This is a genomic window from Arthrobacter sp. 10N44_2, from assembly GCF_056394385.1.
Map to the genome: position 1 here is coordinate 114,102 of NZ_JBFTHT010000002.1, position 227,178 is coordinate 341,279.

Below are 227,178 nucleotides of genomic sequence, written 5' to 3' on the forward strand. Positions count from 1 at the left end.
CAGGCGGGAAAGAAGTGCGGTGCCGGCAAAGACGAGCGGCCAGAGCACGAACACCTGGCCCTGGATCGAGAGTGACCAGAAGTGCTGGAGCGGGCTCGCACCCGAATGGTCCTGGGCGTAGTAGTCCACGGCGCTGTCCGCCAGGAGCCAGTTCTGCCGGTACAGCAGGGAGGCCCAGGCCTGTTCAAGGACGTCGGGCCAGCGGCTTTGCGGCAGGATGGCCCAGGTGCCGGCGAGGACGCCGAGAACCACCACGACGACGGCGGGCAGGAGGCGCTTGAGCAGATGCAGCCAGTGGCTGAGCAGCCGCAGCGGCGCGCCGCTTTCGACTTTCCGCGTGAAGCTGAGTGTCATCAGGAAGGCTGAAATGAGGAGGAAGATGTCCACGCCGCCGGAGACCCGGCCCAGCCACACGTGGTACGTGACCACCATGAGGACCGCGAGGGCGCGAAGGCCCTGGACTTCGGGGCGGTAGCTTGTTTTTCGGGTCGCCGGAGAACCTGCATCCGCCCGTGGCGGGGTGACGGTGGTTCGCTCGTTCGACACAAAGATCCCTTCAGGCCGGTTTCCAAAACATCAATGTTACCGAAACGTAATTTTCTTTGCCAATCACACGGGCCCGGCGGTGTCCTTCACACGCCTGGCCGGCGGCGCACCCAGGGGGGCGGCGGCGCCGTCGGCCGCGGGGCGGAAGCTAGGCTGGTAGGAGTCTGAGGAGGCCGCCACGTGATCGTGCAGGTGCGCATTTGTGTTCCGGGTGAATTGTCCGGAGTTGTTCTCGAAAGTTGTACAAACCACGTCGGCGTCTCGGAAGTGGCGCTCGCGAAGGCCTCTTCCGTCACGCCGCCCGGGGACGTCATCGAGGTTCTGCTGGCCCGGGAATCCGTGGAGGGGCTCGTGGAGAAGCTGCACGCCCTCGACGTCCAGCAACGGGGATCGATTACGGTCATCGCACCGGACCTTGTGCTCTCGGACCGCGCCGACAGGGCGGAGGCGGAGGCTCCAGGTGAGGGCGCGGACGCCGTGATCTGGGACGAGGTGTCGCGGCAGACCGGCGAGGATTCGCGCCTGACGTGGAGTTTCCTGGCGTTCCTGGTCCTGGCGACCCAGCTGGCGGCCATCGGCATCGTGACGGACTCCACCATTGCGATCGTCGGCGCCATGGCCGTGGGCCCGGAGTTCGGCCCGCTGGCTGCCCTGGCCGTAGCCCTGGTCCGGCGCCAGCGGCGGCTCGGACGTGACGCGGCGCTGGCCCTCGGCGTCGGTTTTCCCGTCGCGATGCTGGCCGCCGCGCTGACCGCGTGGCTCTCCGTGCCACTCGGGCTGTTCCCCGCGGACGCGCTGGACCACGGTTCAGCAGTCGAATTCATCTACCACCCCGGCCCTTATTCCCTGATCGTCGCCGTCCTCGCCGGGACAGCCGGGATGCTGTCGGTCATCAGCCGGCGCTCGGCGGCGCTGATCGGGGTGTTCATCTCCGTCACGACGGTGCCGGCAGCCGGGTTCGTGGCCGTGGCACTGGTCCTGGGCGAGTACCAGAAGGCAGCCGGCTCCGCCCTGCAGCTGTTCCTGAACCTGCTCGGAATCGTGGTGGCCGCCGTCGGCGTCCTGCTGTTCTACCGGCTGGTGACCAGGCGGCTGGCACCGGACACTGCCCGCCAGCTGCGGCGCAGGGCGGACCGCTCCCAGCACTGACGCACGGGCGCCGCAGGTGCCCGCAACGGCCGGCAGTCCTGGGGACTACGGCCGGCAGGCCCGGGGACCGTGGAGCTTAGGGGCCCCATCCGGTCGCGGCGAGGAGCCTTTGGCTGAACATGGGGGCCATGCTGGCCGCATAGCTCCGGCTGAGGTGGTTGTCGTCCAGGTAGACGTAGGTGTTGCCGACCGCGCCCGGGCATTCCGTGCCATTGCAGATCAGGTCAGTCATGTCAACGAACGCGACGCCCGGCACCTTGCCATCCAGCGCGGCCAAGGGATTCGTTGCCGCAAGCATGCCCTGCTCGCGCGGCCTGCAGTCCGGCGCGTCGGCACCCTTGGTCGCTACGCACTCCGCCATGTTGAAGGTAAAACGCGGATTGTCCCGGAGGGCCACGACCTTGATGCCCTCGTCCGTCCAAGCCTTCGCGGTGGCTTCGAAGCCCGGGATCACGGTCTCCTGTGGCGACGACGGCGCCGCCTCAGTGCCCACGATGATGATGGCGTCCGGCGGGTTGTTCTTCACTTCGGATGCGACGGCCGCATTGAAATTGTCGCAATCCGCCGAGACGTGCTGCGGCGCGATGTTGGGCTTGCAGGCACCCTTGAGCATGGCGTAGAGCCGCCAGCCCTTCTCATCGCTGAGGGGAGCAATCGAGCCCAGCCATTGCTGTGCGTGTGAATCCCCGATCACGAGGACCTTTTTCGCTCCGGTGTCGGATTGATTGTTCTGGAAACAGTCCTTCTGAAGGACCGGGTCCTGCGGCTGCAGGTCACCGGAGCACGAGTTAGGGAGGCTGGCCCAGTCCTGCGGCAGCGTCTGCGGGGTGGGGAGCAGGACGGCGTTGGCGTCGGCCTGGTCCACAAAGCCCGGCGTCAGCGCCAGGGCGCCCGGGTTGTTCTTCGGGGCTTGGGCCAGGACTGCTTCGCTTTCGAGGTGCTGCTGGATCTGAATCCCCGCCAGCGGCACGGCGGCGGTGACCACGGCCACGGCGATGGCAACGAGGGCGCGGCGCCGCCGCACCTCCGGCCACTGCCACTCACGCCAGGGCTTCTCAATGAAGCGGGTGGTGAGGTAGGCGAGCACCAGGGAAACAGTGACGATGACGGCGCCTGTGATCAGACCCGCTTTTTCCCTGTGCATCACGGCAAGGGAGATGACCAGAACCGGCCAGTGCCACAGGTACAGGGCATACGAAATGTCGCCCAGCCGGACCAAGGGGTTCGAACTCAGGATCCGGTCGACGCCCAGCTTGCTGCCCGACTGCCCGGCTGCGATGACACAGGCGGCCGCCAGGGTGGGCCAGAGCGCCACAAACCCGGGAAAGGAAGCCTGGACGTTGAGCAGGAGGCCGCAGCTGAGCATGGCCACAATGCCCAGCCAGCCAAGCCCGATCCGCCAGCCCCGCGGAAGCCGCAGGGCAGGAAGGGCCAAAGCCACGAGCGTGCCCAGGGCAAACTCCCACAGCCGGGCCCAGGTGTCGAAGTACGCCTCCGTTTGGCTCGCCTGGGTGAAGACGATCGAGTAGAGCAGCGAAACAACGAAGATCACGGCGAAGACGTAGGACAGCAGCACACGGTAGCGGAGCCTGAAGCGCTTGGCGACGAACGCGGCCCCCACAAAAATGAGCGGCCACAGGATAAAGACCTGGCCCTGGATCGAAAGGGACCAGAAATGCTGGAAGGGACTGGCCTGGCTGTGATCCGCGGCGTAGTAGTTTGTCGCCTGGGTCTGCAGGAGCCAGTTCTCGGCATAGCCCAGGGAGGCCCAGCCCTGGTTGATGATTTCCATCCACCGGGTCCGGGGCAGGAAGAGGACAGTTGCGGCAAGGATGGCCACCAGGACGGTGACGGCGGCAGGGACGAGGCGCCGGAAAAGGTGCAGCCAGTGTTTGATGAGGGCCATGGACCGGCCCTGCTCGTACCGGCCCACGAACTGCAGCGTCATAAGGAAGGCCGAGATCAGCAGGAAGACGTCCACGCCGCCGGAAACCCGGCCCAGCCAGATGTGATAGGTCATGACCATCAGCACAGCGAGGGACCGGAGTCCCTGGATTTCGGGCCTGAAGGTGGATTTTCGGCCAGACTTGGCTGCGGGATCGTGCCCCGTCGCGGCAATGTGCCGGGCAGGCCGGGGCAAGGTTCCTTGCTGTGTCATAGAACTACCCCTCAACCAGATAACCAAAGCCTCCATGTTACCAAACCGTAATTTTGATGGCCAATCGTCACGGCGGCCACTGAACCCCATTGAGGCATGCCAACGTGGGAGTTTCCAGTGAACCCGGGACGCTGGAGCGGCACCTGACGGGTTAACTCTGCCAGAATCACGGCAACTTGCGGCCACGAACACGGCAGGACGGCAGCAGAGACTCGACAGAAAAAGGGACGGCCCGGCAGATGCCGGACCGTCCCCCCTGCGGGCAGAGCCTAGTGCTTGTGCCCTGCGTGCTCGTCTTCGTCAGCCGGCTTCTCCACCACGAGGGTTTCCGTGGTGAGGACCAGTGCCGCGATGGAGGCCGCGTTGCGCAGAGCCGCACGCGTCACCTTCACGGGGTCGATCACGCCAGCGGCGATCAGGTCTTCGTATTCGCCGGACTTGGCGTTGAAGCCCTGGTTCACGGCGGATTCGGCGACCTTGGCAGCCACGACATAGCCGTCGAAGCCGGCGTTCTGGGCGATCCAGCGCAGCGGCTGGACCAGGGCGCGGCGGACGATGCCGATGGCCGCAGCCGCGTCACCTTCGAGGGCCTGGACGGCCGCGTCCTCGTCGAGCGCCTTCAGCGCGTGGATGAGGGCGGAGCCGCCGCCGGCCACGATGCCTTCTTCGAGGGCAGCGCGGGTGGAGGACACGGCGTCCTCGATGCGGTGCTTCTTTTCCTTCAGCTCAACCTCGGTGGCGGCGCCGACCTTGATCACGCCGATGCCGCCGGCCAGCTTGGCCAGGCGTTCCTGCAGCTTTTCCTTGTCCCAGTCCGAATCGGTGCGGGTCAGCTCGGCGCGCAGCTGGGCAACACGGGCGGCGACGTCCTCGGCCGAACCGGCGCCGTCGACGATCGTGGTGTTGTCCTTGGTGATCGTGATGCGGCGTGCGGTGCCGAGCACCTCGAGGCCAACGGTGTCCAGGCTCAGGCCCAGCTCCGCGGAGACAACCTGCGCACCGGTGAGGGTCGCGATGTCCTGCAGCATGGCCTTGCGGCGGTCACCGAAGCCCGGCGCCTTGACGGCGACGACGTTCAGCGTGCCGCGGATGCGGTTGACGATCAGCGTGGACAGGGCCTCGCCCTCGACGTCTTCGGCGATGATGAAGAGCGGCTTGGAGCTCTGCAGCGCCTTTTCCAGCAGCGGCAGGAAATCCTGCACTGAGGAGATCTTGCCCTGGTTGATCAGGATCAGGGCGTCCTCGAGGACGGCCTCCTGGCGTTCCGCGTCGGTGACGAAGTACGGGGACAGGTAGCCCTTGTCGAACTGCATGCCCTCGGTCAGTACCAGCTCGGTCTGCGTGGTGGAGGACTCCTCGATGGTGATCACACCATCCTTGCCGACCTTGCCGAACGCCTCGGCCAGCAGCTCGCCGACCTCGTCGCTCTGGGCGGAGATTGCGGCAACGTTGGCAACCTGCGTGCCTTCAACCGGGCGGGCGTTCTCCAGCAGACGGGCGGCGACGGCCTCGACCGAAACCTCGATGCCGCGCTTGATTTCGCCAGGCGCGGCGCCTGCCGCTACGTTGCGCAGGCCTTCCTTGACCAGGGCCTGGGCCAGGACGGTGGCGGTGGTGGTGCCGTCGCCGGCAACATCGTTGGTCTTGGTGGCGACCTCCTTGGCAAGCTGCGCGCCAAGGTTCTCGTAGGGGTCATCCAGCTCGATTTCACGGGCGATGGTCACACCATCGTTGGTGATCGTGGGGGCGCCCCACTTCTTGTCCAGTACGACGTTGCGGCCGCGCGGACCCAGCGTGACCTTGACGGTGTTGGCGAGCTTATCGATGCCGGCTTCAAGCGACCGGCGGGCAGCGTCGTTAAACGCAAGCTGCTTTGCCATGGTTTTGTCCTTTCAAGACAGAACCCCGCGCAACTGATCCATTCAATGCGAAAGGATCGGCTGCGCGGGGGTCCAAGAGAGTTACTTTACGACGATCGCCAGAACGTCGCGGGCGGAGAGCACGAGGTACTCGGTGCCGCCGGTCTTGACTTCGGTTCCACCGTACTTGGAGTAGATGACGACGTCGCCAACGGCAACGTCAACGGGAACGCGGTTGCCGTTGTCATCGAAGCGGCCGGGGCCTACTGCAACAACTTCGCCTTCCTGCGGCTTCTCCTGCGCGGAGTCCGGGATAACCAGGCCGGAAGCCGTGGTCTGCTCGGCTTCGAGCGGGCGGACAACAATACGATCCTCAAGAGGCTTAATAGAGACCGACACTCGGACCTCTCCTTTTCGTCAGCAAATTCGTGGACTATGAAGCGGTGATGCCAAGGCGCACAGACCGTCGTCGCGGTGCCGGCAGCGTGCCTGGCGGAACGCGCTTCATGTGTTAGCACCCTCCTAGGGAGAGTGCTAATGACGACTCTATGTAAATGGTTAGCACTCGGTCAAGGCGAGTGCCAGAAATTCGTTCCGGGTGAACATTTCCCCCTAGGGGACATGCCCATTTTTCGCTGCGGCCGGAGGACACTTGGGCGTCATGCTCTGTACCCGTGCTGAGCGATGGACATACCCAACGGGTGCGGGCTGCCCGGGAGGACATGCCCATTCTTCGTTGCGGCCAGAGGACACTTGGGCGTCATGCTCTGTGCCCGCGCTGAGCGATGGACATACCCAACGGGTGCGGGCTGCCGGGGAGGACATGTCCATCCGTGGCGCAGGAGGCTGGGCATGTCCCCTGGCCCGTGGCCGTTGGCCGTTTGGCGGTGCGGTGCGCCCCCACCAGCGGCGTCTATTCGCGCGCCTACTCGCTGGCTACTGGTCTGCGAGGTCGTCGAAGTCCACGTCCTCGCCGTCGTCTTCGTCCGTGTTCTGGCCTTCGTCATTCCGGTGCCGGAACGACAGCACGGCGCCGGCGGCGGCCAGCAGAATGCCGGCGATGAGGAAGATGATGCCGCCGAGCCGGGCCGCGGCATAGGTCTCGCGGATGGCCCGGGCCTCGTCCGTGGCGTCCTGGACGTTCTTGCCGCCGACGGAATACACGGTGGCGTTGAAGGAATCGAGGAAGAAGATGATCACCAAAAGTGCGACGGACACGACGGCGATCACCGCGCCGGCGATCAGCGCCGGTTTTGCGTAGCGGGCCAGTCCCTGCGGCCACCGGCGCTCCTGCCTGGCGTCGTCGTCGCCGGCCGTGTCCTGCCCGGCCGTGTCCGCTGAGATGCTGTCGCCTGTGCCGCTGTCTTCCATGCCATCAAGCCTAGCCCCCGCCGTCCGGTCACAGCGCGCCCGCTGACCTCAACTACGCTGGATGCCATGACTGACGCACCGCAGGAACATATTGCCCCGATCCTCACCCCCGAGGGCTGGGAGCTGCTGGCGTCGTTGGGCCCGTACCGCGAGGACGAGGCCTTCCGCCTCACGGCGTCGCTGCGCAAGGCCGGCCACTCCCCCGAGCTGGTCTCGGCCGTGCTCACCCAGTCCCGGCTGCGGACCAAGGCCGAGGCGAAGTTCGGCGAATTCGCCCGGCAGATGATTTTCACGAAGGCCGGTCTGGAGCAGGCCACCCGGCTCACGGTGGCGGCACGGCACGCGCAGCGGTTCGCGGAGGCCGGGATCGGCCACGTCGCGGATCTCGGCTGCGGGCTCGGGGCGGACTCCATGGCCCTGGCCTCTCTGGACCTGGTGGTCACCGCCGTGGAAATGGACGAGGCCACGGCCGCCTGCGCCACGATGAACCTGATCCCGTTCCGCAACGCCACGGTGGTCCATTCCGATGCAACGTCGGTATCCCTCGAGGGGATCGACGGCGTCTGGCTCGACCCAGCCCGGCGCACGACGTCCACTTCGGGAACCAAGCGGATCTGGGATCCGGAGGATTTCTCCCCGCCGCTGTCCTTCGTGGAGTCACTCGCCGGCACCGGCCGCGCCGTCGGCGTGAAGATGGGCCCCGGCATGCCGCACGATTCCGTGCCGGCCGGCTGCGAGGCGCAGTGGGTCTCCGTGGGCGGGGACGTGACCGAAGTGGCCCTGTGGTTCAACGCGGTGCGGCGTCCCGGGGTGCGGCGCGCGGCCCTCGTGCTCGGCCCCCTTGGTTCCGCTGAGCTCACCAGCGGCGAGGACTTCGGTACCGGCCCGGTGGCGCCCGTGGGACCCGTGGAGGGGTACCTGTATGAGCCCGACGGCGCGGTGATCCGCGCCGGCCTGGTGGCCGACGTCGCGCTCCAGCTGGGCGGGCACCTCGTGGACGAGCACATCGCCTACATCTGCGCCCCGGAGCTGCATGACACCCCGTTCGCCAAGGCGTACAGGGTCCTGGAGGTGATGCCGTTCAACGTCAAGGCACTCAAGACGTGGGTCAAGGATCAAGGCATCGGGGTCCTGGACATCAAGAAGCGCGGTATGGCTGTCACGCCCGAAGAGCTGCGCAAGCAACTCCTGCCCGGCGGCAGCGCAAAGCACAAGGACAAGAAATCCGCCACCCTGGTCCTCACCAGGATCGGCGAGGACCGGGTGGCCGTCTCGGTGGAGCCGGCCTAGCCCCGCCAGCGGGATCCCACCGGCCGAGTGCCCCGCGGCGCCGTGCCCCGCCGCCGCAGGATGTCAGCGAAGCGGCCGGTCAACTGGGCTGTCGCGCTATTGGGCCCGCGTGAACTCCTCGGCTGCCCGGATTTGCTCGTCGGTCGGCCGGACGCCGGTGTACAGCACGAACTGCTCGAGCGCCTGGATCGTGGCGACCTCGGCTCCGGTGATCACGGTCTTGCCGGCCGCGCGGCCGGCCTTGATCAGCGGTGTCTCGGCCGGGAGCGCGACGACGTCGAACACCACTTTGGCGGCATCGATGGCCTCCTGCGGGAAGGGCAGCGAGGCGGTGTCCGGGCCGCCGGCCATCCCGATGGGGGTGACGTTGATGAGCATGTCCGCCGTGCCGGTACCGGAAGCCGCAGAGCCCAGGTCCGCGCGCCAGGCGAAGCCGTACTGTTCGGCCAGGGCTCGGCCGGAGCCCTCGTTGCGGGCCACGACGGTCACGTCCTTGAACCCGGCATCCCGGAGCGCGGCCACGGTGGCCTTGGCCATGCCGCCGGAGCCCAGGACCAGCACCGAGTAGTCCGTGGGGACTGCATTGCTCTGCAGGAGCTGCTCGATTGCGGTGTAGTCGGTGTTGTACGCCGTGAGCCGGCCGCCGTCGTTGACGATGGTGTTGACCGAGTCGATGGCCTTCGCCGACGGGTCCATGACGTCAACGAGGGCGATCACGTCCTCCTTGTAAGGCATGGACACCGCGCAGCCGCGGATGCCGAGGCCGCGCACCCCGGCGATCGCCTGGGCGAGATCGGTGGGGGCAAAGGCCTTGTAGATCCAGTTCAGGCCCAGCTGTTCGTAAAGGTGGTTGTGGAAGCGCGTCCCGTTGTTGCTGGGCCGGGCCGAGAGCGAGATACACAGGGTCATGTCTTTGTTCAGTATGGGCACAGCTCCATTAAACGCCAGGATGGGTCCGGCCACCCGCGGCTCACCGCGCGACTGCCCGCGCCGTCGCTGACCAGCCACGTTGTGAATACACTCACGCACCAGCGGCAACTTTGACACCGTCCCGGGGCCGGCCCTGCACTAGACTTGGACCACCCGTAGCCCTGCCAGCCGCCCGGCCGGCGCCCTGGTATGTGGGAAATTGCACGTGACACCGCCGGTGCCACGTCCAGGGGCATGTCCGAGGGTGTTTGCCAGCGCATCTCCACACCAGGACCACGGCCAGGGACAGCAAAACAGTGAAGGGACCACATGAAGATCGAGTTCGCTTCATCCAGGCAGTCGACCCTAGGCGTGGAATGGGAGCTGGCGCTCGTCGACGCCGAGACCGGCGAGCTGGCCTCCGTGGCGAACCAGGTGCTGCGCGGCGTCGCTGCCCGGCATCCCGAACTCAATGAGGACGACGAGCACCCGCACATCAAGCAGGAGCTGCTGCTGAACACCGTGGAGCTCGTCACGGGCATCTGCACCACTGTTGCGGAGGCCAAGGCGGACCTGAGCAGCTCGCTCGCGGCGGTCCGGGACGTGACCGATCCGATGGGTGTGGAGATCTTTTGCGCCGGGAGCCACCCCTTCAGCCCGCCCCAGCTGCAGCCCGTCACGGACAAGGAACGCTACGCCAAGCTCATTGACCGGACCCAGTGGTGGGGCCGGCAGATGGTCATTTACGGCGTCCACGTGCACGTCGGACTCGACAGCCGGGACAAGGTCCTTCCGGTGCTGGACGGCCTGGTCAATTACTTTCCGCACTTCCAGGCGCTCTCCGCGTCCAGCCCTTTCTGGGGCGGCGAGGACACCGGATACGCCTCCCAGCGGGCGCTGATGTTCCAGCAGCTGCCCACCGCCGGGCTGCCCTTCCAGTTCTCCAGCTGGGAGGACTTCGAGGCGTACGCCCAGGACATGTTCACCACCGGCGTGATCGATTCGCTCTCGGAGATCCGCTGGGACATCCGGCCCGTCCCGCACTTCGGCACCATCGAGATGCGCATCTGCGACGGCCTGGCCACGCTCGAGGAAGTCGGGGCCATCGCCGCCCTGACGCAGTGCCTCGTCGACGAGTTTTCCACGACGCTGGACAACGGCGGCACCATTCCTACGATGCCCCCGTGGCATGTGCAGGAAAACAAGTGGCGCGCGGCCCGGTATGGCCTGGACGCGATCATCATCCTCGACGCCGACGGCAACGAGCAGCTCGTAACAGAGCACCTGCGCGAGACGCTCAAGCGGCTTGAGCCGGTGGCGGCGAAGCTGGGCTGCAGCGCCGAACTGGCCGACGTCGAGAAGATCATCGAGCGCGGCGCCGGCTACCAGCGGCAGCGCCGGGTCGCCGCCGAGCACGGCGGGGACCTGCGCGCCGTCGTCCTGGACCTGGTCAAGCAGATGCGCCAGGGCCCGGACGCCTAGCTCCGGCGCCCAACAGCCGCCACGCAGGCGGCCGAAGCCCCAGGCCGTCTAGCTCCACACGGACGAAGCCTCAGGCTGTGGCCTCAGGCGGAGACGGTCGTGACCGGCATTGAGGAATCCGGCGCAAAGCCGATCCCGCTCGGTTTCACGCCGGCCATCACCAGTTGCGCCCCGAGCGAGGCCACCATGGCGCCGTTGTCCGTGCACAGTGGCAGCGGCGGCACCGTCAGCCGGATGCCGGCCGCACTGCAGCGTTGTTCGGTGAGCTGGCGCAGCCGCGAGTTGGCGGCGACCCCGCCACCCAGGAGGACCTCCGTGATGCCGTTTTCGCGGCAGGCGAGCACTGCCTTGGCGGTAATGACATCCACCACGGCTTCCTGGAAGGCCGCGGCGATGTCCGCCACGGGCACCTCCTCGCCGCGGGCCTCGAACTGCTCCACGCAGCGGGCGACGGCGGTCTTGAGCCCGCTGAAGGACCAGTCGTAGCGGTGCGGCCCGGGCTCCTCGGCGGTCCCCATGTACTTGGGCTGGGTGAGCCCGCGCGGGAACCGGATGGCTTTGGCGTTGCCCGTGCGCGCGAGCTTGTCGATGGCCGGACCGCCCGGATAGCCCAGGCCCAGAAGCCGCGCCACCTTGTCATACGCTTCGCCGGCGGCGTCATCGATCGTGGAGCCCAGCAGCTCGACGTCGTCCGTGATGCTCCGGATCCGCAGGATCTCGGTGTGGCCGCCGGAGACCAGGAGCGCGCCCATATTCTCCGGCAGGGCGTGCGGCGTTGTTTGCGGCGACGGCGCGCCGGCGCCCTGCTGCAGGAGCCCGACGCCGACATGCGCCACCAGGTGGTTGATGGCGTAGAGCGGTTTGCCGGTGGCGACGGCGAGCGCCTTGGCCGCGCACACTCCCACCATGAGGGCACCTGCCAGGCCCGGCCCGGAGGTGACGGCGATCGCGTCGATGTCCGTGAGCGTCACTCCCGCCTCCGCGAGGGCCTCCTCGAGGGTGGGGACGAACGCGTCGAGGTGGGCGCGGGAGGCGATCTCGGGGATCACGCCGCCGAAGCGGACGTGTTCGTCCATGGAGGACGAGACGGTGTTCGTCAGCAGGGTGGTCCCCCGGACGATGCCGACGCCGGTTTCGTCGCAGGAGGACTCGATGCCGAGCACGAGCGGCTGGGTGCGGTTCATGGTCGGCCTGCTTCGGTTGGCTGGGGGCTGAGCGGTTCGCGGGGCAGCTGGAGCCGCATGATCAGGGCGTCGACGCCGTCCCGGTAGTAGCGGGGCCGGATGTGGATCTGTTCGAAGCCGAAGCGCAGGTAAAGCTGCTGGGCCCGGGGGTTGTCCGCCCTGACCTCGAGCAGCACATCCTGGGCGTGCCGGCGCCGGCTTTCCGCGATCAGCTCGGTGAGCAGGGCAGAGCCGATGCCCTTGCCTTCCTGCTCGGGCACCACGGCGATCGTCTGGACGTCCGAGATCGGTTCGATGCACATGAGCCCGGCATAGCCCACGATCCCGCCGTGGGTCTCCGCCACGAGGTAGCGGCGGGTATCCACCTGCGCCAGCTCGTCGTGGAACATCTGCAGCGGCCAGGCATCCACGGGAAAGAGCCGGAGTTCCAGGGCGTGGATGGCGGGGATGTCCGCGGCGTCCATGTCCCGCAGGGTGACTCCGCCGGGCAGCCGGACGGCTCGCTCCGCGCTCACAGGGCACGCTTCCGGGGTCCGGGCACCTGGGCGTCGGATTCGCGCAGATACAGGGGGGTGGAGTCCAGGAGCTGTTCCCCCGCGGAGAGCCGGGCGAGTGCGAACTGGCCGAGCGAGAGGGCCTCCGGCTGGCGGGTGCTGAATTCCGCGACCGCCTTGACGGCCTCGGAGTAGATTCCTGCCCCTGCACCGTACACGGGCAGATCCGGCAGGTCCGCGGCGAATCCCACGTGCGGGCCGTCCTCCAGATGCGGCAGCTGGGCATCGGAGAGGGTGTACCGGGCCCAGTACACTTCCTTGCGTCGCGCATCGGTGGCGACAATGAACTCCGCGGCCGAGTCGGTGGATTCGGCTACTTCCAGGGCGATCGCGTCCAGGCTCATGACGCCGTACAGCGGCTTGCCCCAGACAAAGGCGAGGGTGCGGGCCGTGACGATCCCGGAGCGCAGTCCTGTGAACGGGCCGGGGCCGACGCCGGTGACGATAGCGTCGACGTCGTGGCCGCTGACGCCGGCCTCAGCCAGGAGCCCGTCGATCCCCGGGGCCAGGACCTCCGCGTGGGTGCGCGTGTCCTCGGTGGCGAAGCTGGCGAGCACGGATTCCGGCGCATCATCGGAGACCAGGGCGGCGCTGGCGACAGCTGAGGTGTCGATGGCGAGGATCAGCATCAGGGATTCCGTTCCGGGGTCTGGGGCGTGGTCCCGGGGAGGGGCCTGGCGCCGGGCATGGTCTCGGACAGGGGCCCGGCGCCGGGCGTGGTCCCGGGCAGGGGCTCGACGACGTGCCCGGGCTCGGCACCGGGCAGCGTCGGCGCTTCAGCCCAGCGCGGACCGAAGCCGCGGATCACGACGGTCCGCGGTTCGTCGTCGTCGTCCGTGTCGAAATCCAGAACGGGACTGGCGCCGGTTTCGGCGGGGGCTTCGGGGGCTTCGGGAGATTCGGCGGAAGCGGCGGCGCCTCCGCGGGTGCGGTGGAGTTCGACCTCCAGCCTGCTGTCGCTGAGGTGCTCAACCCGGCCGCGGCCCCACTCGACCACGGTCACGGCGCTGTCCATGGTGTTTTCAAGATCGATGTCGTCGATTTCAGCGGCCGACTCCAGCCGGTAGGCGTCCACATGCACCAGGTCCGGTCCGCCCGGCCGGGGTCCTCCGGGCAGGTTGGGGTGGATGCGCACCAGGACAAAGGTCGGCGAGATGATGCCGGCCCGCACTCCCAGGCCCTCCCCCAGCCCCTGCGTGAACGTGGTCTTGCCGGCACCCAGTTCGCCGGTCAGGACCAGCAGATCGCCGGTTTCCAGCACGGCGCCGAGGGCCGCGGCGAGCGCATGCGTCTGCGCCGCCGTGTGGACCTCAAGGCTCCGTTCCCACGCGGGCGCGCTCACGGCCGCTCTTCGCCGGTGGAGGGCTCTTCGTTCAGGTAGCGGCGCGGCACGCGGGGGCTGATCCTGGTGACGATCTCGTAGTTGTTTGTACCGGCGGCCTTGGCCCAGTCATCGGCTGTGGGTCCGCCGTCGGCGCCGTCGCCAAACAGCACTGCCTCGGCGCCGAGGATGCTCGGGCCTCCGGCCGCCACGTGGCGGGGTCCGAGGTCGATCACCATCTGGTCCATTGCAATGCGACCCACTACCGGATAGTTCACGCCCTCGACCCGGACGGGGCCGCCGGTGGCGATGCGCGGCACGCCGTCGGCGTAGCCCAGCGGGATGAGCCCGAGGGTGCTGACGCCGTCCGTGCGGTAGTTCAGCCCGTAGGAAACGCCCTGCCCGGCGGGCACGTCCTTGCAGTGCGAGACCACCGTGCGGACCGTCATGGCCGGGCGCAGCCCGAGTTCGGCCGGGCTTTGCCCTTCGAAGGGTGACAGCCCGTACAGGCCCAGCCCCACGCGGACCAGGTCAAAGTGGGTGTCCGGCCGGGAGAGGGTGGCCGGGGTGTTGGCGATGTGTCGGACCTCGGGGTCCACGCCGGCGTCCTGGGCGACGGCGAGGACCTGGCGGAACGCGGCGAGCTGCTCGTCGGTTTCGGGCCGTTCGGGTTCGTCCGCGACGGCCAGGTGGGAGAAGATCCCCACGACCCGGAGCAGGCCCTGGTCCTGGTGTTCCATGGCTTCGCCGACCAGGCTGTCCCAGGCGTCGAGGGTGGCGCCGTTGCGGCCGAGCCCGGTGTCGACCTTCAAGTGGACGCGGGCGGGCCGTTCCTGCTCGCGGGCCGCGGCCACGATCCGGTCCAGTTCCCAGCCCGAGCAGCCGATGTCGATTCCTGCGGCCACTGCGGCGGCGAAGTTGCTGTCCGGGGTGTGCAGCCAGGCCAGCAGCGGCGCCTCGATCCCGGCGGCGCGCAGGGCGAGGGCCTCGGAGATGTGGGCGACGCCAAGCCAGCTGGCCCCCGCGCCGAGGGCCGCGCGGGCCACCTGGACGGCGCCGTGCCCGTAGGCATCGGCCTTGACCACGGCCATGACCTGCGCGGGTGAGGCCACCGCTGCGATGCGGCGGACGTTGTGCCGGATGGCGTCGAGATCGATTACGGCTGAGCGCTCCTCAGCGTGGGCCGGCACTGCCGCCGAACCGGGCAGGAGATCGCCTGTTGCTGCTTGGTAAGTCACCTAACGATTCTAGGCGCGGCGCTGCGGGCCGAATAATCGGCCGGGCCCGGCCACCGCTGGACATGCCCATTCCTCCCCGCGGGACATGCCCAATCTTCACGCCCAGGGCCGCGCAGAACGGGTCCATGCCCAAGCCCCGGCCCCAGCGGAGGACATGCCCACTGGTGCCACGAATCCGGCCGCACACCCACCCCGGGACATGCTCATTTTTCACGCCCAAGCCCGCGCACAAAGGGTCCATGCCCACGCCCCGCCCCCAGCGGTGGACATGCCCACTGGTGGCACGAATCCGGCCGGACCCCACCCCGGGACATGCCCAATCTTCACACCCAAGGCCGCACACAACGGGTCCATGCCCACGCCCCGGCCCTAGCGGAGGACATGCCCACTGGTGCCACGAATCCGGCCGCACCCCCACCCCGAGACATGCCCAATCTTCACACCCGCGGCCGCGCAGAACGGGTCCATGCCCACGAATCCGGCCCCAGCGGAGGACATGTCCACTGGTGCCAGCCACGAAAGCCCAGCCGCGCCGGCCCGTCTACGCGTCGGACTGGTGGGCGATGGTCGCCGTCGCGCGCCGCTGCGCCTCGGGAGGGACGTCGTGCACGATCTCTTCCAGGAAGCGGTAGCGGCGAAGCCATTGGCTGCTTTGCCGTTCCTTCCGTGCGTTGGCCCGCTGCCACCAGTCGGCAATGTCGCCCCAGCCGGGCGCGGCCAGCGAGCCGCCCACCTCCTGGACGGCCAGGGCGGCGCACAGATTGGCGAAGCGGAGACGGTCTCCCAGCGGCCAGCCGGCCAGGGAGCCGACAATGAAGGCCGCACCGAAGCAGTCACCGGCGCCGGTTGGATCGTAGGCCCGGACCGGCAGGGACGGGACCCACTCCTCCTCCCCCGTTTCCGAATCCACGGCCATGGATCCCTGGGCGCCGAGGGTGACCACCGCCACCGGAACCCGGTCCGCAAGCGAGTACAGGGCGGACCAGGGGTCGTCGCAGCCCGTGAAGTTCATGGCCTCGTGCTGGTTCGGCATGAAGGCGTGGAAATACTTCAGGTGGTCCAGCCGGGTCGAGGACCACGCGCCGGTGGGGTCCCAGCCGACATCGCCGAACAGCTGGACGCCGTTCTTGTGCGCGTCGACAGCCCACGGTTCGAGTTCCTCCCCCAGCTCCGCAACGGCTGCGAGCGCCGGCGGCGGGCATCCAACCAGCTCGGTGGAAGTCACCGGCGCCGGGTGCCCGTGCGTCACCATGGACCGGTCCTTCTCCACGCTCAGGGACACCGTGACGGGCGAATGCCAGCCCGGAACACGCCGGGACAGGGACAGGTCCACGTGTTCCTGGGCGGCCAGAATCTTCCAGTTGTAGTCACCGTAGCCGTCATCGCCGAACACGGCGGCAAGACCGGTCCGCAGTCCCAGCCGGGAGGCGGCGATGGCCTGATTGGCGACGCCCCCGGGGCAGCTGCCCATCCCGTCGCTCCAGATTTCCGTGCCGGGCTGCGGCGCGTGGGGCAGCCCGGTGAAGATGATGTCCTGGAACACGGTCCCGGTCAGGAGCAAGTCGAATCCGTCCGCGGCCGGGCTGCGGACGGCAGAGAGCGGATCAAATCGCCGCGCCGGGGTCGCGTCCATACACGGCACATTACGCCGTACCGCCGTCGAGGGATACCAGGGGAAAGCGGGGCCCAAACCGGCGGCGAACAAGGCGGGGAATAGACTGTCCGCATGCGGCTCACGATCGCCGGCGGGGGCGGCTTCCGCGTCCCCCTGGTCTACCGGGCGCTCTCTGCCGGGCCTTTCGCGGGGCTGGTGCGGGAGCTGGTGCTCTACGACGTCGACCCCGCCAGGCTGGCGGCCATCGAGGCGGTCCTGGCCTCCCTGGCCCGGCAGGGCCCGCCGGGTTCCGGCCCGCAGATCCGTGCCGTGTCCTCGCTCCCCGAGGCCTTGGACGGCGCCGACATGGTCTTCGCCGCCATCCGGCCCGGCGGCACCGCCGGCCGGACCGCCGACGAGCGGATCGCCCTGGACCTCGGACTCCTGGGCCAGGAAACCACCGGCGCCGGCGGGATCTCCTACGCGCTGCGCTCCATTCCGCCGATGCTGCGGCTCGCGGAGGAAATGCGGAGCCGCTGCCCCGGGGCGTGGCTGCTCAACTTCACCAACCCCGCCGGCATGGTCACGGAGGCCCTGGTCCCCGTGCTCGGTCCCAGGGTGATCGGGATTTGCGACTCCGCCAGCGGCCTGGTGCACCGTGCGGCGCGTGCCGCCGGCGTCGCGCTGCCCGAGGGCACGCTCGACGGCGTGGGCTACTACGGACTGAACCACCTCGGCTGGCTGTACCGGCTGGAGGCCGGGGGCCGGGACGCCCTCCCGGCACTGCTCGCGAACCCTGCGGCGCTGTCGGAATTCGAGGAAGGCCGGCTGTTCCCGCCCGGGTTGCTGGCCAGCCTTGGCTGCCTGCCGAATGAATATCTATTTTACTACTACGACACCGTTCGGGCGGTGGCCGGCATGCGCGCCGCAGGTCAGACCCGGGGGGAATCGATCGCCCGGCAGCAGACCGAACTCTATCCCCGCCTGGCTGCCGCCGGAGCCGAGGCTTTTGCGCTGTGGGAGGATGCCCGCAGATCCCGCGAGGAGGGCTACCTCGCGGAGGCCCGCACCTCGGGCGAACGCCGCGACGAGACCGACCTCGCCGGCGGCGGCTACGAGCGGGTGGCGCTGGCGGCCATGCGCGCCCTCTCCGGCGGCGGCCCGGCGGACCTGATCCTCAACACGCGCAACGCCGTCACCACGCCCGGGTCCGCCGGCCCGGAAGCGGCGCCCGCCGGCCCGGAAGCGGGCGGCGCCGGGTCCGGAGCGCAGGTGGTGCCGGCTGTCCCGGGGCTGCCGGCCGACGCCGTCGTCGAAGTTCCGTGCCGGGTGACGCCCGACGGCGCCGAGCCAGTCCCGCAGGACGGCCCGGGACCGGCGCAACTGGAGCTGCTGCGGCGCGTCAAGGACGTCGAACGGCTCGTGGTGGAGGCGGCGACGACCGGCCGGCGGGAGGCGGCCCTCGCCGCGTTCGCCAGGCATCCGCTCGTGGACTCGGATGACCTCGCCGGAAAACTGCTGGCCGGCTATGAAGCAGCCTTCCCGGAACTAGGCCGTCTCTGGCACGGCGGGCCGTAGCTGCCCGCGGGCCTTAACGGCCCGCCAACATCAGCGTCCCGGCGTCCCGCGGCACCGGGCCGGCAACCCTACAGCTTTCGGTACATCACGTGCAGGCCCACGTAGCCCAGTTCAGGGTGGTTGAATGCCTCGGGAATGGTCGCGAGCACCTCGAAGCCCATGGATTTCCACGCTGCCACGGCCCGGACATTGCTTTCCACCACGGCGTTGAACTGCATGGCCCGGAAACCGGCGTCGCGCGCGGCGTCGAGCGAATAGGCGCAGAGGGCCCGGGCCAGTCCGCGGCCGGCCTGGCCCGGGTGGACCATGTAACCCGCGTTGGCCACATGGCTGCCGCCGCCGCCCTGGTTGGGGTGCAGCTCGCCGGTGCCAAGAACCGCGCCGATGTCGGAGGCAACCGCGACGAACGTCCGGCCCGGCGCCTGCTTGAACCAGCGTGCGCGGGCCTCGTCCTCGGCGGTGTCCCGGTCCCAGGTGAAGGTCTCCCCGGCCCGGACGACGGGTTCCAGGATCGCCCAGATGCCCGGCCAGTCCTCCGGGCGGGCCTCCCGGATGGTCCAGCCGGCTGCAGGTTCTTGTCCTGTCGTTGTGTTCACAGCGGCCACGTTAGCAGCACGCCCCGGTCTGCGAACCGAACGGGCCCGTGAACCGGGCGGCACTTCAGGAGTAATGTTTTATCGACATGCATTGGGCAGAAAGAAATGGGCAGAGGAAAGGGGAACCGTGTCGCTGATCCGCCGCGTCGCTTTCCTTTCCCTGCACACCTCGCCCATGGAACAGCCCGGCTCCGGTGACGCCGGCGGCATGAACGTGTACGTCCGGGCGCTGGCCGCCGCCCTCGCCGAAACCGGCGTGGAAGTGGAGATCTTCACCCGGTCCACCTCGGCCACGCAGCCCGCCGTCGAACACCCGTCCCCGGGCGTGTGCGTGCACAACGTCCTCGCCGGCCCGCCCCGTAAGCTGCCCAAGGAGGAGCTCCCGGGGCTGCTGCACAGCATGGTCGCCGAGATCAACCGGATCCGGCAGCTCCAGCCGCACGGCCGGTATGACGTCATCCATTCCCACTACTGGGTCTCAGGGGTGGCCGGGCTGGAGCTCGCGGAGCTGTGGCGGCTGCCCCTCGTCCACACCATGCACACGATGGCGAAGGTCAAGAACCAGCTCCTCGAGTCCGGCGAACAGCCCGAGCCGCGGCGGCGTGAGGACGGCGAGCACCGGATTGTCGACGGCGCCACCCGGCTGATCGCCAATACCGGCACCGAAGCGGCCGAGCTGGTCTCGCACTACAACGCCGACATCGACCACATCGACGTCGCGCCGCCCGGCGTGGACCTGGCCGTCTTCACGCCGGCCTTCAGGAACCGGGCCAGGGCCCAGCACGGCATCGCCCCTGGCAAGTTCCATCTGCTGTTCGCGGGCCGGATCCAGCGGCTCAAGGGCCCGCAGATCCTGATCAAGGCGGCGGCGCTCCTGCGCTCCCGGCGCCCGGACATCGACCTGCAGCTGACCATCCTGGGGGCCGTCAGCGGCGCCAAGGACTTCAACCTCAAGACGCTGATCAGCGCCGCCGGAATGGACGACGTCGCCACCCACCACCCGCCGGTGAACGCCCCGGAGCTGGCCGGCTGGTACCGGTCCGCCGACGTGGTGGTGATGCCCTCCTACAGCGAGTCCTTCGGCCTGGTGGCGCTGGAGGCGCAGGCCTGCGGGACGCCGGTCCTCGCCACGAAAGTCGGCGGCCTCTCCCGCGCCGTCCAGGACGGACGGACCGGGATGCTGATCGAGGGCCACAAGGCCAGCGACTGGGCGGACGCCCTCGAGTCGCTCTTCGACGACACCCAAACCCGCACCGACATGGGGCGCGCCGCCGCGATCCATGCCCAGGAGTTCGGCTGGCAACGCACCGCCGCGATTACGCTGGAGAGCTACCACACCGCCGTAAGCCAGTATTTTGGAAGCCTGACCATCCCGGTGGGCCACACACCCTGAACCGGTTCCACCACCTCCGCCCGCTCCAACCCCGCCCGGCAACACCGGACCGGGACAAACCCGCCGACGCCACGAGCCGAAGGACAACGATGTCTGAGACCACCACTGCCGGGAACAACGTCCCCAGCGACCTGGAAATTGCCCAGCGGGCAGTCATGAAGCCGATCGGGGAGATTGCGGCGGCCGCCGGCATCGCCCCGGACGCGCTGGAACTCTACGGACCCTACAAGGCCAAGATCGACCCTGCGAAGCTGACCGTTCCGGCGGGCACCCCCGTGCGCGCGCCCGGCAAGGTGGTGCTGGTCTCCGCGATGTCGCCCACCCCCGCCGGCGAAGGCAAGTCCACCACGACGGTGGGGCTCGCGGATTCCCTGGCCCGGGCCGGGCACAAAGTGATGATCGCGCTGCGCGAACCCTCGCTCGGCCCCATCCTGGGCATGAAGGGCGGCGCGACCGGCGGCGGCTACTCCCAGGTGCTGCCGATGGATCAGATCAACCTGCACTTCACGGGCGATTTCCACGCCATCACTTCGGCGAACAACGCCCTCATGGCCCTCGTGGACAACCACATCTTCCAGGGCAACGAACTCAACATCGATCCGCGCCGGATGACGTTCAAGCGCGTCCTGGACATGAACGACCGATCCCTCCGGGAGGTCGTGATCGGCCTCGGCGGGCCCGCCCAGGGCACGCCGCGGCAGGACGGCTTCGACATCACCGTGGCCTCGGAGATCATGGCCGTGTTCTGCCTCGCCACGGACCTGAACGATCTGCGCGACCGGCTCGGCCGGATCACGTTCGGCTACACCTACGACCGCCGGCCCGTCACCGTGGCCGACCTCGGCGTCCAGGGCGCCCTGACCATGCTGCTCAAGGACGCGATCAAACCCAACCTCGTGCAGACCATCGCCGGCACCCCGGCGCTGGTGCACGGCGGGCCCTTCGCCAACATCGCCCACGGCTGCAACTCCCTCATCGCCACGCAGACGGCCCGCCGCCTTGCGGACATCGTCATCACCGAGGCGGGGTTCGGCGCGGACCTCGGCGCCGAAAAGTACATGGACATCAAGGCGCGGATGGCCGACGTCGCCCCGTCCGCCGTCGTCCTCGTGGCCACCGTCCGGGCGCTCAAGATGCACGGCGGCGTGCCGAAAGACCTGCTCAAGGAGCCCAACGTGGAGGCGCTGGCCGCCGGCGTCGCCAATCTGCGGCGCCACATCCGCAACGTCGAGAAGTTCGGCATCACCCCGGTCGTGGCGGTCAACAAATTCGCCACGGACACCGCCGAGGAGCTGGACTGGCTGCTTCAGTGGTGCGCCGCGGAGGGTGTCCAGGCCGCGGTGGCCGATGTCTGGGGCCGCGGTGGTGGCGGCGACGGCGGCGACGAGCTCGCGGCGAAGGTAGCGGCCGCGATCGACGCCCCGCACGGCTTCCGGCACCTGTATCCGCTGGAGATGTCCGTGGAGGACAAGATCCGGACCATCGTGCAGGAGATTTACGGCGCCGACGGCGTGGATTTCTCCGTGCCCGCGCTGAAACGGCTGGCCGAGATCGAGAAGAACGGCTGGTCCGGGATGCCGGTGTGCATGGCGAAGACCCAGTACTCCTTCACCGACGACGCCACTCGCCTCGGCGCGCCCAAGGGCTTCACCATCCACGTCCGGGATCTCATCCCCAAGACCGGCGCGGGCTTCATCGTGGCCCTCACCGGCGCCGTGATGACCATGCCGGGCCTGCCCAAGGTGCCGGCAGCGATGCGTATGGACGTCGACGACGCCGGCAACCCGGTCGGCCTCTTCTAAACCACCTGACGCTCCCTCACCTCCTGCATCCCCCCAACCAACGATCCCTCAGGTCCGGCAACTCCCCAACCGACGCTCCCTCAGGTCCGGCGCGGCGCTTGCGCCTGCCGCCGCGGGCCGATCCGGGACATCTGTGGATAACTCCTGCGCGGCTCTCCAAATAGGTTCAAAATGCCAGCATGGAAAAGCCTACGAAGCTTCCCGGTCCACTCAGCGCAGCACCCTTTACCATCGCGGATGCAAGGTCCTTGGGAGTGCCGAGAACCAGGCTCAGGCACTCCGACGTAATTCACATCAGCCGGGGTCTCTACCGGCCCACGGATTGGAACTTCGAGCTGGAGGCGGCGGCTCGTGCGTTGGCCGCAGCGTCGCCCGGCGCCTGGATCTCCCACGTCACCGCTGCCAGGCTCCGATGCCAGATATTGCCTCCTTGGCTCTCGGACTCGGAGGAGCTACACCTGAGCAAGCCGCGGGCGCTCCCGGAGGTCCGGCGCAAAGGCATTCTCGGACACACGGTTCTTGCGTTGGAGGGCGAGGTCGAGACAGTGGACGGGATCCGGATCAGCACGCGCTCCCGGACGTGGCTCGACCTCGCCCTGCGGTTGAGCCTGCCAGAGTTGGTCTGCCTGGGTGATGAGCTGGTGCGGATTCCCCGACTGGGGTTGGAAGGGCGCAGTGATCCCTTTGCGACCATCGATGAGCTGCGTTGGATGGTGGGCCGTCACCCGAACCTGCAGGGAATCGTCCGCGCCCGTGCCGCACTGGACTTGATGCGCGTGGGCTCGGATTCAGCGCCGGAGACGTTGCTGCGGCTGGCGATGTGCGACGCCGGGCTCCCGGAACCGGAACTGCAGCTCCCGCTGCGACCGGACAGTCCTGCCGCGCCGACGGCGGACCTTGGGTATCGCCGTCGGCGGCTGGCGGTTCAGTACGACGGCGGGCACCACCTGCTCCCCGCACAGATCTTCAGCGACCGCCGCCGTGACAAGGCCTTCGAGGCAGCCGGATGGACAGTGCTCGTCCTGACAAAAGATGACCTCGCGGATGGCTTCTCCGGCGCCGTCACCAAGATGAAGCGAATCCTCCGCACCTCATACCTCAGCCCGCCGGCCGCAGCTGGCTTTTCCAGCGCAATCTGAGGCAGCGAGCCGCCGATGTCTGCAAGACGTGAGGGAGGATCGGGTCGGTATCGGCCAAAGGTGAGGGAGCATCCCGGACCTAATCCGAAAACGACGACGCTCCCCCACCATTGGTGAGGGAGCGTCGGGTTGGAACACGCCAAACGTGAGGGAGCGTCCAGAGGCAGGGCGGCAGCGGGGGCGGTTAGCGCTCCAGGTCGCCGCGGATGAAGGCCTCGACCTTTTCACGGGCGAGGTCGTCGTTGAACTGCTCCGGCGGGGACTTCATGAAGTAGCTCGACGCCGAGACCAGCGGGCCGCCGATGCCGCGGTCCAGGCCGATCTTGGCGGCACGGATAGCGTCGATGATCACGCCGGCGGAGTTGGGCGAGTCCCAGACTTCGAGCTTGTATTCCAGCGACACCGGGGCGTCGCCGAAGTTGCGGCCCTCAAGACGGACGAAGGCCCACTTGCGGTCATCGAGCCACTGGACGTAGTCGGACGGGCCGATGTGGACGTCCTTGGCGGCGAGCTCGGCCTCGACGTTGGAGGTAACGGCCTGGGTCTTGGAGATCTTCTTGGACTCCAGGCGGTCGCGCTCGAGCATGTTCTTGAAGTCCATGTTGCCGCCGACGTTCAGCTGGTACGTGCGGTCCAGGGTGACGCCGCGGTCCTCGAACAGCTTGGCCATGACGCGGTGCGTGATGGTGGCACCGATCTGGCTCTTGATGTCATCGCCCACGATCGGCACGCCCGCGGCGGTGAACTTGTCCGCCCACTCCTTGGTGCCGGCCAGGAAGACCGGCAGGGCGTTGACGAACGCCACGCCGGCATCGATCGCGCACTGGGCGTAGAACTCGGCGGCCTGCTGGGAGCCGACCGGCAGGTAGCAGACCATGACGTCAACCTGGGCGTCCTTGAGGGCCTGGACGACGTCGACCGGCTCCTCCGGGGACTGCTCGATGGTCTCGAGGTAGTACTTGCCCAGGCCGTCCAGGGTGTGGCCGCGCTGGACCGTGACGCCGGTCGGCGGGACATCGGCGATCTTGATGGTGTTGTTTTCGCTGGCCAGGATGGCGTCGGACAGGTCCTGCCCCACCTTCTTGCCGTCGACGTCGAACGCGGCAACGAACTGGACGTCGCCGACGTGGTACTGGCCGAACTCCACGTGCATCAGGCCCGGGATCGTGGCCTTGGGGTCGGCATCTTTGTAGTACTGGACGCCCTGGACCAGCGAAGCGGCGCAGTTACCTACGCCGACGATTGCAACACGAATCGGATGTGAAGACACGGAACTCCTTTTGAGAAACAAGGGTGACCGGCGCGGCCGCACTCTGAGGTACTGCATCAGTTGTGCGGGCGGCAGGCGGACACGACGCCGTAAGGCGCCCTTAGTAGTCTAGTCAACGCCGCCGGGGCCGCGGTTGTTCCCCGGCGGCCCCGGCACTTGTGTTAACTGCGGATGCCTACGACTTCTGGGCCCACAGGTTGATGTCTGATTCGACGGCGAACTCGTCGATCGCGTCGATCTCATCGGCCGTGAAATCCAGGTTGTTGATCGCAGACAAGGTGTCCTCAAGCTGCCGGACGCTGGACGCGCCCACCAGTGCGGACGTGACCGACGAGCCCTTGCCCTGATCGCGCAGGATCCAGGCGATGGCCAGCTGCGCGAGCGTCTGCCCGCGGCCCTCGGCGATCCGGTTGAGCCCGCGCACGCGGTCCAGTTTCTCCTCGGTGATCATGGATTCGCCCAGGGATTTGTGCTGGGCGGCCCGGGAGTCGGCCGGAATGCCCTTCAGGTAGCGGTCGGTGAGCATGCCCTGGGCCAGCGGCGAGAACGCGATGGATCCGGCGCCCACCTGCTCCAGCGCCTCGAAGAGGTTGGGGCTGCCGTTCTCGGTCCAGCGGTTGAGCATGGAGTAGCTGGGCTGGTGGATCAGCAGCGGGGTGCCGAGTTCCTTGAGGATCCCCGCGGCCTCGATGGTCTGTTCCGGGGTGTAGGACGAAATGCCTGCGTAGAGCGCCTTGCCGGAGCGCACGGCCTGGTCCAGGGCGCCCATGGTTTCTTCCATCGGCGTTTCGGGGTCCGGGCGGTGGCTGTAGAAGATGTCCACATAGTCCAGGCCCATCCGGCCCAGCGACTGGTCCAGGCTGGCCAGCAGGTACTTGCGGGAGCCAAAGTTGCCGTACGGGCCCGGCCACATGTCGTAGCCGGCCTTGCTGGAGATGATCAGCTCGTCGCGGTACGGCTTGAAGTCGTCCTTGAAGTGGCGGCCGAAGTTGGTCTCGGCACTGCCATAGGGCGGGCCGTAGTTGTTGGCGAGGTCAAAGTGGGTGACGCCCAGGTCGAAGGCCCGGCGCAGGATGGCGCGCTGGATCTCGAACGGCTTGTCGTCGCCGAAGTTGTGCCACAGGCCCAGTGAGATGGCCGGGAGTTTCAGGCCGCTGCGCCCCACGCGGCGGTAGGGCATGGAGTCGTAGCGGGTATCAGCTGCCAAATATGTCATACGTCATATCCTGCCTTAGTGGGTGAGTACCGCGGCGCTGTGGCCGGGTAGATGCAGTGGTGTGGCCGGCGCCGCGCCGCCAGGAGCGGGTTCAGCATCGGAAGCCGGGTCCAGCCGGACGCCGTCGTCGGTTGCCAGGGCCAGGGCCGCCCCGCGGACCGGGACCCGCCGCGCCTCGGCGGAAAAGTTCATCGCCACCTCGGTGCGGCCGCGGCGCAGCAGCAGCCAGCCCTCGTTCTCGCTGACGTCGACGGCGGTGTCCTCGAAACCGGGTTCCGTCAGGTCCGGCGTGGTGCGGCGCAGCGCGATGAGCGCCCGGTACAGCTCCAGGAGGCGGGCGTGGTCCCCTCCCGAGGCCTCGGCCCAGTCCAGCTTGGACCGGGTGAAGGTCTCCGGATCCTGCGGGTCGGGGACGACGGCGGGGTCCCAGCCCATGCGCTCGAACTCCCTGATCCGGCCCTCGGCCGTCGCCTTGCCCAGCTCCGGTTCCGGGTGGGAGGTGAAGAACTGCCACGGGGTGGTGGCCCCGTATTCCTCGCCCATGAACAGCATGGGCGTGAACGGCGAAGTCAGGGTGGCGACGGCGGCGAGCGCGAGCGGCCCGTAGCCCAAGGTCTGGGACAGCCTGTCCCCGGTGGCACGGTTGCCGATCTGGTCGTGGTTCTGGCTGCACACCACCAGCGCGGCCGGGTGGACCTGGGCCGGGTCGATGGGCCGGCCGTGGTGGCGGGCGCGGAAGCTGGAGTAGCTGCCGTCGTGGAAGAACCCGCGCTCCAGGACCTTGGCCAGCGCCCCGATCGAGTCGAAGTCGGCGTAGTAGCCGGTGGTTTCGCCGCTGACGTTGACGTGGACGGCGTGGTGGAAGTCATCGCTCCACTGCCCGGCCAGCCCGTACCCGTTGGTGTCCCGCGGGTAGAGCAGGCGCGGGTTGTTCAGGTCCGATTCCGCGATCATCGTGGCCGGGCGTCCGGTCTCGGCGGCTATTTCGTCGGCGAGGGCGCCGAAGTCCTCCAGCAGGTGCACGGCGCGCTCGTCCTTGAAGGCGTGCACGGCGTCCAGGCGCAGGCCGTCCACGTGGTAATCGCGCAGCCACATAGCGGCGTTGTCCAGGATGTAGCGGCGCACCTCGTCCGACTCCGGGCCGTCCAGGTTAACCGAGTCGCCCCAGGTGTTGCCCTCCCCCGATTTCAGGTAGGGCCCGAACCGGGGAAGATAGTTGCCGCTGGGGCCGAGGTGGTTGTAGACGACGTCCTGGATGACGCCCAGGCCGGCGGCGTGGGCGGCGTCCACGAAGCGCTGGTACGCGGCGGGTCCGCCGTAGCCTTCGTGCACGGCGTACCAGAGGACACCGTCGTAGCCCCAGTTGTGGGTGCCGTTGAACCCGTTGACCGGCAGCAGCTCGACGAAGTCGATGCCCAGCTCCGCCAGGTACGCCAGCTTCCCTGCCGCGGCGTCCAGTGTTCCCTCCGGCGTGAAGGTGCCCACATGGAGTTCGTAGATGACGGCGCCCTTGAGCTCCCGCCCCGCCCACTGGCCGTCAGCCCACTGGTATTCTCCGGCGTCGAACGTGCGGGAGAGCGCGTGCACGCCCGCGGGCTGGCGGCGGGACCGCGGGTCCGGCAGCGGGGTGGGCTCCCCGTCCACCAGGTAGCCGTAGTCCACGTCCCCGGCGGCGGGCGCCCCGGCGGCGGTCCACCAGCCGGGTGCCTCCGCGCCGCGGCGGGTCATGTCGTACTTCCGGCCGTCAGCGAGGAGCGTGACGTCCTGCGCTTCCGGTGCCCAGAGATCGAAGCGGTCGCTTCCGTGTGCAGGCGAGGTCATGGCATTCTTCCGTTCCCCATGTCGGTACTTTTCCCCATATCGAAGGACTGCTTAGGCGGTGGGCACCAGGAGGGCCACGGGGTAGTCCCCCAGGATCTCCCCCACCGCCACGGTGCCCGGACCGTGTGTGGCACCGGTCAGTTCATCGGCCATGGCCGCGGCGAGCTCGACGGTCGTGTCCTGCCAGCCGCCGCGCTGCTCCAGGCCGCGGGGCAGCCGGGTGGCGAGCGTCAGCGCGCCCGGGGCTGCGGGAGTCCCGCGGTCAAAGGCGAGCAGGTGCGCAGCGGCGGAGCCTGTGGCGGTGACCGGGGCGTACCCGGTGAACAGCTCCGGCCGGTCCCGGCGCAGCCGCAGGGCCCGCGAGGTGACGAGGAGTTTCGCTGCATCGTCCAGGAACGACGCCGGACGCTCACCGGCGTCTAGCGCGGCGAGGGCGCGCCGGCGGGCACCGAAGTCGAACGGCCGCCGGTTGTCCGGATCAGTCAGCGAGCGGTCCCAGAATTCGGTGCCCTGGTACACGTCCGGCACCCCGGGCATGGTGAGCTGCACGAGCTTGGCGCCCAGGGAATTGGCGGCCCCGTAGGGCTCCAGCAGGGCCACGAGGGACTCCAGTTCGGCGGTCACCTCCGGGGTGTCGAAGGCGGCGTCGACGGCGGCTGCAAGTTTCGCCTCGAAGGCCTCGTCCGGATCGATCCAGTTGGTCGAGTTCCCGGCCTCCCGGGCGGCTTTTTGCGCGTAGGACTGCAGCCGGTCCCGGTCTGCGGGCCAGACGCCTGCGACGGCCTGCCACAGCAGGTTGGCCAGCGGGCCGTCCGGCAGCGGCGCCAGCTTCTGCAGCCGCTGCAGGGATGCCTGCCATTCCGGTGCGAGCTCGGCCAGCACCGAGATCCGGGCCCGGGTGTCCTCGCTGCGCTTGGTGTCGTGGGTGCTGAGGGTGGTCATGGACAACGGCTGCTCGGCCTGGCGCCGGGCCATCCGGGTGTGGAATTCTTCCGGTGCCACGGCGAACTCGGTGGGGTCGGCGCCGACTTCGGTCAGGGTGCCCAGCCGGGTGTAGCGGAAGAACGCGGTGTCTTCCACGCCCTTGGCCATGACCATCCCGGAGGTCTGCTGGAAGCGCATGCCCAGTTCTGCGGAGGGGGCTGCCTGCGCGTCGAGCAGCAGCGGCAGCAGCACGCCGACGGCGCCTTCCAGTTCGGGGCGGCGGCGGACCGCGAGTTCGCATGCCTCCTTCAGGACGTCAGCACCCTCTGGAAGATAGCTGCGGTAGACCGGGAACGCGGCGATGATCTCGGACAGTGCGTCCGCCGCGGCTTCCTGGCCCAGTCCTGCCGCGGCAGGGACCAGCCGTGCCAGCCGGAGCATCTCCGAGTGCAGGATTCCGTCCGTGATCCGGCGTTTGGTGCCGCGGATCATGTCCTCGTAGTCGGCAGCGCCGCCGCGCAGTTCGGCGTCGAGCGCGTCAAGCGGCGCCTGGCCCGCGGCGTCGACGAACACCCGGTCCACGTCAGCGAGGGCGTCGTAGCCGGTGGTGCCCTCGCACTCGAAGCCGGCCGGCAGGGCCTCGCCCGGTTCCAGGATCTTCTCGATCAGCAGGTAGCTGCCGCCCGTGGCCTCCCGCAGCCGGTGCAGGTATCCCTCCGGATCGGCGAGGCCGTCCGGGTGGTCGATCCGCAGCCCGTCGACGAGCCCCTCCCGGAACCAGCGCACAACCTCCGCGTGGGCTTCATCGAAGACCTTGGGGATCTCCACCCGGATCCCGGCCAGGCTGTTGACGGCAAAGAACCGGCGGTAGTTCAGGTCCGCGTCGGCCCGGCGCCAGCCGATCAGCTCGTAGTGCTGACGGTCGTGGACCTCGCGGGGATCGTCTGCAGTGGAGTCACCTGCGGTATACGTGCCCTCTGCAAGCGGAAAGCGGTGGTCGTAGTAGCGCAGTTCCCCGTCCTTGATTTCCAGCGCGTCGACGTCGGAGTCGTCCCCCAGCACCGGGATCCGCACCCGGCCGCCGCCGAAGTCCCAGTCGACGTCGAACGCCTGCGCGTAGCGGGACTGCTGCCCCTCCTTCAGGAGCGACCACCACCACGGGTTCTGGGCCGGGGTCGCGACGCCGACGTGGTTGGGCACGATATCGACCAGCACCCCCATGCCGGCCTCCCGCGCGGCGGCCGACGCTGCCAGCAGGCCGTCCGCGCCGCCCCGGTCCGGATCAATGGCGGAGGGATCGGTGACGTCGTAGCCGTGGTCCGAGCCGCGCTCCGCCGTGAGGATCGGCGAGAGGTAGATCCAGTCCACGCCCAGCGACTTCAGGTACGGCACGGTCTGCGCGGCGTCCTGCAGCGTAAACCCGGGCCGGATCTGCAGCCGGTACGTCGAGACGGGGGTTCTCATTTAGCCCGGCCCTTCGGGGTCTTCGGCTTGTCGGCCCCCGCCTTTTTCGAGCCGGAGGCTTTAGCCGGGCCCTTGGAGGCGCCGGTTGCCGGGGCCTCCGGAGCCGGGTCCGCCGGAGCCGGCGCCTCCGGTGCCGGGTCCGCCGGAGCTTCCGGTGCCTGGACCGCAGAACCTGCATCCGCCGAATCCTCGTGCTCGGCCATCGCGGCGAGGGAGGCTGCCGCGGAGTAGTCCACCTCCACCTCGGGGCCGGAGTGGGCCCGGAGCACCACCATCGACTTTGCCGCCAGCTTCAGCACGGACCCGGCTTTCAGGGGGGCCTCAGTGTCCGCCTGGTCTGCGGTGTCCACCAGCACGTCCCAGAACCGTGAGTACTCCTCGGCCGGCAGGGCGAAGTCCACGTCGCCGTCGTGGGCGTTGAAGCCGAGCAGGAAACTGTCGTCGGTGATCCGGCGTCCGCGGGAGTCCTGTTCCTGGATGCCGTGGCCGTTGTAGAACACGCCGATGGTCCGGCCGAAGCCGCTGCCCCAGTCCTCCGGGAGCATTCCGGTGCCGTCGGTCTTCAGCCAGACGATGTCCGGCAGTTTCTCGCCCTCACCGCGGACCACCGGGCGGCCGTCGAAGAAGCGGCTGCGGCGGAACGTCGGGTGGTCGTGCCGGATCTTGTTGACGACGGCGGTGAACTCCACCAGCGGCTGGTCCATCGCGTCCCAGTGGATCCAGCTCAGCTCGGAGTCCTGGCAGTAGGTGTTGTTGTTGCCCTGCTGGGTGCGGCCGAGCTCGTCGCCGTGCAGGAGCATCGGGACGCCCTGCGAGAGCAGCAAGGTGGCGATGAAGTTGCGCTGCTGGCGGGCACGGAGGGTCAGGACCTGGTCGTTGTCCGTGTCCCCTTCCTCGCCGCAGTTCCAGGAGCGGTTGTGGGATTCGCCGTCGTTGTTGCCTTCGCCGTTGGCGTCGTTGTGCTTCTCGTTGTAGGACACGAGGTCGCGCATGGTAAAGCCGTCGTGCGCCGTGACGAAGTTGATCGAGGCCACCGGGCGCCGGGCGGAGCTTTCGTAGAGGTCCGCGGAACCGGTCAGGCGGGAGGCGAATTCGCCCAGGGTCGAGGGCTCGCCGCGCCAGAAGTCGCGGACCGTGTCGCGGTATTTGCCGTTCCACTCGGTCCACTGGGGCGGGAAGTTGCCCACCTGGTAGCCGCCCGGGCCGATGTCCCACGGCTCGGCGATCAGCTTGACCTGGGAGACGATCGGGTCCTGCTGGATGAGTTCGAAGAAGGTGGACAGCTTGTCCACGTCGTAGAACTCGCGGGCCAGGGTGGAGGCGAGGTCGAAGCGGAAGCCGTCGACGTGCATTTCCGTCACCCAGTAGCGCAGGGAGTCCATCAGCAGCTGAAGGGAGTGCGGGTGCCGGACATTGAGGGAGTTACCGGTGCCGGTGTAGTCCATGTAGTGCTTCAGGTCATCGTCCACCAGCCGGTAGTAGGCCTGGTTGTCGATGCCCTTGAAGGACAGCGTGGGGCCGAGGTGGTTGCCTTCAGCGGTGTGGTTGTACACCACGTCCAGGATCACTTCGATGCCGGCCTTGTGCAGCTCGCGGACCATGGCCTTGAATTCCTGCACCTGGTGCCCGACGTCGCCGGAGGAGCTGTAGGTGTTTTGCGGGGCGAAGAAGCCGATGGTGTTGTAGCCCCAGTAGTTGTTGAGGCCCTTCTCCTCGAGCGTGCCGTCGTTGACGAACTGGTGGACGGGCATGAGCTCGATCGCGGTGACGCCGAGCTTCTTCAGGTGCTCAATCACGGCCGGGTGGGACACGCCGGCATAGGTGCCGCGCTGCTCTTCGGGAATTTCCGGGTGGAGCTCGGTCAGGCCCTTGACGTGCGCCTCGTAGATGACCGACTGGTGGTAGGGGATCCGCAGCTGGCGGTCGCCGTCCCACTCGAAGAACGGGTTGATGACGACGCCGTGCATGGTGTGCGGGGCCGAGTCGCTGTCATTGCGCGAGTCGGGGTCGCCGAATTCGTAGGTGAAGAGCGCCGGGTCCCAGTCGATCTGGCCCTGGACGGCCTTGGCGTAGGGGTCCATCAGCAGCTTGTTCGGGTTGAAGCGGTTGCCGTGTTCGGGTTCGTACGGGCCGTGGACCCGGTAGCCGTACTTCTGTCCGGGCTGGACCTGCGGCAGGTAGCAGTGCCACACGTAGCCGTCCACTTCGGTCAGTTCGATCCGGGTTTCGGTGAGGTCGTCAGCGAGGAGGCACAGTTCCACCCGCTCGGCACGCTCGCTGAACAGGGCAAAGTTGGTGCCAGTGCCGTCAAAAGTGGCTCCCAGCGGGTAAGCCGATCCGGGCCAGACTTCCATGTGTACTCCTCGTGCGGAACGAATATTCTCTAGACAGACTACTTGTAAGTAGGGTTAGTATTTGCCCGGGCGCTCGGAGCGCCCCCGTTTGTTACAGCTCCCGCATCACCTCCGGAATGGCACGGGCGATGGCCGTTGCGGTCACTGGCCCCCCGCGGGAAGCCCGGACTCCGGCAAGACCGTGGATGCTGGCTGCCATCGCCGCGATCGCCGCCCATCTGGCGTCGGGGTCGATGTCATATGCACCGAAGCGCCCGACGTCGGCGCCCAACTGGGCCAGCAGCGCGCCGATGACTCCGGCCAGGACGTCGCCGCTGCCTGCCGTGGCGAGCCAGGGCGTGCCTTCGGACTGGCTGAAGAAGTCCTGGAAGGGGGAGGCCACAAGGGTCGTGGCGCCCTTGAGCAGCACGGTGGCTTCAGTCAGGCCCGCAGCCCGCCGCACAGCGCTGAGGGTGGATGCTTCGACGGCGGAGCGGTCCAACCCAGCCCCGAGGCGCTGAAGCAATGCCGACAGTTCGCCGGCGTGGGGTGTCAGGATCACTTGCGGGGCGAGCACATCAGGCAGGGCCGGCAACGCGCCGGCGTCGGCGATCGTCGGCAGGCCCGAGTCTGCGGCGTCACGGGCGCGCTGCAACTGCTCCTCATCGGAGTCATCGAGTCCGGAGCCAACGAGCCACGCCTGAACGTGCGTGTCGGCCACGGCGCCGGCGCTGCACACCACCTCGGGACAGGAACGGCGAACCAGGTCGGCGACGTCCGGCGGCCCCAGGTACCGCACCATTCCGGCGCCGGCTGCCAGGGCGCCCTGGCAGGCCAGCACCGCGGCGCCGGGATAAGCGCCGGAGCCCGCGACCACCCCCAGCACCCCCCGGGAGTACTTGTGCGCCCGCCGCTGCGGGCGTGGCAGGAGGGCGGACAGGTCTGCGGCCTCAAGCCGTCGCAGGGACGGCCATGGCAGCGCCTGCTCGATTCCGATCGGGACCACCCGGATGGCGCCCGCGAAGTCCGCGCCCGGGTCCGCCAGCAGGCCGGCCTTGGCGGCCCCAAAGGTCACCGTCATGTCGGCCGCCAGCACCGGTGCGTGCGCCTCCCCCGTGTCCGCGTCCACCCCGCTGGGGATATCGCAGGCCACCACCAAGGGGGAACGGGAGCCTGGCCGGGAACGCTCCAGGGCCGCGACCAGTTCGGCGGCCGGTCCACGCAGCCCGCCCTGGGCTCCGGTCCCGAGGACTGCGTCGATCACGACGTCGGCGCCGCCGGCCAGCGCGGCGAGTTCGGCCGCGTTGTCACCGGTGAGGGCCACGGCATGCCCGCCGGCCTTCCGGAACGCCGCCAGCCCGGTGTCGTGGGCCGCGCCCGCGGTGAGCACCGCCGTCGTGCGCATGCCGCGGCGGGCCAGCAGCGCGGCGGCGAAGAGCCCGTCTCCGCCGTTGTTGCCCTTGCCCGCCAGCACGGCCACGCTGGAGCCGTACAGCCGCTGCCCGCGGCTCCGCAGTTCGCGGATCACGGCGTTGGCGAGGCCGTACGCGGCCCGCTGCATAAGAACAGCGCCCGCACCGGAGCCCAGGGTTTCGTCGAGAAATGGCTTTTCGGCCTCTCGCACTTGGGTTCCGGTGTAGGCGCTGATCATGGTTTCAGTCCATTCGCGGTCGCTGGGGAATGCTCGGCGCTGGGGCCGGTTCTGCCTGGACGGCCGTCTCAGCCTTCGGCGACAACCGTCGCCGTGGCGATCCCGCCGTCGTGGCTCATGGACAAGTGCCAGCGCTTGACGCCCTTGGACTCCGCCACGGCCAGCACGGTGCCTTTGACCTGGACGGTGGGGCCGTTCTGGTCCAGCCCAATCCAGCAGTCCTGCCAGTTCATGCCGGCCGGCGCCCCCAGCACCTTGGCCACGGCCTCCTTCGCGGCAAACCGCGCGGCGAGGGACCGCGTGTTCAGTTCCCGCTCGGCGGGGACGAACAGCCTGTCGCGCAGCCCGGGGGTGCGCTCAAGCTGGCGCCCGAACCGCTCAATGTCTACGACGTCTACGCCTATGCCAACAATCATGGCGTTATTCTACGGTCACGCTCTTGGCCAGGTTGCGTGGCTGGTCCACGTCGTAACCCTTGGCCGAGGCGAGTGCGAGGGCGAAGATCTGCAACGGAACCGTTGCGAGCAGCGGCGCCAGGAGCGTGGGGGTCTCGGGGATGTAGAAGACGTGTTCGGCGTACGCCTTGACGGCCTCGTCGCCTTCTTCGGCGATCACGATCGTCTTGGCGCCGCGGGCACGGACTTCCTGGATGTTGGAGACCACCTTGGAGTGCAGCGAGTCGCGGCCGCGCGGGGACGGGACCACCACGAAGACGGGCTGGCCTTCCTCGATCAGTGCGATCGGGCCGTGCTTGAGTTCTCCTGCGGCGAAGCCCTCGGCGTGGATGTACGCGAGCTCCTTGAGCTTCAGCGCGCCCTCCATCGCCACCGGGAAACCGACGTGGCGGCCCAGGAACAGCACGGACTTGGCGTCAGCCATGGACTGGCCGAGTTCCTTGATCTGGGCCTCGTTGTCGAGGATGCGCTGGATCTTGGCCGGGATTTTGCCCAGGTCGGCCAGGATGTCCTTGATCTCGCCCTGGAACTTGTTGCCGCGCAGCTGTGCCAAATAAAGGCCCAGCAGGTAGGCGGCCGTGATCTGGGCCAGGAACGCCTTGGTCGAGGCCACGGCGATTTCGGGTCCGGCGTGCGTGTAGAGCACGGCATCCGATTCGCGCGGGATGGTGGAGCCGTTGGTGTTGCAGATGGAGACGGTCTTGGCGCCCTGTTCCTTGGCGTAGCGGACCGCCATGAGGGTGTCCATGGTCTCGCCGGACTGGGAGATGGAGACAATCAGCGTGTTCTCGTCCACGATCGGATCCCGGTAGCGGAATTCGTGCGAGAGCTCGACCTCGGTGGGGATCCGGCACCAGTGCTCAATGGCGTATTTCGCCACCTGCCCGGCGTAGGCGGAGGTGCCGCACGCGAGGACGATGATCTTGTTGACGTTCTTGAGCAGCTGCGGATCGACGCGGAGCTCATCAAGCGTCAGCTTGCCGTGGATGTCGGAGCGGCCCAGCAAGGTCTGCAGCACGGCATCCGGCTGGTCGTGGATTTCCTTTTCCATGAAGGACGGGAAGCCGCCCTTTTCCGCCGAGGCCGGGTCCCAGTTGACGTGGTATTCCTTGCCCTCGGCCGGGGCCCCGTAGAAGTCCGTGATTTCCACGGAGTCGGCGGTGATCGTGACGATCTGGTCCTGGCCGAGTTCCACAGCGCGCCGCGTGTAGTCGATGAAGCCGGAGACGTCGGAACCGAGGAAGTTCTCGCCTTCGCCGAGACCGACGACGAGCGGGGAGTTCCGGCGGGCAGCGACCACAACGTCGGGCTGGTCGGCGTGGACGGCGAGGAGCGTGAAAGCGCCTTCGAGCCGCTGGCAGGCAAGCTGCATGGCCCGGGTGAGGCCGCCGTTGCTGGCGTCACCGCCGAGCTGGTTCCGGTACACATCCCCGAGCAGGGCAGCCGCCACTTCCGTATCGGTCTCGGATTCGAAGGTGACGCCCTTGCGCTGGAGCTCGAGCTTGAGCTCGGCAAAGTTCTCGATGATGCCATTGTGGATCAGGGCCAGCTTGCCGCCGTCGGACAGGTGCGGGTGCGCGTTCTGGTCCGTCGGGCCGCCGTGCGTCGCCCAGCGCGTGTGGCCGATTCCCGTGAGGGATTCCGGCAGCGGGCGGGCGTCCAGCTCCGCAATGAGGTTGCTCAGTTTGCCGGACTTCTTCCGGGAAGAAATCGTGCCATCGGCCACTACAGCGATACCCGCGGAGTCGTAGCCGCGGTACTCCAGGCGCCGCAATCCTTCAAGGACAACGTCCAAGGCATTGTGTCCAGCATTTACCCGGCCATCTGAGTGGCCCACATATCCAACGATTCCACACATGGTCATAAGCCTAGCGGGTTTCCGGGAGGGAGGACGTGGGACGGCGGGGCGTGACGGCCCCTGCACGGGGCTCAGGACGGCCTGCCCCGGCTTCCACCGGCCAGTCCATTTCGCTCTCGGCGTTGTGAAGGGCAGAATCTCTAGGGTGACTTTGCAACGCAATGAAGCGAACGGGGAAGGTGTCTCCCCGTTCGTGGAGCTGGACCGGCAGACCTGGTCCCGGCTCGCTGCCCAGATGGAGCAGCCCCTTAATGAAGAGGATGTGTTCCGCCTTCGCGGCCTCGGGGACCCCCTCGACATCAAGGAAGTGCGCGAGGTCTATCTGCCGCTGTCCCGGCTCCTGCACCTTTATGTGGAAGCCGCGGGCCAGCTTCACGCGGCCACCACCACCTTCCTCGGCGAAAGCACCCAGCGCACGCCGTTCGTGATCGGCGTGGCCGGTTCGGTGGCCGTGGGCAAGTCCACAATCGCCCGCGTCCTGCGCGAAATGCTCAGGCGCTGGCCCGGCACCCCCAACGTGGAGCTCATCACCACGGACGGATTCCTCTACCCGCTCGCCGAGCTCAAGCGCCGGCAACTACTCGAGCGCAAGGGTTTTCCGGAGTCCTACGACCGCCGTGCCCTGCTGCGCTTCGTGAGCGAGATCAAGGGCGGCGCCGAGGAAGTCCGGGCCCCCTGGTATTCCCACGTCACCTATGACATCGTCCCCGGCAAGGAAGTGGTGGTGCGCCGCCCGGACGTGCTGATTGTCGAGGGGCTGAACGTCCTGGCCCCGGCCCGGCCGCGGCAGGACGGCAGGCAGGGCCTGGCCCTGAGCGACTTCTTCGATTTCTCCATCTACGTCGACGCGAAAACTTCGTATATCGAGGAGTGGTACGTGGACCGGTTCCGCAAACTGCGGAGCACAGCCTTCGCCCAACCGGAATCGTACTTCCACCGTTACGCAACACTCTCCGATGCCGAGGCCGAAGAGACCGCCCGTGAGATCTGGAAGCGCATCAACGAGCCCAACCTCGAGGAAAACGTCCTCCCGACCCGGGGCCGCGCGCAACTGGTCCTCACCAAGGACGCCGACCACTCCATCCGCCGGATGCTGCTGAGGAAGGTCTAGCACAGATGTGCTACGACGACGCGGACGGGACGGCGGGACGGCAGGAAGCCGGCCAGGAATCGCCGAGCCGCCGGGCCTTCAGCCGCCTGCTGCTGGCGGGCACGGGCCTCGCGGCGCTGTCCGCCTGCACCCCGGCCCAGTCCTTCACCCCGTCCGGCACGCCGGGGCCGACGCCGGGCACGGGCAGTTCGACGCCGACCGCCGCCGCCGCGGCGTCGACCCCGCCGGCAAGCTCATCGTCGGCTTCCGTTCCGGAAAGCACCACTGCGGCGGCACAGACGCCGACGACGGCGCCGTCTGTCACTCCATCGGCCGCGGCGCACCCTCCTTCGGCCGCGGCGCCGGGGCCGCAACATTCCCTCTCGGACCCCACCAGCCCGTGGGTGGTCGTCAACAAACACCGCCCGCTCTCCCCCGCCACCTTTGTGCCGCCGGACCTGGCCCGGCCGGCCGTCCGCCTGGCAACGTCGGGCGAGGCGGCGCTGGTGAACGGCACGACGGCGGCAGCGGCTGAGAGGATGTTCGCGGCCGCGGCTGCCGACGGCGTCATCATCACCCTGGCCAGCGGGTACCGTTCGTTCGCGACGCAGCGGGCCACCTACGGCAGCTACGTGAATTCCCGCGGACAGGCGGAGGCAGACACCGCCTCGGCCCGGCCCGGCTACTCAGAGCACCAGACGGGCTGGGCGTTCGACATCGGCGACGGCAGCGGGGCGGACTCTTTCACGCCCCAGTTCAAGGACCGTCCGGCGGCGATCTGGGCAAAGGCGAATGCCCACCGCTTCGGCTTCGTGGTCCGCTACCCGTGGATGCTGCACGAAATCACCGGGTATTTCTACGAGCCATGGCATCTGCGCTTCATCGGCAAGGAGGCGGCCGCGGACATGCGCGCCCGCGGCATCGGCACGCTCGAGGAATACTTCGGCCTGGAAGCCGCCCCGGCGTACTTGTAGGGCGGCGCCCGCCTACCCGTGGGGCAGCGTCGGTCCGCGCGGAATTTCCCCATCTTTGCCACCACGACGCCGGCACACGCCGGCGCAACCGGCCCACACGCCGTCGGACGCGGGCATAGGTGGGGAAACCCGGCGTCGCCGGGCACAGCGATTCGCGGACGAAACGGTTGCCGGACGGCTACTCGGGGACGAGCTCCAAAGCCAGTTCGGTCCGGACCACCTGGGCCAGTCGCTCCGCGACGCCCTGGGCGGTTTTGTGGTCTGCGGCCTCCACCATCACGCGCACCACCGGCTCGGTGCCCGAGGGGCGCAGCAGGACGCGTCCGGTGTCGCCGAGTTCGGATTCTGCCGCGGATACTGCCTGCGCCACCACCGCATCGCCCTTGACCCGGGTACGGTCCACGCCCTTGACGTTGATGAGGACCTGGGGCAGCTTGGTCATCACCGTGGACAGCTCCTTGAGCGGGCGGCCGGTGAGTGCCACCTGGGCAGCAATCTGCAGTCCCGTCAGTACGCCGTCGCCGGTGGTGGCGTGGTCGGCAAAAATTACGTGCCCGGACTGCTCGCCGCCAAGGCTGTAGCCGCCGTTGCGCATTTCCTCGAGGACGTAGCGGTCCCCCACGCCGGTTTCGCGCAGGCTGATCCCGGCATCGCGCAGGGCGATCTTCAGGCCGAGGTTGCTCATGACGGTGGCCACGAGGACATCATCCCTAAGCTTTCCGGCGTTCTTGAGTGCCACGGCCAGGATGGCCATGATCTGGTCGCCGTCCACCTCGTTGCCTTCGTGGTCCACGGCGAGGCAGCGGTCGGCATCGCCGTCGTGCGCGATGCCGAGGTCCGCCCCGTGGTCCAGGACGGCCCGCTTGAGCGGGCCGAGGTGCGTGGAGCCGACCCCTTCGTTGATGTTGAGCCCGTCAGGTTCGGCGCCAATGACGATCACGTTGGCCCCGGCGTCCTTGAACACCTGCGGGGAACAGCCGCTGGCCGCGCCGTGGGCGCAGTCGAGGACGACCTTCAGGCCGTCCAGGCGGTGCGGAAGCGTGCCGAGCAGGTGCACGATGTAGCGGTCCTCGGCGTCGGAGAAGCGCTGGATGCGTCCCACCTCACCGCCGACGGGCCGGAAGGGCTCCTTGCCGAGCTGCACTTCGATGGCGTCCTCGACGTCGTCGGGCAGCTTCTGGCCGCCGCGGGCGAAGAACTTAATGCCGTTGTCCGGCGCGGGGTTGTGGGAGGCGGAGATCATGACGCCGAAGTCGGCGTTGAGGTCCGCCACGAGGTAGGCGGCGGCCGGGGTGGGCAGCACGCCGGCGTCGTAGACGTCGATTCCCGAGCTGGAGAGCCCCGCCTCGACGGCAGCCGCGAGGAACTCGCCGCTGGCTCTCGGGTCGCGTGCCACCACTGCGATCGGCCGCTTTCCGGTCGTGTTGCGGTCATGGCCAAGTACGACGGCGGCGGCCTGAGCCAGCTGCAAGGCGAGCTCGGCGGTCAGCAACCCGTTCGCCAGGCCCCGGACTCCATCGGTTCCAAATAATCTAGACATCGGACCAAGCTTAGTCGATGGCCGGCCACACGAGGGGGTGCACGCCATCAATCCGCCGTAGAGGCGACGATCCCGGCACATGGAAATGGCCACCCGAGCCAAGCGGGTTGGCCGACTACTTGGTTTTGAAGTTTCTTGTACTCTACTTTCCCCAAAAACCTACTGCCTTTTCCAGGATGCGTTTAGGCTTCGTGGCATGAAACCTAGCTCTGGGGGCTTGGCGCTCGAAATCGTAGTACCGGTCTTTAATGAACAGGCCGTACTCGAAAACAGCATCACTAAGCTCGCGAATTACTTATCGCAAGAAATGCCTTCGACGTGGCAAATTACGATTGCGGACAATGCAAGCACGGACAATACTTCTACTATTGCCCAACGCTTAGCGGCGCAGTTGCCAAATGTTGTTCACCGAAGGCTTGAGGTCAAGGGACGCGGGTTCGCGCTGAGGGATGCGTGGAGCGCATCCTCGGCCAACGTCGTCGCATACCTCGATGTCGATTTGTCAACGGACCTCGCCGCCCTGCCCCCACTCGTAGCTCCGCTGCTGTCTGGCCACTCGGACATTTCCATCGGAACCAGACTGGGGCAGAGTTCCCGGGTGAGCCGCGGGCCAAAGCGCGAGTTCATTTCACGGTCCTACAACTATCTGCTCCGACGGACCCTTCAGGTGAAGTTCTCCGACGCCCAATGTGGATTCAAAGCCCTCCGCGCAGACGTAGCTAGGAGGATTCTCCCCCACATCGAGGACAACGGCTGGTTTTTCGACACGGAAATGCTGATCATCGCCGAGCGCTCCGGCCTGCGGATCCACGAGATTCCCGTGGACTGGATTGACGACCCCGACAGCCGAGTCGACATCAAACAGACCGCGTTGGATGATCTGCGTGGTCTGGTACGCGTTGCCGGAGCTCTTTTCAAGGGGACCATCCCGGTTCAAGCCATCTATGCAGAACTGGGTCGCAGGCCGATCGCCCCTCCGGGACGGCCCAGCTTCTTTGGCCAAGTACTCCGGTTCGGAATCGTCGGGGCGCTGTCCACCATCGCCTTTGCGCTGCTGTACCTTGTCCTTCAGGCTCCATTCGGTGCGCAGCAGGCAAATTTCATGGCCCTGTTGCTGACCGCCATCGGCAACACAGCGGCCAACCGCCGTTTTACGTTTGGCATTAGCGGGCCGGTCAAGCTATTCACACAGCAAATCCAAGGCCTGGTCGTGTTCCTGCTCGCGTGGACCATGACGTCGTCGTCGCTGGCCATCCTCCACACGGTCAACGCCGACGCCCCTCCGAACCTTGAACTGATAATCCTTACCGGGGCAAATATTCTCGCAACCCTGATGAGATTCGTGCTGCTGCGAGTCTGGGTATTCCGCGACAGCCGCAGCGGCGGCCGGACCGCCGCACTCGCCCTGGCGCCCGCCCAAGGAGCAGCCCAGTGAGCCGCATCGCGGCTGACACCGCGGGTGCAACCGGTACACGCGGCGTCGGGTCCCAGCATCGGACGCCGGAACTTGTGGCCAGAGTTATTCGCGGCCGGTTGCCGGATCCAGTCTGGGAGCGGCCGGCACTGCTGATTCTCCTTACTTGCACAACGCTGCTCTACACCTGGGGGCTTGACCGTAACGGGTGGGCGAATTCGTTCTATTCAGCGGCTGCGATGTCCGGCTCGCTCGACTGGACCTCGTTCCTCTTCGGTTCGTCCGATCCGAACAACGCCATAAGCGTGGACAAGCCCCCGCTCAGCCTCTGGGTCATGTCACTTTCGGTCCGGATGTTCGGGCTCAACTCCTGGAGTTTGCTCCTCCCGCAGGCCGTCATGGGCGTCGTCAGCGTCTATCTCCTCTACCGCATGGTCCGCAAGCGCTTCGATGCCGCGACATCACTTTTGTCCGGCACGTTCCTGGCAGTCATTCCAGTTGCCACGGTGATGTTCCGCTACAACAACCCAGACGCGCTGTTGACGCTGCTCATGATTGGCATTGTCTATTTGACACTCGAAGCTGTGGACAGCTCCCGGATTCGGTGGCTCCTGCTGGCTGGAGTCCTTACGGGCGCGGCGTTCCTGACCAAACAACTCCAAGTTCTCCTGGTGTTGCCGGCCGTGGGGATGACCTACCTGGCCTTTGCGCGCGTTCCTGCGGTTAAGCGTTGCTGGCAACTTTTGGGCGCACTCGGGGCTGCCGCCGTGACCGGGGGATGGTGGCTGCTTGTGGTCCAGCTGACGAGCCCCTCCCAGCGACCGTTCATCGGGGGATCAAGGAACAATAGCGTCATCGAACTGACCCTTGGTTACAACGGGCTGGACCGCCTCACTGGCGCGGATGCCAGCAGGACAATGGCTCCTGGTGCGGGGACCGCCGACAAACTGGACGCTGGCTTCCAACGGTTTCTCCAGCCGCAGTTCTCCGGTCAAAGTGGCTGGTTCCTTCCGTTGGCCATTGCGGGGCTCTGCCTGGCCGTCTGGTATCTGAGGCGGCGCCAAGGGCGGCCCGGGGCACGCGCGCTTCTCCTGGCCTGCGGCATCTGGTTTGTCTGCGCAGCAACTGTGCTGGCCTTCATGTCGGGAATCGTGCATCCCTACTACGTACTCACGGCAGTGCCGCCCCTGTGCATCCTGGCCGCGGTTGCCTTGATGCACTTCCTTCGTGGCCTGCAGCGGACCAGAATTCGGATTCTGACCGGCCTCACCTTGATCGTGAGCATGGCCTTTGCCTGCATCACCGCCGCCTATTCGGTGCAGGAGATTCCGTGGATGCCGGTCGTCATGCTCTGTCTATGGGGCCTAGCCATCGCTGCAGTCTTCGTTCGGGCCCCGGGGCCCCGAGTGGCAAAAGCGTCCTCACTTCTTCTCGTGGCCACGCTGTTCACCGGGCCCGTCATCTGGTCGATGAATACAGTTCTGAACTCTCACACAGGAGCAGGAGTTAACGCCGGACCCAGCATCTTCGGGTTTCGGACAGATGACCGGTCCCGCTCGTCCCCCGATACGCCCTCAAGCCTCCTGACGGTTGTGTTCGGTGACGTGCCGTCACCGGCACTGTTGGAACGCCTCCGCCAGTCGCCCTCGTCCGCCGCGTGGGCGGCAGCCGTGGTGGGTTCAGAGTCGGCGGCCAACTATCAACTGGAGCTGGGCCGGGCAGTCCTGCCACTCGGCGGCTTCGATGGCACAGACCCTTTCCCGACCCTCGAGCAGTTCAAAGTCCTGGTAGAGGAGGGGCGTGTGGGATCTGTCGTGATCCAGGGTCTGCCGCCGCTCACTGTTGAAGGGCGCGGCGAGTCAGCTCGAATCGTCGAATGGGTCAGGCAGCGGTTCGTTGCCGAGGACATCGACGGAGCACAGTACTTCCAACTCACCAAATAAGGGGCCCTTGAAACGGCGAAAGCCCGTCCCGCCGAGTGGCGGAACGGGCTTTCGGAGGGGCGCTTTGCGCCCCAAGCGGGATTAGCGCTTGGAGTACTGCTGAGCCTTGCGAGCCTTCTTGAGACCAGCCTTCTTACGCTCGATGACGCGGGCGTCACGACGCAGGTAACCGGCCTTCTTCAGGGTGGCGCGGTTGTTCTCGGTGTCGATCTCGTTCAGCGAACGGGCGATGCCGAGGCGCAGGGCACCGGCCTGGCCGGAGATGCCGCCACCGTGGATACGGGCGATGACGTCGTAGGCGCCGTCAAGATCGAGGATCTTGAAGGGCTCGTTGACATCCTGCTGGTGCAGCTTGTTCGGGAAGTAGTTCGCCAGCTCGCGGCCATTGATGGTCCACTTGCCAGAGCCCGGCACAACGCGAACGCGTGCGACGGCTTCCTTGCGACGGCCAACTGCAGCGCCGGCAACGGTCAGTGCCGGGCGTTCCTTCTTCGGCGCAGCTGCTTCCGCAGCACCGCTCTCCGAGGTGTAGCTGGTCAGGTTTTCCTCAGCCTCAACGGCTTCGGTGGTCAGTTCTTCGTTCTGAGCCACGATTCTCCTTGATAAAAAGTTGGTTGGTGGCCAGGACTACTGGGCGACCTGGGTGATTTCGAAAGTCTTGGGCTGCTGGGCGGCGTGGGGGTGCTCTGCACCGCGGTACACCTTCAGCTTGCCCAGCTGCTGTGCAGCGAGGGAGTTCTTCGGGAGCATGCCCTTGATGGCCTTCTCCACGGCGCGAACCGGGTTGGACTCAAGCAGCTCCGCGTAGTTGACGGAGGTCAGGCCGCCCGGGTAGCCGGAGTGGCGGTATGCGCGCTTCTGCTCCAGCTTGGCGCCGGTGAGGGCAACCTTTTCAGCGTTGATGATGATGACGAAGTCGCCCATGTCCATGTGGGACGCAAAGGTGGCCTTGTGCTTGCCGCGCAGCAGGATTGCGGTCTGGCTGGCAAGACGACCAAGGACAACGTCGGTGGCGTCAATGACGTGCCACTGGCGGTTGATATCGCCGGGCTTCGGGGTGTACGTACGCACGGTGTTTGCCTCGTTCTTGTTCTGGCGTTCTTGTTTTAGGCGTCACTCTTACGGTGCACCTACTATCTATGCGCTACCGGAACAGAGGTGAGGGCTCTATGTAACCAGTCATCCTGAGGTCTCGAATGTGCACGTTGAGTAGCTATCCTGCAACCGGATTCTCAAGCGGGCACGCACCATCGAGATAGGACACGCACAACGACTACCAAGAATAGCCGACTGCGGCCTCTTGGGTCAAAATGGGGTGTCCGGATGCATCCTGTCTGCCCCTCTCGTTGCGCAGACTGTCCCATGCCGGCCCGCCGCATCCCTGGAGGAACCGTGTCCCACCCCGTCACCGCCGGCTCCATCTCCCTGCTCTCCGTGCAGCCGACCGGACCGTCAACCGGGATCCTCTTTATAGCCGGCGTTGGCCTCCTGGGAGCGTGCCTGGGCCAGTTGGCAGAGCTCCTCATCGGGCGCGTACTCCCCCATGTCAGCGGACCGCTGACGGTACGACTGAGAATTACGACGGCGGCGGCCACTTTTGCACTCTCGGCCCTGCTGGCCTGGCGCTTCGGGCCCTCCCCCGAGCTCCCCGCCTATGTCTTACTGGCGGTTGCCGGCGTCCAGCTGGCGCGAATCGACCTTTTGCACCATTTACTGCCCAACCGGATGGTTTTACCCCTATTGGGAGCCGGAATTGTGCTTCTTGGGATCGCCGCAGGGATGTCCGGCGAGGCAGGTAGCCTGCTACGCGGAGCTGCCGGCGCCTTAATTTTGTTCGTTTTGTACCTCTTTCTTGCCCTGACCAGCCGAAACAGCCTCGGAATGGGTGATGTGAAGCTCGCCGCGCCGCTTGGCCTGTACTTGGGCTACCTAGGCTGGCCCCACTTGTTCTACGGCGGAGCACTGGGATTCGTCGCCGGAGGTCTCGCCTCGGCTGTCATTATGCTGAAAAACCGCGGAAACAAGCCAAAGGAAGTGGCCTACGGGCCCTCCATGCTGGCAGCCGGCCTGGCCGTTATCCTGCTGCTGCCCTAGGTAGCCTCCGCACGCGCAAAGGTGCCGATTAAGTAAGACGCCTTATTAAACCAAGTAATCGGGCCCCGCCCCTACTTGGAAACTGAGTACACCTCTCAAATGCGGGCAGGTGGTGTCCACATTTTCCTTCCAAAAGTCGAGTATCGAACTTCATTGCCGTGCCGTTTGCGGCCGTGCAAATGTTGTTCCAACGAAGCTCCAGCAAATACGCAAAGGGGATTTGCCGGAAATTCGTTCACTATTCAAATCTCTGGAAAAGGAAAAGAAAATGACTGGTCTCATGGTCTCAATGCTCGCTTTTGTCTCTGGAATCAAGAACCGCCTCTCGGACGAGGAAAAGGGCGCCACCGCCGTTGAATACGGAATTATGGTGGCCCTCATCGCGGTGGTCATCATCGTCGCGGTGACCACCCTGGGCACCAACCTCAACTCGGCCTTCCAGAACATCGTCAACAAGACGACTCCTGTCGGTTAGCCCGAAGCCACCACTCTGCCGGCTGTTCCCTGCATCGGGGCAGCCGGCAGAGGCGTTAGTGGGCGGGCAGCCGCACACAACCCTGACGCCAGCGCGTGCGTCCACGCATTGTTGAGGTGTATCAAGAGGTGAGGAAGTAACCATGAAATCCCGACTACTCGCAGGGCTAGCTGCGCTGGTCTTGGCGATCGCCGGCACACTGATGCTGGTCAACTACGTATCGAATGCCGACCGCCGGGCACAGGAATCACTCGAACCTGTTGACATCGTCGTCGTCGACACTCCGGTTCCAGCCGGAACAAAAGTGGAAGACCTGGCCTCGCATGTCCAGGTCCGGTCCATCCCCAGTGCGGCTAAGGCCGAAGGTGCGCTGACTTCGCTTGACGGTTCCAGCGGGCAAGTCACGTCCGTCGCATTGGAACCCGGGGAGCAGGTCCTTGCGAGCCGTCTCGTCGATCCGTCGCAACAGACCACGCCTGGAGCTGTTAAAGTCCCTGACGGCATGCAGGAAGTCACTATCCTCCTCCCGCCGGAAAGCGTGGTGGGCGGCACTCTCCGGGCAGGTGACCTTGTGGGCCTCTACGTCACCCAAACTGACCCGGCGTCGTCACAGATGGCCAGCACGCAACTGGTTTTCGACAAAGTACTCGTCACCGCTGTCCAGCAGGCCCCGCCTAGCGATGGAGCTGCAGAGAAGGGGATGTCTGCCGTTCCCAACGGCTCATCGTTCGTCACCCTGGCCCGCAATTCCACTGACTCGGCCAAAATCATTCTGAGTGCCCGCGTCGGCAATATTTGGTTGACCAAGCAGTCAGTGAAGACCCCGGCCAGCGACCGCACGCCAGTCAGCACGATCGGCATCTTCAAATGAGCCGCTTTCTAGCCCTTACCGCAGCAGCCGAGTTCGAGCACCGGCTCGCCACGTCGCTGGGAACAGCCCATGAGCTCCAGGTTGCCGAACCCGCAATGCACGGCGAAACCCCCGCTGGAGTGCTTGCCCGTAACAAAGGCGGCGCCGTCGATGTCATCATCTTCGGTCCCGACGCGAACGCCGAGCATGCGTTGTCCCTGGCTGCCAGCCTGGATCAGCTGTACCCCGACATAGTGATCGTCCTAGCGGGGGGCTCGACGCCCGAACGGACACTGGCCGCCATGCGGTCCGGCATTCGGGACGTGATTAGTCCTGATGCGGAACCGGACCAAATGCGCCTGGCACTAGAACGCGCAGCCCTTGCCTCCAGCACCCGCAAACTCGCGGCTGCCGAGGAAGCTAGTCAGCCACGCGCCCGCGGACGGGTGATCCCCGTGATGTCGCCTAAGGGCGGCGTGGGGAAAACCACCGTCTCGACCAACGTTGCCGTGGGCCTGGCCAAACTGGCCCCGATGGGCGCCGTAATTGTTGACCTCGACCTCCAATTCGGAGATGTCGCCTCCGGCATGGGGCTGGAACCGGAGTACACCATCAGCGACGCGGTGACGGGAGAGGCCTCGAATGATTCCATGGTGCTGAAGGCCTTTCTCAGCAGGCATCCGTCGGGTGCCTACGCCATGTGCGCCCCAAAAAGGCCTGCGGAAGCGGACCTGGTCAAGCCGGTGCACGTGACTACCCTGATAAACCAACTCTCGCTGGAGTTCCCCTACGTAATTTTGGACACCGCACCAGGCCTCGGCGATGTGGTCCTGGCCGTCCTGGAGCTGGCGACCGACGGCATTTGGGTATGCGGCATGGACATCCCCAGCATCCGAGGACTGAACCACGGGCTGGAAGTCCTGCGTCAACTGGACCTCATGCCACCGTCGAACACCATCGTTCTGAATTTCGAAGACAAGCGAAGCGGCCTGACTGTGCAGGATGTCGAGGCCACGGTCGGCCTTCCCGTTGACATCCTGCTGCCTCGCTCCAAGACGCTGCCGTTCTCAACGAATGTCGGGGTCCCACTGCTTCATAACAATCGGAGGGATCCTGCCCTGAAGGGCCTCAGAAACCTGGTGGACCGGTTGCAAGCGGGTGCTGGGTCGTCACTTTCCGGTAAGAACGTCCCCCGAAGGGCGGATATCTCATGAGTCTCATCAACCGGCTGGAAGCCGCAGGCATGACTGCCGAGGGCCGCATGCCAACAGGCCATCCACAAGGCAAGCCGGCACCGCTAGCTGCACCCGTGCCTTCGAAAAGTGGTGGTGGGCGCTTCGAGGACTCCTCAAAGGCGCCGCTGACCGCGACCCCGGACGCACTCGCCGGCATCAAGAAACGCGCCGCGGACGAGCTCACCACCCGCCTGGGCGGCCGGATTACGGATAACAGCCTCGACGAAGGCGACGTCCGGCGGATGGTCCGGGAGGCCCTCGGGGCATTCATCGACGACGAGCAGGTCCCCCTGACGCCCGAGGAACGACGCCGCCTGATCCGCGAGATCGTCGACGAAATCCTGGGTTTTGGCCCCCTGCAACGGCTTCTGGATGACCCCCTGGTATCGGAAATCATGGTCAACGGAGCCAACAGAATCTATGTGGAGCGCGGCGGCCGGCTGCACTTGACCGGCACCACCTTCAGCTCGGATGCCCATCTGCGGCGGGTTATTGAACGCATCGTTTCGAGGATCGGGCGCCGCATCGACGAGTCGTCGCCGCTGGTTGATGCCCGTCTTCAGGACGGTTCCCGCGTCAACGCTGTCATTCCGCCGCTGGCGGTGGACGGCCCGTCCTTGACCATCCGCAAGTTCTCGGCTGCCCCGCTGACCGTGAACGACCTGATCACGTTTGATTCCATCTCTCCGGCCATGGCCCAGGTGCTGGATGCGTGTGTCAAGGCCCGTCTGAACATCATCGTGTCCGGTGGCACCGGCACCGGAAAAACCACTCTGCTCAACGTCCTGTCCTCCTTCATTCCCGACGACGAGCGAATTGTCACTATCGAAGACGCCGTGGAATTGCAACTGCAGCAGGATCACGTGGTCCGCTTGGAAAGCAGGCCGGCAAATATTGAAGGCCGAGGAGCCGTCGATATTCGGGATCTCGTGCGGAACTCCCTGCGTATGAGGCCGGACAGGATCGTGGTGGGCGAAGTCCGCGGCGGTGAAGCGCTGGACATGCTCCAGGCCATGAACACCGGCCACGACGGATCTATCTCCACCGTGCACTCGAATTCGCCGCGGGACGCCATCGCCCGGTTGGAAACCCTGGTGCTCATGGCAGGGATGGATCTTCCGTTGAGGGCTATCCGCGAGCAAATCGCGAGCGCTGTCCACGTGATCGTGCAATTGAGCCGGCTCAAGGACGGAACACGCCGAGTGACCCACATCACGGAAGTCCTGGGCATGGAAGGTGACGTCGTGACGCTTCAGGACGCTTTCGTCTTCGACTACGCTGCCGGAGTCGACGCCGACGGACGGTTCATCGGAAAGACCGTGGCCACCGGTGTTCGACCGCGTTTCGTTGAAAAATTCGCCGAAATGGGGATCGCCCTGCCGGCAGAGATGTTTGCCCCCATATCCCGGGTTCAGGGGCGGTGAGGACAGTGATGACGGATACTGCGCTGCTTTCGGGAACGGCCCTCATCCTCCTGGCGGCCGTCCTCGCCCTCTTTGTCGCGTTCAAGCCACGCTACGCGGACATCCAGCTCAGCCGGAGGAGGCCGTACGCGCCTCAAGGAAGCACTTCGGTCATTTCCAGGCTGAGCGGGGTTACAGTCGCCGCCGTTGAGCGCAGTGTTCGTTCGGGGCACAGTGGGCCGTTCGGCCGTGAAGCGCTCAGCGGAGCCGGCTTGAAGTCAACCCCGGCGGAGTTCATCGTCCTGGTGCTTGCTGGCAGCCTCGCCCTAGGGACCACCGGGCTCATGGCCCAGAACTTCTTGATGGCCGTTCTGCTGGCCGCCACGGCTCCGGTGGGTGCGCGGATGTTCGTGGCCATCAGGACCGGACGTCGCCGTGCCGCATTTGAAGGCCAGCTAAGCGACATGCTGATGTCGCTTTCGGGCAGCCTGCGCGCCGGCCACGGCATCGCGCAGAGCCTCCACAGCGCCAGCGTGGAGATGCCCGCCCCGATGTCAGAAGAGCTCGCCAGAATCGTCAACGAGCAAAGGGTCGGCCGAAGCGTCTCGGAATCAATGGCCGAGGTAGCCAAGGGAATGCGCTGCGAGGACTTCGAGTGGCTCAGCCAGGCGATCGAGATCAACCGTGAGGTTGGGGGCGACTTGGCAGGTGTCATCGACCATGTAGCCGACACGGTGCGGGAGCGGGCCCAGATCAAGGGACAGGTCCGTGCGCTGGCAGCAGAAGGAAAGTTTTCCGCCTACATCCTGATCGCACTGCCATTTTTCGTCGCAGCTTTCCTGCATCTGACCAATCCGGCATATGTGGGCACCCTGACGGAGTCCGTCCTTGGGTGGATCTTCATCTCCGTCGGCGTGATCATGATGGCGATCGGTTCCTTCTGGATCAGCCGCATGGTCAAGATCGTTTTCTAGGGAGTAGAAACCATGACCGCAACAGTATGGCTACTGATCGCCACCGTCATTCTTCCGCTGTCCTATTTCACCTGGTCGATTATCTCTATCGACCGCGTCTCCGGCCGGATGATCCAGTCGAGGCTCACCGCCGTCTCGAGCCACCAGGCCGGCGTCACCCAGAAGGCGCCGCGCCTGATGACCATGCTCGGCCGGACACTGACACCGGCCGCCTATGTCGCCCGTTTGGACCGGCTCTTGGCTAATGCGGGACGACCCGCATCCATGCCGTTGGACCGCCTGCTGACATTGAAACCGCTCGCAGCCCTGGGCGCCGCGCTCTTTGCCATCGCTCTGGGAGCTGCCAGGAGCCCGCAAGGCGGTTTGCTTGGCTTCGGCCTCGCAGCTGCCTGCTACTTCCTACCCGACCTGCTGACGTACAACAACGGCACCAAGCGCCAGGCGAGAATCGGGCTCGATCTGCCCAATGTGCTGGACCAGTTGCTGATATCGGTCGAAGCGGGCCTGGGCTTCGAGGCCGCAGTTGCCCGCGTCGGGGCGAGCGGCAAGGGTCCGTTAGCCGAGGAAATGGTCCGCACGCTGCAGGACATCCAGGCCGGCCGAACCCGGCGTGAGGCTTACAAGGCCTTGTCCGAGCGGTCCACGGTGCCAGAGTTGAAAAGTTTTGTGTCGGCCATTATCCAGGCCGACGTGCAGGGCCTGTCGATAGCCCGCGTGCTGAAGCCCCAGGCGGACCAGATGCGCATAAAACGCCGTCTTCGTGCCGAGGAGAAAGCCATGAAGCTTCCCGTAGCTGTGGTATTTCCCTTGCTCCTCTTCATTTTTCCGACTCTATTTATCGTCATTCTTGGTCCCGCGGTCATCAACGCCATCAGCACGTTTTCCGGTCGTTGAGCACTATTTCAGAACCGTAAGGCAATGGACCCGACGCCCGGGAGGGCCGGGATTCACCGGCCACATTGAAGGAGGAGCACATGTTTAGGTTTCCGGCACCCATCCCAAAGAATCGGGATGGTCGGCAGCGGGGGGCGGCAGCTGTTGAGTTTGCCCTCGTTGTTCCCGTCCTACTGTCCATGCTTCTCGGGGTGATCGACTTTGGGATGGCGTACGGCCAAACCATCAATCTTCAGGGAGCTGCGCGTGAGGCCGCGCGGCAGGGAGTCACAGAAGGCGACGTCCTCGCATCCGCCAACAATGCCCGGGGAGGCGAACTGGACAACAGCAAACTCCAGGTGAAGTTTGCCGTGGACACTTCCGGGGGAGCTCCCGGCGTCATGGTTGTCTGCCTGCGCTACCCACAGTCTTCATTGTCGGGTTTCTACTCCTGGGCCCTGGCCGGGGTCTTCGAAGCGAAGGCCGTTATGAAAATGGAAAGTACCGTAGCCGTGACTTCGGGGGCACAGAACTGGGGCGGCGGGTCATGCACTCCGTAACGCCAGCATCGAACCAGGCTCCAGAGTGTCACGTCGAGCGAAATGAGAAGCACATGGGCACTGTAAAGCCTCGTAAGCAGGCAACCGGTGAACGCGGAGCGACGGCGGTCCTGTTCGCCCTCCTCGTGCCCGTGCTCTTCGGGGTGCTGGCCATGGCCCTCGATATCGGCAAGCTGGTCTCCGAGCACCAGCACCTTAGCAATGCGCTGGATGCTGGCGCACTCGCTGGCGCATCCTCGCTCCCGGACGACCCTGCCGCCGCCCGGAATGCCGCGATAGCATACGCCAAAGCCAATGACGCCCAGGCGGACCCCGCGGTCACATTCTGGTGTGTGGTCGCTTCTACCGGGGCTGCCAAGACCGTGGCCAGCGGCCAAGTCCCCAGTGTTTGCAACCCAGGAACCACGGCCGGGGCAAGATGCAGCGAAACGATCTGTGCCATTCCGTGCATTACGGGGGGCGGCCGAACGTGCAACACGATCACCGTGACCGACGACAAGGATGTCCCCTTCTCGTTCGGCCCCGCGATCGGCATCAGCACCGGAAACACAGGCTCGCTGGCGGCCAACGCCTGCAAAGGCTCCTGCGGGGCGCAGTCCCCGAACCCCATGGACGTCGCACTGGTGGCGGACCGTACGGGCAGTATGAGCGACACTGACCTTGCCAGTATGAGAACCGCCATTCAGACCACGCTCAAGACGATGACCAAGGACCAACAGTACGTAGCATTGGGCACGATCGGTCGCAGCAACCCCACCACCGGCTGCATCACCACCCCGTCGGGCTCGACCACGAGTGGCCCCTGGATTCCCGTCCCGTTCTCCAACGACTACACGACATCAAGCGCACCGCCGGCGCTCAACAACAGCAGCGCACTCGTCAAGGGTGTGCAATGCCTGGCCCACTCGGGCAGCGGCACTTACCTGGCCTCACCCGTGAAGGCTGCGGCTCGATATCTTCTCGGCCTGGATGCCAACAACCTCGGGAGCCTGCCGGAACGTGCAGGAACGCCCCGTAAGGCCATTGTCCTGGAGACGGATGGACAACCGAACGAGACTGGCGTAGGGGGCTCCACCTTGGTGAGCGACCCTGCCGACGTCAAGAACTCAGACGGAGCGCTTGCCTGTAACAATTTGAAGGCCGTTGCAGCCGACGCAAAGTTGAGGAATATCCTCATTGTCACTGTCGCGTACAACGCAGCAACGTCCGCCCGCTGCGGTAGCAGTCCAACGTTTGTGCGCGACGTTCTCGCTGCCGCGGCCTCCGAGAAGTCCACAGGAGTAGCAAGCACTGCCAGTAACGATTGTTCGACGCCGGCGCTGGCGGCAGCGGAGAACTCCGACGGAGATTACTTCTTCTGCGCCTCAAACGGAGCGGACCTTGGTCCGATCTTTGTCTCAGCTATCAATTCGATCAGCTCGACCTCACACCTGATCCGAATCCCAGGCTAGCTGTTCCGAGAGGCCACTCAAGACGCCGGTCCCCGGCTGACCAGTCGATTGGCCGTGCAGGAAGCCGCCAGCCAAGGCTCATGCCCCAGATACCGGTCCCCCTTGGACGAGAGCCAAGGGGGTCCTTCTGTGGGCCCGGCTACAGCAATGTTGCATTCCGGGCGCAAGATGCGCGCAGGGAATGTACAGGAAACGTGCAGTTTGGGAAGCCTTGGCACAGGATGCGTCAAAGGCGAATCGTCGGCGTGTCGGCGGTTGCTAAGTTCCTCTCAGTGCTGGTGCAGGGCCAGCCGCCCAACTCGCTCAGGAGTCCCCAATGCGTTCCTTTCTCTCCGCTTTCGCAAACCGTCTTCGCCGCGATCAGCGCGGCGCCACCGCCGTCGAATACGGCATCATGGTCTCCCTCATCGCCGTCGTCATCATCGTCGCAGTGGGTCTGCTCGGCGGACAGCTGAACTCCACCTTTGAGTCGGTGAACTGTTCGATGAAGGGCGGCACCATGGGGGCGGCCACCACCGTTGGCACAGTGACGACTCCGGGTACCTGCTCGAAGTAGGAAACCCAGTGCGACTGGGCAGGGTTGGGCAGGACTCAGGTCTTCCCCAACCCTGTCTGGTTCAGGCGTTCACGCACGCGACCCTGGGAAGGCGGTCCCCCATTTCCAAGAAATCAGAACGGGGTGCCGTCGCCGTGGAATTCGCTCTTCTCGCGCCCGTCCTGGTGATGCTTCTGCTCGGCATCACTGAATTCGGAAGGGCCTATAACGCCCAGATCACCCTCTCGGCCGCGGCCCGTGAAGGTGTGCGGGTGATGGCGATCGGGAACAACCCAACCGCCGCCCGGACTGCGGCCAAGAATGCTGCCGTTTCAGTGCAGCCCGGGCTCAGCGACGCCAATATCACCATCACCCCCGCCACCTGCGCCACAGAAATCCAAGTGACCCTCAAGATCACTTATTCGCTCTCGACGATGACCGGCATCGCGGGTCCGTTCACCATGGAAGGCAAAGGAGTCATGCTGTGCGGCGGCTAGCAGCGTCACCAGCCAACGGCGAGCGCGGCGCCATCAGCATCCTGGTCGCGATCCTCATGGTGACCCTGCTGGGGTTCGCCGCGCTGGCGGTCGACGTCGGTATGCTTTACGCCGAGCGGACCCAACTCCGCAACGGAGCTGATGCCGCAGCCCTGGCCGTCGCGCAGAAGTGCGCGAAAAACATCAACGACGCCGATTGTTCCACCGCCTCCGCCCTTGCCCGCAGCCTCGCCGATAGCAATGCTGGCGACGGGAAAAGCAACGTTGCGGACCTCGTGCTGGACAAGGCCGCCCGCACCGTGAAAGTGACAGCCGGGGCACAGGAAACCGGGAAAGCGCCTAACCGCGTTTCCCTGTTCTTCGCCCGGGCCTTGGGCCTTTCAACCGCCGAAGTAACCGCTACCTCTCGCGTGCAGTGGGGGACACCGTCCACGGGCACGATCCTTCTGCCCCTGGCCATTGCCCAATGCAAGCTCAACCTGCCGCCAGGTTCGCTGGCTGGCGCCGAACAGGTCCTGGACATGGATTCTGGCGGCTGTGGCGAGATCCCGGGTGGCTTCGGCTGGATTTCGGACAGCGATGCAAAATGCGGAGTCACCCTGTCAGCCGGACAAGCAAACAACTCTGGCGTTTGGTTCTCCAGCAACACGGGCGCGAGCGCACCAAGCGAATGCACCGCTGCGGACTTGAGCAAGATGAACGACCAAACAGTCCTTTTCCCGCTGTACGACGTGGCCACCGGCAACGGCTCCAGCGGCAAGTACTACGTGAAGGGATTTGCCGCCTTCCATGTCACTGGTTACCACTTTGCCTCTAACAGCTGGTCATTAGGCGCGACGCTCAAGAACAAGACCATCAGGGGCTATTTCGTGCGATATGTCTCCCTGTCCGACGCCTTCGAACTCGGCGCAGCACCGGACTACGGGACCTCAATAGTCCGCCTTACCATTGGAGTGCCCTAACAGTGAAGTCACGCTTATTGGCAGGAATCGCGGCCCTGGTGCTGGCCGTCGTCGGAGCCATCCTGGTAGTCAGCTACGCGCAGGGCGCCGACAGCAGGGCGGTGCAGGGCCTGCAGCCCGTCACCGTTCTCGTGGTGTCGAAAGCTGTGCCGGCCGGCACGTCGGTCGCGGCCTTGAAAGCATTCGTGACCAGCCAGGATCTTCCCGGAAAAGCCGTCTCGAAGTCGGCTCTCACGAACCTGGACGGGCTGGCCGGCAAAGTCACCGCCGTCGACCTCCTCCCTGGCGAACAGCTCGTCGCCGAGCGGCTGATTGAGCCGGAGGCACTAAAGGCGAGCGGAGCGATTGAAGTGCCTAAGGGCCTGCAAGAGGTTTCCTTCCAGCTCGAGCCCCAGCGGCTCGTCGGCGGCCGTCTCGCGGCGGGCGACCATGTGGGTGTCTTCATCAACCTCAAGGACGGCGGCCTCGAGGCGAAGGCAGACAAAGAGACTACCCAGCTGACGGTACACAAGGCTCTGGTGACGGCTGTCCAGCGCGCCCCGGTGGTGGCTCCGTCCCCGCAGCCCTCTGCCGCCGGCTCCCCCGCGGAAGCCGAGGACACGTCGCTCCCCACCGGCTCCATGATCGTTACGGTCGCCGTGAATGATATGGACGCCACAAAGATTGTCTATGCCGCAAACTTCACGGAATCGGCCAGCATCTGGCTGAGCAAGGAACCGCTCAACGCCACGGACAGCGGCCGCCCCGGCATCGTAACGCGACCAGAGGTGTACAAATGAGCCGCTTTGTCCTGATTTCGCCGAACACTGATTTCGATGCCCGCGTCCGCCAGGCCCTGGCCGGCGGCCTTCCGGGCGGCCTGCAGACCTTCGCGTTCGTCAATCCCGCGAACCCGGCGGAGCTCTTCGCCAGCCTCAACCAGGAACGGCCCGAGGTCTTGATCCTGGGACCGGACCTGCCGGTGGAGGACGCCCTGCGCCTGGCGACGGTATTCGACGTCCAGCTTCCCGAGCTCAGCGTCATCCTGGTCGGCGAGGCCGATCCGAACTTCGTCCTGCTGGCCATGCGGGCCGGCATCCGCGACATCCTCAGCCCGGCGGCGGACCCGGCCCAGATCCGGGTGCTGCTGGAGCGGGCCTGCCAGTCTTTCGCCACCCGCAACCGAACCACGGCGGCCAGCCAGCCTGACAGCGCCAGGGGGTTGGTGATCGGCGTCTTCTCCCCCAAAGGCGGGGTCGGCAAAACCACGATCGCCACCAACATCGCCATCGGACTCGGCAAAGTGGCGCCCATGGGCGTGGTCATTGTGGACCTGGACCTGCAGTTCGGGGACGTGGCCTCAGGCCTGTACCTGCACCCGGAGCACACCGTGACCGACGCCGTCTCGTCCGCGGCCAGCCAGGATTCCCTCGTCCTCAAAGCCTTCCTCACCGTCCATCCCGGGAGCATCTACGCCCTCTGCGCCCCCCGGACGCCCGAGGAGGCCGACGACATCACACCCCAGCAGGTCACGCGCCTGCTCGAACAACTGGCCGAACAGTTCCAATACGTCGTGGTCGACACCGCACCCGGGCTCCCGGAGGTCGGGTTGGCCGCCCTCGAGCAGTGCACCGACGCCGTCTGGGTGACTGCCATGGACGTGCCGAGTATCCGCGGGCTGCGCTCCGGCCTGGATATCCTCCGGCGCCTGGACCTGCTGCCCGAGACCCGCCACGTGGTGCTGAACATGGCGGACTCGAAGTCCGGGTTGAGCGTCCAGGACGTCGAGGCGACCATCGGCGCGCCCGTGGACGTCAGCATCCCGCGGTCCAAGGCAGTGGCGTTCTCCACCAACCGCGGCATCCCGGTCCTCCAGGACGGACGCAAAGATCCTGCCATCAAGGGACTGAAACAGCTCGTCAACCGGTTCGATCCCGCCTGGCGCGCCACCGCCCAGAAGAAACTGCACCGCCGGGTGGTGGTCTGATGAAACTGTCCGAACGGCTCCGCTCCGCCGAGGGAACGATTGCGTCCGCCCCACGGGCCGAATCCCCGCAGGCTGCATCTCCGTTGGCCATGTCCCCCACCGGAGGAAGCGCGACGACGGCGGCAGCGCCGGCCGCCGTCGTGCTCCAGAAGACTGACCGCCCACCGCTGCCGGCTTTCCCGGAGCACCAGGACTCCCGCGCCCGGGGCCAGCAGCCCGTCGACGCTTTCGCCGCCCTCAAACAGCGGGCCGCCACTGCGTTGTTCGAGCGTATGGGAACCCGCTTCAACGATTCGGCAACCACGGAAGAGGACCTCCGCACCTCCGCGCGGGAGGAGCTGACGCGCATCATCGACGCCGAACAGGTCCCCCTGTCCGCCGAAGAGCGCTCCCGGCTGGTCCGCGACGTGGCCGACGACGTCCTGGGCTACGGCCCGTTGCAGCGCCTCCTGGACGATCCCGCCGTCACGGAAATCATGGTCAACCGGATGGACCAGATCTACGTGGAACGCAACGGCAAACTGACCTTGACGGAGTCGCGGTTCAGCTCCGAGGACCACCTCCGCAAGGTGATAGAGCGCATCGTTTCCAAAGTGGGCCGGCGCATCGACGAGTCGTCGCCCCTCGTGGATGCGCGGCTCGAGGACGGGTCCCGCGTCAACGCCGTTATCCCGCCGCTCGCCGTCGGCGGTTCCTCGCTGACCATCCGAAAATTCAGCAAGGTGCCGCTGACTGTCCGGAACCTCATCGAGTTCGGCACGTTGACGCCGGAAATGGCGGAACTGCTGAACGCCTGCGTGAAGGCCAAGCTCAACATCATCGTCTCGGGCGGCACCGGCACCGGCAAAACGACACTGCTGAATGTCCTTTCCTCGTTCCTGCCCCACGACGAGCGGATCGTGACGATCGAGGACGCCGTCGAACTCCAGATCCAGCAGGAACACGTGGTGCGGCTGGAAAGCCGGCCGTCGAACACTGAGGGCAAGGGCGAGGTGACCATCCGCGAACTGCTGCGGAACTCCCTGCGCATGCGACCGGACCGGATCGTGGTGGGCGAGGTCCGCGGCGGCGAATCGCTGGACATGCTCCAGGCCATGAACACAGGCCACGACGGGTCGCTCTCGACCGTGCACTCCAACTCGCCCCGGGATGCCGTGGCCCGTCTGGAGACGCTGGTGCTCATGGCCGGCATGGACCTGCCGCTGCGCGCCATCCGGGAACAGATCGCCTCGGCCGTCAACCTGATTATCCAGATCTCCCGGCTGCGGGACGGCACCCGGCGGATCACCCACGTCACTGAGGTCCAGGGCATGGAGGGCGACATCGTCACGCTCCAGGATGCCTTCGTGTTCGACTACGCCGCCGGCGTCGACGCCCACGGCCGGTTCCTCGGCAGGCCGGTCCCCACCGGCATCCGTCCGCGTTTCATCGACCGTTTCGAGGACCTGGGCATCCACGTCTCCCCCGCTGTGTTTGCTGCTCCGCTGACCCCGGCCGGAAGGGCGTGATCTGTCCATGACTCTCCTGCCCATCGGCGTCGGCCTGCTTTTCAGCGCAGTGGTGGTCCTGGGATTCGCGCTGCTCTCCCCCGGCGGGGCCAGTGTCCCCCTGGACCGGCGCAGGCCCGTCCAGGGTCAGGCCGACTCGCAGCTGACGCGGTTCGCCGGCTCGGCCGTCCACCTGGTCGACGGATTCTTTTCCGGCCGCAAAGTCCGGCTCTTCAACCGCGAGTCGCTGGAACAGGCCGGCCTGCGCCTGAGCCAGGCCGACTTCTACGTCCTGCTCCTGGCCGGAGCGGTTGCGGGGGGCCTCGCCGGGTTCGTCGTCGCGGGGCCGTTGCTGGCGGTCCTCCTGGTGCTCCTGGCGCCGGTCGTGGGCCACCTCGTGCTCCGCATCCTGGCCGGCAAGCGCCGCACCAAGTTCGACCAGCAGCTCGGCGATACCCTGCAGCTGCTTTCCGGCGGCCTCCGGGCCGGGCACAGCATCATGCGCGCCATTGACGCCGCCGCGTCCGAATCCCAAAGCCCGACGTCGGAAGAGATGCGCCGCGTGGTTACAGAGACCAGCCTGGGCCGGGACCTCCTGGACTCCCTGAGCGACACCGCGGACCGGATGCGGAACGAGGACTTCGTCTGGATCGCCCAAGCCATCCAGATCAACCGTGAAGTGGGCGGGAACCTGGCCGAAGTCCTGGACCAGGTCAACGAGACCATCCGCGAGCGCAGCGAGATCAAAGGACACATCAAATCCCTCGCCGCCGAGGGAAAGTTTTCCGCGTACATCCTCATGGCCATGCCGATCGGGATCGTGGTGATGCTGATGCTGGTCAATCCCGGCTACATGAACCCGATGTTCACGCACCCGCTGGGCTGGGGCATGATGGCCGCCTCCGTCGTCCTCATGACCATTGGCGGGCTGTGGATGCGCAAAATCATCGACCTGAAGTTCTGAGGCGGCTATGGCACCTGCTGTACTTCTTGCCACGCTGCTGGTGGCGTTGCCGCTCGGCTATCTGGCGTGGTCGCTGCTCTCCGTCGACCGGAGGTCACAGCGCGCCATGCGGGAGATGCTCGCGCTGGGTACCGACCCGGCCGAGCTCACCCATCGGGAGCGCAGCAGCCTGCTGGAACGGGCCGGCTACCGGCTGACTCCCGCGGCGTACGTCCGCAAACTGGACCGGCTGTTGTCCCTCGCCGGGCGCCCCGCGTCGCTGCCGCTGGGCCGCGTGCTCGCGGCCAAGCCGCTCCTTGGGCTGCTGGGCGCCCTGCTGGGCTTCTGGATCAGCGCCAACAGCCCGACGCCGGTCCTCAAGCTCGTCGGAATCTTTGTGTTCCTGCTCGGCTACTTCATCCCCGACCTCCTGCTCTACAGCAGAGGGCAGGAACGCCAGAAGACCATGCAGCTGGAACTGGCCAACACGCTGGACCAGATGCTGATCTCCGTGGAAGCGGGCCTGGGCTTCGAAGGCGCCATGGCCCGGGCCGGCGAGAACGGCAAGGGCCCCCTGGCGGAGGAACTTATCCGGACCCTGCAGGACATGCAGGTAGGGCGCAGCCGGCGCGAGTCCTACGTGGCACTGGCGGAACGGACCAACGTGCCCGAGCTGCGCAGCTTCGTCCAGGCCGTGGTCCAGGCCGACACCTACGGCATTGCCATCAGCCGGGTGTTGCGGGTGCAGGCGAAGGTCATGCGGGTCAAGCGCCGGCAACGGGCCGAGGAGAAGGCCATGAAGCTGCCCGTCACCATCCTGTTTCCCCTGCTGTTCTTCATCTTCCCTGTCCTTTTCATCGCCATCCTGGGCCCGGCCGTCATCAACGCCATCGACACGTTCAGCGGCCAGTAAACGGCCGCCGACACGGCCGGGGACGCAGCAGCTGCGGCCGTGCGTGGTTCCCCTCGGGAAAGCCTCAGGGTTTCCGCAGGATAGACCGGGCTGCAAGGCATCGGCCGCATCAGCAAGTAGCGTGGTCACATGTCCCTTCCAAGCGCTTGCCCCGACGACGGAGATGCGGGCATTGCCCTCGCTCCCACCACCTCTCCGGGACTGCCGGCGCCTGCCCTCACGGCATCCAGCGCGGCAGCGGCCTTCCCAGAGGTCTTCCCGGAGGTCCTCCCCGAGGACCTGCCGGCGGCCCCGCTCGTGGACCCTGCCGCGCTTCAGGACCTGGGTGCACAGCTGGAAAATCCGGCCGTGGCGAAGGGATTTGCCAGGGACTACACCCGGATGTGGGACCAGCGCTACCGCTCGCTGGCCTCGGCCCTCGAACGCGGGGATCTCGCGGGCTCGATGGACGCTGTGCTGAGCCTGAAGACGTCCTCGGCCATGGTCGGAGGCCTGCGCCTGGCCCAGCTCGCCGGTGAACTGGAGAACGCCCTCAGGGCCGGAGACATTGGCCGCGCACTGTCGCTCCTGCGCGACGTTGCCGCGCGCGGCGGGGAAACCGTCGACGAGCTCCAGTTCAGCTACGTCCTGTGGGACAGCTAGGACCGGCGGGACCGCTGCCGCCTACAGGTTTCCCGGGTGCCGGGCACCGGAAGCCCCTCCGGGGGCTACCGCGCCGGCGACAGCCGGTAGCCCACGCCGCGGACGGTCTGCAGCCAGCGCGGCTGTACGGGGTCCTCGCCGAGTTTCCTCCGCAGGTTGCCGATATGCACCTCGACGGCGCGTTCGTCGGATTCGCTGATGTAGGCGTCCGCCCGGTAGTAATCGCCCCGGACCACGCGCACCAGCTCGGTCTTGGACCGCACGGCGCCGGCGCCCTTCAGGAGCGCCTGCAGGAGGTCGAACTCGCTGCGGGTCAGGCTGACCGCCACGCCGTCGACGCTCACGGACCGGGTCTCGGGGTTCAGGTCCAGGCCGTTGTGGTGCAGCACTGGACTCTGGGACGCTGCAGGGGCGGCGGCCGCCCCAGAATCCAGCGCGGATCCGTCCGCGGCGCCGAGGTCCTGCCGGGGCCGGCGCATCATGGCACCCACGCGCGCGCGCAGCTCCCGGGGCCGGAATGGCTTCGCCAGGAAATCATCAGCCCCGGTATGAAACGCCGTCAGGGTGTCCAGTTCGTCGGTTCGCGCTGTCAGCATGACCACGTACGCGTCACTGAACTGCCGGATCCGGCGCAGCACCTCGAAACCGTCGATGTCGGGAAGCCCGACATCGAGGGTGACCACGCTTGCCTCCCGCGCCCTGACGACGTCGACCCCTTCACGTCCGCCGGCCGCCGAGTGGACTTCGAACCCTGCCTGGCTCAATACGGCTTCGACAAGGTTCCGAACATCTTCGTCGTCTTCTACAACGACGGCGACTCCCATGTCGGTCATGGCCCCCCTCATGTGTCACGCTACGCTGCCGTTCGCGGATGCGGCGGCAGCAATTATCTCGCCGGCCCCCACCAGCAATGTCAGAATACCCACCCTAAGGGGCAAATTCGCGGCTGCCCGGTAACAGAAATGGCAAAACTTCGATTTATGTCAAATTTGCGTGACACAGGGTGTAAAACTGGAGCAACGGGAAGGGGGCACGGCGTCTTTGCTTAGACAGCGGCTGATCCGCAGTGTGGATCGACACGGGAAGGCTTTGGGGCCGCGCGGGCGGGTCCTCGTATGCCAGTTGCCGCTGGCCGTGATGCTGGCCGGAATCGTCATGGCTGCCCCGGCCGCCTGGCCCGGCCTTCCGGACAGCATCCTGTGCCGCTACGCCTTTGCCCTGCAGGCCGCCCTCCTGGTGGCCTGCGTACTGGTCCCCTGGCAGCGTTTTGGGCCGTTGGCCCCGCTCGTCATCCCTGTCCTGGACCTGGTTGCGATTGGGCTGCTCCGGGACGGCACCACCGCCGGGCTGCCGGATCCCGGTGTGCTCTCCGTCTTGCCCGTGGTGTGGATTTCGGCGTCCAGGCTCTCCGCCCCCGCGAGCCTTTCACTGAGTTTCTCGGTGCCCCTCCTGGCCGCCCTGCCCTGGCTCCTGGCGGACCGGCCGGCACCGCTTGCGGCCCGCACGGCCGAAGCCCTGCTGGTGCCCCTGATGATGCTCGCGGTCTCCCTGGCCATGCGTTTCGCGCGGGCGCGCCTGCGGCGCGAGCAGCGGCGGATCAAGTCCAAGGAAGCCGAGCTGGAGGTCCTGCTCGCGGACAGCCGGGAGCGCGAACGGCTCCTGAACACCATTCTTGACACCGTCGACGTCGGGATCGTGGCAGTGGATGCCAGCGGCCGCCGGCTGCTCACGAACACGTGGCAGGCCGAACTCGAGGAATCCGCGGCCGCGGCGCCCCGTCCTACGGCCGAACCGGCGGGGGAAGTACTGCCGGAGGAAGAGGGCCGGCTCGTGCTGACCGGGCAGGACCGAAGCACCCCCCTGCCGCTGGAGCGCCGTCCCATCCGGCGGGCGCTGGCCGGCGAGTCGTTTGCCGACTACCTTGTCTGCTTCGGTGAGGCGGCGGCCAGCCGCGTGGTCTCTACCGGGGCCCGGCCCCTGAAGAACGACGCCGGCGACTTCCGCGGCGCCGTGGTGGTCTTCAACGAGGTCACCGGCCTGGTGGACGCCCTGGCAGCGAAGGACGAGGTCGTCTCCACTGTCTCCCACGAATTCCGCACGCCGTTGACGTCCATCATCGGCAACCTGGACCTGGTGCTCGCCGACACCGAGGGCCTGGACAGTCCGGTGGTCCGCCGCGTCGAAGTGGCGCAGCGCAACGCGGAGCGGCTGCTGGCCCTGGTCTCGGACCTTCTCATGTCCGCCAGCGCCGCCGTCCATGTCCATCCGCGCCGCACCGACCTCGCCGGCATCGTGGAGGCGAGCCTCGGCTCGGCCCAGGCCCACGCCCAGGCGTCCCGCGTCTGCCTCGCCACGGACGTCCAGGGTCCGCTCTGGGCCCACGTGGACCCGCTCCGGATCAGCCAGGCCCTGGACAACCTCGTTTCCAACGCGATCAAGTACTCGCCCGACGGCGGATCGGTGCGGGTCTCCGCCAGCTCCGGCGACGGCCTGGTGCGCCTTCACGTCGAGGACACCGGGATGGGCATGACCGCCGCCGACGCCGGGCGGGTCTTCACCCGTTTCTTCCGCAGCCCGGCCGTCCGGGACGGATCCATTCCGGGCGCCGGCTTAGGGCTGTCCATCACCAAGGCCATCGTGGAAGGGCACGGCGGATCCATCTCGTGCCGCACCAGTCCGGGCCACGGCAGCACCTTCACCCTCGAGCTTCCCGCCTAATTTAGGCCCGCAGGCCCACCGCCTTTTCGTGCCCACATGGCTGTGGTGGCGTCAAAGTATCCCGACCTTTGGTGGCCGACGCCGGCGTGTTGCGCCGACCCGCCGGCGTAGAGCGGCCTCGCTCCGGCAAAGGTGGGGAAAATCGGTGGCGCAGCTTAGGCCCGCAGTGCCCGCGTCAGTTCGGCCCGGGCCAGCATGCCGCTCTCTGTCGGGTAGGCCACTTCCTCGAGCACCAGCGGGTGCGGGGCTGCGAGCACGGAGCGGGCGTCGCGCTGCCGGGCGAGGAGCCGCTCGTAGAGCCATTCCGGGGCCTCTTCGCCCTCCCCCACGTACAACGCCGAGCCCACCAGGGAGCGGACCATGTTGTGGCAGAACGCGTCAGCCTGAACGGTGACGACAATGACCCCATCCGTGCCGCGCTCGAATTCGAAGCGCTGCAGTTCACGGATGGTCGTGGCCCCCTCGCGGGGCTTGCAGTACGAGCGGAAGTCCTGCAGGCCCAGCAGCGGCGCGGCGCCCTCGTTGAGGAGCCCGACGTCCAGCGGAACCTTGTGCCACAGGGTCGAGGCGCGTCCCAGCGGGTCCCACAGCGCGGGGCCGTCTGCGATCCGGTACGAATAGCGGCGCCAGAGGGCGGAGAACCGGGCATCGAAGCCAACGGGTGCCACGCCCACCCGGTGCACCTCGATGGCGCCGCTGAGGTCGCCCAGGCCACGGCTCAAGGCACCGCGGATACGGCGGAGCAGGGCGACGGCGGGATCCAGTTCGGCGCCCCGGTTCAGGCCCAGCCACTCCGCCTCGCTGAGGTCCAAGTGGACCACCTGGCCGCGGGCGTGCACCCCGGCGTCGGTGCGCCCGGCAACCGTGACCCGGACGGGGCGGCGGATCAGCAGCGCGAGGGCCTCCTCCAGGACGCCCTGGACGGTGCGCAGTCCCGGCTGCACGGCCCACCCGCTGAACGGGCCGCCGTCGTACGCCACATCCAGCCGGATACGCAAAAACCCGCCGCCCCCCAAGACGGGGGCAGCGGGTTTGAGCTCGTTCATAGACTTAAGTCTATAAGAAAGATTTAGCGAATTACTTCGCGTCCTTCTCGGACTCAGCGGCTGCTTCCTCAGCGGCCGGAGCCTCTTCGGTAGCGGCTTCGGTCTCAGCGACTGGAGCCTCTTCGGTCTCAGCAGCCTCTTCGGTCTCGGCAACCGGAGCTGCTTCGGCCTTTTCGGCGTCCTTCTTGTCAGCGTCGCGCTTGGCAGCAGAGGTAGCCTCGGCTACCACGGCCTGCTTTGCGGAAACCGGCTCGAGAACCAGTTCGATGACAGCCATGGGAGCGTTGTCGCCCTTGCGGTTGCCGATCTTGGTGATGCGGGTGTAGCCGCCATCGCGGTTTTCCACTGCCTGTGCAATGTCGGTGAACAGCTCGTGGACGACGCCCTTGTTGCTGATCAGGCCGAGTACACGACGGCGGGACGCGAGGTCGCCACGCTTGGCGAAAGTCACCAGGCGCTCGGCGTACGGCTTCAGGCGCTTGGCCTTGGTCACCGTGGTGGTGATCCGCTTGTGCTCGAAAAGTGCGGCGGACAGGTTCGCGAGCATAAGACGCTCGTGAGCCGCTCCGCCTCCGAGGCGCGGACCCTTAGCGGGGGTAGGCATTATAGTTTCTCCTCATTGGAAGCCGTTGGGCTGCGCACACCAGGGTGCATCCAGCCAGCCGGCCAAGATCTGTTGGTTAGAGCTCGTCGTCGCTGAACGCGGCGTCGTCCTCTTCGATGGCTGCGGCACGTGCTGCGAGATCGAAACCGGGAGGGGAGTCCTTGAGGGACAGGCCCAGTTCGACCAGCTTGGCCTTGACCTCATCAATGGACTTCGCGCCGAAGTTGCGGATGTCCATGAGGTCAGCCTCGGAGCGGGCAACGAGTTCACCCACGGTGTGGATGCCCTCACGCTTGAGGCAGTTGTAGGAACGGACCGTCAGGTCCAGATCCTCGATCGGCAGTGCCATGTCGGCTGCCAGGGCAGCGTCCGTCGGCGACGGACCGATCTCGATACCTTCAGCTGCGGTGTTCAGCTCGCGGGCCAGACCGAACAGTTCCACCAGGGTGGTACCTGCCGAAGCAACGGCGTCGCGCGGGGCGATTGCCTGCTTGGTCTCGACGTCGACAATGAGCTTGTCGAAGTCAGTGCGCTGCTCAACACGGGTAGCTTCCACGCGGAAAGTAACCTTCAGAACCGGCGAGTAGATCGAGTCGACCGGGATGCGGCCGATCTCGGAGTCGCCGGACTTGTTCTGAGCTGCCGAAACGTAGCCGCGACCGCGCTCGATGGTCAGTTCGAGTTCGAACTTGCCCTTCGAGTTCAGCGTGGCAATGTGCAGATCCGGGTTGTGGAATTCGACGCCGGCCGGCGGAGCGATGTCCGCGGCGGTGACGACTCCCGGTCCCTGCTTGCGCAGGTAAGCAACAACCGGCTCGTCGTGCTCGGAGGAAACCGACAGGTTCTTGATGTTCAGGATGATCTCAGTGACATCTTCCTTGACACCCGGAACCGTGGTGAACTCGTGCAGCACGCCATCGATCCGGATGCTCGTTACAGAGGCACCGGGGATGGAGGAGAGCAGGGTACGGCGGAGGGAGTTTCCGAGGGTGTAACCAAAGCCCGGCTCCAGCGGTTCGATGATGAACCGTGAGCGGTTTTCGGAGACGACCTCTTCGGAGAGGGTGGGGCGCTGTGCAATGAGCACTTAGGTTTCCTTTCGGCGAGCATCCGCTATATGACGCAACACAGGTGGTGGAAAGATCGGTCTGAAGACTTAACGCGGCCGGGCCTGCCCGGACCGGTGAGGGTCCGGGCAAGCTCCTGGGCGCTGGAAAGCCTTAGACGCGGCGGCGCTTCGGCGGACGGCAGCCGTTGTGGGCGCTGGGGGTGACGTCCTGGATGGAGCCAACCTCGAGGCCAGCGGCCTGCAGCGAGCGGATGGCGGTTTCGCGTCCGGAACCCGGTCCCTTGACGAACACGTCAACCTTGCGCATGCCGTGCTCCTGTGCACGCTTTGCGGCGGCTTCGGCGGCCATCTGGGCAGCGAACGGGGTGGACTTACGCGAGCCCTTGAAGCCAACCTCACCGGACGAAGCCCAGGAGATGACAGCACCGTTCGGGTCCGTGATGGACACGATGGTGTTGTTAAAGGTGCTCTTGATGTGCGCCTGGCCCAGCGCGATATTCTTCTTGTCCTTCTTACGCGGCTTGCGAACCGCGCCACGAGTCTTCGGGGGCATTTTTTCTCCTACAGAAAGTTATCGGGGGAAAACCGAGTTAATCCCTCAGGGATTAACGGGCCTTCTTCTTGCCTGCGACGGTGCGCTTCGGACCCTTGCGGGTACGCGCGTTCGTCTTCGTACGCTGACCGCGCACTGGCAGGCCCTTGCGGTGGCGAATACCTTCGTAGCTGCCGATTTCAACCTTGCGGCGGATATCAGCGGCTACTTCGCGGCGAAGGTCACCCTCAACCTTGTAGTTGCCTTCAATGTAGTCACGCAGCTCAACCAGCTGCGCGTCGGTCAGGTCCTTGACCCGAACGTCAGCGCTGATGCCGGTAGCAGCCAGGGTTTCGTGTGCACGGGTCTTGCCCACGCCGTAGATGTAAGTAAGCGCAATTTCCAGCCGCTTTTCGCGGGGAATGTCTACGCCAGCGAGACGAGCCATATTGGCAGTACTCCTTGTATAAACCGGAGGTCGTAGGCAGTACACCCGCATGTTCAGTGCGGCCCCAGCCTCCGACCGGGGGTTAGCTGTCCGGGCTCATACGTCCCAGTTCAGCTTGTGCTGCCTTTATTTACTTGCGTGGGTTAGCAACCCAGGATTTCCCGTGAAGGAAATTAGCCCTGGCGCTGCTTGTGGCGCGGGTTCTCGCAGATCACCATGACCCGGCCATTACGGCGGATCACTTTGCACTTTTCGCAGATCTGCTTGACGCTCGGCTTGACCTTCATGGCGTTCCTTTGCGTGTTGCAGTTGGTCAGCTGGACCGGCCCTCGGCTGTTGCCCTGGCCGCCCAGTGTTTACTTGTAGCGGTAGACGATACGACCACGTGTCAGGTCGTAAGGGCTCAGCTCCACCACTACGCGGTCCTCGGGGAGGATCCTGATGTAGTGCTGGCGCATCTTTCCAGAGATGTGTGCCAGAACGATGTGCTTGTTGGTGAGCTCAACGCGAAACATCGCATTGGGCAGCGCCTCGGTCACAACGCCCTCGATCTCAATGACCCCGTCCTTCTTGGCCATACCCTCCGCTAACTGTTGTTGCCGCAGCCTCCCGGTTTGCACCGGTCATGACCGCGGACGTTTTTGATTGATTGGCTGGTGCCACCCGACCCCAAAAGGGCACAACGGGGCAGACAACCAACAGACAACACTACGCCATCGCGGCCCGATTGTTAAATCCGAAGTTAAATCCGCCCATCGTAGCGCACTCAGCGTCCGTACGCACCTAGCGTCCCGGCCGCCGTCGTCACTGCCTCCGCCTGCGAGATCCCGTCGAGGATGGCCAGCCGGACGACGTCGGCGGCCGCGCTCTGCAGGGTAATGAGGCTGATCTGCCGGGCCGCCGGCGTGCTGCGGTCAAGCGCGACGGCGCCCGTCGCCAGCGCGAACACGGTATCGCCGTCGGCGAGGGTGTGGCTTGGATTCAAAGCCCGGGCCAGTCCGGCATGGGCCGCCGAGGCGGTGCGTTTGCAGTCCGCCTTGTCCAGGACGGCGTCCGTGGCGACGACGACGAGCGTGGTGTTGAGCGGCGGGGGCGTACCGCCAACGCCGTAGTCTGCGGCTTCGGCCTCACCTCCCGCCCCAACAGCCGAAACCCTCTGCGTGCTCGCTCCTTCGTCGCTTAGACGCACGCTGCCGGGTTCCGCCTGCTGCGGCGATGTGCCCCACGGCAGTCCGAGCGCGTTGACGACCGCAATGGCGCCGACGGTCACCCCGTTTTCTAAGGTGAGGGAGGCTGTGCCCACTCCCCCTTTGTACGTGCCCCTGCCGATTGCCGCTCCTGTGCCGGCGCCGACGTTGCCGCGTTCGACGTCGTGCCCTTCCGGCTGCCCGGCGGCGGCGGCCGTCGCCGCGTAGCCCATCGCCTCTCCGGGGCGGGCGGAGAAATCGCCGCCGCGGCCCAGGTCGAAAATCGCGGCCGCCGGCACGATCGGAACAAGCCCGCCGGGGACCGTGAAGCCTCGGCCGTTCTCCTCGCACCAGCGCATGGCGCCGCCCGCGGCTGCGAGGCCAAAGGCGCTGCCCCCGGTCAGGACCACGGCGTCCACGGTCTGGGACAGCGTGGTGGGATCCAGTGAGTCCGTCTCATGCGTCGCAGGCCCGCCGCCCCGGACGTCGACCGAGCCGACGGTGCCCGGCGGCGGGAGAACCACAGTCACTCCGCTCAGCCAGCCGTCGCCGGACTTCTGGACCTGGCCTATCCGGATGCCGGCCACGTCTGTGATGGCTCCTGTTGCTCCCATGGCTCCATTGTGCGCCCCGGCTGACCTGCGACACGCAAAATCCCTGGCGCTACCGTATTCCGGTGTCGCCAGGGATTTTGCGCGTCGCCAGAAAAACTCGCGAGTCGCCGTGTAAGTCGGGCCTAGGGAATCGGGACGGGCACGACGCCGAGCGGCGCCAGTTTCGCCGCTCCTCCGTCAGGTGCCGAGAGGACCCAGATCCCCTTCTCGTGCACGGCCACCGAGTGCTCCCACTGGCAGGAGCGCTTGCCATCCGTGGTGACGACGGTCCAGTCGTCGTCCAGGATTGCGGTCTCGATGCTGCCCCGAACCAGCATGGGCTCGATTGCGAGGCACAGCCCCGGGCGGATCTTCGGCCCGCGGTGGCCGGTGCGGTAGTTCAGCACGTCCGGCGCCATGTGCATCTCGGAGCCGATTCCGTGCCCTACATAGTCCTCCAGGATGCCCAGCGGTTTGCCCGGCACGGAGGAGACGTAGTCGTCCACGGCGTTGCCGATATCACCCACGAATTTCCCGGTGGCCAGGGCTGCGATGCCACGCCACATGGCTTCCTCGGTAACCTCGGAGAGGCGAACGTCTTCGGGATCGGCGGTGCCGACAATCACGGTCCGCGCCGAATCGGAGTGCCAGCCGTCCACGATCGCGCCGCCGTCGATCGAGATGATGTCGCCGTCCGCCAGGACCCGGCCGCCGGGGATGCCGTGCACCACCTCTTCGTTCACCGAGGTGCAGATCGTGGCCGGGAACCCGTGGTAGCCGAGGAAGTTGGACTTGGCGCCGGCGTCCTGAAGCACGGCGGCGAAGACCTCATCCAGCCGGGCAGTGGTGACGCCGGGGGCCGCGGCGGCCACCGCCGCATCCAGTGCCCGGCTCAGGACCAGTCCGGCCTCGTGCATCGTGCACATCTGGGCGTTGGTCTTGTATTCAATGCGTGCCTGGCCGAATGCCATCGCTACCTCAAAATTTTCTCTCGCGGTCCGGGCGGGCTGGATCCCGGACCTCCACCATGGGTCATCAACCCAAGTCTTCAAGCTCTATTCTCCCGTACCGGTTCAACGGTTCGGAACGGGCTCGCTGCGGGGCCGCCCAACGCCGAAGGGCGCGTTCCGTACCCGATGGTACGGAACGCGCCCTTCTGCACTGCGTCTCTGTTCTGCGTCAGCCGCAATGAGCATGCGTGGATCAGGGGGTGAGGATCAGGCGGCCTGGGCCGACTTGATCGCTTCCATGACGCGCTCGGTGACTTCGTCGATGGCACCGATGCCGTCCACCTGGGTCAGGATGCCGCGTTCGGCATACTTGGCCACCACAGGTTCGGTCTGCTCGTGGTACAGGTCCAGCCGGTGACGGATAACGCCTTCGTTATCGTCGCTGCGGCCGGTTTCCTTGGCACGGCCCAGGAGGCGGGTAACCAGTTCCTCGTCGTCAGCGGTGAGCTGGAGCACGACGTCGAGCTTCTGGTCAGCGCCAGCGAGGATGTCTTCGAGGTAGTCCACCTGCGCGGTGGTGCGCGGGTACCCGTCGAGCAGGAAGCCTGCCTCGACGTCGTCCTCATTGAGGCGGTCGCGCACCATCTTGTTGGTGACGCTGTCCGGGACGAAGTCGCCGGCGTCCATGTACTTCTTGGCTTCGACGCCGAGCGGAGTCTCACCCTTGACGTTGGCGCGGAAGATGTCTCCGGTGGAGATCGCAACGACGCCGAGGCGTTCTGAAATGCGTTCCGCCTGCGTTCCCTTGCCGGACCCGGGAGGTCCGATAATCAACATTCTCGTCATCGCAAAAGCCCTTCGTAGTGACGTTGCTGTAGTTGCGCATCAATCTGCTTCACGGTCTCCAGACCGACGCCCACCATGATCAGGATCGAGGTGCCGCCGAACGGGAAGTTCTGGTTCGCGTTAATCAGGACCAGTGCAACCAGCGGGATCAATGCCACGAAGCCGAGGTAGAAGGCGCCGGGCAGGGTGATCCGGGATAGGACGTACTGAAGATAGTCCGCGGTCGGCTTGCCGGCGCGGATGCCCGGAATGAAGCCGCCGTACTTCTTCATGTTGTCCGAGACCTCTTCGGGGTTGAAAGTAATCGCAACATAGAAGTAGGTGAAAAACACAATCATGGCGAAATACAGTGCCATATAGATCGGGTGGTCGCCCTTGGTGAGGTTGTTGTTGATCCACTCAACCCAGGGCTGTACCGGCTCGCCGGCCTTGGGCTGGTTGAACTGTGAGATCAGCCCCGGCAGGTAGAGCATGGACGAGGCAAAGATGACGGGCACGACGCCGGCCATGTTCACCTTGATGGGGATGTAGGTGCTGGTTCCGCCGACCGTGCGGCGGCCGATCATCCGCTTGGCGTACTGCACCGGGATCCGGCGCTGGGACTGCTCCACGAAGACCACGAGCGCCACGGTGAGCAGGCCGATGATCAGGACCAGGAAGAACGTGCCGGGGCCCTGGGCCTTCCAGATCGCACCGAGCGAGCCGGGGAAGCCTGCGGCGATGGACGTGAAGATCAGCAGGGACATGCCGTTGCCGACGCCCTTTTCCGTCACGAGCTCGCCCATCCACATGATCAGGCCGGTGCCGGCCGTGAGCGTGATGATGATCAGGACCGTGGTGACGATCGAGCTGTCCGGGATGATGGGCAGCTGGCAGTTAGGCAGCAGCTGGCCGGAGCGTGCCAGCGACACCAGTGTCGTGGCATTGAGCAGGCCAAGTGCGATCGTGAGGTAGCGGGTGTACTGGGTCAGTTTCGACTGCCCTGACGCGCCCTCCTCGTACAGCTGCTGGAAGCGGGGAATGACCACCCGGAGCAGCTGGACGATGATGCTGGCGGTGATGTACGGCATGATGCCGAGGGCAAAGATGGACACCTGCAGCAATGCACCGCCGCTGAACAGGTTGACGAGCTGGTAGATCCCGCCCGAGGTCTGACCGTTCTGCAAGCATTGCTGGACATTCTGGTAGCTCACACCAGGCGAGGGGATGAAGGCACCCAAGCGGAAGATTGTGATGATTCCCAGCGTGAACAACAACTTGCGTCGCAGATCAGGCGTGCGAAAGGCCCGGCCAAATGCGCTAAGCAAGCGTCCTCCTGAGTAATAAGTAAAGTCGTGTGAGACAGGTCAAATAAACCCAACAACCGAGTCTAACGGGTGGATGCGCCCCGCGAACAATCGGCGGGGCCCGGAAAATGAAAAAAACTCCCGGCACCGGGGGCCTGAGCCCCTGGTACCGGGAGTTTCAACAACGGGCAACTGCCCCGCCGCCTCGTTAGAGGGCGGTGGTGCTTCCGCCTGCTGCAGCAATCTTGTCAGCAGCGCTGGCCGAGAATGCGTGGACGGTGACGTCAACCTTGACGGTGATGTCGCCGGTGCCCAGCACCTTGACGGGCTGGTTCTTACGAACGGCACCCTTTTCGACCAGGTTCTCCACGGTGACAGCGCCACCTTCCGGGAACAGCTCGTTGAGCTTGTCCAGGTTTACAACCTGGTACTCAACCCGGAACGGGTTCTTGAAGCCGCGCAGCTTCGGCAGGCGCATGTGCAGCGGCAGCTGGCCGCCGGCAAAGCCAGCCTTGATCTGGTAGCGGGCCTTCGTACCCTTGGTACCGCGACCAGCGGTCTTACCCTTGGAACCTTCACCACGACCAACACGGGTCTTGGCGGTCTTGGCACCCGGGGCGGGACGCAGGTGGTGAACCTTCAGTGCGTTCTGCTTCTCAGCGGCGCCCTGTGCCTTTTCGGCGGTGTTCTTCTCTGCCATTTACTTCGCCTCCTCTACCTTTACCAGGTGCGGAACCGTGTTGAGCATCCCGACGGTCACGGCGTCGGCGGTGCGGACAACGGTGTGTCCGATCCGCTTCAGGCCGAGGGACCGCAGGGTGTCGCGCTGGTTCTGCTTGCCGCCAATGGCGGACTTGATCTGAGTGATCTCCAACTTTGCGTCGGAGACAAGCACGTTCTTAGCCATGACTCAGACACCTGCCTTCTGGTTCAGGAGCGCCTTGACCATTGCCGGCGGGGCGATCTCGTCGAGCGGAAGGCCGCGGCGTGCTGCCACTGCTGCCGGCTCTTCGAGGCGCTTCAGCGCGTCAACGGTCGCGTGAACGATGTTGATGGCGTTGGAAGAACCGAGCGACTTGGAGAGGATGTCGTGGATGCCCACGCACTCCAGTACTGCACGGACCGGGCCACCGGCGATAACACCGGTACCGGCGGAAGCCGGGCGCAGCATGACGACGCCTGCGGCGGCCTCACCCTGAACGCGGTGCGGGATGGTGCTGCCGATGCGGGGAACGCGGAAGAAGGACTTCTTGGCCTCTTCAACGCCCTTCGCGATAGCGGCAGGAACTTCCTTTGCCTTGCCGTAGCCGACGCCGACCATGCCGTTGCCGTCACCGACGACGACGAGGGCGGTGAAGCTGAAGCGACGACCACCCTTGACGACCTTGGAAACGCGGTTGATGGTTACGACGCGCTCTACGAACTGGCTCTTCTCGGCCTCGCGGCCGCCGTCACGGCCACCACGGCCGCCACGGTCGCCACGGCCCTGGCCGCGGTCGCCACGCTCGCCACGACGAGCGCCACCACGGCGGTCGTCAGTGGTAGCAGGCGCAGCGGTCTCAGTTGCCGGAGCAGCTACAGCTTCAGTCACCTGAATGTCCTTTTCGTTATTTTCGGTCACAGTGCCAGCCCACCTTCACGTGCGCCGTCAGCGACGGCGGCGATCCGGCCGTGGTACTTGTTACCACCGCGGTCGAAGACAACTGCTTCGATACCGGCAGCCTTGGCACGCTCGGCGACCAGTTCGCCAACGCGCTTGGCCTTGGCGGTCTTGTCACCGTCGAATGCACGAAGGTCGGCTTCCAGTGTGGAGGCGCTTGCCACGGTCAGGCCCTTGGTGTCATCGACAACCTGGACGAATACGTGACGTGCGGAGCGGTTGACGACCAGACGCGGGCGTACAGCCGTTCCGGAGATGCGCTTGCGGATACGAAGCTGGCGGCGGCTGCGCTGGGCAGACTTGCTCTTGTTCGTACGCTTCTTGTTAATTGCGATCGCCATGGTTACTTACCAGCCTTTCCGACCTTGCGGCGGATGACTTCGCCTGCGTAACGGATGCCCTTGCCCTTGTAGGGGTCCGGCTTCCGCAGCTTGCGAATGTTGGCAGCAACCTCGCCGACCTGCTGCTTGGAGATACCTGAAACAGAGAGCTTGGTCGGGGTCTCAACTGCAAAGGTGATGCCGTTCGGTGCCGAGACGTTGACCGGGTGGCTGTAGCCCAGAGCGAACTCCAGGTCAGAACCCTTGGCCTGGACGCGGTAACCGGTACCGACAATCTCAAGCTTCTTCTCGTAGCCTGCGGTGACACCCTGGATCATGTTGGCGATCAGGGTGCGGGTCAGGCCGTGCAGCGAACGTGAGGCGCGCTCGTCGTTCGGGCGGGCGACAGTCAGGGTGCCATCTTCCAGGGAAACCTCGATCGGGCTGGCCACAGTGTGGCTCAGCTCGCCTTTGGAACCCTTGACGCTGACGACAGAGCCGTCAACCTTGACCTCAACGCCGGCAGGAACGGTGATGGGGAGACGTCCAATACGTGACATTATTCTCTTCCTTTCCCGTTACCAGACGTAAGCGAGGACTTCGCCGCCCACGCCCTTCTTGCCGGCCTGCTTGTCAGTCAAGAGGCCGGAAGAGGTGGACAGGATTGCGACACCCAGGCCACCGAGCACGTGCGGCAGGTTGGTGGACTTTGCGTAAACGCGCAGTCCCGGCTTGGAAATACGACGAACGCCAGCGATTGAACGCTCGCGGTTCGGACCGAACTTGAGCTCGAGGGTCAGCTTCTTGCCAACCTCAGCGTCTTCTTCTTTCCAGGAGGCGATGTAACCTTCAGCCTTCAGGATGTCGGCAACGCGTGCCTTGAGCTTGCTGTACGGCATGGTCACGGAATCGTGGTATGCCGAGTTAGCGTTGCGCAGACGCGTAAGCATGTCTGCGACGGGATCTGTCATTGTCATGTGGGCTCTTGCCCTTCCTCATAACGGTTTCCGCCGTGCTGGTTGTCCCGAACAGAATTCGGAAAGGAGCGCGGGCGGACCTTTTACGTAGCTAGATTAGTCTTCGGTCTTGAACGGGAAGCCAAGCGCCTTCAGCAGCGCGCGGCCTTCGTCGTCGGTCTTGGCAGTGGTCACGACGGTGATGTCCATACCGCGAACGCGGTCAATGGAATCCTGGTCGATCTCGTGGAACATAACCTGCTCGGTCAGACCGAAGGTGTAGTTGCCGTTGCCATCGAACTGCTTGCCGCTGAGGCCACGGAAGTCGCGGATACGCGGCAGGGCCAGCGTGACCAGACGGTCCAGGAATTCCCACATGCGGTCCCCACGCAGAGTTGCGTGTGCACCGATCGGCATGCCTTCGCGCAGCTTGAACTGTGCGATCGACTTGCGGGCCTTGGTTACCTGCGGCTTCTGGCCGGTGATCAGGGTCAGATCGCGGACAGCGCCGTCGATCAGCTTGGAGTCCTTGGCGGCATCTCCAACACCCATGTTCACAACGACCTTCACCAGGCGGGGAACCTGGTTGACGTTCTGGTACTTGAATTCCTCAGTCAGCGTGTTCTTGATGGAATCGGCGTACTTGGTCTTCAGACGAGGAACGATCTTGCTTGCCGGAGTCTCGAGAGTCTCAGTCATTAGATGTCCTTCCCTGAGCTCTTGGCCACGCGGACGCGCACGTCACGCTTCACGCCATCGCGCTCAACGGTCTCGGTGCGGAAACCGACGCGGGTGGGCTTCTTGGTGGACGGGTCAACCAGAGCCACGTTGGAGATGTGGATCGAAGCCTCGACGACCTCGATGCCACCGGTCTTGGTGCCGCGCTGCGACTGACCGACCTTGGTGTGCTTGGTTACGCGGTTAATGCCTTCAACCAACACGCGGTTGGTCTCCGGGTACACGCGCAGAACCTTGCCCTGCTTACCCTTGTCGCCGCCGCGCTCAGCCTTGGCGCCAGTGATGACCTGAACGAGGTCACCCTTTTTGATCTTAGCCATGGACTAGAGCACCTCCGGAGCCAGAGAAACGATCTTCATGAACTTCTTGTCGCGAAGTTCACGACCAACCGGTCCGAAGATACGGGTACCGCGGGGGTCACCGTCGTTCTTCAGGATGACGGCTGCGTTCTCGTCAAACTTGATGTAGGAACCATCCGCACGGCGGCGTTCCTTCTTGGTACGGACGATGACAGCCTTGACGACGTCGCCCTTCTTTACGTTGCCGCCCGGAATTGCGTCCTTGACGGTAGCGACGATTACGTCGCCAATGCCTGCGTAGCGACGGCCAGATCCACCGAGAACGCGAATGGTAAGGATTTCCTTAGCACCCGTGTTGTCGGCGACCTTGAGTCGCGACTCCTGCTGAATCACTATTTACTCCTTGCGTCGCGCTGGTTCTCAGACCGAAAATCTTCCTACGGAATGAGCCTTGCGGAACGGTTGATCGGGGTGTCTCTTGACCTGCCTGGATTTTGCCAGACCAGGCCTAAACGCCCGTGCCAAAAACATTTGCTTCCCAGGCGGTTCCCGACGAGTCGGGGCGCAAGGGGGCACTATGCCGTGGCACGATTGTTTACGAGGTTGATGACGGCGCGCAAAAGGCGCCATACAAACTCAAAATCTTAGCACGTTTTGGGCGTATCCCCATATCACAGCCATGGAGCCCGCACACCCCTCCCGCGCAGCCGCCACGCCGCCTCGCCGGACAGGCTTTGGGTCCGCCCGCCGCCGCGCACCCCGGGAACCCGGCCCGCCGGCGTCGTAAGCCCCCCGTCGTAAGCCCCCCGAAGGCTGCTTCGCGTGACGAACACGGTAAACTGCTGCCGCCAGTCGCAGGCTGCCGGCTGCGGCGGCTGCCGGCAACGCAGAAGCCCCCGCTCCCCCAAAGGGGAACGAGGGCTTCTGCTGTATCACCAGACAAACAGGTGCAGGTGTTACTTGGCCTTCTCGAGGATCTCGACCAGACGCCACCGCTTGGTAGCGGACAGCGGGCGGGTCTCGGCGAGGAGCACGAGGTCGCCGATGCCGGCGCTGTTCTCTTCGTCGTGAGCCTTGATCTTGGCGTTGCGGCGGATGACCTTGCCGTAGAGGGCGTGCTTCACGCGGTCTTCGACCTGGACAGTGATGGTCTTTTCCATCTTGTCCGAGACGACGTAGCCGCGCTTCGTCTTACGGTAACCGCGCTCGTCAGCCTTGGCTGCGTCGGAAACAGTTTCCGTCACGTTCTCGTCCTTTTCACTCACTTGGCATCCTCCTCGGATTCAACCGTTTCAGCCTTCTCAGCCTTCTTGGTTGCAGCCTTCTTGGACTTCTTCTCTTCCTTGGCTTCCACAACCGGTGCGGCAACCTCGGCACGAATGCCGAGCTCGCGCTCACGGAGAACGGTGTAGATGCGGGCGATGTCCTTCTTTACCGCGCGCAGACGACCGTGGTTCTCCAGCTGACCGGTGGCGGACTGGAAACGCAGGTTGAACAGCTCTTCCTTGGCCTTGCGGAGTTCTTCAACGAGACGCTCGTTGTCGAAACCGTCCAGCTGTGCGGATGCAAGTTCCTTGGATCCTACTGCCATTTCTACTCACCACCTTCGCGACGCACAATGCGTGCCTTCAACGGCAGCTTGTGGATTGCCAGGCGCAGGGCCTCGCGAGCTACCTCTTCACTGACACCGGAGAGTTCGAAGAGAACCCGGCCCGGCTTGACGTTTGAGACCCACCATTCCGGAGAACCCTTACCGGAACCCATGCGGGTTTCGGCCGGCTTCTTCGTCAGCGGACGGTCCGGGTAAATGTTGATCCAGACCTTTCCGCCACGCTTGATGTGGCGGGTCATCGCGATACGGGCAGACTCGATCTGACGGTTCGTGACGTAGGCCGGGCTCAGCGCCTGGATGCCCCACTCACCGAAGGAGACCTGGGTGCCGCCCGTAGCAGCGCCGGAACGACCCGGGTGGTGCTGCTTACGGTGCTTGACTCGACGTGGGATAAGCATTTAAGCCTGTCCTCCTTCTACTGACTGTGCCGTGCCTGCGGCACCGGCTTCGACAGCCGGAGCTTCGGCGGCAGGTGCTGCCTCGGCTGCGGGGCGGTCGGGACGACGGCGGCGGTCACCACGGTCGGCGCCACCCGGGCGGCCCGGGCGGTCGCCGGCACGGCCACGGGACGGAGCAGCAGCTGCCTGCTGAGCCAGTTCCTTGGCAGTGACGTCGCCCTTGTAGATCCAGACCTTCACGCCGATGCGGCCGAAGGTGGTCTTGGCCTCGTAGAAGCCGTAGTCGATGTTCGCACGCAGGGTGTGCAGGGGCACACGGCCTTCGCGGTAGAACTCCGAGCGGGACATTTCTGCGCCGCCCAGTCGACCCGAGCAAGCGATCCGGATGCCCTTGGCACCGGCGCGCTGTGCGGACTGCATGGCCTTCTTCATCGCACGGCGGAAAGCCACGCGGGAAGTCAGCTGCTCTGCAACGCCCTGGGCAACAAGCTGGGCTTCCATCTCGGGGTTCTTGACCTCGAGGATGTTCAGCTGAACCTGCTTGCCCGTGAGCTTCTCAAGCTCGCCGCGGATGCGGTCTGCTTCAGCGCCGCGGCGGCCGATGACGATGCCCGGACGTGCCGTGTGGATATCCACGCGGACACGGTCGCGGGTGCGCTCGATTTCGACCTTGGCGATACCGGCGCGCTCCATGCCCGTGGACATGAGCTGGCGGATACGGATGTCTTCGCGAACGAAGTCCTTGTACCGCTGGCCGGCCTTGGTGCTGTCGGCGAACCAGTGCGATACGTGATCGGTGGTGATGCCGAGTCGGAACCCGTGCGGGTTAACTTTCTGTCCCACTTAGCGAGCCTCCTCTTTCTCCGGGGTAGCGACTACCACGGTGATGTGGCTCGTGCGCTTCTTGATCTGAAATGCACGACCCTGGGCTCGCGGCTGGAACCGCTTCATGGTCGGGCCTTCATCAACAAACGCTTCGCTGATGATGAGGTCACCTTCGTCAAACGCCACGCCGTCGCGGTCCGCGAGGACCCGGGCGTTGGAGATTGCCGACTGAACTACCTTGAATACCGGCTCCGAAGCTGCCTGGGGGGCAAACTTCAGAATTGCCAGAGCCTCATTCGCTTGCTTACCACGAACAAGGTTGACGACGCGCCGGGCCTTCATAGGCGTTACGCGGATGTGACGCGCAATTGCCTTGGCTTCCATTGCTTTCCTTCTCTCGTCTTTGACGTAAGTGCAGGCGCCTAGCGGCGCTTGCCCTTACGGTCGTCCTTGACATGGCCGCGGAATGTCCGCGTGGGAGCGAATTCGCCGAGCTTGTGCCCGACCATCGACTCAGTGACAAACACGGGGATGTGCTTGCGTCCGTCGTGTACGGCGATCGTGTGGCCGAGCATGTCGGGGACGATCATCGAACGGCGGGACCAGGTCTTGATGACGTTCTTGGTGCCCTTTTCGTTTTCCCTGGCTACCTTTACAAAGAGGTGCTGGTCAACGAAAGGACCTTTTTTCAGGCTGCGTGGCATGTGTCCAGGCTCCTATCGCTTGTTCTTGCCAGTACGACGGCGACGAACAATAAGCTTGTCGCTCTCTTTGTTGGGACGGCGGGTGCGGCCTTCGCGCTTACCGTTCGGGTTGACGGGGTGACGTCCACCGGACGTCTTACCCTCGCCACCACCGTGGGGGTGGTCAACCGGGTTCATGGCGACACCACGGACGGTCGGGCGAACGCCCTTCCACCGCATACGGCCGGCCTTGCCCCAGTTGATGTTCGACTGCTCGGCGTTGCCGACCTCGCCGACGGTTGCGCGGCAGCGCACGTCAACGTTGCGGATTTCGCCGGAAGGCAGACGCAGCTGGGCGAAACGGCCTTCCTTTGCAACGAGCTGGATCGATGCGCCGGCGGAGCGGCCCATCTTGGCGCCGCCACCCGGACGCAGTTCGACTGCGTGGATTACGGTACCGACCGGGATGTTGCGCAGCGGAAGGTTGTTGCCGGGCTTGATGTCAGCGTCGGCGCCGGCCTCTACGAAGTCGCCCTGGGACAGCTTGTTCGGGGCGATGATGTAACGCTTGGTGCCATCAACGTAGTGCAGGAGGGCGATCCGAGCCGTGCGGTTCGGGTCGTACTCGATTTCGGCAACGCGGGCGTTGACGCCGTCCTTGTCGTGGCGACGGAAGTCGATCAGACGGTACTGGCGCTTGTGTCCACCACCCTTGTGACGGGTCGTGATCTTACCGGAGTTGTTACGGCCACCCTTTTTCGGGAGGGGACGTACCAACGACTTTTCCGGCGTCGACCGCGTGATTTCAGTGAAGTCCGCTACGCTCGAGCCGCGACGGCCCGGGGTAGTCGGCTTGTATTTACGGATTCCCATAATTTATTTCCTCGTTAAAGTGGTCTCCGCTACGAAAGCGGACCGCCGAAGATGTCGATAGTGCCTTCTTTGAGGCTCACAATTGCACGCTTGGTGTTCTTGCGGGTACCCCAGCCGAATTTGGTGCGCTTGCGCTTACCGGCACGGTTGATGGTGTTGATCGATTCGACCTTGACGGAGAAAATCTTCTCCACGGCCAGCTTGATCTCGGTCTTGTTCGAGCGGGGGTCCACCAGGAAGGTGTACTTGCCCTCGTCGATCAGGCCGTAGCTCTTTTCCGAGACAACGGGTGCAAGCACGACGTCGCGCGGGTCTTTGATGGTGGCTGCACTCACTTGGCATCCTCCTCGTTCTTTGCAACCTTGTCAGCAACGAATGCTTCGTAGGCAGCCTTGGTGAAGACTACGTCGTCGGAAACGAGAACGTCGTAGGTGTTCAGCTGGTCTGCGTACAGAACGTGAACTTCCTCGAGGTTGCGCACGGACAGTGCAGCAACATCGTTGGCGCGCTCAATGACAACGAGCAGGTTCTTGCGCTCGGAAACTCCGCGCAGGGTTGCCAGTGCTTCCTTGGAGGACGGCGTGGAGCCGGCAACCAGGTCAGCAACGACGTGGACGCGGCCGTTGCGGGCGCGGTCCGAGAGTGCGCCGCGCAGTGCAGCAGCAATCATCTTCTTGGGGGTGCGCTGGCTGTAGTCACGCGGCGTGGGGCCGTGGACAACGCCACCACCGGTCATGTGAGGAGCACGGATGGAACCCTGACGGGCGCGGCCGGTGCCCTTCTGCTTGAACGGCTTGCGACCTGCACCGGAAACCTCGGCGCGGGTCTTGGTCTTGTGGGTACCCTGGCGAGCAGCAGCGAGCTGGGCAACGACGACCTGGTGCAGCAGCGGCACGTTGGTCTGTACGTCGAAGATCTCTGCAGGCAGGTCAACCTTGACAGTGCTAGTCATTGAACTAGGCTCCCTTCACGGCGGTGCGTACGAGTACGACCTGGCCGCGGGCGCCGGGAACGGCGCCCTTGATCAGGAGCAGCGACTTCTCGACGTCAACCGCGTGGACCGTGAGGTTCAGCGTGGTGTGACGAACGGCGCCCATGCGGCCGGCCATTTTCATGCCCTTGAAGACGCGGCTCGGGGTGGATGCGCCACCGATTGAACCGGGCTTACGGTGGTTCTTGTGGGCACCGTGGGAAGCTCCAACGCCGTGGAAGCCGTGACGCTTCATAACACCGGCGAAGCCCTTACCCTTAGTGGTGCCAACGACGTCGATCTTCTGGCCGGCTTCGAAGAGCTCTACGGAGAGCTCCTGGCCCAGCTCGTAAGAGTCAGCATCTGCAGTGCGCAGTTCTACGACGTGGCGGCGAGGCGTGACGCCTGCCTTTTCAAAGTGACCAGCCAGCGGCTTGGTGACCTTGCGGGGATCGATCTGGCCGTAGCCGATCTGAACGGCGACATAGCCATCAGTTTCTGCGTTGCGCAGCTGCGTGATGACGTTCGAGTCAGCCTGGACCACAGTGACGGGGATGAGCTTGTTGTTCTCGTCCCAGACCTGGGTCATGCCGAGCTTCGTGCCCAGCAGGCCCTTTACGTTACGGGTTGCGGTCATAGTCTCTCAGCACCTCCCTACAGCTTGATTTCGATGTTCACGTCGGCCGGCAGGTCGAGACGCATGAGCGAATCAACAGCCTTGGGCGTGGGGTCGATGATGTCGATAAGACGCTTGTGCGTGCGCATTTCGAAGTGCTCGCGGCTGTCCTTGTACTTGTGCGGAGAGCGAATAACGCAGTAAACGTTCTTCTCCGTCGGCAGCGGCACGGGGCCAACTACAGTTGCGCCTGCGCGCGTGACCGTCTCAACGATCTTCCGTGCTGAAACGTCAATGACCTCGTGGTCATATGACTTCAGCCGGATGCGGATTTTTTGTCCCGCCATGTCGCCTGACTCTCTTTCAGTCTGTGCTTCCCCTGATTAGGGCTGCCCTGTTCACTTACTAGTTGTATGGCTGCCGAAGCATTTGAAGTCGTGACTACCACCCGCCGCACAAGCTGAATCCGGAAAGATCCGGGTTCCTCAACCTGCCGACGCAACCGACCCCCGCGGTCGGGCGTGTCGCATGTTTTCACACGTACGCGTCCGCAATTCCATGGGGAGTGGGTTATGTTTGGTCTCTCACTTGGACCCTGGCATCCGGCATTATCCGGATCGGGACGCGAAAGAGCGCTTGAACAACTCATCTAGTATGCCGGAATTTGCGGGCAGAAGCGAATCAGCCCTCTGCACGGCGGTGCAATCACTGCCGGAGGGCCATTGTCCTGAATCGCCGTCGAATGGATGATAGGGGCATGACTGTGCAGGACTCTGTAGCAGTTCAGGCCCTCGCCGCACGCCTGAGCCCGGGATTCACCCTTGGTGTTTCCTCCGCGGCCTTCCAGATCGAGGGCAGCCTTGCCGCCGGCGGCCGCGGACCCTCCGGCTGGGACGCCTTTGCCGAAAAGCCCGGCAACATCCTGCACGGGCACTCCCCCGCCGTGGCCTGCGACCACTACAACCGCGCCGAGGAAGACATCGAACTGATGCGCGATCTCGGGATCGATTCCTACCGCTTTTCGATCTCGTGGCCGCGGGTCCAGCCCGAGGGCAGCGGCCGCTTCAATGCGGCCGGGCTGGACTTCTACGACCGCCTGATCGACCGGCTCCTCACCGCCGGCATCTCCCCCATGGCCACTCTCTACCACTGGGATACGCCGCTGCCCCTCGAGCACCGGGGCGGCTGGATGAACCGTTCGACGGCGGAACGGTTCGCCGAGTACAGCGCGGCCGCCGGCAAGCGGTTCGGCGACCGCGTGGCGCAGTGGGTGACGCTGAACGAGCCCGCCTCGGTTACCCTGAACGGCTACGCCCTGGGCGTCCACGCGCCCGGCCGAGGCCTGCTCTTCGATGCCCTGCCGTCGGTGCGGCATCAGCTCCTGGGGCACGGGCTGGCGGTTCAGGCGCTGCGCGCGGAGGGCGTCGCCGGCGCCATCGGGGTCACGAACCTGCATTCCCCCGTCCGGCCTGCTTCCGGTTCGCCAACAGACAGGATGCTGGCCAGGGTGTTCGACTTCGTGCTGAACCGGCTCTACGCTGACCCGATCCTCCTGGGCCGCTTTCCCCGGCTGCCGCTGATCGCCCGGCCGTGGTTCCGTTCAATGCGGAGCATCAGCGACGCGGACCTGGCCACGATCCACCAGCCGCTGGATTTCTACGGCCTGAACTATTACTACCCCGTGAAGGTGGCCACGGGACGCGGCGTCGACAGCCCCTCGGCAACCGCGGAGGCGATGCTGAAAGTCCCGTTCCACATGGCCGCGTTCCCGGAGTATGAACGCACAGGATTCGGCTGGCCGGTCGCTCCGGACCATCTGGGGATCCTGCTCCGGGAGCTGAAGGACCGGTACGGGTCCTCGCTGCCGCCGCTCTACATCACCGAGAGCGGGGCGAGCTTCCCCGAACCGGACCACGTCACCGGCCCCATTCCCGATGCCGGCCGGATCAGCTACCTCGCCGCACACCTCAGCCAGGCGGTGGAGGCGACCTCCCCCGGGGGCGTGGCCCACGACGTCGAACTGCTCGGCTATTACGTCTGGACGCTGATGGACAACTTCGAATGGGCGGCCGGCTACTCGCAGCGCTTCGGCCTGGTGCACGTCGATTTCACGAGCCTCAAGCGCACGCCGAAAGACTCGTACTACTGGTACCAGGCCCTCGCGCGGGCACGCCGGGCCTGAGCCCCGCCCGGCCGCTGCTACTGGTTGCGGTTGGACCTATTGATGCGCTTGGCGCGCTCGATCTCCTGGCGGAAGTGCCTCTTCGCCCAAAAGAACGCGACGACGACCGCGGCGGCGATCAACAGAAAAATGAACCAGCCCATGGTGAGCTCCCTTCCCTTCCTGCAAAGGTATCAGGAACTTAAAAGGAACAGCCCCGCTGCAAGTGCAGCGGGGCTGTTCCCGATCCTCTTCTCAGCTGCCAGACGGCTGGCTGATCAGGGGCAAAGCATCAGATCGGCAAGTAATTACTTGATGATCTTGGTGACGCGTCCTGAACCAACGGTGCGGCCGCCTTCGCGGATAGCGAAGCCGAGGCCCTCTTCCATTGCGATCGGCTGGATGAGCGCAACGGTCATCTCAGTGTTGTCGCCGGGCATAACCATTTCCGTGCCTTCCGGCAGGGTGATAACGCCGGTTACGTCCGTGGTGCGGAAGTAGAACTGCGGGCGGTAGTTGGAGTAGAACGGGTTGTGACGTCCGCCTTCGTCCTTGGAGAGGATGTAGACGTTAGCCTCGAAGTCGGTGTGCGGGGTGATGGAACCCGGCTTGACGACAACCTGGCCACGCTCGACATCGTCGCGCTTCAGACCGCGGAGCAGGAGGCCACAGTTCTCGCCGGCCCATGCTTCGTCGAGCTGCTTGTGGAACATCTCGATACCGGTAACCGTGGTCTTCTGGACCGGGCGGATGCCGACGATCTCGACCTCGGAGTTGATGGCGAGGGTTCCACGCTCGGCGCGGCCCGTAACAACGGTGCCACGGCCGGTGATCGTGAAGACATCTTCGATCGGCATCAGGAAGGGCTTGTCACGGTCACGTACGGGGTCCGGAACGGACTCGTCGACAGCAGCCATGAGGTCCTCAACGGACTTGACCCAGACGGGGTCGCCTTCGAGGGCCTTCAGGCCGGAAACACGAACAACCGGAGCCTCGTCGCCATCGAAGCCCTGCGAGCTGAGCAGCTCGCGAACTTCCATTTCAACGAGGTCGAGGAGCTCTTCGTCGTCAACCATGTCAGCCTTGTTCAGCGCGACCAGCAGGTAGGGAACGCCAACCTGGCGGGCGAGCAGAACGTGCTCGCGGGTCTGAGCCATCGGGCCGTCAGTGGCGGCAACCACGAGGATTGCACCGTCCATCTGAGCAGCGCCGGTGATCATGTTCTTGATGTAGTCAGCGTGACCCGGAGCGTCTACGTGTGCGTAGTGGCGCTTCTCGGTCTGGTACTCAACGTGGGAGATGTTGATGGTAATGCCGCGCTGACGCTCTTCGGGAGCAGAGTCAATCGACGCGAAGTCACGCTTCTCGTTGAGAGTCGGGTACTTGTCGTACAGCACCTTGGAAATGGCGGCCGTCAGCGTCGTCTTACCGTGGTCAACGTGACCAATGGTACCGATGTTAACGTGCGGCTTAGTCCGCTCGAACTTTGCCTTTGCCACAGGTTCCTCCTAGAACGTTTTCAAATTGACTTACCCTTCGGCCGCGCTTGTCGCGGCAGAAACTCCAGTAAGTCTACTTGGGGGGCTTTGGATTGATGAAATTGCAGATTCAGGTACTAATGCTAGTGCCTAGAGCCTGTTCGTGCAGGCGGCCGAACTCCGGCCTGGCCGGACTACAGCTGACCGGAGTCCGGCCACTTGCACCAGATGTGTCTCCGCTGGCGGAGACGCACCCGAGTTTCTTGTTGCTGCGAGGCGTCTAGAAGACTACTCGCCGCGGTTCTTCTGGATGATCTCGTCGGCGACTGCCTTCGGGACCTCGGCGTAGCTGTTGAACGTCATGGAGTACACAGCGCGGCCCTGGGTCTTCGAGCGCAGGTCACCGATGTAGCCGAACATGCCGGACAGCGGGACGTGTGCGCGAATAACCTTGACGCCCTGGGCATCTTCCATGGACTGCATCTGGCCACGGCGGGAGTTGAGGTCACCGATAACTTCACCCATGTATTCCTCAGGGGTGCGGACCTCGACATCCATCAGCGGTTCGAGCAGGACAGGGTTCGCCTTGCGTGCGGCTTCCTTGAAAGCCATACGGCCGGCGATCTTGAACGCCATTTCCGAGGAGTCAACATCGTGGTACGCGCCGTCAATCAGCGTCGCCTTGATGCCGACAACCGGGTAACCGGCCAGGACGCCGTCGTTAAGCGCATCCTGGATGCCGGCGTCGACCGACGGGATGTACTCGCGCGGAACGCGGCCACCGGTGACCTTGTTCTCGAACTCGTACAGCTCGCCACCTGAGGTGTCCAGCGGCTCGATCGCGATCTGGATCTTTGCGAACTGGCCGGAACCACCGGTCTGCTTCTTGTGCGTGTAGTCGTGACGCTCTACAGCACGCTTGATGGTTTCGCGGTAAGCAACCTGCGGCTTGCCAACGTTTGCCTCGACCTTGAATTCGCGGCGCATGCGGTCCACCAGGATGTCCAGGTGGAGCTCGCCCATGCCGGCGATGATGGTCTGGCCGGTGTCCTCGTTGAGGGAGACCTGGAAGGTCGGGTCCTCAGCGGAGAGCTTCTGGATGGCCGTGGAGAGCTTCTCCTGGTCACCCTTCGTGTTCGGCTCGATCGCAACCGAGATCACGGGCTCCGGGAAGCTCATGGACTCGAGGACAATCTGGTTGGCCGGATCGCACAGGGTGTCGCCCGTGGTGGTGTCCTTGAGGCCGATCGCTGCGTAGATGTGGCCGGCGGTAGCGCCCTCGACGGGCATTTCCTTGTTGGCGTGCATCTGGAACAGCTTGCCGATGCGCTCCTTCTTGCCCTTGGTGGAGTTGACCACCTGCGAGCCTGCTTCCACGTGACCGGAGTACACGCGGACGAAGGTCAGCTGGCCGAAGAAGGGGTGCGCGGCGATCTTGAACGCCAGTGCGGAGAAGGGCTCTTCAGAGGAGGGCTTACGGGTAAGCTCCTTCTCTTCGTCGCGGGGATCGTGACCGATCATCGGCGGGACGTCGAGCGGGTTCGGCAGGTAGTCCACCACAGCGTCGAGCATGGGCTGAACGCCGCGGTTCTTGAATGCAGAACCACAGAAGACCGGGTAGATCTCAGAGTTGATCGTCATCTTGCGGATGCCGGCCTTGAGCTCATCGATGCTGATCTCTTCGCCCTCAAGGTACTTCTCCATGAGTTCCTCGGAGGACTCGGCAACGGTCTCAATGAGCGTTGCGCGGTACTCTTCGGCCTTCGCCTGGAGGTCAGCCGGGATCTCGCGGATCTCGTACTTGGCACCCATGGTGACGTCACCCTTGGCGTCGCCGGGCCAGACCAGCGAACGCATGTAAAGGAGGTCGACGACGCCGATGAAGTCGTTCTCGGCGCCGATCGGCAGCTGCATGACGAGCGGCTTGGCACCGAGGCGGCTGATGATGGTGTCGACGGTGAAGTAGAAGTCAGCGCCGAGCTTGTCCATCTTGTTGACGAAGCAGATGCGCGGAACGTTGTACTTGTCAGCCTGGCGCCAAACAGTCTCGGACTGCGGCTCCACGCCTTCCTTGCCGTCGAACACGGCGACTGCGCCGTCGAGGACGCGCAGGGAGCGCTCAACCTCGACCGTGAAGTCCACGTGGCCGGGGGTGTCGATGATGTTGATCTGGTTGTTTTCCCAGAAGCAGGTCACGGCGGCAGACGTGATGGTGATGCCGCGTTCCTTTTCCTGTTCCATCCAGTCAGTCGTCGAAGCGCCGTCGTGCGTTTCGCCGATCTTGTGGTTCACACCCGTGTAGAAGAGGATGCGCTCGGTAGTAGTGGTCTTGCCGGCATCGATGTGGGCCATGATGCCGATATTGCGGACCTTGCTAAGGTCGGTAAGCACGTCCTGTGCCACGGTGTCTCCCTTTCGGATGGACTGCACGTTCGCCGCCGGCTCAGTCGAGCCGGCGGCGTCCGGGAAGTATTACCAGCGGTAGTGTGCGAAGGCCTTGTTGGACTCGGCCATCTTGTGGGTGTCTTCGCGACGCTTCACAGCGGCACCGAGACCGTTCGAGGCATCCAGGATTTCGTTCTGGAGGCGCTCGGTCATGGTCTTTTCGCGGCGGGCCTTGGAGTAGCCAACCAGCCAGCGGAGGGCGAGGGCCGTGGAACGGCCCGGCTTGACCTCAACGGGAACCTGGTAGGTGGCGCCACCAACACGGCGGGAGCGGACCTCAAGCGAAGGCTTGACGTTCTCCATGGCCTTCTTGAGGGCAGCAACGGGGTCGCCGCCGGACTTGGCGCGAGCACCCTCGAGTGCACCGTAAACGATGCGCTCTGCGGTGGACTTCTTGCCGTCAACCAGCACCTTGTTGATGAGCTGGGTGACCAGCGGGGAGCCGTAAACGGGATCTAGAACTAGCGGCCGCTTGGGGGCCGGACCCTTGCGAGGCATATTACTTCTTCTCCATCTTTGCGCCGTAGCGGCTGCGAGCCTGCTTACGGTTCTTGACACCCTGGGTATCGAGGGCGCCACGGACGATCTTGTAGCGGACACCCGGAAGGTCCTTCACGCGGCCGCCGCGGACGAGCACAATGGAGTGCTCCTGCAGGTTGTGGCCCACACCGGGGATGTATGCGGTGACTTCAATGCCGCCGTTGAGGCGTACGCGAGCAACCTTACGCAGAGCCGAGTTCGGCTTCTTCGGGGTCGTCGTGTAAACGCGGGTGCAAACACCGCGGCGCATCGGGCTGCCGTTAAGCGCGGGAGCCTTGGTCTTTTTGACCTTAGGCGTGCGGCCCTTGCGGACCAGCTGGTTAATCGTAGGCACTCTCGTGTTCTCCGTTTTATCCGGAGCGGCCGTTGGCGGCCGCTCTCTTGTCGCTGCGCCTCGCCGCCCGAGCTTTGAAGTTCTCTCCAGAGCAGCTGAGGCGAAGCCTTAATAGTCGGACCGCACGCCGGGGTCCAAGGACTTTCGACCCGAACTGCCCCTAGGCATGCGAAAATGTGGCATACGTTGCACAAGAACCCTGCAAACCGGAAACGTCGTCCTGGTTGAACCTTTCAGCTGCAAGCTGTCTGGCTCAAACCGGCGCACTCATCCACTGCCACAATAACAATTAGTCTCAAGTCTAACACGGACGGGTCCCAGCCCTTAATCGGCGGGGTTTTACCACTGGAAAGGCCCCGCCCCCACCGAGGTGGGAACGGGGCCTGTCAGTCACTCAGCTCAGCGGAAGTCGCTGCCGAGATCGTAGTCATCCAGCGGGATGGCGTGGAACTCGGGAGCTCCGTCGCCGCCCAGCGAGTCGTAGGAGAAGTCACTGAATGCGCTGGGGCCGGTGAACAGGTTGGCCTTTGCTTCTTCAGTGGGTTCCACGGTGACCTCGGTGTAGCGCGGGAGACCCGTGCCGGCCGGGATGAGCTTACCGATGATGACGTTTTCCTTGAGGCCGAGCAGCGGATCGCTCTTGCCTTCCATGGCCGCCTGCGTCAGGACGCGGGTGGTCTCCTGGAAGGAAGCTGCGGACAGCCAGGACTCGGTCGCCAGGGACGCCTTGGTGATGCCCATGAGCTCGGGACGCCCGGATGCCGGCGTCTTGCCCTCGGACACAACGCGGCGGTTGGCCTCTTCGAAACGGCTGCGTTCGGCGAGCTCGCCGGGCAGCAGATCCGATTCGCCGGACTCGATGACCGTGACGCGGCGCAGCATCTGGCGGACGATAACCTCGACGTGCTTGTCGTGGATACCGATGCCCTGGCTGCGGTACACGCCCTGGACTTCGTCCACCAGGAACTTCTGCGCGGCACGGGGACCCATGATGCGCAGCACCTGCTTGGGGTCGACCGGGCCGTTGATGAGCTTCTGGCCAACGCTGACGTGATCGCCGTCTTCGATGAGAAGACGTGAACGGCGCAGCACCGGGTAGGCGATCTCTTCAGATCCGTCATCCGGGGTGATGACCAGGCGCATCTGGCGCTCGGACTCTTCGATGGTGATGCGGCCGGCTGCTTCAGCAATCGGTGCGACACCCTTCGGAGTACGGGCTTCGAAGAGCTCCTGGATACGGGGCAGACCCTGGGTGATGTCGTCGCCACCGCTGGCGGAAACAGCACCACCGGTGTGGAACGTACGCATGGTCAGCTGGGTACCCGGCTCACCGATGGACTGCGCGGCAATGATGCCCACGGCCTCACCGATGTCGACGGTCTTGCCAGTGGCCAGCGAACGGCCGTAGCACAGGGCGCAGGTGCCGACGCTGGACTCACAGGTGAGTACGGAGCGGACCTTGACCTCGGTGATGCCGGCTGCGAACAGTTCGGCAATGACGACGTCGCCGCAGTCGGTGCCGGCAGCTGCCAGGACCTTGCCCTTGGAGTCGACGACGTCGACGGCCAGGGTGCGGGCGTAGGCGCTGTTCTCGACGTTCTCGTCCAGGACGAGGACGCCGTTGGCGTCGGCCACCGCGATGGCGGTCATCAGGCCGCGCTCGGTACCGCAGTCCTCTTCGCGGACAATGACGTCCTGCGACACGTCCACCAGACGACGGGTCAGGTAACCCGAGTTGGCGGTACGCAGGGCGGTGTCAGCCAGACCCTTACGGGCACCGTGCGTGGCGATGAAGTATTCCAGCACCGAGAGGCCCTCGCGGTAGGAGGACTTGATCGGACGCGGGATGATTTCACCCTTAGGGTTGGCCACCAGGCCACGGATACCCGCGATCTGACGGACCTGCATCCAGTTACCACGTGCGCCCGAGGACACCATGCGGTTGATCGTGTTCATCGGAGACAGGCTGTCACGCATCGCCTGGGCGATCTCGTTCGTTGCCTTGTTCCAGATCTCGATCAGTTCCTGGCGACGCTCGTCGTCGTCGATCAGTCCCTTGTCGTACTGGCCCTGGATCTTGGCGGCCATGGTCTCGTAACCGGCGAGGATCCGCGGCTTGTCCGTGGGCACCTCGATGTCGGAGATGGCAACGGTCACGCCGGAGCGGGTGGCCCAGTAGAAACCGGCATCCTTCAGGTTGTCCAGCGTTGCCGCCGTGATCACCTTCGGGTAGCGCTCGGCGAGGTCGTTGACGATCCGGGACAGCTCGCCCTTGTCGGCAACATCCTCAACCCACGGGTAATCCGCGGGCAGCGTCTGGTTGAAGATGACCTGGCCGAGGGAGGTCTCGACCAGTGCCATCTGACCGGGCTCCCAGCCCTCCGGGACTTCCCAGCCGGCGTAAGGCACGAAGCCCTCGAGCCGGATCTTGACCTTGGAGTTCAGGTGCAGCTCGTGAAGGTCGTAGGCCATGATGGCTTCCGCGACCGAGGAGAAGATCCGGCCTTCGCCAGCTGAACCGACACGCTTGGTGGTCAGGTGGTAGAGACCGATGATCATATCCTGCGACGGCAGGGTCACCGGGCGGCCGTCAGACGGCTTCAGGATGTTGTTCGAGGAGAGCATCAGGATGCGGGCCTCGGCCTGGGCCTCGGGGCTCAGCGGCAGGTGGACTGCCATCTGGTCGCCGTCGAAGTCGGCGTTGAAAGCGCCACAAACCAGCGGGTGCAGCTGGATTGCCTTGCCTTCAACAAGCTGCGGCTCGAACGCCTGGATGCCGAGACGGTGCAGGGTAGGTGCACGGTTCAGCAGCACGGGGTGCTCGGTGATGATCTCTTCGAGGACGTCCCAGACCTGCGGACGGTAACGCTCCACCATGCGCTTGGCCGACTTGATGTTCTGGGCGTGGTTGAGGTCCACCAGGCGCTTCATCACGAACGGCTTGAAGAGCTCCAGGGCCATCTGCTTGGGCAGACCACACTGGTGCAGCTTCAGCTGCGGGCCGACGACGATGACCGAACGGCCGGAGTAGTCGACGCGCTTGCCGAGGAGGTTCTGGCGGAAACGGCCCTGCTTGCCCTTGAGCATGTCGCTCAGGGACTTCAGCGGACGGTTGCCCGGTCCGGTGACCGGACGGCCGCGGCGGCCGTTGTCGAAGAGGCTGTCAACAGCTTCCTGAAGCATGCGCTTCTCGTTGTTGACGATGATCTCCGGAGCACCGAGGTCAAGCAGGCGCTTGAGGCGGTTGTTGCGGTTGATCACGCGGCGGTAGAGGTCGTTGAGGTCGGAGGTCGCGAAGCGGCCACCGTCCAGCTGGACCATCGGGCGCAGTTCCGGCGGGATCACCGGGACGGCGTCCAGCACCATGCCGAGCGGGCTGTTGTTGGTCGTCAGGAACGCGTTGACCACCTTGAGCCGCTTCAGGGCACGGGTCTTGCGCTGGCCCTTGCCGTTGGCGATGATGTCGCGCAGCATGTCCGACTCGGCCTGCATGTCGAAGTTCTCAAGACGCTTCTTGATGGCCTCGGCACCCATGGAGCCTTCGAAGTACATGCCGTAGCGGTCGCGCAGTTCGCGGTACAGGCCTTCGTCACCTTCGAGGTCGGCGACCTTGAGGTTCTTGAAGCGGTCCCAGACCTGCTCGAGGCGCTCGATTTCGGCGTCGGCACGCTTGCGTACGTTCGCCATCTGGCGGTCAGCGGAGTCGCGGGCCTTCTTCTTGTCGGCAGCCTTCGCGCCTTCGCCTTCGAGACGGGCAAGCTCGTTCTCAAGGTCGCGGGCGATCGTGGCGATGTCCGAGTCGCGGTTGTCGATCAGCTGCTTCTTCTCGATGTCGTGCTCAACCTGGAGGTTGGGCAGTTCTTCGTGGCGGCTGTCGGCGTCGACGCTCGTGATCATGTAGGCGGCGAAGTAGATGACCTTTTCGAGGTCCTTCGGTGCCAGGTCAAGGAGGTAGCCCAGGCGGGAGGGAACACCCTTGAAGTACCAGATGTGCGTGACCGGGGCGGCGAGTTCGATGTGGCCCATGCGCTCACGGCGGACCTTCGCACGGGTGACCTCAACGCCACACCGCTCGCAGATGATGCCCTTGAAGCGCACGCGCTTGTACTTACCGCAGTAGCATTCCCAGTCGCGGGACGGGCCGAAGATCTTCTCGCAGAAGAGGCCGTCCTTCTCGGGCTTGAGCGTGCGGTAGTTGATGGTTTCCGGCTTCTTAACCTCGCCGTACGACCAGCCACGGATGTCTTCCGCGGTGGCGAGGCCGATCTGCATGAGGCCGAAGGAGGATTCGCTGGACATATGGTCCCTGTTCTCTCTTGTTCTCTAAATTCTGAAGTCTTGGGTTACGGGAAGAGGGAGGTGGCTTACGACGGCGAGTGCGAACCCGCCGTCGTAAACCCCCTGCTAAACCTCTTCTACGGAACTGGGCTCTGCACGAGACAGATCGATGCCCAGTTCTTCCGCAGCCGTGAAGACTGCGTCATCAGAGTCACGCATTTCAATTGTGGTTCCGTCCGTGGAAAGCACTTCCACGTTCAGGCACAGCGACTGCATTTCCTTGATCAAGACCTTGAAGGACTCAGGAACGCCCGGCTCGGGGATGTTCTCGCCCTTGACGATGGCTTCGTAGACCTTCACACGACCGTGGATATCATCCGACTTGATCGTCAGCAGTTCCTGGAGCGTGTACGCGGCGCCGTAAGCTTCGAGCGCCCACACTTCCATTTCACCGAAGCGCTGGCCACCGAACTGTGCCTTACCACCCAGCGGCTGCTGCGTGATCATGGAGTACGGGCCGGTGGAGCGGGCGTGGATCTTGTCGTCCACCAGGTGGTGGAGCTTCAAGATGTACATGTAGCCGACCGAGATCGGATCCGGGAACGGCTCGCCGGAGCGGCCGTCGAACAGACGGGTCTTGCCGGAAGAGTTGATCAGGCGGTCGCCGTCGCGGGTGACGTTGGTGGAATCGAGCAGGCCCGTGATTTCCTCTTCACGCGCACCGTCGAAGACCGGCGTCGCCACAGTGGTCTGGCCACTCTCGCGCGGCAGGTTCGGCAGCTGCTTGACCCACTCGGGCTCGCCCTCGATCTTCCAGCCGGTCTTGGCAACCCAGCCGAGGTGCGTTTCCAGCACCTGGCCGACGTTCATGCGGCCCGGAACACCCAGCGGGTTCAGGACGATATCAACGGGGGTGCCGTCGGCAAGGAAGGGCATGTCCTCGATCGGAAGGATCTTGGAGATAACACCCTTGTTGCCGTGGCGGCCGGCGAGCTTGTCGCCGTCGGTGATCTTGCGCTTGGCAGCGACGTAGACGCGCACCAGCTGGTTGACGCCCGGGGGCAGCTCGTCGTCGTTGTCGCGGTCGAAGACGCGGACACCGATCACGGTGCCGGACTCGCCGTGCGGCACCTTCAGGGAGGTGTCGCGCACTTCGCGGGACTTCTCACCGAAGATGGCGCGCAGCAGGCGCTCTTCCGGGGTCAGCTCGGTCTCGCCCTTGGGGGTGACCTTACCGACCAGGATGTCGCCGGCCTCAACCTCGGCACCGATGTGGATGATGCCGCGCTCGTCCAGGCCTGCCAGGACTTCCTCAGACACGTTCGGGATGTCACGGGTGATTTCCTCGGCACCAAGCTTGGTGTCGCGGGCATCGATCTCGTGCTCCTCGATGTGGATCGAGGACAGGACGTCCTCGGCCACGATGCGTTGGGAGAGGATGATGGCATCCTCGAAGTTGTGGCCTTCCCAGGACATGAATGCCACGAGCAGGTTCTTACCGAGGGCGAGCTCGCCCTGGTCCGTTGCCGGGCCGTCAGCGATGATGCCGCCGACCTCCAGGCGCTGGCCTTCGCTTACCAGGACACGGTGGTTGTAGCAGTTGCCCTGGTTGGAACGGGCGAACTTGTTGATGCGGTAGTTGGTTTCCGTACCGTCGTCGTTGAGCATGATGACCAGCTCAGCGGAGACCTCGGTAACCACACCGGCCTTCTTGGCGATGACAACGTCACCGGCGTCGACGGCTGCGGCGCGCTCCATGCCGGTACCGACGAACGGTGCCTCGGAACGGACCAGCGGCACGGCCTGGCGCTGCATGTTGGCACCCATGAGTGCACGGTTGGCATCGTCATGCTCGAGGAACGGGATCAGGGCGGTAGCCACGGACACCATCTGGCGCGGGGAAACGTCCATGAACTCGACGTCGGCGGCGGGAACCAGCACAGGCTCGCCTCCACCACCGCGGGCACGGACCAGGACGGTCTCTTCCGCGAAACGCTTGTTCTCGTCGAGCGGTGCGTTGGCCTGTGCGATCAGGACCTCGGCTTCGTCGTCGGCCGTGAGGTACTTGACCTCATCGGAGACGACACCCTCGGCGACAAGGCGGTACGGGGTTTCGATGAAACCGAACGGGTTGATGCGTCCGTAGGAAGCCAGCGAACCGATCAGACCAATGTTCGGGCCTTCAGGAGTTTCGATGGGGCACATACGTCCGTAGTGGGACGGGTGCACGTCACGAACTTCCATGCCGGCACGGTCACGGGACAGACCACCCGGGCCAAGCGCGGACAGGCGGCGCTTGTGGGTCAGACCCGAGAGCGGGTTGTTCTGGTCCATGAACTGGGACAGCTGGGAAGTTCCGAAGAACTCCTTGATGGCTGCCACGACGGGACGGATGTTGATCAGGGTCTGCGGCGTGATGGCCTCGACGTCCTGGGTCGTCATGCGTTCGCGGACAACGCGCTCCATGCGGGACAGGCCGGTGCGGACCTGGTTCTCGATGAGCTCGCCGACGGCGCGGATGCGGCGGTTGCCGAAGTGGTCGATGTCATCGATCTCGACGCGGAGCTCGTGGTCCTGGCCGTCGCGCTTGCCCATGAGGGTCTTCTCGCCGGCGTGCAGCGCAACCAGGAACTTGATCATGGCCACGATGTCTTCAACGTGCAGGACCGAAGCTTCCTTGTCGCCAAGGGAGCGGTCGATGCCAAGCTTGCGGTTGATCTTGTAACGGCCGACCTTGGCCAGATCGTAGCGCTTGGAGTTGAAGTACAGGTTGTCCAGCAGGGACTGGGCAGCCTCAACCGTGGGCGGCTCGCCCGGTCGCAGCTTCCGGTAGATGTCCAGCAACGCGTCTTCGCGGGTCTCGGTGGCGTCCTTCTCCAGCGTGGCGCGCATGGAGTCGTACTGGCCGAATTCCTCGAGGATCTGGCCTTCGGTCCAGCCGAGGGCCTTCAGCAGCACGGTGACGGACTGCTTGCGCTTGCGGTCAAGACGGACGCCGACCTGGTCGCGCTTGTCGATTTCGAGCTCGAACCAGGCGCCGCGGGAGGGGATGATCTTCGCGGTGAAGATGTCCTTGTCGCTGGTCTTGTCGGCGGTGCGCTCAAAGTAGGCGCCCGGCGAGCGGACCAGCTGGGAGACGACGACACGCTCGGTGCCGTTGACGACGAAGGTGCCCTTCTCGGTCATCAGCGGGAAGTCACCCATGAACACGGTCTGCTGCTTGATTTCGCCCGTGTTGTTGTTCATGAACTCGGCCTTGACGTACAACGGAGCCGAGTACGTTGCGTCCCGGTCCTTGCACTCAGCCATGGTGTATTTGGGGTCAGCGAACTCCGGCTCGGAGAAGCTCAGGGACATGGTGCCCTGGAAGTCTTCGATCGGGGAGATCTCTTCGAAGATGTCGGACAGACCCGAGGAGGTGGCGACGCTGAGGTCGCCTTCTTCGACGGCCTTCGCAACGCGCGCCTGCCAGCGTTCGTTCCCGACCAGCCAGTCAAAGCTGTCGGTTTGCAGGGCGAGCAGATTCGGAACATCAAGGGGTTCGTGAATCTTTGCGAATGAGAGCCGGCGGGTTGCACCGTCGGTGCTGTCGGCATTGATAGCGGTAGCGTTGTTTACATTAGAGGTGCTCGAGGCGACCAAGAGGGATCCTTCCACAGACCTTCAGGCGTTGTCAGATCTCCCCCGTTATGCACTCTGCAGAATGACTCCGCAGCGCTACCAGTCCGGTTCCGCTATATGACCCGGGACCCGCGCTGTCCATAGCTGGTGCACGTGGTAGACGGCACATTGATGGAACAGCTGTCAGGCTAAGCCCACCGCTATATGAAGGCTGAAGGTAAACAGGGAAGACGCAAATATCTACGATACGGCAAAGCAACCTACTTGTCTACCCCACTTCCGGCGGGATTGCAAGCACGAAGTTTGGCGGAATTTCCACTGACTCCTGGCGGCGACCGTGTCCGCCCTGCCGAATGGATAGGTGACGGGGCTCACGATAACGTAGACATAAGTCGAAAGAAGATCGGAAGAAAACACCATGAGCAATCCTGCAGACAACAACGATGTTGTCATTCTCGCCGCAGCCCGCACCCCCCAGGGGCGCCTGAACGGGCAGCTGGCCAGCTTCACCGCCGTCGAGCTCGGCACCCACGCCATCCGCGCGGCCCTGGCCGCCAGCGGCGTCAAGGCCGACCAGGTGGACAGCGTGATCATCGGCCAGGTCCTGCAGGCCGGCGCGGGCCAGAACCCTGCCCGCCAGAGCGCCATCGGCGCCGGCATCGGCTGGAACGTGCCGACGGTGACCATCAACAAGGTCTGCCTCTCGGGCCTCACCGCCGTGATCGACGCCGCCCGGATGATCCGCAGCGGGGACGCCACGGTGGTGGTCGCCGGCGGCCAGGAGTCCATGACCCGCGCACCTCACGTGCTGCCCGGTTCCCGGCAGGGCTGGGCGTACGGCACGGTCCAGGCCCTGGACGTGGCCGCGCACGACGGCCTGACCGACGCCTTCGACGGGCAGTCCATGGGACTGTCGACCGAGAGCAAGAACCTGACCCTCGGCATTGACCGGGCCTCCCAGGACGAGGTGGCGGCCCAGTCGCACCAGCGTGCCGCCCGGGCCGCGAAGGACGGCGTCTTCGACGGCGAGATCGCCCCGATGAGCGTCAAGCAGCGCAAGGGCGATCCGATCGCCGTCACCTCCGACGAGGGCATCCGGCCCGACACGACCGTCGAGTCGCTGTCCGGCCTGCGCGCGGCGTTCGTCACTGACGGAACCATCACCGCCGGCAACTCCTCTCCCCTGTCCGACGGCGCTGCCGCCCTGGTGCTGAGCAGCCGGAAGTTCGCCGAGGACAACGGCCTCGAGTATCTCGCGGTGGTCGGCAAGCCGGGCCAGGTCGCCGGTCCGGACAACTCGCTGCATTCCCAGCCGTCGAACGCCATCAAGAACGCCCTGGACAAAGCCGGCTGGTCCGCCGCGGACCTCGACTTCATCGAAATCAACGAGGCTTTCGGTTCCGTCGCGGTGCAGTCCCTGAAGGACCTCAACTATCCGCTGGAGCAGTGCAACATCCATGGCGGTGCCATCGCCCTGGGCCACCCGATCGGGGCCTCCGGGGCCCGGCTGGCCCTGCACGCGGCCCACGAACTCAAGCGCCGGGGTACCGGCAAGGCGGCCGTGTCCCTGTGCGGCGGCGGCGGCCAGGGCGAAGCGCTGCTGCTGTACCGCGACTAAGACCGGTAACCGGCGGGCCGGGCGGGCCCGGACCACAGGGCGGCCGGGCGGACCGGAAACAGCCGCCAGGAGTCAGGAAGGTTTGACGCGATGCCAGAGCAGAAAACAACCAGCGGCCGCGAACGGTTCCTCGCCGACGCCGCGGCGCGGGGGCTGGACGTGGAGATCGTCGAACGCCTCGCCGCCCGCAGCCTTGAGGAGGCGGCCGGTATCCTCGGGATCCGGCCCGCGGATATCGTGAAGTCGCTCGTGGTCAAGCACAAGGACGGCAGTTTCCTGTTCGCGCTGGTCCCCGGAGACCGGCAGATTTCCTGGCCCAAGCTGCGGGCGCTGCTGGGCGTCAACAAGCTCTCGCTGCCGGCGGCGGATACGGCTTTCGAGGCCACCGGGTACGAGCGCGGGACCATCACGCCGCTCGGCAGCATCCGCCCCTGGCCCGTCTACGCCGACCAGACCATCACGGGCCGGCGGATCTCCATGGGCGCCGGGGAACATGGCTACAGCGCGTTCGTGGACGCGGATGCCCTGACGGCGGCGCTGGGCGCCGTCGTCGCCGACATCACTGAACCCAACTAGCGCGCCCGGGTTAACAACAACGCGGGGTCACTTGGAGCCCATCCCGACCGCCGGGATGGGCCGGAAGTGACCCCGCGTTGCTGTTTGACCGGGCGTCAGGCCGTAACCGTGAGGGGTGCCCCGTTGACGGTGAGGCGCCAGTTGGCCTGGCTGAACACGGCGACGTCCAAGGTCCCGCGGTCCACGACGTAGTCGATGATGCGCTGCCGGATCTCCTGCTGGCTGTTGGACAGCACGGGCGCGCTCTTCACGGCCGGGAAGTTGCCGCCCCCGCTCTGCCGGTAGTTGTTGATGGCCAGCGCGAATTCCTGCTCGAGCCGCAGCGGCTCGCCACCGTAGGTCAGCTTGACGATCCGGTCCCCTGCCGGCCGGGCGAGGTCGATCTCGTAGTTCAGCGGCGCGTCCAGGCCGTAGACAACGTCGTAGTTGTAGTCCGGCGTGCCGTTCGGTGCCGTGGCGGTCACGGCATTGGTGACGTCCTGGGCCCAGGCTGTGGTAGCGGTCACCGGTTTGAAGTACTGGGCGGACCACTCCAGGTATGCCTTGACCTGCGCGCCAGTGACCTTGACGGAGAGCAGCGTGTTGTCGAAGATGTACAGCCCTGCGACGTCGCGGATGGTGAGCGCCCCGGCCTTGACATCAACGGCGCGGGAGAAGGCCGCGGCAATGGACAGCACGGGCAGCCCGGCCGCGGGACCGTTGGCCAGCTCAGCCTTGACGGTGCTTGCCTGGACGTAGTTGATGGCGTCGATCGCTGCGGAGTCCTCCCAGCAGGCGGTGGCCGTGCTGAGCGGTGCCGTGGAGGTTCCGATGACCTCATTGACGTAGTTCACCGTGGCCTCATGCCCGGCCTGCACGGCCCGGACGACGGCGGGATCCGGGTTCACAGTCTTGGCGTCCAGCAAGTGCGAATGCGCCGACGTGACGGCCCACCGCCCCTGCACCTTGGCGAGCTCGAGGTCCATGACAGATACCCGCATGCCCCACTTGAGCGGCTCGGTCAGGAGCACCTGCTTGCCGGTGGCCTTGTTGGTGACGAAACGCTCGGGGATCTCCAGGTGGGCGTGCCCGACCAGGATGGCGTCAATGCCGGGCACTTCCTCCGCCAGCTGGGTGGAGGCGTTCTCCGGGAACGGCAGGGCGTCGCCGTAGGAAGACCCCGGAGTCGCCCCGGAATGGCTCGTGACAATGACGATGTCCGCGCCGGCGGCCTTCACCTGCGGAATGACAGCTTTGGCCTCTTCGACGATGCCGTTGAAATCGAGCCTGCCTTGGACGTTGTCGCGGTCCCAGAGGGCGCAGCCGGGCGTCACGAACCCGACCAGGCCCACCGTCACCCAGCCGTTGTCCGTCTTGACCCGCTTCAGGACGTACGGCGTGAAGGCGCGCTGGCCCGAGACGGCGTCGTGCACGTTGGCGCCCAGGAGCGGAAAGTCCAGCTGCTTCTCCCAGGTGCGCAGCAGTGGAATGCCGTAGTTGAACTCGTGGTTTCCCAGCCCCGCGGCGTCATAGCCGATCGCGTTCATGGCCAGCGCCATGGGGTGTTTCACGGTGGCGGAGATGGGCTGGATTTTGGCGAAGTAGTAGGCCAGGGGCGTGCCCTGGATGGTGTCCCCGGCGTCGATGGTCAAGGTGTTCGCCGCTCCGCGCTCGGCCCGCATTGCGTTGATCAGGGTGGCAGCCTGGGCAATCCCGATCTTGTTCCCGACGGCGTCGGCATAGGGCACGTTCTTGAAGTAGTCCCAGTTGAAGACGTTGTTGTGCAGATCTGTGGTGCCGAGCACTGTCAGCGTGAAGTGCTCCTTGCCGTCCGGCCCGCCCGTGGCCGCCCGTTCGCCAGCGGCTTGGGCTGCGGGGGCTCCCGCCAGGGCGGCTGCGGCAGCGCTGCCGCCGACGAGGGCGGCTGTGAGCATCGCGCGGCGGGAGGGTGCATCGTGTGGGTTCGGCATGGTGGGTGAACTCCTGAACGTAGGGGCCGGTGGGCACAAATCCACAGTCTAGGGGCGGCTTTAAAACTGCGACAGGGGTATCTAAAAAACTTTGCCAAATCCTTGGACGTCGTTCATCCCGGGCGACGGGAGCGCTCCAGCTAGCGTGGATTCCGGTCCGGGAACGCAGGAAACCCCGCCCACTGAGTGGACGGGGTTTCCTTTGAGCAGTGCGGACCGCGATGGATCCGAACGGCGGGTGTTACTTGAGGGTAACGCGGGCGCCAGCTTCTTCGAGCTGAGCCTTTGCCTTCTCGGCAGCTTCCTTGGTGGCGCCTTCGAGAACAGCCTTGGGTGCGCTGTCAACCAGGTCCTTGGCTTCCTTGAGGCCCAGGGAGGTGATGGCGCGAACTTCCTTGATCACTGCGATCTTCTTGTCGCCAGCAGCTTCGAGGATGACGTCGAAGTCAGTCTTCTCTTCAGCTTCTTCTGCAGCAGCGGCGGGGCCGGCAACGGCAACGGCAGCAGCAGTAACTTCGAAGGTCTCTTCGAAGAGCTTGACGAACTCGGAGAGCTCGATGATGGTCAGTTCCTTGAAAGCTTCAATGAGCTCTTCGTTGGTGAGCTTCGCCATGGTGTGGCGTCCTTCCTATAGTGGTGCGCTGCGGCCCTGAGGCTCGCTGTCGCACCGGAGTCTTATGGAGAAGAGGACTAGTTCTCTTCGGGGGCTGCGGCTTCGGCCGGTGCTTCGGCCTCGGCTGCTGCATCTGCTGCGGGAGCTTCTTCAGCGGCGGGTGCTTCGGCTGCTGCCGGTGCACCGTTCTCTTCTTCAAGCTTGAGGCGCAGTGCGTCGATGATGCGTACAGCGGCGGCAGCAGGAGCCTTGAGGATCCCTGCAACCTTGGCGAGCTGCAGCTCACGGGACTCGAGTGCTGCCAGGGCAGCAACTTCGCTGGCGTTCAGTGCCTTGCCCTCGAAGTAACCGGTCTTGATGACCAGCTGCTTGTTGGCCTTGGCAAAATCCGTCAGGCTCTTGGCAGCTGCAACTGCGTCACCCTTGATGAACGCGATTGCAGTGGGGCCGGCGAGCTGACCGTCGAATGCTTCGACACCAGCTTCCTTGGCTGCAATGGCGGTCAGGGTGTTCTTGACGACCGAGAACTTGGTTTCCTGGCCGAGAGAGACACGCAGCTGCTTGAGCTGTGCAACGGTGAGCCCGCGGTATTCGGTCAGGACAGCGGCGTTCGATTCCTTGAAATCGTTAGTGATCTCAGCTACTGCTGAAACCTTGCTAGGCGTTGCCATAACCCTCCTTCCGGGGATAGTGCCGGTATGTCCGGGTCCCCGCTCAAAAGAGCTAAAAACTAAAAAACGCCCCGCGCAGATGCACGGGGCTTGTCTCGACGCGGTCCATGACCGCGGAGCTTTGCTTCGTTCACCTGCGCCGGCCGCCCTATGTTCAGGGTCCTTCGTCCGGAAATCCACTGCGCTCTCCCGGCGCGACTGCAGAAGTGAGTCTTGCTTGGGAGAGTGGATTTCCAACAACCGACGGTCTTTGGTCCTCCAAGCTTACGGGACACGGCGCGCGTGTTCCAAATCGGGCCCGGCGGGCAGTGCTGGGTGAACAGCCCTCAGCTGACAGCCGGTCCGAAGTTGGGGAGTTCTTTTTGCCAGAGACCCGTCACGCCCGCTGTCGTGAAGCCGAGCTGCTGGTTGACCTTCAGGAGGTAGCGGTTCTCCGGGGCGTTCCACGTGTACAGGACCCGGGCGTCCGGGAACTGTTCGCTGAGCCGTTCCATGTTGGCGACCTTGATCAGCAGCCCGAGCTTGTTGCCGCGGTGTTCCTGCAGCACCACCGTGTCGTCCTGGAAGACGACGTCCGGGCGCAGGGCCAGGACACTGATGGTGGTCAGGCCCACGAGCGTTCCGCTGGCGATGTGCTCGACGGCGGTGACCACCGTCCGGCGGCCCTGGGCTATGGTGACTTCCTCCGCTTCCCGGAGGATGCCGCCGTCGAACACCATTTCCTGGGCATCCGGCCCGGGCACTTCGTCCTCGCCTGCCTGGTTTTCCAGCGCGGCGACGGCCTCGAGCCACTGGTCAGGACACCGGTCCGTCCAGTGGTGCAGACGGTAGCGGCCGGCATTGGCTTCCTCGGCCTCGGCCTCGAGGTCGGCGACGAGCTTGGTGTCCAGCGGCAACGCGCAGGAGCTGAACTGCTCGATGTGCTGCAGGGTGTAGCCGGTGTGGCGGGCAAATTCCACGTCACGGCTGCCCAGCGGGACGAACCCGACGCCGCTGCCGGGCACGAGCTGTTCGGCCTCCGGGTCCGTCAGGGTTGATCCCGGGTGGTTGGTGTCGATCAGGATCGTGTGGCGGCCCTCGTCCCGGGCGAAATGTTCGGCGGCCGCCAGCAGCTGCCTCCCCACGCCCTGGCGCCGGAATTCCGGCAGGATGTCGAGCGTGAATTCGGCGAGATCGAGGTTGTCCACCAGCGGCAGGGCGATGTCCGCAGTCCCGACAATCACACCGTCGATCTTGGCGACGAGGATCACCTGGCGTTCGTAGGGGTCCGCCATCTCAAGCAGCTTTTCCTGCGGCGCGTAGGCGAGGTCGTCGGTGCCCCAGGTCTGCATCCGGACCCTGCGCCCCACCTCGATGGCGGCGAGAAAGTCGGCGGCATCGGGCGCGTCAAGGGAATCGGGGATCCACAGCTGCTCAATCCGTACATCGTTTGCCATAGAGGGCATCTTCCCAGCCGTTGTGCCACCCACCATCGGTACGGCCCGGCTCAAACCGGGCTTTCAACCGCCAGCATATGCTGGTTTGGGCCGCTGTTCCATTGGTGACGCCGGGCAGTTTCCGCTCCAGTCTGCGCCCGGCGGCTTCCGCCCCAGCCGGCGCCTGGTCAGTTCCGGATCTCATTGCCGGTGGCTGCGCCCGCGGCGGCAGCGGTCCGCTGCCATTCGCCGTCGTAGCCCGCCGGCTTGAAGCCCAGCGCGATGTTGATGCCGAGCATATGGTCGTTTTCGGCGGCGTTATACGTCAGGACGCGCCGGACCGCTGGGAAGGACTCCCGCAGCAGGCGCAGGTTGCGGATCTTGATGAGCATGCCAAGCCGGTGGCCGCGGTGGCCCACAGCGACGAGGGTGTCGTCCTGGTTGGCCAGCCAGGGCTTGTCGGCTGTTGTCTGCAGGACGGTATAGGCGGCCAGTTCGCCGCTGGCCCGGTGCCGTGCCGCCACCACGAGGGAGGACTGGCCGGCGCGCCGCCAGGTGTCCTCGACGTGGCGGACCCGGGCGACGTCCCAGATTTCCGGCTCGTAACTCAGCGCACCGGAGGGGGCATCGGTGCTCATGCGGGACATGAGCACCGCGAGCTGGGCGGCATGTTCCTCCGGGCAGGAGTCGGTCCAGTGCAGCAGCTCATAGTCCCCCGCGGGGGCCAGGGCGTCCCGTTCCAGGGCGTCGAGGTCCGCGGCGGGCGGGACGTCGAGCGAACTGAACCGTTCGACCTGCTCCAGGCGGTAGCCGGCTTTTCCGGCGAAACGGACGCCCGGCGCGCCGGCGGGCAGCGCTCCGGTCCCCGTGGCGGGCTTGATGAGGTTGGTGCCATCGACGTCGAAATCGGCCGGGTGCTCGGTGAAGGTCTGCAGGATGGTCCTCCCGTCGGCGGCGGCCAGCGCCTCCGCGTGCCCCAGCAGTGCCCGGCCGATCCCCCGCCCGGCGAAGGCATCCAGGACGCTCACGTGCAGCAGCGCACTGCCCAGATTCTCCTGCAGTTCACAGCGGACCCAGGAGTTGGCCGCCATGCGCCCGTCGACGCGGACGAAGAAGAGCCGCAGCCGGGTGTACGCCGTGTCCCGCCAGTACTGCAGGCGGGCCGCCGCGGACGATGCCCGGTCCAGGTTGCCCCAGGTCTGCAGGATGAGCTCATCGCAGAGTTCCATGAATTCGAGGAACTCCGCCGTATCAGCGGCATCGGTGTCGGCAGCATCAAGGCTGGCGGGCAGGGAGAGTTCCTCGATGAGGTACGACGGCGTAGTCACCGGGACAGCCTAACCGGCAAGTCCGGCGGCACCAAGGGTCCCGGATGCCAAACGTTTCGCACGCCACTGGGTCCCGGCGCAGAACGGCAAAAGGCCGCCCCGCAGTTGCGGGACGGCCTTTGGCTGGAACCGGCGACGTCAGCGAAGCCGCAGTTCCGTGGATCCGGTGAGGACTAGACCTCGGTCAGGACCTTGGTGACGTTGGGGTCAACCGAGATGCCCGGGCCGAACGTGGTGGCCACGGTGGCCTTCTGGATGTAGCGGCCCTTGGAAGCGGACGGCTTGAGGCGGAGGACCTCTTCCAGTGCGGCTGCGTAGTTCTCGGCCAGCTTGATGGCGTCGAACGAAACCTTGCCGATGATGAAGTGCAGGTTCGAGTGCTTGTCGACGCGGAAGTCGATCTTGCCGCCCTTGATGTCGTTGACGGCCTTGGCGACGTCAGCGGTCACGGTGCCGGTCTTCGGGTTCGGCATCAGGTTACGCGGACCCAGGACCTTACCGAGGCGGCCAACCTTGCCCATGAGGTCAGGGGTGGCGACGGCGGCGTCGAAGTCGGTCCAGCCGCCGGCGATCTTTTCGATCAGGTCATCGGAACCAACGAAGTCGGCGCCGGCCGCGATTGCGGCCTCAGCCTTGTCGCCCGTTGCGAAGACGAGGACGCGGGCGACCTTACCGGTGCCGTGCGGCAGGTTGACGGTGCCGCGGACCATCTGGTCGGCCTTACGCGGGTCAACGCCGAGGCGGAAAGCGACCTCAACGGTGGCGTCGAACTTAGACGGGTTGGTGTCCTTGGCGAGCGTCACTGCCTCGAACGGCGCGTAGAACTTCTCCGCGTCGATCTTGGCCGCGGCTGCCTCATATGCTTTGCTGCGCTTTGCCATGCTGCTTATTTCTCCTTGTGCAGTTGTGGTCTGCGGACCGCGCTGGGCCCTGCCACAGGCGGCATTCCGGCTGGTGTATCCGTTCCGGAATTCCGCTCTTCATTGTTTAGGTGGTGCCGGCTGGCCGGCGGTGCTGACGGCGTCGTGACCGGTTTCCCGATCCCGGCGCATCAGCGGTGGGGAATTAACCCTCGACGGTGATACCCATGGAGCGGGCGGTGCCGGCGATGATCTTCGCTGCGCCTTCGAGGCTGGTGGCGTTGAGGTCTTCCATCTTGGTGGTGGCGATCTCGTTGACCTGGGCCTGGGTCAGCTTGGCAACCTTGACGGTGTGCGGGGTAGCCGAACCCTTGGCGACGCCTGCAGCCTTTTTGATGAGCTCTGCAGCCGGCGGGGTCTTGGTGATGAACGTGAAGGAACGGTCCTCGTAGACCGTGATTTCCACGGGGATAACGTTGCCGCGCTGGGCTTCCGTCGCAGCGTTGTACGCCTTGCAGAATTCCATGATGTTGACACCGTGCTGGCCGAGCGCAGGACCGATCGGCGGGGCCGGGTTAGCGGCACCTGCCTGGATCTGCAGCTTGATGAGGCCGGTGACCTTCTTCTTGGGAGCCAATGTAGGTCCTTCTCTCAAATACGTCCTGGGACACAGGAGCGTGCCTCAGGTTGGTGGCCGCCATGGCAAGGCGGCCGGCCGCTCCGTGGCTGCTAAGCGGGCAGCCCGGGGCGAATTCTTAGGGAAAAGCTAGATCTTGCTGACCTGGTTGAACGCCAGGGTGACCGGAGTCTCGCGCTCGAAGATGGACACCAGCACCACGAGGGTCTGGGAATCGATCTTGATCTCGGAGATCGTGGCGGGGAGGGTCTCGAACGGGCCTTCCTTGACGATGACCGACTCGCCAACCTCGAAGTCGACGTCGACCTGGGCGGCGGCGTGCTTGACCGGCTTGCCCTTCTCGGCCTGCTCTTCTTCGAAGACCGGCGCGAGCATGGAGAAGACCTCATCGAGGCGCAGCGGGACCGGGTTGTGGGCGTTGCCCACGAAGCCGGTGACACCGGGGGTGTGGCGGACGGCACCCCAGGAAGCGTCGGTCAGGTCCATGCGGACCAGGACATAACCGGGGATGCGGACACGGTTGATGACCTTGCGCTGGGCGTTCTTGATCTCAACGACTTCCTCCATCGGAACCTGGATTTCGAAGATGTAATCTTCCATGTCCAGGGTCTGGATGCGGGTCTCAAGGTTGGCCTTGACGCGGTTCTCGTAGCCTGCGTAGGAGTGAATGACGTACCAGTCACCCTCCTGGCGGCGCAGCTTGGCTTTGAACTCGTCCGCGGGGTCGACGTCGGCCTTGGCGGCCGCCGCTGCCAGCACGTCGGCGTCAGCCTCATCAGCGTCGGCGTCAGCCTCATCAGCGTCGGTGTCGTCGGCGTCGGCTGCAACTGCTGCCTCTGCGTCGTCTGCCGCTTTTGCTTCCGTGGCTACGGCCTCGTCAGTGACGTCGGATTCGGGCGCAGCAGACACAGCCTCGGACTCTTCCGCGGCTTCCACCGCGGCGTCCTGGCTCTTATCCAGCTCAGTCTCAGTTACCTCGAGCTCCTGCTCAGACACTTGGTCTCCTGCTTCCTCATTGCCTAACATGCCTATTTAAATGACTCAATTCCGCACACCCCGCGGAATCTCCGGTTTCCCGGGGCATCCACGCAGTCTGCGGACCGGTCGCCTTAGCTGTCCGTGGGGCCGCTGCCGCCGAAGACCCAGCTGACCGCGGTCCCAAAGGCCAGGTCCAGCAAGGTGACGATCACCATCATGATGGTCACGAACACCAGTACCACGAGTGTGTAGTTGATCAGTTCTTTACGGGTCGGTGCGACGACCTTCTTCAGTTCGCCAATGACCTGGCGGATGAAGATCGCGATACGAGCGAAGAAGCCGGGCTTGGCGGCATTCTTGGCGGGGCGGCCTTTGGAGCTGCTGGCAGCTGTTTCGGTCACCTGGTCCTCACTCATCCTCGCAATGATCGGATACCCGGCTCTGAACTGAACCATGGTTGCTGCGCTGGTTCCGGATAATCCGGAACAGCATGCGCAGGGCAGACAGGACTCGAACCTGCAACCTGCGGTTTTGGAGACCGCTGCGCTACCAATTGCGCCACTACCCTTCGGGGAGAAAAACCGCTCCGGCCGATGCGTCCCACAGGCTTCCCTGAGGCGCAGGCCATCATCGTGTTTTCAACACCGGAGAACCAGTCTACGCAACAACTGCGTCTACGTCGAACCGGCCCTCTTCGGACCCCTGCGTGCCTGCGAAAACCAACTGACAGCCGTCAGTCACATTCGGGTTCAGGCACCCCGGGGGATCCGCTGAACAGCATAGAGTAGATTTCGTCGAATCCCACATCCAGCCTTCCAGCTGCAAGCGAAGAACGGACCCGCCCATGTCTGCTGCCCGCATTTCCCAGCGCATTTCCGCCATAGCCGAATCCGCCACTCTGGCCGTCGATGCCAAGGCGAAGGCGCTGAAGGCAGCCGGCCGTCCGGTTATTGGCTTCGGAGCCGGGGAACCCGACTTCCCGACCCCCGGCTACATTGTGCAGGCCGCCATCGAGGCCGCCGGCCAGCCGAAATACCACCGCTACTCCCCCGCCGGCGGGCTCCCCGAACTGAAGCAGGCCATCGCGGACAAGACCTTCCGGGATTCCGGCTACCAGGCGGCGGCGTCCCAGGTGCTGGTGACCAACGGCGGCAAGCAGGCCGTCTACAACACCTTCGCCACCCTGCTGGATCCGGGCGACGAGGTCATTGTTCCTACCCCGTTTTGGACCACATACCCGGAGGCCATCCGGCTGGGCGGCGGCGTGCCGGTAGAGGTGTTCGCGGGCCCGGAGCAGGGCTACCTGGTCACCGTGGACCAGCTGGAAGCGGCCCTCACCGAGCGCACCAAGATCCTGCTCTTCGTCTCCCCTTCCAACCCCACCGGCGCCGTGTACTCGCCGGAGCAGGTCAAGGAGATCGGCCAGTGGGCAGCGTCCAAGGGCCTGTGGGTTGTCACCGACGAGATCTACGAACACCTGACCTACGACGGCGTGCCGTTCACCTCGATCGCCACCGCGGTGCCCGAGCTCGGCGACAAGGTGGTCATCCTCAACGGCGTCGCGAAGACCTATGCCATGACCGGCTGGCGCGTGGGCTGGATGATCGGGCCCGCGGACGTCATCAAGGCCGCCACCAACCTGCAGTCGCACGCGACGTCGAACGTCTCCAACATCCCCCAGGTCGCCGCCCTCGCGGCCGTGTCCGGGCCGCTGACCGCCGTCGAAGAGATGAAGGTCGCATTTGACCGCCGCCGCAAGGCGATCGTCGCGGGCCTGAACGCGATTGACGGCGTTGACTGCCCGACGCCGAAGGGCGCGTTCTACGTGTACGCGGACGTCCGCGCGCTGCTGGGCAAGGAGTTCCCGTCTGCGAACGGCCCGGTGCGGCCGGCCACCTCTGCCGAACTCGCGGCGCTGATCCTTGACGAGGTCGAGGTGGCCGTGGTTCCCGGCGAGGCGTTCGGCCCGTCCGGCTACCTGCGCCTGTCCTATGCACTCGGCGACGACGACCTGGCCACGGGCGTCGCCCGCCTGCAGGACTTCCTCGGCAAGGCCAACTAACACGTCACAAACCCCGATGCGCTATCACTTCGGGTCCTTATTCCAGTGCGATAAGGACCCTAAGTGATAGCGCATCCTTGGGTTAAAGCAGGCGGCGCTCGGCGGCCCAGCGGGTCAGCTCGTGGCGGCTGGAGAGCTGAAGCTTGCGCAGCACGGCCGAGACGTGGGTTTCAACGGTCTTGATCGAGATGAACAGTTCTTTGGCCACCTCCTTATAGCTGTAGCCGCGGGCGATAAGGCGCATCACTTCGAGCTCCCGCGCCGAGAGCTTGTCGAGCTCGTCGTCGGCGATGTCCGCGGGGGCCGTGCCGAACGCGTCCAGGACGAAGCCCGCCAGCCGGGGTGAGAAGACGGCGTCGCCGCCTGCCACGCGGCGGACAGCGCCGCTGATCTCCGCGCCGGAAATGGTCTTGGTGACATAGCCGCGCGCGCCGGCCCGGATCACGGACACCACATCTTCTGCCGCGTCGGAGACGCTCAGCGCCAGGAACCGCGTGGTGCCCAGCAGGGGCGCCGAGCCGGCCAGGACCTCGCGTCCGCCGCCACCCCGGCCGCCGGGAAGATGGACGTCTAGGAGCACGACGTCGGGGCGCTGGACTGCGATGACGGCGATTGCCTCCTCCACCGTTCCGGCCTCCCCCGCGACGACGATGTCCGGGTCCAGGTCCGCCTTCAACCCGGAGCGGAAGATGGCGTGGTCGTCCACGATCACCACGCGAATCGGTGCGGGGTTTCCTTGCACAGGGTTTCCTGATGTTGGGCTGGTCACGGTTTGACCTCTCCGTTGGCGTTGTTGGCGGCGGCCGAGGCGGTTCCGGCAGAGGCGGCGGCGACGGGCAGCCGGAGCCGCACTTCGGTGCCGTCCGGGCTGCTGGTGATCGCGGCGGTGCCGCCGTGGCGGTTCATCCGGCCGATGATCGATTCCCTGACGCCGAGCCGGTCCGGGGGAACGGAATCCGGATCGAAGCCCGGGCCCCGGTCCTTGACGAAAACTTCCGCGGCGGCGTCGGTGACTTCCAGGTAGACGGACACGGCGCCGCCGCCGTGCCGGGCTGCGTTCAGCATGGCCTCTCGGGATGCCTGGACGAGGGCCTCATGGCGTTGGGTCATGGCGCAGTCCCCCACGCTGACCACCTCGACGGCGTTCCCCAGGGCGTCCTCGACCTCGGCTGCGGCGGCCTTGATGCCGTCGGACAGCTGACCGGATTCCTTGTCGGCGTCCCGGTACAGCCAGCCACGCAGCTCGCGCTCCTGCGCGCGGGCCAGCCTGATGACATCGTGCTCGTTGCCGGCCCGGCGTTGGATCAGGGCGAGGGTCTGCAGCACGGAGTCATGGAGGTGGGCGGCGATCTCGGCACGCTCGGTGGCGCGGACCCGCCCCGCGCGCTCTGTTTCCAGGTCGCGCCAGAACTTCAGCCCCCATGGCAGAAGCACCAGGGCCACGCCGCCGAGCACGGCCACCGAGGCCAGGAGGGCGAGCCAAGTCTGTTCCCAGGACCCCGAGCCGGACACCATGACCAGCACGCCGGCCACGACGAGGGCGAGCCCGGCCGCGAGGCGGGCCCAGCCGCCGGCCTGGTCCGCTTTGGTCTTGTCCACGAGCCCCGCCCGGCGGGTCTCGTCCAGTTGCATCCAGGCGATCGCGGCACCGCCCAGGATCGCCGCGACCGGGATCAGGGTACCCAGCGGCACGTCGACCCCCAGGAGCCGGGCGATCAGGATCCCGGCGGCCAGCAACAGGCCCGCGCCCAGCAGGATCTCCTTGCCGAAGGGCATGCCGGAAACTTTGGACCGCCAGGACCCCGGCGCCGCCGTCGTTGGCGTTCCACTGGTTCCGGGGGCTCCAGGCATGCCGGGGGCGTCGGGCAGGTTTGCCACGCCCGGGGTGTCCGGGAAGCTCACTGCCGGAGCGATGGGCGATGCCGGGCGGCGGGCGGTGCGCCGGGCGCTTTCATCCGCCGTGGGGACCATGATCCAAAGCCAGGCGTAGAAGGCCACCCCGGCCCCGCCGGCGAGCGCAGCCACTGCCATGCCGATCCTGACCATGCGCACCGGCCAGCCCAGGTGGTTGGCGAGGCCCGCGCACACGCCGGCAATCACGCGGTCGCTGCTGCGGACCAGCGGCGGGCGGGCGGGCGCGGTTGTCATGCCTCAATCCAAGCACGGATCGGGGTTTCCCGGACGCGTTTGAGGGCCCAACCGGGGGCCACTCAGGGACCGTTCAGGGTGTTCCCCAGTAGAGGCCGGCGCCGGGAACGGGAAGGATCGAAGTATGAACCCGCACACTCCGCACCCCGATGAAGGCCCGGCCTCCGCAGACCGGCCGGCCACGGATCGATCCCACCCCGAACTTCCAGAATCGGAACTTCCAGAACCGGAACCTCCCGCCACGGATCTTCCGCACACTGAGCGTTCCGTCACGGACCTTCCGCACACGGAACGTCCCGACCCCGAACTTCCAGGCACGGGCCAGCCCGCTCCGGCCTTCTCCGGGCCGGGCGGCGCGCCGCCGGAGCCGCCGCGGCTTTACCCGCCCGGCGATCCGAATGGGCCGTTGCCCGGCCGGCAAACCCAGAATTTCTTCGACTGGATCCGCAGCCAGGGCATTTACCGCGGACGCGACCGCTGGATCGGCGGCGTGGCCAGCGGCATAGCCCACCGGCTCGGCGTCGATCCGCTGATTATCCGCGGCGTCCTGATCGTCCTGACCGTCTTCGCCGGAATTGGCGTTCTCGCCTACGGCCTGGCCTGGGCGTTGCTGCCCGAACCCGACGGCCGCATTCACGTCCAGGAGGCCGCCGCAGGGCGGTGGACAGCCGGCATGACCGGCGCGCTCATCACCTCGGTCATCGGTTTCCCCAGCCTGGGCACCGGGGTCTGGGGCTGGGACCGCTTCGGCTTCGGCGCCTTCGTCTGGACCGTCTTCTGGGTGGGCGGTGCCATCTACCTCGTCTACTACCTGACCCAACGCAACAAGATCCGGGACGGAGCCACTGGCATGCCTTCGCGTTACGACGCAGGCAGCCCGGCCGGCGCCGCGGCTTTTGCGGCTAGCCCCCGCACCGCCGCCGGGCCGCAATCAGCAGGCAGCTTCCCGCAGGGCGGCGGCCGGACATATGGCGACCCGGCTGACAGCTCTCGAGTCACCGGCACCGGCCCGGACTGGGGTCCGCCTCCGCCGTCGGGACCCATTGCGTCCGGCCCCGTCCCGCCCGGCCCTGTTCCCCCAGGCGGCTACGGACCGGGGTCCGGCGCCACACCGCCCGCACCGGCCGCGCGCAACCTTGGCCCGGGCGCTCCGGCGGTTGCCATCACCGTCGGCTCCGCCCTCCTCGTGGGCGGGGGCATCAAGGCCCTCGACGCCGCCAACGTGATCGATCTCGGCGATGCCGGCAACGCGCTGGTCTGGGCCTTCGGCGCGGCCATCCTGGGCCTCGGGATCCTGTTCGCAGGGCTGCGGGGCCGGACCTCCGGGATCCTGGGCTTCTTCGCGGTCGTGGCCCTGCTGATCGGCGCCATTTTCAGCGTGGTCCCGCACGGGGACCGGTTCCGCTTCCAGAACGCCGACTGGACGCCGGCGAGCATTCAGCAGGCCCAAGGCGGCTTCGAGATCACCGGCGGCGCCGGAACCGCGGACCTGACCAAGCTGGCGCTGAATCCGCCCCTGGGCTCCGACGTCGTAGTTCCGATCGACGCGACGGCCAGCAACCTCACCGTCGTCATCCCCGCCACCGTTCCGGTGCACATCCAGGCGGACATGACCATGGGCAACCTCCACGACGGCAACCAGGACCGCGGCGGCATGACGACGCAGCAAAGCGACTACAACACCGCGAAACCGGGCGCCCGGCTGGTCCTGGAGATCTCCGGCACCGTCAGCAACGTGACCATCAAGGAAGGCAACTGACATGAGCAGCTATGACGACTCGCCGCTGGCCGATGCCGGGCACGACCCCGAAGCGGGTTCGCCCGCCCGGGTGGGCACAGTGGTCTGGGGACTGACAGTGGTGGCATTGGCTGCACTGATCATCATTTCCCGGCTCGGCCTCGTGGCCCTCAACGGCACCTATGTGCTGATCGGCCTGATGATCGGGGCCGGGGGTGCCCTGGTCGTGGGCGGCCTGGTCTCGGCACGCAGGCGTGACAATAAGTCAACTACAGGGAAGTCTTGACCCATGGATAAATTCTTTGACACCATCCGGGGCCTCGGCCTGAAACGTGGTCCGCAGCGCTGGGTTGGCGGCGTTTGCGGCGGGGTTGCCGCCAAACTGAACGTTGATGTGGCCTATGTCCGGATCGCCTACCTGCTCCTGAGCCTGCTCCCTGGCCCGGCGTTCGTGGTCTACCTCGCGGCCTGGCTCCTCCTCCCGGACCAGCGCAACGCAATCGTCCTCGAAAGCTTCCTCTCGAAGCGTTCCTCCCGGCCCTGACATCCATCACAGGCCATCCGTCACAGGCCGGCCCGGCCCCGCGGCCCGGCCCGGCGGCAACCTTCCCCGGTAGCTGCGCCGCACCACGAAAAGGTGCCCCCGCCATCATGGCGGGGGCACCTTTTGTAACCGTTTGTGTCCTGCCCCACACCCGCCACTAGACTCTAGGGTGAGCTCAGCGTGGCGCTCTGCCTGTACCCCTTCAAACCAGGATTTGAGCCAAGACATGAAAATTGGAATCCTCACCAGCGGCGGAGACTGCCCCGGCCTGAACGCCGTCATCCGTGGCGCCGTCCTCAAAGGAATCGCGGTCCACGGCCAGCAGTTCGTAGGATTCAAGGATGGCTGGCGCGGCGTTGTCGAGGGCGACATCGTGGAAATTCCCCGCACCATGGTCCGCGGCATCGCCAAGCAGGGCGGCACCATCCTGGGCACGTCCCGCACCAACCCGTTTGAGAACGGCGGCGGTCCCGAGGTCATCAAAGCCAACATGGACCGGCTCGGGATCGACGCCATCATCGCCATCGGCGGCGAGGGCACCCTGGCCGCCGCAAAGCGGCTCACCGACGCCGGCCTCAAAATCGTGGGCGTGCCCAAGACGGTCGACAACGACCTCGACGCCACGGACTACACCTTCGGCTTCGACACGGCCGTGGAAATCGCCACCGAGGCAATCGACCGGCTGCGCACCACCGGAGAGTCCCACCACCGCTGCATGATTGCCGAAGTCATGGGACGGCATGTGGGCTGGATCGCCTTGCACGCCGGCATGGCCTCGGGCGCCCACGCCATCCTGATCCCGGAGCAGAAGGCCTCCATGGAACAGATCGCCGAATGGGTCGTCTCCGCCCACGACCGTGGCCGCGCCCCGCTGCTCGTCGTCGCCGAGGGGTTTGTGCCCGAAGGCCAGGAGTCCCCGCATTCGGAGCGCGGCCTCGACACCTTTGGCCGGCCCCGCCTCGGCGGCATCGCCGAAATGCTTGCCCCCGAACTGGAGGCACGCACCGGCATCGAGACCCGCGCGACGGTCCTTGGCCACATCCAGCGCGGTGGCGTCCCGACGGCGTTCGACCGGGTCCTGGCCACCCGCCTGGGCATGGCCGCCATCGATTCGGTAGTGGAAAAGCGCTGGGGCACCATGGTGTCGCTGCACGGCACGGATATTGTGCACGTCGGTTTCGACGCCGCACTCGGCAACCTCAAGTCCGTACCGCAGAGCCGCTACGACGAGGCCGCAGTCCTCTTCGGCTAAGCGGACACCGGCGGGGTCCGGCTCGGGCGCGGCCCGCAGGGAAGAAGCGGGCCGGCAGCGCCGCAGCCAGGCAGGGGGCAGCCGGACGCGCGGCCGCGATGGGTAGGGTTGATTCATGACTCTTGAGCCCGGTTCCGCAGAAATTGTCCAGCTCGCATGGGCGCGCCGCCTGGGGTTCGACGACGGCGCCTTCGCGGCTGCCGCCGGCGTGAGGCTCACCCGGGCGGATGAGACAGCCCGGTCCCTGCAGTTCGTCCGCCTGTTCGGCAACTCCGCGCTGGTGGGCCCGCAGTGGGCGCTGGACGCCGCCGAGGGTCTCTCGGACGAGGAACTGGCCCAGCACGTGACGCTGCTGACCATCACCCGCGGGCACGGCGGCCACGGGCTCGGCGCCGCGGCACTCTTCTTCGCCGACGACCTCCCCCTGCAGCAGCCTGCCGGGGAGCTGACGGTCTCGCACGGGAACCCGGAAGCGATCGAACTGGAGACCTTCTGCCCGCCCGACGACGTCAACGAGGTGGGCCTCGCCGACCTGGAACACCGCTTCACCGTCCTGCATCTGGAAGACGGGCGGCGGACGCCCGTGGCCTGCGGGGCGTATGCCGAATGGGAAGGGCTCCTGGCCCATATGGGCGTGCTGGTCGCGCCCGAATGGCGGCGCCACGGCCTGGGCAAGCTGGCCGCCTCAGTAGCCGCCCACGAGGCCCTCGCCGCCGGACTGACGCTGCAGTGGCGTTCAGAAGTCAGCAACAAGGGGTCGCTGGCGCTGGCCCGGAGCCTGGGATTTTCCGCGGGCGGCATCCAGACCAGCGTGCTGCTGGGCTGATCCGGATGCCGCCAGGCTAGCCGCGCTCCGCGGCGGCCCTGTCCGTGTCTGCCCTGTCCGTGTCTGCCCTGTCCGTGTCTGCCTTACCCGTGTCCGCTGCTGCGGCTGTGGCTGCGGCAGCATCTGGTTCGCCCCAGCCTTGGACCGGCTTGGGCTTGGCGAAGAACAGCGCCACGGCAGCGCCGAGCAGGATGACCGCCGCCGGCAGCAGGATGGACTGGCCCATCGCCGTCGAGAACCCCTCATGAAGCTCCGCCGGCAGGGCCCCGCCGAAGCCCATCGGGCTGGCGTCTGCGCCTGCTCCGGGCCGGGCGGGGAGCTCGGCCGCCAGCCGCGACTGGATCAGGACGGCGATGGCGGCGCTGCCGAGTACGGCGCCGATCTGGCGGGTCGTGTTGTAGACGCCTGAGCCGGCTCCGGCCTGCCGCGGCGGCAGGTTGCGTGTGACGGTGGAACTCAGCGGCGCCCAGATGCCTGCATTGGCGAAGCCCAGAACTGCGCTCGGCAGCAGGAACAGCCAGATGGGGGTGTCCGGGTGCATGAGCAGGGCATTCCAGAACAGCGCCACGGACATCAGGACCAGGCCGGTCGCGGTGATGAATTTCGGGTTGACCTTGTCGATGATCCGGCCGACGACGGGGGCGAGCCCGCCCGAGATCAGCGCCATCGGCACCATCATGAGCGCCGACTGGGTCGGGGTCAGTCCGCGGACGATCTGGTAGTAGAAGATCAGCGGCAGGCTGAACGCGGTGACGGTGAAGCCCACGGTGGTGATCGCAATGTTGGCGAGCGAGAAGTTCCGGTCCTTGAAAAGGGACAGGGGCAGCAGCGGTTCACCCGTGTTGAACTTCTGCCACAGGACGAAGACCACCAGCACGGCGATGCCGCTGATGATCAGGCCCCAGACGGTGATGGGGCCGGCGATGGTGCCCCAGTCGTACGTCGCCCCCTCCTGGATGCCGAAGACCAGGAGGAACAGGCCGAGGGCGCTGAGCAGCACGCCGGGAATATCGAACTTGTGCGGGTGGGTGGTCAGCGAGGGCACGAAACGCTGGGCGAGGATGAAGCCGACAATCCCGACGGGAACGTTGATGAAGAAGATCCATTCCCAGCCGAGGCCGTCCACCAGCACGCCGCCGAGGATCGGGCCAACCAGCGTGGCGACGCCGGCCGTGGCACCCCAGATGCCCATAGCCGCTCCGCGGCGGTCCGGGGGGAAGATCCGGGTAATGACGGCCATGGTCTGCGGCGTCATCATCGCCGCGCCAAGGCCCTGGACCACACGGGCCGCGATGAGGATCTCGACGCTGCCGGAGAGGCCGCACCACAGCGATGCCACGGTGAAGACGACGAGTCCGGAGAGGTAGAGCTTTTTCGGACCGAAACGGTCCCCGAGCCGGCCCGTGATCAGCAGCGGCACGGCATAGGCGAGCAGGTAGGCGCTGGTGACCCAGATCACCGAGTTAATGTCAGTGTTGAGGCCCTCCATGATGCTGGGGTTGGCCACCGAGACGATGGTGGTGTCGATCAGGATCATGAAGAAGCCGATCACCAGAGACCAGAGTGCCGGCCATGGCCGGGCTACGTTTTCCATGCGGTTCCTTAGGGGCTGGTGTGAAACGGTGGATGGGCTGTGTGTGGGGGCGGCCGGGTTCCGGCCGCGGTCCTGTGCGGAGTTCACCACGGCAGTTCGCCGGAGCGGAGCTGGTCCTGAAGGCTGCGGATCCAGGCGATTTCGGCGCGCAGCGTGCTCTGCTGGAACTGGACATCGATCCAGTACTTGCGCTCCACACCCTTCTTCGCGAGCAGTTCCTCGCCGGAGACCAGGAAGCCGAGTTGCTCCTCCAACGCCTGAAGGCGCCGGTCGAGGAGTTCGACGACGACGCCGGCGGGCAGGTTGTAGGCCTCGGAGACGGCCAGCGGGAAGGCCGGGTATTCGTTGACCGGGGCGGCGAGCATGTCCTGCAGCCACGTCGTGAACGCTTCGCGGCCGGCAGCCGAGATCGTGTAAGTGGTGCGCTCCGGACGGTTGCCTCCCCGGTCCGTTCCCGTGGCTGTGACCAGCCCCTGATCCTCGAGCCGCCCGACGGCGTGATAAAGCGTTCCTGGCCGCACCTTGACCAGCCGGTCCTCGTGCCGCGCGATCAGGAGCTGGTACATCTCGTAGGGATGCATCGGTTCTTCCACGAGCAGGGAAAGTGCGGCGACACCCAGGGGTGTCAATGCGGTTGCCCGGGCCATGGTGCAGTCCTTCTCGGTTTAGCAGTGTTCTCTTCGGCCTAAACGGCAGTTACTCCACTAAAGATTATTCCACGTGGAGTATTTGAGGGCAATCCTCCCCAACCCGGGCCGGCCGCGCCCCGGCCCCAGGCGCGATTGGTCAGCCGAGGAGGGCCAGGATGTCCGTTCGGGCGAACATCTGCGCGGCGGCCCGCGCGGTGGGGGTGCCGGCGTCCGGGTCGGCCCCGGCGTCCAGAAGTTCCCGGGCCACGTCCGTGTAGCCCTTGAAGACAGCACCGGCCAGCGGGGTCTGGCCGCGGTCGTTCGGCGTGTTGGCGTCGCCGCCGTGGTCCAGGATCAGCCGGACAGTGCCGGCGTGGCCGTGGTAGGCCGCCAGCATCACCAGCGAGTCGCCGGAGGAGGTGGTCAGCGTGGCCGGGGCACCGGCGGCCAGGTAGCTGCCCAGCAGCGCGGAGTTGCCCTCGCGGGCGGCGTCGAAGAGCGCGTGCGCCAGCGCGAGTGTCTCGTCGTCGGGCGCGGCGCCCGGCTCGTTCACCTTGGACCCGCCGTTCATCGGGTGCCCCGCAGGAAGCCGGTCTGGCGGCCCACCACCTGGCCGGCGTCGGGGGCCACAATGACTTCCTGGGCCGCGGAGTACGGCTCGTCCCCGTCCACGACGGTCAGGACCTCGTCCGGGGCGACGGAGCGTTTGATCACGGCCAGGGCGACGGGGCCCATCTCGTAGTGCTGCGCCACGGAGGTCACGGTGCCCACCTTGCGCTCGCCCGCACGCACCTCGCTGCCGGCCGCGGGCAGGGTGTGCTGGGAACCGTCGAGCTGGAGGAACACGAGACGGCGCGGCGGGTGGCCCAGGTTGTGGACGCGCGCGATCGTCTCCTGGCCCTTGTAGCAGCCCTTGGCCAGGTGCACGGCAGTGCGGAGGAGGTCGAGCTCATGCGGGATGGTCTTGTCGTCCGTTTCCGCGCCCCACCGGGGCCGCCACGCCGCAATCCGCAGCGCTTCGGAGGCCATGGTGCCGGCGAGGGCACGGTCGCCCACGGTCGCGACCAGTTCGTCCGCGGGGACCAGGTACTCGAACCACGGCCGTTCCAGTCCTGGATGGGCGTCCTCGCCCACCACAGCGTAGGAGTAGCCGCCGGCGCCGACGTGCGGCCACGGGTCTTCCCACGCCTGCAGCGCGTCCCATTCCGGGATGCGGTGCGTGGAGCCGAGTACGGCCCAGTCGGCGGAGACGTCCGCGATTTCGACCCGGAGCATGAATTTCATCTTGTTGAGCCATTCGGCGAGCGGGGCCGCCTCGGCTGCCTCGACGATCAGCCAGGTCGTGGCGCCGTCGTCCACCACCCTGGCGTCAAATTCGATCCGGCCCTGCACGCTCAGCAACAGCAGTTCGGTGGACTGGCCAGGGGCCAGGGAAGTGAGCTGCTGGGAGGACAGGGTGTTGAGCCAGCTCAGGCGGTCCGGCCCGCTGACCGTCACCACGCCGCGGTGTGAGAGATCGACGACGGCGGTGCCGGCGGCCAGCGCCCGCTGCTCCCGGAGCGGCTCGCCGTAGTGGGCGGCGACGCCGGCATCGGCGCCGCCGGCCTCAACCGCGGCCGGGCGCGACAACAGGGGGCTTTTGATAGTCATATTGAAAGGAACGTCCTTAGCTCTGTGCGTATTCCGGCCCCGGCAGGGACCATCTGGCTCCGCCGGACTGTGGGGCAGGCCGGTCCTAGCGGTATTCCGGATTTTCAAAGTCGAAGCGGGTGCCCGCTTTCCAGGCGTCGGGCAGGTTTCCGTAGGCGGGAATGCCGCCCGCGTCCTTGAGCATGCGCGCCAGGTGCAGCATGTTCCAGGTCATGAAGGTGGTGTTGCGGTTGGTGAAATCGCTCTCCGGCCCCCCGGACCCCTGGTCAAGGTAGCTCGGTCCCGGCCCGACGGGACCGATCCAGCCGGCGTCGGCCTGCGGCGGGATGGTGAAGCCGACGTGCTGGAGGCTGTACAGGACGTTCATGGCGCAATGCTTGATGCCGTCCTCATTGCCGGTGATGAGGCAGCCGCCCACCTTCGGGTAGTAGGCCCACTGGCCCTTCGCGTTCAGCTGCCCGGAGTGGGCGTAGAGGCGCTCGATGAGCTTCTTGGTCTGCGAGGAGTTGTCCCCCAGCCAGATGGGCCCCGCGACGACGACGATGTCCGCTTCCTGGACGGCCGGGTAGAGTTCCGGCCACTCATCGGTGGCCCAGCCGTGTTCGCGCATGTCCGGGTAGACCCCGCTGGCGATGTCGTGGTCCACCGTGCGGATCACGCGGGTGCTGACGCCCTGCTTCTCCATGATCCGGCGGCTGACCTCGATCAGGCCCTGCGTGTTGGACACGTCCGGGGATTTCTTGAGCGTGCCGTTGAAGAACACGGCCTTGAGGTCGGCGTAGCTGGCGCTGCCGGGTGCTGTGCTGCCGGCTGAGCTGGTGACTGTGTCATTCACGGTATTTCTCCTGGGTCGATGGTGACAACGGAAAAATCAGTGAGACCGCGTAATTAGCCTGCTTTGGCGAGGATGGCCGATGCGTGGGCCTCCAGGCCGCCGCCCGCCGTCGAATTCTTGCCGGTGGCCACGTCCCAGCGCCACAGCAGGTTTCCTTCCACCAGCCCGAAGATCCGGGTGGCCGCCGTGTACTCCTTGGAGTGGCTGCCGCGCATCACCATGTCGGTGCTGAGCTGGATCTGGGGGCCCTTGATCTGGCCGTAGTACAGCTCCGAGATCCCGCCGGGGTGGGCGATGGAGACCGAGATGTCGAAGCCGCCATCGCTGTTGCGCAGGGCCTCCACCTCGTCGGCGCTCTTGAGCACCGGGACGATGTCCGCCGGGATCAGGCCGGGGCCGCCGTCCTCCTCGCGCTGCTTACGCTCCAGCGCCCAGAAGCCGGTCTCGACGGTGAGGGGACGCAGCTTCGTGCCCTCGTCGTCGGTCAGCCAGCTCTCGGCGCGGTACTGCAGGTACGGCAGGCCGTTGTGCGTAAACGAGACGTGTTGCAGGAAGTGCTCGGAGTCCTCGTCTCCAGCCCCCAGCCGGCCGCTGCCCTCCCACTCACCAATGAGCCAGGACAGCGGAACGATTTCGGGGGTCAGATCAGTAGGGATTTCAATCGGCACAGCATCTACCTCTGGAAGCTACGGGGTCTGGAACGTGTTACTTCTGGCCTTTGAAGAGGCGGTACACGACAAAGCCGGCAAACCACGCCATGGACAGGCTGGCCACGCCAAGCAGGACAAGGAAAAAGATCTCATATGCAAGTACGGACATGATGCCATCCTAACGCTTAGTAGATGAGTAGTTTGTCTATGAAGTAGGCCAGGGAACCGACAGCAGAAACCGGCCCGAGCCCCATGCCCACGGCCGCCAAAACATTAAGGCCTTCACCGTTGAGGATGACGAGGCGGCGGAAACTTACCAGCACCGCCCCCACGACGACACCGACGAGGGCCGCCGGCAGCACGGCGATGTCGGAGAACACCAGGCCGGCGAGCGGCCCGGCAAGGCCGGCGCTCACGATGCCCAGCGGCGCCACGATCCGGTCCGGCCAGCGGATCAGCCCCGCCAGCAGCGCGATCGCCGAGCTGATGGCCGCCACGAGGATCATTTCGCGGACCCCGTTGAAGCGCGAACTCGCAATCCAGCCGGCGCCGAGGCAGGAGAGCAGGACACCCGCGCACGAGCCCAGGGTGGATTCGAGGCGCTGGGCCTGACCGGTGCCCCGGATCAGCTGCATGACGAAGATTGCCATGACCCCGACGGCTAGGAATGACGGCGTCCAGTCCAGGAAGCCCGGAGCCGGGAGATAGGTCGCAGCCACTGCCGACCCGACGCCGGGCAGGCCAATCAAGACCGCAAGGGTCTTCTTGGCGGGGATGCCGAGAAAGTAGGGCCAGCCGATACCGATGCCGGCGGCGGCGAGCGCCGCGACGGCCAGGAGGACCTCAGGCGAGGTATAGGCTCCGGCGACAATCGCCGCGAGACCGGCCAGGCCGATGATCCCGACGCTCCACGGCTTCACTGTCTGCTCGCCATCGGCAGACCCAGCATGGCCAGACCTTCGCTCACTGCGGACCCCAATTCGACTCGGCTCAATTTCGACGGGCCGCGGGCCCTGACGGTTCAATCCTGCCCTATGTGAACGGTATGTGTCGCAAAAGGAGGCGCCGGAGGTGACGGGACCATGGCCGGAATGGGGCCTTTAGGTATACTCAACATCAGCAACAAGACGCCCAACGATGCGCGGACACCCCTTGGAGGAACAATGTCGCACATCCTGCTATTGACGAACAGCACGGGAACATCCGTGGACGTCCTGCCTGCTCTGGAACTGCTGAACCACCGGGTGCATATCCTTCCGGCCGAGCCCACTGCCCTGCTCGAGACCGACCCCTGCGACATCGTCCTGCTCGATGCCCGCAAGGACCTGGTCGGCGCACGTTCCCTCACCCAGCTGCTCAAGGCCACCGGCCTCAGCGCCCCGTTGATGCTGATCCTCACCGAGGGCGGCATGGCCGCGGTCTCCTCGGCGTGGGCCGTGGACGACATCCTCCTGGAATCCGCGGGCCCGGCAGAAGTCGAGGCCAGGATCCGGCTCGGCGTTGCGCGCGCCGTTCCGGACAAGGAAGACGTGCCGACCGAAATCCGGGCCGCCGGCGTCGTGATTGACGAGGCCAGCTACACCGCACGGGTCAACGGCGCCGCGCTCAACCTGACCTTCAAGGAATTTGAACTGCTGAAATACCTGGCCCAGCACCCCGGCCGGGTGTTCACCCGCCAGCAGCTGCTGACCGAAGTCTGGGGCTACGACTACTACGGCGGCACGCGCACCGTGGATGTCCACGTCCGGCGGCTGCGGGCCAAACTGGGCGCCGACCACGAGAACCTGATCAGCACCGTCCGCAACGTCGGCTACCGCCTGACCCTGGTCCGCCAGCCCGAGGACGAACTGACCGAGGCCTGAGCGCGCCACGGCCGCCACAGCGCGGCGGCGCCGGTACGCAGGCACTGTACACAAGCACTGAACGCAGGCACTGAACGCAGAAGGCCCCGGACTCTGGAATCCAGAGTCCGGGGCCTTGTTGGTGCACCAAACCATCGGCACAAACTTTTCAGTGGAGGACATACGGGTCGAACGTATCGAGGCCACCCCAGTGGTGGATCCCCCTCGCATCTGGCTCAATGCCGGACGAGATAACGACTATACGCGGCCGTCCGCAGTTCGACAAAATCGGCCGCTGACCCCCATGCACCCGATAGCCTTGCACCATGAGCCCTGCGCACCCGGAAAACTGGCCCGTACACACTGAAAAAGGAACGGTGGACGCCGCGCTGCTGCGGGACGTCGCCGCCCTTGTCGCCGCGGCGGAAGAGTCCGACGGCAATCCGCCGTTGTCCGAACAGACCCTTGTCACGCTGCGCGCCGGCGATGCGGGCGAGCACTCGGTGCTTGCCCTGGCCCTCTATGCCCCGGATGACAAGTTGGATCCCGCGACGGCGCAGGACCTGGCCGGCGTCGCCGTCGTCATTGAGGAACCGGACGGCACCGGCATCCTCGAGGTCGCCGTCCATCCCAGCTACCGCAACCAGGGCGTGGGTGACCGCCTGCTGGGCGAACTGAAGACCGTCCGCGGCTTCGCCGGCCTGAAAGCCTGGTCCCACGGAAACCACGAGGCCGCGGCCGACCTCGCGGCCCGCTACGGCTACGGCGCCGTGCGTGAGCTGTGGAAGATGCGGTTGATGACGGCGGCAGCGGCCCTGCCGGAGGTCCAACTCCCGGACGGCGTACAGCTCCGCGCCTTCGTGCCCGGCCGGGACGAGGACGCCTGGCTGGCCGCAAACAAGGCCGCCTTCGCCCACCACCCGGAGCAAGGCAACATGACGCGGGCCGATCTGGACGCCCGGATGGCCGAACCGTGGTTTGATCCCGCGGGCTTCCTGCTGGCCGTCGACCCGGCGGACCGGCTCCTGGGATTCCATTGGACCAAGGTGCACCCCCGGCACGGCGACCACCCCGCAATGGGCGAGGTCTACGTGGTGGGCGTGACCCCCGACGCCCAGGGGTCCGGGCTGGGCAAGGCCCTCACGGTCGCCGGCATCAGGCATCTTCAGGACCTGGGGCTCCGCGCCGTCATGCTCTACGTCGATGCCGACAACACCCCCGCCGTCGCCCTCTACCGCCGGCTCGGATTCACCCGCTGGGATGTCGACGTGATGTACGCGCCGCTGCCGCAGCAGCCGTCACCGGCCGCCGCTCCAGCGCCGGACGGCGTTAGTCAAGTCGGCGGATAACCGTCCCGGCCCGGGCCGAAACCTGGGGTCATCCGGCCATGATTGCTTGTAAGGTTGAAGCTACATCGCGCCAGCATTGAGGAGACACCATGCCACGGGATACCGCCCGGACATCCACGTCTGAACCAGCAACGCCGGAAAAGGGGGCGCGTCCGGTACGTGCCCGCTTTGGCTCCTCCGAAGTGCCGGCCTCGCGCGCCACGCAGGACCGGATCGACATTCCGGAGTTCGCACCGAACCTGGAACCGGAAGGCGACATCCGCCCCGACCGGTTCCTGGACCGGGAACTGAGCTGGCTTGCGTTCAACGCGCGGGTCCTGGAATTGGCCGAGGACCCCAACCTGTACCTGCTGGAGCGGGTCAGCTTCCTGTCCATCTTCGCCTCCAACCTGGACGAGTTCTTCATGGTCCGGGTGGCCGGGCTGAAGCGGCGGATCGCCACGGGGCTCGCCGTCCCCTCCCCTGCCGGGCTGAGCCCCATGCAGGTCCTGGAGCAGATCGGCGAGGAGGCCCACCGGCTGCAGCAGCGCCACGCCCGGGTCTACGCCGAACAGATCCGTCCGGCGCTGGCCTATGAGCACATCCACCTGATGCACTGGGAGGAGCTCGACTCGCAGGCCAAGGACCAGCTCAGCGCCATGTTCGCGGAAAAGGTATTCCCGATCCTGACGCCGCTGGCCGTGGACCCGGCGCACCCGTTCCCCTACATCTCCGGGCTGTCCCTGAACCTCGCCGTGGTGGTCCGCAACCCGGTCAGCGACAAGGAGCTCTTCGCCCGTGTCAAGGTCCCTGACCAGCTCCCGCGCCTGATCTCCATCGACGGCGCCCGCGCCGGCTCCGTCCCGGGACGGGTGGCACGGTTCATCGCGCTCGAAGAAGTTATCGCCGTGCACCTGGACCAGCTGTTCGCCGGCATGGAGGTCCTGGAACACCACATCTTCCGCGTGACCCGCAACGAGGACGTCGAGGTCGAAGAGGACGACGCCGAAAACCTGCTGCAGGCCTTGGAGAAGGAACTCCTGCGCCGCCGGTTCGGCCCGCCCGTCCGCCTTGAGGTCACCAATGACATCAACCCGAACATCCGTGCCCTGCTGATCCGCGAGCTCGGCGTCGAGGAATCCGAGGTCTACTCCGTGCCGGCGCCGCTGGACCTGCGCGGGCTCTCGGTGATTGCCGGGATCGACCGGGCGGACCTGCACTACCCCAAGCACGTCCCGCACACCTCGCGCTACCTCAACGAATCGGAAACGTCCAAGGCGGCCAACGTCTTTGCCGCCATGCGGCGACGGGACATCCTCCTGCACCACCCGTACGACTCCTTCTCCACGTCGGTCCAGGCGTTCCTGGAACAGGCAGCCGCGGACCCCAAAGTCCAGGCCATCAAGCAGACCCTGTACCGCACTTCCGGTGACTCCCCGATTGTCGATGCCCTGATCGACGCCGCCGAGGCCGGCAAGCAGGTCCTGGCGCTCGTGGAGATCAAGGCGCGCTTTGACGAGCAGGCGAACATCTCCTGGGCCCGGAAACTGGAACAGGCCGGCGTCCATGTGGTGTACGGCATCGTGGGGCTCAAGACCCACTGCAAGCTCTCCCTCGTGGTCCGCCAGGAAGTGGACGGCCTGCGCCGCTACTGCCACATCGGCACCGGCAACTACCACCCCCGCACGGCCCGCTATTACGAGGATCTGGGCCTGCTGACGGCGAACGAACAGGTCGGCGAAGACCTGTCGAAGCTGTTCAACCAGCTCTCCGGCTACGCGCCGAAGTCCACGTTCAAGAGGCTGCTCGTGGCGCCGCGCTCGGTCCGTTCCGGGCTGATCGACAGGATCGAGACCGAGATCAGGAACGCCCGGGCCGGCATCCCCGCCCGCGTCCAGATCAAGGTCAATTCGATGGTGGACGAAGCCATCATCGATTCCCTGTACCGCGCGTCCCAGGCCGGGGTGCAGGTGGATGTCATTGTCCGCGGCATCTGCTCCCTGCGGCCCGGCGTTCCGGGCCTGAGCGAGAACATCACGGTCCGCTCCGTGCTGGGCCGCTTCCTGGAACACTCCCGCGTCTTCGCTTTCGCCAATGCCGGCGACCCGGTGGTTTACATCGGCTCGGCCGACATGATGCACCGCAACCTCGACCGCCGCGTTGAAGCCCTCGTGCAGCTGACGAGCGGCGACGACACGAGCTACGTCCTGGACTTGCTCAACCGCTACATGGTGCCCGAAACCGCGAGTTGGCATTTGGACAAGCAGGGTGAATGGAACCGCCACCACCTGGCGGAAGACGGCCAGGACCTCAAGGACGTGCAGTCCTGGCTGCTCGCCTCCCGCTCGCGCCAGCGCTCGACCATCCTGCGGTAGGGATCGTGAGTGTGAGCAGCGATGCACTGGTTGCGGACCAGGCTGACCAACCCGGCGAAGAGGTTTCCGTCACGGCGGCGGGCGCCATCCCCTGGCGCCTCAATTCGGTAAACAAGGACCAGCTCGAGGTCCTGCTGATCCACCGTCCGAGGTATGACGACTGGTCCTGGCCGAAGGGCAAAATAGACGCCGGCGAGACCATCCCGGAGTGCGCCGTGCGCGAGGTGGAGGAGGAGATCGGGCTCACCGCTCCGCTGGGGATCCCGCTCCCGCCCATCCACTACCACGTGGCGGCCGGGCTGAAGGTGGTTCACTACTGGGCGGTCGACGTCGACGGCGCCGTCTTGATCCCGGACGGCACGGAAGTCGACAGCGTCATGTGGTGCCCGCCCGAGAAGGCCGCCCGCCTCCTGAGCAACCCGAGCGACATCGAGCCGCTGCAGCACCTGGTGAACGCCCACGACCGCGGGGAGCTGGCGACCTGGCCGCTGCTGATCGTGCGCCATGCGAAGGCCAAGCCCCGCTCGTCCTGGTCCAAGGCCGAGGGCGACCGCCCGCTGGCCGCCACCGGCATGCGGCAGGCGCAGTCGGTGGGGCGGCTCCTGCAGGCGTGGAAGCCCGCGCGGATCGTTTCAAGCCCGTGGTTGCGGTGCGTTGCCACCATCGCACCCTACGCCAAGGCGGCCGACGCCAAGGTCAAGCTCAACGAGGCCCTCACCGAGCACCGGCACAGCCGCAGCCCGCACAAGACGGCAGCCGTCGTCGAGGGATTGTTCGACAAGCAGCGGGCCGTCGCGCTGTGCACGCACCGTCCGGCCCTGCCCACGGTCCTGAAGCAACTCGCGAAGCACATGAACTCCCGGCTGCGGGACCTGCTGCCGTCCTCGGACCCGTTCCTGGCGCCGGGCGAGATCGTGGTCTGCCACGTCGCCCGCGGCAGCAAGAAAAAAGTGGTCGCGGTGGAGCGGTTCAAGCCGTTCGACGACTGAGGTCCTTGACCCCGGGGGGCCCTAAGCCTAGTTTGTATCAATAGCTTGATACATTACTGCTGAATCTTGGGGGATTCCGTGCCGGTCCTGTTGAACGTGCCGCCGATGCTGTTGCTCGGCCCGGCGATCGCCGCCCTGCTGGTGTATGCCGTCCTGCGGTGGGTGATCTGGGCTCCCGGGACCGGAACGTCGCCGCAGACAGTATCGGAGCACGGGCTGTGGGTAGGTGTGATCGGCTGGCTCGCAAGCTCACTCCAGGGCGCCATGACCCTGGGCATCATCCCGGCCAATCCGTCAGCGTCCGCCGTGGTGGGCGCCGACTCGATCATCCCGGCGCTGGCATGGCCGGTCCTGGGCTGCCTGGGCGTGCATGCCCTGGGACAGGTCACCTACCCGGGTCCGCGGCGAATGCGGCGGCAGGCCGTGCTGTCCGTGCGGCGCATCAAAGACTTCCTGCCCCGCAGGCTGGCATTGACCACGGCTGCGATCTTCGTCTCGGCTGCCGCGGCCATCGCCCGGACTGCCACGCTGCCCGGGTTCGCGGCCGTGGCTCCCACTACGGTCAGCGACGGCGCGTACGGCTACTACAACAGCGGCGGCGACGGCCGTATCCCCGGACCGGAGGTGGCCGCATGGCTCGGCGGCGCCCTGCTGGTGCTGGCCGTCGGCACGTGGCTGGTTTTGTGGCTGATCGCCCGCCGCCGGCAACTGGAGGCCCTTGACGCGGCGGACAACGCTGTACTGCGGACCATCGCGATGAACCGGCTGCTGCGCACAGTGTCCACAGTGGCTGCCGGCTTGGCGGTCATCGCGGGGAACTTCGCGGCCCGTCCCGATCCGGCCCAGCAAACGGGATCGTGGACGAACTTCGCCGGCCTCGCGGCGACCGTGGTCCTGCTCGTGATGTGGTGGTGGCGGCCGCCTCGGCTTGCTTCCGCCGGGCTGGGCGTCCGGAACCGGCCGGAATCAGGGATCGCCGCCGGCCGCCAGCACCCGGCCGCCAGGCTGGTCTCCTCACTTGGAGCGCTCCTGGGCCTCGCGGCCGCCGTGCCGCTGGTCGCCGGAGCCTTCCTCGCCCCCGTGATCATGGCGGCCGCCGGCTACGGACTTGCGGGACTCGTGGCCGTGATGGGCACCTGCGTCCTGCTGGTCATCGCCGGAGGCGAGCTGGTCCTGCAGCGCAACTACGGAACGCCGGAGGCGCCGCGCACCTGGCCCCGGCAGCCGGTCAGCCCGGCCCTGCTGACCACGGCGGTCCTGGCGCTGCTGGTCTTCCTGGCAGCCCTCGCCGTCACCGCCGCGGGACAGGCCCTGCTGGCCGAAGATCGCGGCTGGGTTCCGGTTGCACTGCTCACCGCCGGGACCTGCGTTGCCGCCCTGCCGGCGTTCCTCCGGGCCCGGTCCCGCCAGGGCGTCCGCGACGCCCCGCGCGGTCTGGACCCCGCGCTGCGAGCCATCACTGTCCACCGCGTCGTGCGGACCCTCGCCGCAACCCTCACGGCCCAGGCCGGTGTCCTCCTGCTGACCCAGACCAATGCCTGGGCGGCGGTGTTCGGGCCGGACGCGTTCGGCGACGCCGTCGATCCGGCCGCCGGATCGTGGTGGCCGGCGACCCTGGCAGGCGCTGTCCTGGCCGCCAGTGCCGTGGTCATCGCCGTCATCCCCGTGGGCGGCCTGGCCCGGAAGACCCCCGCTCCCCTGCCGCGGAAGGAAGTCGCCGCGTGACGGCGGGCATCGCCGTCAACCTGCGTTCGCCAGTTCCCCCCTTCGAGCAGATCCGGACGCAGATCGCCTCCCTCATCAGCGCCGGGACGCTGGCAGCGGGAACCCGGCTGCCGACCGTCCGCAGCCTCGCGTCGGACTTGGGCCTCGCGGCCGGGACAGTCGCGCGGGCCTACAAGGAACTCGAACTGGCCGGACTGGTCGAAACCCGGCGGCGCAACGGCACGGTGGTCGCCGGCAGCCAGCCGATCCTGACCCCGCCCGCACCTCCGCCGGGCACGGTCCCGGTGGAGGTGATCGCCGCCGTCGACCGCTGCATTGCGGAAGGCCGCACTGCCGGGCTCGACGACGCGGCACTGCTGGCGATCCTGCGGGCGAGGCAGGGAGGGTCACACAAATAAGGAGAGCCAGCGAGTTCTCAGTAGACTGGAACGGTGAGCATCCCTACGCCCTATGAAGACCTCCTGCGCGACGTCCTCGAGCACGGCACGCACAAATCGGACCGCACCGGTACCGGCACCCTGAGCGTTTTTGGCCGCCAGCTCCGCTTTGACTTGAGCAAGAGCTTCCCGCTGATCACCACCAAGCGGGTGCATTTCAAGTCCGTGGCGGTGGAGCTGCTTTGGTTCCTCCGCGGCGACACGAACGTCAAATGGATGCAGGACCAGGGCGTCACCATCTGGGACGAATGGGCCGACGCCGACGGCGAACTCGGTCCCGTTTACGGGGTCCAGTGGCGTTCCTGGCCCACGCCCGACGGCGGGCACATCGACCAGATCGCCGAGCTCATCGAGAACCTGAAGTCCAACCCGGATTCGCGCCGGCACATCGTCTCGGCCTGGAACGTCTCCGAACTCAAGGACATGGCCCTGCCCCCGTGCCACGCGTTCTTCCAGTTCTACGTGGCGGACGGCAAGCTTTCGTGCCAGCTGTACCAGCGGTCGGCGGACACCTTCCTGGGCGTGCCCTTCAACATCGCGTCCTACGCCCTGCTGACACGCATGATCGCGCAGCAGACCGGCCTGGAACCGGGCGAATTCGTCTGGACCGGCGGGGATGTCCACATCTACGACAACCACATGGACCAGGTCCTCAAGCAGCTCGCCCGCGAGCCCTACGACTACCCCCAGCTGAACATCACCCGAAAGCCGGACTCCATCTTCGACTACACCCTCGAGGACTTCGAGGTGGTCGGCTACCAGCACCACCCGACGATTAAGGCCCCGATAGCCGTATGAGCAACGACAACACCGCGGGCGTGCAGCCCGGCGATTTCACGGAACAACTTCGAGCGTCCACCACTGGCCTCGGGCTCGTCTGGGCCCAGACCAGCACCGGGGTGATCGGCAAGGCCGGTGACATGCCGTGGCACCTGCCCGAGGACATGTCGCACTTCAGCCGCCTCACCACCGGCCACCCGGTCATCATGGGACGCAAGACCTGGGAATCATTCCCGGACAAGTACCGCCCCCTGCCCGGCCGGACGAACATCGTCATCACCCGCCAGGCCACCTGGCAGGACACCCCGGGCGCGGAAGGCGCCGTCGCCGTCGCGTCGCTCGATGACGCCTTGCTTGAATCCCAGTTCGTGGCCGGCCATGAGACCGTGTGGATCATCGGCGGCGGCGAAATCTTTGCCCAGTCCCTGGACCTTGCCGACGTCGCCGTCGTCACCACCATCGACACCAACGCCGAAGGGGACACCTTCGCTCCGGAACTCGGCTACGACTGGACCGTCTCGGCCAGCCTCCCGCCCAACGGCTGGCTGACCTCCGCCAACGGCACCCGCTACCGGATCACGCTGTGGCGCCGGACGGAGGCCAAGTAATGCTGAGGAAGCCAGAAACACTCTTTGTCCTGGGGTACATGCTCCTGCCCCTGCTCGCACTGCTCTCCGCGGTCGTGGGATTGACCATGATCCTGGGCGGCAACAAGATCCTCGGGGCGATCGTGCTGGTGGTGGTGACCCAGGTCTTCACGTTCGGCGCGGTTTTCGCGCTGCGCCGGCGCAAGGCGGCACTGCTGGAAGAGCCCCGCGGCGACTATAACGCGTGACGTAACCGACTGCGCCGGGCTGGCCGTGAAGTCTAAACTGGGCCCATGACTACAGCAGCTACCCCGTCCGTCGGCCTGGTTGGTTGGCGTGGCATGGTCGGTTCCGTCCTCATGCAGCGCATGCAGGATGAGGGCGACTTCGCCAACATCAACCCGGTCTTCTTCTCCACCTCGAACGCGGGCGGTGCCGCCCCTGCCCTGGCCGGCGCCGCTGCGGGCGCCGCCGGCAAGCTTGAGGACGCGTTCGACCTCGAGACCCTGGCGAAGCTGCCCATTATTGTCACCGCCCAGGGCGGGGACTACACCAAGCAGGTCCACGGCGAGCTCCGCAGCCGCGGCTGGGACGGCCTCTGGATCGATGCCGCCTCCACGCTGCGCATGAATGAGGATTCCATCATCGTGCTGGACCCCATCAACCGGGACGTCATCGACGCCGGCCTCTCCGGCGGGGTGAAGGACTACGTCGGCGGCAACTGCACCGTGTCCTGCATGCTGATGGGCCTGGGCGGGCTGTTCAAGAACGACCTGGTCGAATGGGGCACGTCCATGACGTACCAGGCGGCCTCCGGCGGCGGGGCGCGCCACATGCGTGAACTGCTGAACCAGTTCGGCAGCCTCAACGCCGAGGTCAGCACCGAACTGGACGACCCGGCGTCGGCGATCCTCGAGATCGACCGCAAGGTCCTGGCACACCAGCGCGCCGGCATCGACGCCACACAGTTCGGCGTTCCGCTGGCCGGTTCGCTGATCCCCTGGATCGACGCGGACCTCGGCAACGGCCAGTCCAAGGAGGAATGGAAGGCCGGAGTGGAGACGAACAAGATCCTTGGCACCTCCGCCGCGAACCGCGTCGTCATGGACGGCCTGTGCATCCGGATCGGTGCGATGCGCTCCCACTCCCAGGCCCTGACCCTGAAGCTGCGCGAGGACCTCCCGGTCGCCGAGATCGAGAAGCTCGTGGACGCGGACAACCAGTGGGCCCGCGTGGTGCCAAACACCAAGGAAGCCTCGATGGCCGAGCTCACGCCCGTGGCGGCGTCCGGCACCCTGGACATTCCGGTGGGCCGGATCCGCAAGCTTGAGATGGGTCCGCAGTACATCAGCGCGTTCACGGTGGGCGACCAGCTGCTGTGGGGCGCCGCGGAGCCGCTGCGGCGCATGCTCCGCATCGCCACCGGAAACCTCTAGGAGCACTTCCGGGACACCCCTTCAGGCGGACGTTCAGGCACCCCTTCAGGCGGCCGTTCAGGCACCTGTTCCGGCACCTGTTCAGGCGCCAAGGAATCTGCGGTATTTCGCGGCCTGCAGCCCAAAAGACTTTTGGGCTGCAGGCCGCAGCCCGTTAACGGCGTCGAAGGGTTCAGGCACGACGCCGGCTCCCCTGCGGCCCGGCGGCCCGGCCCAGGTGCCGATCACGCCGCCGCCGGTCACAATGGTCTTCTTGAACACGCCGTTGCCGCCGGGGACGATCTTGTCGGCGTGCTCCGGCGGCAGCACGAGGGACCGGTCCGCGTAGCCGAGCAGGAATTCGTCGAACCCCGGCAGCGCCAGCACCGTGCGCTGACCGGGGACGCCGTCGTCGAGCAGCGCGGCTGTCTCTGCAGAGAGCCAGTAGCTGGTCCCCTCAAACTCCAGTTCCGCCAGCTGGTCCGACACCCGGGCCAGGGCGGCCCGGGTTTCCGTCAGCGGAATGCCGGCCCACCAGGCAAAATCACGTTCCGTGGCGGGGCCGTGACTGCGAAGGTAGCGCAGCAGCCACTCGGCGATGCCGTCGGAACGGTCCAGGGTCCGCGACTCGGTGATCCAGTCGCCGAAGGCCACGACCAGCTGCTGGTTGCCGGCCAGCGGACCCTGCACCAGCAACCCCCGCTGGCACAGGATCCCGAGCAGATGGATGCCGCGCTGGCCCGCCGTGGACTGGCCCGCCCGTTCGAAGGCCTGGAACAGCTCCGCCCGGCTGGCAGCTCCTCCGGAGACCAGCTGCAGGGCAGTTGCCGCGGCGGCGTCGACGTCCGCGGCCGTGATCTCGAGCTCCCGGTGGCGCCGGGCCAGGCCCTGGATCAGCCGGTCGGAGGTGATGGCCAGCATCCATTTCAAGTCCTCGGGCGCCAGCACGTGCAAGGTGCCGCGCATTGGCCAGGAACGGACGATCTCCGCCCGGTCCAGCGCCCCGCGTACGTCTTCGGCGCGGGAACCCGGCACGCGCTGGCCGACGGCCCAGAGCACGGCCTGCAGGTCCTGGGCCTGCATCGCAGTCATGCCGCGGACGGCGTCGGGGACGGACTGAAACCCCGGTCCCAGCAGTCCCTGGGCGGCGAGCCGCAGCCTGCCGATGATTCCGGGGCCAAGCCGGCGGACGCCCGTCACTGCTGCCATGGAACCATGGTAAGTCGCGTGTGCTGCCTGTCGGGTTGTTGCCCGGCTGTTCCCAGCCGCCATCCAGCAGGCTTCCCTACCCTTGAATCATGACTATGAGTGAGGTGTGGCCGCTGCTGCGGCCCCTGTGCCGGAAGCTGGCCCTGCTGGGCTGGGCGTCCAGCGCCGCCGGCATGGCTGCCGGGCTCGCCGTCGCCATCGCCAGCGGTACCCGGCTCTCGCCCATGATGAGCACCCTGCAGCTGGTGGCCGCCTCGTCCATGGCGGTGTCCGTGGCCAGCTTCGTCACGGCCGCGGCGTTGCAGCCGAGGGCACGGTCTCAGGCACGGGTGCAGGCGGCTGTGAAGCACGGAAGCATCGCCCCGCAGGGCCGGGAGCTCCAGCTCGACTATGGCGGCGAATTTCCGGCCACCGTACAGGCCTTCCTGCTCGGCTCCCTGGCGTTCCTCGCCGGCGCCGTGGCGTTTGCGTGCGCCGGACTGGTGCTGCAAAGCGGGCCCAGCGTCCAGTCCGTGGCGTTCTGCCAGGTCTTCCTGCTCGGGGCCGCGGCCTCCGGTTTCACCTTCATGCTTTTCAGCAAGGTGGCACCCCGCCACACGGAACCGTAGCCGGGGCGCGGGGGCGCCCGGGCCGGCGCTGCCCCCGGCCGTGCCCGGGCAGCGGCCCTTTCCCTGGGCCGGACTTTACCTAAAGATCGACGCCGATCAGCAGCGGCTCCGGGTGCAGTTCAATGCCGAAACGTTCGACGACGCCGTGGCGGACCTCGCGCGCGACGGCCAGCATGTCCGCCGCGCTCGCCCCTCCCCGGTTGGTGATGGCAAGGGTGTGCTTGGTGGACAGCGAGGCCCGGCCGCCCGAGACGCTGTCCGGGTCCAGGCCGAAGCCCTTGGCGAACCCGGCCTGGTCGATCAGCCACGCCGCCGAGAGCTTGGTCAGCCCGTCCGCACCGGCGGGGTACCGCGGGGCCTCCTGCGGCAGCCGTGCCGCGACGTCCTCGGCCACGATCGGGTTCGTGAAAAAGGATCCCGTGGAGTAGGTGTCACGGTCGTCCGCGTCCCAGACCATGCCCTTGGACGCCCGGAGCCGCAGCACCTCGCGCCGGACGTCGGTGGAGTAGGCGCGCTGGCCCTGCTCGACGCCGAGCACCCGGGCGAGTTCGGCGTAGCGGACCGGGGCGCTCTTCCGGCCGAGCGGGAGCTGGAACTCCACGGTGAGCACCACATAGCGCGGTGAGCCGTTGACGGTGGTCTGCTTAAGGATGGAGTCCCGGTAGCCGAACTTGAGTTCGGAATTCGTGAAGGACTTCACCGCGTTGCGCTCCCGATCCCAGGTGCGCACGACGGCGATCGTCTGGGAGACGTCGGCCCCGTAGGCGCCGACGTTCTGCACGGGGGTGGCGCCCGTGGCACCGGGGATCCCGGAGAGTGCTTCGACGCCGGACCAGGCATGCTTCACGGCGTGTTCAACGAAGGCGTCCCAGTTGTGGCCGGCCTGGACCACCACCGCCACGCCGCCGCAGGAGTCCTCGGCGTCGACGGTGAACCCCTCCGAGGCGATCTTCAGCACCGTGCCGGGGAACCCGGCGTCGGACACCAACAGGTTGGAGCCGCCGCCGATGATCAGCAGGGACTGGCCGGCGGCGTCCGCGGTGCGCACGGCGTCGATGATCTCGGCCTCGGTGCGGGCCTCGATATAGCTGCCGGCGGGGCCGCCGACGGCGGAGGTGGTCAGGGCGGAGAGCTGGATCTGGGTCACCTGACCAGCCTAGCCGGGATCATCCGCCCGGCTAAGCCGGTACTGGCCGCCCCTGGCTAGCTGTACTGTCCCGGCACGGGCACGGGCACGGGGAGTTTGCGGGCCACCGGGGAGAGCAGGAAACTGACGATCAGCATCACCATGACGCCCAGCAGCGAGTGGAGAATGCCGACGTGCTCGGCCAGCAGACCCAGCAGCGGCGGCCCGCACAGGAACGCTCCGTAGCCGATCGTGGACACCACGGACACCCGCGCGGCGGCCTTGACGGGATCGTCGGCCGCGGCGGACATGCCGACCGGGAAGCCCAGGGACGCGCCGAGTCCCCAGATGGCCAGGGCCACGTAGGCCAGCCACGGTACCGGGGCGAAGACGAACAGGCCGAGGCCCAGAACCGCCAGCGCGGCGCACCAGCGCATCACCGGGACCCGGCCGAAGCGGTCCAGGACCAGGGTGCCGGCGAAGCGGCCGATGGTCATGAAGGTGACGAACAGCCCGTACCCGGCAGCTCCGGCGGCGTCGGTTTGGCCGTGGCCGTCGGCCAGCGCCAGCGCCACCCAGTCCCCCGCCGCTCCTTCGGCCAGGGCCAGCCCGAGGACCAGCACGCCCAGCAGCAGGGTGCGCCTGTCACGCCAGGCCTGGGCAATGAGGCGTTTGTTGTCCAGCGGCGGCTCCGGGACCGCGTCCGCCTGCCGGACGATCGGGATGGGCCCGGTGGAAGGATCCTCGAAGGTGTCTGTCCCGGACGCCTTGAAGGGCCGCTCTGCCTCGAGGGGCGTGATGTCCGCCCGGAACCAGGCCGCCGCGGTGGTCACCGAGCCGGCCACCAGCAGGCCCACCACGGCCAGGTGCAGGAAGACGGGAATCCCGGCGGCGGCAGCCCAGGCGCCCAGCCCGGCGCCCGCAACAGTGCCCAGGCTGAAGGAGCCGTGCAGCCGGGGCATGATGTGCCGCCGGACGGCGCGTTCCACCGCCGCCCCTTCGACGTTGGACGCGGTGTTCCAGCTGGCGGTGCCCAGCCCGATGATTGCCAGACCCGCGGCAACCGCCACCGGGCTGGCGAGCACCGAGGTGCCGAAGCCTGCCAGCGCCAGCCCGAATCCGACCATGATGCTGCCGATCCGGATGGTGCGCTTGGAGCCAAGGCGAAGGACAATCAGGCCCGAGGCGGACACGGACACGAAGGATCCCGCCGTCATGCAGAGCAGGAGCAGCCCGATCGTGCCCGGGGTCAGGTCCAGACCGTCGCGGATGGCCGGCAGCCGGGACACCCAGGTGGAAAAGGCGATTCCGCTCGCGGCGTAGGCCACCACCACGGCGTTTCGCCAGTGCGTGATCTCGGCGGGCGGGACGAAGACTTCCTTGCTCACAGCAGCCAGATTCACAGCAAAGCCATGGGCTAGGCCACCCTGACGACGGCCTGGGCCTTGACGAGGACCTTCTGGGCGGCCGAGACGACCGTGAGGTCGACGCGGGCGGTGCCGGCGTCGGCGTCGAGGGCCCCGATGGCCCCGCTGACCTCGATCACGGCACCGGCCTCCGGTGTCCCCGTCGTGTCGGCGACGGGAACCGGCTTGGTGAAGCGGGTCTGGAAGTCGACGACGGCGGCGGGATCGCCGGCCCAGTCGGTCACGAGCTGGACGGCCGCGCCCATGGTGAACATGCCGTGGGCGATCACACCCGGCAGGCCGACGCCGGTGGCGAAGGCCTCGTTCCAGTGGATCGGGTTGAAGTCACCGGATGCGCCGGCGTACTTGACGAGGTCGGTGCGGGTGACGGTAATGCTGCGGCTGCCAATGTGCTGGCCGACCGTGAGTGCTGCGACGTCGATGCTCATGGCTACTGTCCCTCTCCGCGGACCAGGATGGACGAGGTGGTGGTGGCGACCGGCTTGCGGACGTCGGCGGCACCGGTGGCATCGCCGGCGGCGCCGGTGGCATCGCCGGGAGCCAGGGCGAAGATTTCCGAGCGGGTGGTGATCATGGCTCCGCCGCCCATGGCGCGGACGCCGTCGACGTGCAGTTCGGCGACCAGCCGGTCCCCCGCGACGATCGGGCGGTGGTGCGTGAACCGCTGGTCGGCGTGGACCACGCGGGAGAAGTCGATCCCGGATTCCGGATCCTCGATCAGCTGCGCGTCGGCGCGCTGCGCGACGATAATGGCGAAGGTCGGCGGCGCCACGAGGTCGCTGTGACCCAGCGCCTCGGCGGCGGCAACATCGAAGTGGGCAGGGTGGGTGGCCTTGACCGCGCGCGCGAACTCGCGGATCTTCTCGCGGCCGACGTCATACACCTCTGCGGCAGGGTAGCTGCGCCCCTGCAGGTCCGGATTGATAGTCATGGTTCCAGCCTATCGCCACGCCCGGAGCCGCCCGGCTTCGTGACAGGGTGCGCGCCGGGGACCGGACGGGCACTGACGGGCGCTCCGGCGGTTCTTGACCGATGCGATATGATGAAAACATCAATCCATCAATCCGAATCGCCTAGGGCGCCCCCGGACCGCGCCGCGAACGGATGCGAGAAAGTGTTTCCCCGCCATGATCTCCGCCGCGCAGACACCCCTGTACGAAATTAAGGCCAACCTGTTCAAAGCCCTGGCGCACCCGGCCCGAATCCGGATCCTCGAGCTTCTGGCGGCCGCGCCGGACAATACGGCACCGGTCAGTTACCTGCTCGCCGAGACGGGGCTGGAGCCCTCGCACCTGTCCCAGCATCTGGGCACGCTGCGCCGGCACGGTGTGGTGACATCGGTCCGGACGGCGAATGTCGTGACCTACCGGCTGGCTCATCCCAAGATCAAGGAGCTGCTCGCGATCGCCCGGGTCTTCCTGCTGGACACCCTGGCCGGTTCCAGCGAACAGCTCCGGATAGCGCAGGAGCTGCCGGCAGGCCACCTCGACCGCGCGGGCGACGCCGACAGTACCGGCCACCTCGACGCCGCGGCAACGTGAGCGCGGCCCAGGCAGCAGACCCGGCGACGACATCTGCCACGGCCCGGGGACGCTTCGCCCGGTTTGTGCCGTCCCGCCGCGACTACGAGCTCTTGAGGTCCGCCTGGAAGACGGATCTGTTCGCCGGCATCACGGTGGGCATTGTGGCGCTCCCCCTGGCCCTGGCCTTCGGGGTCAGTTCCGGGGTCGGGGCGGAGGCCGGACTCATCACCGCGGTGGTGGCAGGACTTGTCGCCGCCGTCATGGGCGGATCCAACGTCCAGGTCTCCGGCCCGACCGGCGCCATGGTGGTGGTCCTGGCCCCGGTGGTCGCCGTCCACGGCGTCGGCAGCATTGCCCTGGTCTCTGTACTGGCCGGGCTGCTGGTCGTGGTCCTGGGCGCCAGCGGGCTGGGCCGGGCCGTCGCGTTCATCCCGTGGCCGGTCGTGGAGGGTTTCACGCTCGGCATCGCCGCCATCATTTTCCTCCAGCAGGTTCCCTTGGCCACGGGCACCGAGGGAACGCCGGGCCACAACACCCTCCTGGCCGCCGTCGAGAGCGCGTCGCAGGCCACCATGCCGACCGTGCTGGAGACGCTCGCGGTGGTGGCCTGCGTCGCGGCCGTGATGTACCTGCTGCCGAGGCTGAATAAGGCCCTGCCCGCGAGCCTGATCGCGGTGCTGCTCACCACCGCGGCGTCGGAGATGCTGGCGCTGGACATACCGCGGATCGGCGCGCTTCCGCACTCCCTGCCGGCGCCCTCGATGCCTTCCGTCGACCCGGCCGCGCTGGGAGGCCTGCTGATGCCGGCCGTGTCCATCGCGACGCTGGCCGCCATCGAATCCCTGCTCTCTGCCCGGGTGGCCGCCGGCATGGTCGGCCCCGACGGCCGTCCGTCCGGCGCGTACAGCCCGGACCGGGAGCTCACCGGCCAGGGGCTGGCCTCGATCGCTGCCGGATTCTTCGGCGGCATGCCCGCCACGGGCGCGATCGCCCGGACCGCCGTGAACGTCCGTTCCGGGGCCAAGACCCGGCTCTCCGCGGTGGTGCACGCCCTGGTGCTGCTGGCCATCATCTACCTGGCGGCGGGGCTCGTCGGCAGGATCCCGCTGGCGGCGCTGGCCGGCATCCTCATGGTCACGGCCGTCCGCATGGTCTCGCGGCACACCGTGACGGCGATTTTGCGCTCCACCCGGGCCGACGCCGCGGTCTTCGTGGTCACAGCCCTCATTACCGTCGCCTTCGACCTCATTGTGGCCATCCAGATCGGACTCGCCGCGGCCGCCGTGTTCACGCTGCGGACATTCGCTTCCCTGAGCGGGGTCCGGCGCGAGGACATCCCGGGGCCGCCGGTTCCGGGCGATGAGCACATCGCCATTTTCCGGCTGGACGGGGCCATGTTCTTCGGTGCAGCGGAGCGGGTCCTGCAGGAGATCAGCCAGGTGAGGGACATCCAGGTCGCCGTCATCCGGCTCTCCCAGCTGCGGATGCTGGACGCCACGGGCGCCCACATGCTCGTTGAGGTGGTCTCCGCGCTGGAGCTGCGCGGGGTCACGGTCCTGCTGAAGGGGGTCCAGCCGCAGCATCTGGAGCTCGTGACCAATGTGGGGGTAATCCGCTCACTGCGGCATCACAAGCACCTGTTCACATCCCTCCCGGACGCGGTGGAGCATGCCCGGAGCCATGTGGTGCGGAACGCGGCCGCTAGCGCTTGAGGTTTTTCCGGATCGCCTGGCCGCGGACCACAAGCCCGGCAATGTGCAGGACCAGGCCGAGTCCGATCACTGCCAGTGAGGCGAGGGCAAGGGGCTGGTTGCCGGTGCTGTTGCCCACCACGCTGAGGATGATACCGAGGGCGATCAGGCCCATGGCGCTGAAGACGATCACCTTGTAGGTGGTTGACGCGGTGGCCCAGAATTCATTCAGCACCGTGCCAGTCTACCGGGACGGCCGGACGACACCGCGAGCCGCAAAATTCCTGGCGACACTCACATTGCCTGCCGGCGCGGGAATACGGGCGCGTCCGGTAATTTGCGCGTCGCGAGGCAATTCCAGCGTCAGAACAAGGCTTCCTGCACGGCCGGGACATCCGAGCCGTGGTCACCGAGTTCGATCACCCGGGCCTTGAGCTGGCCCAGGTTCACCACGAATTCCAGTCCGCTGCCATCCAGCGCCGCGAGGGCAATGCTGCCGCTCAGCGCGTCGATCCGGAACCCGTGCGCTCCGGCCGCCAGGTCGTGCGGATAGGCATGCCGGGCGGCCGGGGCGCAGGCCTTCGCGGAGAGTTCCGGCCGGGCCCACCGCTCATCCACCACCGCGAAGCCCTCCCCGCCGGCACCGGCAATCAGGGTCCGGGCCTCCCCTGCCAGCCGTCTGTTCAGGGCGTCGAGGTCGACGGCGGCTGCCGGCGCGAGCAGCGCAGCGGCCTTGGCGGCAGCGCGGACCTGCTGCGGCAGCCCGGCCTCGCGCGTGATCATGTCTTCAAGGAGGCGGACCACGCGGCCGTCCTCGGCACGGGCGACGTACCGGGCGACGACGGCGCCCTGCTCGGCGAGCCGGTTCCATTTGCGCCGGTGGGACGCGGTGCCGACCTTGCTGGCCCCGTTGGCGAAGGTGGCGACGTAGAGCCAGTGCGGCTGCATCAGGTACGCGCGCAGGCCCGGCGGGACCCGGCCGCCGCGGTGGAAGTCATGGATCAGCCGGAATTCATCCAGGACGAAGCACCGCCCGCACTGGCTGCCCCTGGCGGCGGGAGCCCGGTCCGGGCACAGGACGTGGTCCCGGTCCGCGGGTCCGTGCACCAAGTGATGCCCAAGGCACTGTTTCCCCGCGGCGGCGAGCCGGAAACCGAGGCGGGTGCCGGCGTCGAGCGTCACTGCGGTGAGGGCGCCGCCAGGGTCCTGCAGGCGCATCGCCGGCGGCCTGCCGCCGGACGCTGCGGCGGGCCCGGGCGCCGGACCATCCCAAAAGACCCCGTGCACCAGATAGCGGGTATCGGTCACGGGGTCTCCTCGAGTGGTGTGGCGGCTACAGGGCCGGCTGCACGCCAAAGGCTACCGCGAGCTTCATGATCTTCTCGGCCCGGCCCAGGCGCGGCAGGTCGGAGCCGTCCCGGATGACGCGGCCGTTGGCTTCGAAGTCGGCCATGAAGTCGGTGGCCCAGGCGACGTCGGACGGGGTGGGGCTGATGACCTCGTTGATGACCGGCGTCTGGTCGATTGCGAGGCAGAGCTTCCCGGTCATCCCCATCATCACCGTGATGCCGGTCTGTTCGCGCAGGATCGGGTGGTTCGTGCCGACGGTGGGGCCGTCGATGGGGCCGGGGAGGTTGCCCACGCGGCTGGCCACAACGAGCTTGGCGCGGGGGTAGGCCATGGCTTCCGCGGTGGCCGCCATGCCGGTGTCGCGGCGGAAGTCGCCCGAGCCGAAGGCCAGGCGGAAGGCGCCCTGGGCCTTGGCGATGTTGTTGGCTTCCTCGATGCCGACGGCGGACTCGACCAGGGGGATCACCGGGGTCTTGCCGTCCATCCGGTGGAAGCTCTCCGTGACCTGGTCGGCCGATTCGGTTTTGGCCAGCATGATGCCCAGCAGGCCGGGGGTGCCGCGCAGGCCGGCGAGGTCGTCGGCCCAGAACGGGCTGGTGGCGTCGTTGATCCGGACCCACGCGCTGCCGCCGGCGGTCAGCCAGTTCACGACGTTGGCGCGGGCGGCGTCCTTCTGCGAGGGGTCCACCGCGTCTTCGATGTCGAGGATGATCGCATCGGCCCGGGAGACGGCGGACTGGTCGAAGAGATCGGTCTTCATCGCGTTAACCAGCAGCCAGGAGCGGGCGATGTCGGCCGGGATGTTGCGTTGGGGCCGAAGTGATTCGGCGGTGGTGGTAGAGGTCATGCATCTACGCTAGTCGCCCGGGGGCACTTGCCGCTAAGCGATCCGGCCCTCAGCGGCGACCATTACGACCAAAATCACGTCCACACCCAGCTGGCCGGCAGCAGAAGCCGTTTTCGGGCTCCCAACGGCCTCGGCTGCCGGCCAGTTGGGTGGGACGGACAGGCTAGGGGATGTTGCTTCCCCGGGCCGCGACCCAGAGCCCGTACCACTCGGCGCGGGTCATCGCCGCGGCGGCCTCGGCGGCTCCGGCGCAGGCGAGGATCCGGTCCGGGTTCGCGGTGCCGATCACGGGCGCAATCCCTGCAGGGTGCCTCATGAGCCAGCCGAGCACGATCGCTTCCCCCGTGGTCCCCTTCTCGGCGGCCAGGGCGGCCACGAGGGAGGTGGCGGCCTCCTCGGCCGGCGTCCGAGCGGCCGCCGGCGCCCCGGTGTAGAGGCCGCGGGCCAGCGACCCGTATGCCTGCAGACGGATGCCGTTCCGGACGCAGTGCTCGACGGTCCCGTGCGGGAAGCTGTAGTCCGTGCCCTCGGCATGGTTGACGAGCACTGTGCTTTCCAGCCACGCCCGTTTCAGCAGGCTCATTTCGAGCTGGTTGCCCACCACGGGAACCTCGAGCCGGTCCTGCAGCATCTCGATCTGCGGGCCCGACATGTTGGACACGCCCACGGCCCGCACCTTGCCTTCGGCCATGAGCTGCCCGACGGCGGAGGCCACCTCCGCCGGATCCATCAGGGGATCCGGGCGGTGCAGCATGAGCACGTCGACGTAGTCCGTCCGGAGCCGGGCCAGGCTTTCGTTGACCCGCTCCAGGATGCCGTCCCGGCTGAGGTCGTAGTAGGCCTCCAGGCCCTGCTCGTTGAGCCGGATGCCGCACTTGGTCTGCAGCCGGATTTTCTCCCGCAGCCCGGCGGTGCGGGCCAAGACCTCGCCGAAGACGGCTTCGGCCTTGCCGTTGGTGTAGATGTCCGCGTGGTCGAACAGTGTGATGCCCGCGTTCAGGGCGGCTTCGACGGCCGCGGCCGCCTCGTCCACGTGCGCGGACGAGTACGGCTCGGCCGACCAGTCGCCGCCCAGGCCCATGCAGCCGTAGACGAGTTCCTGGGGAAGGTTCCCGGCGCCGGCGGGCGTGCCGGGCGAAGCCTGCGGTGCGGGGCTCACCGCAGCCAGACGGTGGTGTTGGCCGGCAGCTGCCCGCCATCCAGCGGGCCGCTGCTGACCAGCACCTCGCCGGCCGGCAGGTCAACCGGCGCGTCGCCGAAGTTGGTCACCGTCTGCCAGCCGCCGGGACGGCTGAAGCGCAGGACGTCGGCGCTGCCGGATTCCTGCCACTGCAGTTCCTCCGAGGTCTGCAGTTCGCGGCGCAGCTTCAGGGCCGTGCGGTAGAGCTCGAGGGTGGACCCTTCCACGCCGTCCTGGGCTGCCACCGCGTAGCGGCTGAACCAGGCCGGCTGCGGCAGGTGTGCCCCGCCGGCGCCAAAGCCGAACGAGGTGCCCTCCGGGGCCCAGGGCAGGGGCACGCGGCAGCCGTCGCGGCCAATCTCCACGCCCTTGTTCCGGAAGAAGGTGGGGTCCTGGCGCTCGGCGTCGGGGATCTCCGTGACTTCCTGCAGGCCCAGTTCCTCGCCCTGGTACAGGTAGGCCGATCCCGGCAGGGCCAGCATCAGCAAGGTCGCGGCGCGGGCCCGGCGCAGGCCGAGTTCGACGTCGAGCTCCTCGACGGGGGCGCCGGCCAGCAGCCAGCCCTTGCCGTCCTGGCCCTGGGCGTGCTTGCCGCCGCCCTGGGGCAGGCCGTAGCGGGTGGCGTGGCGGACGACGTCGTGGTTGGAGAAAACCCAGGTGGAGGAGGCCCCGGACTCGGTGGCCTCGGCGAGGTTCCGGGCGATGATTTCGCGGAACTCGCCTGCGGCGAAGTCGGCCTGCAGGAGGTCGAAGTTGAACGCCTGGCCCAGGCCCTCCGGGCTGGCGTAACGGGCGCGGCGGGTGGCGTGCACCCAGGCCTCGGCGACGGCGGTGCGCGGCGGGTTGTACTCGTTGAACACCTCGCGCCACTCGGCGTAGATCTCGTGGACTTCATCGCGGTCCCAGAACGGGTGCGAGCCGTCCGGGAAGCCGTCCGTTCCGGTGTTGGCGGCGCTGAGCTCCACCTTGGAGATCAGCGGCTCGGTGAGGTCCTTGGTCAGCGCGTGGGCGACGTCGACGCGGAAGCCGTCCACGCCGCGGTCGGACCAGAAGCGGAGCGTCTTGAGGAAGTCGTCGCGGATTTCCCGGCTGGCCCAGTTCAGGTCCGGCTGTTCCTTGGCGAAGATGTGCATGTACCACTGCCCGGGCGTGCCGTCGGGCTCGGTGATGCGCTCCCAGGCGGGGCCGCCGAAGACGGATTCCCAGTCAGACGGCGCGAGTTCGCCGTTTTCGCCGAGGCCGTCGCGGAAGATGTAGCGCTCGCGGGCCGCGGAGCCGCGCGGGGAGGCCAGAGCCTCCTGGAACCACTCGTGCCGGTTCGAGGAGTGGTTGGGGACGATGTCGGCGATGAGCTTGATGCCGGCGGCGTGCAGCGCGGCGGACATCTCGTCGAAGTCCGCCAGGGTGCCGAGCTTGGGGTCCACGTCGCGGTAGTCGTCGACGTCGTAGCCTCCGTCGGCGAGCGCCGAGGGGTAGAACGGGGAGAGCCAGACGGCGTCGATCCCGAGTTCCTTCAGGTACGGGACCTTGGCGGTGATGCCCTTGATGTCGCCCAGTCCGTCACCGTTGGAGTCCGAAAAGCTCCGCGGGTAGATCTGGTACACCGATGCCTGGCGCCACCAGTTGGGGTCGGCGGCGAGATCGGAACCGGACAGGGTTGCCAGCGTGGCGGTGTTGGTCAAAGGAGATTCCTTCGGGTCTGGGAGGGCTTCTGGTAATTTAGATACAAGCTAAATATATTGCCTGAACAATTATGGGTCCGGGGACAGAAGAGGTCAAGAAGTGATGCCGCACGTAGCCGCCGCCACGCCGCAGCTGCTGCGCCGCGTCAACGCCCAGGCCGTGCTGCGCCACATCCGCGGCGCCGATGTGGCCACCGGAACCGAGCTGATGGCCCTGACCGGGCTGACCCGGGCCTCGGTGATTGCCGTTTGCGAGGATCTGATCGGCCGGGGCTGGATCGTGGAGCAGGACCAGCCGGCAGACCCTGCCAGTCCGCGGAAGGGCCGGCCGGCCCGGCGCTTTGCCTTCAACCGGGAAGCGGGTTTCGTGTTGGGCCTGGACATTGGTGCCGCGACCACCACCGCCGCCGTGGCCGACCTCCGCGGCACGGTGATCGGCCGTTCCAGCGGGAGCTTCCGCGCGGCGGACATCCCCGCGCAGGAGCGGATCGGCGTCGTCGATCTCGCCTGCCGCGAGGCGCTGGAAGCGGCGGGAGCTGACCCGGGCAGGGTCCTGGCCGTCGGCGCCGGGATCGCAGCGCCGGTGGACCGCGACGGCAACGTTCTGGTGACGCAGCGGTTTTGGAGCCTGTTCGACGTCGGGCTCCGCTCCGCGCTGAAGGAGCTGCACGGCTGGACCGTGCTCCTGGAGAACGACGCCAACCTGGCTGCGCTCGGTGAGCGCTGGCGCGGGTCCGGCGTGGGCGTGGATGATCTGGTGGTGCTCCTGGCCGGCGAACGCCTCGGCGCAGGCGTGATGGAATCCGGCCGCCTGCTCCACGGCCGCGGCGGGGCCGCCGGCGAGATGGGCTATCTGGACATGGTGGAGGGTGTTGGCTCCAGCGACGGCATCGCCGCCCTGGTGCGGCAGTGGTCGGCTGCCGGCGGCGGACCCTCCGCGGGCGGCCCTGCCAGTGCGCCGCGCGTCTTCGCGGACGCGGCCGCGGGAGACCCGGCGGCCCTGGCCATCCTGGACCGGATTTCGGAGCGCATGGCCCGGGTCATCGCCTCGATCGCGAGCCTGATCAACCCCGAGCAGGTGGTGATCGGCGGCGCCGTCGCCGAGTCCGCCGGGGCGCTCCTGCCCGGCATCACAGCCCTGCTTCCCCGCTTCACCGCGACTCCCCCGCGGGTGACAGTCTCACCCCTGGGCGACGCGATCGTCACGGCGGGCGCGGTCCGGCACGCCCTGGACTACGTCGAGGCGAATGCCTTGGAGCTGGCCCTCCCCGCGCGGGGCTGACCCGGATCCGTTGCCTTAGTCCGGCATGATCATGGTGCGCAGGTCCAGCTGCCGCAGCACCCGGTCCGCGACTTCCGGGTCCATGCCCGGCTCGTTCCGGGCCGCTACGACTTCCCGGCGGGCCGCATCGAGGGCGATCGTCTGCACCGCGATCGCCAGTTCCCGGCCACGCTTGCGCTGCTCCCCCGCGCTTTCATTCCGCAGGCTCCCGTCCAGCAGCTCGGCGTGCAGCCGGGTCATTTTCTCCTTCACGAGCGCCACCTTATCCGCCGGCAGCTCCTTCATGAGCTCGTTGTCCTTCAGGGCCGCGATGGCTGCCTGTTGCGCCCGGCTTGCCAACACGCGGGCGGCGTCGCGTTCTTCGGAACCGTCCTCGGACGCCTTCAGGACCCGCATGAGCCACGGCAGCGTCAGCCCGGGCAGCACCAGGGTGGCCAGCAGCACGGCGCAGGCGATCACCAGCAGCTCGCTGCGGGCCGGGAACGGCGTGCCGTCCGCAACGGTTAGCGGAAGAGCCAGGGCCAGCGCCAGGGTGGCCAGGCCGCGCATGCCGCACCACGTGAGTATCAGCACGTCCTTGGCCGAAGTAGGGCGCAGAACATCCTTCCTCGCCCGGGAGAGGCCGGACATCATGGCCAGCCAGGCGAAGCGTGCGGCGAACACCAGGACGCACACCACCGCGGCCGTCCCGACCATGCCGAAAACGCCGCTGCCTTCGTCGTGGATGACTTGCCGTACTTCCAGCCCCACCAGCCCGAACGCCAGGCCGGTGACCAGCAGTTCCACGACGTCCCAGAACGCGGTGCGGGTGACCCTCTCCGCGGCGTCCCCGGGCCGGGAGTGGCGCTGCATTTCCAGCGCGGTGACGACGACGGCGATCACCCCGGAGGCGTGCACCTCCTCAGCCAGGATGTAGGCGGCAAACGGCACCACCAGGGTGACGGCGCTCCGGGCCACCATGGAGGTCACCAGGCGGGTGATCAGGCTCGTGAGCCAGCCCATGCCGATCCCCACAACCACCGCGATCGCAGCACCCAGGACAAACTGGAGGACAACGTCCGAGGCGATCTTGGTGCCGGCGACCGCGGCGGCCACGGCCGCCTGGAAGATGACGATGGCGGCGGCGTCGTTGAACAGGCCCTCGCTCTGGAGCACGTTGATGAGCCGCCGCGGCATGTGGACCCGGCTGGCGATGGAGTCCACGGCCACGGGATCGGGCGGGGCCACCATGGCGCCCAGGGCGATCGCGGCCGGTATGCCGATGCCCGGGATCATGAGCCAGGCCGCGCCCGCGACCACCGCCGTCGAGACCACCACGAGCGCGACGGCAAGCATCAGCAACGTGCGCCAGCGGACCCGGAAAACAGCCCATGAACTGCGCTGCGCGGTCGCGAAGAGCAGCGGGGGCAGGAAAATGGGCAGGATCAGCTCGGGCGGGATCTGGATCTCCGGGAAGCCGGGGATGAACGTCAGGGCAACGGCCAGGATCAGCATCAGCACCGGGTAGGGCAGCCTCAGCTTCTCTCCGAGACCGACAGCGCCCACCGTAGCCAGCAGAAGTCCAACGATGAGTGCCAACTGATCCATGTGCCCGCTTTCCCCGGAGGCGGGCCGGGGCATCCCGGGTGGATGTGCGGACCGCCCCCACCACCCTATCGGGAAGAGTCCTGGGCTAGCCCAACGTTTCCAGCGCTGCCGCGAGCGGGAGCGTGCCGTCCCGGAACTCGATGGTGCGCCCGATCGTGGCCGGCAGCCCGAGGACCGCCGCCGCCACCAGGGCGACGTTGGCCCGGGCGGTTTCGGTGCCGTCGGACGTGTCGGCGGGGTCGACGTCGATCATCCCGTTGCCGGGTCCCGCGGTCAGCGTTCCGGGGCCCAGGACGGTCCAGTCAAGGCCTGAACCGCGCAGGTACTCATCCGCCGCGGCCTTGGCTTCGGCGTAGGCGAAGAAGCCGTTGTCCGCGGGGACTCCGTGGTCCGGCCCGGCCCCGAAATAGGACACCATGACGTACCTGCTGACGCCGGCTTCCGCCGCGGCGTCCATGGAACGGATCGCGGCGTCGCGGTCCACGGCGTAGGTCCGTTCGGGGCTGCCGCCGCCGGCTCCGGCCGACCACACCAGGGCGTCGTGTCCGCGGAGGGCTCCGGCGATCTGCGCCGTCGTCGCGTTCTCCACATCCAGCAGCGCCGGTGTGGCGCCGGTGGCCGCGACGTCGGCCGCATGGTCCGGGTTGCGGATAAAGGAGGTCACCCCGTGCCCATCCGCCGCGAGGATCCTGGACAGTTCCAAAGCCACCTTGCCGTGGCCGCCGATAATTGCGATGCGCGTCATGGTCCCATTCTGTCCCACCGGACAGCGAACTGCTGCCCCATGGTCCACAGGTTGGTGGTGGTCCAGTAGATCAGGACGCCGATGGGGAACACGATCCCGCCCACACCGAAGACGACCGGCAGGCTGTACAGCAGCACCTTTTGCGGGCCCATGAGCGGAGTCGCCACGGCCTCGCCGGACAAGCTCCTGGCCATGATCTGCCGCTGCGTGATGAGCTGCGAGGCCGTCATGGCCAGGATCATCGCAATGGAGAGGATCCACACCGAGAGCTGACTGCCGCCGACGCCGTGCAGCAGCGAGGCCGAGAGCGGGGCGCCGAAAATCGTGGACTCGTCGAACTGCGCGACCTGTTCGGGGCTCATGGCCCCGACGGCTTCGCCCTGGCCGGCCGCGGCGCTGATGCCGGACAGCATCTGGAACAGCGCGAAGAAGAAGGGCATCTGGATCAGCAGGGGCAGGCAGGCGGAGAACGGGTTGGTGCCGTGCGCCTTGTAGAGGGCCATCTGTTCCTGCGCCATGGCCTGGCGGGAGAGCGGATCGGTCTTGCCTTTGTATTTGTCCTGGAGCTTCTTCAGGTCCGGCTGCAACCGCCTCATGCGCTGCTGGACGTTGACCTGTTTGAGGAACACCGGGATCAGGGCGGCGCGGATCACCAGCACCAGCCCGATGATGGACAGCGTCCACGTCCAGCCGCTGGCCGCCGGCATGCCGATGGCGCTGAGTCCGTCATGGAAGCCCGCCATCATGGCTGAGACCAGCCATTTGAACGGGGCCATGATGGTGCCAAGAAGGTCCACTGATATCCCCAACCGTCAGATGCTGCAAAGCTACGGCGAAACGTCCCGCTTGTCACGGGCTCGCGTGGTTGGAGGGCACACCGCTGACCAGGAGACGATTCAGCCGGTGTCCGGGCGTGCCCGCGCTGCGCTGATGGCGTTGATTTTTAGGCTGATCTGAATTGCACGCAGGCGTCCAGGCCGGTGGTGCCCGGTGCGGGCCCGGGGGCCCTGGGCCTGAGTGTTGCTTCTGCCCCGCTGGCCCGGGCCAGTTGGTGCACGATGGACAAACCGAGGCCGCTGCCCTCGCCGCCCTGGGTGCCGCGCCAGAAACGGCCAAATGCCCGTTCGCAGTCTTCCGGGGAAAGCCCGGGGCCCTCGTCCAGGATGTGCAGTTCGATGGTGCCTGGCTGTTCACCGTGGGAGACCACGAGCTGGATCAGTGACCCCGGCGGGGCGACGGCGAGGGCGTTGTCGATCAGGTTGTCGATGATTTGCTCGGCGGCCCCGGGCAGGACCAGGATGTCCGCCGCCGGCGGGCCGTCCAGGCTCAGGCGCACACCGGTCTCCTCGGCGAGGGCCTCCCATTGTTCCTTGCGGGCCTTCGCTGCCTCGACGAGGTCGGTGGTGACCGGCACGGCCGGGCTGCCTTCGGCCTTGCTGAGCAACAGCAGCCCGTCGATGATGCGCTGCAGCCGGTACGTCTCCTCCAGCGAGGCGGCCACCATGGTCCGGCCCGCTTCCGGGTCGGCGGGGATCGTGTCGTGGGCGTTCTCGAGCCTGAGCCGCAGCCCCGTCAGCGGGGTGCGGAGCTGGTGGGAGGCGTCGGAAGCGAAGCCGCGTTGTTGCTCGAGCAGGTGTTTCATCCGGTCCGCCATGCGGTTGAAGGAACCCGCGAGGGCTTTGATCTCGGGGGCGCCCCCTTCGTCGGTTCGGGTGTCCAGGTTTCCGTCGGCGAGCAGTTCCGTGGCGTCCCGCAGCCGCTGGAGTCTCCGGGTCACGGCGCCGGCCATGACGTAGGCCAGGATGCCGGCGAGCAGTACCGTGGTTCCGGCGACGGTCCAGATGGTACGCAGCTGGCCGTTCACCTGTTCGGCCACGACCGACGCCGGATACGTCAGCCGGACGACGCCGGAAATTTTCTCACCGCTGAGGACGGGAACGGCGACGTAGAGCAGGTCCAGGCCCAGTGTCTGGGAATACCGTTGGCCCGCGTTGATCTGACCGGTCAGCGCGGAGGCGATCTCGGGCCGCGAACTGTAGGGCGATCCGGTGGCCGCCTGATCGTCGTCCGAGGTCGCCACGGCCGTCCCGACGGCGTCGACGATCACCACACGGGCCCCGCCCGCCTCCCCGTACCGGCGCACGTCGGCCGTGACTTCCGGAGGCAGTGGACCGCCGGCTTTCAATGCGTCGCCGGCCCGGCCGGCCAGGAGAAAAGCGTCGCGTTCAAGGGACGTGGTGAGGCGCTCCCGTTCCACACGGACCAGATAGTTTCCCAGCGGAATGTCCTGGACCAGGACCACCAGCAAGGTGATGAGCATGAAGGCGCCGATCAGCCGCCATCTCATCCAGGCACCCCGAGCCTGAACCCGACGCCGCGGACGGCCTCGATCCAGCGGGGGTCACCGAGCTTTTTGCGGATTCCGGCAATGTGGGCATCCACGGTCTTCGTGGTGCCGTACCAGTCGCCGTCCCAGACCGCTCGCAGGATTTCCCGGCGCTCGAACACCGCGCCGGGGTCGGCGGCCAGGAAATACAGGAGTTCGAACTCCTTGGCGGTCAGATAAACCTCGGCTCCGTCCAGGAGCACGCGGCGCGAGCGCTGGTCAATACTCAGGCCGCCGATGTTCCTGCTGAGCTCCGTCCCGGGCCGGCCATCCGGGAGCCGTTCTTCGGAGCGGCGCGCCACCGCCCGGATTCTCGCGATGAGTTCCCGCATCCCGAACGGCTTGACCAGATAGTCATCGGCGCCCAGTTCCAGCGCCAGGACCCGGTCAATCTCTTCATCCCGGGCACTGACCACGATGATCGGAATCGAGGTCAGCGCCCGAATGGCGCGGCACACATCGGTGCCGTCCATGTCCGGCAGCCCCAGGTCCAGAAGGACAAAATCGGGACTGGACGCGCGGACCACCTCCAGGGCCTGGCCGCCAGTTCCGACGTGGCTGGCCCCGAAGCCGGCCCGGCCCAGTCCGTCAAGGACTCCGGTGGCAACTGATTCGTCATCCTCCACTACCAGGATCTGCATACCTGATTATGTTCCTGCCTGCCGCGAATTCTGCCGCAATCCGCGTGAGTTGGCTGATCGGGGGCGCAAACTTGGACAACTCTTGGATTTCCCCAAGACCCGTCCTTTCCCACGGATTCCTAGGGTGGAGACATGAAAACTAAAACAGTCCTCGTCCTCACGGCAGCCGGTGTCCTGCTCACCGGATCCGCGGCCCTTGCAGTCAACGCCCAGACCTTGAACGGCTCACCGGCCGGAACAACGAACCCCGCCAATACCGTCCTCCTGCCGCAAAACGCCACCACCGCCGCTTCCGGCTCCCCCACATCCACGGGCAGCACGTCCGGAACCGAGGACCGCAGCCCGGCCTCCTCGCCGAGTCCCTCCGCCACCGAGGACGCGGTCCCCGCCCCAGCACCTGCCGGCTCCAGCGAACCGGGCGAGGACCGGACCGCGGTTCCCGCCCCGGCACCTGCCGGCTCCAGCGAACCGGGCGACGACCACGGCGGACACGGCGAAAACGAGCCCGGCGACGACAAGCACAAGGGAAGCGATGACTGACAGTGGGAAGACAGAAAAACCCCCGGAATCTCAATGATTCCGGGGGTTTTGTCTGTAGCGGTGGGGAGGCTCGATCTCCCGACCTCACGATTATGAGTCGTAAAGTACCGCCCTTAGATTGTGCAGATTTTCCAGCATTTCATATTTATTCTGTATCCATGCCGCTTGGATGGTAGATCGTTCGCGTTACGCCAGGACGCGACTGAAGAGCGCATCCACCGCCTGAGCGGATGAATGCGCGTCCTCGGCGAAGAGCTGGGCGTACACGTCCAAGGTAGTCACGGCGGAGCTATGGCCCGCGATCTGCTGAACCAGTTTCACGTTTGCACCGGCGCTCACAGCCAACGTGACGGCAGTCCGCCGCAGGTCATGAAACACGACGTCCGGGAAGTCCGGGGCCACCGCCTGACAACGCTCCACGGCAGGATGGAAAACGCGGCGAGCAAAGTTCGAGCTCCGCAGCTCAGCACCTGACGGCGACGTGAAGACCAACGCACCCGGCTCCAGATTGCCTACATGCTGTTCCAGAAGCGTCGCCACAAACGGCGGGATCGGAACAGTACGCGGCCTTCGGCCCTTTGTGGTTTCACGGAACTGCAAGCGGCCATCGACAGGCACCAGGGTGGTCCGGACGACAACCTGCGGCCGCTCGCCAAGGGTCAGGGCACCGGCTCGAAGGCCTGCAATCTCAGACCACCGGAGGCCGGTGGTGCCCGCGAACATGATCAGAGCCTCATAGAGGCCATGGGAGGCGTCTTCGTACCGCCCGCCCACAGCCGCCTGCTCCGCAAGCGCCTGAAGCTGCGGGGCGGTGAGGGCCACATGCTCCCTCACCGGGTCAGGCTTCGGGACGTGGTTGATCGTAGCGTTGCGGGCGGGATTGGCTGACAGAAACCCCGAGTCCACCGCGTACTGAAGCATCCGGCCAAGCTGACGGTATGCACGCTGGCGCGCATCGTCGCTGTCAAAGGTCGTCAGCCATTCCTTGATGACGGTAAGCGTGACCGTCGCCAGAGTCCGATGTTCCAAGTGCGGCCTCAGATGTTTCTCATATATCCGCCGGTACCCGGCCACGGTGACGGGCGACGTCGGGCGGGCGCCCTTGGCTCCCACCCGCTCAATGCGGTCGATCCATTCGAGGTAGAGGTCATGAAACCTCATCTTGCCGCCGGTGCGCGTGTCTACCAGCGTGCCTCCGGCCCTAGCGGCGTTGATCTTCAGCTCATGGGCCTGCGCTTCGGCCTTCGTCCGGAACGTCGGGTAGAGCCTCTTCCCATCCACACGGTAGTCGTGCCGCCATTTCCCATTGGGGAGTTTCTTGATCGCCATCGGCCAAGACTATCCACATAATCGTAAGTTCGCGAAACTATGGACACCTACTTCTGGGGCGCTCCGCGCACACGCATTACACGCCCAAACCTGACGCCCTAAACTCCCACCGCACCCACGGTTTGTTGTGAGCAACCGTCGGTGGACCTGTGGATTTTGTCCCTACAAACGGGGGAAAACCACCTCATCAGCGCCCGGAACTCTGTGGATTAACGGGGGGTTAAATGACATACTTGTAACACAACATCTTGCGCCCCACATCGGGCTCTTGTACTACATGTAGCATCGTAGAGCTTGACACGGAGCCAGCGAGAGCGCTTGGGAAATTGACCCAGCGCCCCTACCCTGTCAGCCACCACCGACTACGGCTTCACCCTCGCAAGTTTGACTCGCAGCCCCCATGATTCGGCGCGATCCTCGCAGGCATCGAAGCTCCCGTCAGTCACCCCCGCGCGCCCGTCCCGGTCGCCTTCCAGTGCTGCCGCATGCCTAAATGGCATCGGTCCCTTCTCATCCGGAGTTTTTGTTGTCCCCGATTACCACCGCCATCTCCCCCGAACAGGCCCGAGAGATCACGTCGTCCGTCTACCTGAGCCGCCGCGACGCGGCGCTGTACATGTGCGTCAGTGAAAAGTTCCTAGCGACCCACCTAAACGACGGCCCATTGCGCTTACGCCTTGGGTCCAAGATCGTTTACCGCGTGTCCGACATTGAGGACTGGATGCGCCAGCAGGAAGTGCGCCGATGAGCGGGGCCTCTCCGCTAGGGCTACGAGTCCCACAGGAGGAACTCCCCCCGCCGGTTGTCCTAATTATGCAGCCGCCCCCAGAGCTGCTGGCGCTAGGTGCCATCCCCCCGCCAACACGGGGAAACCGGCTACATTGCCAGTCCCAGGGGGCCGTAGTTTCTTGAACACATTTGTTGAACGGAATTCGAATGCCAGACCGGGCAGGCCGAAGACTCAGAGCAAGTGCAAAGTCAAGGGATGCGACAAGGATGCCGCCAGCAGGAACAGGTGTTGGACCCACTACAGACAGTGGGAACGCAAGTACGGGCACCTTCGGTGCCATTGGCCCGGTTGCCGGGTGCACCAGGACGACGGCGGCCGACGGATGAACGGCGTCTTTTACTGCCGCCGCCATGAACACGAACACCTGAGGATCACCCCACAAGCGCAAGTTCTAAACGGCGAGCGTCTAGGCTGCCTGATCACACCAGATGCCAATGGCTGCTGGCTATGGAGCGGGCCAACTAATGACGGCGGTTATGGCCTATTTGTCCCCGAGGGCGCGAACACAGCCAAGTGGTACGCGCACCGGGTGGCGTGGGGTCTCCTGATGGGCGGGCATGAGCCCGGCCTAGAACTTGACCACCGGACGTGCAAGCGGCCCAACTGCGTGAACCCCTTCCACCTGGAGCCAGTCACAAAGAGCGTCAATCAGAAGCGCAAGCGGAATAGTCCCGAATGGGACTGGACCAACCCCGACGCGGTGAGCAATCCCCGCGTCTCCCAATTCGCCAGGGAGCACGGCCTACTGGTACCACTCCCGACCACAAGCGCACACATCGTCAAGCGTCGCCGCCCGGCCACGCCCTCACCCACCACCCGAAAGACTCGAAATGCCCCGACCAACACCCGCCGAAATCGCACACGCCAAAGAGTTTGACGTCTGCAACAACCGCTATCGCAACCTTGGGCTTTGCACACAGTGCGCACCCCAGGCGGCATACGGACACCAAGACGGCTTCACTAACGTCCGGCCTCCCTGCTCGAAGTGCCTCCCAATCATCATGGGCTTCCCTACCAACGAGCCCGGTGAATGGCGAAGTTATAGCCGCCGGCATGGACGCCAGCTCTCCCCCGCATTGGCTCTGGCTGGGGTCTCCTAAGGGCATTGAGGTGGGAGGTTCAGGCCTCCCCCTCCCGCCCTGCCGGATAGGCCGTAACCCACCTTAAATTCCGGAAAAGCTGTCTAACCCGTTCACGACCGGAGGCGCTATGACCACCGGGGGACGGCGCCGACCCTTCAAGGGGGGTCCCCCAGGGGTAGCTACACGTGCACCCGCCCGCCATCTGGGGTATTGGGTCCGTCCGTCCATGGTCCTGCCCGGCCTCCAGCCGTATGATGCGGCCATGAGGAAGAAGAACGTGGGGAACGTGGGGATGGTTGGAGTAGTGGCCCTCATCCTGTTCACTTTGTCGTCGTGTGCGGTGCAACCGGCATCCACCGGAACCGTGCCAAGCGGTAGTGCCGCGCCTTGTCACGGCGCCTATGTTGCTGACGTTGACACGAGTGTTCCCGGAGAGCCAACCCCTGAAGCAGCCGCAGTGGCGTGGGCTAAGTCGGTAAACGCGCCTTCCGGCGCTCCAACCGAGGGATGGAAAGCGGTCGATGAACAGACGGCGCGCAATGGTGACTGGATTGCCGGTGTAAGCCGGACCATTCCTGGCGGCTGGGTAGTTTCTGGCCTCGGGTGCGGCGTCACCCGGAGCTAACTTGGGTGCTCCCCAATTCTCATAAACCCTTTCTCAAATACGATGGGAATGTGAGGGGAGCCCTTCAGGCCTCCGGATGCTTGGGGTCTTTGCCTCGCTCGCGCCAGTAGTCGTCTCGCTGCTTCCCCACGAACCGTACGAGATACACGCCCAGAGCCACCACGACGATGGCCTGAGCGGCTACGACGATCCACTCCCATGGTTCCGTGTGCAGTGCCGGTATCCACGCGGGTATCAGGACGACAACGACAGCCACCGCTAGGGCGGTTAGGGCCGGGTATGAAACTGGCTTTTCTCTGGAAGCAGGCATGGCTCACCCTATCGGCTCCGATTCTTAAAAACGATCGTTTGATGAGTGCCAGGATGACGGCCAGCCGGGGGCGGCTGACCCCCGGAAATTAAAGGGAGTTGTATTCTCATAACCCTTCGCATAAAGTAATTCTCAGAACACATTAGATAGTTGAGTAACTGAGAATGAATGGGGAATGGGAATGGCACTGGTTGGATACATGCGAGTCAGCACGGCAGATCAGAACACGGACGGCCAGCTGGACGCGCTGGTAGCAGCGGGGGTCAAAGCAGACCCCCGCCACCTGTTCCAGGATCACGGCGTCAGCGGCGCGAAGGCGGAGCGCCCCGGCCTCACCAAATGCTTGGACTCCCTGCGGGAAGGCGACACGCTGGTAGTCGCCAAGCTGGACCGCTTGGGGCGGTCCCTCGGGAATCTTGTCCAGTTGTTCCAGGAGTTGGCGGAGCAGGGTGTGGGAGTCCGTGTGCTGGATAACCCCATGCTCAGCACGGACGGCAACAGCGCCCAAGCGAAGCTCATGTTGGGTATCTACGGGGCGTTCGCTGAGTACGAACGTGACCTGCTGCGGGAACGTACTCACATCGGACTCGCGGCGGCACGTGCACGCGGCCGCAACGGGGGCCGTCCCAAACTGCTGGACAGCGCGAAGGTCAACAGGGCGAAGCAACTGCACGCCGCTGGAGTCATGAGCCCCCAGGAAATCGCGGACGCTGTGGGCGTCTCGGTTGCCACGCTGTACCGCTACCTCGCCAAGTGAAGCCATAGCAAGAGCCCTCGGTTTACGCCGGGGGCTTTTGCCGTGCCTATCCTCCGGTGGCGGGCGCTCTAACCGCCCGCCGGCCGGCGCACACAGGGCATATAGCTAGTCAGTCGGACATTGACCCGCCAGAACGCCTTGGGGCGCTCCTGGGGGTGCCTGAAGCCCCGGGCATCCACAAGGCCCATCGCTCACCTTCTGTTCAGCTGGCCGTCCTGTGTAAACCACGGTTCATAGTCGTCCGCTATGTCGATCACGCCAACCTGCTCTCCGTATCGAATCGCCGACGTCAGCGCGTCGAGCACGATGGCCGCTCCTCTGCACCACTCATAGACAGGCACCGTGTTGTCTCTATTGAGGAAGCGTTTCGATGCGTGCCACTTTCCAAAGTCATTGTGAAGGTGCCGCCCGTAGAGCTCGATAAGTACGCGCTCCCACATCCCGGTCTCGTTTCCATCATGTCTCTCAACCATCCGGCTCGGGGTACTTGTCGCTTGGGCGAACTCAACGACTTCATTTAAGTAGTGGGTGACCCTAGCGTCTGGTTGCGTCATCCTGCTCCGCGCGGCTTCGACAACCTTGTGCACCTCAGTTTGATCTGAGGACGAGAAGAACTTGCGCAGGATGGCGGCGTGCATGGTCACAACCCAGTACAGCTCGTCGCTGATTGGCTCCCTGTACCCTGTCGGCAGATCCGGAAGCGGGAAGGTCGCCTGGAGGCTTGCATAATCCTCAAACGCCTGGAGAAACATCTCGATCCGCACCAGCTCGCTCGGCGGTCCCTTGTGTTCAAAGTAAAGGTGCCTCGGATGCGGGGGTTGTTTGCCTGTCATGAGGGCAAGAGTACAAGCCACGACCAACACGGTCGGCCTGATTGACGGCCGGCCTAGCCCTCCCCGCAGGCACGTATCCATTTTGTATCCACCAGCCGGAGAAAAGGATGGACTTTCGGGGAAAGGGAAGGATCGGTGCCTGACCCTTCTCCATGCCGAGAGACAGAAAAACCCCCGGAATCTCAATGGATTCCGGGGGTCTTGCCTGTAGCGGTGGGGAGGCTCGATCTCCCGACCTCACGATTATGAGTCGTGCGCTCTAACCAACTGAGCTACACCGCCGTAAATGAGGAAAACCTGCGCTAAGCCGGTCAAAAACCGCCTTGACACAGGCCCTCATTCAGAGCCCCCCACCGGAATCGATCCGGTGACCTCGTTCTTACCAAGAACGCGCTCTACCACTGAGCTAGGGGGGCAACGAGTAAATACTCTACCGGAAGATTCGCCCACCAACAAATCGGCGGCCGTACGACGCCGGACCGGCCGGAAACAGCGGAAATCCGGGCTCCCGGCGCGGTTTTGGGGGCCCGGATCGGCTCCCGGGACCAATCGGCGGCCGCGGCTGTGACGAAGCGAACACGGGGCCGGAATGCTTAAACAAGAACGGACCGGCTCAGGGAGCCGGCCCGTTCTCAGATGGTGCTAGTGGTTACCACTTGTTGCGGGGCTTGAAGCCGCCTTCGGTGCGGGGCTTGCGGGTGTCCGCGCCGAAGGTGCGCTGCTCGGAACGCTCGCTGAAGGAGCGGCCGCCACGGTCAGCGGAGGACCGCTCGCCGTCGCCCTTGCGGAATTCGCGCTTGAAGCCGCCGTTGCCCTTGAAGTTGCCGCTGCCGCCGGAGTAGCCGCCACGGTCTCCGCCACGGTTGCCCTGGTAGGAGCCGCGGTCGCCGGCCGGCTTACGGCCGTTGTCGAGCTCCAGGTGGATCAGCTCGCCGCCGATCCGGGTGCGGGACAGTGCCTTGAGCTGATCGGCGCTCAGGTCCGCCGGGAGCTCCACGAGGGAGTGGTCCGAGCGGATGTCGATGCCGCCGATCTGGGCCGAGGAGATACCGCCTTCGTTGGCGATGGCGCCAACGATGGAACCCGGCATAACGCGCTGGCGGCGTCCGACGGCGATCCGGTAGGTGGCGTTGCCCTCGGTCAGGGTGCGGGTCGGGCCGCGTGAGCCGAAGCCGTCCTTGGAGCGCTCGCGCTTCTGGAACTCGGGCGCTGCCGGCAGTTCCTTGACCAGCAGCGGCTGTCCGCCCTGGGCCATGACGGCCAGTGCGGCGGCGATTTCCGAGGCCGGCACGTTGTGCTCTTCCTCGTAGGAGGAGATCAGGTCGCGGAACGCTGCAACGTCCTCGGACGCGAGGGTCTCCGTGATGCGCTCGGCGAACTTGCCCAGGCGCAGCGTGTTGACGGTCTCGGCCGTGGGCAGGTGCATCTGCTCCACCGGCTGGCGGGTTGCCTTCTCGATGGAACGCAGCAGGTACTTCTCGCGCGGGGTCATGAACAGGATCGCGTCGCCGGAACGGCCTGCGCGGCCGGTGCGGCCGATGCGGTGGACGTAGGACTCGGTGTCGTGCGGGATGTCGTAGTTGACCACGTGGCTGACACGCTCGACGTCCAGGCCGCGGGCGGCGACGTCGGTGGCGACCAGGATGTCGATCTTGCCGTCGCGCAGGGCCTCGACCGTGCGCTCACGCTGCTGCTGCGGGATGTCGCCGTTGATGGCGGCAGCCTGGAAGCCGCGCGAGCGCAGCTTGTCGGCGAGGTCCTCGGTGGCCATCTTGGTGCGGACGAAGGCGATGACGCCCTCGAACTCCTCGACCTCGAGGATGCGGGTCAGCGCATCGAGCTTGTGCGGGCCCATGACCTGCAGGTAGCGCTGGCGGGTGTTGGCGCCCGTGGTGGTCTTGGACTTGACCTGCACCTCGGCCGGGTTGTTCAGGTACTGCTTGGAGAGCCGGCGGATCTGGCTCGGCATCGTGGCGGAGAACAGCGCAACCTGGCGGCCCGCGGGGGTCTGCTGGAAGATCTGCTCCACGTCTTCGGCGAAGCCCATGCGGAGCATCTCGTCGGCCTCATCCAGCACGAGGTACTGGAGTTCGGACAGGTCCAGGGAACCCTTGGCGATGTGGTCGATGACGCGGCCGGGGGTACCGACAACAACCTGCGCGCCGCGGCGCAGGCCGGCGAGCTGGGGGCCGTAGGCGGAGCCGCCGTACACCGGCAGGACGGTGAAGTCGTCGATGTGCTTGGCGTAGGAGGTGAAGGCCTCGGCAACCTGGAGCGCGAGCTCACGGGTGGGGGCCAGCACCAGGGCCTGGGTCTTGCGGGACGGGCCGTTGAGGTCGTGGAGCTCGGCCAGGCGGGACAGTGCCGGTACTGCGAATGCTGCAGTCTTACCGGTACCCGTCTGGGCCAGGCCCACGACGTCGCGGCCTTCGAGCAGCAGCGGGATGGTTGCTGCCTGGATCGGGGACGGCTTCTCGTAGCCGACGTCCTGCAGGGCGGCCAGGACACGGCCATCGATGCCGAGGTCTACGAACTTGACGCCTTCTTCCTCGGCGTCCTCGTCCTTGGCCGGGGCGGAGGTGGCCTCGGTCTTGGTGTCAGCCTGCGGGGCAGCTTCGGCGGCCGGTGCTACAACGTTCGCAGGAGCCTCGGTGAATTCCGGGGCGGAGCCGGCTGCGGGGGCAGCCGTTTCAGAAGTCTCGACGTCGGCCTGGGTGTTCTCGGTGGCGAGTTCGGTGTCGACGGAGTTGTTCTGATTTTCGGGCATAGGTGAAATTTCCTCATCCATAGGGGCCAAGCGGCACAACCCGAGGTGAGCGGAGCCGCAGTACGCGTGACACGAATTGCCGGGCGTACGGTTGACCGGCGGGTCACATAGAAGTCCGGCGCTTTCGCAATCCCGTGGCAGGACTTCCCGCTGCATCTCTTGGCTGCTATCCCAGCAGTCTGTACAGCGTTTTCTTTTGCCGGCTCTCCCTATGAAAATGCCCGCATCACATTTGCGGGCCCCAACACTTGCCAGTCCTGCCTCAAGAATTGGGCAGGAATAAGGGATTTCCGGAGTGGGGGATATTTCAAGTGTAGGGCATGGAGCGGAACAGTGGTAATTGAGGGGCCGACGGGGGCTGGTGAGCTTGCGCACACCGGCTCCCCACGCCTAGACCCCGAGACGGCGCTGCAGCTGTTCGAACCTCTGGTGGTACTCGGGCTGCAGGCGGATCTGGCCGTCGGCGTCGGCGTCGCGCAGGGCCTCCATGTCCTCCAGGGTGGGATCGGTGAACCACTTGGCGATTGTCACGCCGTGGGCAGGGACAAAGAGCCGGTGGATGTGGTCTCCGGCCTCGATGCTGCCGGTCCGGACCACGCGGAGGTAGGTGCCCACCCTGCCGGCCTCGGTGAACCGCTGGACCCAGTGCGGCTCGCCCATCCGCCGCTGGAAGGTGGCGCAGGGGATGCGCGGGGAGGTGACTTCCACCTCGACGTCCAGTCCGACCTTCCACCGTTCGCCGATCACGGCGTTGGAGGCGTTGAGGCCCGTGATCCGCAGGTTTTCGCCGAAGATGCCCGCTGGCATGTCCCGGCCGAGTTCGCCGGCCCAGTAGTCGGCGTCGTCCTGCGAGTACGCGTAGAGTGCCTGGTCCTCGCCGCCGTGGTGGATCCTGCTCGCCTGGATATCACCGCGCAGGCCAAGTTTGTGGACTTTCACCGGTCCGTCCACGGGGCGCTTGTCGATCGCGGTGACCCCGACGCTGCCGGGATCATCGAGCAGCTGGTGAACCCTGCAGACAGCAAGCACGGATGCGGTTTCCATGGCACCAGTGTAGGCCTGCGGCGTGCCCGCGGCCCCGGACTCAGCGCCGGCACGCTTCCCACGCGCCCGCCGCAGACACGGCACGCCCTTTCCATCGCCCGGGATCCGGAGGCCGGTTAGGCTGGCGTCGGGAAAAGCACGCAAGCCTTCCGCGGGATACCCTGCGGCCAGACGTGAGGGGACACATTTGGGCCGAAACGACGAGCACCCGGACAGTCCACGGCAGGACCGGAAGCAGCCTCCGTGGCAGATTCCCCAGCCGGAGCTCCGGCCCGAGCTGCAGAACCAGCCCGGCCAGCCCGCGCCGCCGGGACTTCCGGCTGACCCCACTGCCCCCGCCGTGGTTGACCCCTTCGCCCTGGAACGCGAGCGCGGCCTGGCGGCCGCGGCGGCGCGGAAGAAGCGTTCGCAGCGCCGTACCGCCGTCGTCGGGCTGGGCGTCACGGCGCTCCTGGCCGGCACGATCACCGCCATGGTGGCCAGCAACGAGGACGAGGCCGACTACGCCCAGGTGTGCTTCAACGACGACACCGGCGAGCGGGTCGACGATGCGCAGTGCAACAACAGCAGCACGGACGGCCGCAGCTCCGGCATCTACGCCTGGTACTTCTACTCCCGCGGCGCCAGCGTGCCCGGGTTGGGCCAGAACCGGTCGGGCTACCCCAGCTACAGCAGGACAGTTCCCACCGGGGCCAAGGCGTCCACGGGGTACAGCGCCAAGGGCGGCACGGTCAGCAGGGGCGGCTTCGGCGGCAGCGCCAAGGGCGGAAGCACGGGAGGCTAGGGATGAAACGACTGGGATCCGCGCCGCGGCCGGACTGGAAAGAGCGGATTGAAGCACAAGGCCTCGTCTTCTCCACCACGGCCCTGCCCGACGGCACGAACGTCGAGTACTGGCACGAAGGCGCCTACTACGAATTCACCATGGACGAAGTGGAGACCCTCGAACAGGCCGCCGAGGACATGCACCGCATGTGCCTCGAGGCCGCGAAGTTCCTCGCCACCGGCGCCATGGGCAACATCGGGATCGGGCCGCAGGCCCTGGAACTGGCGGCTGCATCGCTGCAGGCCGGCGATGTGGACGTCTACGGCCGCTTCGACTTCGTCTACGACGGCCGGGGCGGCCCGGCCAAGATGCTGGAGTACAACGCGGACACCCCTACCGGACTCATTGAGGCCGCCGTCGCCCAGTGGTTCTGGCTGCAGGACGTCCATCCCGAAAAGGACCAGTGGAACGGCATCCATGAAGCCCTCATCCGGCAGTGGAAGAGGCTGCAGTACCGCACCGGCATGAGCACGCTCCATGTCGCCCACTCCGAGGCGGAAGAATCCGGAGAGGACTGGATGACGGCAGCCTACATGCGGGACGTCGCGAGCCAGGCCGGCTGGACCACCATCGGCATCAACATGTCCGACATCGGCTGGGATCCGAACCTCAACCGCTTCGTGGACCTGGACAACTTCATGATCAGCACCATGTTCAAGCTCTACCCCTGGGAACTGATGATGAAGGAGCCGTTCGGGCAGCGGCTGCTGCAGCGCGCCCACAATCCGCGCTGGGTGGAGCCGGCCTGGAAGATGCTCCTGTCCAACAAGGCCCTGCTCGCGGCGCTCTGGCACCTCTACCCGGACCACCCCAACCTGCTTCCGGCCTATCTTGACGGTCCCGGGCCGCTCACGGAGTGGGTGGCCAAGCCGCTGCACGGCCGGGAAGGGGACAACATCAGGATCCACGCCGCCGGCATCGACCTCGAACAGCCCGGCGACTACGGCCGGGAAGGCTGGTGTTACCAGCAGTTCCATGCCCTCCCCGATTTCGACGGCAACCGCCCTGTGCTCGGCCTCTGGGTGGTCGACGGCGAATCGGTCGGCTGCGGCATCCGCGAGTCGGACGGGCCCATCACCGACTACTTCTGCCGCTTCGTGCCCAACACGATTGACGCGCCCGCCCCGGCCTCGAACCAGGCCCACTCCAGCAAGGCAGGTATTGCCCTATGAGCACCGGAACCACGACGACGACGACGACGACGGCCGGCGGCCCCGGGGGTCCCGCGGCAGTTCCGGCCAAGGGACTGCGCGCCGGGATCCTGGATCTCGGAGACTCCGTCATGTTGGGGCTGGCCTCCACCGCGCCGGTCTATTCGCTCGCGGCGACCCTGGGACTGATCGTGGCGGTGAACGGCAACTACACCCCGTTGATCCTGCTGCTGGGCTTCGTGCCCGTGCTCTTCATCGCCTTCGCCTTCCGTGAGCTCAACAGCGCCATGCCGGACTGCGGGACCACCTTCATCTGGGCCCGCCGGGCGTTCGGTCCCTGGGCCGGCTGGCTGGGCGGATGGGGCGTGGCCCTGGCCGGCGTCGTGGTCCTGGCCAACCTCGCCCAGGTCGCCGGGCAGTACCTGTGGCTGCTGATCGGCGACGGTTCGCTGGCCGGGAACAGCCTCGTGGTCACCGCCACCGGCGTGCTGTTCATCGTGTTCATGACCCTCGTGAACTACCGCGGCATCCGCCTCGGGGAACATGTCCAGCGGGTCCTGACCTACGTGCAGTACCTCTCACTGGGCATCTTCGCGATGGCCATCATCTTCCGGATCGCGGGCGGGGTGCCCGGCGCGGCCACTGGCCAAGCCTTCGACCTTGAGTGGTTCAACCCCGCCGGTGCGTTCGCCGATCCGGGCGCGGTGGTGCACGGAGCCCTGCTGGCCCTGTTCATCTACTGGGGCTGGGATACCTGCCTCGCGGTGAACGAGGAGACCGAAAACCCTGCCACCACGCCCGGCCGAGGCGCCGTCATTTCCGCGCTTGTCCTCGTGGCGATCTACGTCTCTGTGGCCCTGCTGGTGATGATGTATGCCACGGTGGGCACGGATGGGATTGGGCTGGGCAACGAGGCCAACCAGAACGATGTCTTCCTGGCCATGAAGGACGTGGTGCTGGGCCCCTGGGGCTGGCTGATCGTCGTCGCCGTCCTGGCCTCGGTGCTGTCCTCGACCCAGACCACCATCCTTCCCACGGCCCGCGGCACCTTGTCCATGGGCGTGCACGGAGCCGTGCCGCGCAGGTTCGGCGAGGTCCACCCGCGCAACCAGACGCCGGGGTATTCCACCCAGGTCATGGGTGCCGCGGCCGTCGCCTATTACGTCCTGATGAGTCTCCTGAGCGAGAACCTGCTCGCCGACTCCATCACTTCGATCAGCTTGTTCATCGCGTTCTACTACGCCCTGACCGGCTTCGCGTGCGTCTGGTACTTCCGCTCGACCCTGCGCGGCTCGGCCCGGAACTTCTGGTTCCGCGGCGTCATGCCCCTGCTCGGCGCCCTTATGCTGACTGCGGCATTCTTCGTCTCGGCGGTGCAGATGTGGGATCCGGACTACGGTGATACGCAGATCTTCGGCGTCGGCGGGGCCTTCATCAGCGGCGTGCTGCTCCTGGGGCTGGGCGTGGTGCTGGCCGCCGTCTGCCGTTTCGCGCCGTCCACGCGGGGCTACTTCCTGCAGCACCAGCCCGCCGCCGGCGCGCCCCTGCAGGTGCGGCCGTAGGATGCTGGCATGAGCAACGAAGCTGGCATGAACAATGAGGCCAACCTTTCCGACGTCTCCGATGTCCTGGCCATCGATTCCCTGCTGAGCGCGGAGGAGCGCAGCGTGCGCGAGCGCGTCCGCGATTTCACGAACCAGCGGGTCCGGCCGGGCATCCCCGGCTGGTACGAGGACGCCGTGTTCCCCCTCGAGCTCGCCCCGGAACTTGGCGAGCTCGGCGTGCTCGGCATGCACCTGGAGGGCTACGGCTGCCCGGGCCGTTCCGCCGTCGAATATGGCCTCGCGGCGATGGAACTCGAGGCCGGCGATTCGGGCGTCCGCACGTTCGTCTCCGTGCAGGGCTCCCTCGCCATGACGGCCATCCACAAGTGGGGCTCCGAGGACCAAAAGCAGGAGTGGCTCCCCCGGATGGCCGCCGGCGAACTGATCGGCGCGTTTGCCCTGACCGAGCCCACGGCCGGCTCGGACCCTGCCTCGATGAAGACCTTCGCCCGCCGCGACGGCTCCGGCGATGACGCGGGCTGGATCCTGGACGGCGCGAAACGCTGGATCGGGCTCGCCTCCGTGGCGGGCGTGCTGGTGGTGTGGGCCATGACCGACGACGGCGTGCGCGGCTTCCTCGTCCCTGCCGGCACCGCGGGCGTCACCGCGACGCCGATCGGGCAGAAGCTCTCGATGCGCGCCTCCATCCAGTGCGACATCACGTTCGACGCCGTCCGGCTGGGCCCGGAGGCGCTGCTGCCCGCGGCGCGCGGGCTGAGGGGTCCCTTCTCCTGCCTCAACGAGGCCAGGTACGGGATCGCATGGGGAGCTATGGGCGCCGCGCGGGATTCCTATGAGGCCGCGCTGGCCTACTCCCAGGAGCGGCTGCAGTTCGGCAAGCCGCTGGCCGGGTACCAGCTGACGCAGGAGAAGCTGGTGAACATGGTCCTGGAGATCCAGAAGGGCACACTCCTGGCCCTGCACCTGGGCCGGCTCAAGGACGCCGGCAGGCTGAGCCCGGAGCAGATCTCACTCGGCAAGCTGAACAACGTGCGGGAGGCGCTCAGCATTGCCCGGGAGGCGCGCACGATTCTGGGCGGCAACGGCATCACGCTGGACTATTCCCCGCTGCGGCACGCCGCCAACCTGGAATCCGTCCGGACCTACGAGGGCACCGACGAGGTCCACACCCTGATCCTGGGCCAGCACATCACGGGTCTCCCCGCCTTCCGCTGAGAGCCGCGGGGTATTTCGCGGCAGTGTTTCCGTGTCCGCTCGTCACGCGCTACGGATGAGGCCAGTGATACAAGTGGTGACTGCCGGGTTTACGGGTAGCCAACACTCGTGTCCTCCCGGGGGCGCATTCGTACAGTGGTGCCATCGCCACCGGAGCAGAGGCAGCCAAATAGCCCCCGGCACTTCTTCTCTGGCCGGTCGAACCGACGTAGTCCCGCCCGTCCCAGACAGGAGCTGAGCACTCTTCCTGCCCGACGGGTGGAACAGGCTGCCAAGTAAAGGGGGACATCATGAGTCTCAACGCAAAGCCAGCCGCGTGGACACTTCGTTTCTTTCCGGCACGTCACGCCACTGCCGGCGCGGGCGGGGACGGCCAGGACAGGTCCGCTTCCGGCCAGGGACCCCACCGGCACCGGGCCCGCATCAGCGCGGCACTCGTCCTGGACCGCGACCGGCTTCAGGAGAGCACGGGGACGGTCCAGTCGTGGAAGTTCCACGACTTCGTCAGCACATTCCAGCTCATGCTTCCCCACCGGGTCGAAAAGATTCACCAGGCCCTGGCCGGCGGGGACTGGGAGGGCGCGCGCCTGGCCGCCCAAAGCCTGTCCTGGTCCGCATCCAAGGCCGGTGCGTGCCGGCTCGAACTCATCGCCGACCTCATCGATGCCGACCTCCAGTCCGGACGCAAGACCCGGGCACGGGAGACGGCCTGCCTCCTCCAAGGCGCCGCCACCGAACTGGCAACCGCCCTCGCCCTGCTGACCGCCGGCTGAGCGCCGGCTGACCGGGTCCGGCCACCACCGGACGCCGCCCCAACACCACACACGCTCCATGAATCAGAGCGTTCCCGCGGTTCAGGCGGAGAATCCGCCGTCGGCCTTGACCAGCTGCCCGGACATCCAGCGGCCCTCGGGCGAGAGCAGGAACGCGACGGTGCCGGCCACGTCCGCCGGTGTGCCCAGCCGGCCGCCGGGTTGCCGGCGGGCCAGTTCGTCACGGAGCGGCTCATCCATCCAGCCGGTATCCACCGGTCCCGGGTTCAGGACGTTGGCGCTGATCCCGAGCGGGCCGAGTTCGCGGGCGGCGGCGATCACGATCCGGTCCAGGGCGCCCTTTGATGCCCCGTAGGGCAGGTTGAAAGCGGTGTGGTCGCTGGTCAGGGCCACGATGGCGCCGCCCTCGGGACCGGCCTGCCGGGCGAAAGCGGCAATCAACTGCCAGCTGGCCCGGGTGTTGACCGCAAAGTGCCTCTCGAAGCTCTCCAGCGACGTGTCCAGGATGGAGGAGTCCACGGATTCGGCGTGGCTGAGCACCAGACCCTGCAGGGTTCCGGCCTCCGCCGCGGCGGCGGACATCAGCCGGTCCACGGCGTGCGGGTCCTGGAAATCCGCCGGCAGCGCCACGACGGCGGCGCCGATCGCCTCGAGCTCGGCGGTGAGGCGTTCGACGTCGTCCGGCTGGACTCCCCACGGCATCCGCGCGTCGTAGTCCTGCCAGTACGTCAGCACGAGGTCCCAGCCGTCCGCGGCGAGGCGGCGTGCGATGCCTGCGCCGATTCCGGCGAGCCGGCCGACACCGGTGACAAGGGCCGTCTTACGTCCGTCGGGGGAGCTCATGCCGACCAGCCTAGCGGTGGCGGCCGGCGCGGCGCCTACCAGGTGCGCGGCCTGCTAAGTGCGCGGCCTGCTACGAGCGGTGCCTACAAGGAGGCTGAGGAAGTGGAGTCGGCGGCCCGGACGTCCCGTTCGGCAGCCGGCCCGCGTGCAAGGTCCGGCTCCGGCCCCAGCGGATCCCGCCGCAGGGCCACGAGCCAGCAGACCAGCACGGCCAGGGCGCAGAAGACGCCGGCGCTGGAGGCCATGATCCACACCCCGGGCGTCTGGATGTCGAGGTTTTCGGCGCCGAGGGCCGTACCGATGGTCTTGGGCGAGAACAGGAATACGAGGATCGACAGGCCCAGCACGCCGCCCATGGTCCAGCGCATCCCGACGTACCGGCGCGGAGCTTCCCGCAGGGTCCAGGCAAAAGCCGGAAAGACCGCCGCGACCCACACCCAGTGGTGGGACCACGAGACCGGGCTGATCAGCAGCATGGTGAGCGCGGTCGCCGATACGGCCACGACGCGGGCACCCTGATCGCTGGCGGCCTTGATCACTGCGGCGCCCACGGCCACAACCGCCAGGCTCAGCAGCAGCCACGGCACGGTGACGTGCGCTTCCGGGACCCCGAAGTGCAGCAGGGCGCCCTTAATGGACAGGTTGTCCACGTAGCCCGCTCCCCCCATCCGGGAGGTGTCGGGCAGCATCTGGAGCCAGAACTGCAGGGATTCGGCGGGCCGGAGCAGCCAGCCGGCCGCCACGGTGGCGGTGAAGCCGGCGGCCATGTTGCCCAGCCCGCGCCAGTCCCTGCGGACCAGAAAGTAGAGCCCGAACACCAGGGGCGTCAGCTTGATGCCGGCGGCGACGCCCACCAGGAAGCCGCTGCCGGGGAAACCGCGGGCCCAGCGCCGGTTGCGGGCCAACAGGTCCACGGCGATCAGGCCCATCAGCAGGGCGTTGATTTGGCCGAACACCAGGGTCTCGCGCCAGGGACCCAGGTTCAGCACCGCCAGGACCAGGACGGCGGCGGCCCAGCCGTTGCCCGGTGCCCGGAAGGTGTCGCGCCAGGAGGCTTTCGCGTTCCAGTACCGGACCGTTCGGACCGCGGCCAGGATCGCCACCCCGGCGCCGGCGGCGTTGAACAGGGTCAGCGCCGCCGCCAGGGGCAGCCGGGCCAAGAGGCCGAAGACGATGGCGGCGAACGGCGGGTAGGTAAACATCAGCGCCGGTCCGCCGGCCCAGTCCACGTTGCCCGCATACAGGGCTGAGGGCGCCGCGCCGGCGTCGTTGAGGATTCTGCCGCCGTACCAGTAGACGCTGAAGTCCAGGCCGTGCTTGCCCCAGACTCCGAGCGAGATCCAGATGAAGTAGCCCACCGCGGCGATGGCCGGGATGACGGAGAGCCGGAACAGGTGCGGGACGGGTGAATACCGCGCCGGGCTGCGGTCTGAAACGGGCACTGACATGTACTCCCCCATCGGGCTGCTGATGTAGACGCTGGCCGTTTGGTCGGTTCCGTCCAGGGCGGCGCAAACGCGCCCTCGCTGTCGGGTCAGTCTACAGAACAGCTACGCCGGGACCGGGACGGACTCCGGCTTCCGGGCGTCCTTGCGGATGGTGGCGCTGATGACGGCGGCGATGGTGCACATGGCAGCGGCGGCAAACCAGGCGTAGGTGTACTGGCCGGTCGCGTCCCGGACCGCCCCGGCCGCCAGGGCAGCGGCGGCCGCACCGAGCTGGTGGGCCGCGAACACCCAGCCAAACACGACGCTCCCGTCGGCACCGAACACCTGGCGGCAGATCGCGGCGGTCGGCGGCACCGTGGCGACCCAGTCCAGGCCGTAGATGACCACGAACACGATCATGCTGGGCTGGACGGTAGCGCTGAGCAGCAGCGGCAGGACCAGCAGCCCGATCCCGCGGAACTGGTAGTACACGGCGAGCAGGATCCGGGGGTTGAAGCGGTCCGTGAGCCACCCGGAGGCGATGGTGCCGATGATGTCGAAGAGGCCGACGACGGCGAGCAGGCCCGCCGCGGTGGTTTCGGGCATGCCGTGGTCGTGGGCGGAGGGGATGAAGTGGGTGCCGATCAGCCCGTTGGTGGTCGCGCCGCAGATCGCGAAGCCAGCCACCAGAGCCCAGAAGGTACGCACTTTGCTGGCCCGTTTGAGGACCTGCAGGGCACGGACCGCGGCGTTCCGGCGGGGCTCCTGCACTTCCTGCCCAGCGGCCGGTCCTGTCGGTTCGGGCCCGCTGGCTTCCGTGCCCGCGTTCGGGCCGGGGGCCGGCGGCGTCGCCCCGTAGGGCAGCACGCCGACGTCGGCCGGTGAGTTCTTCAGGAACATCAGCACGAGCGGCACCACGGCCAGCGCGCCGGCACCGATGAGGAGCGAGGCCTGCCGCCAGCCCGGGTCCTGGGCAAGGGCCGCGATGAAGGGCAGGAACACGAGCTGCCCGGCGGCGCTGCCGGCAGTGAGGATGCCGATGACCAGGCCGCGGCTCTTGGCGAACCAGGTGTTGGCGATGGTCGCGGCGAAGACCAGCGCCATGGACCCGGTGCCGAGCCCGATCAGCAGCCCCCACGTCAGCAGGATCTGCCAGGACTGGGTCACGAGGACCGTCAGCGCGCTGCCGGCGCCGATCAGCACCAGGGCCACGGCCGTGACTGCGCGGATGCCGAAGCGTTCCATGAGCGCTGCCGCGAACGGTGCCGTGAGCCCGAAAAGCACGAGGTTGATGCTGACCGCGGCGGAGAGCACGGTGGTGGACCAGCCGAACTCGTTCTGCAGCGGCACCATCAGCACACCCGGGGCCGCCCGGAACCCTGCCGCGCCGACCAGCGCGAGGAAAGCCACGGCGGCGACGGTCCACGCCGGGTGGATGCGGCGGCGGACCGGCGCCGGGGTCACGGTGGTTTCAGGGGCATTCATGCGGCGGTTCCGTTCTGGACAGGGGTCCCGGTGCCGGCCGAGGCCAGCGGCACGGGGTCCGCGGTGCGGGAGAGGCTGTGCCAGCTCGTGTTGGCGGCCGTCAGCGGTTCCCCGCAGGCCGTGCACGTGTCAGCCGAGGAGGTCCGCTCCCCGCAGCCGCTGTGGATGACGAACATGTGTGCCTGCCCGGACGGCGCCGGGAGATGCTTTTCGGCCCAGATCACGACGGCGTTGAGCACCGGGAGGGCGTCTTCGCCCATGGCGGTGAGGACGTACTCCTGGCGGGTGCGGCCGCCGTCGTCGTAGGGCCTCCGGGCCAGGAGCCCGGCGGCGACGAGCCCGGCGAGCCGCTTGGTGAGCACAGAATCGGCCGCCCCCAGCCGGGCCTTCATGGCTTCGAAGCGGCCGTTGCCGAAGAACACCTCGCGCAGGACGAGCACGCTCCAGGGATCGCCCAGGATGTCGAGGCCGCGGGCCATGCTGCAGGTCCGTTGGGACCAGTCGGATCGAAGTGCCATGCGGCCACCCTAGCTGACTCTCTTAGAGAAAGCTAGGGTGGCCCGGCGGAATGATCCGGGCGCCGGGGTCGGTTGCCGGTGCAGCTACGGTGCAGTTAGCTGCCGGCGGCCAGGGAGGAAATCGCGGCGTCGAGGTCGGCGATCAGGTCCTCCACGTCCTCGATGCCGCACGAGAGCCGGATCAGGTTGACCGGGACCGCCAGTTCCGTGCCCTTGACCGAGGCGTGCGTCATTTCGGACGGGTAGTTCATGAGCGATTCGATCCCGCCCAGGGACTCCGCCAGGGTGAACACGGAGGTCGATTCGGCCACCTTGCGGGCCGCGGCCTCGCCGCCCTTGAACTGCACGGAGATCATGCCGCCGAACTTCTTCATCTGCTTTTTGGCCAGCTCGTGGCCGGGGTGGGTGGGCAGGCCCGGGTAGAGCACGGCCTCCACTTCGGGGCGCCCCAGCAGCCATTCGGCCACGGCCTGGGCGTTGTCGCTGTGCCGGTCCATGCGCACCCCGAGGGTTTTCAGCCCGCGGGTGGTGAGGAAGGCGTCCATCGGCCCGGACACGGCGCCGACGGCGAACTGCACAAAGCCGATCTTCTCGGCGAGGTCGGGGTCGTTGACCACGATCGCGCCGCCGACGACGTCGGAGTGCCCGCCGATGTACTTGGTGGTGGAATGCACCACCACATCGGCGCCGAGGGCCAGCGGGGTCTGCAGGTACGGGGAGGCGAAGGTGTTGTCTACCACGAGGAGCGCGCCGGCGTCGTGCGCCACCTTCGCGAGCGCCTCGATGTCGGTGATCTTCATCATCGGGTTCGACGGCGTCTCGACCCACACCAGGCGGGTCTTGCCGCCACCGTCGGCCGTACTGTCGGCGGTGCCGCCCGCTGCGACGGCGGCCGCGACGGCGTCGAGGTCGGACATGTCCACCGGGGTGTTGCCGATGCCCCACTCCCCCAGGACCCGGCTGATGAGCCGGTACGTGCCGCCGTAGGCGTCGTTGCCGAGCACAATGTGGTCGCCGGGGCGGGTGAGGGCGCGGATCATCGAGTCCTCGGCGGCCAGGCCGGAGCCAAAGGAGAACGCGGCGCTCCCGCCTTCCAGGGCCGCCAGCTGCTCCTGCAGCGAGTCACGGGTGGGGTTGGTGCCCCGGCCGTATTCATAACCGGCCCGCAGCCCGCCGATGCCGTCCTGGGCATAGGTCGAGGAGAAGTGCACGGGGGGCACCACCGCCCCGGTGCGGGGCTCAAACGCCTGGCCGGCGTGGATGGCGCGGGTGTTGAAACCCTGGTTTTTCGAGGACGGGCTTTCGGGCACAGACATGGGACTCCTTGAACTGGTCAGTTGCTGAGGTACGCGAGGAGGTCGTGGCGGGTCAGGATCCCCACCGGGGCGCCGACGAACGTCACCATGAGGGTGTCGGCGTCGGAGAGGAGTTCGCGGGCGGTCGAGATCGATTCGAGCGAGCCGATCACGGGGAGCCGGGCCTCCATGTGTTCGGAAATCTTGTCCGAGAGCTTGGCCTCGCCGCGGAAGAGCTTGGCCGTGAGGGTGCGTTCGTCCACGGCGCCCAGCACCTCGCCCATGACGACTGGCGGTTCCTGGGACAGGACGGGGATGTGCGAGACGCCGTACTCGTTCATGATGTTGATGACGTCGCGGACGGACTCGTTCGGGTGGATGTGCACGAGGTCCGGGAGTTCACCGGTCTTGGCCTTGAGGATCTCGCCCACCGACGCCTCGTCCCCGCCGGCCAGGAAGCCGTAGGAACGCATCCACTGGTCGTTGAAGATCTTGGCCAGGTAGCCGCGGCCGGAGTCCGGCAGGATGACCACGACGACGGCGTCGGCCGGGAGGTCCTTGGCGACTTCCATGGCGGCCACGACGGCCATGCCCGAGGAGCCGCCCACCAGCAGGCCTTCCTCGCGCGCCAGCCGGCGCGTCATCGCGAAGGAGTCGGCGTCGCTGACGGCAATGACGTCGTCCGGGACCGACTTGTCGTAGTTGGCCGGCCACATGTCCTCCCCGACGCCCTCGACAAAGTACGGGCGGCCCGTGCCGCCGGAGTACACCGAGCCGGCGGGATCCGCGCCGATGATCTTCACGACGCCACCCTCGGCCCCGGGCCGCCCGGCGGAGACTTCCTTGAGGTACCGGCCGGTGCCGGTGATCGTGCCGCCGGTCCCGGCGCCGATCACGCAGTGGGTGATGCGGCCGTCGGTGTCGTGCCAGATCTCAGGGCCCGTGGTCTCATAGTGGCTGGCCGGGGCGGCGGGGTTGGAGAACTGGTCCGGCTTGTAGGCGCCGGGGATTTCAGTGACGAGCCGGTCGGAGACGCCGTAGTAGCTTTGCGGGCTGTCCGGCGGGACGGCGGTGGGCGTGACCACCACTTCCGCGCCGTAGGCCTGGAGCACGGCCCGCTTGTCCTCGCCGACCTTGTCCGGCACGACGAAGATGCAGCGGTAGCCCTTCTGCTGCGCCACGAGCGCCAAACCGACGCCGGTGTTGCCCGAGGTGGGCTCCACGATCGTGCCGCCGGGCAGGAGCTGGCCCGTTCGTTCGGCCTCCTCGATCATCTTGACCGCAATGCGGTCCTTGATCGAACCGCCGGGGTTCAGGTATTCGAGCTTCACCAGGACCGTGGCTGCGATGCCATCGGTCACGTGGTTGAGTTTGACGAGCGGCGTATGGCCAATGAGGTCCAGGACGGACGGGGCGTACTTCATAGGTACAAAGTTACCGTCTCCGGCGCGGCGGGCACGTCGGCGCGGCCACGGCGCTCCCACGGCTCTGGCAGATGCGAGGATATGGCTGTGAAGAGGATCGCCCGGCTGAAGAAGTTCAAGAGCTACGCGCTGCCCGCGGGCATGCTGCTGGCCGGGTGCGCGGCGCTGGTGTCCGGGCTGCTGCCGGTCCCCGCCTTCCAGGCGCTGGCAGCACGCACCGTGCCGATACTGGCGTTCGTGGTCGCCATGTCCCTTGTCACCGAACTGGTGGATGAGGCCGGGCTCTTCCGCGTCGTCACGGAGCGGCTGGCCGCCCTGGGCCGCGGCCGGGTCCTCTTGCTGTGGTTCCTCGCGATCGCCCTGGCCACCGTTTCCACGGTGTTCCTGTCGCTGGATACGACGGCGGTGCTGGTGACTCCCGTCGTCGTGCTGCTGGCCATTCACGCCCGCATTCCGCCTCTGCCGTTCGCGCTGACCACCGTGTGGCTGGCGAACACGGCCTCGCTGCTGCTGCCGGTCTCCAACCTGACCAACCTGCTCGCGCAGGAGCGGCTCAACCTCAGTCCCGCCGCGTTCGCTTCGCTCGTGTGGGCCCCGGCCCTGGTGGGCATCCTCGTGCCGCTGGTGCTCCTGTGGCTGGCGTTCCGGAAGGACCTGCGCGGCACGTACGGCCCCCAGCCCGTCCACAAGGTCCGGGACCGGGTGCTGCTGTACTCGGCGTCGGGGGTCATGGTGGTCCTGCTCCCGGCGCTTGTCTCCGGGGTTCCGGTGCAGATCCCGGCACTCGCGGCGGCTGCTGCCCTGCTCCTGCTCTTCCTCTGGCGGCGGCGCTCCGTCCTGCGCTGGTCCATGATTCCCTGGCGCCCGCTGATGCTCACGTCCGGACTGTTCATGGTGGTGGAGACCCTGCACGCCAACGGGCTCACCCAGTTCCTGACCGGGATCGCCGGCACGGGCGAGAGCCTGCCGGCGCTCCTGCAGCTCGCCGGCCTGGGCGCCGGGGCAGCCAACGCGGTCAACAACCTCCCCGCCTATCTGGCCCTGGAACCGGTGGGCGGCTCCCCGGCCCGGCTGGCGGCCCTGCTGATCGGCGTGAACCTGGGCCCGCTGGTGACCCCCTGGGCGTCCCTGGCCACGCTGCTGTGGCACGAGCGGCTCCGCTCCCTGAATGTGGAGATCCGCTGGGGAGGCTTTGCCCTCGCCGGCGTGGCCGCCGTCGTCCTCACCGTCCCGTTGGCGGTCGTGGCGCTGTGCCTCACCACCGGGATGCAGTGAGGTGGATGCACTGCGGGCCGGCGTGCCCGGCCCGTCAGGCGCCGATGTCATTCCCGGCGTTCGCTGCCCCGGCGCCGCCCTCACGCGGGGCGTTCTGCCAGAGGCCGACCACATTGCCCTCAGTGTCCCGGAAGTAGGCGGCCCAGCCCATGGTGCCGATTGCCTCGTGCGGTAAGACGGTGCTGCCGCCCAGGGCATTGATCTTCTCCAACGCCGCGTCGATGTCATCGACATCCACAGTGACCACCGGGGATGTGAGGTCGCCTTCGCGGCGGAACATGCCGCCGTTGATGGAGCCCGGCACGGAGGGCATGCCGTTGGCATCCGTCTGCGTCGTCTTGATCATGGCGTAGCTCATCTCCGGCACCTGGCTTACCTCCCAGCCGAACGCCGAACTGTAGAACTCCCGTGCGCGGCCCTCGTCGTCTGCGGGAATTTCGAAATGTACCACTCCACCAGCCATCACACTCTCCTAAAAACAAGGATTCGGTGCCCAGAGGCGGGCGCGGACACAGCACGCCACTAGCCGGATTTTAGCCCCGGCAGCGCGGGAGGTTAAGGGCCGTACGGCCCCTGCATCGTTGCCGCGGATGCCGCTGCTGTCAGCGGGCCGTGGGAACATGTTCGAATGAGCCTTGCAGACGCCCCCGCAGGCATTGCCGCCGCGGCGGACGCCTCATTGCGGTGGCACCCGGGCGGCCCGTTCGACTTGATGCAAACCATCGGCACGCTGCTGCGCGGCCACGGCGACCCGTCCATCCGCACCGCCCCGGACGGCATCTGGTTCGCGTTCACGACGCCCCGCGGTCCGGCCACGCTGCGCCTGGCAACGGCCGGGACGCGGGCTGACCCTGCCGTGGACGCGCAGGCCTGGGGTCCCGGAGCGGGGGACGCCGTCGATTCCGTCCCGCGCATGCTCGGGAGCGACGACGACTGGTCCGGCTTCGACGAGCCCGCATTCCACGCGAGCCTCCCGCGCATGGTGGTTGAAGCCCGACGCCGGAACCTCGCGATCCGGCTGCCTGCAACCGGCAGGATGATCGATTCACTCGTGCCGACCATCCTGGAGCAGAAGGTGACCGTTATCGAGGCCCGCCGCGGATACCGCTACCTGATGTACCGCTTCGGGACGGCGGCGCCGGGCGCCGGCACCGTCGCGCCCGCCAATCTGCTGGTCCAGCCGACGGCCGCGCAGTGGCTGCTCATCCCGTCCTGGGAGTGGCACAAGGCCGGCGTGGGCCCGCAGCGGTCGGGAACCGTCATGCGGGCGCTGCGGTCGGCCGCCGCGCTGGAACGGCTCGCCGCCCTCCCCGCCGCGGAGGCGGCAGCCAAGCTGCAGACGCTGCCCGGAATCGGGGTCTGGACGGCGGCGGAGGTAGTGCAGCGCACGCACGGCTGCCCGGATTCGATCTCGGTCGGCGACTACCACCTTGCGGCCTACGTGGGTGCCGCCCTGACCGGCCGCCGGACAGACGACGCCGGCATGCTCAGGCTGCTGGCTCCATGGGCGGGGCACCGGCAGCGGGTGGTCCGGATGATCGGGCTGAGCGGCTTCCGGAAACCGACATTTGGCCCGCGCATGACCATCCAGGACCACCGCAGCCACTGACCTCAGGAGCAACGCGGGGTCACTTACGGCCCATCCGGGGCCCCTTTATGGGCGCGATCTGACCCCGCGTTGGTGTGGGCGGGACAGGCGGGGCGGATTTTGCTCAGGCGCGGAGCCGGGCCCTCTTGATCCGGGCGATGACGCCGTCGAATCCCTCGGCAAGATCGTCGGCGTTGACTTTGAAATACGCCCATCCGGCGCTGCGGAACTCTTCGTCCCGCCGGTTGTCCCGAGACTGCTGTTCCCGCGTGAGGTGGTGGGCGCCGTCGTACTGCACGGCGATCCGGTACCGCCGGTAGCCCATGTCTGCCGCCGGCGAGCGCGGGTCTTCCGGGTCGAGCCTCAACTGCAGCTCCGGCTCTGGCAGACGCACATCCAACAGCGCCAGCCGCAGGAAGGTCTCCGGAAAAGAGTCGGCGCCCACCCGCATCTCGTCCAGCGCAAGCCGTGCCTTCTCGACACCCTTCATGTTGGGATGCTGGCGGATCAGCAGCCGCAGGCCATCCTTGTAGGCGTAGGGCTCCGACCTCAGTTCGAGGCTGGGCCTGGGCTGTCGGATGAGCTGGTCCCCCATCGCGATGAGGTAGTTGAGCGGCAGGACTGCGGCCAGATCCAGCCAAGTGCGGGGCGGCGCCGTGACAGGGATGCCGTCGACGTCGGTCAGCTCGCCCGGAATGAGCCGCACGCGGTGGCCAGTGACCCCGGCACGGCGGACTCTGGGCAGTTCATGGGGTTTGCTGAGGTGGATGGTGTGGCATTCGCCCAACCACGGCGGCAGCCCGAGCCTGGTCAGCACGGCCGCGGTTTCATGGGACGCCCAGGCACCCGGGGTAGCAGCGGCGAGGACCCTGGCCCGTTCGACGATCTCAAGCTGCCGGCCGGCCGGCAGATAGATAAGGCGGCCGCCGTCGGACAAATCGTGCGCCCGTAGACGTTTGGGCGGAATACCCAGCGCGCGCGACTCATAGACGGTGAACGGTGTGAGGGTGAGGCTTTCGGGAAGCGGCACAATGCGGACCATGCGCACCATTGTGACCGCGGATCAACCTCGACGCTGAGGTTATCCACAGGCCCTCCGGAATCGCCTCAACACGGGGTCACTTACGGCCCGTCCGGCGCCTCGGGATGGGCCTTAAGTGACCCCGCGTTGCTGTCAGCCGCCGGTCTGGAGGCCCAGCCGGGCCGCCGCTTCCTGGCGCATGTCCACCTTGCGGATCTTGCCGGAAACGGTCATCGGGAAGCTCTCCCGGACATCCACGTAGCGCGGGATCTTGTAGTGCGCCAGCTTGCCGCGGCAGAACTCGGCCAGGCTGGCGGCGTCCATCGGCGCGGCCCCCGGCTTCAAAATGACGCAGGCCATCAGCTCCTCGCCGTACTTTTCGTCCGGGACACCGATCACCTGAACGTCCTGGATGTCCGGGTGGGTGTAGAGGAATTCCTCGATTTCGCGCGGATAGACGTTCTCGCCGCCGCGGATCACCATGTCCTTGATCCGGCCCTCGATCACGATGTACCCGTCCGCGTCCATCCGGGCGAGGTCTCCCGTGTGCATCCAGGCGTCGGCGTCGATCGCCTCGGCGGTCTTGTCAGGCTGGTTCCAGTACCCGCGCATCACCGCGTAGCCGCGCGTGCAGAGTTCGCCGATCCCGCCGCGCTCCACCACCTCTCCCGTGACCGGGTCCACGATCCGGCTCTCCATGTTCGGCATGGTCCGGCCCACAGTCTCGGTGCGCTGGGCCGTGGTGTCCACGCTCCGGGTCATCGTGGACACCGGCGAGGTCTCCGTCATGCCGTAGCAAATGGCGACGTCTTTCATGTTCATTTCCGTGATGACCCGGTTCATCACCTCGATGGGACACAGCGAGCCGGCCATGACGCCCGTGCGCAGTGTCGAGAGGTCGTAGGAGGCGAAGTCCGGCAGGGCGAGCTCGGCGATGAACATGGTCGGCACGCCGTACAGCGAGGTTCCGCCGAAGTCCTGCACCGCTTCCAGCGCCGCGGCCGGCGAGAATGACCGGCCGGGGATGATGGTGGCGGCCCCGTGGCTGAGCGCCGCGAGGTTCCCGATCACCATGCCGAAGCAGTGATAGAAGGGCACCGGGATCACCACGCGGTCGTGTTCCGTGTAGCCCAGCTGTTCGCCGATCGAATAACCGTTATTAAGGATGTTGTGGTGCGTCAGCGTGGCGCCCTTCGGGAACCCCGTGGTGCCGGAGGTGTACTGCAGATTGACGGGGTCCTGCGCGTCCAGTGCCGCCATGCGCACTTTCAGCTCGGAGTGCCCGACGTCGTCGGCCCGCTTGAGCAGCTCGGCATAGGTGCGCTCCGCGTCAGTGCCGGGTTCGCCTGCGGTCAGCCCGTCCAGGCCGGCGTCCGGGAGGAAGACCAGCTCGCGCAGATCCGGGCACGCCGCCAGCGCCTGCCGCGCCATCGCTGTGTAGTCGCTGTTCCTGTCCGACGGCGCGGTGACCAGCATGCGCATGCCGTTCTGGGTGACCACAAACTCGAGCTCATGGCTGCGGTAGGCGGGGTTGACGTTGACCAGGATCGCCCCGACCTTCGCGGTGGCGTACTGCAGGATGGTCCACTCGGCGCAGTTGGGGCTCCAGATGCCGATCCGCTCGCCCTTCGCGACGCCCAGGGCGAGGAGCGCACGTGCCAGGCGGTCGACGTCGTCGTTCAACTTGGTGTAACTCCACCGCCGGGCCTCTTCGCCGGGTACCGCGGCGGCCTCGATCAGGGCGTCGTGGTACGGGAACCGCGCCGCGATCCGTTCGAAGTTCGCGCCAATGGTTTCCTCGAGCAGCGGGACGTCAGTGTCCCCGGCTGTGTAAGCAAGCATGGTGTGACGCTACCAACAGTGCGGAGGCAAAAGAAGGGCAAAGCTTGGAAGTCCTATGAAATCTTGGGTCATGGTCCGGCGCCTGCCCGGCAGCCCGGTAGGGTGATTGCCATGAGTGCACCCGTTGACCTTCAGGCCATTTTCATCCCCAACGACGGCGAATTCTTCCGCGTGAAGCTCGCCCTGGACATCGCGATCGACGAGGTGGTCAACGAGCCCGGCTGCATCCGCTACGAGCTCACCGAGGCCAGCGAGGACAAGCTCGTCCTGACCGAACGGTGGGCCAGCCAAGCGGACCTGGACAAGCACTCCAAGGGCACGGCCGTCCAGGACCTGAACGAATCCCTCAGCGCGCTGCTGGCAGAGCCGGTCAAGCTCGAAACGCTCTAACCCACCCTTCCAACCACAACGCGGGGTCACTCCGCGCCCATCCCAGAGGGATTTATGGGCGCGGAGTGACCCCGCGTTGCGTTAAGCCTGGGATTAAGCCGTGGACGTTCAGGCCTCCGGGATCTGGGTGCCGTCCTGCTTGGCCGCAGCTGCGGCGGCCTCGGCCTGGGACCGGGCCACGTGGGCGTGGACTTCTTCCATGTCCAGGGCCTTGACGGCGTCGACCACCTGCTCGAGCTGCTGCGCGTTCAGGGCGCCAGGCTGCGAGAACACCAGGACCTTTTCGCGGAAGGCCATCAGCGTGGGAATCGACGTGATGCCGGCCTCGGCGGCGAGCTGCTGCTCGGCTTCGGTGTCGACCTTGGAGAAGACGACATCCGGGTGCTTCTCGGAGATCGCCGAGTACGTGGGGCCGAACTGCTTGCACGGGCCGCACCATTCGGCCCAGAAATCGACGAGGACAATGTCGTTATCCTCGACTGTCGATGCGAACTGTTCACCTGTGATGTCTACGGTAGCCATGAGTCAACGGTACGGGAGCGGGCACGGATTGTCCCCGGCATTTCGCTGTTGGCACATCCGGGCGGGGCTGTAGGCAGGTCACGCCCAGGCGTGCGGGGCCGGACGCCTGGCGCCGGGCAGGGCGTTGGTTTCGCGCCATTCGTGGATCCACCCGGGCAGCTCCAGGTCCGACGGCGGGGCGCCGAACTCGCGGATGATTTCCTCCTGGCTGACGGGCTTGCCCTTGCTCAGAAGCCGGGTGGCGATATAGGCCCGCGCGTACACTTCGCCGTCCACCACCATCCGCTGTTCGAAGTAGATGGCCTTAGAGTCCAGGCCGATGATCCTGGACTCGATCGTGTACTGCTGCCAGAGCTGCAGCGAACGGCGGAACGCGATGGTCTCCCCCGCCGCGACCGGCGTCCAGCCCCGGCGGCGCATCTTCTTCCAGGTGCCGCTGCGGGCCATGAGGTCGAAGCGTCCGAGGTCCATGAGCGAGAAGTACATGCCGTTATTGACGTGCAGGGCGATGTCGATGTCCGTGGGCAGGACCCGCAGCGGCAGCGAGGAGTTGTCCCAGATGCTCAACGGTGAGCGGCGTGAGGACGTGAACAGCAGCAGGAGAGTCCGGAACAGGAGATGCATGAGTCATATGTTACCCGCGGGTAACAAGTGTGCCAAGGGGTGGGTGCCGGAACCTAGCTGCGCGCCGACAGAACCGAGACGGTGGCCTTGGTGCCAGCGCCCCGAATCGTCCAGCAGTTCCCGGTGCCGATCACGTCCAGCTCCTCCAGGTCCGCGTGGTGCAGGACCAGGGCAGTGTCCTCGTCCACGGCGACCGCGCGGTCCACGAGACCTTTTGCCACCGCCCCAACGGCCCGGCCGAGGGTTCCCGCCTGCGCGGCGTGCACGTCGACGGCGAAAGGCACCAGGCCCAGCCCGTCGCGGATCTCCACTTCTTCCAGACCCTCCGACCAATCCGCCGGGCAGACCTCGGTGCCGCGGATCCGGTAGCCGCCCACGATCGCCCGCACCGGCGCCACCATCGCGCCGGCTGAGAATCCCATATACGGCACACCGTCGGAGACCAGACTGCGGATGGGCTGCGCGGACGGCAGCAAGCCTTCCAGATAGCCCGGCGTCGGCCCGCCCCCGACGACGATGCCGTCGACGTCGTCGAACGCGGCAGGGTCCGCGCCCCGGTTGAAGCCGAGGAGGACCGGGACGACCTCGCAGGCTGTCCGGGACTCCAACGGCACCACATAGGCAGGCAGGAAATATTCCGAGCTGCCCTCATGGTCAAAGAGAACCACAGCGACGCGCGGAACCCTGCCGGTGGCCCGGTGCCGGAGTTCCTTGACGAAGCGGTCGAAGACGGCAGCTGTGGTTACGGTGTCGGGGCCGCCGCCAACAAGCAGGATGGTCATGGTTCAACGTACCCGGATCCACGGCAATCGCAATGAGCCCGGCGCGGGCGGCTCCGAGGACCTATAGCGATTGACCGGTCCGGACTGCGAGGAACATAATCGGAATCGGTACTAGCTTCACCCCACGACTGCGCCGACCATGAGGCCGACGGCAGAGCATTCAACGGAAAGCGGTCGACACTATGAGTACTGCCCATCACCCTGTCACTGCGACCGGCTGGACCGGTTGGGTCCGTTTCGCCGGAGTCATTCTGATCATCAACGGCGTTTTCAGCGGCCTTCAAGGCCTCGTCGCGCTCACCGGACCCGACACCTACTATTTGTCGACCCCGGGAACCCTGTTCCTCTTCGATGCGAAGGGGTGGGGCTGGTGGAATGTCGCCCTCGGGGTGCTCTTGATCCTCACCGCCGTCGCGCTCTTCGCCGGCGCAACGTGGGCTCGAGTCGTTGGCGTCGTCGTTGCCGGCTTCAGTGCGGTCGTTCAACTGATGCTCATTCCGCAGCAGCCGTGGTGGTCCGTCATCGTCATCGCCATGGACGTGCTGATCATCTACGCGATCATCGCCCACGGCGAGGAACTGAAGGCTGAGCAGGCACCTCCGCCAACCAACCCGTAAGGCCCCGACGCGATCAGCCCGCAGCAATCAGCTCCACTTCGTAGCCATCCGCGTTCACGAGGTAGGCGGCGAAGTGGCCGGGGCCGCCTGCGTGCGGATACTTGTCCGGAAACAGCTCGGCCCAGCCGTGGCTGACGCTCTCGCCCGCCATGGCGTCCACGTCAGCCCGGGTCCCCGCGCTGAACGCCAGGTGGTTCAGGCCCGGGGCTTTGCGGTCGTGCGCCGTTCCGGTCAGCGCCGGGGACTGCTCGACGACGATGTACGTCGGCCCGCGGCGCCAGCTGCACCCGTGGGCCCAGTCCTGGTAGGCCTCGTAGCCCAGCCTGCCCAGCAGCCAGCCCCACTGGTCCCTGGCCCGCTGCAGGTCCGGCACCCAGAGTTCTACATGGTGCAGGGCACCAAAGTCCCCCGGTGCGATGGGAACCGGCACAACGGGACCTGGCGCAACGGGACCTGGCGCAACGGGACCTGGTGCAACCGGAATATCAGCCATCAGAACAGTATCCGCTGGAAGAGGATGTGGTCCTGCCAGGATCCGGCAATCCGAAGGTACTGGGCTGCCAAACCGATCTCCTCAAAGCCAGCCCGCTTCAGGATCCGCTGAGACGCGGCGTTGTGCGGGAGGGTTGAGGCCTGCAGCCGGTGCAGTCCCAGTTCGTTGCGCGCGGTCTGGAGGGCGAACTCCACCGCGGCCGAGCCAATTCCCAGCCCCGTCAGGTCCTTGTCCACCCAGTAGCCGAGGTGGGCGCTGAGGAATGGCCCCCGGACAATCCCGCTGAGGTTGATCACACCGATGATGCGGGAGCCTTCCACGAGGACCCAGGGCACGTCTGTTCCCGCGATGAACAATCCGAGCTTGGATTCAATGCTGGCGGCTTGTCCCTCTGCGGTGAAGAATTTCTCAAACCGCACCGGTTCCCAGGGCGCCAGGTGCTCCCGGTTCCGCCGGTAGGCGTCGGCCAGGGGCCTGGCGTCGGACCTGCGCAGCACCCGCACGCACACGGTATCCGTCAAAGCGACGCTGTTCTCGGTCATCCGCAGACTCTAACGGTCATCCCGAACGGCTTCAATCAGCGTGCGCCAGTCACGGGAGTCCCGGTGGTGTGCTTGATGGGGTTCTCAGGCGCTGGGATCGTCGTCGTCCTCGTTCGGATCGGTGCCGCGAACGGTCACACTCTGCACGCCGGGCACATCAAGGAGGTAGGGGACGAGTTCCCGCAGCGGAAGATGACCATGGAAGCGGATGTCCATGAGGACGATCGGCTTTTGTTCATCGCCCGCCTTATTGATGCTCAGGATCGACGAGCTGAACCCCATATTCGTGGCGATCTCCAACACTTGCCGCAGCACGCCCCGGTTGTCGTCGTAGCCCAGGTGCAGAACCCGGTGGGCGTCGGGGGTCGGGATCTTCCTGATCACGGGAGAAACGACGTACAACGTGATGAGGTGGAAAGCGGTCAGCGAAACAGCCAGGGACAGCATTCCGGCCCCGCACGCCATGCCGACGGCGGCAGAAACCCAAATGCTGGCCGCCGTCGTCAGGCCGCGGACTACGTTCCGTCCCTTGAAAATCACCCCGGCACCGAGGAAGCCGATGCCGCTGACGATTTGGGCTGCAATCCGGGACGGGTCCATGGTGGCCCCGGGCGCCAGCGCGGCGGCGAAGCCGTAGGCGGAGATCAGGGTGAACGTGCACGATCCGAGGCCGACCAGGACGTGGGTGCGGTAGCCAGCGACCTTTTGCCGGACCTGCCGCTCAGTGCCAATCAGGGAGCAGAGGATAAATGTCGCCAGCAGAAGCCCGATTTCCACCAGCGTGGTCGGGGTATATAGCCCGTATGCGTCCTGCATCCCGCCCTCCGACCCGGCCCGAGAGCGGCGTCCCGTCAGTGCCGGAATGCGCCAAGAACTCTCGAATCTGATATTACCGCTGCCCCCTAGTGGCGAGTAGTGGCTGCTCTGGCCCGCTCACGGGGCCAGATCCCGGCGGCGCCAGCCGGCGTACCCCAGCGCGGCGAGCGCCGCGGCAATCACCGTAAGTCCGAGCAACGGCCCGACGGCGCCGGAATCCAGGGGCAGCAGCGGCGAGTGCCGGAACGGGGAGAGCTCCATCAGCCACTCCGGGGCATTCCACAGCACGCCAAACTCACCAAGCGCGACGAAGAGCAGCAGCAGGGCCCAGACCGTCCCGGTGAGCCGGGGCGCCCAGCCGAACACCGCCAGCACCGCAGCGGTCATGACCCAGGCCGCGGGGATCTGGGCGGCAGCGGCCAGTGTGACGCGGCCAAGTTGGTTGGCATCGGCCAGGACGGTGGCTGCGCCGGCCCCGACCGACACTCCGGCCAGCAGCATGAGCACGGCGACGCCGGCCAGCGCCAGGGCGAAATGGCTGGTCGCCCACCGCGGCCGGGTGGTGGCGGTGCCCAGCAGTGCCTCGACGTGGCCGTCGGTCTCCTCGTCACGGAGCCGGCTGGCCGCGGACAGTCCGTAGGCAGCGGCCAGCAGTCCCATGATGCTGATCTCCGCTGCAATGAAGGCATCCGTCATGGCCTGGGTTCCGCCCAGCATCATGATCAGGTCCTGCACGTTGGGCGAACTCAACAAGTCCATGACGTTGCCGGCCAGCGATCCGATCACCACGCCGAACACCACGAAGGCGACCGCCCAGGCCGCCAGCAGCCGGAACTGGAGCCGCACAGCGAGGTCCCCAACCCCGCGGAGCGAGCCGCGAGCCGGGCCGGGGCGCTCCTGGCGCAGGCCGCAGCCGAGGTCCCGACGGGCGCGGAGTGCCAGGGCCACGGGCACGAGTAAGGCGCACAGTGCCAGTGGCAGGGCGAGCACCCACCACTGGTCCCCGGCGAAGGCCCGGATCTGCTGGTTCCAGCCGATCGGCGAAAGCCAGGACAGGGCGGAGGGCCCCGGTTCGGCGAGGTCCCCCACCGCACGCAGCGCATAGGTCACGGCAACGACGCCGAGGCTCATTCCCGTGGCCGCCCGCGCGCTGGCCGTCAGCTGGGCGGTGACCCCGGCCACGGCACTGAATGCCATGCCGGTGGCGGCCCAGCCCAGTCCGAACGCGATCGAGCCGGCCGCCGGAAGTCCGCCGGCGGCCAAAGACACCGCAGTGACCAGCCCCAGGACAATGCTGGCTCCGAAGCTGATGGTGAGGGCGGCCGCGAGCGGCGCGTCGCGGCCCATCCGGCCGCCGCCCAGGAGCTCGAGCCGCCCGGACTCTTCGTCGCTGCGGGTATGGCGGACGGTGATGAACACCATCAGGACGGCGAGGATGGCAGCCATGAACGCCGTGTACTTGATGAGGGACAGGGCGCCGAGGGACGTGGGATCGTAGACCCTGCCGAAGAGGGCCACGAGCGAGGCCGTGGCATTCAGGGCCGTCGCGGCCTCGACCCGGCTCTCCACATCGGGGTAGAGCTCGGCGCCGGCCACCGCGGTTGAATACGTTGTCGCGGCGAATCCGGCGATCCACGCCGGCAACAGCCATCGGTCGCGGCGGAGCCCGAGCCTGATCAGGACTCCGGTCCCCGCCAACGTTTCACGCATCGGCGGTGCGTCCGCTGCTCGACCCGGCCGCGGCCACGGGCACCGCAGCGCCGTAGTGGCGAAGGAAGAGATCCTCCAGAGTGGGCGGCTGGCTGGTCAGCGCGACGAGTCCCGCGTCGGTCAACGCCCGCATGAACGGGGCCAGGCCGGACGGTTCCACTTGGGCGCTGACGCGGTGGTTCGTGACGACGACGTCGTGCACGCCTGGCAGGGCATCCAAGCCCACCGGTACCACCGCGACATCGGCAGTGACGGAGGTGCGGGTCAGGTGCCTGAGTTCATCAAGCCGCCCCGTCTCCACCACCCGGCCCTCACGGATGATGCTCACGCGGTCCGAAAGTGCCTCGGCCTCGCTGAGGATATGGCTGCTAAGCAGTACCGTGCGGCCCTGGTTACGCAGTTCCCGGATACAGCCGCGGAAGGCCTCCTCCATCAGGGGGTCCAGTCCGCTGGTGGGCTCGTCCAGCAGGAACAGCTCAGCGTCGGTGGCCAGGGCAGCGACCAAGGCCACTTTCTGCCGGTTGCCTTTGGAGTAGGCCCGGGACTTCTTGGTCGGATCGAGGTCGAAGAGCTCCAACAGCTGGGCCCGCCGGGCCAGGTCCTGGCCGCCCTGGAGCCGGCCGAGGAGGTCGATCACTTCTGCGCCGGTCAGGTTGGGCCACAACGCCACATCCCCGGGGACGTAGGCCAGGCCCCGGTGGAGGCTCGCGACGTCGCGCCACGGGTCAAGGCCCAGCACCCGGATGGAGCCAGCATTGGCGCGAAGCATGCCCAGCAGCAGGCGAATCGTGGTCGATTTGCCGGAGCCGTTCGGTCCGAGGAAGCCGTGGACCTCGCCCGCCTCGACTGAAAAGTCCAACCCATTCAAGGCAACCACGGGACCGAACCGCTTCACAACGCCGACCATCTCCAGGACATTCGCCATGGGGGACACGATACGCCCGGGATCGGCAATCCCGCCCCGGCCGAATGACCCCTTCGCCCGCGGGCGGCCTGTCGCCGTGCTGTCACTCCGGCACCGGGGGACGTAGCCTAGCGGGCATGGAAGACCCTTACGATCTTGAACGGTTCGTGGCGGCCCAGGACGCCGGCGGAACCTACGGGCACGCCCTGGCGGAGTTGCGGTCAGGCATGAAGAGGAGTCACTGGATGTGGTTCGTTTTCCCCCAGCTCGCGGGCCTGGGCCGCAGCGAAACCGCCCGGAAGTACGCCATCTCCTCCCTGGCCGAGGCCCGTGCTTACTGCCGGCACGGCGTCCTTGGCCCGCGGCTGCGGGAGGCCGCCGCCGCAGTGGCCGAACTTCAGGGGCGGTCCGCGGTGCAAATTTTCGGCGGCATCGACACCCGGAAGCTGCACTCATCCATGACGCTGTTCCAGCGGGCCGCGCCCGGCGAAACCGTGTTCCGCGTCGTCCTGGACCGCTATTTCGATGGCCTGTCCGATCCCGCCACGGACCGGCTGCTGGAAGGCCAGTTGCGGGACGGACAACCCGGTGGTCCGGACCCGGCGGACGGTTAGCTGTCCGCGGCCAGCGCCGTGATCATCCGCTCCATGCGGGCGACGCCGGCAAAGCGGCCGGCGTTGTCCGTCACCAGCAGGGGGTCAAACCGGTTGGCCTGGGTCCGCGTCATGGAACGGGCCAGGGCCTCGCTGAGCGGCGTGTCCAGGTTGACCCGCATTCCCGGGCTCACGATGCCGAGGGCCGCCGCGGAGGGGTCGAGCACCGCAACGGGCCGCAGATGATCGCCCATCAGCACCACCGACTGCAGGGCCGGGTTGTCATCAAACGCGGCCGCCGCCGTCGCAGTGGTGGCGGCCGTCGTCGCGGGTTCCACGATGTCCCGGATGATGCTCTGGTGCGTCGCCGGGGGGTTGGACGCCAGACGGTGGGCAACGTCGAGATCGATTTTTTCCCACGCCGGTCCGGGCCGGCCCAGGCAATACCCCTGCACCAGGGGTACGCCGAGGGCGACGAGGGCGTCCAGTTCCTCCACGCGCTCCACTCCCTCGGCCAGGATCCAGGCATCGACGCGGCTGGCAAAGGTTCCGAGCATGGAGATCAGGGCACGTTTGGCTTCGTCACGGTCAACATCCTGGATCAGTTCACGATCCAGCTTGATCAGCGAGGGCCGCAGGGCCAGCAGGTGCCGGAGCCCGGCATAGCCGGCACCGGCGTCGTCGACGGCGATCAGCGCGCCTGCAGCGCGCAGCTGGTTGAGGTCGGGCTCAAGCTCCAGATAGGAGTCGATCGGGGTCTGCTCTGTCAGCTCGACCACCAGTCCGGCAAGGTTTCCCTGGCCGCGCCAGATGCCACGGATCTCCTCCGTCAACAGCAGCTCCGGTGAGACGTTGAGGGTCAGGAAGCAGTTCGGCGGCAATGTGGGACGCGCCGCGAGCGCCGCCCGCAAGGCTGCGGCCTCGAGCTCGGCTGCCAGGCCATGCGTGCGCGCCGCGGCAAACCACACCTCAGGATTTTTTTCGGCGAAGCCCGGAAACCGGGCCAGGGCCTCATAGCCCACCACTGTGCCGCGCGCGGTATCAACAATGGGCTGGTAGGCCGCGGAAAGGCCAACACCTCGGCAGGCGGCCGCCAGTTGCTTCACCCAATCCGGGCCCGGCGCGGCCCCGGCGTCGGGCGGGAGGCCGCCTGCCTCGTGAATCAACTAACGGGAACGATGGCTCTGTGGACCGACTGCACGACGTCGGCCGGCAGCTCCTCCAGCCCATGTGCGGACGCCGCGTGGGCGGCCACATTGATTAGAATTTCATCGTCGGTACTGCACACCCAGCGGGCGTCACAACCGGGAACCACATCACCACAGGCAAACGACTTCACGAATGCTCCTTCTTCTTCAACAGCGGACCGGACCACCCTACGTTGGCTCCGCACCGAAAACTGAGATTTTGCTCGCAGAAACGGTGCGGCGTCGCCGGCGGTCCGCCGCCGGCAGTGGCCGCCGGATGCTGTTGGCTGCCACTGGCTGTCCACTAGCGGCCTGTACTTGCGGCCGTACTAACGGCCTGCCGTCCCTGCTTCGGCAGCGACTGCGGCCGCCTCGATGCGGGCCCGGTGCACGGCCCATTCCTCGGCGGTGCGCGGCGAAAGGTTCGGATCCCCGGGACGCTGGCCTGCGCTGCCGTCGATGAGTTCGCGCAGGATGTCGGCGTGTCCGAGGTGGTGGGCAGTCTCCACGCACATGTGCACGAGGATCTGCTGCAGGGTCACGTGCTTGCGCTCGTCCGGCCACCAGGGCACCACACCGGGCGCGTCGAGCGGGAGCTCGTCGATGGTGGCATCGCTGTGGGCCGCCGAGAGCCGGTGCAGCTCAGTGATCTGCTCCCGCGTCTCGCCCGGGGCTGCCCACATGTCCGCATCCGGCTCCGCGTCGTCGGCAAACCACGCCAGCTTCAGCTCGCTGGGACGGCCAAAGACCTCGCCAAAGTAGCCGAGTTCGACGCTGGCCACGTGCTTGACCAGTCCCAGCAGGTTGGTTCCCGTGGGCGTGAGGGGCCGGCGCACGTCATACTCGCTGAGGCCTTCGAGCTTCCCGAGGAGGTCCTGCCGCCGGGTGCGCAGGTAGGTGTGCAAGATCGCTTTGTCGTCCATGACCCGCACTATACCGAACGCGCGGGCGCTGCCTGGCAGAACTGCCTGGCAGAACAGCGGGTTTCATAAAACGTATGGAATAATTGGCGCCAACGGGCCTCGGGGGGAGGCCCCGATCGACAGGATACCCAGGGTGAATCTCGATTCCGGTGCACATCGGGCCCGGCCCGCCGCAGTTCTCCTGGCCGCGGCTCTCGCCATTCTTTTGGCAGCCTGTTCTTCCGGCGCAGAGGCCCCGGACGGAGTTCCGGCGGGCCGGCCTGCGGCGTCCGCCCCCGCAACGTCCCCGGCGTCCGGAGGCCTGCGGGGGGCGACCGAAGTGAACGGGTTCCTCTTGCCGATGCGCTACGCGGCCGTCGATGGCGACACCTGGGAGGGCATCGCCGCCCACTTCCGGATGACTCCGGAGATCCTCAGGAGCTTCAACGAAGCGGAGTCCGTTGCCGCAGGAGAGATTATCGACCTCAGGGGCGTGGACGTGCCCCAGCTAGGGGCCGGCGGCAGCGTGGCCGGGCAGGACGGGCAGGGACGGCTCCTGTACAGGGTGGGCGCCGGAGACACTCCCTCGGGCATCGCGAGCCGCTACGGCGTCCCGCTCTATGCCTTGCGGATAGCCAACCTGAACCTGTTGACCGGAGGCGAATGGATTCCGCCCGCCGGCACCACGGTAACCATTCCGAATCCCCCGGCCGACTGAGCCGGGCCTTTGAGCCGGGCCTTTGCACTGTGGAGATGGACCGTTGGGCCGGGCCTTTGCACTGTGGAGACGGACCGTTGGGCCGGGCCTTTGAGACAGACCTTGCACTGTGGAGACGGGCCGTTGGGCCGCGGACAAAGAAAAAGCCTCCGGAACCTAATGGTTCCGGAGGCTTCTCCAAGGGTGGCAGATGAGGGATTCGAACCCCCGTAGGCGTTGCCAGCTGATTTACAGTCAGCCCCCTTTGGCCGCTCGGGTAATCTGCCGAACTTCAAAAGAAGATCACTCGCGGTTTCCAGTCCCGGAACGTCTGTTTCCAGTCCGTTCCGCTTCCAGCACCCGCGGGCAAGACAACTTTACAGAACTTCCGCCGAAGAATCGAATCGGCGCCTCAGCAGATCATAAAAGGGCCGAAAAAGGGCCAAAATCCGCGGAATTTCAGGCCTCGCCGAGAATCCGCCCCGCCAGTCTTGCCTCGAATCGTGCCGCCTGCTCGGCGGTGACCTGGTTCAGCTCGACGGCACGGGCCAGGTCCGTGTGGACCCCGTCCATGCGGACTGATGCGTCGGCGGCCGGGCTCAGGATGATGGACGCCGCCAGCGCGGCGGCGGCTACGGAGCTCGCCGTCGCGGCCAGGGTGCTGGCAGCGGCGGCGGTGGTGCGGTTGACGTAGCGGACAGCCTTTTGGTGCATGTTCTTGCCTTTCAGCAGCGGTTCCAACTCTTGCAACTCTGGCCAGCCCGGCTTCGTTCCCGCCGTGATTGAGCTATGAGCGGACTGTGAAACCCGGGACGCAAGGCCGGCCGCCACATCGGGGGCATCCGTACTAGTCTGGAATGCAGACATCCCGGCCTCACGCAGGCACCCGGCAACCATCAGGAGGAAAGTCATGGCAGGCGAATCCACGTTCGACGTCGTCAGCAAGGTAGACAAGCAGGAAGTCGCCAACGCGCTGAACCAGGCGCAGAAGGAAATTGCCCAGCGCTACGACTTCAAGGGCGTCGGCGCCGAGGTCGATTTCAGCGGCGAGAAGATCTTGATGAAGGCCAACTCCGAGGAGCGGGTGCTCGCGGTGCTCGATGTGCTGCAGTCCAAGCTCATCCGCCGCGGCATTTCGCTGAAGTCCCTCGACACAGGTGAGCCCTACGCCTCCGGCAAGGAATTCCGGCTCGAGGCCTCCATCAAGGAGGGCATCGCCCAGGACCTCGCCAAGAAGATCAACAAGTTGATCCGGGACGAGGCCCCCAAGTCCGTCAAGTCACAGATCCAGGGCGACGAGCTCCGGGTGACCTCGAAGTCCCGCGATGATCTCCAGGAGACCATGAACCTGCTGAAGGGCTTCGACGAGGCCGACCTGCAGTTCGTTAACTTCCGCAGCTAGCGGCCCGTCCGCGGCGCAAATTTGCGCGTCACGCAAAAGGGCTGGCGACGGTGTCGCCAGCCCTTTTGCGTGTCGCAGAACTACACGCGCGTCGCCAGACCCGCAGCCTGCTTCAGCTGAGCGGCCGCCCGGCCATCCGCTCCAGCCGGCCGATCCGCTCGGCCATCGGCGGGTGGGTGGAGAACATCTTGGCCACGCCTCCGCCTTTGAACGGGTTGGCGATCATCATGTGCGAGGCGTTGACCAGCCGCTGGTCCTGCGGCAACGGCGCCAGCTGCACGCCCTGCTCGATCTTGCGCAGGGCGGAGGCGAGCGCCAGCGGGTCTCCGGTCAGCGACGAGCCGTCCTCGTCGGCGTCGTACTCCCGTGTACGGGAGATGGCCATCTGGATCAGGGATGCGGCGAACGGGGCCAGCAGGGCCATGGCGATCGCGGCGAACGGGTTCGCATTGCGGCGGTCCCCGCCACCGAACAGCAGCATCATCTGCGCCACCGAAGTGATGACGCCGGCGACGGCGGCCGCCACCGACGCCGTCAGGATGTCCCGGTTGTAGACGTGCATCAGTTCATGCCCCAGGACGCCGCGCAGTTCGCGGGCGTCCAGCATCCGCATGATGCCCTCGGTGCAGCACACTGCCGCGTTCTGCGGGTTCCGGCCGGTGGCGAAGGCATTTGGCGCCATGGTGGGCGAGACGTAGATGCGCGGCATCGGCTGGTTGGCCCGGCCGGACAGCTCCCGGACGATCTGGTACAGCTGGGGCGCCTCGGCCTCCGTGACGGGATAGGCCTGCATGGCACGGATGGCGAGCTTGTCGCTGTTCCAATACCCGTAGGCCGTGGTGCCGATCCCGATCAGGGCCATGATCCAGATCGGCGCCGCACTGCGGGTCCCCGCGGCGATGAACGCCCCCAGGCCCAGCAGGACCGCCCACAGCACTCCGAACAGCGCCGCGGTCTTCAGTCCGTTGTGATGCTTGTGCACTGGTCCTCCTGATACGTGTACTGCAAGCTGATGCCCTGTAATTCACTGACCTACCAAGGAAAACGAACCGCTACGGCACCGGGTTCCGCGCGTCGTACCGCAGGAATCCGACCTGCTGGCGGGCCAATATCCAAGCCACAGCAATGCACAGCACGCCGCCGAGCAGCAGGACCCACCCCTCGTTCAAAAGTTTAGTCGCGCCGCCGGCCAGCATGTCCCCGATCCGGGGGCCGCCGGCGACCACCACCACAAAGACGCCCTGCAGACGCCCGCGCAGATGGTCGGGGGTGGAGGCCTGCAGGATGGTGGTCCGGAAGACTGCGCTCACGGAATCCGCGATGCCGGCCAGCGCGCAGCACAGGGCGGCGGGCAGCAGCCACACGCCCACGCCGTCGTCGCCGGAATGACCGGCCAGGACCACCACCAGGCCGAAGGCCGCGACCGAGCCGCCCCAGCCCATCACGGACCACACCACCGCGGCCCCCTGCCGGCGGACGCCGCCCAGCGGCCCCGAGAACAGGCCGGCCAGGAATGCCCCCACGGCCATCGAAGCCAACAGGATCCCCACCGTGGCCTCACCGCCGCCGATCATCAACGCGCCGATGGCCGGCAGGAGCGCCCGGGGCTGGGCAAAGATCATGGCCACGAGATCGATCACGAACGTCATGCGGAGGTTGGGCCGGGTGCCAAGGAAACGGAACCCCTCCACCACGGAACGCAGGCCGGCCGGCCTGGCGTGCTCGCCCGGCGGCATGGAAGGCAGTTTCAGGAGGGCCCAGAACGCAAACGCAAAGCTGATGACGTCGATCGTGTACGTCCAGCCAAACCCGACCCACGCCACGAGCACGCCGGCCAGCAGCGGGCCGGCGGTCATGGTCAGCCCGAAAATCATCATGCTCAGGGCATTTGCGGCCGGCAGCAACTCCTTGCGCACCAGCACCGGGATGATGGCGCTGCGGGCCGGCTGGTTGATGGCCTGGGCACCGCTCTGCACCGCCACGAGCGCATAGAGCAGCCACACGTTGCCCACTTCCAGCCACGCCTGGAGGGCCAGCGCGGCGGTGGTCAGCCAGAGGACGGACGACGCCAGGAGTGCTACGGTGCGGCGGTCATGGGCGTCGGCGATCGAGCCGCCCAGGAGGCCCCCAAAGACCAGCGGCACGAGGGCGAAGAGACTCAGCAGGCCCACGTAGAGGCTGTCCTGGGTCAGCCGGTAGACCTCCAGGCTGACCGCCACCAGGGTCAGTTGGCTGCCCAGGGCGGAGACGGCGGACCCAAGCCACAGACGGCGGAAGGCGGGACTTTCACGCAACGGCGTGATGTCCGCCAACAATTTCTCCACCGGGCAACTCTAGTGGCGAACCGGGAGTGCCCTGTGACACGGCCGGACAATATTAGCCACGCCTTATTGTGAGGCAGTCATAATAAGTGCTTGAATGAGGGTATGACGGATTCCTCGGGCACCCACGACGCATGGGCAGCCGCCCTGCGTGCCCACGGCCGCCGGGTGACCAAACAGCGCCTGGCCGTGCTGGCCGCCGTCGAACATCACCCGCATTCGCCGGCAGAGGCAATCCTTGCCGCCGCCCGGCAGGAATTGCCGGACCTGACCGCCCAGTCCGTATACGTGGTCCTCGGGGACCTCACGGATCTGCACATGCTGCGCCGTTTTGAGCCCCCGCACTCCCCCGCGCTGTACGAGACGCGGGTCGGGGACAACCACCACCATGCCGTGTGCATCAGCTGCGGCCGGGTGGAGGACGTCGAATGCGCCGTGGGCCACGCGCCCTGCCTGACCCCGCACTGGAACGCGGACGCCAAGCCGATGACCATCCAGATCGCGGACGTGCTGTACCAGGGCATCTGCCAGGACTGCCAGCGAACCCAACAGCTTCCCTCCGAACGAAACTAAGAAACCCAACCCAAGGAGAACTATGACTGAGATCATCTCTGCGCCCGCCGTGTCCACGACACAGTCCGGGGCTCCCGTCACTTCCGACGCCCACTCCAAGTCCGTCGGCGCCGACGGCGCGATCATCCTGACCGATCACTATCTGATCGAGAAGCTCGCGCAGTTCAACCGCGAGCGCGTCCCGGAGCGCGTCGTGCACGCCAAGGGCGGCGGCGCCTTCGGTACCTTCAAGACCACCGAGGACGTCTCGAAGTTCACCAAGGCCGCACTGTTCCAGCCCGGTGTTGAGACGGACATGCTCATCCGGTTCTCCTCCGTTGCCGGCGAGGCCGGCTCCCCCGACACCTGGCGCGACCCCCGCGGTTTCGCCGTGAAGTTCTACACCACCGAGGGCAACTACGACCTCGTCGGCAACAACACTCCGGTGTTCTTCATCCGCGACGGGATCAAGTTCCCGGACTTCATCCACTCCCAGAAGCGCCTCCCCGGCACCCACCTGCGCGACGCCGACATGCAGTGGGACTTCTGGACCCTCTCCCCCGAGTCCGCCCACCAGGTCACCTGGCTCATGGGTGACCGCGGCCTGCCGGCCTCCTGGCGTGAAATGCAGGGCTACGGCTCGCACACCTACCAGTGGATCAACGCCGAGGGCGAGCGCTTCTGGGTCAAGTACCACTTCAAGTCCAACCAGGGCGTCAAGTCCATGACCGGCGACGAGGCCGAGGCCCTTGCCGGCGCCGACGGCGACTTCTACATCCGCGACCTCCAGGAAAACATTGCCGCCGGCAACTTCCCCTCCTGGGACCTCCACGTCCAGGTCATGCCGTACGAGGACGCCAAGACGTACCGCTTCAACCCCTTCGACCTCACCAAGGTGTGGCCGCACGCGGACTACCCGCTGGTCAAGGTCGGCACCATGGAGCTGAACAAGAACCCGGAGAACTACTTCGCGCAGATCGAGCAGGCCACCTTCGCGCCGTCGAACTTCGTGCCGGGCATCGCCGCCTCCCCGGACAAGATGCTGCAGGCCCGCATCTTCTCCTACGCGGACGCGCACCGCTACCGCGTCGGCACCAACCACGCCCAGCTCCCGGTGAACCTGCCCAAGAGCCAGGTCAACAACTACAGCCAGGACGGCGCCGGGCGTTACCACTTCAACGCCCCGTCCGTTCCGGTGTACGCACCGAACTCCGGGGGCGGCCCGGCTGCCGTTGAGCCCGGCGTTGCGGGCGGCGGCTGGGAGAACGACGGCGAGCTCACGCTCTCCGCGCACTCCCTGCACGCAGAGGACGGCGACTTCGGCCAGGCCGGCACGCTGTACCGCGAGGTGTACAACGACGGCGAGAAGGCCCGCCTGCTGGAGACCGTCACCGGCGCCGTCAGCGGCGTCAAGAACGCCAGCATCAAGGAACGCGCCATCGCGTACTGGACCAACGTCGACGTCGAATTCGGCGCCAAGCTGCGCGCCAACCTCGGTGCCGGCCAGGTTGAGTCCGACGCCGAGGCCGCCAACAAGGTCTGATGGTTGCATCGAACGTTGCCTGACGGCCGGCCTTGACGGCCGCCTGGGCGGCCGGTGACCGGCATTCGGTGACCGCTGGAGCCAACAAAACGCCCCGCCACGGACTCCCGTGGCGGGGCGTTTTGCGGTTATCCACATGGGTGCGCGTGCCCCTCGCCACCGCGTGCCGCGGCTCCGTAGGATTTGGGCATGACCGCATTCGCTGGCACTCCATTCGCAGGCATTCCAAGTGACGCCTTCCGGTTCTACGCCGATCTTGAACAGAACAACAACCGGGACTGGTGGCTCGAGCACAAGCCGGTCTACGAGGCCGCGGTGAAGGGGCCGCTGACCCAGCTGCTGGCCGAGCTGGAGCCACGCTTCGGACCGGCCAAGCTCTTTCGCCCCAACCGGGATGTGCGGTTCTCGCCGGACAAATCACCCTATAAGACCGCGCAGGGGGCCTTCGCGGCGGTGGGCGAAGGCGTGGGCTTCTATATCCAGCTCAGCGCCGACGGCCTCCTGATCGGCGGCGGCTGCCACACCCACACTCCGGCCCAGCTGGCACGCTTTCGCGGTGCCGTGGACGATCCCGACAGCGGCGATGCCCTGCAGGCGATCGTGCGGAAGGTCGAGTCGGCAGGGTTCGCGGTGGAGGGCGAACGGCTAAAGACGGTGCCGCGGGGCTTCGACAAGGACCATCCCCGGGCGGAGCTGCTCAAGCACAAATCCCTCACGGCCGGCGTCAACGTGGGCCAGCCCGGCTGGCTTGCCGGTCCCGGGGCGGTGGAGGAAGTGGCACAGCGCTGGGACCAACTGCGCCCCCTCGTGGAGTGGGAGGGCAGCTACGCTGCTCCCTGAGGTTCTGCTCAGATGTGCTGGCCGTCGGTGGCGAGGCGCCTGTCGAGGTTGTTGAAGAAGACCAGCATCATCAGCTCAAAGGCCTTGGTGGCTTCCTCTGGCTGGTTGTTGACGACGAAATCGAACTGCAGCCCGTAGAACGCGGCCGTGAACAGGCGGGCGTCGGTGTCGGCGAATTCCGGCTGGATGCCCTGGATGACCAGCCAGTCCCGGGCCTTCTCGTGCAACATCCGGAAGTGCTCCTGCGCTGTGCCGCGCGGCACCGCCGCCACAATGTCCTGCGCCGTGGCCTCAAATTCAAGCCGGGCCAGGTGCCGGTTGCGCTGCGCCATGGTCCACTGCCAGGACTCAAGCAGAAAGGCCCGCCACGCGTCCCGGTCGATGTCCCTGACGTCGGTGGCGCGGATGCTGTCCAGCCGGGATTCGATGCCGCGGATGATCTCGTTGATCAGCTGTTCGCGGTGCCCGAAGTGGTAGACCAGGACGTAGCTGCTGACACCCAGCCCGTCGGCCAGACCGCGAAACGTCAGCTCCGCCAGGGTCTTGTCCATGAGGTAGTCGAGAATTGCCGACAGCAACTCTGATTTGCGTTCCGGTCTTGCTGGGCGGGCCATGTGTCCATCTTAGGGAGCGCCGCCCTGACGGAGCGGCGCCCGAACGCCGAAGTCGCCGGAGCCGTGCGGTTACGCCGGAAWTTTCCGGCGAATTCGCCCGGCTCCGGCGACTTCGATGCGGGGGGCGATCGCTCCCTTCTCAGGAGCGGGTGAGCGCGTCCTCGTTGTCCTCCGCGGGCGCTCCCGCCACGCTGGCCGTGCCGTTCACCGAGGCGCGGGCCTCCGCGAACTTTTCATTCAGCCGGGAGTGGCGCTGGCCGTAGGCGAAGTAGATCGCAATACCGATCACGAGCCAGATGGCGAAGAAGATCCAGGTTTCCACGGCCAGGTTCGTCATGAGATACAGGCACAGGACCGCAGAGACGACAGGGAGCACCTTGCCAAACGGGACACGGAAGGCCGGCTTCAGGTCCGGGCGCTTCTTGCGCAGCACCAGTATGCCAAGGCTCACCATCACGAAGGCGGACAGGGTCCCGATGTTGATCATTTCCTCGAGCAGGTCCACGTTGGTCAGGCCGGCGACGAGCGCCACTCCGGCGCCGCAGATGATCTGCAGGCGGGCCGGCGTCCCCCGCACCGAGCTGGTCTTGGACAGGGAGCGCGGAAGCAGGCCGTCGCGGCTCATCGCGAGCACCACGCGCGAGAGGCCCATGAGCAGCACCATGATCACGGTGGTCAGGCCCACGAGGGAGCCAAAGGCAATGACCTTGGCGGCGTCGGTGTTGCCGACCGCCTCGAAGGCGGTGGTGAGCGTCGGGTTCTTGGCCTCAGCCAACTGGGTGTAGGAGACCATGCCGGTCAACGCCAGCGACACCAGGATGTACAGCACGGTAACGATTGCCAGGCCGCCGAAGATGCCGCGGGGCAGCGTCTTCTGCGGGTTCTTGACCTCTTCGGCCGAGGTGGCGACGACGTCGAAGCCGATGAAGGCGAAGAAGACCAGGGCGGCGCCGGCGAAGATACCGAGGGTTCCATACTGGGCCGGGGCGGCGCCGGTCAGGAAGCCGAAGAACGACTGCTTGAGGACATCCGCGGTTCCGGTGCCTCCGGTCGGCTCGGAGGCCGGGACGAACGGGGCGTAGTTCTCGAACTTCACGTACGTGAAGCCGACGACGATCACGAAGAGGACCACCGCGATCTTGATGAGCGTGAAGATGTTGCCGACGCGGGCGGAGAGCTTGGTCCCGAGGACCAGCAGCACGGTGAAGATGGCAACGATCAGGAAGGCGCCCCAGTAGAGGTCGACGCCGCCCAGGGAGATCGACGGCGGAATGTCCACGCCCATGAGCGCAAAGACTTTGCTGAGGTAGATGCCCCAGTACTTCGCAATCACGGCGCCGGCAGTGAAGAGTTCGAGGATCAGGTTCCAGCCGATGATCCACGCCAGGATCTCACCCATGGTCGCGTAGGTGAAGACGTAGGCGGAGCCTGCCACCGGAATGGCCGTGGCGAACTCGGCGTAGCACATGATGGCGAGCGCGCAGGTGACGGCGGCGATCGCGAAGGAGATGGTGACGGCGGGGCCGGCAAAGTTCGCGGCGGCCTTGGCGCCGACCGAGAAGATCCCGGCGCCCACGGCAACCGCGACCCCCATGATCATGAGGTCCCACGTGCTTAGCGTGCGCTTCAGCTTGCGTCCGGGTTCATCGGCGTCGGACATGGACTGCTCGATGGATTTGGTCCGGAAAAGGTTCATTAGGAAAGTCCGCAATCTCGATAACTGGGGTGGAAACAGACCTATCCATCTTAGAGTCCATCCACTGGACGGTCATTTTTATCCCACATAGTGAGACGCAAAAGCGGGCCGTGCAGGTTTATCCTGCACGGCCCGCTTGCGCGTAGCTGCTCCGTTTCAGACCATCCAGGCCGCCTAGACCGGCCAGTTTTCCATCAGCGTCGAGCGGATCAGGAACCGCTTGCCTTCCGGCGCTTCTACCGAGAAACCACTCCCCCGGCCAGGAACGACGTCGACAGTCAGGTGCGTGTGGCTCCAGTAGTTGAACTGCTCCCGCGACATCCAGAATTCCAGCGGCTGGGGCCGCAGCCCGTCGGAAATGTCGAACAGGCCGAGCAATACGTCCGAGTCCCCCGTGATGAACTCCCCGGCGGGATAGCACATTGGCGACGAACCGTCGCAGCAGCCGCCGGACTGATGGAACATCAGCGGTCCGTGCTGCACCCACATTTTGAGCAGCAGTTCCACCGCCTCCGGGGTGAGAGCCACCCGGGAGAAGTCCTCCCCGGGGAGGGTCACGGCGGCGTCGAGCTTTGTCGCTGGCATCAGAGTCCGTCCTTCATCAGTACTTGATGACCACTCGGCCGTCGATCTTGGCGTGCTTCATCTCGTCAAGAACGGCATTGACCTCGGAGAGTTCCCTCGTGGAGACCGTGGGGTGGATCTTGCCCTGGGCGTAGAACTCGAGCGCCTCCTCCAGGTCCTGCCGGGTGCCCACGATGGAGCCGCGGACCGTCAGGCCCTTGAGCACAATCTCGAAGATCGGCGCCGGGAAGTCCCCCGGCGGCAGCCCGTTGAACACGATCGTTCCGCCGCGCCGCGCCATCCCGATGGCCTGCCCGAATGCTGACGGGTGCACTGCCGTGACCAGGACTCCATGGCAACCTCCGGTTTCGCGCTGAATAACTTCGGCCGGATCCTCGTGCAGGGCATTGACCGTCAGCTCGGCGCCGTGCTTCTTGGCCAGGGCCAGCTTGTCATCGGCGATGTCCACAGCCGCGACCCGCAGGCCCATCGCTACGGCGTACTGGACGGCGATGTGGCCGAGGCCGCCGATGCCGGAGATGGTGACCCACTGGCCGGGCCGGGCTTCGGTCATCTTCAGGCCCTTGTAGACGGTCACGCCGGCGCAAAGCACCGGAGCCACCTCGACGGGGTCCGAGCCGGCCGGGATCCTGGCCGCGAAGCGGCTGTCGACCAGCATGTACTCGCCAAAGGAACCGTCCACGCTGTAGCCGGCGTTCTGCTGGGCCTCGCACAGGGTCTCCCAGCCCGTGCGGCAGTACTGGCAGTCGCCGCAGGCGGACCAGAGCCACGCATTGCCGACCAAATCGCCGATGGCAAGGTCCGTGACGCCCTCGCCGAGGGCGACGACCTCGCCGACGCCTTCGTGGCCGGGAATGAACGGCGGGGACGGCTTGACCGGCCAGTCTCCCTCCGCGGCGTGCAGGTCGGTGTGGCAGACCCCGGTGGTCAGCACCTTGACCAGTGCCTCACCGCGGCCCGGCACGGGAACGGGGAGGGTCTGGATCTGGAGGTCCCTGCCGAATTCGGTAACTACCGCGGCTTGCATTGTCGTCGTCGTCATTGTCGTCGTCATGGCGAAATCCTTGCGTCATCAAACTTGGGTGTGGCTAAAGGGCGTGTGCAGTGAGCCGGCGTCCCTCCGTGTAGGTGCACAAGTGGTGCGGGCGGGGCGGATCATGCGCGATCCGCCCCGCCCGGGTCAGTGCGGCTTAGAAGAAGCCGAGCTTGTTCTCGTTGTAGCTGACCAGGAGGTTCTTGGTCTGCTGGTAGTGGTCCAGCATCATCGAGTGGTTCTCGCGGCCGATGCCGGAAGACTTGTACCCGCCGAACGCGGCCCCTGCCGGGTAGGCGTGGTAGTTGTTGACCCACACGCGGCCGGCCTGGATCTCGCGGCCGGCGCGGTAGGCGACGTTGCCATTGCGGGACCAGACGCCGGCGCCCAGGCCGTACAGGGTGTCGTTGGCGATGCCCATGGCGTCGTTGTAGTCGCTGAAGCGGGTCACGGAGACAACCGGGCCGAAGATTTCCTCCTGGAAGATCCGCATCTTGTTGTGGCCCTCGAAAATGGTGGGCTGGACGTAGTAGCCGCCGGCCAGGTCTCCGGGCATTTCGGCCCGGGCACCGCCGGTGAGCACCTTGGCGCCCTCCTGCTTTCCGATGTCAATGTAGGAGAGGATCTTTTCCAGCTGGTCGTTGGAGGCCTGGGCACCGAGCTGGGTTTCGGTGTCCAGCGGGTTGCCCTGGATGATTTTCTCCACCCGGGCCACGGCGTCGGCCATGAAGGATTCGTAGATGTCTTCCTGGATCAGGGCGCGCGACGGGCAGGTGCAGACTTCACCCTGGTTGAAGGCGAAGAGCGTGAAGCCCTCCTGGGCCTTGTCGTAGAACGCGTCATTGGTGTCCGCGACGTCGTTGAAGAAGATGTTCGGGCTCTTGCCGCCAAGCTCCAGCGTGACCGGAATCAGGTTCTGGCTGGCGTACTGGCTGATCAGGCGGCCCGTGGAGGTTTCGCCGGTGAAGGCGATCTTGCGGATGCGGGGGCTGGAGGCCAGTGGCTTGCCGGCCTCGACGCCGAAGCCGTTGACCACATTGAGGACACCGGCCGGCAGCAGGTCGCCGATGAGTTCCATCAGCACCAGGATCGAAGACGGCGTCTGCTCGGCCGGCTTCAGGACGACGGCGTTGCCGGCGGCGAGGGCCGGGGCGAGCTTCCAGACGGCCATGAGGATCGGGAAGTTCCAGGGGATGATCTGGCCGACGACGCCGAGCGGCTCGTGGTAGTGGTAAGCGGTGGTGTCGTCGTCGAGCTGGGACAGCCGGCCCTCCTGGGCGCGGACGGCGGAGGCGAAGTAGCGGAAATGGTCGGCGGCGAGCGGAATGTCGGCGTTGAGGGTCTCGCGGATCGGCTTGCCGTTGTCCCAGGACTCGGCGACGGCGAGCATCTCGGTGTTCTCATCGATCCGGTCGGCAATCTTGTTCAGGATCGCGGCACGCTCGGCCACGGAGGTCTTGCCCCAGGACGGTGCAATCTTGTGGGCGGCATCCAGCGCCAGTTCGATGTCCTCGGCGGTGCCGCGGGCCACCTCGCAGAAAGCCTTGCCGGTCACCGGGGTGATGTTCTCGAAGTACTGTCCCTTGACCGGCGCAACCCACTCGCCGCCGATCCAGTTTTCGTAGCGGTCCTTGAAGGTGACCTTCGAGCCCTCGGTTCCGGGCTGGGCGTAAACAGTCATTGCTAGCTCCTTTGCTGTGCAAGATGGGGGGCTGCAAGGCGCTTCCGGCCCCCGTTGCACCCAGCGTAGGCGCGTGAAGGTTGCAGTCAGGTTGCAACCGGAGTGAGCCAGGTCACTGCGGGGCATTCCGGCGGTCCGCGACGGTCAGGCGCTTAGCTCGCGGTCCAGCCGTTCCAGATCGGCGACGACGGCGGCGCGCTTGGGCGAGCGCGGCGCCAGCAGCTTCAGCGCGGCGATGCGGACGTCGACGTCGTCCTTTGCTTCGGGCAGCGCGGCGTATTTCAGGAGCGATTCCGCGCTGCCGTCCGTCAACAGGGCCTCGCGCATCAGCGCGGAGACCCTGGCCCGCAGCTCCACGATGCCGGGGGCCTCGGAGCGGGGCAGCACGGCGCCGCGGTAGATTTCCAGCGCTATCCGGTGGGCGCCGCGCTGCAGGCAGTCCAGCACCTGTCCGGCGTCGGGGACCAGGTCCAGCGGCAGCCGGTAGGGGCGTGATTGCGGCACGGCATCGGGGTTGAGCTGCTGAAGTACCTTGCGCAGCCGCACCATCTCGGCGCGCAGCGTCATGGTGGAGGCGTCCCCGGGGTACAGGAGGGCGCAAAGCTCCTCGGCATTCAGCCCCGCCGGGTGGGTGCTGAGCAGGGCCAGGATCTCGCTGTGCCGGGCGGACATGGCCACGGTGCGGCCGTCAATGCTGAGCAGGGCCTGGTCGCGGCCGAGCAACTGGAGGCTGTTGCGGTAGAGGCTGCTGGCGCCCGGTCCCCCGGCCGTTTTCGGCGTCGAGTTCCGCCGCCTGGACGGCGAGGACTGGCCGGCGGCGGCCAGCTGCAGCCGCTCGACCCGCAGATGCGCCTGGGCCGCGGCGACCGTCGCCTCTACCAGCGACAACGTATGCGGGGCCACGGCCGACTCCGTGCCGGTGATGTCCACGACCCCCAGCAGGGCGCCGGAATCCGGATCGTGGAACGGCACCGCCGTACAGCTCCACGGATGCACGGAGCGCTTGTAGTGCTCGGCGCCGGAGATCTGGATTCCCCGGCCCAGGGCCAGCGCGGTGCCGGGGGCGCTGGTGCCGACCGTCGCCTCGGACCAGTCGGCGCCCGGGACGAACATCATGCCCTCGGCCCGGCGCTGCAGGGCGGCGTCCCCTTCCACCCAGAGGAGCCTGCCGACCTCGTCACCCACGGCTACCAGCATTCCGCTGTCGTGGCTGGGCAGGACCAGGAGCTTGTGGATCACGGGCATGATGGCGGCCAGGGGGTGCTGGCGGCGGTATTCTTCGAGTTCCTCGCGGTCCATGGCCAGCGGCGCCTCGGGGTTGTCCGGGTTGGCCTGCAGCCGGACGGAGCGCTGCCACGATTCCTGAATCAGGGTGCTGATCCCGGGCAACTGCAGGCCCTCGGAGAACGCCATTCCACGGGAATCCAGCTGCTCATGGCCCGCGCTGGCATATTGCTGGCGCAGCGCTGCGGTGACTCCGCCTGCCGGCGGCAACAGTGCTGCGGGATGGACCAGTTTCCTCATTGAACTCCCACCGGACGGGCTCGACGGCGTGCCGAAGGCCGCCTCGTCCGGCCCAGTCTAGTTCCGCGCGGGGCGTTTGGAAACGCACCGGCCTGCCGCCTCAGGCTGTCACAGCCTAGCCGCGGGAAATCTCGATCATGTCCTCGCGCGGCACCACCTTGATGCGCTCCCGTTCGATGCCGTTGGCGGACTCCGCCGCGGACCACTCGGCGCCGAGGGCGAGCTCGTGGGCATCGAGCTTGATCCACCCTTCCCACGTGGTGTACTCGATGCCGCGCTCCTGGAGCAGGTCGATGATGGCCTGCGGGTCCGGGTTCTGCGCCGGCGGCAGCGTCAGCCGGTCCTCCAGCAGGAAGCCGATGGTCTCCAGCGCGTCGCCCTTGGTGTGGCCGATCAGCCCGACGGGGCCGCGCTTGATCCAGCCCGTGGCGTAGATTCCGGGCACGGGGTTGCCCTCGGCGTCGAGCACGCGGCCGCCTTCGTTCGGGACGACGCCGCGGCGGGCATCGTATTCCAGCTCATCCAGCGGCGAACCGTGGTAGCCGATCGCGCGGTAGACGGCCTGGACCGGGTAGTCGAGGAACTCACCGGTGCCCTTGACGTTCCCGGTGCCGTCCAGCTGCATGCGTTCGAACTTGATGCCGGCGACCTTGCCGGGGTTCGCGGCGTCGTCTGTTGTTCCATAGATTTCGACGGGGCTGTGCAGGAAGTGCAGGTGCAGCCGGCGCGAGGACGGTTCCTCGGCCTCGGCGTGCTCCTCGACGAGCCAGTTCGTGAGGGTGTTGACCATGGTCCGGATCTGGTTGTTGCTGCGAATGGCCTCGTCCGAAGCCTCGTCGAATTCGAAGTCCTCTGGATACAGGACGATGTCCACGTCCCTGGCGTGGCTGAGTTCGCGCAGCTCCAGCGGCGTGAACTTCACCTGGGCCGGGCCGCGGCGGCCAAACACGTGGACGTCCGTGACCGGCGAATCCTTGAGCGCCCGGTAGACGTTGTCCGGGATTTCGGTGACCAGGAGTTCATCGGCGTGCTTGACCAGCATGCGGGCCACGTCGAGGGCCACATTTCCGTTGCCGATCACCGCAATCTCCTTGGCCTCCAGCGGCCAGTCCCGCGGCACGTCCGGGTGGCCGTCGTACCAGGAGACGAAGTCGGCCCCGCCGAAGGATCCCTCCAGGCCGATCCCGGGAATATCCAGGTCGGCGTCCTTGATGGCGCCGGTGGAGAAGATGACGGCGTCGTAGAACGCGCGGAAGTCATGCAGCGTCAGGTCCCTGCCATAGGTGACGTTGCCGAGGAACCGGATGTCGCCGCGGTCCAGGACCTTGTGGAGCGCGTTGACAATGCCCTTGATCCGCGGATGGTCGGGAGCCACTCCGTAGCGGATGAGGCCGTAGGGCGCCGGATACGCCTCAAAGAGGTCGATGCTGACCTGGAAGTCGCCGTCCTTAACCTCATTGGACTTCGTCAGGATGTCCGCGGCGTAGACACCGGCCGGGCCGGCGCCAACAATCGCGACACGGAGGGGACGAGAGGATGTGGATTCGGCCGAGTTGGACACCGGGAGCCCTTCTGAGTCTTAGGGACAGCGCCAGTAGATACAGCGCACAGGCCCCCATTCTAAATGTGACCGGCCCGCTCGCGCTCCGATTGGCAGGAATAGGCGCCGCGCAGGTGGTGTTATTGGTCTTGTGTCTAAGCCCGAAGGATCCTTGTCCCCCGCCCCATTGACAGCGCCGGCCGGCCCGGCCGCTGGGCCGGCGCCGGCCCGGCCGGGCGGACCGGCACCGGTGGACAAGGACACGACGGCGGGAATCCTGTTCGGTATCGGCGCCTACGGGCTCTGGGGGCTGCTGCCCCTGTACTTCTACGTCCTGCATCCGGCCGGCGCGGTCGAAATCGTCGCCAACCGGGTGGTCTGGTCCCTCCTGTTCTGCGTCCTGCTCATCACCGTCACACGGTCCTGGCAGGTGCTGGCTGCTGCTTTCCGGGACCGCACGGTGATTGGGCCGCTGTCCATCGCCGCTGCCCTGATCGCGGTGAACTGGCTGACGTACACCTACGGCGTGACCACCGGCCAGGCCGTCGAGGCCTCCCTGGGCTACTTCATCAACCCGCTGGTCTCCGTATTGCTGGGGGTCTTCGTCCTGAAGGAGAAGCTGCGGCCGCTGCAGTGGGCCGCCGTCGGCATCGGCTTCGTGGCCGTCGGGGTGCTGACGGTCTCCTACGGCAAACTCCCCTGGATAGCACTGACACTCGCGCTGAGCTTTGGCCTGTACGGATTCGTCAAGAAGCGCGTGGGCCCGCGGGCGGAGGCGATCACAAGCCTCACCGTGGAGACGATCGTCCTGGCGCCCGTAGCTGCGGCCACCATGATCTTCCTCGCGGTCAGCGGGTCGGCAACTCTGGCCGGAAACGGTGCCGGCCATTTCTGGCTGCTGGTGGCGTCGGGCGTCATCACCGCGGTGCCCCTGCTGTTCTTCGGCGCGTCCGCCCGCCGTCTGCCGATGACCACGATCGGGCTGCTGCAGTACTTCGCGCCCGTCCTGCAGTTCATCGTGGCGCTCGTCGTGTTCAAGGAAACCATGACACCTGACCGGTGGGCCGGTTTCGGCGTCGTCTGGCTGGCGCTGCTGGTACTGACCGTGGACATGCTGCACACGGCCCGGAAGAACTCCGTGACCCGGAAACGGGCCCGCGCCGCCGCCTAGCACTACCGGCCCCGGCGGGTTGGCGGCCCGCTTACCCCTGCCGCCGTGCGTTAGTGTCATCATGAAGGGGACATGTCGGGGCGAAATTGAGGATTGCTGGTGCCACAAGAGGATCGTGAAACTCAGGGCGGGCGCGACATCTCGTCCCTGGACTTCGACAGCAACGGCATCTTGCGCCTTCAGTGGGCCCGCGGCGTCGTGATTGATGCCCCCAACGCCCAGCTGGCCATGGATCGTGTCAATGAGTTGTGCGGCGGCCGGCCCACGCCGCTGCTGATCGACATGGCCACCACGGAGTCCGTCAGCCGGGCCGCCCGGGCCGTGTTCGCCAAGCACTGCGACGCCTCGGCAATCGCGCTCCTCGGCTCCTCCGCCGTGGACCGGGTCCTCGCCAACTTCTTCCTCGGCGTCAATTCCGCGCCGGTTCCGACACGCTTTTTCACCAACGGTGAAGAGGCGGTCCGCTGGCTGACCTCGCAGGGCCATGACGGGGCGTGATGATGACCGCCGCCTCGAGGACCTCGTGGACGGCATCGTCGTACTGTCCTCGGGCGATCTGTCGAACCGGCTGCCGGTCTCACCGGCCCGGGATGGGATAGACGCAGTCACCACCGGCATCAACCTGCTGGCCGAAGAGCTCCAGAGCATGTACGAGGACCTGGAAGTCCGGGTTGCCGAGCGGACCGCGCTCCTGGAGGCGGCCAAAGCCGAACTCCGGCGCGTCATCAACACCGATGAGCTGACCGGCCTGGCCAGCCGCTCGCTGCTGCAGGAAAAAGTGGCCGAAGCCGTTGCCGGGGCCGGCACGGGACGCCAGCCGGCCCTGATCCTGATGGACCTTGATTCCTTCCGGCTCATCAACGACAGCCTCGGCCACGCCGCCGGGGACGCCGTGCTGCGCGAGACGGCCCTGCGGCTTAGCGCCGCGGCCGGACCGGGCCACTTGATCGCGCGCCTCAGCGGCGATGAATTCGCGGTGCTCGTCGCGGACCAGGACACGGAGTCCGTGCTGCAGACCGCTGCCCGGCTCGGCGAATCACTGAAGGACAGAATCGTTGCCGGCGGTGTGGCGGTCGCCCTCACGGCCGGCACCGGTGTCCGGCTGGGGGAACCGGGCCTGCGAAGCGAGGAACTCATCCGCGATGCCGACATCGCCATGCACGAGGCCAAGAAACGCGGCAGGGACACCCTCCTGGTGTTTTCCGCGGCCATGCACGAGGCCGCCAAGCAGCGGGTCCACCAGGTGGCGGAGCTGCGGACGGCACTGGCGATGGACCAGCTCGAGCTGGAGTACCAGCCCATCATGGACCTGCGCACCGGAGCGATCGCCGGCGCCGAGGCCCTGATCCGCTGGCGCCACCCCGCCTTGGGCCTGCTGGGGCCGGATACCTTCCTCGACGCCGCCGACGAGGCCGGGCTCACCGTGGAAATCGGCCACTGGGTGCTCCGGAACGCCATCGCACAAACCGGCCGCTGGAAGTCAGATCCGGGGCTTTCCGCGGACTTCAGCACGCACATCAACCTCTCCCCCGCGGACCTGCACCACGTCGATCTGGCACCCTACGTCGAAGGCCTGCTGGCCCAGCACGGCGTCGAGCCCCGCCATATTTCGATCGAAATCACCGAAACCGCGATCATGCGCGGCGGCCCCGAGGTGGCCGCCACCATGCAGTCACTCAATGACCTCGGCGTCCGGATCGAGATCGACGACTTCGGCACCGGCTATTCCTCCATCAGCTACCTGCGCACGCTCCCCGCCGCGCAGGCGAAGATCGATAAGTCCCTGCTCGACGGGCTGACCACGGACCGGCAGCAGGAAACCTTCGTCGCCGCCATCCTGCAGCTGATCCATTCGGCCGGGCTGGGCGCAGTCGCCGAAGGCATCGAGGACAGGGAGCAAGCCAACAGGCTGCGGCAGCTGAACTGCGAATTCGGCCAGGGGTATTTCTTCAGCCGCCCGCTCCCGGTGGCGGACATGACGGACCTGCTCGGGCACAGAGACGGCGCCGTCGCGTGAGCATTCCGGCGGGCAGACGCAAGACAGGAAAACGCGTGCACAGGGTGGCGGACACTGTCCGGCTCGCGGCCAGGGTTGCCGTGCTCTCCCTGCACCGTCCGAGCCGCCCGGACCGGCGCTGGGATGCCTTCTGGCGCGGCGTGTCCCAGGGGTCCCTCCGGGAACCGGTCATCTGGGACGCCGCCCCGGGCGCCGGGAACGAAGAGATCCGGCACCACCTGCAGGTGATGGCCGGCGCGATGGACACCAGCCTTCCGGTGATCGATCTCGGCTGCGGGAACGGCACCATCACACGGCGGCTCACCGCCATCTTCGCCTCGGTCCTCGGCGTCGACGTCTCACCCCAGGCCGTGGCAGCCGCGCATTCCGCGCAGCCGCAGGTCGCGGGCCTCAGTTTCCGGAGCCTGGATGCCACGCAGCCGGCCGCGGCGGCTGCGCTGGCGCGCGAACTCGGCGACGCCAACGTCTTTGTCCGCGGCGTGCTCCATGTCCTCAGCCGGCGTCGGCAGGCACGCCTCGCAGGCTCCATCGAAGCACTCCTGGGCACCCGGGGCAGGATCTACCTCGTCGAAACGAACGTCCCGGGCGGCGCCCTGAGCTACCTGAGGGAACTCGGCGCCACCGGCAAGCGGATCCCGGGACCGCTCCGCCAGGCCATAGGCTCGTTGCCGAAACCGGGCCACTTCGGTGCCGGGCAACGCTCCCGCGTGTTTCCCCCGGACCGCTGGACCCTCATCGCGGAGGGACCCACCGTCCTGAAGACGGTGCCGATGGAGGCCGGTGGACCGCCCAGCAACATTCCCGCGTATTGGGCGGTCCTGGCCCCGGGGCCTCAGACCTCCGGGAAGGCATCCACCCGCTGGTAGTCGCGCGGGACCACGACCATGGGAACGGGGAGCGCCCGCAGCACCTTGAAAGCCGTGCTGCCAATGAATAGTTTGTGCTTCTCCGCCAGGCGGGAGGACCCGACGATCATGACCTCGCCGTCGTCCCATTCCAGGTCATCGATCGCTTCCTCGATCGTGCGGCCGTGGGCGACCTCCACGCTGACGTGGTGGCCCTCCGGCAGACGGTGCGCGGCGGCAGCGAGGACGGTGTTGGCGTGGATGTGGGCGGCGTTGACGTTCTCCCCGCCGTCCCCCTCGACGTCCAGTTCCACGAGGGAAACCAGCCGAAGCGGCACCCCGCGGCGCTCGGCGGATTCGATCGCGACGTCGATCGCCGCCTCCGCTCCGACGCGCTGGCCCACCGCGAGGGTCAGACGCGTGATGGCTTCGGTATGGCGGTAGCCGCGCGGCGCCAGTGCCACCGGAACCGGGGCAGCGTGCAGCAGGGCGTTGGCCACGTTGCCCACGGTATGGCGCTTGAACAGGCCGCTGCTGGCGGCACCCACCACGATCAAGCCTGCCCTGTACTCGAGTGCGGCCTCAATGAGGCCGGCCGCGAACGATTCTGCCTGTCGGACATGGAAGTGCGCCTCCAGCCCCTCAGGGACCAGTTCCATTCCCTGGCGTTCCGCTGAGCGGATCTGCTGCTCCGCGGCGCTGACCTGGTTTCCTTCCGGATTCATCGCCACATAGGGCGTGTGCCGATCCACCACATAGACCAGGTCGAGATGCGCTCCCTGCGCGCGGGCCATGGCTGAGGCCAGGGCAACGGCGTCCGCACCACGTTCGGTGGGTGTATAGCCGACTACGTATCGCATGTATGAACCCCTTTTGGGTCTGGGGCAGATGCCAGCTGCGCCCCGGGGGTTCCGGGCGACGTCGGCCGGTCTGCGTTCCTGCAGTGGATAGGAACGACTCTAGTCCAGCGGAACCTCAAAAAGGTGGTGACTTATTACCCTGACCAGCACAATCTTCCGGACCTACGCTGGAATGGTCGAGGGGAGCGCACCATGGACGCCATTCGCAACGGACGGACCCGGACGCGGGCCGCGGGACTGGGAACCCTGACGCTCCTGCTGGTCCTGACTGCCTGCACGCCGCCGGCCCCGCAGCCCTCCGCCGGCAGCCAGCCGCCGTCGCAGTCCCCGACCGCCTCCGCCGGCCCGACCGCCAGCCCGTCGCCGTCGGCAACCGGGGATGCCGACGAAACGGCACCGCCGCAACCAGGCGACAAGGTGATCTCCTCCACGGTCACCCACGACTGGTCCGTGCCGGGGCCAACCACCCCGTTCCATACGGACCACAAGAACCCTGTGCCGATCGCGCCCCCGCCGGCGGCACCGCTGCCGACGCTGGCCGCCATCGGCGCGGGCCAGCACCCCTCCGACGCGCCGCCGTACGACCAGTTGAGCTTCCGGTTCACCGGTGGCTTCCCCAGCTACGACGTCGAAATGGTCCCCGAACTCGTCGACGACGGCAGCGGCCTGCCCATCCCGATGCCGGGCACGGGAACCCTCCTCGAGGTGACCTTCCGCGGGGCCCAGTCACACACCGCGGACGGCACGGCCAGCACCGTGACCAGTGCGCCGCCGCCGGCAATCGGATACCAGGCGCTCACCAGCTACGCGCCGGCCGGGGACTTCGAGGGCGTGCTGAGCTACGGGATCGGCGTCGGCCGTCCGATGGGCACGATTCCGGAAACGAAGGTGCGGGTCACTGAGGTGGAGAAGATCGAGCAGGGCCAGCACCTGTACGTGGTGGCGATCCAGCTGGACGCGACCGCCTGGAAGTAGGACCGGATGCAGGGCCCGGATGTAGGGCCGGAGAACCAAGGACCGGATGCAGGGCCGAAAAAAGCCAGGCCGGAAACAGCGGAGGAGCCACGGACATGGTGTCCGCGGCTCCTCCGCTGTGTCGCCCGTTTTCGGGTAGCGCCGGCTCGCCGGGAAAGGATCGCCTTCCCGGCAGCTCATTGGGCCTTGGGCTAGGCGTTGGCCTTAATGGCCGCGGCCAGGACCCCGAGGCCGTCCAGCAGCAGCTCGTCGCTGATGACCAGCGGCGGCAGCAGCCGGATGACGTTGCCGTAGGTGCCGCAGGTGAGGATGATGACACCCTCCTTGAGGCAGGCTGCGGCGACGGCCTTGGTCAGCTCCGGGTTCGGCTCCTTGGAACCGGCCTGGACGAGTTCAATGGCCAGCATGGCGCCGCGGCCGCGGACGTCACCGATCACCGAACCGTCAGCAAGCTCAGCGGCGAGTTCGCGCAGCTTGCCGAGGGCGATCTCTTCAATGTGCTTGGCGCGGCCGTTGAGGTCGTACTGCTCCATCGAGCCGATCGCCGCCAGCGCTGCTGCGCACGCCACCGGGTTGCCGCCGTAGGTGCCGCCGAGGCCGCCCGGGTGGACGGCGTCGAGGAGATCGGCGCGGCCGGTGATGGCGGAGAGCGGCATGCCGCCGGCGATGCCCTTGGCCATGGTGATGATGTCCGGGACAACACCTTCGTGGTTCACGGCGAACCATTCACCGGTGCGGCAGAAGCCGGACTGGACCTCATCGGCGATGAACACGATGCCCTTGTCCTTGGCCCAGTCCGCCAGCGCGGGCAGGAACCCGTCGGCGGGGACAATGAAGCCGCCCTCGCCCTGGATCGGTTCGATGATGATCGCGGCAACCTGCTCGCCGCCAATCTGCTTCTCGATCATGGTGATGGCGCGCTTGGCAGCCTCGGCACCGGTGATCTCCGGGTTTTCCTCGCGGAACGGGTAGCTCATCGGCATGCGGTAGACCTCGGGCGCGAACGGGCCGAAGTTGGTCTTGTACGGCATGGCCTTGGCGGTCAGCGCCATGGTCAGGTTGGTGCGGCCGTGGTAGGCGTGGTCGAACGCGACGACGGCGTCCCGGCCGGTGGCCAGGCGGGCCACCTTGACGGCGTTTTCGACCGCCTCGGCGCCGGAATTGAACAGCACCGTGCGCTTTTCGTGGTCGCCCGGGGTGAGGCGGTCCAGCTGCTCGGCAACGGCGACATAGCCCTCGTACGGCGTGACCATGAAGCAGGTGTGGGTGAAGTGCTCCACGGCTTCCTTCACGGCGCCGACGACGGCGGGGTCCGAGGCGCCGACGCTCGTCACCGCGATGCCGGAGCCGAGGTCAATGAAGGAGTTGCCGTCGACGTCGTGGATGATGCCGCCGTCGGCGTCGGCCACGAAGACCGGGACGCTGGAGGCGACGCCAGCGGCGACGACCGCCTTGCGGCGTTCGGTCAGGGCGACGGACTTGGGGCCCGGGAAGTCGGCCTGGACGCGGCGCTTCTGCTCGAGCCGGTAGGTGATGTCATGTGCGGTGGTGGTCATGGGAAGGCCTTCCTAGGCGTGCGGTTGAGGCGCGCGAGTTATGCGTCAGGTTGAGTTAGCAGCGTTATGCGACGGCGTTATGCATCTAATGCAGACATGACGTGCTTGATGCGGGTGTAGTCCTCCACGCCGTACATGGACAGGTCCTTGCCGTAGCCGGACTGCTTGAAGCCACCGTGCGGCATTTCGGCGGTGAGGAGAATGTGGGTGTTGATCCAGACTGCGCCGAAGTCGAGGTCGCGGCTCAGGCGCATGGCGGTTCCGTGGTTCGTCGTCCAGACGCTCGAGGCCAGGGCGTAGTCGACGTCGTTGGCCAGTTCCACGGCCTCGTCCTCGGTGCTGAACTTCTGCACCGTGATGACCGGGCCGAACGTTTCCTTCTGGACGATGTCATCGCTCTGCTTGGCGCCGGTGACGATGGTGGGCTCGAAGAAGAAGCCCTTCTCGCCCGCGCGGTGGCCGCCGGTCTCGATCTTGCAGTTCGCCGGCAGGTGCTCGACGACGGAGGTGACCGCGTTGAAGTGGTTGACGTTGTTCAGCGGGCCGAAGTAGTTGTCTTCGTCGTTCTGCGAGCCGGTGTGCAGGGTCTTGGTGTGCTCCACCATGGCGGCGACGACGTCGTCGTGCACCGAATCCTGGACCAGGACGCGCGTAATGGCCGTGCAGTCCTGGCCGGCGTTGAAGAAGGCGAACTCGGCGATCGCCGCGGCGCTCTTCTTGATGTCGGCGTCGGCGAACACAATGGCCGGGGCCTTGCCGCCGAGTTCCAGGTGGGCGCGCTTGAGTCCCTTGGCGGCACCCGAGGCGACAGCGATGCCGGCGCGGACGGAACCGGTGATGGAGACCAGGCCGGGGACCTTGTGCTCGACCATCATGGCGCCGGTTTCGCCGGTGCCCAGGACAACGTTCAGGACGCCGGCCGGGAAGATCTCACCAGCGAGCCGGGCCAGCACCAGGGTGGATTCGGGGGTGGTGTCCGAGGGCTTGAGGACCACGGTGTTGCCGGCGGCCAGGGCAGGCCCGATCTTCCAGATGGCCATGAGGAACGGGTAGTTCCAGGGGGCCACCTGCGCAACGACGCCGATCGGCTCGCGCCGCACGTAGGAGGTGTGGCCTTCGAAGTACTCGCCGGCGGACTTGCCTTCCATGATGCGGGCGGCGCCTGCGAAGAAGCGCAGCTGGTCGGCGCCCGCGGCCACTTCCTCGGAGGCGATCAGGGAGCGGACCTGGCCGGTGTTGCGGTGCTGGGCCTCCACGAGCTCGTCGCTGTTGGCCTCGACGGCATCCGCCAGCTTGAGCAGCATGAGCTGCCGCTGCCCGGGCGTGGTGTGCTTCCAGGTCTTGAACGCGTTCTTGGCTGCCGTCATGGCGGCGTCGACGTCGGCCTGCACCGAGATCGGCGCCTGCGCCACCACGTCACCGTTGGTGGGGTTCACGATGGGCAGCAATCCTGTGCCGGCGGGGGTGACAAACTCGCCGTTGATGAAGTTCTGCAAGGTTTGAACCACGGTGTACAACCTCTTTCTTACTGCCAATGACGGATGTGTGACTGGTCACGAGCCTATGCCAGCAGGTCAAGGCAGGGAATAGGCACCTGCACACCATCCCCGCAGAACTTTAGTGCGCTTGACCAGCACCCGGCTATCCTGAATCCATGGCCATTTCACTCGCAGCCCTACTGGGAGTTCCGTCCCTGAATCTCACCAAGGCCGGACTCGCCGAAACCACCTGGCACCAGGACATTCTTTGGGTGGCCGTCACCGAACAGGAGGATCCGCAGCGGTTCCTCAATGGCGGCGAACTCATCCTGACGACCGGTATGCGGCTCAAAAGTGCCGCGGAGCAGCGCCGGTTCGTGCGTCAGGTCCAGCGGGCAGGCGCGGTGGGCATCGGGTTCGGGGTCGGCCTGACGCACGACGCCGTTCCGCCGGCCCTGATCGCCGAAGCCAATCGGTGGGGGCTGCCGGTGGTGGAAGTGCCCTACGAGACACCGTTCATCGCGATCGGAAAGCTCGTGGCCGACGCCCAGTCCGCGGACCACCTGGTCAAGCTTGAGCGGCTCATCGCCGGGCACCAGATCCTGGCCCGCGCCCTGCTGACGGGCGGCGGCCTGGCCGAGCTCCTGAAACACCTGGGGTCGATGCTGCGCACCGAGATCGTCCTGACCCAGTTCACCGCCCAGCTGTACAACAGCGTTGCGGGCCACCCGGCGCCCAAGGCCGAGGGCTGGGCGTCCTATCCCATCCCCACGGGACGCCGCGACGCCTGCACCCTGTGGGTGAAGCAGCCGTTCGAGGACACGGGCATCGTGGGCTACGCCCAAAACCTGATCAGCGTTGAGCTCAACAACATGGTCAAGCAACGGCAGGCGCAGCGGGCGCTGGCGGGCCAGGTCCTCGACGACGTTATCCACGGGACGCTGGAGGCGTCCGAAGCCACCCGGCGCCTGGCCGGCGTCGGCATCAACAGCACCCGCAAGAACGTGGTCCTGCTCGCCGAATCGGCTGCCCACCAGAAGCAGCTGGGCAGCTCTTCGCTGCCCCAGCCGCTGGCCGCGGCGGTCGGCTCCGTCGTCGGGAAGGACCTCGTGGTGGTGGTGGCCGACGACGGCAGCGGTGCGAGCGCCCTGGCCCGCAGCCTCAGCGACCACCTCGCCGAGGCCGGGATCCATGCCACGATCGGCATAGGCGGGGCGTACACCAAGCCCAACGGCCTGCGCTGGAGCTATTTCGAGGCCCGCGACGCGGCCAGCCACGGGCTGCCGGTCAACGAGCCCGAGCGGCTGAGTCTGACCTCGCTGCTGCTCGCGAGCGAGGACGTTCCGCTGGCGGACATGGCCAACGAATCACTGAACCCGCTGCGGGCCTTCGACGCGGCGCACGGCGCCGAACTCATGGCCACTCTGGAAAGCTACCTCGGCAACAACGGCTCGGTGGCGGCCGTCGCCGAGGAACTGACGCTGCACCGCAATACGGTCCGCTACCGGCTGGCGCAGATCACCGAACTCACCGGATACGACCCCGCACAGACAGCGGACCGGGTGCAGCTCTGGCTCGCGCTCGCGGTGCAGCGGCTCAGCGCCCGGCACCCGCGCTGACCGCGCTGACCGCGCTTCCAGTCCGGCCCGCAGGCAACGCGGGGTCACTTAGCGCCCATTGAGCGGCCCGGGATGGGCGCTAAGTGACCCCGCGTTGCTTTCTGTCACTTGCAGAGATATTCGCCACTAAAGGCTGAGTCTCAAACATCAAACGTCTAACCTTTAGCTATGACTAGCAGCACGGCGGTTTCCGCACTTTCCCAGACAGCTCCACCCGGCGCGGTCCGCCCGCGGGGCGTGATCGTGGCCGGCGTCGTGGCGCTCGTGCTCATTGGGCTCAACCTGCGTGCCGGCATCACCGGCGCCGCCGCGCTTTTCCACGACCTGCAGGCTGTCCTCGGCTACGGCCCGCTGATCGCAGCGCTGCTCCCCTCGATCCCCACGCTGTGCTTCGCGGTGGCCGGCGCTGCCACGTCCTGGCTCACCCGGCAGCTGGGGCTGGAAAAAGCCATCCTGCTCTCCCTCGTGATGCTGGCGGCCGGGCTGCTGCTCCGCGGCGTCCCGTCCACCGGGATGCTGTTGGCCGGCACCGTGGCGGGGATGTCCGGGCTGGCCATCTGCAACGTGGCCATGCCCTCTTTCATCCGCGTGCACTTCGCGGACCGCACGTCCCTCATGACCGCCGTCTACACGCTGACCATGACCACAGGCGCCACTGCCACCGCCGTGCTGATCGTTCCGGTGGCCCAGGCCCTGGGCTCGCCGTCGGCGGGCGTCGGCGCGATCGGATTCCTGGCCCTGGGGGCGTGCCTCGGCTTCCTCCCGATCGCGGTGCACGCTCACCGCAACGCATCCCCCGGCAAGGCCGCCCGGGTTTCCCCGTGGCCCCTGCTGCGGACCCGCACCGGCGCGATGATCACGCTGGGCTTCACAGTGCAGGCGCTCCTGGCCTACGCCGTCCTCAGCTGGTTCCCCTACATGCTGGCCACGACGGGGCTCTCCGCGTCCGACAGCGGGCTGATGTTCGGGCTCATGCAGCTCGTCTCCGTCCCCGCCGGCATGGTGCTGGTGGCCATCGGATCACGCCCCCGGATGCTTCGGACCGCGTTCTATCTGGCCACCGTGACCATGGCCCTCGGCGTCCTCTCGATGCAGGTCGTGCCGACGGACTGGGCTCCTTTGACCGCGGTGCTGCTGGGATTCGGACTCGGCATTTTCCCGCTGGTCATGGTGATGATCAGCCGCAGCGGCCGCAGCACGTCCGAGACCACCGCGCTGTCCACCGTGGCCCAGTCCGCCGGGTATCTGCTGGCGACGCTCGGCCCGTTCGGCATGGGCCTGCTGCACAGCGCCACCAATTCCTGGACGTTGCCGTTGGCCCTGCTGCTGGCCGTGGCCCTCGGCCAGATCGCGGTGGGCCACCTGCTCTCGGCCGGACCGAAGGAGCTGCGGGCCAAGGAACTGGCAGCCAAAAAGCTGCGGGCCACCGCCCCGCACGCCCCGGAAGGAACCCGGCGATGACACTCACAGCTTCGCACCGGCCACCGCTGGCGGAGGAAGTCACTGCCAAGCTGCGGGCCCTGATCCACTCGGGCGAGTGGCCGCTGCAGCAGCGCATTCCGGCCGAACCTGAGCTGATGGCCGCCTTTGGGGTCTCCCGTGGCACCCTGCGTGAGGCCATCAAAGCGCTGGCCCACAGCGGAATGCTCGAGGTCCGCCGCGGGGACGGCACGTATGTCCGCGCCACGAGCGAGATCGCAGGCGCCACGCAGCGGATGTATGAGGACCACTCCCAGGAGCACATCCTCGAGGTCCGGGTCGGGCTGGACACCCAGGCGGCCAGGCTCGCTGCACGCCACGCGACAGCCGACGACCTCACCGCCCTGCGCGGTTTGCTCACCGCCCGCCGTGCCGCCTGGCTCGCCGAGGACTACGCCGCGTGGGCCCGGGCAGACTGGGACTTCCATGCGCGCGTGGCGGAGGCGTCCGCCAACCCGCTGCTGCATGAGCTGTATGTCAGTTTCGGCAGCGTATTCCACAACGACCTGCTCCGCCAGCAGCGTCGGGGAGGCTTCAACGGCCTGCCGCACGAGGGCCACGACGAACTCGTGGCCGCAATTGCCGCCCGCGACGAGGCGGCCGCCGTCGAAAGCGTCACCCGGAACCTGAATTCCTGCGCGGAATGGCTCCAGGATTAACCCAAGGCTTTCCCAAGGTGCGCGGAAGATGCTCTGTCTCAGTGGCGGCCGCCACCCGCGCACCGGCCTCGCGGCCAGGCGGGTTTCCGTCATCATCGGCGTCAGCGCCGAGCCCGGACGGCCGGCCCCTGCGCCCAGCAGCAGGGGCTGGCTCGGCCGAGACACCCGGTTCCGCCGCCGCCCATTAGGGTCTTAGTGCCGTAGACCGGACCCGAGCCGCGGTCAACACTAAGAATGGCAGGACGCCGCACGAGGGTGCCCGCGACAAGTGCAGCCGCGCCCCAGTCCCGGGCCGGGGTGCCGGTCTCGTTGGATGACAGTCTCGCCGGTGTCGCAGTGTTGTGGTTTACCTCAGCAAGTACGTCGCGAGGAGGTCGATGGTGGGCAAGAAGAAGAAAAAGTCCAAGGGCTCCGACGCAGAGGACGAGCGCGCCGGGAAGAAGATGCCGCGCAAGAAGTACGAAGCGGAGATGGAGGTCCTGCAGGGTGAACTGGTCGCCATGCAGGAGTGGGTGAAGTCCACCGGAGCCAAAATCTGCATCGTCTTCGAAGGCCGCGACACGGCCGGCAAGGGCGGCACGATCAAGCGCATTGTCGAGCGGGTGAGCCCCCGGGTGTTCCGCGTGGTCGCGCTCCCCACACCGACCGAGCGGGAGAAGTCGCAGATGTACCTCCAGCGCTACATGTCGCACTTCCCGGCGGCGGGCGAGGTGGTCATCTTCGATCGCAGCTGGTACAACCGTGCGGGCGTCGAACGGGTGATGGGTTTCTGCACCCCGGAACAGACCCAGAGGTTCCTCGACATGACCCCGATGGTGGAGAAGGCGATGGTCGACTCCGGGATCATCCTGCTCAAGTACTGGCTCGAGGTCAGTGCGGACGAGCAGACCAGGCGGCTCGAGAGCCGCATGGACGACCCCCGCAAGACCTGGAAACTCTCTCCGATGGACCTGAAGTCCTACAAACGATGGTACGACTATTCCCGGGCCCGGGACTCCATGTTCGAGGCGACCGACACCGCCTGGGCGCCGTGGTACATCGCGCACAATGACATCAAGAAGCGCGGCCGGCTCAACGTCATCAGCCATATTCTCAGCCAGGTGCCCTACGAGCCGTACCCGGGGCTCGACGTCGAGCTCCCCAAGCGCCAGAAGGCCGGCGATTACACCGAACCGGCACTGTCCGTGCGGCACATCCCCACCCCGTTCTAAGCAGCGCCCCGGCGATGAGGAGGAAGTCATGAGCGACGATCCCGGAGCAGTAGCTGGGGTGGCCCCGGCGGAGGCTGACGCGAGCTGGTACGCGCTGGCACCCGCTGAAGTGGCGGCCGAGCTGAAGGTGGATCCGGCTGGCGGGTTGAGCACGGGAGAGGCGCAGCAGCGGCTGCAGGAGTACGGCCCGAACGCCCTGGCCGCCGCTAAGCAGGAGCCGGTGTGGAAGCGGTTCTTCAAGCACTATCAGGACTACATGCAGATCGTCCTTGTGGTCGCCGCCCTGGTCAGCTTGCTGATTGCGGAATACGGAACCGCCATTGGGCTTGCCCTGCTGACGCTGTTCAACGCGTGGCTGGGGTACCACCAGGAGGGCAAGGCCGAAGAAGCCGCCGCCTCCCTGGGGCAGATGATGAAGGCTATGGCCAAGGTGCGCCGCGACGGTGACGTTGTGGAGCTCCCCGCCGAACAGATCGTCCCCGGCGACATCGTGGTGGTCGATGCCGGTGACCGCGTCCCCGCCGACGGCCGGATCATCCTGGCGGCAACCCTCCAGATCGAGGAGGGCGCCCTGACCGGGGAGAGCGTCGCCGTCGAGAAGGACACCGAGACCATCGGCCGGCACGACGTCGGCATCGGCGACCGCCTGAACATGGCGTTCATGAACACGAACGTGACGCGGGGCCACGGCGAAATCCTCGTCACCACCACCGGCATGGGCTCGGAGGTCGGCCACATCGCCCACATGCTGTCCGGGCAGAAAGTGGAGAAGACCCCGCTCACCAAGCAGGTGGACCGGCTCACCATCTTCATCATTATCGCGGCCCTCTTCGCGTTTATCGCCATCGTCGTGATGGGCCTGGCCTCCGGCGAGTCCTTCGCGGTGCTCTTCGGAATCGGTGTGGCGCTGGCAGTCGGCTCCATCCCGGACGCGCTGCCCGCCGTCGTCACCACCATCCTGTCCGTCGGGTCGGTCAATATGGCCAAGAAGAACGCCATCATGAAGGTCCTCCCTGCGGTCGAGACCCTGGGCTCCACCTCGGCCATCAACTCGGACAAGACCGGCACCCTGACCCTGAACCAGATGACGGTCCGCGAGATCACCACAGTGCAGCACCACTACACCGTCAGCGGTGAGGGCTACAGTTTCGACGGCCAGATCCAACGGACCACGGGGGACGCCGAACGGGACCTGGACTACGTGATGTTCTCCTGCGCCCTGTGCAACGACTCCGATATCAACGACGGCGAGGTGGTCGGGGACCCCACCGAGGCGGCGCTCTACGTGCTCGCGCAGAAAGGCGGCGTGGACGTCAGGGAATTCCGCCGGAACAACCCGCGCGTGGCGTCGGTACCGTTCGATTCCGACTACAAGTTCATGGCCACGTTCCACCGGATGCCGGGGGCCGATGGCAGGCCCGTGATCCGGGCCTACGTGAAGGGGGCACCCGACGTCCTCCTGAGCAGGTCCTCGTTCGGCCGGATGCCGGGCGGCCACGCCGAGCGCCTCACTGACGAAATGCGGGGCAAGGTGCTTGCCGAGAACGAACGCATCGCCAGCCAGGGCAGGCGGGTGCTCGCCCTGGCGCAGCGCGAGTTCGACCCGGCGACGTTCCAGCCTTCGGGCGACCTGATGGCGCTGATGCAGGATCTGGAGATTTCGGCGCTGATCGGCGAGGTTGACCCGCCGCGCGCCGAGGCGGTGGCCGCCATCGCCAAAGCAAAGCACGCCGGCATCCGGGTCCGGATGATCACCGGCGACCACGCCGTCACCGCTGCGGCGATCGCCGACGAACTGGGCATCAGGGGCCGCGCGGTGACCGGGGCCGAGTTCGCGGCGATGAGCGACGCGGAGGCTGACAGCCAGGTGGACGGGATCGGCGTGATCGCCCGTGTCGCCCCCGAACACAAGGTCAGGCTGGTCGAGGTGCTCAAGCGCAAGGGCAACATCGTGGCCATGACCGGCGACGGCGTGAACGACGCGCCGGCCATCGCGGCCGCCGACATCGGGATCGCGATGGGCATCACCGGCACCGACGTCGCCAAGGGTGCGGCCAAGATGATCCTGGCCGACGACAACTTTGCCACCATCGTGGCGGCGGTCGAAGAGGGCCGGCTCGTGTACGACAACCTGCAGAAGTTCATCCGGATCCAGGTCGCCAACCTCTTCATGTTCATTCTGGCGTTCATCGGATCCTCGGCCTTCGCCATAGCAGGCACGGCCCTGCTCAGCCCGGCCCAGGTGCTGTGGATCCACATGGCGATCGTCGCCCCGATTGGGGCAGTGATGGGCCTGGATCTCGCGACGCCGGGCATCATGGACCGCAAACCACGGCCCTTCAACCAGCCGATCCTCGTCCGGTCGATGATGGTGCGCCTGTTCGTCGTCGGGCTTTTCATGGCGGCCGCGACGCTGATCCTCGTGCAGATCGGCAAAACCACTTACGGTTCACTGGAGGTCGGCCAGACCATGGCTGTGGTGGGGCTGGGGCTGATGAACATCTTCGTGGCGCTCAATCTGCGTTACCCGACCGAGAGCGCCTTCGGGCCCGCCACGGTGTCCAACCCGAAGCTGCTCTGGGCGTTCGCGTGGGCCGTCCTCGGCTCGATGCTGATCACCCAGATGAAGGTGATGCAGGACCTGTTCGGCACGCTGCCGCTTTCCGGCCAGCAGTGGCTGCTCTGCCTGGTGCCGGGCGTGGTGTTGCTCTTCCTCGGTGAAATCTTCAAGATCATCCTGCGGGCCCGGCAATCGAAGGGCCGGGCCGCAGTCCCGGCTCCCCCCGTTCCGGCGTGAGAGTGCTGTTCCGGCGAGAGTGCGACTGCCAATGTTGAGGGCCGGAACGCGATGTTCCGGCCCTCAACAGTGGCGCATACCGGCTGTGCCGGGGCTAGCGGACGAGGCCCTTCAGTACGTTCTTAGGCCGCTGCATCTCGCCGTGCTTGGCGCCGAGCACGATCACCCAGCCGGCGAACACGGGGATGGTCCACTGCAGGATCTTCAGCTGCTGCTGCGCGGAACGGAGTTCCTCGGAGGCACCCGGCTTCGGCTCGGTGGCACCCTTGGCGCCCTCGGCGGCCAGCTTGTCCACCTTGGCTCCCTGCAGGCCCGCGTACAGGGTCACAGCGGCACCGGCGAGGGTGACGACGGACTTGTAGACGCTCAGGCGCGTGACGCCGTCCTGCTTGGCCATCCGGCCCTTGTTCTCCCACATGACGGCGAGGCCCGAAAGAAAATGCGCCCCAAACGCCGCCGCCTGGTACGGCGCCCACTTCTTCCAACCCAGGCTTGAGAGGCGGGTACGTTCCGCAGGGTCCTTGGCAGCAGCCGTGGCACCGTTGAGCCCAATGGCGCCCATCAGGGAACCGCCGAACCAGGCGGCTGCCGTCAGGTCGTGAATGGATCGGGCAACAAGATTACCTGCCATGTTGAGCTTCCTATCATCTGTCTTCGAATCCGAATCGCAGGGGCAGCAAGGCTGCCGGTCCGCGGCATGTCCACGAGCGGGGCCATGACCCGGCTATGGTAAGCACACTTACCAAAAACGCGGTAGTCCAAGCGGCTGCCACTTCGCCCCGCGTAGAATCGGCGCCATAGCCACACCGCCGTAAGGCACAACACCGTTCCACCGGACCAGATGAGGAATAGCCGCAGCACCATGGCAGAAGAAGAGTCCGGGATCGAAGCCGCCATCGGCGACGCCGTCGACACCGCGGAGGCGGCGTCGAACAGCACCGCGCTCGACGTCGTCGCCCGTTCCGGATTCGCGGTGATGGCACTGCTTCATATCGTGATCGGGGCCATCGCCGTCGCCCTGGTCCTGGGCGCGCCGGGCCAGGCCGAACCCACCGGCGCCATCGAACAACTCGCTGCCAACCCCTGGGGTCCGGCGGTGATGTGGGCGGCCTGCATCGCCTGCGCGGGACTCGCGCTCTGGCAGCTGAGCGAGGCGACGCTCCGGGGCCGCCACCTGCCGCGCCGGGAGCAGCTGGGCAAACTCATTTCCTCCGGCTTCCTTGCCATAGCCTACGGGAGCGTCGGGCTGAGCTTCGCGGGCTTCGGGCTCGGCCAGCGCGGCGATTCGGGCGACTCGACCCGGGATTTCAGCACGGCCCTGATCCAGTCACCGTTGGGGGTTCCGGCCCTGGTCGGCCTCGGGCTCACCATCATGGGAATCGGCGTGTATTTCATCGTCAAGGGCTTCGGGAAGAAGTTCAAGGAGGAACTGCAGCATTTCGAAGGGACCCGCCGCGGCAAACTGATCAGCGTGCTTGGCGTCACCGGCCACGTCTCGAAAGGGCTGGCGCTGATCCTGACCGGGCTGCTCTTCGTCGTGGCCGCGGCGACCAACAATCCCGGTTCCTCCACCGGCCTGGACGGCAGCCTCAAGGCGCTCCGGGACCACCCCTTCGGCCCGTACCTGCTCCTGGCAATCGGGGCCGGGTTCATTGCCTACGGCGTGTTCGCGCTGGTCCGGGCGCGTTTCGGCCGGATGTAGCCGCCGCCCTGGGTGGGGATTTTCTTGTTTGGCATCTGCCCGCGGGACTATCGTGGAGCTACCCCGGGCCGGGCTGGGACGGCCACCGGCGGCAGGTCTCGCAGAGGCATGGCATGAGCTACGTTCCGGTGAGCAGACGCACCCTCCGACGGCATCGTGAATCTGAGCGGTCCACGCGGCGGCTCGTGGCCGCCCTGTCCGCCGCGGCCGCCGCGGCCTGGCTGCTCTCGGTCACGTTGTCCACCGCGGTCCATGTCGACACCTATGTCCACCATGTCGCCGTCGTGCTGCACGTGCTGTCGATGGTGGTGGCCTTTGGCGCCGTCGTCCTGGTGGACTGGCACGGCTTCCTGTGGCTGATCGGCAGACGCGACCTGGCCGAAACCATCAGGCTCGACGGCGCGGCGACACCGCTGATCTGGGGCGGCCTGGCCGGCATGCTGGCCACGGGCGTGTTCCTGAATCCGCACCTGAGCAACCCGATGACGGACCTCAAGCTCGCCGCCGTCCTTGTGCTCAGCCTTAACGGGATCATGCTCATTCCGCTCATGCGGCGGCTGGCCAGGCTGACGCCCGATGCCTCGTTCAAGGACCTGACCGCCGGGCAACGGGTCCATCTGCTGCTGTGCCTGGTGATCTCGCAGCTGTGCTGGTGGACGGCGATTGTCATCGGGTTCATCAACGCCGAGTTCTGAGGTGCCGCCGGGCCGCGCCCGGGAACTAGCCGGCGGCCTTCCGCAGCGGCACCACGTCGCCTTCCTGGTACAGCAGGGCGCGGATCTCGGACTCGGCGGAATCCAGCCGCCTCGGGTCGATCGTTTCCCCGGCCGCGAAGTGGTCCAGCAGCCGGGGATCCACGTAGCTTTTCCGGGCGATCGACGGTGTGTTGCCCAGGACCGCGGCCGCGTCCTGCATGGCCTGGCTCACCGCGCTCTTCCGGGCCGAGACCTTCGTCTGCGGGCCGCTCTGCGCCAGGCTGACCGCTGCCGCCGCCGTCCCCCGCAGGGTGCGGAAATCCTTTGCGGTGAAGTCCTCCCCCGTGCGCTCCTTGACGTACTCGTTGATGTCCGCGCTGGACACCGGATGCCAGCTGCGGCCGTCCTTATAGGCCAGCAGGCGGGCGTTGCCGCCGCGGCGCTTGAGCTGGCGCACGACGGCGGCGAGGTCGGCGTCGTCAATCCGCGACTCCCAGGTCTTGCCGCTCTTGGCCGGGAAGCTGAGCCGGAGTTCGTCCTTGCGCACCTTGACGTGGGCGCAGAGCAGGGTGGCGAGGCCGTGGCTGCCGTTTTCATTGGTGTAGCGCTCCGAGCCGACGCGCAATGATCCGCTGTCGAGCATCCGAAAGGCGGCCGCCAGCACGCGTTCCCGCGTCAGCCCTTCGGAGCGCAGGTCCATGGTCACCAGGCGGCGTGCGGTCGGCAGGGTCTCAGCCAGCTGGAGCGAACGGTCGAACTTCAGCCGGTCCTTCCGTTCCCGCCAGCTCGGATGGTAGATGTACTGCCGCCGGCCCACCGCGTCCACTCCCGTGGCCTGGATGTGCCCGTTGTCGTACGGGGCGATCCAGACGTCGGTCCAGGCCGGCGGGATCCCGATGCCCTCGAGCCGTTCCCGCACGGGGCCCGGCGGCAGGGTGGAGCCGTCCAGGTCCTTGTAACTGAAGCCGGTCCCGGCGGGGACCCTGCGGTATCCTCGGCCGGACGCGTTGCTGTGGCGGAGCCTCATTGGCCGGCCCCGGGCGAGTGTTCATCCATGACGGTAAGCCTACTGACTACCGCCCGGGATTCCGCGTAAATCAAACAACGCGGGGTCACTTAGCGCCCAAAATCCCTTCGCAAAGTCATACGGTCGTTGCAACATTCTGGTTTTGGAGGTTGCGATGCCGAGTGGTTATCGGGCGCCCGATGCGCTGAAGGATGAGTTTTTCTCCCTGGTCCGGCAGGGGGTGTCGGTCAAGGAAGCCTCTGCCCGGATCGGGGTG

The 227,178-nt window shown here is 66.6% G+C and carries 219 protein-coding genes and 4 tRNA genes (1 of these 223 cut by a window edge); 83 read left to right on the top strand and 140 right to left on the bottom strand.

The features are described from left to right. A protein-coding gene (locus tag AC1DBX_RS03475; protein ID WP_476931079.1) for an acyltransferase family protein crosses the window boundary here: on the bottom strand, positions 1–546 show its beginning. 1,539 nt of this gene lie to the left of the window's left edge; the window shows 546 of its 2,085 coding nt (coding positions 1–546); it begins with the start codon at positions 544–546; its stop codon lies beyond the left edge, outside the window. 180 nt (positions 547–726) lie between these two features. On the opposite strand from AC1DBX_RS03475, the gene AC1DBX_RS03480 reads away from it, so the two are divergent. Next, positions 727–1,695: a DUF389 domain-containing protein gene (locus AC1DBX_RS03480; RefSeq protein WP_476931080.1), complete on the top strand. Its 969-nt coding sequence runs from the start codon at positions 727–729 to the stop codon at positions 1,693–1,695. Positions 1,696–1,771: 76 nt separating this feature from the next. Here AC1DBX_RS03480 and AC1DBX_RS03485 read toward each other — a convergent pair whose 3' ends face one another. The 4 genes from AC1DBX_RS03485 to AC1DBX_RS03500 form a co-directional block, all read right to left on the bottom strand. After that, positions 1,772–3,853: an acyltransferase family protein gene (locus AC1DBX_RS03485; RefSeq protein WP_476931081.1), complete on the bottom strand. Its 2,082-nt coding sequence runs from the start codon at positions 3,851–3,853 to the stop codon at positions 1,772–1,774. Between the two features lie 269 nt (positions 3,854–4,122). Next, positions 4,123–5,733: a chaperonin GroEL gene (gene groL / locus AC1DBX_RS03490; protein WP_476931082.1), complete on the bottom strand. Its 1,611-nt coding sequence runs from the start codon at positions 5,731–5,733 to the stop codon at positions 4,123–4,125. 81 nt (positions 5,734–5,814) lie between these two features. Next, positions 5,815–6,111 carry a co-chaperone GroES gene (gene groES, locus AC1DBX_RS03495; RefSeq protein WP_028275747.1) on the bottom strand — a complete coding sequence of 99 codons (297 nt, stop codon included), beginning with the start codon at positions 6,109–6,111 and terminating at the stop codon, positions 5,815–5,817. Positions 6,112–6,648: 537 nt separating this feature from the next. After that, complete coding sequence (locus AC1DBX_RS03500; protein ID WP_476931083.1) at positions 6,649–7,083, bottom strand: hypothetical protein; 435 nt, start codon at positions 7,081–7,083, stop codon at positions 6,649–6,651. A 66-nt stretch (positions 7,084–7,149) separates the two neighbouring features. On the opposite strand from AC1DBX_RS03500, the gene AC1DBX_RS03505 reads away from it, so the two are divergent. Beyond that, the gene (locus AC1DBX_RS03505; RefSeq protein WP_476931084.1) at positions 7,150–8,373 is read left to right on the top strand and encodes a class I SAM-dependent methyltransferase; all 1,224 of its coding nucleotides are present in this window, start codon (positions 7,150–7,152) and stop codon (positions 8,371–8,373) included. Positions 8,374–8,469: 96 nt separating this feature from the next. Here the strand turns inward: AC1DBX_RS03505 and AC1DBX_RS03510 are convergent, their stop codons facing one another. Continuing rightward, on the bottom strand, positions 8,470–9,303 hold the full coding sequence (locus tag AC1DBX_RS03510; protein WP_476858959.1) for a shikimate 5-dehydrogenase: 834 nt from the start codon (positions 9,301–9,303) through the stop codon (positions 8,470–8,472). Positions 9,304–9,612: 309 nt separating this feature from the next. On the opposite strand from AC1DBX_RS03510, the gene AC1DBX_RS03515 reads away from it, so the two are divergent. Then, positions 9,613–10,764 carry a glutamate--cysteine ligase gene (locus AC1DBX_RS03515; protein WP_476850296.1) on the top strand — a complete coding sequence of 384 codons (1,152 nt, stop codon included), beginning with the start codon at positions 9,613–9,615 and terminating at the stop codon, positions 10,762–10,764. An 83-nt stretch (positions 10,765–10,847) separates the two neighbouring features. On the opposite strand, the gene tsaD is transcribed toward AC1DBX_RS03515, so the two are convergent. The 6 genes from tsaD to AC1DBX_RS03545 form a co-directional block, all read right to left on the bottom strand. Further along, positions 10,848–11,948: a tRNA (adenosine(37)-N6)-threonylcarbamoyltransferase complex transferase subunit TsaD gene (gene tsaD, locus AC1DBX_RS03520; protein WP_476887060.1), complete on the bottom strand. Its 1,101-nt coding sequence runs from the start codon at positions 11,946–11,948 to the stop codon at positions 10,848–10,850. Then, entirely contained in the window at positions 11,945–12,412 is a 468-nt protein-coding gene (rimI, locus tag AC1DBX_RS03525) for a ribosomal protein S18-alanine N-acetyltransferase (RefSeq protein WP_476850367.1), read from the bottom strand. The genes tsaD and rimI overlap by 4 nt, the downstream gene beginning before the upstream one ends. A 47-nt stretch (positions 12,413–12,459) precedes the next feature. Further along, positions 12,460–13,131 carry a tRNA (adenosine(37)-N6)-threonylcarbamoyltransferase complex dimerization subunit type 1 TsaB gene (gene tsaB, locus AC1DBX_RS03530; protein WP_476887059.1) on the bottom strand — a complete coding sequence of 224 codons (672 nt, stop codon included), beginning with the start codon at positions 13,129–13,131 and terminating at the stop codon, positions 12,460–12,462. Then, a complete protein-coding gene (tsaE, locus tag AC1DBX_RS03535; RefSeq protein ID WP_476931085.1) occupies positions 13,131–13,844 on the bottom strand; it encodes a tRNA (adenosine(37)-N6)-threonylcarbamoyltransferase complex ATPase subunit type 1 TsaE in 714 nt (237 codons plus the stop codon). Before tsaE ends, tsaB begins: the two co-directional genes overlap by 1 nt. Beyond that, complete coding sequence (alr, locus tag AC1DBX_RS03540; RefSeq protein ID WP_476931086.1) at positions 13,841–15,061, bottom strand: alanine racemase; 1,221 nt, start codon at positions 15,059–15,061, stop codon at positions 13,841–13,843. The genes tsaE and alr overlap by 4 nt, the downstream gene beginning before the upstream one ends. Before the next feature lie 541 nt (positions 15,062–15,602). Continuing rightward, entirely contained in the window at positions 15,603–16,694 is a 1,092-nt protein-coding gene (locus AC1DBX_RS03545) for a carbohydrate kinase family protein (protein WP_476850291.1), read from the bottom strand. A gap of 93 nt (positions 16,695–16,787) precedes the next feature. Between AC1DBX_RS03545 and AC1DBX_RS03550 the strand changes: the two genes are divergently transcribed. Beyond that, on the top strand, positions 16,788–18,233 hold the full coding sequence (locus tag AC1DBX_RS03550) for a family 4 glycosyl hydrolase (protein ID WP_476931087.1): 1,446 nt from the start codon (positions 16,788–16,790) through the stop codon (positions 18,231–18,233). Between the two features lie 68 nt (positions 18,234–18,301). Here AC1DBX_RS03550 and AC1DBX_RS03555 read toward each other — a convergent pair whose 3' ends face one another. Next, a complete protein-coding gene (locus tag AC1DBX_RS03555) occupies positions 18,302–18,829 on the bottom strand; it encodes an N-acetyltransferase family protein (RefSeq protein ID WP_476931088.1) in 528 nt (175 codons plus the stop codon). 127 nt (positions 18,830–18,956) lie between these two features. Between AC1DBX_RS03555 and mshA the strand changes: the two genes are divergently transcribed. The 3 genes from mshA to AC1DBX_RS03570 all read left to right on the top strand — a co-directional run bounded on the left by mshA (position 18,957) and on the right by AC1DBX_RS03570 (position 23,163). Next, positions 18,957–20,222 (top strand): D-inositol-3-phosphate glycosyltransferase, encoded by a 1,266-nt coding sequence (gene mshA / locus AC1DBX_RS03560; RefSeq protein WP_243181048.1) that lies wholly within the window; start codon positions 18,957–18,959, stop codon positions 20,220–20,222. An 89-nt stretch (positions 20,223–20,311) separates the two neighbouring features. Beyond that, on the top strand, positions 20,312–22,024 hold the full coding sequence (locus AC1DBX_RS03565; protein ID WP_476931089.1) for a formate--tetrahydrofolate ligase: 1,713 nt from the start codon (positions 20,312–20,314) through the stop codon (positions 22,022–22,024). A gap of 422 nt (positions 22,025–22,446) precedes the next feature. Then, positions 22,447–23,163, top strand: a complete 717-nt coding sequence (locus tag AC1DBX_RS03570; protein WP_476931090.1) for an endonuclease domain-containing protein — start codon at positions 22,447–22,449, stop codon at positions 23,161–23,163. A gap of 184 nt (positions 23,164–23,347) precedes the next feature. Here AC1DBX_RS03570 and AC1DBX_RS03575 read toward each other — a convergent pair whose 3' ends face one another. The 8 genes from AC1DBX_RS03575 to glmS all read right to left on the bottom strand — a co-directional run bounded on the left by AC1DBX_RS03575 (position 23,348) and on the right by glmS (position 36,155). Beyond that, on the bottom strand, positions 23,348–24,433 hold the full coding sequence (locus AC1DBX_RS03575) for an inositol-3-phosphate synthase (protein ID WP_018773719.1): 1,086 nt from the start codon (positions 24,431–24,433) through the stop codon (positions 23,348–23,350). Between the two features lie 175 nt (positions 24,434–24,608). Beyond that, complete coding sequence (gene mgrA / locus AC1DBX_RS03580; protein ID WP_476850284.1) at positions 24,609–25,649, bottom strand: L-glyceraldehyde 3-phosphate reductase; 1,041 nt, start codon at positions 25,647–25,649, stop codon at positions 24,609–24,611. A 15-nt stretch (positions 25,650–25,664) separates the two neighbouring features. Next, positions 25,665–27,470 (bottom strand): malto-oligosyltrehalose trehalohydrolase, encoded by a 1,806-nt coding sequence (gene treZ, locus AC1DBX_RS03585; RefSeq protein WP_476931091.1) that lies wholly within the window; start codon positions 27,468–27,470, stop codon positions 25,665–25,667. Positions 27,471–27,521: 51 nt separating this feature from the next. Next, entirely contained in the window at positions 27,522–29,858 is a 2,337-nt protein-coding gene (gene treY, locus AC1DBX_RS03590) for a malto-oligosyltrehalose synthase (protein WP_476931092.1), read from the bottom strand. Beyond that, positions 29,855–32,212, bottom strand: a complete 2,358-nt coding sequence (gene glgX, locus AC1DBX_RS03595; RefSeq protein WP_476931093.1) for a glycogen debranching protein GlgX — start codon at positions 32,210–32,212, stop codon at positions 29,855–29,857. The genes treY and glgX overlap by 4 nt, the downstream gene beginning before the upstream one ends. 91 nt (positions 32,213–32,303) lie before the next feature. Beyond that, positions 32,304–33,842, bottom strand: coding sequence for an NAD(P)H-hydrate epimerase (locus AC1DBX_RS03600; RefSeq protein WP_476931094.1), 1,539 nt, complete (start codon positions 33,840–33,842; stop codon positions 32,304–32,306). A 68-nt stretch (positions 33,843–33,910) separates the two neighbouring features. After that, positions 33,911–34,258, bottom strand: a complete 348-nt coding sequence (locus tag AC1DBX_RS03605) for a holo-ACP synthase (protein WP_018773713.1) — start codon at positions 34,256–34,258, stop codon at positions 33,911–33,913. A 4-nt stretch (positions 34,259–34,262) separates the two neighbouring features. Next, entirely contained in the window at positions 34,263–36,155 is a 1,893-nt protein-coding gene (gene glmS, locus AC1DBX_RS03610; RefSeq protein ID WP_476873012.1) for a glutamine--fructose-6-phosphate transaminase (isomerizing), read from the bottom strand. Between the two features lie 145 nt (positions 36,156–36,300). On the opposite strand from glmS, the gene coaA reads away from it, so the two are divergent. After that, positions 36,301–37,266: a type I pantothenate kinase gene (gene coaA, locus AC1DBX_RS03615; protein ID WP_026266484.1), complete on the top strand. Its 966-nt coding sequence runs from the start codon at positions 36,301–36,303 to the stop codon at positions 37,264–37,266. 10 nt (positions 37,267–37,276) lie between these two features. Here the strand turns inward: coaA and AC1DBX_RS03620 are convergent, their stop codons facing one another. Then, positions 37,277–37,570, bottom strand: coding sequence for a hypothetical protein (locus AC1DBX_RS03620; protein WP_476931095.1), 294 nt, complete (start codon positions 37,568–37,570; stop codon positions 37,277–37,279). Positions 37,571–37,649: 79 nt separating this feature from the next. Between AC1DBX_RS03620 and AC1DBX_RS03625 the strand changes: the two genes are divergently transcribed. Further along, positions 37,650–38,219, top strand: coding sequence for a M15 family metallopeptidase (locus tag AC1DBX_RS03625; RefSeq protein ID WP_476931096.1), 570 nt, complete (start codon positions 37,650–37,652; stop codon positions 38,217–38,219). A gap of 178 nt (positions 38,220–38,397) precedes the next feature. On the opposite strand, the gene glmM is transcribed toward AC1DBX_RS03625, so the two are convergent. Then, the gene (gene glmM, locus AC1DBX_RS03630) at positions 38,398–39,759 is read right to left on the bottom strand and encodes a phosphoglucosamine mutase (RefSeq protein ID WP_476931097.1); all 1,362 of its coding nucleotides are present in this window, start codon (positions 39,757–39,759) and stop codon (positions 38,398–38,400) included. Between the two features lie 217 nt (positions 39,760–39,976). Here glmM and AC1DBX_RS03635 point away from each other — a divergent pair, with 217 nt between their 5' ends. Next, positions 39,977–41,194 (top strand): bifunctional glycosyltransferase family 2/GtrA family protein, encoded by a 1,218-nt coding sequence (locus AC1DBX_RS03635; protein WP_476931098.1) that lies wholly within the window; start codon positions 39,977–39,979, stop codon positions 41,192–41,194. After that, positions 41,191–43,116, top strand: coding sequence for a glycosyltransferase family 39 protein (locus AC1DBX_RS03640; RefSeq protein ID WP_476931099.1), 1,926 nt, complete (start codon positions 41,191–41,193; stop codon positions 43,114–43,116). The genes AC1DBX_RS03635 and AC1DBX_RS03640 overlap by 4 nt, the downstream gene beginning before the upstream one ends. Before the next feature lie 81 nt (positions 43,117–43,197). On the opposite strand, the gene rpsI is transcribed toward AC1DBX_RS03640, so the two are convergent. After that, complete coding sequence (gene rpsI, locus AC1DBX_RS03645; RefSeq protein WP_018773707.1) at positions 43,198–43,707, bottom strand: 30S ribosomal protein S9; 510 nt, start codon at positions 43,705–43,707, stop codon at positions 43,198–43,200. 36 nt (positions 43,708–43,743) lie between these two features. Next, a complete protein-coding gene (gene rplM / locus AC1DBX_RS03650) occupies positions 43,744–44,187 on the bottom strand; it encodes a 50S ribosomal protein L13 (RefSeq protein WP_015937805.1) in 444 nt (147 codons plus the stop codon). Between the two features lie 321 nt (positions 44,188–44,508). On the opposite strand from rplM, the gene AC1DBX_RS03655 reads away from it, so the two are divergent. The 18 genes from AC1DBX_RS03655 (at position 44,509) to AC1DBX_RS03740 (ending at position 60,976) form a co-directional block, all read left to right on the top strand. Further along, complete coding sequence (locus AC1DBX_RS03655; protein ID WP_476931100.1) at positions 44,509–45,210, top strand: prepilin peptidase; 702 nt, start codon at positions 44,509–44,511, stop codon at positions 45,208–45,210. A gap of 268 nt (positions 45,211–45,478) precedes the next feature. Further along, positions 45,479–45,685 (top strand): Flp family type IVb pilin, encoded by a 207-nt coding sequence (locus tag AC1DBX_RS03660; protein WP_476931101.1) that lies wholly within the window; start codon positions 45,479–45,481, stop codon positions 45,683–45,685. A 142-nt stretch (positions 45,686–45,827) separates the two neighbouring features. Next, complete coding sequence (gene cpaB, locus AC1DBX_RS03665) at positions 45,828–46,556, top strand: Flp pilus assembly protein CpaB (RefSeq protein ID WP_476931102.1); 729 nt, start codon at positions 45,828–45,830, stop codon at positions 46,554–46,556. Between the two features lie 95 nt (positions 46,557–46,651). Next, complete coding sequence (locus tag AC1DBX_RS03670; RefSeq protein ID WP_476931103.1) at positions 46,652–47,749, top strand: CpaE/TadZ family protein; 1,098 nt, start codon at positions 46,652–46,654, stop codon at positions 47,747–47,749. Continuing rightward, entirely contained in the window at positions 47,746–49,194 is a 1,449-nt protein-coding gene (locus AC1DBX_RS03675) for a CpaF family protein (RefSeq protein ID WP_476931104.1), read from the top strand. The genes AC1DBX_RS03670 and AC1DBX_RS03675 overlap by 4 nt, the downstream gene beginning before the upstream one ends. A gap of 8 nt (positions 49,195–49,202) precedes the next feature. Next, on the top strand, positions 49,203–50,147 hold the full coding sequence (locus tag AC1DBX_RS03680) for a type II secretion system F family protein (RefSeq protein ID WP_476931105.1): 945 nt from the start codon (positions 49,203–49,205) through the stop codon (positions 50,145–50,147). A 12-nt stretch (positions 50,148–50,159) separates the two neighbouring features. After that, a complete protein-coding gene (locus AC1DBX_RS03685) occupies positions 50,160–51,041 on the top strand; it encodes a type II secretion system F family protein (RefSeq protein ID WP_476931106.1) in 882 nt (293 codons plus the stop codon). 80 nt (positions 51,042–51,121) lie between these two features. Further along, positions 51,122–51,580 carry a TadE family protein gene (locus AC1DBX_RS03690; RefSeq protein WP_476931107.1) on the top strand — a complete coding sequence of 153 codons (459 nt, stop codon included), beginning with the start codon at positions 51,122–51,124 and terminating at the stop codon, positions 51,578–51,580. A gap of 53 nt (positions 51,581–51,633) precedes the next feature. Further along, on the top strand, positions 51,634–53,031 hold the full coding sequence (locus AC1DBX_RS03695; protein ID WP_476931108.1) for a pilus assembly protein TadG-related protein: 1,398 nt from the start codon (positions 51,634–51,636) through the stop codon (positions 53,029–53,031). Positions 53,032–53,347: 316 nt separating this feature from the next. Continuing rightward, on the top strand, positions 53,348–53,587 hold the full coding sequence (locus AC1DBX_RS03700) for a Flp family type IVb pilin (protein WP_223913825.1): 240 nt from the start codon (positions 53,348–53,350) through the stop codon (positions 53,585–53,587). 101 nt (positions 53,588–53,688) lie between these two features. Beyond that, positions 53,689–54,063 (top strand): TadE/TadG family type IV pilus assembly protein, encoded by a 375-nt coding sequence (locus tag AC1DBX_RS03705; RefSeq protein WP_476931168.1) that lies wholly within the window; start codon positions 53,689–53,691, stop codon positions 54,061–54,063. Next, positions 54,051–55,025 carry a pilus assembly protein TadG-related protein gene (locus AC1DBX_RS03710; RefSeq protein ID WP_476931109.1) on the top strand — a complete coding sequence of 325 codons (975 nt, stop codon included), beginning with the start codon at positions 54,051–54,053 and terminating at the stop codon, positions 55,023–55,025. Before AC1DBX_RS03705 ends, AC1DBX_RS03710 begins: the two co-directional genes overlap by 13 nt. Positions 55,026–55,042: 17 nt before the next feature. Next, positions 55,043–55,804 carry a Flp pilus assembly protein CpaB gene (gene cpaB / locus AC1DBX_RS03715; RefSeq protein WP_476931110.1) on the top strand — a complete coding sequence of 254 codons (762 nt, stop codon included), beginning with the start codon at positions 55,043–55,045 and terminating at the stop codon, positions 55,802–55,804. Then, a complete protein-coding gene (locus AC1DBX_RS03720) occupies positions 55,801–56,991 on the top strand; it encodes a CpaE/TadZ family protein (protein WP_476931111.1) in 1,191 nt (396 codons plus the stop codon). The genes cpaB (AC1DBX_RS03715) and AC1DBX_RS03720 overlap by 4 nt, the downstream gene beginning before the upstream one ends. After that, the gene (locus AC1DBX_RS03725) at positions 56,991–58,499 is read left to right on the top strand and encodes a CpaF family protein (protein WP_476851473.1); all 1,509 of its coding nucleotides are present in this window, start codon (positions 56,991–56,993) and stop codon (positions 58,497–58,499) included. Before AC1DBX_RS03720 ends, AC1DBX_RS03725 begins: the two co-directional genes overlap by 1 nt. A gap of 7 nt (positions 58,500–58,506) precedes the next feature. Further along, positions 58,507–59,442, top strand: a complete 936-nt coding sequence (locus tag AC1DBX_RS03730) for a type II secretion system F family protein (RefSeq protein WP_476931112.1) — start codon at positions 58,507–58,509, stop codon at positions 59,440–59,442. 7 nt (positions 59,443–59,449) lie between these two features. Further along, positions 59,450–60,334 (top strand): type II secretion system F family protein, encoded by an 885-nt coding sequence (locus AC1DBX_RS03735; protein ID WP_223913820.1) that lies wholly within the window; start codon positions 59,450–59,452, stop codon positions 60,332–60,334. Between the two features lie 129 nt (positions 60,335–60,463). After that, positions 60,464–60,976: an Hpt domain-containing protein gene (locus tag AC1DBX_RS03740; RefSeq protein WP_476851476.1), complete on the top strand. Its 513-nt coding sequence runs from the start codon at positions 60,464–60,466 to the stop codon at positions 60,974–60,976. Between the two features lie 65 nt (positions 60,977–61,041). On the opposite strand, the gene AC1DBX_RS03745 is transcribed toward AC1DBX_RS03740, so the two are convergent. Further along, positions 61,042–61,809 (bottom strand): response regulator transcription factor, encoded by a 768-nt coding sequence (locus AC1DBX_RS03745; RefSeq protein WP_476858990.1) that lies wholly within the window; start codon positions 61,807–61,809, stop codon positions 61,042–61,044. Positions 61,810–62,044: 235 nt separating this feature from the next. Between AC1DBX_RS03745 and AC1DBX_RS03750 the strand changes: the two genes are divergently transcribed. Further along, positions 62,045–63,694 carry a sensor histidine kinase gene (locus AC1DBX_RS03750; RefSeq protein WP_476931113.1) on the top strand — a complete coding sequence of 550 codons (1,650 nt, stop codon included), beginning with the start codon at positions 62,045–62,047 and terminating at the stop codon, positions 63,692–63,694. Between the two features lie 155 nt (positions 63,695–63,849). Here AC1DBX_RS03750 and AC1DBX_RS03755 read toward each other — a convergent pair whose 3' ends face one another. From AC1DBX_RS03755 to rpsJ, 31 genes are all read right to left on the bottom strand, one after another. Then, positions 63,850–64,740, bottom strand: a complete 891-nt coding sequence (locus tag AC1DBX_RS03755) for a tRNA pseudouridine synthase A (RefSeq protein WP_476870468.1) — start codon at positions 64,738–64,740, stop codon at positions 63,850–63,852. A gap of 31 nt (positions 64,741–64,771) precedes the next feature. Beyond that, complete coding sequence (rplQ, locus tag AC1DBX_RS03760) at positions 64,772–65,344, bottom strand: 50S ribosomal protein L17 (protein ID WP_028275005.1); 573 nt, start codon at positions 65,342–65,344, stop codon at positions 64,772–64,774. A gap of 76 nt (positions 65,345–65,420) precedes the next feature. Further along, positions 65,421–66,431: a DNA-directed RNA polymerase subunit alpha gene (locus AC1DBX_RS03765; RefSeq protein WP_018773683.1), complete on the bottom strand. Its 1,011-nt coding sequence runs from the start codon at positions 66,429–66,431 to the stop codon at positions 65,421–65,423. Positions 66,432–66,564: 133 nt separating this feature from the next. Then, the gene (rpsK, locus tag AC1DBX_RS03770) at positions 66,565–66,966 is read right to left on the bottom strand and encodes a 30S ribosomal protein S11 (RefSeq protein WP_018773682.1); all 402 of its coding nucleotides are present in this window, start codon (positions 66,964–66,966) and stop codon (positions 66,565–66,567) included. Positions 66,967–67,018: 52 nt separating this feature from the next. Next, a complete protein-coding gene (rpsM, locus tag AC1DBX_RS03775) occupies positions 67,019–67,393 on the bottom strand; it encodes a 30S ribosomal protein S13 (protein ID WP_028275004.1) in 375 nt (124 codons plus the stop codon). A 173-nt stretch (positions 67,394–67,566) separates the two neighbouring features. Further along, complete coding sequence (gene rpmJ / locus AC1DBX_RS03780; protein ID WP_009358722.1) at positions 67,567–67,680, bottom strand: 50S ribosomal protein L36; 114 nt, start codon at positions 67,678–67,680, stop codon at positions 67,567–67,569. 69 nt (positions 67,681–67,749) lie between these two features. Next, positions 67,750–67,971, bottom strand: a complete 222-nt coding sequence (gene infA / locus AC1DBX_RS03785) for a translation initiation factor IF-1 (RefSeq protein WP_009358723.1) — start codon at positions 67,969–67,971, stop codon at positions 67,750–67,752. A 188-nt stretch (positions 67,972–68,159) separates the two neighbouring features. Next, entirely contained in the window at positions 68,160–69,194 is a 1,035-nt protein-coding gene (locus tag AC1DBX_RS03790; protein ID WP_476858993.1) for a P1 family peptidase, read from the bottom strand. A 122-nt stretch (positions 69,195–69,316) separates the two neighbouring features. After that, positions 69,317–70,144, bottom strand: coding sequence for a type I methionyl aminopeptidase (gene map / locus AC1DBX_RS03795; protein WP_476931114.1), 828 nt, complete (start codon positions 70,142–70,144; stop codon positions 69,317–69,319). A gap of 246 nt (positions 70,145–70,390) precedes the next feature. Continuing rightward, positions 70,391–70,960: an adenylate kinase gene (locus AC1DBX_RS03800; RefSeq protein ID WP_173403039.1), complete on the bottom strand. Its 570-nt coding sequence runs from the start codon at positions 70,958–70,960 to the stop codon at positions 70,391–70,393. A gap of 5 nt (positions 70,961–70,965) precedes the next feature. Then, positions 70,966–72,276 (bottom strand): preprotein translocase subunit SecY, encoded by a 1,311-nt coding sequence (gene secY, locus AC1DBX_RS03805; RefSeq protein ID WP_026266474.1) that lies wholly within the window; start codon positions 72,274–72,276, stop codon positions 70,966–70,968. A 187-nt stretch (positions 72,277–72,463) separates the two neighbouring features. Continuing rightward, positions 72,464–72,955 (bottom strand): 50S ribosomal protein L15, encoded by a 492-nt coding sequence (gene rplO / locus AC1DBX_RS03810; RefSeq protein WP_018773677.1) that lies wholly within the window; start codon positions 72,953–72,955, stop codon positions 72,464–72,466. Further along, entirely contained in the window at positions 72,956–73,162 is a 207-nt protein-coding gene (gene rpmD / locus AC1DBX_RS03815) for a 50S ribosomal protein L30 (RefSeq protein ID WP_018773676.1), read from the bottom strand. Positions 73,163–73,165: 3 nt separating this feature from the next. Continuing rightward, the gene (gene rpsE, locus AC1DBX_RS03820; protein ID WP_173403037.1) at positions 73,166–73,846 is read right to left on the bottom strand and encodes a 30S ribosomal protein S5; all 681 of its coding nucleotides are present in this window, start codon (positions 73,844–73,846) and stop codon (positions 73,166–73,168) included. A gap of 26 nt (positions 73,847–73,872) precedes the next feature. Further along, positions 73,873–74,256 carry a 50S ribosomal protein L18 gene (gene rplR, locus AC1DBX_RS03825; RefSeq protein ID WP_018773674.1) on the bottom strand — a complete coding sequence of 128 codons (384 nt, stop codon included), beginning with the start codon at positions 74,254–74,256 and terminating at the stop codon, positions 73,873–73,875. Between the two features lie 2 nt (positions 74,257–74,258). Beyond that, complete coding sequence (gene rplF / locus AC1DBX_RS03830) at positions 74,259–74,795, bottom strand: 50S ribosomal protein L6 (protein ID WP_011692797.1); 537 nt, start codon at positions 74,793–74,795, stop codon at positions 74,259–74,261. Positions 74,796–74,813: 18 nt separating this feature from the next. Continuing rightward, positions 74,814–75,212 carry a 30S ribosomal protein S8 gene (gene rpsH / locus AC1DBX_RS03835; RefSeq protein ID WP_018773673.1) on the bottom strand — a complete coding sequence of 133 codons (399 nt, stop codon included), beginning with the start codon at positions 75,210–75,212 and terminating at the stop codon, positions 74,814–74,816. Between the two features lie 96 nt (positions 75,213–75,308). Next, the gene (gene rplE, locus AC1DBX_RS03840) at positions 75,309–75,890 is read right to left on the bottom strand and encodes a 50S ribosomal protein L5 (RefSeq protein WP_018773672.1); all 582 of its coding nucleotides are present in this window, start codon (positions 75,888–75,890) and stop codon (positions 75,309–75,311) included. Then, a complete protein-coding gene (rplX, locus tag AC1DBX_RS03845) occupies positions 75,890–76,249 on the bottom strand; it encodes a 50S ribosomal protein L24 (RefSeq protein WP_028275000.1) in 360 nt (119 codons plus the stop codon). Before rplX ends, rplE begins: the two co-directional genes overlap by 1 nt. Before the next feature lie 3 nt (positions 76,250–76,252). Continuing rightward, a complete protein-coding gene (gene rplN, locus AC1DBX_RS03850) occupies positions 76,253–76,621 on the bottom strand; it encodes a 50S ribosomal protein L14 (protein ID WP_003803789.1) in 369 nt (122 codons plus the stop codon). Positions 76,622–77,184: 563 nt separating this feature from the next. Further along, positions 77,185–77,493: a 30S ribosomal protein S17 gene (gene rpsQ, locus AC1DBX_RS03855; RefSeq protein WP_018773670.1), complete on the bottom strand. Its 309-nt coding sequence runs from the start codon at positions 77,491–77,493 to the stop codon at positions 77,185–77,187. Next, the gene (gene rpmC, locus AC1DBX_RS03860; RefSeq protein ID WP_018773669.1) at positions 77,490–77,819 is read right to left on the bottom strand and encodes a 50S ribosomal protein L29; all 330 of its coding nucleotides are present in this window, start codon (positions 77,817–77,819) and stop codon (positions 77,490–77,492) included. The genes rpsQ and rpmC overlap by 4 nt, the downstream gene beginning before the upstream one ends. A gap of 2 nt (positions 77,820–77,821) precedes the next feature. Continuing rightward, positions 77,822–78,238: a 50S ribosomal protein L16 gene (gene rplP, locus AC1DBX_RS03865; RefSeq protein ID WP_018773668.1), complete on the bottom strand. Its 417-nt coding sequence runs from the start codon at positions 78,236–78,238 to the stop codon at positions 77,822–77,824. Then, positions 78,239–79,081 carry a 30S ribosomal protein S3 gene (gene rpsC, locus AC1DBX_RS03870; RefSeq protein WP_028275116.1) on the bottom strand — a complete coding sequence of 281 codons (843 nt, stop codon included), beginning with the start codon at positions 79,079–79,081 and terminating at the stop codon, positions 78,239–78,241. Continuing rightward, a complete protein-coding gene (gene rplV / locus AC1DBX_RS03875; protein WP_003803798.1) occupies positions 79,082–79,447 on the bottom strand; it encodes a 50S ribosomal protein L22 in 366 nt (121 codons plus the stop codon). 38 nt (positions 79,448–79,485) lie between these two features. Further along, the gene (rpsS, locus tag AC1DBX_RS03880; protein WP_018773666.1) at positions 79,486–79,767 is read right to left on the bottom strand and encodes a 30S ribosomal protein S19; all 282 of its coding nucleotides are present in this window, start codon (positions 79,765–79,767) and stop codon (positions 79,486–79,488) included. 12 nt (positions 79,768–79,779) lie between these two features. Further along, positions 79,780–80,619: a 50S ribosomal protein L2 gene (rplB, locus tag AC1DBX_RS03885; RefSeq protein WP_026266473.1), complete on the bottom strand. Its 840-nt coding sequence runs from the start codon at positions 80,617–80,619 to the stop codon at positions 79,780–79,782. Positions 80,620–80,648: 29 nt separating this feature from the next. Next, positions 80,649–80,954, bottom strand: coding sequence for a 50S ribosomal protein L23 (gene rplW / locus AC1DBX_RS03890; RefSeq protein WP_018773664.1), 306 nt, complete (start codon positions 80,952–80,954; stop codon positions 80,649–80,651). Further along, a complete protein-coding gene (gene rplD / locus AC1DBX_RS03895) occupies positions 80,951–81,571 on the bottom strand; it encodes a 50S ribosomal protein L4 (RefSeq protein WP_028275117.1) in 621 nt (206 codons plus the stop codon). Before rplD ends, rplW begins: the two co-directional genes overlap by 4 nt. Positions 81,572–81,575: 4 nt before the next feature. Further along, positions 81,576–82,226, bottom strand: a complete 651-nt coding sequence (gene rplC, locus AC1DBX_RS03900; RefSeq protein WP_003803812.1) for a 50S ribosomal protein L3 — start codon at positions 82,224–82,226, stop codon at positions 81,576–81,578. Positions 82,227–82,243: 17 nt separating this feature from the next. Next, on the bottom strand, positions 82,244–82,552 hold the full coding sequence (gene rpsJ, locus AC1DBX_RS03905; protein ID WP_003803825.1) for a 30S ribosomal protein S10: 309 nt from the start codon (positions 82,550–82,552) through the stop codon (positions 82,244–82,246). 410 nt (positions 82,553–82,962) lie between these two features. On the opposite strand from rpsJ, the gene AC1DBX_RS03910 reads away from it, so the two are divergent. After that, positions 82,963–84,387, top strand: a complete 1,425-nt coding sequence (locus AC1DBX_RS03910) for a GH1 family beta-glucosidase (RefSeq protein WP_476931115.1) — start codon at positions 82,963–82,965, stop codon at positions 84,385–84,387. Between the two features lie 17 nt (positions 84,388–84,404). On the opposite strand, the gene AC1DBX_RS03915 is transcribed toward AC1DBX_RS03910, so the two are convergent. From AC1DBX_RS03915 to rpoB, 7 genes are all read right to left on the bottom strand, one after another. Continuing rightward, positions 84,405–84,530, bottom strand: coding sequence for a hypothetical protein (locus tag AC1DBX_RS03915; RefSeq protein ID WP_256860042.1), 126 nt, complete (start codon positions 84,528–84,530; stop codon positions 84,405–84,407). 144 nt (positions 84,531–84,674) lie between these two features. Beyond that, complete coding sequence (gene tuf, locus AC1DBX_RS03920; RefSeq protein ID WP_018773660.1) at positions 84,675–85,865, bottom strand: elongation factor Tu; 1,191 nt, start codon at positions 85,863–85,865, stop codon at positions 84,675–84,677. Positions 85,866–86,132: 267 nt separating this feature from the next. Further along, positions 86,133–88,247 carry an elongation factor G gene (gene fusA / locus AC1DBX_RS03925; protein WP_079550516.1) on the bottom strand — a complete coding sequence of 705 codons (2,115 nt, stop codon included), beginning with the start codon at positions 88,245–88,247 and terminating at the stop codon, positions 86,133–86,135. A gap of 69 nt (positions 88,248–88,316) precedes the next feature. Then, positions 88,317–88,787, bottom strand: coding sequence for a 30S ribosomal protein S7 (gene rpsG, locus AC1DBX_RS03930; protein ID WP_011692813.1), 471 nt, complete (start codon positions 88,785–88,787; stop codon positions 88,317–88,319). Position 88,788: 1 nt separating this feature from the next. Next, entirely contained in the window at positions 88,789–89,163 is a 375-nt protein-coding gene (gene rpsL / locus AC1DBX_RS03935; protein ID WP_018773658.1) for a 30S ribosomal protein S12, read from the bottom strand. Between the two features lie 399 nt (positions 89,164–89,562). Beyond that, positions 89,563–93,462: a DNA-directed RNA polymerase subunit beta' gene (locus tag AC1DBX_RS03940; RefSeq protein WP_476931116.1), complete on the bottom strand. Its 3,900-nt coding sequence runs from the start codon at positions 93,460–93,462 to the stop codon at positions 89,563–89,565. 105 nt (positions 93,463–93,567) lie between these two features. Beyond that, positions 93,568–97,083: a DNA-directed RNA polymerase subunit beta gene (rpoB, locus tag AC1DBX_RS03945; protein ID WP_028275121.1), complete on the bottom strand. Its 3,516-nt coding sequence runs from the start codon at positions 97,081–97,083 to the stop codon at positions 93,568–93,570. 397 nt (positions 97,084–97,480) lie between these two features. Between rpoB and AC1DBX_RS03950 the strand changes: the two genes are divergently transcribed. Together AC1DBX_RS03950 and AC1DBX_RS03955 are read left to right on the top strand one after the other, a co-directional pair. After that, positions 97,481–98,680 carry an acetyl-CoA C-acetyltransferase gene (locus tag AC1DBX_RS03950; protein WP_476872994.1) on the top strand — a complete coding sequence of 400 codons (1,200 nt, stop codon included), beginning with the start codon at positions 97,481–97,483 and terminating at the stop codon, positions 98,678–98,680. A 90-nt stretch (positions 98,681–98,770) separates the two neighbouring features. Continuing rightward, positions 98,771–99,256, top strand: a complete 486-nt coding sequence (locus AC1DBX_RS03955) for an aminoacyl-tRNA deacylase (protein ID WP_223913811.1) — start codon at positions 98,771–98,773, stop codon at positions 99,254–99,256. A 95-nt stretch (positions 99,257–99,351) separates the two neighbouring features. On the opposite strand, the gene AC1DBX_RS03960 is transcribed toward AC1DBX_RS03955, so the two are convergent. The 10 genes from AC1DBX_RS03960 to AC1DBX_RS04005 all read right to left on the bottom strand — a co-directional run bounded on the left by AC1DBX_RS03960 (position 99,352) and on the right by AC1DBX_RS04005 (position 108,275). Then, on the bottom strand, positions 99,352–101,205 hold the full coding sequence (locus tag AC1DBX_RS03960; RefSeq protein WP_476931117.1) for a bifunctional metallophosphatase/5'-nucleotidase: 1,854 nt from the start codon (positions 101,203–101,205) through the stop codon (positions 99,352–99,354). A 241-nt stretch (positions 101,206–101,446) separates the two neighbouring features. After that, positions 101,447–101,818: a 50S ribosomal protein L7/L12 gene (gene rplL, locus AC1DBX_RS03965; RefSeq protein ID WP_028276543.1), complete on the bottom strand. Its 372-nt coding sequence runs from the start codon at positions 101,816–101,818 to the stop codon at positions 101,447–101,449. Positions 101,819–101,895: 77 nt separating this feature from the next. After that, a complete protein-coding gene (gene rplJ, locus AC1DBX_RS03970) occupies positions 101,896–102,489 on the bottom strand; it encodes a 50S ribosomal protein L10 (protein ID WP_028276542.1) in 594 nt (197 codons plus the stop codon). A gap of 326 nt (positions 102,490–102,815) precedes the next feature. Continuing rightward, positions 102,816–103,925 carry a GNAT family N-acetyltransferase gene (locus AC1DBX_RS03975; protein WP_028276541.1) on the bottom strand — a complete coding sequence of 370 codons (1,110 nt, stop codon included), beginning with the start codon at positions 103,923–103,925 and terminating at the stop codon, positions 102,816–102,818. Between the two features lie 167 nt (positions 103,926–104,092). Then, positions 104,093–105,232, bottom strand: coding sequence for an N-acetyltransferase family protein (locus tag AC1DBX_RS03980; protein ID WP_476931118.1), 1,140 nt, complete (start codon positions 105,230–105,232; stop codon positions 104,093–104,095). Between the two features lie 173 nt (positions 105,233–105,405). Next, on the bottom strand, positions 105,406–106,113 hold the full coding sequence (rplA, locus tag AC1DBX_RS03985; RefSeq protein WP_018773648.1) for a 50S ribosomal protein L1: 708 nt from the start codon (positions 106,111–106,113) through the stop codon (positions 105,406–105,408). A 184-nt stretch (positions 106,114–106,297) separates the two neighbouring features. After that, a complete protein-coding gene (rplK, locus tag AC1DBX_RS03990) occupies positions 106,298–106,729 on the bottom strand; it encodes a 50S ribosomal protein L11 (RefSeq protein ID WP_018773647.1) in 432 nt (143 codons plus the stop codon). Positions 106,730–106,858: 129 nt separating this feature from the next. After that, positions 106,859–107,725, bottom strand: coding sequence for a transcription termination/antitermination protein NusG (gene nusG, locus AC1DBX_RS03995; RefSeq protein WP_476931119.1), 867 nt, complete (start codon positions 107,723–107,725; stop codon positions 106,859–106,861). Positions 107,726–107,838: 113 nt separating this feature from the next. Continuing rightward, positions 107,839–108,123, bottom strand: a complete 285-nt coding sequence (gene secE, locus AC1DBX_RS04000) for a preprotein translocase subunit SecE (protein ID WP_028276538.1) — start codon at positions 108,121–108,123, stop codon at positions 107,839–107,841. Positions 108,124–108,202: 79 nt separating this feature from the next. Continuing rightward, positions 108,203–108,275 (bottom strand) — tRNA-Trp (locus AC1DBX_RS04005). Positions 108,276–108,551: 276 nt separating this feature from the next. On the opposite strand from AC1DBX_RS04005, the gene AC1DBX_RS04010 reads away from it, so the two are divergent. Further along, positions 108,552–109,769: a pyridoxal phosphate-dependent aminotransferase gene (locus tag AC1DBX_RS04010; protein WP_476931120.1), complete on the top strand. Its 1,218-nt coding sequence runs from the start codon at positions 108,552–108,554 to the stop codon at positions 109,767–109,769. An 82-nt stretch (positions 109,770–109,851) separates the two neighbouring features. Here the strand turns inward: AC1DBX_RS04010 and AC1DBX_RS04015 are convergent, their stop codons facing one another. Together AC1DBX_RS04015 and AC1DBX_RS04020 are read right to left on the bottom strand one after the other, a co-directional pair. Further along, a complete protein-coding gene (locus AC1DBX_RS04015; RefSeq protein ID WP_223913807.1) occupies positions 109,852–110,511 on the bottom strand; it encodes a LuxR C-terminal-related transcriptional regulator in 660 nt (219 codons plus the stop codon). Between the two features lie 23 nt (positions 110,512–110,534). Next, positions 110,535–111,917, bottom strand: coding sequence for an ATP-binding protein (locus AC1DBX_RS04020; protein ID WP_476931121.1), 1,383 nt, complete (start codon positions 111,915–111,917; stop codon positions 110,535–110,537). A 124-nt stretch (positions 111,918–112,041) separates the two neighbouring features. Between AC1DBX_RS04020 and AC1DBX_RS04025 the strand changes: the two genes are divergently transcribed. The 5 genes from AC1DBX_RS04025 (at position 112,042) to AC1DBX_RS04045 (ending at position 116,277) form a co-directional block, all read left to right on the top strand. Continuing rightward, positions 112,042–113,676, top strand: a complete 1,635-nt coding sequence (locus AC1DBX_RS04025; RefSeq protein ID WP_476870460.1) for a PspC domain-containing protein — start codon at positions 112,042–112,044, stop codon at positions 113,674–113,676. Between the two features lies 1 nt (position 113,677). After that, on the top strand, positions 113,678–113,941 hold the full coding sequence (locus tag AC1DBX_RS04030) for a hypothetical protein (protein ID WP_028276533.1): 264 nt from the start codon (positions 113,678–113,680) through the stop codon (positions 113,939–113,941). Between the two features lie 3 nt (positions 113,942–113,944). Then, entirely contained in the window at positions 113,945–114,199 is a 255-nt protein-coding gene (locus AC1DBX_RS04035) for a PspC domain-containing protein (RefSeq protein WP_476851311.1), read from the top strand. A 226-nt stretch (positions 114,200–114,425) separates the two neighbouring features. Further along, the gene (locus tag AC1DBX_RS04040) at positions 114,426–115,451 is read left to right on the top strand and encodes a 6-phosphofructokinase (RefSeq protein WP_018773638.1); all 1,026 of its coding nucleotides are present in this window, start codon (positions 114,426–114,428) and stop codon (positions 115,449–115,451) included. A 115-nt stretch (positions 115,452–115,566) separates the two neighbouring features. After that, positions 115,567–116,277 (top strand): GNAT family N-acetyltransferase, encoded by a 711-nt coding sequence (locus AC1DBX_RS04045; RefSeq protein ID WP_223913802.1) that lies wholly within the window; start codon positions 115,567–115,569, stop codon positions 116,275–116,277. Positions 116,278–116,293: 16 nt separating this feature from the next. On the opposite strand, the gene AC1DBX_RS04050 is transcribed toward AC1DBX_RS04045, so the two are convergent. The 7 genes from AC1DBX_RS04050 to AC1DBX_RS04080 form a co-directional block, all read right to left on the bottom strand. Beyond that, a complete protein-coding gene (locus tag AC1DBX_RS04050; protein WP_476931122.1) occupies positions 116,294–117,871 on the bottom strand; it encodes an MFS transporter in 1,578 nt (525 codons plus the stop codon). An 83-nt stretch (positions 117,872–117,954) separates the two neighbouring features. After that, entirely contained in the window at positions 117,955–118,518 is a 564-nt protein-coding gene (locus AC1DBX_RS04055; protein ID WP_476851314.1) for a PadR family transcriptional regulator, read from the bottom strand. A gap of 139 nt (positions 118,519–118,657) precedes the next feature. Beyond that, the gene (locus tag AC1DBX_RS04060) at positions 118,658–119,053 is read right to left on the bottom strand and encodes an ankyrin repeat domain-containing protein (RefSeq protein ID WP_028276529.1); all 396 of its coding nucleotides are present in this window, start codon (positions 119,051–119,053) and stop codon (positions 118,658–118,660) included. A 14-nt stretch (positions 119,054–119,067) separates the two neighbouring features. Then, the gene (gene ygfZ / locus AC1DBX_RS04065; protein ID WP_476855678.1) at positions 119,068–120,150 is read right to left on the bottom strand and encodes a CAF17-like 4Fe-4S cluster assembly/insertion protein YgfZ; all 1,083 of its coding nucleotides are present in this window, start codon (positions 120,148–120,150) and stop codon (positions 119,068–119,070) included. Between the two features lie 85 nt (positions 120,151–120,235). Then, complete coding sequence (locus AC1DBX_RS04070; protein WP_476851316.1) at positions 120,236–120,985, bottom strand: flavodoxin family protein; 750 nt, start codon at positions 120,983–120,985, stop codon at positions 120,236–120,238. Between the two features lie 53 nt (positions 120,986–121,038). Continuing rightward, complete coding sequence (locus tag AC1DBX_RS04075; RefSeq protein ID WP_476851317.1) at positions 121,039–121,653, bottom strand: nitrobindin family protein; 615 nt, start codon at positions 121,651–121,653, stop codon at positions 121,039–121,041. A gap of 167 nt (positions 121,654–121,820) precedes the next feature. Next, positions 121,821–122,555 (bottom strand): permease, encoded by a 735-nt coding sequence (locus tag AC1DBX_RS04080; RefSeq protein WP_476887017.1) that lies wholly within the window; start codon positions 122,553–122,555, stop codon positions 121,821–121,823. Positions 122,556–122,798: 243 nt separating this feature from the next. On the opposite strand from AC1DBX_RS04080, the gene AC1DBX_RS04085 reads away from it, so the two are divergent. The 10 genes from AC1DBX_RS04085 (at position 122,799) to asd (ending at position 133,133) form a co-directional block, all read left to right on the top strand. Next, the gene (locus AC1DBX_RS04085; protein ID WP_277526303.1) at positions 122,799–123,497 is read left to right on the top strand and encodes a winged helix-turn-helix transcriptional regulator; all 699 of its coding nucleotides are present in this window, start codon (positions 122,799–122,801) and stop codon (positions 123,495–123,497) included. 305 nt (positions 123,498–123,802) lie between these two features. Next, the gene (gene mshD, locus AC1DBX_RS04090; protein ID WP_476870457.1) at positions 123,803–124,825 is read left to right on the top strand and encodes a mycothiol synthase; all 1,023 of its coding nucleotides are present in this window, start codon (positions 123,803–123,805) and stop codon (positions 124,823–124,825) included. Between the two features lie 89 nt (positions 124,826–124,914). Beyond that, positions 124,915–127,179, top strand: coding sequence for an RNA degradosome polyphosphate kinase (locus AC1DBX_RS04095; protein ID WP_476931123.1), 2,265 nt, complete (start codon positions 124,915–124,917; stop codon positions 127,177–127,179). A gap of 11 nt (positions 127,180–127,190) precedes the next feature. Continuing rightward, positions 127,191–128,168 (top strand): NUDIX hydrolase, encoded by a 978-nt coding sequence (locus AC1DBX_RS04100; RefSeq protein ID WP_476855676.1) that lies wholly within the window; start codon positions 127,191–127,193, stop codon positions 128,166–128,168. 78 nt (positions 128,169–128,246) lie between these two features. Further along, positions 128,247–129,893, top strand: coding sequence for a hypothetical protein (locus AC1DBX_RS04105; RefSeq protein ID WP_476872984.1), 1,647 nt, complete (start codon positions 128,247–128,249; stop codon positions 129,891–129,893). Beyond that, the gene (locus AC1DBX_RS04110; RefSeq protein ID WP_476851322.1) at positions 129,890–130,291 is read left to right on the top strand and encodes a GntR family transcriptional regulator; all 402 of its coding nucleotides are present in this window, start codon (positions 129,890–129,892) and stop codon (positions 130,289–130,291) included. The genes AC1DBX_RS04105 and AC1DBX_RS04110 overlap by 4 nt, the downstream gene beginning before the upstream one ends. A gap of 33 nt (positions 130,292–130,324) precedes the next feature. Further along, positions 130,325–131,128 carry a thymidylate synthase gene (locus AC1DBX_RS04115; protein ID WP_079550143.1) on the top strand — a complete coding sequence of 268 codons (804 nt, stop codon included), beginning with the start codon at positions 130,325–130,327 and terminating at the stop codon, positions 131,126–131,128. Further along, positions 131,125–131,718, top strand: a complete 594-nt coding sequence (locus AC1DBX_RS04120) for a dihydrofolate reductase (RefSeq protein WP_476931124.1) — start codon at positions 131,125–131,127, stop codon at positions 131,716–131,718. The genes AC1DBX_RS04115 and AC1DBX_RS04120 overlap by 4 nt, the downstream gene beginning before the upstream one ends. Then, positions 131,718–131,945, top strand: a complete 228-nt coding sequence (locus AC1DBX_RS04125) for an NF038396 family protein (protein WP_028276519.1) — start codon at positions 131,718–131,720, stop codon at positions 131,943–131,945. The genes AC1DBX_RS04120 and AC1DBX_RS04125 overlap by 1 nt, the downstream gene beginning before the upstream one ends. A 45-nt stretch (positions 131,946–131,990) precedes the next feature. Continuing rightward, positions 131,991–133,133 carry an aspartate-semialdehyde dehydrogenase gene (asd, locus tag AC1DBX_RS04130; RefSeq protein WP_043435910.1) on the top strand — a complete coding sequence of 381 codons (1,143 nt, stop codon included), beginning with the start codon at positions 131,991–131,993 and terminating at the stop codon, positions 133,131–133,133. Between the two features lie 81 nt (positions 133,134–133,214). Here the strand turns inward: asd and AC1DBX_RS04135 are convergent, their stop codons facing one another. Further along, positions 133,215–134,321, bottom strand: a complete 1,107-nt coding sequence (locus tag AC1DBX_RS04135; protein ID WP_476931125.1) for a winged helix DNA-binding domain-containing protein — start codon at positions 134,319–134,321, stop codon at positions 133,215–133,217. Between the two features lie 89 nt (positions 134,322–134,410). Here AC1DBX_RS04135 and AC1DBX_RS04140 point away from each other — a divergent pair, with 89 nt between their 5' ends. Next, on the top strand, positions 134,411–134,929 hold the full coding sequence (locus tag AC1DBX_RS04140; protein ID WP_476855671.1) for a hypothetical protein: 519 nt from the start codon (positions 134,411–134,413) through the stop codon (positions 134,927–134,929). 79 nt (positions 134,930–135,008) lie between these two features. On the opposite strand, the gene AC1DBX_RS04145 is transcribed toward AC1DBX_RS04140, so the two are convergent. Genes AC1DBX_RS04145 through AC1DBX_RS04160 form a run of 4 tightly spaced genes read right to left on the bottom strand, consistent with a single transcriptional unit; the run spans position 135,009 to position 138,413 of the window. Continuing rightward, positions 135,009–136,076: a UDP-N-acetylmuramate dehydrogenase gene (locus tag AC1DBX_RS04145; RefSeq protein WP_476931126.1), complete on the bottom strand. Its 1,068-nt coding sequence runs from the start codon at positions 136,074–136,076 to the stop codon at positions 135,009–135,011. Between the two features lie 56 nt (positions 136,077–136,132). Then, positions 136,133–137,443: an MFS transporter gene (locus tag AC1DBX_RS04150; RefSeq protein ID WP_476931127.1), complete on the bottom strand. Its 1,311-nt coding sequence runs from the start codon at positions 137,441–137,443 to the stop codon at positions 136,133–136,135. 29 nt (positions 137,444–137,472) lie between these two features. Beyond that, complete coding sequence (locus tag AC1DBX_RS04155) at positions 137,473–137,910, bottom strand: MaoC family dehydratase (protein ID WP_476931128.1); 438 nt, start codon at positions 137,908–137,910, stop codon at positions 137,473–137,475. A gap of 2 nt (positions 137,911–137,912) precedes the next feature. Next, positions 137,913–138,413 carry an FAS1-like dehydratase domain-containing protein gene (locus AC1DBX_RS04160; protein WP_476870451.1) on the bottom strand — a complete coding sequence of 167 codons (501 nt, stop codon included), beginning with the start codon at positions 138,411–138,413 and terminating at the stop codon, positions 137,913–137,915. Between the two features lie 196 nt (positions 138,414–138,609). Here AC1DBX_RS04160 and AC1DBX_RS04165 point away from each other — a divergent pair, with 196 nt between their 5' ends. Together AC1DBX_RS04165 and AC1DBX_RS04170 are read left to right on the top strand one after the other, a co-directional pair. Beyond that, the gene (locus AC1DBX_RS04165) at positions 138,610–139,023 is read left to right on the top strand and encodes an ArsR/SmtB family transcription factor (RefSeq protein ID WP_476851331.1); all 414 of its coding nucleotides are present in this window, start codon (positions 138,610–138,612) and stop codon (positions 139,021–139,023) included. Further along, positions 139,020–140,717, top strand: a complete 1,698-nt coding sequence (locus AC1DBX_RS04170) for a SulP family inorganic anion transporter (protein WP_243181115.1) — start codon at positions 139,020–139,022, stop codon at positions 140,715–140,717. The genes AC1DBX_RS04165 and AC1DBX_RS04170 overlap by 4 nt, the downstream gene beginning before the upstream one ends. Here AC1DBX_RS04170 and AC1DBX_RS04175 read toward each other — a convergent pair. The 5 genes from AC1DBX_RS04175 to AC1DBX_RS04195 all read right to left on the bottom strand — a co-directional run bounded on the left by AC1DBX_RS04175 (position 140,707) and on the right by AC1DBX_RS04195 (position 145,755). Next, complete coding sequence (locus AC1DBX_RS04175; RefSeq protein WP_476870450.1) at positions 140,707–140,931, bottom strand: DUF3188 domain-containing protein; 225 nt, start codon at positions 140,929–140,931, stop codon at positions 140,707–140,709. The genes AC1DBX_RS04170 and AC1DBX_RS04175 overlap by 11 nt on opposite strands. Positions 140,932–141,059: 128 nt before the next feature. After that, on the bottom strand, positions 141,060–142,004 hold the full coding sequence (locus AC1DBX_RS04180) for a DUF2797 domain-containing protein (protein WP_476931129.1): 945 nt from the start codon (positions 142,002–142,004) through the stop codon (positions 141,060–141,062). 25 nt (positions 142,005–142,029) lie between these two features. Continuing rightward, complete coding sequence (locus tag AC1DBX_RS04185) at positions 142,030–142,893, bottom strand: HpcH/HpaI aldolase/citrate lyase family protein (RefSeq protein WP_223913776.1); 864 nt, start codon at positions 142,891–142,893, stop codon at positions 142,030–142,032. A gap of 163 nt (positions 142,894–143,056) precedes the next feature. Then, positions 143,057–144,052 carry an aldo/keto reductase gene (locus AC1DBX_RS04190; protein WP_476859388.1) on the bottom strand — a complete coding sequence of 332 codons (996 nt, stop codon included), beginning with the start codon at positions 144,050–144,052 and terminating at the stop codon, positions 143,057–143,059. After that, entirely contained in the window at positions 144,049–145,755 is a 1,707-nt protein-coding gene (locus tag AC1DBX_RS04195; protein WP_476859387.1) for a glycoside hydrolase family 13 protein, read from the bottom strand. The genes AC1DBX_RS04190 and AC1DBX_RS04195 overlap by 4 nt, the downstream gene beginning before the upstream one ends. Positions 145,756–145,858: 103 nt before the next feature. Between AC1DBX_RS04195 and AC1DBX_RS04200 the strand changes: the two genes are divergently transcribed. Then, positions 145,859–147,037 carry an ROK family transcriptional regulator gene (locus AC1DBX_RS04200; protein ID WP_476931130.1) on the top strand — a complete coding sequence of 393 codons (1,179 nt, stop codon included), beginning with the start codon at positions 145,859–145,861 and terminating at the stop codon, positions 147,035–147,037. A 15-nt stretch (positions 147,038–147,052) separates the two neighbouring features. On the opposite strand, the gene AC1DBX_RS04205 is transcribed toward AC1DBX_RS04200, so the two are convergent. The 5 genes from AC1DBX_RS04205 to AC1DBX_RS04225 form a co-directional block, all read right to left on the bottom strand. Next, the gene (locus AC1DBX_RS04205) at positions 147,053–148,624 is read right to left on the bottom strand and encodes a Na+/H+ antiporter (RefSeq protein WP_028276506.1); all 1,572 of its coding nucleotides are present in this window, start codon (positions 148,622–148,624) and stop codon (positions 147,053–147,055) included. A gap of 85 nt (positions 148,625–148,709) precedes the next feature. After that, on the bottom strand, positions 148,710–149,369 hold the full coding sequence (locus tag AC1DBX_RS04210) for an NAD(P)H-binding protein (RefSeq protein WP_476931131.1): 660 nt from the start codon (positions 149,367–149,369) through the stop codon (positions 148,710–148,712). Continuing rightward, positions 149,366–150,166 (bottom strand): membrane protein insertase YidC, encoded by an 801-nt coding sequence (gene yidC / locus AC1DBX_RS04215; RefSeq protein ID WP_476931132.1) that lies wholly within the window; start codon positions 150,164–150,166, stop codon positions 149,366–149,368. Before yidC ends, AC1DBX_RS04210 begins: the two co-directional genes overlap by 4 nt. A 146-nt stretch (positions 150,167–150,312) precedes the next feature. Then, the gene (locus AC1DBX_RS04220) at positions 150,313–151,716 is read right to left on the bottom strand and encodes a sensor histidine kinase (protein WP_476931133.1); all 1,404 of its coding nucleotides are present in this window, start codon (positions 151,714–151,716) and stop codon (positions 150,313–150,315) included. Next, positions 151,713–152,396 carry a response regulator transcription factor gene (locus tag AC1DBX_RS04225; RefSeq protein ID WP_476859381.1) on the bottom strand — a complete coding sequence of 228 codons (684 nt, stop codon included), beginning with the start codon at positions 152,394–152,396 and terminating at the stop codon, positions 151,713–151,715. Before AC1DBX_RS04225 ends, AC1DBX_RS04220 begins: the two co-directional genes overlap by 4 nt. Before the next feature lie 132 nt (positions 152,397–152,528). Here AC1DBX_RS04225 and AC1DBX_RS04230 point away from each other — a divergent pair, with 132 nt between their 5' ends. Beyond that, positions 152,529–152,936 carry a hypothetical protein gene (locus AC1DBX_RS04230; RefSeq protein ID WP_476851342.1) on the top strand — a complete coding sequence of 136 codons (408 nt, stop codon included), beginning with the start codon at positions 152,529–152,531 and terminating at the stop codon, positions 152,934–152,936. Positions 152,937–153,122: 186 nt separating this feature from the next. Here the strand turns inward: AC1DBX_RS04230 and AC1DBX_RS04235 are convergent, their stop codons facing one another. Then, entirely contained in the window at positions 153,123–154,265 is a 1,143-nt protein-coding gene (locus AC1DBX_RS04235; RefSeq protein ID WP_476931134.1) for a tyrosine-type recombinase/integrase, read from the bottom strand. Positions 154,266–154,791: 526 nt separating this feature from the next. On the opposite strand from AC1DBX_RS04235, the gene AC1DBX_RS04240 reads away from it, so the two are divergent. Beyond that, positions 154,792–155,013: a hypothetical protein gene (locus tag AC1DBX_RS04240; RefSeq protein WP_476931135.1), complete on the top strand. Its 222-nt coding sequence runs from the start codon at positions 154,792–154,794 to the stop codon at positions 155,011–155,013. 2,240 nt (positions 155,014–157,253) lie between these two features. Then, a complete protein-coding gene (locus tag AC1DBX_RS04245; RefSeq protein ID WP_476931136.1) occupies positions 157,254–157,829 on the top strand; it encodes a recombinase family protein in 576 nt (191 codons plus the stop codon). Between the two features lie 191 nt (positions 157,830–158,020). On the opposite strand, the gene AC1DBX_RS04250 is transcribed toward AC1DBX_RS04245, so the two are convergent. The 5 genes from AC1DBX_RS04250 to AC1DBX_RS04270 form a co-directional block, all read right to left on the bottom strand. Continuing rightward, positions 158,021–158,662 carry a hypothetical protein gene (locus AC1DBX_RS04250; RefSeq protein WP_476931137.1) on the bottom strand — a complete coding sequence of 214 codons (642 nt, stop codon included), beginning with the start codon at positions 158,660–158,662 and terminating at the stop codon, positions 158,021–158,023. A gap of 208 nt (positions 158,663–158,870) precedes the next feature. Then, positions 158,871–158,944: transfer RNA gene (locus AC1DBX_RS04255), tRNA-Met, on the bottom strand. 62 nt (positions 158,945–159,006) lie between these two features. Next, a tRNA-Thr gene (locus AC1DBX_RS04260) sits at positions 159,007–159,078 on the bottom strand. 233 nt (positions 159,079–159,311) lie between these two features. After that, positions 159,312–161,429, bottom strand: coding sequence for a DEAD/DEAH box helicase (locus AC1DBX_RS04265; RefSeq protein WP_476859379.1), 2,118 nt, complete (start codon positions 161,427–161,429; stop codon positions 159,312–159,314). A gap of 390 nt (positions 161,430–161,819) precedes the next feature. Continuing rightward, entirely contained in the window at positions 161,820–162,473 is a 654-nt protein-coding gene (locus AC1DBX_RS04270; RefSeq protein WP_459385436.1) for an MOSC domain-containing protein, read from the bottom strand. Positions 162,474–162,660: 187 nt separating this feature from the next. Between AC1DBX_RS04270 and AC1DBX_RS04275 the strand changes: the two genes are divergently transcribed. From AC1DBX_RS04275 to AC1DBX_RS04295, 5 genes are all read left to right on the top strand, one after another. Further along, positions 162,661–163,257 carry a Tat pathway signal protein gene (locus tag AC1DBX_RS04275; RefSeq protein WP_476855657.1) on the top strand — a complete coding sequence of 199 codons (597 nt, stop codon included), beginning with the start codon at positions 162,661–162,663 and terminating at the stop codon, positions 163,255–163,257. Positions 163,258–163,259: 2 nt separating this feature from the next. Further along, the gene (locus tag AC1DBX_RS04280; protein WP_476872974.1) at positions 163,260–164,471 is read left to right on the top strand and encodes a glutathionylspermidine synthase family protein; all 1,212 of its coding nucleotides are present in this window, start codon (positions 163,260–163,262) and stop codon (positions 164,469–164,471) included. Further along, the gene (locus tag AC1DBX_RS04285; RefSeq protein ID WP_476931138.1) at positions 164,468–166,012 is read left to right on the top strand and encodes an APC family permease; all 1,545 of its coding nucleotides are present in this window, start codon (positions 164,468–164,470) and stop codon (positions 166,010–166,012) included. The genes AC1DBX_RS04280 and AC1DBX_RS04285 overlap by 4 nt, the downstream gene beginning before the upstream one ends. A 9-nt stretch (positions 166,013–166,021) precedes the next feature. Continuing rightward, positions 166,022–167,230 carry an acyl-CoA dehydrogenase family protein gene (locus tag AC1DBX_RS04290; protein WP_476931139.1) on the top strand — a complete coding sequence of 403 codons (1,209 nt, stop codon included), beginning with the start codon at positions 166,022–166,024 and terminating at the stop codon, positions 167,228–167,230. A 290-nt stretch (positions 167,231–167,520) separates the two neighbouring features. Then, entirely contained in the window at positions 167,521–168,003 is a 483-nt protein-coding gene (locus tag AC1DBX_RS04295; protein WP_476872971.1) for a hypothetical protein, read from the top strand. Between the two features lie 81 nt (positions 168,004–168,084). On the opposite strand, the gene AC1DBX_RS04300 is transcribed toward AC1DBX_RS04295, so the two are convergent. From AC1DBX_RS04300 to AC1DBX_RS04325, 6 genes are all read right to left on the bottom strand, one after another. Next, complete coding sequence (locus AC1DBX_RS04300; RefSeq protein ID WP_476870438.1) at positions 168,085–168,846, bottom strand: SDR family oxidoreductase; 762 nt, start codon at positions 168,844–168,846, stop codon at positions 168,085–168,087. Positions 168,847–168,929: 83 nt separating this feature from the next. Next, complete coding sequence (locus tag AC1DBX_RS04305; RefSeq protein ID WP_476931140.1) at positions 168,930–170,288, bottom strand: glycosyltransferase 87 family protein; 1,359 nt, start codon at positions 170,286–170,288, stop codon at positions 168,930–168,932. A 108-nt stretch (positions 170,289–170,396) separates the two neighbouring features. Next, complete coding sequence (locus tag AC1DBX_RS04310; RefSeq protein WP_476931141.1) at positions 170,397–171,758, bottom strand: MFS transporter; 1,362 nt, start codon at positions 171,756–171,758, stop codon at positions 170,397–170,399. After that, on the bottom strand, positions 171,755–172,276 hold the full coding sequence (locus AC1DBX_RS04315; protein WP_223913761.1) for a winged helix-turn-helix transcriptional regulator: 522 nt from the start codon (positions 172,274–172,276) through the stop codon (positions 171,755–171,757). Before AC1DBX_RS04315 ends, AC1DBX_RS04310 begins: the two co-directional genes overlap by 4 nt. 95 nt (positions 172,277–172,371) lie before the next feature. After that, positions 172,372–173,592 carry a cystathionine gamma-synthase gene (locus tag AC1DBX_RS04320; RefSeq protein ID WP_476859371.1) on the bottom strand — a complete coding sequence of 407 codons (1,221 nt, stop codon included), beginning with the start codon at positions 173,590–173,592 and terminating at the stop codon, positions 172,372–172,374. 17 nt (positions 173,593–173,609) lie between these two features. After that, positions 173,610–174,995 (bottom strand): cystathionine beta-synthase, encoded by a 1,386-nt coding sequence (locus AC1DBX_RS04325; protein ID WP_243181137.1) that lies wholly within the window; start codon positions 174,993–174,995, stop codon positions 173,610–173,612. A gap of 81 nt (positions 174,996–175,076) precedes the next feature. Here AC1DBX_RS04325 and AC1DBX_RS04330 point away from each other — a divergent pair, with 81 nt between their 5' ends. After that, positions 175,077–176,270 carry an ArsB/NhaD family transporter gene (locus AC1DBX_RS04330; protein WP_476931142.1) on the top strand — a complete coding sequence of 398 codons (1,194 nt, stop codon included), beginning with the start codon at positions 175,077–175,079 and terminating at the stop codon, positions 176,268–176,270. 34 nt (positions 176,271–176,304) lie between these two features. Here AC1DBX_RS04330 and AC1DBX_RS04335 read toward each other — a convergent pair whose 3' ends face one another. After that, entirely contained in the window at positions 176,305–176,733 is a 429-nt protein-coding gene (locus AC1DBX_RS04335) for a VOC family protein (RefSeq protein WP_476931143.1), read from the bottom strand. A 165-nt stretch (positions 176,734–176,898) separates the two neighbouring features. On the opposite strand from AC1DBX_RS04335, the gene AC1DBX_RS04340 reads away from it, so the two are divergent. Next, complete coding sequence (locus AC1DBX_RS04340) at positions 176,899–177,879, top strand: DNA-3-methyladenine glycosylase family protein (RefSeq protein ID WP_476931144.1); 981 nt, start codon at positions 176,899–176,901, stop codon at positions 177,877–177,879. Between the two features lie 103 nt (positions 177,880–177,982). Here the strand turns inward: AC1DBX_RS04340 and AC1DBX_RS04345 are convergent, their stop codons facing one another. Together AC1DBX_RS04345 and AC1DBX_RS04350 are read right to left on the bottom strand one after the other, a co-directional pair. Next, a complete protein-coding gene (locus tag AC1DBX_RS04345; protein WP_476931145.1) occupies positions 177,983–178,900 on the bottom strand; it encodes an endonuclease domain-containing protein in 918 nt (305 codons plus the stop codon). A gap of 132 nt (positions 178,901–179,032) precedes the next feature. Beyond that, a complete protein-coding gene (locus AC1DBX_RS04350) occupies positions 179,033–180,721 on the bottom strand; it encodes an AMP-binding protein (RefSeq protein ID WP_476931146.1) in 1,689 nt (562 codons plus the stop codon). Between the two features lie 111 nt (positions 180,722–180,832). Between AC1DBX_RS04350 and AC1DBX_RS04355 the strand changes: the two genes are divergently transcribed. Continuing rightward, the gene (locus AC1DBX_RS04355; RefSeq protein ID WP_223913755.1) at positions 180,833–181,111 is read left to right on the top strand and encodes a putative quinol monooxygenase; all 279 of its coding nucleotides are present in this window, start codon (positions 180,833–180,835) and stop codon (positions 181,109–181,111) included. A gap of 108 nt (positions 181,112–181,219) precedes the next feature. Here AC1DBX_RS04355 and trxA read toward each other — a convergent pair whose 3' ends face one another. The 3 genes from trxA to AC1DBX_RS04370 all read right to left on the bottom strand — a co-directional run bounded on the left by trxA (position 181,220) and on the right by AC1DBX_RS04370 (position 183,039). Next, positions 181,220–181,633 (bottom strand): thioredoxin, encoded by a 414-nt coding sequence (gene trxA, locus AC1DBX_RS04360; protein WP_018773584.1) that lies wholly within the window; start codon positions 181,631–181,633, stop codon positions 181,220–181,222. Positions 181,634–181,711: 78 nt separating this feature from the next. Next, on the bottom strand, positions 181,712–182,257 hold the full coding sequence (locus AC1DBX_RS04365; protein ID WP_223913754.1) for an acyl-CoA thioesterase: 546 nt from the start codon (positions 182,255–182,257) through the stop codon (positions 181,712–181,714). Between the two features lie 53 nt (positions 182,258–182,310). Further along, positions 182,311–183,039 (bottom strand): Type 1 glutamine amidotransferase-like domain-containing protein, encoded by a 729-nt coding sequence (locus AC1DBX_RS04370; RefSeq protein WP_476851360.1) that lies wholly within the window; start codon positions 183,037–183,039, stop codon positions 182,311–182,313. A 182-nt stretch (positions 183,040–183,221) separates the two neighbouring features. On the opposite strand from AC1DBX_RS04370, the gene AC1DBX_RS04375 reads away from it, so the two are divergent. Next, positions 183,222–183,656: a DUF7144 family membrane protein gene (locus AC1DBX_RS04375; protein WP_476851361.1), complete on the top strand. Its 435-nt coding sequence runs from the start codon at positions 183,222–183,224 to the stop codon at positions 183,654–183,656. A gap of 13 nt (positions 183,657–183,669) precedes the next feature. Here AC1DBX_RS04375 and AC1DBX_RS04380 read toward each other — a convergent pair whose 3' ends face one another. The 5 genes from AC1DBX_RS04380 to AC1DBX_RS04400 form a co-directional block, all read right to left on the bottom strand. Then, complete coding sequence (locus AC1DBX_RS04380; protein ID WP_476851362.1) at positions 183,670–184,086, bottom strand: VOC family protein; 417 nt, start codon at positions 184,084–184,086, stop codon at positions 183,670–183,672. 62 nt (positions 184,087–184,148) lie between these two features. Then, positions 184,149–184,691 (bottom strand): GNAT family N-acetyltransferase, encoded by a 543-nt coding sequence (locus AC1DBX_RS04385; protein WP_476931147.1) that lies wholly within the window; start codon positions 184,689–184,691, stop codon positions 184,149–184,151. An 84-nt stretch (positions 184,692–184,775) separates the two neighbouring features. Continuing rightward, on the bottom strand, positions 184,776–185,507 hold the full coding sequence (locus AC1DBX_RS04390; protein ID WP_028276975.1) for an MgtC/SapB family protein: 732 nt from the start codon (positions 185,505–185,507) through the stop codon (positions 184,776–184,778). 117 nt (positions 185,508–185,624) lie between these two features. Then, positions 185,625–187,217 carry an ABC transporter permease gene (locus AC1DBX_RS04395; protein ID WP_476931148.1) on the bottom strand — a complete coding sequence of 531 codons (1,593 nt, stop codon included), beginning with the start codon at positions 187,215–187,217 and terminating at the stop codon, positions 185,625–185,627. After that, positions 187,210–188,142, bottom strand: coding sequence for an ABC transporter ATP-binding protein (locus tag AC1DBX_RS04400; RefSeq protein WP_476851365.1), 933 nt, complete (start codon positions 188,140–188,142; stop codon positions 187,210–187,212). The genes AC1DBX_RS04395 and AC1DBX_RS04400 overlap by 8 nt, the downstream gene beginning before the upstream one ends. A 116-nt stretch (positions 188,143–188,258) precedes the next feature. Here AC1DBX_RS04400 and AC1DBX_RS04405 point away from each other — a divergent pair, with 116 nt between their 5' ends. After that, on the top strand, positions 188,259–188,735 hold the full coding sequence (locus tag AC1DBX_RS04405) for a DUF1810 domain-containing protein (protein WP_476851366.1): 477 nt from the start codon (positions 188,259–188,261) through the stop codon (positions 188,733–188,735). On the opposite strand, the gene AC1DBX_RS04410 is transcribed toward AC1DBX_RS04405, so the two are convergent. The 3 genes from AC1DBX_RS04410 to AC1DBX_RS04420 are packed head-to-tail and all read right to left on the bottom strand — an operon-like array spanning position 188,732 to position 190,824. After that, positions 188,732–189,880, bottom strand: a complete 1,149-nt coding sequence (locus AC1DBX_RS04410) for an EAL domain-containing protein (RefSeq protein ID WP_476931149.1) — start codon at positions 189,878–189,880, stop codon at positions 188,732–188,734. The two genes, AC1DBX_RS04405 and AC1DBX_RS04410, sit on opposite strands and share 4 nt — an antisense overlap. Beyond that, positions 189,877–190,206: a DUF1059 domain-containing protein gene (locus AC1DBX_RS04415; RefSeq protein WP_476931150.1), complete on the bottom strand. Its 330-nt coding sequence runs from the start codon at positions 190,204–190,206 to the stop codon at positions 189,877–189,879. The genes AC1DBX_RS04410 and AC1DBX_RS04415 overlap by 4 nt, the downstream gene beginning before the upstream one ends. Before the next feature lie 24 nt (positions 190,207–190,230). After that, positions 190,231–190,824, bottom strand: a complete 594-nt coding sequence (locus tag AC1DBX_RS04420) for a DinB family protein (protein ID WP_476851368.1) — start codon at positions 190,822–190,824, stop codon at positions 190,231–190,233. 133 nt (positions 190,825–190,957) lie between these two features. On the opposite strand from AC1DBX_RS04420, the gene AC1DBX_RS04425 reads away from it, so the two are divergent. Next, positions 190,958–191,521 carry a LysM peptidoglycan-binding domain-containing protein gene (locus AC1DBX_RS04425; RefSeq protein WP_476931151.1) on the top strand — a complete coding sequence of 188 codons (564 nt, stop codon included), beginning with the start codon at positions 190,958–190,960 and terminating at the stop codon, positions 191,519–191,521. A 184-nt stretch (positions 191,522–191,705) separates the two neighbouring features. Here the strand turns inward: AC1DBX_RS04425 and AC1DBX_RS04430 are convergent. Both AC1DBX_RS04430 and AC1DBX_RS04435 read right to left on the bottom strand, forming a co-directional pair. Continuing rightward, positions 191,706–191,787, bottom strand: a tRNA-Tyr gene (locus AC1DBX_RS04430). Positions 191,788–191,959: 172 nt separating this feature from the next. Continuing rightward, positions 191,960–192,214 (bottom strand): hypothetical protein, encoded by a 255-nt coding sequence (locus tag AC1DBX_RS04435; protein WP_028276970.1) that lies wholly within the window; start codon positions 192,212–192,214, stop codon positions 191,960–191,962. 196 nt (positions 192,215–192,410) lie between these two features. Here AC1DBX_RS04435 and AC1DBX_RS04440 point away from each other — a divergent pair, with 196 nt between their 5' ends. Beyond that, complete coding sequence (locus tag AC1DBX_RS04440) at positions 192,411–192,902, top strand: YajQ family cyclic di-GMP-binding protein (protein ID WP_018773569.1); 492 nt, start codon at positions 192,411–192,413, stop codon at positions 192,900–192,902. 112 nt (positions 192,903–193,014) lie between these two features. Here AC1DBX_RS04440 and htpX read toward each other — a convergent pair whose 3' ends face one another. Both htpX and AC1DBX_RS04450 read right to left on the bottom strand, forming a co-directional pair. After that, positions 193,015–193,884 carry a zinc metalloprotease HtpX gene (gene htpX / locus AC1DBX_RS04445; protein ID WP_476931152.1) on the bottom strand — a complete coding sequence of 290 codons (870 nt, stop codon included), beginning with the start codon at positions 193,882–193,884 and terminating at the stop codon, positions 193,015–193,017. A 70-nt stretch (positions 193,885–193,954) separates the two neighbouring features. After that, positions 193,955–195,226, bottom strand: a complete 1,272-nt coding sequence (locus tag AC1DBX_RS04450; RefSeq protein ID WP_476931153.1) for an MFS transporter — start codon at positions 195,224–195,226, stop codon at positions 193,955–193,957. A 102-nt stretch (positions 195,227–195,328) separates the two neighbouring features. Between AC1DBX_RS04450 and AC1DBX_RS04455 the strand changes: the two genes are divergently transcribed. The 3 genes from AC1DBX_RS04455 to AC1DBX_RS04465 all read left to right on the top strand — a co-directional run bounded on the left by AC1DBX_RS04455 (position 195,329) and on the right by AC1DBX_RS04465 (position 198,158). After that, on the top strand, positions 195,329–195,796 hold the full coding sequence (locus AC1DBX_RS04455; RefSeq protein WP_026537503.1) for a Fur family transcriptional regulator: 468 nt from the start codon (positions 195,329–195,331) through the stop codon (positions 195,794–195,796). A gap of 22 nt (positions 195,797–195,818) precedes the next feature. Continuing rightward, the gene (locus AC1DBX_RS04460) at positions 195,819–197,318 is read left to right on the top strand and encodes a catalase (RefSeq protein WP_476931154.1); all 1,500 of its coding nucleotides are present in this window, start codon (positions 195,819–195,821) and stop codon (positions 197,316–197,318) included. A gap of 189 nt (positions 197,319–197,507) precedes the next feature. Next, on the top strand, positions 197,508–198,158 hold the full coding sequence (locus AC1DBX_RS04465) for a DUF2461 domain-containing protein (RefSeq protein ID WP_476931155.1): 651 nt from the start codon (positions 197,508–197,510) through the stop codon (positions 198,156–198,158). A gap of 8 nt (positions 198,159–198,166) precedes the next feature. Here the strand turns inward: AC1DBX_RS04465 and AC1DBX_RS04470 are convergent, their stop codons facing one another. From AC1DBX_RS04470 to AC1DBX_RS04500, 7 genes are all read right to left on the bottom strand, one after another. Beyond that, the gene (locus AC1DBX_RS04470; RefSeq protein WP_028276965.1) at positions 198,167–198,772 is read right to left on the bottom strand and encodes a TetR/AcrR family transcriptional regulator; all 606 of its coding nucleotides are present in this window, start codon (positions 198,770–198,772) and stop codon (positions 198,167–198,169) included. A 139-nt stretch (positions 198,773–198,911) separates the two neighbouring features. Continuing rightward, positions 198,912–200,468: an amino acid permease gene (locus AC1DBX_RS04475; RefSeq protein WP_459385461.1), complete on the bottom strand. Its 1,557-nt coding sequence runs from the start codon at positions 200,466–200,468 to the stop codon at positions 198,912–198,914. A 174-nt stretch (positions 200,469–200,642) separates the two neighbouring features. Then, on the bottom strand, positions 200,643–201,053 hold the full coding sequence (locus tag AC1DBX_RS04480) for a DUF779 domain-containing protein (protein ID WP_223913736.1): 411 nt from the start codon (positions 201,051–201,053) through the stop codon (positions 200,643–200,645). Between the two features lie 16 nt (positions 201,054–201,069). Beyond that, positions 201,070–202,080, bottom strand: a complete 1,011-nt coding sequence (adhP, locus tag AC1DBX_RS04485) for an alcohol dehydrogenase AdhP (RefSeq protein ID WP_476851259.1) — start codon at positions 202,078–202,080, stop codon at positions 201,070–201,072. Between the two features lie 163 nt (positions 202,081–202,243). Beyond that, complete coding sequence (gene exaC, locus AC1DBX_RS04490) at positions 202,244–203,767, bottom strand: acetaldehyde dehydrogenase ExaC (protein WP_230008636.1); 1,524 nt, start codon at positions 203,765–203,767, stop codon at positions 202,244–202,246. Positions 203,768–203,911: 144 nt separating this feature from the next. Continuing rightward, a complete protein-coding gene (locus AC1DBX_RS04495; RefSeq protein ID WP_476851253.1) occupies positions 203,912–205,291 on the bottom strand; it encodes a GAF domain-containing protein in 1,380 nt (459 codons plus the stop codon). 115 nt (positions 205,292–205,406) lie between these two features. Further along, positions 205,407–206,852: an FAD-dependent oxidoreductase gene (locus tag AC1DBX_RS04500; protein ID WP_476851252.1), complete on the bottom strand. Its 1,446-nt coding sequence runs from the start codon at positions 206,850–206,852 to the stop codon at positions 205,407–205,409. A 130-nt stretch (positions 206,853–206,982) separates the two neighbouring features. Between AC1DBX_RS04500 and rarD the strand changes: the two genes are divergently transcribed. From rarD to AC1DBX_RS04520, 4 genes are all read left to right on the top strand, one after another. Continuing rightward, positions 206,983–208,002: an EamA family transporter RarD gene (rarD, locus tag AC1DBX_RS04505; protein WP_476851251.1), complete on the top strand. Its 1,020-nt coding sequence runs from the start codon at positions 206,983–206,985 to the stop codon at positions 208,000–208,002. Positions 208,003–208,095: 93 nt separating this feature from the next. Continuing rightward, on the top strand, positions 208,096–208,500 hold the full coding sequence (locus AC1DBX_RS04510; protein WP_223913730.1) for a DUF7793 family protein: 405 nt from the start codon (positions 208,096–208,098) through the stop codon (positions 208,498–208,500). Continuing rightward, positions 208,487–210,019 carry a putative bifunctional diguanylate cyclase/phosphodiesterase gene (locus AC1DBX_RS04515; protein WP_223913729.1) on the top strand — a complete coding sequence of 511 codons (1,533 nt, stop codon included), beginning with the start codon at positions 208,487–208,489 and terminating at the stop codon, positions 210,017–210,019. The genes AC1DBX_RS04510 and AC1DBX_RS04515 overlap by 14 nt, the downstream gene beginning before the upstream one ends. A gap of 35 nt (positions 210,020–210,054) precedes the next feature. Continuing rightward, positions 210,055–210,885 carry a class I SAM-dependent methyltransferase gene (locus AC1DBX_RS04520; RefSeq protein WP_476872952.1) on the top strand — a complete coding sequence of 277 codons (831 nt, stop codon included), beginning with the start codon at positions 210,055–210,057 and terminating at the stop codon, positions 210,883–210,885. Here the strand turns inward: AC1DBX_RS04520 and AC1DBX_RS04525 are convergent. Continuing rightward, entirely contained in the window at positions 210,852–211,724 is an 873-nt protein-coding gene (locus AC1DBX_RS04525) for a universal stress protein (protein WP_223913727.1), read from the bottom strand. The two genes, AC1DBX_RS04520 and AC1DBX_RS04525, sit on opposite strands and share 34 nt — an antisense overlap. Before the next feature lie 192 nt (positions 211,725–211,916). On the opposite strand from AC1DBX_RS04525, the gene AC1DBX_RS04530 reads away from it, so the two are divergent. Next, positions 211,917–212,699, top strand: coding sequence for an AMIN-like domain-containing (lipo)protein (locus AC1DBX_RS04530; protein ID WP_476931156.1), 783 nt, complete (start codon positions 211,917–211,919; stop codon positions 212,697–212,699). Positions 212,700–212,890: 191 nt separating this feature from the next. Here AC1DBX_RS04530 and gabT read toward each other — a convergent pair whose 3' ends face one another. Together gabT and AC1DBX_RS04540 are read right to left on the bottom strand one after the other, a co-directional pair. After that, positions 212,891–214,255: a 4-aminobutyrate--2-oxoglutarate transaminase gene (gabT, locus tag AC1DBX_RS04535; protein WP_476931157.1), complete on the bottom strand. Its 1,365-nt coding sequence runs from the start codon at positions 214,253–214,255 to the stop codon at positions 212,891–212,893. A gap of 77 nt (positions 214,256–214,332) precedes the next feature. Next, positions 214,333–215,763, bottom strand: coding sequence for a gamma-aminobutyraldehyde dehydrogenase (locus tag AC1DBX_RS04540; protein ID WP_476872950.1), 1,431 nt, complete (start codon positions 215,761–215,763; stop codon positions 214,333–214,335). Positions 215,764–215,909: 146 nt separating this feature from the next. On the opposite strand from AC1DBX_RS04540, the gene AC1DBX_RS04545 reads away from it, so the two are divergent. From AC1DBX_RS04545 to AC1DBX_RS04565, 5 genes are all read left to right on the top strand, one after another. Continuing rightward, on the top strand, positions 215,910–217,352 hold the full coding sequence (locus AC1DBX_RS04545) for a PucR family transcriptional regulator (protein WP_079550035.1): 1,443 nt from the start codon (positions 215,910–215,912) through the stop codon (positions 217,350–217,352). Between the two features lie 168 nt (positions 217,353–217,520). Then, positions 217,521–218,813 (top strand): MFS transporter, encoded by a 1,293-nt coding sequence (locus tag AC1DBX_RS04550; protein ID WP_476931158.1) that lies wholly within the window; start codon positions 217,521–217,523, stop codon positions 218,811–218,813. Then, positions 218,810–219,490, top strand: coding sequence for a FadR/GntR family transcriptional regulator (locus AC1DBX_RS04555; protein WP_476931159.1), 681 nt, complete (start codon positions 218,810–218,812; stop codon positions 219,488–219,490). Before AC1DBX_RS04550 ends, AC1DBX_RS04555 begins: the two co-directional genes overlap by 4 nt. A gap of 341 nt (positions 219,491–219,831) precedes the next feature. After that, complete coding sequence (gene ppk2 / locus AC1DBX_RS04560; protein ID WP_476931160.1) at positions 219,832–220,701, top strand: polyphosphate kinase 2; 870 nt, start codon at positions 219,832–219,834, stop codon at positions 220,699–220,701. Positions 220,702–220,729: 28 nt separating this feature from the next. Further along, positions 220,730–223,498, top strand: a complete 2,769-nt coding sequence (locus AC1DBX_RS04565; protein WP_476931161.1) for a cation-translocating P-type ATPase — start codon at positions 220,730–220,732, stop codon at positions 223,496–223,498. A 94-nt stretch (positions 223,499–223,592) separates the two neighbouring features. On the opposite strand, the gene AC1DBX_RS04570 is transcribed toward AC1DBX_RS04565, so the two are convergent. Continuing rightward, positions 223,593–224,129: a hypothetical protein gene (locus tag AC1DBX_RS04570; protein ID WP_476851241.1), complete on the bottom strand. Its 537-nt coding sequence runs from the start codon at positions 224,127–224,129 to the stop codon at positions 223,593–223,595. A gap of 231 nt (positions 224,130–224,360) precedes the next feature. Between AC1DBX_RS04570 and AC1DBX_RS04575 the strand changes: the two genes are divergently transcribed. Then, the gene (locus AC1DBX_RS04575) at positions 224,361–225,200 is read left to right on the top strand and encodes a DUF1206 domain-containing protein (RefSeq protein WP_476859347.1); all 840 of its coding nucleotides are present in this window, start codon (positions 224,361–224,363) and stop codon (positions 225,198–225,200) included. A gap of 113 nt (positions 225,201–225,313) precedes the next feature. After that, the gene (locus AC1DBX_RS04580; protein WP_476931162.1) at positions 225,314–225,895 is read left to right on the top strand and encodes a hypothetical protein; all 582 of its coding nucleotides are present in this window, start codon (positions 225,314–225,316) and stop codon (positions 225,893–225,895) included. Positions 225,896–225,920: 25 nt separating this feature from the next. On the opposite strand, the gene AC1DBX_RS04585 is transcribed toward AC1DBX_RS04580, so the two are convergent. Beyond that, on the bottom strand, positions 225,921–226,922 hold the full coding sequence (locus AC1DBX_RS04585) for a DNA topoisomerase IB (RefSeq protein WP_476859345.1): 1,002 nt from the start codon (positions 226,920–226,922) through the stop codon (positions 225,921–225,923). Positions 226,923–227,178 lie beyond the last annotated feature (256 nt).

Coding starts and splice junctions, on each gene's coding strand:
- AC1DBX_RS04270 (WP_459385436.1), bottom strand. CDS start 162,473: ATGGAAACCGCATCCGTGCTTGCTGTCTGCAGGGTTCACCAGCTGCTC.
- AC1DBX_RS03565 (WP_476931089.1), top strand. CDS start 20,312: ATGTCTGAGACCACCACTGCCGGGAACAACGTCCCCAGCGACCTGGAA.
- rpsJ (WP_003803825.1), bottom strand. CDS start 82,552: ATGGCGGGACAAAAAATCCGCATCCGGCTGAAGTCATATGACCACGAG.
- AC1DBX_RS04025 (WP_476870460.1), top strand. CDS start 112,042: ATGAACCCGCACACTCCGCACCCCGATGAAGGCCCGGCCTCCGCAGAC.
- AC1DBX_RS03730 (WP_476931112.1), top strand. CDS start 58,507: ATGACTCTCCTGCCCATCGGCGTCGGCCTGCTTTTCAGCGCAGTGGTG.
- secE (WP_028276538.1), bottom strand. CDS start 108,123: ATGAGTGAGGACCAGGTGACCGAAACAGCTGCCAGCAGCTCCAAAGGC.
- AC1DBX_RS04235 (WP_476931134.1), bottom strand. CDS start 154,265: ATGGCGATCAAGAAACTCCCCAATGGGAAATGGCGGCACGACTACCGT.
- rimI (WP_476850367.1), bottom strand. CDS start 12,412: ATGGACGCCGCGGACATCCCCGCCATCCACGCCCTGGAACTCCGGCTC.
- AC1DBX_RS04320 (WP_476859371.1), bottom strand. CDS start 173,592: ATGTCTGTGCCCGAAAGCCCGTCCTCGAAAAACCAGGGTTTCAACACC.
- rplQ (WP_028275005.1), bottom strand. CDS start 65,344: ATGCCTACCCCCGCTAAGGGTCCGCGCCTCGGAGGCGGAGCGGCTCAC.
- AC1DBX_RS04420 (WP_476851368.1), bottom strand. CDS start 190,824: ATGGACGACAAAGCGATCTTGCACACCTACCTGCGCACCCGGCGGCAG.
- map (WP_476931114.1), bottom strand. CDS start 70,144: ATGGCATTCGGCCAGGCACGCATTGAATACAAGACCAACGCCCAGATG.
- AC1DBX_RS03960 (WP_476931117.1), bottom strand. CDS start 101,205: ATGCCGAACCCACACGATGCACCCTCCCGCCGCGCGATGCTCACAGCC.
- AC1DBX_RS04280 (WP_476872974.1), top strand. CDS start 163,260: ATGAAACGACTGGGATCCGCGCCGCGGCCGGACTGGAAAGAGCGGATT.
- AC1DBX_RS04220 (WP_476931133.1), bottom strand. CDS start 151,716: ATGAGATGGCGGCTGATCGGCGCCTTCATGCTCATCACCTTGCTGGTG.
- AC1DBX_RS03660 (WP_476931101.1), top strand. CDS start 45,479: ATGACTGGTCTCATGGTCTCAATGCTCGCTTTTGTCTCTGGAATCAAG.
- AC1DBX_RS03670 (WP_476931103.1), top strand. CDS start 46,652: ATGCACGGCGAAACCCCCGCTGGAGTGCTTGCCCGTAACAAAGGCGGC.
- groL (WP_476931082.1), bottom strand. CDS start 5,733: ATGGCAAAGCAGCTTGCGTTTAACGACGCTGCCCGCCGGTCGCTTGAA.
- AC1DBX_RS03690 (WP_476931107.1), top strand. CDS start 51,122: ATGTTTAGGTTTCCGGCACCCATCCCAAAGAATCGGGATGGTCGGCAG.
- AC1DBX_RS04330 (WP_476931142.1), top strand. CDS start 175,077: ATGGCTGTGAAGAGGATCGCCCGGCTGAAGAAGTTCAAGAGCTACGCG.
- AC1DBX_RS04565 (WP_476931161.1), top strand. CDS start 220,730: ATGAGCGACGATCCCGGAGCAGTAGCTGGGGTGGCCCCGGCGGAGGCT.
- rpmD (WP_018773676.1), bottom strand. CDS start 73,162: ATGGCTAAGAACGTGCTTGTCTCCGACGCAAAGTTGGAGATCACTCAG.
- rpsM (WP_028275004.1), bottom strand. CDS start 67,393: ATGGCTCGTCTCGCTGGCGTAGACATTCCCCGCGAAAAGCGGCTGGAA.
- AC1DBX_RS04370 (WP_476851360.1), bottom strand. CDS start 183,039: ATGACCATCCTGCTTGTTGGCGGCGGCCCCGACACCGTAACCACAGCT.
- AC1DBX_RS03720 (WP_476931111.1), top strand. CDS start 55,801: ATGAGCCGCTTTGTCCTGATTTCGCCGAACACTGATTTCGATGCCCGC.
- AC1DBX_RS04155 (WP_476931128.1), bottom strand. CDS start 137,910: ATGAGCATCGACGTCGCAGCACTCACGGTCGGCCAGCACATTGGCAGC.
- rpsH (WP_018773673.1), bottom strand. CDS start 75,212: ATGACAATGACAGATCCCGTCGCAGACATGCTTACGCGTCTGCGCAAC.
- AC1DBX_RS04225 (WP_476859381.1), bottom strand. CDS start 152,396: ATGCAGATCCTGGTAGTGGAGGATGACGAATCAGTTGCCACCGGAGTC.
- tsaB (WP_476887059.1), bottom strand. CDS start 13,131: ATGCTGATCCTCGCCATCGACACCTCAGCTGTCGCCAGCGCCGCCCTG.
- gabT (WP_476931157.1), bottom strand. CDS start 214,255: ATGACCACCACCGCACATGACATCACCTACCGGCTCGAGCAGAAGCGC.
- asd (WP_043435910.1), top strand. CDS start 131,991: ATGACTACAGCAGCTACCCCGTCCGTCGGCCTGGTTGGTTGGCGTGGC.
- glmS (WP_476873012.1), bottom strand. CDS start 36,155: ATGTGTGGAATCGTTGGATATGTGGGCCACTCAGATGGCCGGGTAAAT.
- AC1DBX_RS04210 (WP_476931131.1), bottom strand. CDS start 149,369: ATGACGCGCATCGCAATTATCGGCGGCCACGGCAAGGTGGCTTTGGAA.
- AC1DBX_RS04575 (WP_476859347.1), top strand. CDS start 224,361: ATGGCAGAAGAAGAGTCCGGGATCGAAGCCGCCATCGGCGACGCCGTC.
- rplA (WP_018773648.1), bottom strand. CDS start 106,113: ATGGCAAAGCGCAGCAAAGCATATGAGGCAGCCGCGGCCAAGATCGAC.
- exaC (WP_230008636.1), bottom strand. CDS start 203,767: ATGACTGTTTACGCCCAGCCCGGAACCGAGGGCTCGAAGGTCACCTTC.
- AC1DBX_RS04570 (WP_476851241.1), bottom strand. CDS start 224,129: ATGGCAGGTAATCTTGTTGCCCGATCCATTCACGACCTGACGGCAGCC.
- AC1DBX_RS04340 (WP_476931144.1), top strand. CDS start 176,899: ATGAGCCTTGCAGACGCCCCCGCAGGCATTGCCGCCGCGGCGGACGCC.
- AC1DBX_RS04205 (WP_028276506.1), bottom strand. CDS start 148,624: ATGGATCAGTTGGCACTCATCGTTGGACTTCTGCTGGCTACGGTGGGC.
- AC1DBX_RS04350 (WP_476931146.1), bottom strand. CDS start 180,721: ATGCTTGCTTACACAGCCGGGGACACTGACGTCCCGCTGCTCGAGGAA.
- AC1DBX_RS04020 (WP_476931121.1), bottom strand. CDS start 111,917: ATGACAACCGCGCCCGCCCGCCCGCCGCTGGTCCGCAGCAGCGACCGC.
- rplC (WP_003803812.1), bottom strand. CDS start 82,226: ATGACCGCAACCCGTAACGTAAAGGGCCTGCTGGGCACGAAGCTCGGC.
- AC1DBX_RS04440 (WP_018773569.1), top strand. CDS start 192,411: ATGGCAGGCGAATCCACGTTCGACGTCGTCAGCAAGGTAGACAAGCAG.
- AC1DBX_RS03515 (WP_476850296.1), top strand. CDS start 9,613: ATGAAGATCGAGTTCGCTTCATCCAGGCAGTCGACCCTAGGCGTGGAA.
- rplJ (WP_028276542.1), bottom strand. CDS start 102,489: ATGGCAACGCCTAGCAAGGTTTCAGCAGTAGCTGAGATCACTAACGAT.
- AC1DBX_RS04185 (WP_223913776.1), bottom strand. CDS start 142,893: ATGACCTCTACCACCACCGCCGAATCACTTCGGCCCCAACGCAACATC.
- AC1DBX_RS04580 (WP_476931162.1), top strand. CDS start 225,314: ATGAGCTACGTTCCGGTGAGCAGACGCACCCTCCGACGGCATCGTGAA.
- AC1DBX_RS03695 (WP_476931108.1), top strand. CDS start 51,634: ATGGGCACTGTAAAGCCTCGTAAGCAGGCAACCGGTGAACGCGGAGCG.
- AC1DBX_RS03755 (WP_476870468.1), bottom strand. CDS start 64,740: ATGAACGAGCTCAAACCCGCTGCCCCCGTCTTGGGGGGCGGCGGGTTT.
- AC1DBX_RS04555 (WP_476931159.1), top strand. CDS start 218,810: ATGACACTCACAGCTTCGCACCGGCCACCGCTGGCGGAGGAAGTCACT.
- AC1DBX_RS04345 (WP_476931145.1), bottom strand. CDS start 178,900: ATGGTCCGCATTGTGCCGCTTCCCGAAAGCCTCACCCTCACACCGTTC.
- AC1DBX_RS03940 (WP_476931116.1), bottom strand. CDS start 93,462: ATGTCCAGCGAATCCTCCTTCGGCCTCATGCAGATCGGCCTCGCCACC.
- AC1DBX_RS04335 (WP_476931143.1), bottom strand. CDS start 176,733: ATGGCTGGTGGAGTGGTACATTTCGAAATTCCCGCAGACGACGAGGGC.
- rplO (WP_018773677.1), bottom strand. CDS start 72,955: ATGGCAGAGAAGAACACCGCCGAAAAGGCACAGGGCGCCGCTGAGAAG.
- tsaD (WP_476887060.1), bottom strand. CDS start 11,948: ATGAACCGCACCCAGCCGCTCGTGCTCGGCATCGAGTCCTCCTGCGAC.
- AC1DBX_RS04045 (WP_223913802.1), top strand. CDS start 115,567: ATGACTCTTGAGCCCGGTTCCGCAGAAATTGTCCAGCTCGCATGGGCG.
- AC1DBX_RS04435 (WP_028276970.1), bottom strand. CDS start 192,214: ATGCACCAAAAGGCTGTCCGCTACGTCAACCGCACCACCGCCGCCGCT.
- rplP (WP_018773668.1), bottom strand. CDS start 78,238: ATGCTTATCCCACGTCGAGTCAAGCACCGTAAGCAGCACCACCCGGGT.
- AC1DBX_RS03725 (WP_476851473.1), top strand. CDS start 56,991: ATGAAACTGTCCGAACGGCTCCGCTCCGCCGAGGGAACGATTGCGTCC.
- AC1DBX_RS04475 (WP_459385461.1), bottom strand. CDS start 200,468: ATGAACCTTTTCCGGACCAAATCCATCGAGCAGTCCATGTCCGACGCC.
- AC1DBX_RS03545 (WP_476850291.1), bottom strand. CDS start 16,694: ATGGACGCGACCCCGGCGCGGCGATTTGATCCGCTCTCTGCCGTCCGC.
- rplL (WP_028276543.1), bottom strand. CDS start 101,818: ATGGCGAAGCTCACCAACGAAGAGCTCATTGAAGCTTTCAAGGAACTG.
- AC1DBX_RS03950 (WP_476872994.1), top strand. CDS start 97,481: ATGAGCAATCCTGCAGACAACAACGATGTTGTCATTCTCGCCGCAGCC.
- AC1DBX_RS04525 (WP_223913727.1), bottom strand. CDS start 211,724: ATGCGATACGTAGTCGGCTATACACCCACCGAACGTGGTGCGGACGCC.
- rplE (WP_018773672.1), bottom strand. CDS start 75,890: ATGACTGAGACTCTCGAGACTCCGGCAAGCAAGATCGTTCCTCGTCTG.
- ygfZ (WP_476855678.1), bottom strand. CDS start 120,150: ATGACTATCAAAAGCCCCCTGTTGTCGCGCCCGGCCGCGGTTGAGGCC.
- glgX (WP_476931093.1), bottom strand. CDS start 32,212: ATGGAAGTCTGGCCCGGATCGGCTTACCCGCTGGGAGCCACTTTTGAC.
- AC1DBX_RS03600 (WP_476931094.1), bottom strand. CDS start 33,842: ATGATCAGCGCCTACACCGGAACCCAAGTGCGAGAGGCCGAAAAGCCA.
- AC1DBX_RS04400 (WP_476851365.1), bottom strand. CDS start 188,142: ATGGCGAATGTCCTGGAGATGGTCGGCGTTGTGAAGCGGTTCGGTCCC.
- rpsS (WP_018773666.1), bottom strand. CDS start 79,767: ATGCCACGCAGCCTGAAAAAAGGTCCTTTCGTTGACCAGCACCTCTTT.
- AC1DBX_RS03975 (WP_028276541.1), bottom strand. CDS start 103,925: ATGGCAAACGATGTACGGATTGAGCAGCTGTGGATCCCCGATTCCCTT.
- AC1DBX_RS04390 (WP_028276975.1), bottom strand. CDS start 185,507: ATGCAGGACGCATACGGGCTATATACCCCGACCACGCTGGTGGAAATC.
- AC1DBX_RS04125 (WP_028276519.1), top strand. CDS start 131,718: ATGCTGAGGAAGCCAGAAACACTCTTTGTCCTGGGGTACATGCTCCTG.
- AC1DBX_RS04405 (WP_476851366.1), top strand. CDS start 188,259: ATGGAAGACCCTTACGATCTTGAACGGTTCGTGGCGGCCCAGGACGCC.
- AC1DBX_RS03700 (WP_223913825.1), top strand. CDS start 53,348: ATGCGTTCCTTTCTCTCCGCTTTCGCAAACCGTCTTCGCCGCGATCAG.
- AC1DBX_RS04550 (WP_476931158.1), top strand. CDS start 217,521: ATGACTAGCAGCACGGCGGTTTCCGCACTTTCCCAGACAGCTCCACCC.
- AC1DBX_RS04465 (WP_476931155.1), top strand. CDS start 197,508: ATGACCGCATTCGCTGGCACTCCATTCGCAGGCATTCCAAGTGACGCC.
- AC1DBX_RS04265 (WP_476859379.1), bottom strand. CDS start 161,429: ATGCCCGAAAATCAGAACAACTCCGTCGACACCGAACTCGCCACCGAG.
- AC1DBX_RS03685 (WP_476931106.1), top strand. CDS start 50,160: ATGACCGCAACAGTATGGCTACTGATCGCCACCGTCATTCTTCCGCTG.
- AC1DBX_RS04470 (WP_028276965.1), bottom strand. CDS start 198,772: ATGGCCCGCCCAGCAAGACCGGAACGCAAATCAGAGTTGCTGTCGGCA.
- AC1DBX_RS04085 (WP_277526303.1), top strand. CDS start 122,799: ATGTCGCACATCCTGCTATTGACGAACAGCACGGGAACATCCGTGGAC.
- mgrA (WP_476850284.1), bottom strand. CDS start 25,649: ATGACATATTTGGCAGCTGATACCCGCTACGACTCCATGCCCTACCGC.
- AC1DBX_RS04290 (WP_476931139.1), top strand. CDS start 166,022: ATGAGCAACGAAGCTGGCATGAACAATGAGGCCAACCTTTCCGACGTC.
- treZ (WP_476931091.1), bottom strand. CDS start 27,470: ATGACCTCGCCTGCACACGGAAGCGACCGCTTCGATCTCTGGGCACCG.
- AC1DBX_RS04515 (WP_223913729.1), top strand. CDS start 208,487: ATGACGGGGCGTGATGATGACCGCCGCCTCGAGGACCTCGTGGACGGC.
- AC1DBX_RS04480 (WP_223913736.1), bottom strand. CDS start 201,053: ATGCCAGCGACAAAGCTCGACGCCGCCGTGACCCTCCCCGGGGAGGAC.
- AC1DBX_RS03485 (WP_476931081.1), bottom strand. CDS start 3,853: ATGACACAGCAAGGAACCTTGCCCCGGCCTGCCCGGCACATTGCCGCG.
- AC1DBX_RS03500 (WP_476931083.1), bottom strand. CDS start 7,083: ATGGAAGACAGCGGCACAGGCGACAGCATCTCAGCGGACACGGCCGGG.
- AC1DBX_RS03915 (WP_256860042.1), bottom strand. CDS start 84,530: ATGGGCTGGTTCATTTTTCTGTTGATCGCCGCCGCGGTCGTCGTCGCG.
- rplB (WP_026266473.1), bottom strand. CDS start 80,619: ATGGGAATCCGTAAATACAAGCCGACTACCCCGGGCCGTCGCGGCTCG.
- AC1DBX_RS04120 (WP_476931124.1), top strand. CDS start 131,125: ATGAGCAACGACAACACCGCGGGCGTGCAGCCCGGCGATTTCACGGAA.
- rpmC (WP_018773669.1), bottom strand. CDS start 77,819: ATGGCAGTAGGATCCAAGGAACTTGCATCCGCACAGCTGGACGGTTTC.
- AC1DBX_RS04325 (WP_243181137.1), bottom strand. CDS start 174,995: ATGAAGTACGCCCCGTCCGTCCTGGACCTCATTGGCCATACGCCGCTC.
- AC1DBX_RS04030 (WP_028276533.1), top strand. CDS start 113,678: ATGAGCAGCTATGACGACTCGCCGCTGGCCGATGCCGGGCACGACCCC.
- AC1DBX_RS03910 (WP_476931115.1), top strand. CDS start 82,963: ATGACTGTGCAGGACTCTGTAGCAGTTCAGGCCCTCGCCGCACGCCTG.
- AC1DBX_RS03955 (WP_223913811.1), top strand. CDS start 98,771: ATGCCAGAGCAGAAAACAACCAGCGGCCGCGAACGGTTCCTCGCCGAC.
- AC1DBX_RS03605 (WP_018773713.1), bottom strand. CDS start 34,258: ATGATTGTTGGCATAGGCGTAGACGTCGTAGACATTGAGCGGTTCGGG.
- AC1DBX_RS03680 (WP_476931105.1), top strand. CDS start 49,203: ATGACGGATACTGCGCTGCTTTCGGGAACGGCCCTCATCCTCCTGGCG.
- AC1DBX_RS03550 (WP_476931087.1), top strand. CDS start 16,788: ATGCGGCTCACGATCGCCGGCGGGGGCGGCTTCCGCGTCCCCCTGGTC.
- AC1DBX_RS04230 (WP_476851342.1), top strand. CDS start 152,529: ATGAAAACTAAAACAGTCCTCGTCCTCACGGCAGCCGGTGTCCTGCTC.
- AC1DBX_RS04355 (WP_223913755.1), top strand. CDS start 180,833: ATGAGTGCACCCGTTGACCTTCAGGCCATTTTCATCCCCAACGACGGC.
- AC1DBX_RS04010 (WP_476931120.1), top strand. CDS start 108,552: ATGTCTGCTGCCCGCATTTCCCAGCGCATTTCCGCCATAGCCGAATCC.
- AC1DBX_RS04200 (WP_476931130.1), top strand. CDS start 145,859: ATGCCGCACGTAGCCGCCGCCACGCCGCAGCTGCTGCGCCGCGTCAAC.
- AC1DBX_RS03505 (WP_476931084.1), top strand. CDS start 7,150: ATGACTGACGCACCGCAGGAACATATTGCCCCGATCCTCACCCCCGAG.
- adhP (WP_476851259.1), bottom strand. CDS start 202,080: ATGCAAGCCGCGGTAGTTACCGAATTCGGCAGGGACCTCCAGATCCAG.
- rpmJ (WP_009358722.1), bottom strand. CDS start 67,680: ATGAAGGTCAAGCCGAGCGTCAAGCAGATCTGCGAAAAGTGCAAAGTG.
- AC1DBX_RS04395 (WP_476931148.1), bottom strand. CDS start 187,217: ATGCGTGAAACGTTGGCGGGGACCGGAGTCCTGATCAGGCTCGGGCTC.
- AC1DBX_RS04495 (WP_476851253.1), bottom strand. CDS start 205,291: ATGAGGAAACTGGTCCATCCCGCAGCACTGTTGCCGCCGGCAGGCGGA.
- AC1DBX_RS04530 (WP_476931156.1), top strand. CDS start 211,917: ATGGACGCCATTCGCAACGGACGGACCCGGACGCGGGCCGCGGGACTG.
- AC1DBX_RS04460 (WP_476931154.1), top strand. CDS start 195,819: ATGACTGAGATCATCTCTGCGCCCGCCGTGTCCACGACACAGTCCGGG.
- AC1DBX_RS04585 (WP_476859345.1), bottom strand. CDS start 226,922: ATGAGGCTCCGCCACAGCAACGCGTCCGGCCGAGGATACCGCAGGGTC.
- AC1DBX_RS04135 (WP_476931125.1), bottom strand. CDS start 134,321: ATGGCAGCAGTGACGGGCGTCCGCCGGCTTGGCCCCGGAATCATCGGC.
- AC1DBX_RS03735 (WP_223913820.1), top strand. CDS start 59,450: ATGGCACCTGCTGTACTTCTTGCCACGCTGCTGGTGGCGTTGCCGCTC.
- AC1DBX_RS03740 (WP_476851476.1), top strand. CDS start 60,464: ATGTCCCTTCCAAGCGCTTGCCCCGACGACGGAGATGCGGGCATTGCC.
- AC1DBX_RS04300 (WP_476870438.1), bottom strand. CDS start 168,846: ATGAGCTCCCCCGACGGACGTAAGACGGCCCTTGTCACCGGTGTCGGC.
- trxA (WP_018773584.1), bottom strand. CDS start 181,633: ATGGCTACCGTAGACATCACAGGTGAACAGTTCGCATCGACAGTCGAG.
- rpsG (WP_011692813.1), bottom strand. CDS start 88,787: ATGCCTCGCAAGGGTCCGGCCCCCAAGCGGCCGCTAGTTCTAGATCCC.
- AC1DBX_RS04035 (WP_476851311.1), top strand. CDS start 113,945: ATGGATAAATTCTTTGACACCATCCGGGGCCTCGGCCTGAAACGTGGT.
- AC1DBX_RS04365 (WP_223913754.1), bottom strand. CDS start 182,257: ATGCATCTCCTGTTCCGGACTCTCCTGCTGCTGTTCACGTCCTCACGC.
- AC1DBX_RS04140 (WP_476855671.1), top strand. CDS start 134,411: ATGACTATGAGTGAGGTGTGGCCGCTGCTGCGGCCCCTGTGCCGGAAG.
- AC1DBX_RS04455 (WP_026537503.1), top strand. CDS start 195,329: ATGACGGATTCCTCGGGCACCCACGACGCATGGGCAGCCGCCCTGCGT.
- AC1DBX_RS04285 (WP_476931138.1), top strand. CDS start 164,468: ATGAGCACCGGAACCACGACGACGACGACGACGACGGCCGGCGGCCCC.
- AC1DBX_RS03675 (WP_476931104.1), top strand. CDS start 47,746: ATGAGTCTCATCAACCGGCTGGAAGCCGCAGGCATGACTGCCGAGGGC.
- AC1DBX_RS04375 (WP_476851361.1), top strand. CDS start 183,222: ATGAGTACTGCCCATCACCCTGTCACTGCGACCGGCTGGACCGGTTGG.
- AC1DBX_RS04245 (WP_476931136.1), top strand. CDS start 157,254: ATGGCACTGGTTGGATACATGCGAGTCAGCACGGCAGATCAGAACACG.
- AC1DBX_RS04055 (WP_476851314.1), bottom strand. CDS start 118,518: ATGGCCCGGGCAACCGCATTGACACCCCTGGGTGTCGCCGCACTTTCC.
- AC1DBX_RS04160 (WP_476870451.1), bottom strand. CDS start 138,413: ATGACTATCAATCCGGACCTGCAGGGGCGCAGCTACCCTGCCGCAGAG.
- infA (WP_009358723.1), bottom strand. CDS start 67,971: ATGGCCAAGAAGGACGGGGTCATTGAGATCGAGGGCGTTGTGACCGAG.
- AC1DBX_RS04310 (WP_476931141.1), bottom strand. CDS start 171,758: ATGAATGCCCCTGAAACCACCGTGACCCCGGCGCCGGTCCGCCGCCGC.
- rpsK (WP_018773682.1), bottom strand. CDS start 66,966: ATGCCCCCGAAGACTCGTGGCGCGGTTCGCAAGCCGCGTAAGAAGGAC.
- AC1DBX_RS04250 (WP_476931137.1), bottom strand. CDS start 158,662: ATGACAGGCAAACAACCCCCGCATCCGAGGCACCTTTACTTTGAACAC.
- AC1DBX_RS04095 (WP_476931123.1), top strand. CDS start 124,915: ATGCCACGGGATACCGCCCGGACATCCACGTCTGAACCAGCAACGCCG.
- AC1DBX_RS04315 (WP_223913761.1), bottom strand. CDS start 172,276: ATGGCACTTCGATCCGACTGGTCCCAACGGACCTGCAGCATGGCCCGC.
- cpaB (WP_476931102.1), top strand. CDS start 45,828: ATGAAATCCCGACTACTCGCAGGGCTAGCTGCGCTGGTCTTGGCGATC.
- AC1DBX_RS04050 (WP_476931122.1), bottom strand. CDS start 117,871: ATGGAAAACGTAGCCCGGCCATGGCCGGCACTCTGGTCTCTGGTGATC.
- rplV (WP_003803798.1), bottom strand. CDS start 79,447: ATGGAAGCCAAGGCAATTGCGCGTCACATCCGCGTAACGCCTATGAAG.
- rplX (WP_028275000.1), bottom strand. CDS start 76,249: ATGGCTAAGATCAAAAAGGGTGACCTCGTTCAGGTCATCACTGGCGCC.
- AC1DBX_RS04165 (WP_476851331.1), top strand. CDS start 138,610: ATGATCTCCGCCGCGCAGACACCCCTGTACGAAATTAAGGCCAACCTG.
- AC1DBX_RS04385 (WP_476931147.1), bottom strand. CDS start 184,691: ATGACCGAGAACAGCGTCGCTTTGACGGATACCGTGTGCGTGCGGGTG.
- rplF (WP_011692797.1), bottom strand. CDS start 74,795: ATGTCACGTATTGGACGTCTCCCCATCACCGTTCCTGCCGGCGTTGAG.
- treY (WP_476931092.1), bottom strand. CDS start 29,858: ATGAGAACCCCCGTCTCGACGTACCGGCTGCAGATCCGGCCCGGGTTT.
- AC1DBX_RS03800 (WP_173403039.1), bottom strand. CDS start 70,960: ATGTTGATTATCGGACCTCCCGGGTCCGGCAAGGGAACGCAGGCGGAA.
- AC1DBX_RS03745 (WP_476858990.1), bottom strand. CDS start 61,809: ATGACCGACATGGGAGTCGCCGTCGTTGTAGAAGACGACGAAGATGTT.
- AC1DBX_RS04545 (WP_079550035.1), top strand. CDS start 215,910: ATGGCCATTTCACTCGCAGCCCTACTGGGAGTTCCGTCCCTGAATCTC.
- AC1DBX_RS03790 (WP_476858993.1), bottom strand. CDS start 69,194: ATGGGAGCAACAGGAGCCATCACAGACGTGGCCGGCATCCGGATAGGC.
- glmM (WP_476931097.1), bottom strand. CDS start 39,759: ATGTCTAGATTATTTGGAACCGATGGAGTCCGGGGCCTGGCGAACGGG.
- AC1DBX_RS04295 (WP_476872971.1), top strand. CDS start 167,521: ATGAGTCTCAACGCAAAGCCAGCCGCGTGGACACTTCGTTTCTTTCCG.
- rplR (WP_018773674.1), bottom strand. CDS start 74,256: ATGGCGATCGCAATTAACAAGAAGCGTACGAACAAGAGCAAGTCTGCC.
- rplD (WP_028275117.1), bottom strand. CDS start 81,571: ATGACTAGCACTGTCAAGGTTGACCTGCCTGCAGAGATCTTCGACGTA.
- AC1DBX_RS04040 (WP_018773638.1), top strand. CDS start 114,426: ATGAAAATTGGAATCCTCACCAGCGGCGGAGACTGCCCCGGCCTGAAC.
- mshD (WP_476870457.1), top strand. CDS start 123,803: ATGAGCCCTGCGCACCCGGAAAACTGGCCCGTACACACTGAAAAAGGA.